Source organism: Nocardioides turkmenicus, from assembly GCF_011045035.1.
Taxonomy (GTDB): Bacteria; Actinomycetota; Actinomycetes; order Propionibacteriales; family Nocardioidaceae; genus Nocardioides; species Nocardioides turkmenicus.
The window spans coordinates 171,272-360,149 of record NZ_JAALAA010000002.1 but is presented as its reverse complement, the minus strand read 5'-3'; the positions used below and the strand labels follow the sequence as shown (position 1 = coordinate 360,149).

The following is a 188,878-nucleotide window of genomic DNA, read 5'->3' as shown; positions in this document are numbered from 1 at the left end:
TTTATGGGTTAAGGCCCCCTACAGACTATGGGGTTGATAGGCCGGAGGTGTACAGCAGTGATGCCCAGCCGACCGGTACTAATAGGCCGAGGGCTTATCTTTCATAAACCCTCAACAAAAACAACAAACGAAGACCGTCAAGTCTCGCGTCCACAACCAACTGTTGTAACACAGGTTTGGTCACCCGCCCCGATGGGGTGAGCGTGATCTCAAGAGTTACGGCGGCCATAGCGAAGGGGAAATACCCGGTCCCATCCCGAACCCGGAAGTCAAGCCCTTCAGCGCCGATGGTACTGCAACCGAGAGGCTGTGGGAGAGTAGGACGCCGCCGGACATAACTTTGCGCAGGGCCACCTCTTCGGAGGTGGCCCTGCTGCCATTTGTGCCTTTCTCTTCGCGCCACGCCCGGTTGACGTGAGCAGCGACACGGGGTCCAATGTCATAGTTGCAGTCCGTATGTATCAACCAGTCGAACTAGGAGTTCCCATGGTCAAGAAGCTGCTCATCGCTGCCGTGGTTGCCGCGGGTCTCGGTGTGGCCATCAAGCTGGTCACGAGCCGCTGATCCAGAGCTTCTCCAGTTGCCCGGTGCTCTCAAGGCACCGGGCAACTGTCATTTGGAGCCCTGTGACGCTTCCTCGTCCGGCGTGACCGGAGCCGACACGAGAGGCTCCTCCTTCGGAAGGTCGACCTCGGCGAGAGAGCGACGCGCGCCAGGGATCGCCAGGATGCCGGCGACCACCAGGAAGAGGAGGAAGCCAGCGAGCACGAGCAACGACTCGACGGAGAACTGGTCCGCCAGAGGGCCGAAGACGACCATGGACAACGGCATGGCGACGGACATGACGATCCCGACGATGCCGAACACCCGCCCTTGCATCTCCGGCTCCACGCGCTCCTGGAGGATCGTGATCGCGGGCGTGCTGAGCGCTGAGAAGAACACTCCGATCAGCAGCCCGAAGACGAAGAAGACCCACATGTTGGTAGAGACGCCGAGGCCGACGACCAGCAGCCCGATGAGAACCACGGACCCGACCATCAGACGCATGCGGTGGACGATCTTGGGCCCGAGCGCGGCCATCGCGGCGCCTCCGGCGAGCATGCCGAAGCCCCAGAACAGCTCGTTGGCGGTGAGTTTCCAGACCTCGTCGCCGAAGGTCCGGGTGACCATGAGCGGGGTGAGATAGGACGGTGCGCCGACCATGAGCATGACCAGTGCGAACAGGATGAGGATCCACCGCACGTGCGAGTGGGTGGAGACGTACTTCAGACCGGCGCGCAGGTCGCCGAAGTAGGAGACCTTGCCCTCGGGGCGTACGAGACGTGCGACCGGGACCAGGGCGAGCAGGCCGACGCCGATCAGTGCCGTGGCCGCGTCGATGAAGAAGACGGCGACGATGTCCATGTTCGCGTAGATGACCGCTGCGAGCGCAGGCGCGAGGAGGGTCATCGCAGACTGAATGGTCTGGAACGCTCCGTTGATGCGGAGCAGCTGGGATTCCGGCACGATCTGCGGGATCATCGCGGTGACCGCGGGCATCTGGATGCCGGCGAAGATCGATCGGATGGCCAGGGCGAGATAGATGATCCAGAGGTCCTCGATCCCGCTCGCCATCAAACCGGCCAGGATCAGGGTCGCGACCGCGATCGTGGCGTCCGAGCCCATGATCAGGAACTTGCGGTGATGTCGGTCGGCCCAGACGCCACCGAAGATCGACATGAACGCCTGCGGGAGCATCCCGAAGACGAGGCTCAGCATCAGGACAGACCCGGAGCGGGTTTCGATGGTGAGGTGCCACATGACGGCGTACATCACCAGCATCGAGCCGAGCAGGGAGACCGTTTGGCCGGCGAGGAAGATCGCTGCGTTGCGCCTCCAGCCGGGAAGCACGTCGGCGGGCATGCCGTCCAGCCTCGACCTGGACACGGGAGGCGTCAACCGACTTTGGTCTCCCGCCATAGCCGCTGGGCGTGGGATTCGACTTCGCTGCGGACGCCTCCTTCCCCCTGCTCGTCGCGACGAGTCCGCTCATCCTGACCACGAAAAGCGCCGAGTCGGCTCGTCATGACGAGCCGACTCGGCGGGGTTCTCTGTCAGTTCGGGCCGACTCGGCGTCAGCCGAGGAGGTCGGTGATGGAGGTGCGTACCTGGTCGAAGGCGAGCCAGGCGAAGAGCAGGGCGCAGATGATGAGGCCGATGTTGGAGACCCACTTGCTCCGCCACTCCGCGGGGGTGTGGCTGGTGTTGAGGAGCCAGAGCAGCGTGACGGCCAGGAACGGCATGAAGAACGCGCCCAGGACCCCGTAGATCAGGATCAGCCACGCCGGCTCGTCGGCCACCAGCAGCCAGATCATCGGGGGGAAGGTGAGCCAGAGGATGTAGGCGCGGTACCAGAGGCCACCGCTCTTCGCCTCGGGCTCGTCGGCCTTGCCGCGGATGGTGCCCATGAAGTCGGCGAACATCAGGCTGACGCCGTTCCAGACGCCGACGAGCGACGACATCGCCGCGGCCCAGAAACCGATCAGGAAGAGCTTGCCGAACCAGTTGCCGTAGCGGTCGGCGAGGACCTTGGACAGGTCGAGCATGCCCTGGTCGCCGGTGCCGATCGCGATCTGGGCCGAGTAGAGCAGCTCGGCGCCCACGATGAGAGTGGCGACGACGAAGATGCCGGTGACGACGTACGCGGTGGTGTTGTCGATCCGCATGACGCGCATGAACTGCGGCGTGTGCCAGCCCTTCTCGCGCAGCCAGTAGCCGTAGGCGGCCAGGGTGATCGTGCCGCCGACGCCGCCGGCGACCGAGAGGATGTTGACCAGGGAGCCCTCGGGGATGGTCGGGACGAGGCCGGTGAGCAGCTCGGGGAGGTTGGGCAGGGTGACCAGGGCGGCGCCGACCATGGTCACGAACATGATCCCGACCAGGACGGCCAGGAACTTCTCGAAGAGGCCGTAGCGGCCGGTCCAGACGATCGCGATGCCGATCAGGCCGGAGAGGATGCCCCAGAACTTCACCGAGGCGGACGAGAACAGCGCGGTCAGGGCCAGGCCGGTGCCGGCCATCGCTGCGGCGCCGTAGATGAAGCCCCAGATGACGATGTAGGGGCCGAAGTAGATCGTCGTCCAGATGCCCAGACGCCGCCAGCCCTGGAAGATGGTCTCGCCGGTGGCCAGGCTGTAGCGGCCGGCGCCCTCGACGAGCACCACCTTCAGTACGCAGCCGATGACCACCGCCCAGAGCAGGGCGTAGCCGTACTTGCTGCCGGCGATCAGAGTGGCGACCAGGTCGGCGGCGCCGACACCGGTCGCGGCCACGACGAGGCCAGGACCCAGGATCCGCCAGCGTGGGGTTTCAGACGTCTCGGTCCTCGCTGCATGTGACATGAGCGACAGGTATACCCCGTTTTAGGGAAGATCAGCGAGTTTTTGCCGAAGGACGGCACGCTCGCGTCCGTTCGCGCACATCGACGCGGCTCGCTCCAGCTCGGTGCGCGCCTCGACGGTTCGGCCCAGGCGGCGCAGCAGCTCGCCGCGTACGGTCGGGAGGAGGTGAGTGTGGTCGAGCCGCTTGTCCTCGGCGATCCGGTCGACGATCTCCAGGCCTCGCATCGGGCCGTGGGCCATCGCGACCGCGACAGCACGGTTGAGGTCGACGATCGGGTTGGGCGCGATGCGGCCCAGCGCCTCGTAGAGCACCACGATCCGCTCCCAGTCGGTGGTCGCCACCGAGTCGGCGGTCGCGTGGGTGGCGGCGATCGCGGCCTGGAGCCCGTAGGGACCGAGCCCGCGTGGGGTCGCCTGCTCGAGGGCGGCCAGGCCGCGACGTACGGCTCCTCGGTCCCATCGGGACCGGTCCTGGTCCTCGAGGAGGACCGGGTTGCCGGCGGCGTCGGTGCGGGCGGGGAAGCGGGAGGCGGTGAGCTCCATCAGCGCCAGCAGCCCGTACGCCTCCGGCTCGTCCGGCAGCACGCCGATCAGCACCCGGGTCAGCCTGCGCGCCTCGCGGGCGAGGTCGGTGCGGATCAGGTCCTCGCCGGACGTGGCGGTGGAGCCCTCGGTGAAGATCAGGTAGAGGACGTTGAGCACGCCGGCGAGCCGCTCCCGGCGCTCGTCGGGCGACGGCACCTCGAAGGGCACCTTCGCGGCCGCGATCGTCTTCTTGGCGCGAGTGATCCGCGCCTGGATCGTCGGCACCGGCACCAGGAACGCCCGGGCGATCTCCTCGCTGCTGAGACCGCCGACGACCCTGAGGGTGAGGGCCACCCGGGCCTCCTTGGACAGCATCGGGTGGCAGGAGACGAACATCAGCGCGAGGACGTCGTCGTCGATCCGCTCGATGTCCAGGTCGTCGTCGTACGCCTCGTCCTGGTCGTGGGCGATGGCCTCGTACTTCTCCCGCTGGACGCCGGCGCGGCGGATGGTGTCGATCGCCCGCCGCTTGGCGGTGGTCATCAACCAGCCGACCGGGTTGGCGGGCTGGCCGTCACGCGGCCACGAGACGAGGGCCTCCGCGAGGGCCTCCTGGGCCGCGTCCTCGGCGAGGGCGAAGTCGCCGGTGTAGCGCGCGAGCGCGCCGACGATGCGGGCGGACTCGATTCGCCAGATCGCCTCGACGGCGCGCGTCGCGTCACTCATCGGTCTCTCCTGTGGTGATCTCGGCCCTCAGAGCTGCCCGTTCTTGGTCCGCCACTCGAGCTCCTGCTGGATCCACGGGTTGTCCTGCGGGAACTCGTCGATCGTCGGCACCCGGCGGATCTCGACGGCGGAGCCGGGGAAGTAGCCGATCCGCTTGGCCCACTCGATGGCCTCTTCCTTGGAGGCGACGGAGATCAGGTAGAAGCCGCCGAAGAGCTCCTTGGTCTCGCCGTAGGGGCCGTCGGTGACGACCGGCTGGTCGGCGTCGGCGTAGGTGACGACGGTGTGCTCCTCGGGGTCCAGGCCCTCCATGGCGAGCAGCACGCCGGCCTTGATGAGCTCGTCGTTGATCCGGCCCATCTTCTCGAGCATCTCCTCGAAGGGGATCTCGGACATCGCGGCGTTCATCTTGTCCTCGTCGACGGTGCGCCAGATCAGCATGTACTTCGGCATCTCGGTATCTCCTGTGTCGGTCGGGCCGTCTTGCCGGCCCGTTCACCCCTTGGTCGAACGAGGTCTACGCGGGATCGACAACGTTGCCAAGAATATTTCTGACGGGATTTCTGGGGTGGGTAGGTTGGGATCGTGAAGATCTCGCTGTGGCCCAATCTCGTCTATCCCACCGCCGACATCCTCGCCGAGGCGCAGGCGGCCGACCAGGCCGGCTGGTACGGCGTCTGGGTCGCCGACCACTACATGCCCAACACCGGCACCGAGGAGGTCGACGACGGGCCGATGCACGAGGTCTGGGGGATCCTGCCGGCGCTGGCCGCGACCACCCAGAACGTACGCATCGGGCCGCTCGTCTCGCCGACGACGATCCATCACCCGGCGCTGCTCGCGAACCGGTCGGCGACGATCGACCACATCGCCGGCGGCCGCTTCGTGCTCGGCATGGGCGCGGGCTGGCAGATCAACGAGCACAAGGCGTACGGCATCGACCTGCCGGGCGCGAAGGTGCTCGTCGACCGGTTCGAGGAGGCGATCGAGATCACCCGGTCGCTGCTCGACAAGCCGCGGACGACGTTCGAGGGCACCTACTTCCAGATCACCGACGCGCCGTGCGAGCCGAAGCCGGTGGCCTCGCCGCTGCCGATCCTGGTCGGTGCCAAGGGTCCGCGGATGCTGCGGGTCGTCGCCCGGCACGCCGACGAGTGGAACACCTGGGGCACGCCCGAGAGCGCGGGCGGCGTGCGGGCCAAGCTCATGGAGGCGTGCGAGCAGGTGGGGCGCGATCCGTCGACGATCAGAACCACCGTCAACCTCAACCTGGATCTCGACGGCGCCAACCCGGGTCCCGCCGGGATGACCCAGACCGGCTCCGTCGATGAGCTGCAGGACATGATCGGGCGGTACGTCGAGGCCGGGTTCGACGAGTTCATCCTTCCCACCCGTTTCCTCGGTGAGACCGGTGCCGAGCGGATCGAGCGGGCCGCCCAGCTCAAGGCAGAGGTGCTCGACCCCGCGCGGGGCTGACCGTCAGACAGGTCTGGCCAGGATGGCGCTGTTGATCACGTCGGTCCCGGGGGCGTCGACCTCGGGATTGGCCTCGGCGAGGACGGTCAGGCCGGCGAGCGCCTCGGGGCCGACCCGCGGATAGAGCAGCGTACGCAGCCCCCGGGCGCTCCGCGCCAGGACGAGGCCGTCCGGGGCGAGGTGGGTGACCGCCTTGCCGAGCACGTCGGCCTTGGCGGCGTCGTCGGCCCCGACCAGGCCGGCGAGGAGCACGACGTCGACGGGATGCGGTGGGTTGGCGGCCGCGGCCTCGGCGTGCTCGAAGGTCACCCCGACGGCACCGAGGCGCCCGAACGCGGCGGAGGAGAGCCGGATCGCCTCGGCGTCGTGGTCGACGCAGTGCACGGCGATGCCCTGCTCGGCCAGGCAGAGCGCGGTCAGCGGCAACGGCCCCGAGCCGAGGAGCAGGACGTGTCGCGGCGTGAGGCCCTGGCGGCGTACGGCCTGCAGCTCCATCTCCACGAGGAGCCGGTAGTTCTCCCGATAGGGGAACTGGGCAAACGCCGCCGCGGGGTCGGGGGAGCGTGCGATCCGGTCGGCCCACGCCTGCTCGAGGGCGTGCTCGCCGGCCGACGCCACCGCGCGGAAGAGCTCAGGCGAACGCGATGGTGGCAAGCCGGCCAGCACGGAGTCGGCGGCCGACTCGGGCACGCTCAGCACGGCGGTCACCAGCCGGTTGAAGAGAGCGTTGACGACGATGCCGGGAGCCAGCGACTGCTGGTCGAGCAGATCGTCGAGGGTGGAGACCAGGCGTTCGTCGACTGCTTCGAACGCTCCCGGATTCACAAGCGGTCACCCTTCCACATCGGTGGCGGCCGCTGCAGAGGGTTCCGCCGAGGAGACCCACTCCGCGGCACGGAAGTTTCCGAGCCCGATTTCTGGGACCATGTAGAACTACGCCGACCGGCTACGACGTATCCCCCGTAAGCACGCCTACGGAAGGCGCCTACGAAAGGGAAGAGTCATGAAGTACGTCATCCTGATCCACTCCAACCCGCAGCCGTGGGGTCACCCGACGGGTGACTTCGTCCCCGAGTTCCAGTCGCTGCCGCAGCAGGCCAGGGAGAAGCTCAACGCCGCCTTCGAGGGGATCCTGGAGGAGCTCTCGGCCAACGGCGAGCTCCTCGGCGGGCAGGCGCTCGCTGATCCGGCCTCGGCGAAGCTCTACCGCTGGGACGCCGGCGAGCCGGTCGTCACCGACGGCCCCTACTCCGAGGCGAAGGAGCATCTGGCCGGCTTCTTCCTGATCGACGTCGAGTCCCAGGAGCGAGCCGAAGAGGTCGTACGCAGCTTCAGTGGCCCCGGTGAGACGGTCGAGCTCCGGCCGGTGGCAACCTACTGACATGACGGTGACGGGAGTCGAGGACGTGTGGCGGCAGGAGTCCGCCCATGTCCTCGGCGCCCTGCTCCGGGTCCATCCCGATCTTCCCGACTGCGAGGACGCCGCCCAGGAGGCGCTGATCGCGGCCAGCCGGCGCTGGTCCAGCGACGGGCTGCCCGCCGACCCGCGGGCCTGGCTGATCCGGGTGGCCCACCGGCGGCTGATCGACCAGCTCCGAGCGGACTCGGCCCGGACCCGGCGTGAGCTCGCCGACGGGATGGCCCGGCGGCTCGACGACCCCGATCCGGCAGCTCCCGAGATCGGCTCGGCGTACGACGACACCCTGCGGGTGATGATGATGTGCGCCCATCCCGCGCTGCGCCGGCCGTCCCAGGTCGCGATCACGCTGCGGTGCGTGGGCGGGCTGACGACGGCGGAGATCGCCGCTGCGTACCTGGTTCCGGAGGCGACCATGGGACAGCGGCTCAGCCGGGCGCGGGCGACGCTGAAGGACGAGGTGTTCTGCTCTCCGGCCCCGGACGAGCTGCCCGAGCGGATCGCCTGCGTGCTCGACGTCTGCCACCTGATCTTCAACGAGGGCCACACCCGCACCAGCGGCCCGGACCTGCAGGGGATCGAGCTCACCGAGGAGGCGATCCGGCTGACCCGGATGGTGCGCGGCATCCTGCCGGAGCACGACGAGGCCACCGGTCTGCTCGCGCTCATGCTGCTGACCCAGGCGCGCTCGTGCGGGCGCGTCGACCACCTAGGCGACCTGATCCCGCTCAAGGACCAGGACCGCTCGCAGTGGGACCGCGAGCTGATCCGCGAGGGCGTCGCGCTGCTGGAGGAGGTGCTCCCGGAGGGGCCGGTAGGCCGCTACCAGCTGCAGGCCGCGATCGCCGCGGTCCACGCCGAGGCGGAGTCGTACGAGGCCACCGACTGGCTCCAGATCAACCTGCTCTACGGGATGCTCGCCCAGGTCGCACCCTCGCCCGCGGTCACGCTCAACCGCGCGGTCGCCGTGGCGATGAGCCTCGGCCCCGAGCACGGGATCGAGATCGTGCGCGACCTGCTGGAGCACCCGGCGATGCAGCGGCACCACCGGGCTCATGCCGTGCTGGCGCACCTGCTCGAGCAGTCCGGCGACCTTGCGACGGCCCGGGACCACTACGTGCTGGCGGCGCGCCTGACCCAGAGCGTGCCGGAGCAGCGCTACCTGAACCGCCGGGTCGAGGCGCTCGACCGCTCGTGACCGCGCGGCGGGATCAGAGCTGCACGACCCCGTCCAGGACGAGAACGATCCCGAAGATCGCGAACAGCGCGGCAGCGCCGTACTTGATCACCTTCTCGGGAAGGTTGCGGCCCAGCAGAGCGCCGACGCCGATGGCGAGGGCGTCGGCGGCGACCATCCCGAGGGTGGAGCCGATCCAGGTGCCGAGCCAGCCCTCCTGGGTGGCCAGGGTGATCGTCGCGAGCATCGTCTTGTCGCCGAGCTCGGCCAGGAAGAACGCGATGCCGACGGCGACGATCGCCATGCCCCGGCTGTTGCGCGCCTTCTTGGCCTCGTCCTCGGTGAGCTCGTCGCCGCGCAGGGTCCAGGCCGCGAAGACCAGAAAGGCGAGCCCGGCGACGATGGTGATGTAGTGCTGGTGCTCGGCGAAGGCGTCCCCGATGAGCGCCCCGATGGCGACCGAGGCGAGGTGGACGATCGCAGTGGCCGCGGTGATCCCGAGGATCACGTCCCGAGCGCGGTAGCGGGTGGCGAAGGTCATCGCCATGAGCTGGCTCTTGTCGCCGAGCTCGGCGACGAAGATGACGGCGGTCGACAGCAGGAAGGCGTACACAGGGGGTTCCTCTCCGGAGCCGGCCGGAGGAATCCCATGAGGGTGCAGCGTCCTTCGACCAGCACCGTCGTGTTGATACGGGTGCTTGGTCGAAGGTCTCGTCCGCCACGTCGTGGCCGATCGCGCCGGGCGCAGAGGCCAGTGTGTCGACGCGACTGTTGAGGACTACTCCCCTTCGGTGCCTCGAGCCTAGCCCACCAGCCGAGGTGGTTCCCAGCCGGTGCGGACGTGGCCTGGGTCACCTCACCGCCATGAGTACAGGTATTGCTGAATTCAGGATTCGCTGTACTGTTCTGCCCATGGTCACCACGACGACGGCTTCGCTGGACGCGCTCGCGCGCTTCGGCCACGCGCTCTCCGACGCCACCCGCGCCCGGATCCTGATGCGACTGCGCGAAGGTGCTGCGTACCCGGCCGAGCTGGCGGACTCGCTCGGGGCGACCCGCCAGGCCGTGTCGAACCACCTGGCCTGCCTGCGCGGCTGCGGTCTCGTGGTGGCCGTGCCCGAGGGGCGGCGTACGCGCTACGAGCTGGTCGACCAGCGTGTGGCCCACGCTCTGGCCGATCTCCACGGGCTGGTCCTGATCACCGACAAGGCGGCCTGCGGCGACGCCGACGAGCTGGGTTGCTGCTGATGGGACACGGACACGGCCACGGGCACGGCGCCGCCGGTCACGCCGGCGGCAGGTACCGGTCGCGGCTCGCGCTCACCTTCGTGCTGGTCGCGGGCTATCTGGTCGTCGAGCTGGTCGCCGGGGTGTGGTCGGGCTCGCTCGCGCTGCTCTCCGACGCCGGGCACATGAGCGCGGACGTCGTCGCGCTCGGCGCGGCCCTGCTCGCGACCAGGATCGCGGCACGGCCCGACACCACGGGCCGGCGCACCTACGGCTCCTATCGCGCCGAGGTCTTCGCCTCGGGGCTGACGGTGCTGATCATGCTCGGGGTGGCGGCGTACGTCGTGGTGGAGGCCATCGGGCGGATCGGTGCCGAGACCGAGGTGCGGACCGGCGCGATGCTGGTGGTCGGTGCGGTCGGGCTGGTGGTCAACGTCGTCTCGATGCTGCTGCTGAGGGCCGGCGCCGCCGAGTCGCTCAACGTGAAGGGTGCATACTTCGAGGTCGTCGCCGACGCCGCGGGCAGTGTCGGCGTGATCGTGGCGGGCGTGATCGTCGCGCTCACCGGCGAGCCGCTGTGGGACACCGGTGTCGCGGTGGCCATCGGGCTCTTCGTGGCGGTCCGGGCCGTCGTGCTGGGCCGCGAGGTCCTGGCCGTGCTGGGGCAGGAGATCCCGGATGGCCTGCAGATGGATGCCGTCGTGGCCGACCTGACGTCGATCCCCGGCGTCGAGGACGTCCACGACCTGCACGTGTGGACCCTGACCTCCGGGATGAACGTCGCCACCGCCCACCTCGAGCTCGCCGAGGACGCCGACTCGCAGGACGTCCTCGCCCGTGCGCAGCGGATGCTCGCGACGGAGCACCGCATCGAGCACGCGACCCTGCAGACCGAGACCGCGCCGACGCCGCAGTGCCTCGAGGTGACGTGGTGAGCATGGGGCGGCCCGCGCAGCTCGTCCTCGCCGGTCCCACCGCCGGGCGGAGAGCGGTTCTCGTACGCCGCGTGCGGCTGTTGGTGGCCTTCACCATCGCGTACAACGTGATCGAGGCCGTCGTCGCCCTCGTCACCGGCGTGGGAGCAGGGTCCGCCGCGCTGGTGGGATTCGGGCTCGACTCGGTGATCGAGGTGGCCTCCGCGGTCGCGGTCGCCTGGCAGTTCACTGGTCGCGACCACGAGCGGCGCGAGCTGGCGGCGCTGCGAGTGATCGCCTGCTCGTTCTTCGCCCTCGCCGCCTTCGTGAGCTTCGACGCGATGACCGCCCTGTTGACGCGCCAGGCGGCGGACCACTCGGGCGTCGGTATCGGCCTCGCCGTGCTGAGCCTGCTGGTCATGCCGCTGGCCTCGTGGGTGCAGCGGCGTACGGGCACCGAGCTCGGGTCGCGCCCCGCCGTCGCCGACTCGAAGCAGACGCTCCTGTGCACCTACATGTCGGCCGCGCTCCTGCTCGGGCTGCTGCTGAACAGCCTGCTCGGATGGTGGTGGGCAGATTCCATCGCGGCCCTGACCATCGCCGCCGTCGCGGTCGGGGAAGGCGTGAAGGCCTGGCGAGGCGAGGTGTGCTGCTCGCCGGCTGAGGCGCTCGTCGTCGAGGGTCGCACCGATGAGGGCTGCGACTGCTGCTGACCGGAAACCGCTGGTCGACGTAACCCTTACGGATTCTTCGAAGTTCTTCAGCAAAGATTCGAACCTGGCTACGCTGAGGCCATGGACGAGGCCGGGGTGCGTGCGGTCCTCTTCGACCTGCAGGACACCCTCGTCCCGAGTGGTCATCCTGCCGAGCACGCCGCGGTGTCCCGAGGGATGGGCGCCGATCTCGGTGTCGATCCGGGTGCGTTCGCGGCCGCGGTCGAGGAGACCTTCGACGAACGCGTACGCGGCCTGATGGCCGATGTGCACCACACCGTGCGCTACCTGGCCAGACGGGTCGGCGGGTCGCCCACCGAGTCGCAGGTGGAGAGCGCGATCGCGCGGCGGACGAACTACCTGCTCTCCCTGCATGCGGCGACCTGGGCGCTGCCGGCGCTGAAGTCGCTGCGCAAACGCGGGTTCAAGCTCGGCCTCGTCGCCGACTGCGGGGCCGAGACGGCCGCGATCTGGCCGCAGAGCCCGCTCGCGGACCACCTGGACGCGGTCTCGTTCTCCTGCCAGACCGGCGTACGCAAACCCGACTCGGGCGCCTACCTCGTCGCCGCGGCGGCACTGAAGGTGCGGACCGGCGAGTGCGTCTACGTCGGAGACGGCGCCGACCGTGAGCTGAGCGGAGCCGAGGCGGTCGGGATGCGAGCGGTGCGGTTCGGGGCTCGGGCGCTCGACGAGGTCGAGCAGGTGGAAGCGACCGACGCGGGCGCGGCGTTCGACCTGGATCCCGAGTGGAGTGGGCCGACGATCAGCGATCTGGGAGAGCTCGTCGGCATGATCGGGCTCCCGATCCAGCGTGACGGGTCCGAATCGCGGACGTTCGTCTCCGGCAATGTGGTGCCGTGGGGCTCGAAGAGATCGTCGCGTTGAGCGGCGGCTGACGGATCGCCGGCCACCGGCCGGCGTCTGGAGCGACCCGCGCGACCCGCGCGGCCCGGGTCAGGGTCCCACTCCTCGTGGTCGATGTCAGCCGAATCGGGGATCCTCCGGCCATTCGGTCCGCTCCTCGGCACGGTTCCGGATCGCCATCGGATCGGTGTCCGAGATCACACCTACCCTGTTACCTGTCTTTTGACAGGTTCAGCGCCTGACCGGCGGGCGTCGCTTCTGGAAAGAACGCTCCATCAGGCGGCACCGCACGCGTGAATTCGGCAGTAAATGGTCCTTGCCCCCTAGCCAGTTCCCGCCGAAAACGGTAAGAATCGATCGACCGACAGGGAAGAATCTCGCCGTCTCCGACCCCACATTTCGGACTCAGGTTTCCAACAGTCATGGTTTGCCCCCGACGCCCTTGACGTACATGCTTACCTGTCAGTCGACAGGTTAATCATGCTTCAAGGAGGACCCGGGTGGCGCCAGCTGCAGACCACAGCACGGACACGGTGCTGAACGCACGGGCAGATGCTCGCGCGCAAGGGGGGCAGGTCAGCGACTGGATGCCGTACCTACCGGCGTCGACGAGCCCGTTCTGTCCGGAGGACGTCGACGCCGCGAGCCTGACCTGGGCCGAGACGGTCGCGCCCGGCAGCTACACCCACAAGGTCCTCGCCCGGGGCACGCGCTTCCGGCTCGAGGACCCGACCGGTGAGGCCTGCGCCCACACCCTCGTCTACAACGCGCTCGAGCCGACCGAACGTCTCAACGTCGCCGACACCCAGAAGATCCCGTGGCAGGCCTACCTCGGCACCGGCCACCCGCTGCTCTCCGGCGACGGACGCGTGCTCGCCACGATCGTCGGCGACACCTCGGGCCGCCACGACGCCTTCTGCGGGACCAGCACGGCCGCCTGGAACGCGCTGCGCTACGGCACCGCGCTGCCCGAGGGCCCCGCGCCGGCCGGCCGTGACCTCTTCGTGAAGGCGGCCGCCAAGCACGGGCTCGGGCCGGCGGACGTACCGCCCTCGGTCTCGTTCTTCCAGGGAGTCCGGGTCGCGGAGGACGGAAGCTTCGACTGGGTCGGCTCCTCAGGGGCGGGGACGTCGGTCGAGCTCGTGGCCGAGCTGCCCCTGATCGTGCTGATCGCCAACGTCCCGCATCCGCGGGACCCACGTCCGGAGTACATCGTCGGGCCGCTGCGCGTGCACGCCTGGCGTACGCCGGAGACCAACCCGACCACCCAGGCGGACGAGCGTTTCGACGCCGCTCCCGAGGTGCGCCGGGCGTACCTGAACACACTCGACTATGCGGAGGCTCGGGGGCTGTGACTACCACGATCAACAACCCGGTGATGAGGCCTGTGACGACTGTTCCTGTTCCTGTGACCACCTACCTCACGCCCGACGGGCAGCTGGTCTCCAGCGTCCCGGTCGGGGCGTCGTACGCCGATGGCAGCCCACTGGAGTGGGGTGGTCCGTTGGTGCCGGGTGCCGTCGTGCTGGACGAGCAGGTCGCCCCGCGGGCGTCGTGGTCGGGTGTCGTACGTGCCGGTCAGGTGCTGACCATCGTCGATGTCGGCGGCAACCAGTCGGGTGACTGCCTGCTCTACAACGCGCACGACACCGACGAGCGCTACAGCGCGCCGGACACGCTCGCCTGGCAGGACAACGCCTACATCCGCACCGGGACCGTGCTGCGCAGCAACCACGGCCGTGCGCTGATGACCGTGATCGAGAACGAGATCGACCGCCAGGACACCATCGGCGGCGCCTGCTCGCGTGAGTCCAACACGCTGCGCTACGGGCACCACGTGATGTACCACCACGGCTGCCGGGAGAACTTCCTGACCGAGGGCGCCAAGCACGGCCTCGGCATGCGCGACATCGTCTCCAACATCAACTGGTTCATGAACGTGCCGGTCGAGGAGGACGGCGCGCTCGGCATCGTCGACGGCATGTCGGCGCCCGGGAAGCGGGTCGCACTGCGTGCCGAGATCGACACGCTCGTCCTGATCTCCAACTGCCCGCAGATGAACAACCCCTGCAACGACTTCAACCCGACGCCCCTGCGGATGATCGTGTCCGAGCCGGATGTCGACTACGAGGCCGACGCATGACGGGTGGTGGTCCGTCGTTCGACACCGTCCTGGTCGCCAACCGAGGGGAGATCGCCCGCCGGGTGATGCGCACCGCGCGCGAGCTCGGGATGCGTACGGTCGCGGTCTTCTCCGAGGCCGACCGGGCGGCACCACACGTGCGGGAGGCCGACGAGGCCGTCTGTCTGGGCTCCGCGCCCGCACGGGACTCCTATCTCCGCGGTGACCTGATCATCGAGGCGGCCCTGCGCACCGGCGCGGGGCTGCTCCATCCCGGCTACGGCTTCCTGTCCGAGAGTGCTGCCTTCGCCCGTGAGGTGGAGGCGGCCGGGCTCCGGTTCGTCGGCCCGACGCCCGACCAGATCAGCGCCTTCGGCGAGAAGCACTCGGCCCGTCGGCTCGCCGAGAACGCCGGGGTGCCGATGCTGGCCGGGTCGGGGCTGCTCTCCGGCCCGGACGAGGCGGCCGCCGAGGCCGCCCGGATCGGGCTGCCGGTGATGGTCAAGGCGACCGGCGGCGGTGGCGGCATCGGGATGACCGCGTGCAGCTCGGAGGCGGACGTGAGGGTCGCGTTCGAGCGGGTCGCCCGGCTCGCGCAGACCAGCTTCGGCACCGCCGGGGTCTTCCTGGAGCACCTGGTGCGCCCCGCCCGCCACGTCGAGGTGCAGATCTTCGGCGACGGGGAGGGACAGGTCGCCGTGCTCGGCGACCGCGACTGCTCGCTGCAGCGCCGCAACCAGAAGGTGATCGAGGAGGCGCCCGCGCCTGCTCTTCCCGAGCACGTACGCACCGTTCTGCACGACTCCGCGCGCCAGCTCGCCAAGACGGTCTCCTACCGCTCGGCCGGCACCGTGGAGTTCGTCTACGACCCGCGCCGCGAGCAGATCTCCTTCCTGGAGATGAACACCCGCCTCCAGGTCGAGCACGCGGTCACCGAGCAGGTGATGGGCATCGACATCGTCGCGCTCATGCTGCGGCTGGCCCGCGACGGGGTCACCGCCCTGCCGGACGAGCTCTTCCGCAAGTGCCCCTCGCCCCAGGCGTACGCCGTCGAGGCACGCGTCTACGCCGAGGACCCGGCCAAGGACTCGATGCCGTCGTCCGGCCTGGTCACGCGCGCGGTCCTTCCGGAGCCGTCCGACACGGTCCGGGTGGACTCGTGGATCGAGACCGGGCTGGAGGTCTCGCCCCACTACGACCCGCTGCTCGCCAAGGTGATCGCCACCGGAACGACCCGTGACGAGGCGCTCGACCGGCTGGGCGAGGCGCTCGCGCAGACCCGGATCGACGGGATCGTCACGAACGTCTCGGCGCTGCGCGCGATGACGACGTACGCCGAGGTCCGCTCGGCCACGCACTCGACCTCGACCCTCGCCGAACGCACCAAGGACGGCAGCGGGGGCGACCCGGATCCACGCATCGACGTCCTCGACCCGGGTGTGCTCACCACCGTGCAGGACCTGCCCGGCCGGGTGGGCTACTGGCAGGTCGGCGTGCCTCCGTCGGGTCCGTTCGACCCGGTCTCCTTCGCCGAGGCCAACCTGGCCGTCGGCAACCACCGAGGGGCTCCCGGGCTGGAGGTCACCGTGCCGCTGGCGACCGGCAGGACGACGGCCGGGGGGCCGACGCTGGTCTTCTCCGATCCCGCCGTCGTCTGCGTGACCGGTGCCCCCATGCCGGTCAGCGTCGACGGCGTCCCTGCCCCGCAGTGGGAGCCGATCGAGCTTCCCGCGGGGGCGACGTTGACGCTGGGCCGCACCGACGGACCGGGGCTGCGCACCTACATCGCGGTCCGGGGTGGCCTGGACGTACCGGAGTATCTGGGCAGCGCCTCGACGTTCACGCTCGGCGGGTTCGGCGGGCACGCCGGACGTACGCTGCAGCGCGGTGACGTGCTCCGCCCGGGCACCGCGGTGGACCCGCAGGCGCAGCCGTCGGCGACGCCGGAGTCGCGGCGGCCGGCGCTGACCAACACCTGGGAGATCGGCGTCACCGAGGGCCCTCACGGCGCCCCGGAGTTCTTCACGCGCGAGGACCTGGACCAGCTCTACTCGGCACGCTATCGGGTGCACCACAACTCGGCTCGGACCGGCGTACGCCTCATCGGGCCGAAGCCGACCTGGGCCCGTGCCGATGGCGGCGAGGCCGGGCTGCATCCCTCGAACATCCATGACACGCCCTACACCGTCGGGTCGCTCGACTTCACCGGGGACACCCCGATCATCCTGGGGCCGGACGGGCCGTCGCTGGGTGGCTTCGTCTGCCCGGCGGTCGTCGCCAGCGGCGAGCTGTGGAAGATCGGGCAACTGCGTCCGGGCGACGCAGTTCGATTCGTGCCGGTGCGGGAGAGCAAGGCCGCCGGTCTGGTCAACCACCGTTCTTCACTGACGGTGACCCACGGCTCGGGCGGCGACGGCGACGACGGGATCCTGGGCCGGCTGCCCCGGACGCCGGCGCGGCCCGAGGTCACCTATCGGCGCAGCGGCGACAACTCCGTGCTGGTGGAGTACGGGCCGATGACGCTCGACCTGGGTCTCCGGATGCGGGTGCACGCGCTGCAGTCGGCTCTGGCCGAGCACGCGCCCGCGGGCATCATCGACGTCACGCCGGGGATCCGGTCGCTGCAGGTGCACACCGACTCCTCGGTCCTGCGCGCCGGCCAGGTCGCCGGGCTGCTGCGGGAGCTGGAGGAGGACCTGCCGGCCAGCTCGGAGCTGACCGTGCCCTCGCGGCGGGTGCGGCTGCCGCTGTCCTGGGACGACCCGGCGACGCGCGAGGCGATCGAGCGCTACACCGCCGGCGTACGCGACGACGCCCCGTGGGCGCCGTGGAACATCGAGTTCATCCGCCGGATCAACGGGCTCGCCTCGGTCGAGGAGGTCCACCGGACCGTCTTCGACGCGTCGTACCTGGTCCTCGGGCTGGGGGACGTCTATCTCGGGGCGCCGGTGGCGACGCCGCTGGACCCGCGGCACCGGCTGGTGACGACGAAGTACAACCCGGCGCGCACCTGGACGGCTGAGAACTCCGTCGGCATCGGCGGCGCGTACATGTGCATCTACGGGATGGAGGGGCCGGGCGGCTACCAGCTGGTCGGTCGGACGACGCAGGTGTTCAACCGTTTTCGGCGGTCCACGACGGTCGGCGGTCTCTTCCACGACGACCCGTGGGCGCTGCGGTTCTTCGACCGGATCGAGTGGTACCCGGTCTCCGCCGACGAGCTCCTCGAGCTGCGCGCGGAGGTCGACGCCGGGCGCGGTGAGTTCGAGACCGAGGAGGGCACCTTCTCGATCAAGGGGTACGAGCGCTTCCTGGCCGCGAACGCGGACTCGATCGCGGCCTTCCGCGATCAGCAGTCCGCTGCCTTCGACGAGGAGCGCGAGCGCTGGAAGGCGGCCGGCGAGTTCGACATCTGCGACCGCCTCGAGACGCGGGGCGACCCGTCGGAGGTCGATGTGCCCGACGGCTGCGTGGAGGTGACCGCGCCGTTCACCTCGACGGTCTGGAAGGTCGTCGCGAGCCGCGGGGCGCGGCTGGCACAGGACGATCCGCTGATGGTCGTCGAGGCGATGAAGATGGAGGCGAGCGTCCCGGTGCCGGTCGCCGGCGAGGTGGCCGAGATCTACGTGAAGCCGGGGGAGCAGATCGTCCCGGGGCAGGTCATCGCCGCGGTCCGGCCGCTCGACGGGACCGCGTCTTGATCCCTTCGCTGCCCGGTGGCGCGGTCGCCCGCGCCGCCGAGGCCCTCGATCGGATCGAGGCCTCGGACCGGCCCGAGATCTGGATCTCGCTGCGTACCCGTGAGGACCTGCTCGAGGAGGCCGCCGCGATCGATGCGAAGGTGGCCGGTGGTGAGGTGTTGCCGCTGGCCGGGCGTCTGGTCGCGGTCAAGGACAACATCGACGTCCGCGGCCTGCCGACGACCGCCGGAGCCCCGTCCTACGCCTACTCGCCGTCCGTCGACGCCACGGCTGTCGCCCGGCTGCGTGCCGCCGGGGCGCTGGTCGTGGGCAAGACGAACCTCGACCAGTTCGCGACCGGGCTGGTCGGCACCCGCAGCCCGTACGGGGCGGTCCGCAACGCCTGGGACCCGACTCGGATCTCGGGCGGTTCCTCGTCGGGCTCGGCGGTCGCGGTGGCCCTCGGTCTGGTCGATCTCGCGCTCGGGACCGACACCGCGGGCTCCGGACGGGTGCCCGCGGCGCTCAACGGCATCGTCGGGGTGAAGCCGTCCCGTGGGCTGGTTCCGGTCACCGGCGTCGTGCCCGCCTGCTACACGCTCGACTGCGTCACCGTCTTCGCCCGAGACCTCGGGTCCGCGCGGGCGGCGGCGGAGCTGATGGCCGGCCCGGACCCGTCGGACCCCTTGTCGCGTACGTTGCCGGCGGATGCCGGACCGCCGCCGGCGCCGCGGGTGGCGGTGCCGACCGGCGAGCAGCTCGACGGGCTCGCCCCGGGCTGGGCCGACGCGTTCCGGGCCGTGGTCGCGCGCCTGGCCTCCGCCGGTGTCGAGGTCGTCGAGACCGACATCTCGCCGCTGCTCGAGGCCGCCAGGCTGCTCTACGAGGGCGCCTTCGTCGCCGAGAGGTACGCCGCGGTCGGCTCCCACCTCGAAGCACACCGGGACCTCATCGGGACCGACCTGGACCCGACGGTCGCCGGGATCGTCCTCGCCGGGGCGAAGCCCAGCGCGGCCGACTGGGCGCGCGACGTCGCCCACCTGGCTCGGCTCGGGGCCGAGGGGCGGGCGGCCCTCGCGGGGTGCGCGGCGCTGCTCACGCCGACGACGACCGGGCATCCCACGCTGACCGAGGTGGCCGCGGATCCGATCGGTGCCAACGCGCGCCTGGGCCGATACACGAACTTCGCGAACCTGCTCGACATGGCCTCGCTCGCGGTCCCGGCCGGCCAGGTCGGTGGACTGCCCTTCGGGGTGATGCTGACCGGCGCTGCGGGAAGCGACCGCACCCTGGCGGCGCTGGGTCAGGTGCTGCTCAGCCCAGCCGTCGACCTCTTCGTCGTCGGCGCCCACCTGTCGGGCATGCCGCTCAACCACCAGCTCGTCGAGGCCGGCGCGACGCTGCTGCGCCGGACCTCCACCTCGGCCGACTACCGGCTGTTCGCGCTGGACACGGTGCCGCCCAAACCAGGCCTGGTCCGGGTGGGTGGTCCCGGGGCCGGGGTGCGGATCGAGGGAGAGCTCTGGCGCGTCCCGGCTGCGGGTTTCGGGGCGTTCGTGGGTGGCGTACCTGCTCCGATGGTGATCGGAAAGGTGACCCTGGAGGACGGCTCGTCGGTGTCTGGTTTCCTCGTCGAGCCGTTGGCGATCGAAGGGGCTGCGGACATCTCGTCGCACGGAGGTTGGCGCCGTTACCGGTCTGAGCAGGGCCTTTAACGTTCGCCGTTGATATCGGTTACGGGACCGGGGTCATTCCTCCTGATGGCACACGACCCTGTTCACTGCGCAGAATCACCGTCACACTGGGCAGAATCCGCCAGCATTATCGCCCCGGGAGGATGCTGTGCCATGCCTGATGGTTCGTCACGCCTTACACTTTGTTGACAGGGAATTCAACCCTCCCGTGGGACTTTCGACTCTATTCCTTAGGGGAAGAAGACTCTTTCGAATCTTCCCCGAAACTCGGGAGGCCGCTTAGATGGCGTACATGACAACTAGGCGTTCTCGGCCCGGCCGCCCCAGGCATGTGCCTGATTCGGGTACTGCCTCACCACGTGAACAGATCCTCGATGCCGCTGCGCGACTCTTCGTGTCCCAAGGCTTCGCGGCGACGTCCACCCGCGAGATCGCCGATCATGTCGGCATCCGTCAGGCATCTCTTTACTACCATTTCGCAGGCAAGGACGAGATCCTCGTCGAGCTGCTCCGTAAGTCGGTCCGGCCGACCACGGACAAGGTCGAGAAGATCCTCAACCAGGTGCCGCCGCTCGATTATGAGACCGCTCTTTATCTGTTGGTCCTCGTCGACGTACGCACGCTTGCGGATGTGCCGCACAACGTCGGAATGCTCTACATGCTGCCCGATGTGACCAATGGCGAGGTCTACACCGAGTTCCGCAAGGAACACGAGGAGCTGGCCCGCGCCTACGCCGATCTCGCCAGCAAGGTGGCCTCGGAGAAGGTGCTCGAGGGCGTCAGCCTGAAGCAGCTCGGCAACATGCTCATCCAGCAGGTCGAGGGCGTCATCAGGATGCGCACCGAGATGATGACCGAGGGCGACGTCCGGAGGATCTCGTGCCCGGAGGCATGGGCGATCGCGTCCTCGTGCCTGCGGATCTGCGGGGTCAGCCAGGAGAAGATCCAGGCCGCGAACGAGGTCGCCGTGGACATGCTCGACGACTTCCTCGAGGACAGGGTCCGCGAGCTCGCCTGACGAGGCAGCCTGACAAGACGGTAAATCGTGGGTAGGGCTTGCGCGTGTGAGTTGCCCCGATAAGGGTTGAACGACAAACTTTCCGAGCCCTTGCCCGCTTCCCCCACGACGAGGACCCCCACACGTGTGCACCGACCCTTCCGGAGGCCGCTGATGGCCCGGAAGCAGACCGCCATCCTCTCCGTCACCCGCGGGGTCACGACGCTCAACGGCCTGGTGGTGGATCGTCCCTGGGGCGAGGACCCGCATCAGGCGGGCATCCGTGCCGTACGCGAGCAGCTCGCCGGGCCGAGCCGCAAGCCCGTCCAGGTCGTCGCCACCGACGACGAGGCCCGGGTCCGGATGGTCGTCCATCCCGACGGGCAGGTCACCGACGTCGAGACCCTCGAGGTCTTCGGGAGCTACGGATCGCCCGACGACGTCCCCGGCGCCGCCTGGCTCCCCACCGCGATCGCGCCTGTGGTCGTCCAGGCCGAGGTCGAGCCGGAGCCCGAACCAGAGCCCGAGCCGTACGTCCCGCCGATCCTGGCTGTGCCGGCGCCTGCGCCCGAGCCGGAGCCCGAACCGGCGCCTGATCCGGCGCCTGATCTGGCGCCCGAGCCGGAACCGGAGCTGGAACCGGAGCCGGTGCCAGAACCCGAGCCGGCGCCCATGCCGCCACCCGCGCCGGCTCAGTTGCCTGATCCGGAGCCAGAGCCGGAGCCTGAACCCGAGGCCGTCGCCGAGCCGGCCCCCGAGCGCTCGGCGGGACCGCTCGTGCCGCTGCACCACATGGAACCGGGCCCGTACCGACGGTCGCGGATGACCCGCCGCGGCAAGGTGGTGCTGGTCGTCGCCTGCGTACTCCTGCTGATCCTGATCTACCAGATCCTCCGCGGCGTCGTGAACGGCTCCGACTCCTCCGAGACGAAGCCGCAGGGCCAGCAGTCGGAGCCGACCGCCGGGGCCAGCGACGACATCATCGAGCCGCCGTCGGCATCACCTTCGCCGAGCGCGACCGCGTCCTCGGTGCGCGTCGAGCCGACGCCGACCCCGACGCCCAAACCGACGCCCAAGCCGACGAAGAAGCCGGCACCCGAGCCGACCAGGACGCTGTCGGTGAAGGCGATCGCGATGACCGAGGCCATCGGGCTGCGGATCGATGCCAGCCGGCTGCCGGTGACGGCCACGATCGCGATGGATCCGTGGGGTGCGCCGGAGCGGTTCACGCGTACGGTCACGATCACCGAGCCCAACCAGCTCGTCGTGGTCAAGCCGGTCGCCTCCGGGCACGCGGAGTGGAGCGTGCGGGTCGACGGCGCCCCGAAGGTCACCGGCTACACCCACTCCTGGCCCAAGGGCGAGCGCGAGTTCCAACGGCGCTGACCGGCCCGGGCCGACATTGCTACCACGGTCGGATGTGTGGGACTTCCGTCCGGCGTACGCTGCACAGGAACGTGTTCCTGCGCCTCGGAGGTTTCGCATGCTCAAGATCTCGCCGTCGGTCAGCGCTCCCAAGATCGCCGGCCGGACGCTCCACAGGGTGGAGCGGACCGCCAAGCAGGGCGTGCGGTGGGTGCTGGGGCACGGGTTGCCGCGTACGGTCATCACACGGTCCGCGAAGAAGGGCGATCTCCAGGGCGACCTGATCCTCAGCGGACCGGGGTCGCACACCTTCGACCTGGCGGACCTCTTCGAGGAGGTGCGCGCGCAGGGACCGCTCTATCGGGGCGCGTTCAGCATGGTGGCGACCGACCAGTCGGTCATCCGTGAGGTGCTGACCAGCCCCGACTTCGTGACCGGCTTCTTCGCGCCCGACGCGGGCGGCGGCTGGATGGCGAAGGCCGGCACCTGGGCGGCCAGCGACGTGTTCAACCCGATCCAGCCGCCGTCGCTGCTCGCGACCGAGCCGCCGGCCCACACCCGCTACCGCAAGCTCGTCACGCGCGTGTTCACGGTCAAGGCCGTGGAGCGGCTGCGCGGCCGCACCGAGGAGATCGCCCGCGAGCTTCTCGACGACCTGGAGAGGTCGGGGTCCTCCGAGGTCGACCTGGTCCCGCGCTACTGCGGACTGCTGCCGATCACCGTCATCTCCGAGGTGCTCGGGGTGCCGGTCGAGCTCCGGGAGCGCATGCTCGAGATGGGCAAGGGCGCCGCGCTGAGCCTCGACATCGGGCTCGACTGGGGCACTTTCCGCGGGATGGAGGCGGCGCTGGAGGAGTTCGACACCTGGCTGCGCGGACATCTCGACCACATCGCCGCCCATCCCGGTGACGACCTGCTGAGCCAGCTCGTCGCGGTGCGTGAGGACGGTGACCGGCTCAGTGAGCCCGAGCTGCGCGCGATCGCCGGCCTGGTCTTCGCGGCCGGGTTCGAGACCACCGTGAACCTGATCGGCAACGGGATCGCGCTGCTCCACGACAACCCCGACCAGCTCGACATCCTGCGCGAGCGGCCCGAGCTGTGGGCCAACGCCGCCGACGAGGTGCTCCGGCTCGATCCGCCGGTGCTGCTGACCGGCCGGGTCGCGCGCCGGGACTCTGTGATCGCCGGCGAGCCGATCTCGCGCGGCACGATCATCAACACCATCCTCGCGGCCGCCAACCGCGACCCGGCCGTGTTCACCGACCCGCACGTCTTCGACGTGACCCGGGAGAACGCCCGCGACCACATCTCCTTCTCCAGCGGCCGCCACTTCTGCCTCGGTGCGGCACTAGCCCGGATGGAGGGTGAGGTCGGCCTCCGGCTCCTCTTCGAGCGCTTCCCCGACCTGAAGCTCCTCGACGGCCGCGAGCGCCACCCCACCCGCATCCTCCGCGGCTACTCCCACCTCCCCGCGAAGCTGTCCTGAACCCCGCTGGTCTCGACACGCTCGCTGGCGCTCGCGGCTCGACCAGCGTGGTCAGCGCAGCTCAGCGGGGCTTCGCGGCCTCGATCAGTCGCTGGCCCAGGTCGGCCACGCAGCGGCGTACCTCGTCCCCTTCGGCGACGTGGAACGGGACGTCCTGGCGGGCGAGCTCTTGGGCATACCAGCCTGGGCTGTTGGTGCTCCCGACGAGACGACAGCTGGTCTCGTCGATGGGTTCGAGGCGGCCCAGGACGCGCGGAAGATAGCGGTCGACCTGCGCGAGCGGAGCCTCGAAGACGACCTCGACGGCATAGGCCCAGCCCTCGCCGAGGTGTTCCTCGACCTCGGTGACGGGGTCGATCTCGGGACGTACGAAGGTGGTCTCCTCGATGTCGACCGCGCTCATCCGGTCGACCCGGAGCACCCGGCGCGCGTCGGCGGTGTGCGACCAGCAGAGCAGGTACCAGCGCGCGTGGCGCACGACGACCGCCCACGGGTCGACGACCATCTTGCGCTCGTTGCCGTTCTCGGTCGTGTAGGCGATGGTGCTCCGCCGCCGGGAGTCGCAGGCCTGGACCAGGCTGGTGGTGATGTCCGGGTCGGGCTTGACGGCGCTCTGGTCCGGGACGGCCGAGATCGTACGCCGCACCGCGGCCACCGTCTGGGCCAGCGACTCGGGCAGCACCCGGCCGATCTTGCCGACGGCGCTGCCGACCGGTCCGGTGGCGTCGGCGATGTCGTGGTGGCCGTCGAGCAGGGCCATCACCAGACCGAGGGCCTCGGCTGTGGTGAAGATGAGCGGCGTACGCATCCCGCGGCCCAGGCGATAGCCGCCGTAGGGCCCACGCTCGGACTCCACCGGGATGCCCGCCTCGCGCAGGATCGCGACGTAGCGACGGGCCGCGCGCTCGGTGACCCGGAGCCTCTCGCCCAGCCGCTCGGCGGTGATGCCGGGGGAGGACTGCAACAGCTCGAGGGTGAGCAGCGCCCGAGCGGTCGGGCTCTCGTCATGTCCCATCGTGGCGGCTCCCGGAAGTAGTTCGTCCGGATTCAGCGTAGTCCGTGACGCCTGGGTCGACGCGAGCGACTTCTCGGTCGTCGTAACCGCCGTCTCGGCGAGGGTTGGTCCCGTACCCTTACCGGCATATGAGACTTCTGCTGATCAGACACGGCCAGACCCCGAGCAACGTCTCCGGGGCGCTCGACACTGCCTTCCCCGGGGCCGGGTTGACCGAGCTCGGACAGTCCCAGGCAGCAGCGGTTCCTGATGCGCTGGCGGGCGAGAGGATCGCGGGGCTGTACGCCTCCCGCCTGGTGCGTACGCAGCTGACCGCTCAGCCGCTCGCCGACCGGATCGGGTTGTCGGTCGTGGTGCAGGAGGGGTTCGAGGAGATCAACGCGGGCGACCTGGAGATGGCCACCGACAAGGAGTCGGTGACGGCCTATCTCGAGGCGCTGGCCGACTGGATCGCCGGCACGCTGGAGACCCCGGTCCCCGGCGGTGAGGCGGGCCACGAGTTCCTGGCGCGTTTCGACGCCGCGGTGCAGGCCGTCGTCAAGCAGCACGAGCCCGACGACACCGTCGCGATCGTCTCCCACGGCGCCGCGATCCGGATGTGGACCGGGTTGCGCACCACCCGGTCGCCCGCATTCGGCGACGACAACCGGATCCGCAACACCGGTCTCGCGGTCGTCGAGGGCAGCCCCGAGGAGGGCTGGACGACGATCTCCTGGAACAACGACCCGCTGGGTGGTGCCCACCTGATCGGCGAGGGCTTTTGATCCTCCGCTCCCTCCTACTCTTCGCGCTGGCGGCGGTCGCCGAGATCGGCGGCGCCTGGCTGGTCTGGCAGGGACTGCGGGAGCATCGTGGCTGGCTCTGGGTGGGCGCCGGATTCATCGCGCTCGGCCTCTACGGCGTCGTCGCCACGCTGCAGCCCGACGCCCACTTCGGGCGGATCCTGGCGGCGTACGGCGGGGTCTTCGTCGTCGGCTCGATCGCCTGGGGGATGGCGATGGACGGCTACCGGCCCGACCGGTGGGACATCGCCGGAGCGGCGCTGTGCCTGGCCGGGATGGGCGTGATCATGTACGCGCCGCGTGGGTGACGTGGAGGATGGGGCCATGGCCCCCGAGGAAGACTCCCCGCGCACCTTCGTCCCGGTCCCGCCACAGGAGCGGCCGCGCCGTAGCCGGAGCACCGCGCGCGTACTCCTGATCGACGACCGCGACCGGATCCTGCTCTTCGCCGACTCCGACCCGGGGATCCCGGGTCTGCGGTGGTGGATCACCCCCGGCGGCGGTATCGACGAGGGCGAGAGCGAGGTGGCGGCGGCGGTGCGCGAGGTCGAGGAGGAGACCGGCCTGCGGATCACCGAGGCCGATCTGGTCGGGCCGACGATGCGGCGGACCGTGGTGCACGGCTACAGCGACGTGGTCATCGACCAGGAGGACTTCTTCTTCGCGTGCTGGGTGCCGGCCTTCGAGGTCTCCACCGCGGGCCACACGGAGGAGGAGCAGCTCACCATGGCCGCCCCCCGCTGGTGGACCCGCGAGGAGCTCGCGTCGACCGACGAGGAGATCTGGCCGGCGGTGCTCCTCGATCTGTGGAAGGACGCCGACGTACGTCGCGAGTCCGCCGCCTCCGCGCCCGCTGACCCTGCTGACGGCGGCTGGGTGGAGGAGTCGACGGTCCCGGCCTGACGGCCCGGCGGCTTGATGCCGGACGCAGATGCGCCGCAGCCGACCATCCCCCATGAATGGTCGGCTGCGGTCTGGTGAGATCTGGTCGATATCCCCCGGTATGACGAGATCTCTGGTGTGTGTCGTCGCACGAGCGCGAACCCCCGATCGGCTCGGGCGACGACACTCAGTCCGTGGAGCGGCCCCCCGACCGCGCCCTGGCCCTCCCCCTCAGTAGGCCCAGGGCGTCCACCCACAGCATCAGGCTGTGGACGACGGACCGTAGATGAAGGCGCATGGTCAGCGAACGATGCCGAGCGCGACGATGCCGGTGGCGGCCACGGCGGCGACGCCGAACATCGTGGTTCCGACGGCCGGCGGCATGCCGCCGCGGTGCTTGTGCTCGGTCGGCTCGTTCTTGCGGAGGCTGCGGACGGCGTCGAGGACGTTGTTGCGGATCGACTCGACGGCGGTCAGGTCACTGCGGTGACGTGCGGTGATCGTGGTGGTAGCCATGGTGTTCCTCTTCTCGGCGTTCGGCGCTGGCCATCCGTTGTCCGGCGGCCTTCACGTGAGAGGAACGGGGCCATGAAAGGGTCATGACGCGACTTTTCACCACTTTGAAGCTACAGAAGATCCACGTATCGGTAACGTCACGCGCAGTTCTACGGCGTCCTCAGAGGTAGAGACCGCCCGAGGAGTCGCGGTGATCGTCCTGGCCGCCCCGCTGCTGCGGTCCACCCTGACCGGGGGCGGGCTGGCCCTCGGCGGAGAGGCTCACGCCCGGCGGCAGACCCTTGCGGATCTGCTCGAACTGGGCGCGGGCGGCGACCTGCTGAGCGTAGATGGCGGTCTGGATGCCGTGGAAGAGACCCTCGAGCCAGCCGACCAGCTGGGCCTGGGCGATCCGCAGCTCGCCCTCGGACGGGGTCTGCTGCTCGGTGAAGGGCAGCGAGAGGCGCTCCAGCTCCTCGACAAGCTCGGGGGCGAGCCCCGACTCGAGCTCCTTTATCGACGCCTGGTGGATCTCGCGGAGCCGGTTGCGGGAGGCCTCGTCGAGCGGGGCGGCCTTCACCTCCTCGAGCAGCTGGCGGATCATCGAGCCGATCCGCATCACCTTCGCGGGCTGCTCGACGAGGTCGGTCACGTCCCGCTCCTCGTCCTCACCGGCCTCCTGCGTGGTGGCGTCCTTGAGTACGTCGGCGGGCACCGCGATCGGCTGCCCGTCGGGTCCGATGACCACGACTTCCCCGGTCTGCTCCTGCGTCATGCGCTCAACCCTACCTAGCCGGCGGTGGGGGCCGCGGTGGACAGCAGGATCTTGCCGGTGTGCGTGCCGGACTCCATCAACCGGTGCGCCTCGGCGGCCTCCTCCAGCGGAAGTACGTCCTGCACGACCGCCTTCACCTCACCCGCCTCGACCATCGGCCAGATGCGCTCGACGACCGCGGCGCAGATCGTCGTCTTCTGCTCCACCGGGCGTCCACGGAGGTTGGTCGCGATCACCGCGGCGCGCTTGCGGAGCAGGGCGTTGATGTCGAGCTCGGCCTTGGTGCCGCCCTGCATGCCGATGATGACCAGCCGGCCCTCGGGGTTGAGGGCGTCGATGTTGCGAGCGAGGTATTTCGCGCCCATGTTGTCGAGGATGACGTCGGCGCCGCCGTAGACCTTCGCGACCTCGACGAAGTCCTGGTCCTTGTAGTTGATGGCCACCTCGGCGCCGAGCTCCTTTGCCAGATCGGCCTTCTCGGCCGAGCCGACCGTGGCGATCACCCGGGCACCGATCTGGTTGGCGAGCTGGATCGCCATCGTGCCGATCCCACCGGCGCCGCCGTGGACAAGGAACGTCTCGTCCGGGGTCAGCCCGCCGACCATGAACACGTTGGACCAGACGGTGGTGGTGACCTCGGGGAGCGCCGCCGCGGTGACCAGGTCGACGCCTGCGGGCACCGGCATCACCTGGCCGGCCGGGACCGCCACCTTGGTCGCGTAGCCGCCGCCGGCCAGGAGCGCGCACACCTCGTCGCCCTCCTGCCAGCCCTCGACGCCCTCGCCGACCGCGGAGATGACGCCGCTGCACTCCATCCCGATGATGTCGCTCGCGCCCTTCGGCGGCGGGTAGAACCCCTGCCGCTGCAGCAGGTCGGCCCGGTTGAGCCCCGCGGCGGCGACGTCGATCACGACCTCGCCGGGTGCCGGCTCCGGGTCGGGGCGGTCGGTGACGGTGAGGACCTCGGGCCCTCCGGGCTGCTCGGCTACGACGGCTCGCATGCCCCCAACACTAGGGGCCTGCGGCAGCCGAGAGTTCGCGCACCCGGCGTCGTGTAACACGTCGTTCGTAGGACTATCCGGTCGTTCTGAACGACCGGATAGTCGGTGTAACAGCGTGTTACAGCTCGCGCGAGGGCCGCCGCGGCGATTCCTCAGAGCGACTTCAGGTCCGTCCAGGTGTCGATGTCGCGGTGCTCGTCGCCCTCCGAGGGGACCTCGACGAGATCCAGGTCGGCCAGCAGCTTGCGCAGCGGCATCCCGTGCTGGCCCTCGTGGTCGGGGCGTACCTCGGCGAGCCGCTCGGTGGACAGCACCATCGCCAGCTGCCGACGCTCGTCGGGCCCGACGAGCACGGCGCCGTCGCGGCCGAACGCGGCCTCGCGGAGCCGCGACAGCGTCCGTGGGCGCAGGAAGGGCATGTCGACGGCGATCACCCCGACGTACGCACGCGGGGTCAGGAGCGCGTCGACGCCGGTCAGCAGGGCGGCGACCGGACCGCCGAAGCGCGGGTCCTCGCGGACGAAGGTGACCGGACGCTCGGTGTGCACCGGGTCGCCCACGACGACGACCTCCATCGCATCGACGACGGCATCCAGTGCCCAGGCCAGCATCGTGCGGCCGCCGAGCTCGATCCCGGACTTGTCGATCCCGTCGAGCCGGGAGCTGCGTCCCCCGGCGAGCAGCACGGCTGCGTACGGCTCCCATTCGTCCCAAGCGGTCACGGGCCAGACCCTACGCTGGACATGTGACCACCTGGAACAGCCTCCGCATCAGTCTCGTGCAGCAAGCCTCGGGTCTCGAGCCCGACGCCAACCGGTCCCTCCTGGCCGAGCTGACCCCGAGCGACAGCGACCTGGTCGTCTTCCCGGAGGTCTTCGCGCGCGACTTCGGCAAGCCCGGGTCCGACCTGAGCCCGTTCGCGGAGAGCGTGGACGGGGCGTTCGGGACCGAGCTGACGCGGGTCGCCAAGAAACGCGGGGCGACGGTGGTGGCCGGGATGCTGGAGGCCAGCGGTGATCCCGACGGCCGGCCGTTCAACACCCTGCTCGTGCGGGGCGGGGCGGAGGGGGCGTACCGGAAGATCCACCTCTACGACTCCTTCGGCTACAAGGAGTCCGACGCGCTGGTCGCGGGTGCGGTCGAGCCGGTGGTCGTCGACATCGACGGCGTGCCGACGGGGCTGATGACCTGCTACGACCTGCGCTTCCCCGAGCTCGCGCGGAGCCTGGTCGACCAGGGTGCCGAGCTGATCGTGCTCCCGGCGGCCTGGGTGGCCGGTCCCCGCAAGGTCGACCACTGGCGCACCCTCGTGCGCGCACGCGCGATCGAGAACACCGTCTTCATCGCTGCCGCCGCGCAGTCGGCGCCGCGCTACTGCGGTCACTCGATGATCGTCGACCCGCTCGGGGACGTCCTGGCCGAGGCCGGGGACGGCGACGAGGTCGTCTCCGCGACCATCGATCGGGCCGTGCTCGAGGAGGCTCGCCGCACCAACCCCTCCCTGGTCAACCGCAGAATGTGACGCTGGTCAACAACTCCTCGTCGCAGCGGTAAACGGATATCGATGACTCGTTAGGTTCACCCCTTGCCCGGTATCCTCGCCTGTTATGGACCGAGCCCCCCGCCGTCGCGCTGACAAGAGCAAGCGTGGCCGTCGTGCAGCCGGTCGCAGCGAGCCCACACCTGCCTACGTAGAGCCGACCTCGAGCGAGGCGCTGGCGTATGGCCAGTGGGCGGAAGACGACTGGTCCGCCGGCTATCAGGAGACCAGCTACGACACGGGCCAGCCCTACGGCCAGAGCAACGGCCAGGACTGGAACCAGTCCGGCTGGTCCGACCAGACGTGGTACGACGACCCCCAGCCGCCCGAGGAGCCGCCCACCCAGGGTGGTGGGCGCCGCATCGCCGGGCGCACCGAGCCGGAGCAGTTCGACGAGCCGAACGGCTACACCGGCAAGCGCGCCGCCCGCACGGCCCCGGATGAGGCGCCCTACGCCTACCCGGTGCCGGAGTACCGGACCGAGCCCGAGCCTGCCCTGAGCGGCCCGACCGCGCCGCCGCCGAGCGCGCGGCAGGCGCCGGCCTACTCCACGACGGGGACGTACGTCGGCCTGACCGGCCTCGCGCAGGCGCCGCAGACGCCGACCCACGTCCAGCAGCCCGCCTACCAGCCCGACGCCTACCAGCCCGACCCCTACCAGTCCGGTCACCTCGAGCCGGTCCACGAGCCCGTGGGCCCCTACGAGCCGGAGACCCCCGGCCGGCCCACACCCGCGGCCAAGGTGACCTCGTTCCTCGCGCAGCCGCGCGTCCCCGGTGCCGGCGCCGCCCGCGCCGGTCTCGGCATCATCGAGAGCCTGACCGCCGGCACCGTCCGGGCCATCTGGCTGGTCGCGCTCGCCGTCGGCCTCGTCGGCCTCGCGGTCAGCGCGTTCGACCTGGGCCCGCAGATCTTCGGCGCCCTCGGCGCCGTCGTCGTCGGCACCGCCTACACCTTCGCGCTGGCCCACCGCACCGGTGGCCGGCCGCTGATCTTCGGCTCCCTGGCAGGGGTTGCCGGGCTCGTCGTGGTGCTCGTGGACAACGAGGCGCTGCGTACGGGTGCGGCGGTCCTGGTCGCCTCGGTGGCGGCGGTGCTGGCCGTGATGGCCACGGTCCCGTCGCGCCGCTTCCCGAAGACGATCCGGGAGGCGTTCATCGCCGTCGGCATCGCCGCGCTGGGAAGCTTCGCCGCGCTCGGGTTCGAGCCGGTGGTGATGGTCTCCCGGTTCGAGTACGCGACGCTCGCCTGCTCGCTCGCGATCGCCTTCTTCGCGGTCTACCGCCTCGGCGCCGGCCTGCACGGCCTCGGCCGACGAGGCGCGATCGTGGTCGGCATCGGCGGCCTGATGCTCGCGCTCACCCTGATCTACGCCGAGATGCTGCGCCGCTACGGCAGCACCGGCCTGATCGACTCGATCGACGAGATGCAGCGATGGTGCCGCCTCCACATCGGTGGCTACCCGCACCCGATCCAGGCGCTCTTCGGCGTCCCGGCGCTGGTCTGGGGCACCCACATGCGCTCCCGGCGCCGCCAGGGCTGGTGGGTCTGCCTCTTCGGCGTCGCGCTCACCGCCCCGGTCGCGAGCACGTTCCTCAACCCCGACGTCGGCCTCGCCGAGGCGGGTCTGTCGGTCGTCTACAGCATCCTGGTCGGCCTGGTGATCGCCTTCGTGATCATCCGCATCGACCTCGCACTGACCGGCTCGACGGCCGGTGGAAGCGGTCGCCGGGCGGCGCGTGAGGCCGACGAGGCCAGCGCCGTACGCCCCGAGCCGGGCCGCACCCACGCGCTGCTCTGAGGCTCGTTCTGGCTAGGCCGTGTCTCCCAAAGACACGGCCTAGGGATACCGTCGGGTAACCCGTACGTTCTGGGGTATGAGCCGCAGAGCCCCCACCACGATCGCTGCCGAGATGGTCGCGAACGTCATGAGCGTCGGAGTGCAGCCCGGAGACAAGGTCGCCGCGGGGGACACCGTCGTGCTCCTGGAGTCCATGAAGATGGAGATCCCGGTCCTCGCCGAGGCGCCGGGCACCGTGGTGGCGGTCAAGGTCGCCAGCGGGGATGTCGTCCAGGAGGGCGACGTTCTCGTCGAGTTGAGCGCCTGAGCCTCAGGCGCACTAGACTCCATTGACGCGCCCACGGGCGCATGGAGGGGTGCCGGAGTGGCCGATCGGAACCGCCTTGAAAGCGGTCGTAGGGAGACCTACCGCGGGTTCGAATCCCGCCCCCTCTGCCAGATTGAGCGTCTGTTGACGCTAGACCTCTTGCAGGTGCCGATCCACGTCGATCATCAACCGCCGCAGCTCGAGGAGGAGATCCTCGAGATCGGTGCGGTCGAGCACGTCGTCGGCGAGGACGGCGAGCCGGCTCAGCAGCGTGCCGCGGTCGCGCAGTGCGCCGACGTCGTTGAGCGCATGCCACTCCTGGCCGTTGTCGAGGACCAGCAGCGCCTCACGTACGCCCGCGAGGCGCTGGCGCACCGACCAGCGCCAGAGGCCGACGTTGGCTCCCGGGCGGGGAGCGGCGATAGCGGTATCCAGGGCCCGAAGAGCATCCGACATATTGGGAAGCACACCTGTCATGAGCAGATTGTGACCTAGGTCACGTAAAGGAGCAAGCCGATGCGGCTCCGGGCCTCGGTGTCGGTCACAATGGAGAGCGTGTCATCCGCTGAGCCCACCTACTACCGTCTCGCTCCCACCGTGCAGGCCCGCCTCCTCGGCGCCGCGGTGGTCGGCCTGGCGCTGCTGGTCTTCGCCGGCACCGCCGTCGTGATCGCGGCGCGGATCGACTTCGCCTGGATCTTCATCCCGCTGGTCGTCGGCGTGATCGCCGTGATCGGGTTCGGCTGGTGGCTTCGCAACAAGGCGTACGTCCTGCGCGCCAGCGCCCAGGGCTACAAGATCGCGCTCGTGCGCGGTGCCGGTGTCCGCGAGGCCCGTTGGGCCGACATCCAGGAAGCCGTGACGACGATGCCCGCCGGCAGCCCCTGCCTGGAGCTTCGGCTCAAGAAGGGCGGCGCCACGACCATTCCGGTGAGCATCCTCGCCATCGACCGAGAGCAGTTCGTACGCGATCTGCAGGCCCATCTGAAGGCCACCATCAAGCCGCTCGACCAGGCTTCCGGAACGACTGAAGCGCCCTGATTGGTCCCAGGCCTGCTGGTCTTGTAGCCTGTTCGCGCAGTATGGAGGCGTCGCCTAGTCTGGTCTATGGCGCCCGCCTGCTAAGCGGGTTTGGGGCTAAAACCCCATCGAGGGTTCAAATCCCTCCGCCTCCGCCGGTTTCAACGAGTTTGGCCCCCCTTTGCGAGGGGGCCAAACTGCTATCTGACCTGCAGTTTTAAGCAATGCAAAAGTCCGTACGCCGGAACTTGGGTTACCCGAAAGTCACCTGCCTGCACAATAATCATCCTGTAGGCCTCTCGGCACCGGAATCGGCCTCGAGACCAGGAAGGGAAGAACATGAAGTTCGTACGCACTGCGGCGGCTCTCGCGCTGGCCTCGGCGGCGACGGTTGCGGTCACGCTGTTCCCCGCAGGCCCGGCCCAGGCGGACATCACCTGGGGATTCGGCGGTGAACCGAAGCAGGCGGTCAAGAGCCTGGACATCACTTGGGGCCTCACCGATGCGTCGGCCTCGAACTTTCAGTCGAAGGACATCACCTGGGGCTGATCAGGCTCAAGCGTTGCCTCAACTCAGTCGTCGATAGTGCTCGCGCCGCTACGGCCGATCTCGTATCCGAGTTGGAATCGGGTGTCGACGTCGAACTCCTCCTTCAGGTCAGCCACGTAGCCGGCGTAGGTCCGAGGGCTGACGCCCAACCTCTTCGAGGCGGCGGGATCTGAGTGGCCCTCGATCAGCATTCTCAAGGTCATGGACCGCTGCTCGCCGGCGATGTCCTTCAGTGTGGAGGCGTCGCCATGACCGAACGGGCGCCCGCGCTCCCATGCTCGCTCGAAGACGTCGACCAGATAGGCCACGACTGATGGCTCGCGGACGGCAACGGCGACATCGACCCCTTCCGGGCTGGGGATGACCGCAATTCGGCGGTCGAAGATCAGCATCCGGTTGAAAAACTCGTCGAGGGTGCGGACTTCGCCGCCCGCTGCGACTACAGCCGAGACGTACTCCCGCGTCTCGCTGCTACGCCTCGCGGCGTGCTGGTAGAGCGTGCGCATCGTGACCCCGCGCTTGATCATCGCCTGCTCCTTGGCGATCGCCTCCGCAAGTGCGTCCCCTCCCGCCCTGCGGTTCTGGGGCTGCGCGGTCAGCGCCTCGAACTCGCACTCGGCGGCGAGTGAGTCGACGAATGGCTGGATGGCGGGTCGATGCACGTAGGTGAACGGGCCGCGTTCGTCATCAGGTGCCGACCGCCGCCATGCGCTTCGAAGGGCTGTGAAGTTGTTGGCCCATTCGGCGGACTCCTGGAGCAGGCGAATACCTTCCTGCGTCATCGGGGCAACGATCTGCGCCTGGACGGTCGCCGGGTCAACGGGCACCCAGCTGGAGTCGCCGTCGCCAGCCTTGCGCACGAGCCCGAGTTCTTCCAGCGCGGCCAGTGCGTCAGCGAATTCTCCGTCCTGGCTGATCCGAGGGTCCGATGCGGGGAGCTCGCCTCTGTCTGCGATGAGCTCGAAGAGCTCGATGCCTTTGGACTCGAGCAATGCACGCGTACTGGGCGCGTGCCCCTCGTTGATCACGTTCTTCTCCTCGCCGGACGGCGTAGGTTGACGCTTGCTCACGCTCCACCTCCCCGATGCTGTGGCTAGCGCCAGATCTTCTCACACGTGGCGATTTCTGGTCACGGACCATCTTCCGCTACTGTTCTACACGTTGCTTCGGTAACGCTGCGCCTGTAGCTCAACGGATAGAGCATCTGACTACGGATCAGAAGGTTTGGGGTTCGAATCCCTACAGGCGCGCAGAACATGCAGGTCAGGCAGGATGCGCCAGATCCTCTCGGAGGAGACGGACATGCAGACTGACCAGATACTGGCCACTTCGAGTTGCGGCTCGAGGTGGCTTTCTGTTTCTAGGAGGCCCTCGGCGGGGCTCGTGCACCTGAGGTGCATGTATACGACGAACCGCCCTCTCATCACTGATTTCGTGCACTCTCCTACGGAGGTGCTGACGCTCTCGCAACTGGCCTAGGACCTGGGGGTACCTGCGCAGACGCTCTACGACCTGCGGTCTCAGGGCCGTGGTCCCCGAGGCTTCCGCGTCGGCCGGGAGCTGAGATTCCGGCGCGCGGAGATCGATGCCTGGCTGACCGGGATGGAGGAGGCCGATGCGGCCCGCCACCTCGGAGGCGAGGAACAGTGAGCGGCGGACGGCCGCGGACACGGATCGGAACGTACGGGGTGATCAACGTCCGCCTGGAAGGGCGCAACCACGTCGCGTCCACGCGTGTTCGTGATCTGGATGGGAAGCTTCGACGCGTTGTGGCGACCGGCACGTCGAAGGCGATGCGAGCCGACGACCATTTGCGGGCGCGGCGGAGATTCTCAATCTTGGCTAGGATCTCCGGGGAGGTTGCGGCTGGCTGTGTGCGCGGTGCGGAGGATCGATCGGCGAGGCCAACCGCGCCGAATTGGCGGTAGCGGTTGACCCATTTCGACGCACATGCGCGTGAGATCCCCATCTCTGCCGCGACGTGGGCGATGGGTCTGGTCGAGCAGCGCTCGATCAGCCGCCGGTGTCCCTCGATCGACAGCGGCGCGTTCGGATGATTCATCCTCAGCCTGCCTTCGGCGTCGCGTCCGTACGACCTGCGCTGTGGGCAGCGGCGTCACGTCGCGTTCTCGTGACCCTACGCCGGCTGAGCGCCCAGGTGAGTAGTCCGCAGAGGGCAAAGCTTGCGCCGAGAACGGCACATCCTGTCCACCCTGAAGCGGAGTAGATCGTGGTGGTGGCGGTCGCGCCGAGGGCGGAGCCGAGCGAGTAGAAGATCATGTAGCCGCCGATGGCGCTGCTGGTCTGACCCGAGTACGCGGCGGTGAGAAGAGTCTGGTTGCTGACGTGCGCGGCCTGGACAGCGAAGTCCAGGACGATGACACCGACGAGCACCAGCCATAGCGACCAGGTCGCCTGCCCGGATGCGATCCAGGACAGGGCCAACAGAGCGAGCGCAGTACCGGTCACGGAGTTGGCTCGGCCGGTGTCGGCCCATCGGCCTGCCCGTGCAGCTCCCAGTGCGCCAGCGAGCCCGGCGATTCCGAACAAGCCGATCTGGGCCGTGCTCAGCTGCCACGGTTCGGCAGCCAGTGGTAGCGCGAGTCCGCTCCAAAGCGTGCCGAAGGACGCGAAGAGGAAGAACGCGATCAGACCGCGCGAGATGAACAGCGGCTCGCGGAGGAGGTGCCCGAGCGAGGTCAGCACGTCGCCGTAGGTCCGACGACTCGACCGATGGTCTGCTGGCAGCTGCTTCAACACCGCGATCGAGAGCGCAACGAGGAGCAGCATGAGCGTGACGTAGATGCTTCGCCACCCCCACAGGTCGGCGAGAACCCCCGCCAGGACGCGCGCCCCGAGGATCCCGATGATGACGCCGGAAGTCACGATTCCGAGCGTGCGACCCCGCTCCGTAGGCGTGGACAGATCAGCAGCAAGTGCGACGGTGGTCTGCACGACGACGGCGAACACACCCGTCGCGGCGAGACCGGCGAGCAACAGCCACAGACCAGGGGCGACCGCGGCCACCAGCATGCCGACTGCGGCGAGGAGGAGTTGGCCCCCGATGAGCTTGCGCCGGTCCAGCATGTCTCCCAACGGGACCAGGACAGCCAAGCCGACCATGTAGCCGATCTGTCCAGCCGCCACGATCCACCCGAGGTCAGACTCGGGCACTCCTAGGTCTCGCCCAATCTGCGCGAGCACGGGTTGGGCGACGTAGATCGTCGCGACCGCGACCGAGCAGACCGTCGCGAGCAGCATCCTTCGGCCATGCGTGAGTCCCACACCCTCCCCAATCAGTAGCAATTTGCAACTGATTCGAGTATGGCAGAATGGTTTCAATATGCAACTCATCGGGAGCCGTGATGAACTCAGCCGTGCACGTTGACGACGTGACCTGGACCGACCCAACGTGCCCAGTCGCGCGGACGCTCGACCTCGTCGGAGACCGGTGGAGCCTGCTGATCATTCGCGACGCGATGGACAACGCGCGGTCGTTCACCGACTTCCAGCAACGCACCGGCGTCGCGCGCAACATCCTCACCGACCGGCTTCGCCGCCTCGTCGATCACGGCATTCTCAAACGAGAGACAGCGATCTCCGGACGACGCCAGGTCTACGTCCTTACCGACGCAGGCCGTGACCTCTTCACGGTCATCGTGGCCTTGCGTCAGTGGGGTGAGCGTCACGCGTTCGCCGACGACGAAGCGCACTCCGCCCTCGTGGACGAGGGTGGCAACCCGCTAGCCCGCCTGCGCCCGACCGACGCTCACGGTCACCAGGTCGACGTCGACTCAACCGAAGTCATACGAAACAGCTAATCGAGACACCCTTGTGGCAACCATGTAGGCCGGACGTCAACAACCTGCCGTCCCGCAACAACTAGACAAGCTCCACTTCACAACCGGAGGCCTTCACCTCTCAGCAGGCTCATCGCCCCAGGGCAGTGCAACCTCCCTGGGCATCACACCTAAGGCATGAGTCGCTCCACCCCTGGCAACGGCTCAAGCAAGGCCAGGGAAACAGGTTCCCTCAGCCTCGAGTTGCTGCGGCCGCGATGAGCGAGAAGGGCTCCAGCGTCGACGACTGAGGCGCAGCCATGATCGCCGAGAGTGCGGCTGCGCGGATGTTGTGGCCCCGGCTCCTTGCGCATGATGCATGCCTGAGACATCGTGCGCTTGATTTTCTAACTATTTGACCGTCTGCTGTGACTAACGTCTCCATTCCTGTGAATTCGAGGTTCTAGCACGCATGACCATGCCTGTCAGCGACTCTGCTATCAGACAGATCTTGCGCACGTAAAGTTCGCGTAACAGTTGAGTTCGGTCTGTCGACGGGATCGCGGCAAATTGACACCGTTATTTGGGGGAATCAGTCGGTTGCGGGTGGTTCGTTGCGACGGTCGCGACCGCGGAATTCGCATGGCATGCTGTCCAAATTTGTCTTCGGAGGAATAGATGTCAGGTCGACTAATTCTCGGGTGTGCATCGACAGGCGCGAAGTTCACGCCGTGGAACCACCGGGCAACCGGTGATGATGTGCTCGATCGAATCTGCACAGGAGCATCGATCAAAGCTGCCGTCGAGGAGACCGTCGAGGAGGCGGTCACTCTGTACCAAGCTGGAGTTCGGTACTTCCACTACCATGCTCGCAACCCTGAGACCCGTGAACAGACAACGGATAATTCGATCTACCAGGCGGTGAGCAGCCGCATCCAGCGCGAGTGTCCGGGCATGCTCCTGAGCTTCGGTGCCAGTCGCAATGGCGCCGAAGTGCGTGAGCGGGTGGCTCAGTTTGGCGAGTGGGAGCGGGTGAGTCAGTGCGCGCTGCCCCTTCACCTTGGTGGGGCCCACTTCGTGACCATCCAGGCGGCGGTGGAGCTTCAAGTGATCTGCGAGATCGAGCGCAAGTTCGGTCCCATCTCGCCCGAGATGGTGAGCAGCCGCGCGTTCGCTGACATTGTCGAGCAGAATGTGCCTAGCGATAACGAGGAGTCAGCATCACTTCAAACGCATTCGACCTCGAATGGTGCAGACTATGGAAGAACTTCTCCTCGCGTACAGTTCCTTGTTTACAGTGAGGCCGTCAAGCGTCGGCGACAGTTGGGCCTGCTTCATGAGATCGAGTGGGTCCAACTGGATCGCAGTTACGCGATGGCGCGCTACGCTATCGAACATCCGCACATCCGCCTCGGTGACTCGGGTCAGCTGAATGTCACCCTCCTTTTCGGATTCTCGCCGCGTTTGCCATTTCCGCATACTTACGCAGAGTTCAAGGCCGTCGTCGACTTGGCCAAACGCCTGGAGTACGACCTCGATGACCCCACGACGCGCACGAGGCGAGTAACGATCAGCGTCGGTGCGGCTGTACTCCCGCAGCAGGCCGAAGAGCACTTCCTGCCCCTCGACATCGACCCGGAAGGACGTGCAGTCTGTGCCCTACGCAGGATCGCGGCCTATGCCGCGCAACCAGATAGCGGAGTGGACATCTTGCGCGTGGGCATGGAGGACACCCCGTACATCGTTGACGAGGCCGGTAGGGTGGTCGAGGGTGAGAACGCGGACCTCGTTGCCATCGCGCGTGATGAGATCGGGCGTCACGGGGTGGACCAAGAGACCGACACCGACGTAGTGGAGCGCCGCATGAGGATCGACATGCTGCGTGAGCAAGCGGCTAACGAGCAACGTGACCCTTCCCAGCGCTTCACGCATCTCGCGGACGCTCAAGTGCTGGTGTCGCGACGGTGACGGTGGGTTCTGCTGGGTCTGAGGAACGGTCCTACCGGTGGGTGATCTTGACGGCGGCTACCTTTGCCCAGGCGATGGCCTGCTTCTTCGTGCAGGGCCTCGGTGCACTCGGGGGTTACCTCCAGCTCGCGTTGTCGTTGAACACGTTTGAACTCGGTCTGCTCCTGTCGGCCGCGCAACTGGTTCCTCTGGTCGGGCTGGTCATCGCTGGCGAGTTGCTCGATCGACTGGGCGAACGAACGGTTGTCGCCTGCGGCACAGCCATGGTCGGGATCGCGTTGCTCGCCGGCAGTATCACCTCCTCCTACCCGTGGCTGCTCTTAGCGCTCCTGGTGGTCGGAGCCGGATACAGCACGGCGCAACCCGGAGGTAGCAAAGCCGTCGCTGGATGGTTCCCTGCCAACCAGCGCGGCCTGGCGATGGGTATCCGGCAAGCAGGGCTCCCCCTTGGCGGTGCCGCTGCTGCTGCCTGCCTTCCGATGATCAGCGTCCATTTCGGATGGCAGGCGACGCTACTGTTCGGCGGTGGCGTCGCTCTCCTGGGTGCGATCTGCTTCGCCGCTCTCTACCGTCGGCCTCCTGAACTGCAATCGCCTGCGGGTCCTCGCGAGGCCACAGGGAATCACACCTCGCGCACGGAGGTTCTGCGCTCACCTGAGATGAGACGCATCATTGCGGCCGGAGTCGTCCTCATCACGGTGCAGTACGGAGTGCTTCTGCTGACTGCGCTGCACCTTCACCACACGGTCGGACTCCCGCTTGGTCAGGCAGCTGGCTTCGTCGTCCTCGCACAAGCCGCAGGCGTCGTCGGGCGGGTCGCGCTCGCGGCACTTACCGATCGTGCTGGCGCCGACCGCTTCACCACCGTACGTATGTGCATGGTCGCCTGCGCCGTCGCGATATTCGCCTTGGTGAAGCTGCCTGTTGAGAGTCCCTGGGCGATCAGTGGGATCGTCGCTCTGCTCGGTTTCTTCGGGATCGGCTGGTACGGACCTTGGGTCACCTATCTCTCTGAGGTCTCGCCGCCCGGCCGACAGGGTTTCGCGATCGGTAGTGCCATGGCTTTCAACCAGGTGGCTGTCGTGCTCGCGCCACCCTTGCTGGGGCTCCTCAGCGACCGTACCGACTCTTACACAACCGGATGGATCGTGCTCCTACTGGGCTGCGTTGTCGGACTCTCCCTGACAAGAACATCACCACTGGTCGGACGCAGGAGCCGCACTACAACCTCAAGCATCAACACGTTGCCCGAGCACACCCCCCTCGCAGAGCAGGAGCCCAAGTGAGCAACGCCCCATTGGCAACATCTCAGCGGTTCAATGCTGTTTCGGGATCACCCACGCTGATCGTGGACAGCAAGGCAAAGGCGCTACGCGCCGCCGGCGAGAACATCGTCAGCTTCGGCGCAGGTGAGCCCGACTTCCCAACCCCTAGCCATATCGTCGAGGCTGCCGTCGAGGCGTGCCGGGATCCGCGGATGCAGAAGTACGGTCCGACAGCGGGACTTCCGGAACTGCGGGCCAACATCGCAGAGAAGACACGTCGCGACAGCGGGTTCCAAGTCGCGCCGGAACAGGTTCTGGTGACCAATGGGGGCAAGCAGGCGGTCTTTGCCGCCCTTGCCGCCCTCGTCGAGAATGGCGATGAGGTCCTCGTTCCGACGCCTTACTGGAGCACCTACCCAGAAGCGACAAAGATGCTCGGCGGCATCGTCCGGCTTGTCACCTGTCGCGAGGACACCGGGTTTCGGTTGACGGTGGATGACCTAGACGCCGCCTTCACCACTCGGACCAAGGCCCTCGTGCTGGCATCGCCCTCAAATCCGACTGGAGCCGTCTACACCAGGGAGCAGATCCAGGCGATCGGACGATGGGCACTTGAACACGACGTCTGGATCATCACCGACGAGATCTACGAGCATCTGGTCTACGGAGACGCCACGTTCCACTCCATCCCGGTCGAGGTCCCGGAGATGGCCCAGCGAACGATCGTGGTCAACGGGGTCGCCAAGACCCACAGCATGACGGGATGGCGCGTCGGGTGGCTACTCGCCCCCATCCCGCTTGCTCCGCAGTTCGAGCACTACCAGTCACATGTAACCTCACATGTGTCTCACGTTGCACAGAGAGCGGCAAACGCAGCTGTCTCTGGCAACCTTGAGGAGTTCGGCCGGATGCATCGCGCCTTCGCCCAGCGCCGCCAAGCCATTCACCGTTCCCTTGCCCAGATGCCGGGGATCGAGTGCGAACTGCCCAGCGGAGCCTTCTACATCTTCCCGTCGATCCAGGGCCTGATGGGCCGACGACTTTATGGCACACCGATCACATCCACTCTGCAACTAGCCGAGATGGTGCTCGACAACGCCAAGGTTGCCTTCGTTCCGGGCGAAGCGTTTGGCGCCCCTGGATACGCCCGGTTCTCCTACGCCCTCGCCGACGATGCGTTGGCCGAGGGCATGGAGCGCCTAGCGAAGTTCCTCAATGCCGGCCTGGAATGAGCAAGGTCGGAGCCAGGACGAGGTACGCCGCGCGGTTGCCTACGAGCGTTGCCGACACAGCTAATACCTGTCGTCCTCGAACGCCAGCGCACAAGCACAGCGAGCGCCCAGCACTGCTCGTTTGCCGCCGGTGACACGTTCCTTACCAACACCCCGACTTTGGAGACACGCCCTATGCGTCCAGGACTTACTCGACGAGGTCGTGCGCCGGCTCACCGAGCACCACAGTGTGGCTCGGCGGGTCGCGCTGAATGCTGACTCGATCAACTTCTAGTAGTGGTCACTGTCGCTGGAGTCTTGCGATCGGGGTGGGCTCGCTGCGGCCGCGGACGGTGACGGGCTCGAGGACCTGCCAGTGCGAGCTCTCCCCGTCGGCCGCAGGGAGGAGGTTGGCGCGGGCGATCACGCGGCCCCGGACCCCCTTGGCGTGGTCTGTCAGACGGGCGGCCTCGTTTACGGGATCCCCAATCACCGTGTACTCGTGACGCTCGTGGGTGCCGACGTTGCCAGCGACCACCGGTCCGGCAGAGATGCCGATGGCAGCGGTGAGCTCGGGCACCTCGAAGGCCAACCGGTGCGCGAGAATGCGGGCTGCGGCAAGTGCCCGGCGCGCGCGGTCCTCGACCTCGACCGGGGCGCCCCAGATCGCGAGTGCGGCGTCGCCGGCGAACTTGTTGATCCAGCCGCCGTGCTCGTGCACGACGTCGATGACGACGCCGAAGAACCTGTTGAGCAGGGTGACGACCTCGTCAGGCGGGCGTCGGGTGGCTAAGGCGGTGGACCCGATGATGTCGACGAAGAGGACTGCGACGTCCCGCACCTCGCCGCCGAGGTTCACGCCGCCTTCGAGCGCTGTGCGGGCCACATCCACGCCGACCTGCTGGCCGAATAGCTCCCGGATCTGCTCGCGCTCCCGCAAGCCTGCCATCATGTCATTGAACCCGGCTTGGAGGATGCCCAGCTCGGTGCCGTCGTAGATCTCGACCCGAGCGGTGAGGTCGCCGCGACGGACTCGCGCGACGCCATCCCGCATGGCCCGCACGGGGTCGGCGACTGCTCTGGATGCGAGGAACGTGCTGAATGAACCGACTAGCAACGCCGTGCCACCGAGTACCACCATGGTGATCACGAGCTGGCGTCGGGACACCTCGTCGCCCAGAAGAAGGGCGAGTAGGCCTGACAGGACAATGCCGAGTACCGCTATCCCGGTGCCGAAGATCCAGACCAGCATGGCCCGGAAGCCGACCGTGCGGATTCCTAGGCGGTCTGGCACTCCTGAGGTCAGGGCACGCCGAGCCAGGGGACGCAACACGCGCTCTGCCATAAGGTACGTCACAGTGCAGACGGCAAGCCCTGTCAGCCCGACGACCAGCATGACCAGTCCGCCGAGGCCAGCGCTGCGCTGGGCGTTGAGAAGTCCGAACACCACGGCCGCCAGGATCCAAAGCTGCACCTGCACCCAGACCAGCCGCGCAGGGGTGCGGAGCAACTTCTCCTGCTCACCGGATTCTGGTTCCCGCTGCTCCCTCTGCCAGGTTGCGATCCCCCTGGTGATCGCGTAACCGCGAAGGGTCGCGAGGGCGACGGCGGGCAGGGTGTAGGCCGCTGTGAGTACCAGGTTCAGCAGCTCGAGTTGATCCCGCTCAGCCACTTGGGGGCTGGGCACGACGAGAACCACCAGGCAGTAGGCGACCCCGGCACCGATGAGATTGGCGCCTCCGAGCAGGATGGTCAGGACGATCCGGATTCGCCAGAGTAGCCACGCTGGCGAGAGCAAGCGCGGTGCCAGCCCCTCCAACGCGGTCAAGGTGTCCTCTTCCCAGACACGCGCTGGCTTCCCTGTCCGGTCACGCCTTGCCGCCGTCGCGTCCTAACACGGCGTGATAGGCATGGAGCATGCGACGCACGTCGTCCATCGGTCTTGTCGACCGCTCAGCGCGGCTGAGGATAATGGCGCCCTCGACTGCTGCGATGGTTGAGGTGGCGAGCGTCGTCGCGGCGTCCTCGGTGAGTCCGTCGGCGCGGTAGAACTCGGTGAGCTGCCTCGCCCATGTACGGAACGTGTCGTTGGCCAGATCGCTGTCGGCCTCGGCCGCAACCGTCACACCGACGATCGGGCATCCCGCCCGGTAGTCGGTATCGAGCAGCATCTGGGACCACATATCGATAAAGCGGTCGAGGGCCGTGTCGGGCTCGGTCGCCATGTTGGCGATCCGCGTCGTGATGAAGTCGGTTGCAAACTGCGCAGCCTCGCGGACCAGCTGATCGCGGCCGCCGGGGAAGTGGTGGTACACCGACCCTCTCGGCGCACCACTGTCGGCGAGCACGGCGTCGACAGTGACACCGCGCGACCCGCGCTCGCGGAGCAGAGTAACTGCGCTGGCCAGCATCCGCTGCTTTGTGCCTTTGCGTCGGTCGTTCAACGGTTCCCACCTCCTATGAGGTGTGTCATAGTACCTAGACTATGGTGTCGAACATAATCCATAGTCCGGTGGAGACCGGCCGACGACCAGTAAGGGCAGCGGGATGACGACGACTGACGGTGGATGGCAGAAGACGGCCTGCATCCTGTGTGAGAACAATTGCGGGTTGGAGGTGCAGCTCGACGGACGCAGCCTGGTGAAGATTCGCGGCGACAAGGCCCACCCGAATTCGAAGGGCTACACGTGTGAGAAGCCGTTGCGCCTGGACAAGTACCAGAGCAACCCGCACCGTTTGACCAGCCCGCTGCGCCGCACCCCCGAGGGTGGCTACGAGGAGATCGACTGGGATACCGCGATCACCGAGATCGGGGCCAGGCTCGCCCAGGTACGGGACGAGTACGGTGGCGACAAGATCTTCTACTACGCCGGCGGCGGGCAAGGGAACCACCTCGGCGCAGCCTACGGACGTAGCCTGCTCCACGCGCTGGGAGGGCTCTACTACTCCAACGCGCTGGCGCAGGAGAAGGTCGGTGAGGCCTGGGTCGATGCCCAGCTCTACGGCACCCACACGAGCGGGGACTACGAAAACTCCGAGGTCGCCCTCTTTGTCGGCAAGAACCCGTGGCAGAGCCACGGGGTCGCCCACGCCCGCACGGTGCTGCGCGAGATCGCTCGTGATCCCGAGCGGGCGCTCATCGTGATCGACCCTCGTCGGTCAGAGACTGCAGAGATCGCCGACATCCACCTCCAAGTCAAACCCGGCACCGATGCCTGGTGCCTGGCCGCCATCCTCGGTGTTCTCGTCGAGGAAGACCTCGTCGACCGGGCGTGGCTGCGTGAGCACACCACCGGCGCCGACGCAGTCCTCGCGGTCCTCCAGCAAGTCGACGTGACCGACTGCAGCCGCAAGTGCGGCATCGACGAGGAGCTCATCCGCACGACGGCCCGGCGGATCGCCCGCGCCTCCAGCCTCGCGACCTACGAGGACATCGGTGTGCAGCAAGGACCCAACAGCACCCTCGTGTCGTACTTGAACAAGCTCCAGTGGATCCTGACCGGCAACTTTGCTAAGCCCGGCGCAGTTCACATGCACTCCTGGCTGTTTCCCCTCGTTGGAAGCTGGCACCACATCCCGCCCGAGAGGCCGATCCCACTGGCGCGGACCCGGCAAGTGGTCGGTGATCTGGCGATGCGTCGTGCCGCACCGCTGATACGGAACCTCCTCCAGGCAGGCGAGAGTTCGCCGCGCCGGCGCGCGATGGCTGAGAAGTCGGCTGATGTCGCGCTGAGCGCGTTCTTCGACGCCGTCTCGGTTCCATTGGCGCGTCGCTTCGCGAACACGCTCAATATGCACAACGGGCCCGACACCACGCCCGTGACGGGCGCCCCGATCTTCTCCGGCTTGGTGCAGGCGACGACGATCACCGAGGAGATTCTCACCGATCACCCTGACCGTCTGCGGGCAATGTGGGTCGACGCCTCCAACCCGGTGCATTCACTGCCTGACTCCCAGCGGATGCGCGCGGCCTTCGAGGAACTCGAGCTGACCGTCGTGGTCGACGTCGCCATGACGGAGACGGCTCGCTGCGCCGACTACGTTCTCCCGGCGACCAGCCAGTTCGAGAAGTGGGAAGGGTCGCTGTTCACCCTGCACTTCCCGCACAACGCCTACCAGGCCCGTGCACCCCTCATGGACCGTTTGGCCGGCACCCGCCCCGAGCCGGAGATCTACGTCGCGCTCATCGACGAGCTCGGTGTGGTCGACCAGGTACTCATCGACCAGCTCACCGCTGCCGCCCGGATCGGCCGCAAGGCTTTCGCCCTGGCGTTCTTCTCCACTCTCGCTGCCCGCCCCGAGCTAACCGGTGTGGTTCCGTACCTGCTGTACAAAACCCTCGGGTCGACCCTCCCGGACGGCCAGGAGTCGCTGGCGGTCGTGTGGGGGATGGCCCATCTGTGCGCGATCGGCTACCCCGACGGGGTTTCCCGTGCTGGTCACCAGGGCAGCGGGTTCGACCTCGGCGAGTCGCTGTTCGCGGCGATACAGGAAAGCCGGCAAGGGGTCACGATCACCGATGACCGGTACGAAGACGCGTGGGGATACATCCACCACGACGATAAGCGCATCCACGTCCACATCCCCGCGCTCATCGAGGAACTGGGGCTGCTTCTGTGGACCGAGCCGAGGTTCACCTCGTCTGAGTTCCCGCTCACTCTCTCTGCAGGCGAGCGCCGCGCCTTCACAGCCAACGTCATCTTCCGCGATCCCGAGTGGCGACGCCGAGACAAGTCGGGCGCGTTGCGGATCTCATCCGAGGACGCTGCCGCCCTTGGAGTGCAGACAGGCGATGCGGTACGAGTCGTCACTGAAGTGGGCGAGGCGGCCGCGACGGTGGAGATCAGCGACATCATGCAAGCAGGCCATATCTCCCTGCCGAACGGATTCGGGCTCGCCCATCCCGACACCGACGGCCAAGACAACGTCGTCGGCACGCCCCCCAACGAGCTCACCGGGATCACTCGCCGAGACAAGTTCTTCCTCACCCCATGGCATAAGAACGTGCCGGCCCGGATAGAACGCCTGGAATCCGAGCCCGTCGCTGTGGAGGCGGGATGAGTACGGCTGGAGTCCTGGCGGGCGGAATCACAGCGGATGTGATGGTGAGCATCCCGAAGACGCTCCCTCACGACGCGAGCATCGAGGCTGCGCGAGAGGTCCTCGAGGACGCGCACGTGCACATGGTGCTTCTGACGCGCGGTGGCGAGCTGGTCGGAACGATCACTCGAGACGACCTGCCTGATGACTGCCGCAGTCCGGGGCCGGCGCTCAGCATCGCCGTGCTCCAGGGCCGGACGGTGGCACCCACCGAGACAGTCGCGGAAGTCCGCGGACGCATGCTCGCCCGGAAACAACGCCGCCTCGCGGTAGTCGACGACGATCACCAGCTGCTGGGTCTGCTCTGCCTCAAGCGAGACCATTCGGGATTCTGCAGCGACCAGGGCGTCCGTGCACGCGCTGCCGAACGCTCCGCCACACAACCGCATCAGTTCGAAGGAAAGTCGCGATGACACTGCCCACCCTCCGTGTCGCCATTGTCGGGTCCGGCCCGGCCGGAATCTATGCCGCAGACGCTCTGACCAAGTCTGACACCGCCATCACCTCCGGCGTTGCAGTCGACATCTTCGAGCGCCTCCCAGCACCGTTCGGGCTGATCCGCTACGGCGTCGCCCCGGACCACCCACGGATCAAGGAGATCGTGACAGCACTGGAGAAGGTGCTCGACAAGCCGCTGGTCACCTTCTTCGGCAACGTCGACATCGGCTCTGACCTGACCCTCGACGACCTGCACGCGTCCTACCACGCCGTCATCCTCGCCACCGGCGCCATGAGGGACCGCCGCCTCGACCTACCCGGTGTGGACCTGGTCGGCAGCTATGGAGCTGCGGACTTTGTCTCCTGGTACGACGGTCATCCCGACGTGGCGACCCAGTGGCCGCTCTTCGCGGAGCGGGTAGCCGTGCTCGGTGTTGGAAACGTTGCCCTCGACGTAGCGCGCATCCTCGCCAAGACCGCTGACGAACTGCTCGTCACGGAGATCCCGGCGAACGTGGAGGCCGGCCTGCGCGCCAACCAGGCACGCGCGATCCACGTTTTCGGCCGGCGCGGACCCGCACACGCCAAGTTCTCCCCCCTGGAACTTCGCGAACTAGACCACAGCCCGACCATCGAGGTCATCGTCGACCCTCGCGACATCCAGTACGACGAAGAGGCCGTCGCGCTGCGCCGATCCTCCAAGCAAGTCGACTTGGTGTGCCGGACACTCGAGGGCTGGGCATCGCGGGAGCCGGGAGACCGGCCGCACCGGCTCCACCTGCATTTCTTCGAGGAACCCGTCGAGATCCTCGGCAACGGCGGGGCCGTCGCCGGTCTGCGAACCTTCCGCCGCGCGCCCGAAGAGGAGCCGCAACAGTCCACCTGGGAGATGGACGCCGTCTACCGCGCTGTCGGCTATCGCAGCGAAGCCCTCAACAGCGTCCCGTTCGACGAGGTCTCCGCGACGATCCCGAACAAGGCCGGCCGGGTCCAGTCACCGGCAAGCGAAGCGATACCCGGCACCTACGTGACCGGCTGGATCAAGCGCGGCCCGGTCGGCTTGATCGGGCACACCAAGGGGGACGCCAACGAGACGGTTGCGTGCCTGGTCGAGGACTTCGCCGCGGGTCGGCTCACCGACCCGATCGGAGTCCCGAACCGCATCGAACGGCTCCTCCAGGACCGAGGAGTCCAACACACCACATGGGAGGGGTGGTACCGGCTGGATGCCCACGAGCGTGCCCTGGGCCGACCATCTGGCCGAGCCCGAATCAAGGTCATCGACCGCGCGGCCATGGTGGCCATCTCCAACGACACCGCCCAGGAAGGCACCGCGTCATGACCTATGTGATCGCCCAGCCCTGCGTCGACGTCAAAGACCGCGCCTGTGTCGAGGAGTGCCCAGTCGACTGCATCTACGAGGGCAAACGGATGCTCTACATCCAGCCCGACGAGTGTGTCGACTGCGGCGCCTGCGAACCAGTCTGCCCCGTGGAGGCCGTCTTCTTCGAGGAAGACGTCCCCGAGGACTGGGAGCCCTTTGTCGCCGCCAACGTCACATTCTTCGACGACCTTGGCAGTCCCGGGAGCGCTGGCCAACTTGGTCCGCTCAACCGTGATGCCGAGTACGTCGCGACGCTACCCCCGGCTACCTCATGACCGCTCGGCTCCCTCTCCTGGATGCGGTCAAGCGGCGGTCGACCTACACGTGGCCCGAAATAGACCAACCACTCTACTTGGAGGTTTGCGCATGACATCCACAACCAAAGCGTCGTTGAGCGGGCTGGAACTGCTCCGTGCCGGAGCTGCTTCCATTGCCCAGCGCCCAGGCATCGGGCAGCTACTGGGCATGGAAGTTGAGGCTCTCGAGGAGGGGCTAGTCAGCTTCGCGGTGACGACGCAGCCTGCCTTCGCCAACCCGCTCGGGGATGTGCACGGCGGCATCTGTGCCACTCTGCTGGACTCCGTGATGGGGTGCGCCGTCCATACAACCCTGGAGGCGGGCGTCGGGTACTCCACGATCGAGATCAAGGTCAACTACACGCGAACGATCAGCGTCGAGGGAAGACGCCTGACAGCCATCGGTAAGACGATTCATACAGGCCGCCGCACGGCAACCGCCGAGGGAGAGGTCCGCGACGACGAAGGCCGCCTCGTCGCCCACGGCACCACCACCTGCCTGATCCACCGGTCCGACCCGCCTAGCGAGCGCACATGACTGCCGCCCGGCTACTTCTTGTGGAGACGATGGGGCTGGCGCAAGCGAGGCCCGTCTTCAATCTCGTCAGCTCACCCAATCCCGTTGCCATAGCGTTTCTGTACAGCCAGGACCGCCTCACCCGGGCAGTGGATCGCGACGACCCTCACCCGGTGCCGTCGTCCCAGCCAGCGATAGTCGGCGCCGACACCTGCCAGAGGCGTTATGCATGTGTCCGGGTGGACCGCGTCGTCGCGGACGCTGCCGGTGCCGGTGCCCATTGGGCCACTTAGGCTCGGCGAGCGGCGCGATATCGCAGTTCTCGCGGTATGCCCGCCGTGGCTGTCGATGGTCGGCGACGTCGTGACCACCGGTGCGGCAGTCGTGCCCTGGCGTGCCAAACTTGGCGCGCTGATGGCCGGCTTCGAGACGGTCCGACGTGAAATCACCGGAACGACGCAGATCGACCCGAGACTCTCGTGAGTCCCGGGCCGATCCCGTCACCGGTGATCCGGTCAGCCGGCGTGGCCACCGAGGAAGTCACCGGCGTAGTAGAGGCCCAGGCCGTAGGAGCCGCCGTGCTCCTTCACGATGTCGGTCGTGGCGACGTACGTCTCGGTGCGAGCCCAGTCGCGCTGCAGCTCGAGCAGCACCTGGATCCAGGTCACCGGAACGGCGCCGGCCTTGATCATCCGGTTGAGGGCGTGCTCGTGGGCCGCGGTGCTGACGCCACCGGAGGCGTCGGTGACGACGTAGACCTCGTAGCCCTGTGCCAGCGCGGAGAGCGCCGGAAGCACCAGGCAGACCTCGGTCCACAGGCCCGAGAGGACGATCTTGCGGCGGCCGGTGGCCTTGATCGCCTCGACGACGTCGGCGTCCTCCCAGGTGTTCATCGTGGTGCGGTCGATCGGCTTCTGGTCGGGGAAGACCGCCTGCAGCGCGGGCAGCAGGTTGCCGGAGAACGACTGGGCGGCAACGGTGGTCAGGACGGTCGGTACGTTGAACGCCTTGGCCGACTTCGCCAGGCCGACCGTCGCGTTGATGATGGACTGCCGGTCGTCGGAGCCGACGCCGAAGAACATCTGCGGCTGGTGGTCGACGAACAGGAAGACGCTGTTCTCGGGGGTGATCAGGTCCTCGCTCGGAGCGGCCTGGACAGCGTCGATGTTGAACTCGGTCATATCAATCTCTCTCTTCTTCGAGAACTTCTCCCCGGACTCCGGGGTACTCGTCGGGGCCGTGCCGGCCGGGACGGGGACTGTGGATGGGACGGCGGCCGCGTGACGGCCTGGGTTGGGCGGACTGCTCAGCAGAAGTCGTCGGCCAGCGCGGCGTAGTCGCCGACGCGTTCCCCACGGGAGGTGCGCCATTCGCTCTGCTCCTTCGAATCGGCTGCGGCGTCCAGGAACGCCTTGGCCTGACGTACGCCTCGCGGTTCTGCGGGCGCCTGGTAGCCGCCGAAGTGGGCGACGGGAGACCATTCGACGCTGATCTCGGGCAGCGGGGCCGCCTGGCCCTCGTACTCGGCATTGGCGTAGACGACACGCCCGCCTGCGACCGTGACAGCGGCCTCGATGAACGGGATCCGGTCGGCCTCGACGGTGAAGTAGTCCTCGGTCAGCACGGCGAGGTCGCCGTACTTGCCGACGGTGATGGTGCCCTTCTTCTCCACCTCGCCGGTCAGCTCCGCGCCGGAGACGGTGTAGAACTCGAGCGCCTTCTCCCGGGAGACGATGTTCGCCGGGGAGTACAGCCGGTTGCCGCCGATGTCACGACCTGCGACCAGCCAGTGGAGCGACAGCCAGGGGTTGTAGGACGAAACCCGGGTCGCATCGGTCCCTGCCCCGACCACGAGACCTGCGTCGAGCAGCTTCGTCACCGGCGGCGCCCACTCCGCGGCCAGGCGGCCGTAACGCTCCTGGAAGACCTTGCCCTGAAAGTACATCCGGTTCTGCACGGCCACGTTGCCGCCCAGGGCCTTGAGCCGGTCGATGGACTGGTCGGAGATCGTCTCGGCGTGGTCGAAGAGCCACGGGACACCGAGGGTGTCCTGGCCGAGGTCGGCCGCGATCTTCTCGAAGACGTCCAGGTCGTGCCGGATCGTCTCGTCGTACGTCGCGTGCAGACGGAAGCCCCAACCGTTCTCGATCAGGAGCCTGGCGGCCTTCTCCAGATCCCCTGCCGCACGGCCAGTCAGCTGAGGGCGGGGCTCCGCGAAGTTCTCGAAGTCCGCCGGACTCCAGGCGAGGTTCTCACCGGCGCCGTTGGCGCGGAGCCATTCGTCGCCGTCGCCCGGGGAGACCATCCCGATCCAACGCTTGAGGTCGTCGATCTCCTGGCCCGCGGTCTGCGGGAAGAGGTGGTACGCCACCCGGACCGTCAGCTCGCCGGCCTCGGCCAACGAGGTGATGGTGCCGTAGTCGTCCGGGAAGTCCTGGAAGCCACCGGCGGCGTCGATCGCGGAGGTGAGACCGAAACGGTTCAGCTCGCGGAAGAAGTGCCGCGTCGACTCCTTCTTCTGCTCGTCGCTGAGATGCGGTCCCTTGCCGAGCGTGCTGTAGAGCAACGTCGCACCGGGCGCGGCGAGGAGCAGGCCGGACGGCTCGCCCTTGTGGTCTCGGACGATCTGGCCGCCGAGCGGGTTCGGCGTCTCCTTGGTGTAGCCCACCGCGCGGAGAGCCGCTTTGTTCAGCAGGGCGCTCTGGTAGAGGTGCAGGATGAAGACCGGCGTGTTCGGCGCAGCGTCGTTGAGCTCCTTGAGCGTCGGCAGCCGCTTTTCGGCGAACTGCTCGGCGGTGAAGCCACCGACCACGCGGACCCACTGTCCCTCCGGCGTACGCGCCACCTGCTCCCTCAGCATCTGGAGAGCCCGCTTCAGGGAACGTACTCCGTCCCAGCGGAGCTCGAGGAGGTAGTTGTTGCCACCGCGGATGACGTGGGTGTGGGAATCGTTGAGCCCCGGGATGACCCGGCGCCCGAGGGCGTCCACGATGCGCGTCCCGTGCCCGATGTGGGGCGCGACCGTGGCGTCGTTGCCGACGGCGACGAAGACGCCGTCCTTGATTGCCACAGCAGTCGCCGCCGGGTTGTCGCGGTCGCCGGTGTGGATCTTGCCGTTGCGGACCACCAGGTCCGCCGGCAGCTGGGCGCCGTCGTGAGGCTGTACGCCGCCGACGGGCATGGTCGGAGTGGCCATGAGGAAACTCCCTGACTGGATCTTCTGATGCTCGGTCGAGCACCTTCGATCTCGAAGTTAGGTCTAGGTTTCCGATAACTCCAACACTGGAAATAGAGCGGTACGATCGGTTTCAGCGATCACCAATCATCCAGGGGAGGCATCGTGGAGATTCGCCATCTGCGCTACTTCGTCGCCGTCGCGGAGCTGCAGAACTTCACTCGCGCAGCGGAGCGGAGCTTCGTCGCCCAGTCCGCGCTCAGCCAGCAGATCGGCCGCCTCGAGCGTGAGATCGGCGCACCCCTGTTCGTCCGCGGGGGCCGGAAGGTCGAGTTGACCCCGGCTGGCGAGCTGCTCCTGCCGCACGCGCGCCGGCTCATCGCCGACGAGCGGAGAGCACGACTCGAGGTGCGCTCCTACCTCGGCCTGGAGAAGGGACACCTGCGTCTGGGCCTGATCCAGACCGCGCTCAGCGCGGTCGACATCGCCGGTCCCGTCGCGACCTTCCACGATCGCCACCCCGGCATCGACATCCAGATCAGCAACCGTCCGTCCTGGACGATGGTGGAGGACGTATGTGCCAGCGAGCTCGACCTCGCTGTCGTGGCCATCGGGCCTGATGAGCTGCCCGCCGGACTGGAGCACCGGCTCCTCGCCACCGACGCCTTGGTCGGGGTGGCCTGCGAACGCCTCGTCGAGGGGCTGGAGAGCCCGATCTCCCTGACCGATCTGCTCGCCCGCGGTCGGATGATCCATTTCTCGAAGGGCACCGGGATGCGCCGCCATGTCGACGAGGCCCTGCACCGCTGCGGCGTCGAGGCGCTCTCGTCCCTCGAGCTTGCCCAGGCGTCCGACATCCTCCGCTTCGCGGCGCTGGGGCTGGGAGTGACGGTGGTGCCGCAGACCCTGGCGACCTATGGGATCACCGCGATGCCCGACCTGGCGGTGCCCTACCGGGTCTTCGGCCTGAACGACCCCGACGCGGTCCACCCCGTGACAGCGGTCTACGACGCGCAACGGATCCCGGCCTCGGGCCGGGCGTTCCTCGACGTGCTCGAGGAGTTCATCAACGATAAGCAGAACCGATCGTAATCAGACACAACTTGTGTTGGGATGATCGACCGGCGAGGCCGACACTGGGAGCACATCCAATGTGCTCAATGTGAAGGGAGATCGCCGTGGACGTCGGGCTCGATCTCGGACTGCTGGTCCTTCGTGTCGTGCTGGGCGGCTTCGTGGCCGCCCACGGCATCCAGAAGCTCACCTACTGGTGGGGCGGCACCGGCCTGACCGGGTCGACCCAGGAGTTCCGCGATGACGGCTTCCTGGGCGGAGTCTGGACAGCCCTGCTCGCCGGACTCACTCAGGTCGGCGCCGGAGTGCTGCTGATCGGCGGGCTGCTGACCCCGGCGGCCGCGACCGGCGTCATCGGAGTCATGACCGTCGCGACGACGGTCAAGCTGAGGTCCGGCTTCTGGTCCCAGGACGGCGGGTTCGAGTACCCGTTGTTCCTCGCAGCCCTCGGCGTCGTCGTCGCATGGACCGGCCCCGGTTCCTGGTCCGTCGACGAGATCGTCGGCCTGACCGCGTACTGGATTCCGGCGGTGTCCCTGGCGGCGACCGTCGGCGGCATCGGTGCCGCCCTGCTGCTCCGTCTGGCGCTGCACCGCGACCATCTCGAGAACCACCCCGCAGGAGGTGCGGCATGACCCTCACGAACCACATCCTCGACGCCTGGCACCTCATCGTGCCGCCCCGCGGCAACCCGCACGGCCCGCTACCCCCGCTCCTGCTGCTGCTCACCTTCGTGACCGGACTGGTCGATGCGTTCAGCTACCTCATGCTCGGTCATGTGCTCGTGGCCAACATGACCGGCAACGTGGTGTTCCTCGGTTTCGCCGTCGGTGGGGCACCCGGGTTCATCTGGTGGGCATCGCTCCTGGCGATCGGTACGTTCCTGGCCGGCGCAGTTCTGGGCGGCCGCCTCGAGACCACGGTCGGGCATCACCGCGGTCGCCATCTCTTCCTGACGGCCATCGCCGAGACCGTCCTGGTGGCGCTGAGCCTGCTGGCCGCGTGGCAGGCCGCGGCGCCGTACGAGGGTTGGGTGCTCGCCCTGCTGATCGCCCTCCTCGGTGTCGCCCTCGGACTCCAGAACGCCACCGCCCGCGCCCTCGCCGTACCGGACCTGACCACGACCGTCCTCACCCTGACGATCACCGGCATCGCCGCCGACTCCCGAGCAGCGGGAGGCCAGAACAGCAAGATCGGGCGCCGGCTGGTCCCGATCAGCAGCATGTTCCTCGGCGGACTCGTCGGTGCGCTCCTCGTCGTCGGCGGTCACGACCTGTGGACACTGGCCGTCGCCACGGGCGTCCTCGCCGTGGTCGTGATCGGTGCGCTGGGCCCGTCCAGGTCCCGGGCCTCGTGGGTGTCGAAGAAGTAGCGGCCGCCGATCGGCTTCAGGAGCCTTTCAGATCTGGGGTGGGTGAGCTCGGTCGTCGAGTTGGACGGCCTGGCCGCTGTCCCCGGGACCCAGAGTGGAGCCCTGGCCTCGGTATGACCCGGCCTTCCTGCCTGGATGACCAGATACGAGTCATTATCATTTCATGGGAGCAGTGGCGAATGATGAATCGACGACTGCTGACCTGGCCGCCTCGGCTGGCCGAGGGCTGAGAGCGCGGAGGCACAATCGGGATGGAGCTACGCCACCTGGAGTTCTTCGTCGCCGTGGTGGAGGAAGGCACGTTCACGGCCGCCGCCGTGCGGTTGCACGTGGTCCAGTCGGCTGTGTCGGCCGGTATCAAGGCGATCGAGCGCGAGTTGGGTGCGCCGTTGTTGGAGCGCGGCGCGCGCGGCGTCACGGTCACGGCGAGTGGCGAGGCTCTCTTGGTGCATGCCTATCGGACCCTCGAGGCCGCGCGGGATGCTCGTGATGCCGTGGCCCTCGTGCGAGGCGGTCTGGGTGGGATCCTTCGTATCGGAACCATGACCTCGACAGGTAGTCTCGACGTTCCCGGCATCCTTGCCGCATATCGCCAGGCGCATCCTGGGGTGGGACTTCGCCTCGTGGTGATGCCGACCGGTTCCAGGGGCCTCGTGGAGGCGGTCGCCGAACGTCGCCTCGATCTGGCCTTCGTGTCGCCGCCCGGCGCTGAGGCGAGTCGTGTTCGGCTGATGCCGCTTGCGACGAGCCGGATGGATCTAGTCATCCCGGCAGGTCATGCCCTCGACCAAGCAGAGAGCGTCTCCCTGCGTGATCTCGACGGCATGGACTTCATCGACGCTCCCATGGGCTGGGGGAACCGGGCGGTCGTGGACCGTGCATTCGAGCAGGCGGGCGCGGCGCGGCGGGTGACGATCGAGGTCGCGGATACCGCGACGGTGCCGGCGTACGTCCGGGCCTCGCTTGGCGTGGCGCTGCTGCCACGGCCGGAGACCGAGCGGCTGCCAGAGGGCCTCGTGGTGCGCCGGCTGCCCGATGCCGGCCTCGATTGGCCGGTGGCCCTCGCGATACCTCGCGGTCGGCGGCTCAGCGCAGCTGCGTCGGCCCTTGCCGACCAAATCGGGGAGGCAGTCGCCACCTGACCCGTCGTCGCCTTCCATCGCTCGCCGCGATGGAAGGCATCGCGGAGAGTCGTTGGATCTGCAGCGCAGACCGCACCATAGTTGACATATCAACTGGTATGTGTCCGGGCCGAGATCCGGTCTTTCGGAAGGTGGAAGATTCATGACGAACGACGTCTCGAAGCGCTCGATGACGACGGGACCCACCCGTCGCGGACTCCTCACCGGCGCCGTGGGTGTCGTCGCAGCCGGAGCTGCTGGTACCGCGGGGTTCGAGATCGGCAGGCGCACGGAAGGCTACGGGTCGGCACGCTCCGTTGTACCGGATGTACCGGACTTCGACCGTCGGCGTCCGCTCGTGATCAAGGGGGGCACCATCCTGCCGATGACGCCGGGCCGCGAGGTGCTGCGGAGGGTCTCGGTGCTGATCCGCGACGGCGTCATAGCTGCGATGGGCGTCGACGTGCCTGTTCCGGCTGACGCGCAGGTCATCGATGCGTCCGACATGATCGTGATGCCGGGCATGATTGACACGCACCGCCACACCTGGCAGACGCCGTTCAAGGCCTTCGGCGCGAACTGGAACTTCAACAACTACCTGGAGTACATGCGCGCGCAGTTCGGCAGCCGGTTCACCACGCAGGACTTCTACAACGCCAACCTCTTCGGGTACGTCGATGCGATCGATGCCGGCGTGACCACGCTCGTGGACTGGTCGCACGGCCTGCGGAACATCGAGGATGGAGAGGCCGCGCTCCAGGCCGCAGCCGACGGCGGTGGACGGGTGCGCTTCGCCTGGGGGTATGCCACCGGCGAGGAGATCTCCACCGTGCCTGACTGGGTCATGAATCCTGAGCTCACCCGGATCATCGAGCGGACCAACGATGGAGGCGACCTGGTCACGGCCCAGTTGGCGCTGGACTGGTCCGGTGACCTCTCGTTCCCCGACCGCCGCGGCTGGAGGTGGGCGGCCGAGCGCGGCATCCCGATCACCACTCACGCCGGGATCTATCTGTACCAGGAGGACGCGTTCTTCCGGCTCCTCGACCAATACGATCTGCTGTTGCCCACGACGACCTATGTCCACTCAGCCACGCTCAAGGCCGAGTCCTATCACAGGATCGCCGCCAGTGATGGCTCGGTGTCCATCGCGCCGGAGAGCGAGTTCAACTTCGGTCAGGGCTACCCGCCGACGCACCAGCTCGTCCAATTCGGCATCAACGGCTCACTGTCGTCAGACACGGTGACATACCAGAGCGGCGACATTCTCAATGCGATCCGCGCGGTCATCAGCGCGGACCGGATCGCGGAGAATCGGGCTGCGCACCAGCGCCGTCAGCCGATTCCGATCCACCGGTTCGGAGTGGACCAGGCCCTGGAGTGGGCGACCATCGGCGGTGCCAGGGCCCTCCAGATGGATCATCTGATCGGAACGCTCGAGGTCGGCAAGAGGGCCGATGTCGTGATCGTGGACTCGGGCACTCCTGCGATGGCGTTGGCTGACGAGAACTTCCCACAGGGCGCTGTGGCCCTTCATGCCACACGCGATGAGATCGATACCGTCCTGATCGACGGGGTCGTCAAGAAGTACCGGGGGCATCTGGTGGGAGTTGACGCTGCTCGTGCGCTGCGCCTGGCAGAGGACACGCGGGACCGGATCGTCGGGGAACTGGACCAGCGGTTGGTCGGTCGTATCCGACGCCCGAAGTAGCGGGAACGGACGCGATGGCGTGGTACCGGGAGCGCTCGCTGGGCGTCCGCGGCCGCAGGCCGGGTTCTCCAAGATCCCCCGCACCGTGTTGCCGCGCCATCGCGCACTTCCGGTCTTGGTCAGCACACCCTCGGCAGTCAGCCGCCGTGCGATCTCCTCCGTCGCCACGCCGCTGTCTGCCCACTCGAAGGTCTTCACCAGCCACGGGAACTCGCCGGAGTGCCTCTCGATCTCACCTGAGCGCTGGACCCGTCCGATGCCATCCACGATCCGCTGCCCGGACTTCAACTCGACGCCGTCGATGACGAGCGGCTTCATCCGGATGCCGTACGCCAGGCGCACAGCGACCCGGCCGTTGATCACCTTCTGTCGCAGATTCCGGCGCGTGCGCCGGCGTACCTTCAGCACCTCGCCCTTCGCCGCGACGGCACGCTGGTCGGCCTCCTGCACCGCGGCCTCGTTGAACGGGTCGATGGAGTCCATGTCCTCGGTCAGCAACCACACATTGAGCCGCTGGCACACCTCAATGACCCCGCACGCTGCGCAATGCCCGCAGTCAACCGCTCCAATTCGTTGACGACGATGAACCCGACCTCGTCATGGGCCACGACATAGTCGAAGAGCTTCATCAAGCCCGGCCGCTCTTGAATCGTGCGCGACACCCCCGCATCAGAGAACCGCGCCACCAGACGATCCGGTCTCCCTCCGCTGCCAGGTCACCCACGTAGGCGGTGGAAACGAGCTTCGCATAGCGCCCACGATCACGATCGTGATGCACGATGGCGCCGGATTCGCCGGTCGTGACCGGTTGCCAGCTCGAGCCGTCGTCGGGCAGCAGCCGGCCCGTACCGAGGAGATGTCGACCGGCATGGGGCCATGATCTCGGCGCGAGCGGCGCTGGGTCCAACGGTTTGTAGGGCGGATCGCGCGCTGAGGGCGACGCCCGGCCCCATAATGTCCCGGTGACCCTTCCCCAGACCCTCTGGCGCCTGCGCCAGGTCAAGCCTCTCGGTTCCGGCGGTTTCGCCGAGGTGTGGCTCTACCACGACCCGGCTCTCGACTCGCCCGTTGCGGTGAAGGTGCTCAGTGCCCAGTGGACGCAGGCGGCTGACATCCGGGAGCGGTTCCTGCAGGAGGCGCGCTTCCTGCGGTCGGTCGACTCGCCGCACGTCGTCTCGGTCCACGACATCGGCGAGACGCCGGCGGGTGCGCCCTACTTCGTGATGGCGTACGCCGACGCGGGCAGCGTCGCGGAGCTGATCGCCCAGCACCCGCAAGGGATGCCGCCGGAGCTGGTGGCCGATCTGGTGACGCAGGCCGCGGCCGGTCTCGACGCGCTCCACGTGCGTTCGGTCATCCACCGCGACGTGAAACCGGCCAACATCCTGCTCGCCGGTGGGTCCGACGGCCGGCTGCGGGCGATGGTCGCCGACCTCGGCGTGGCCCGTGCGCTCGACCAGCACACCGAGGTGACCAGGCAGATCGGGACGCCTGCCTACATGGCGCCCGAGCAGTTCGACGAGTCGCTGCCGATCGACCATCGTGCCGACGTACGCAGCCTGGGTGCGGTCGCCTGGGCGATGTTCGCGGGGCGCTCGCCGGCGCCGGCGTTGACGGTCGTGTCCCGGGTCCCCGACCTCGGCACGGTCTCACCGGTGCCGGCGACGGTGTCCGCGGTGATCATGCGCGCCCTCGAGCCGAGGGCGGAGGACCGTTGGCCGGACGCGGGGAGCTTCGCCGCCGCGCTCACCGCCGCGACGGAGGGTCGGGCGGTCGCCGTACCGCCGCCTTCGGACGCCCCGACCATGCTCCGTGCGCCGGGCCCGGCGCCGTCGACTCCCATGCCTCCGCCGCCGCCCCAGCCGCGGCCGTCGCGCCGTCGGCGAAATGCGGTTCTCGTCGCGGCCGCCGTCGCCATCGCCCTCGTGCTGGGCGGCGCCGCGACCTGGTTCGTGTCGCGCGGAGGACCGGTCGAGGAGCCTGCCAACGGTGGCGAGACGGCCGCGGGGCAGCCGGTCAGCGGCGCGGAGACGGCGGCGGTCCGGTTCGTCGAGGCGCTCCAGGCGGGTGACTGCGAGGCTGCCGGCCTCTACATGCCGGACCTCGACGACCCGGCCTCGTGGGACTGCACCGACGACGCCAACGGCGGGGACGGCTTCTACTTCCACATCCTCGAGGACCTCGACGCCGGCGGCGAGCGCCGGGTCGAGGACCTCGGTGACGGGCTCTTCCGGGTGGTCTGGGTGGACCAGGGCTACGTCAACATGCAGCGCCAGGAGGACAGCCTGTTCAAGGTGGAGCGAGTCGTCTGCTGCTAGGTCGGCCCCGCCGGCGCTGCGCGCGTCTGCGCACGCGGTCTGCGCTCGGTGGCGTACGCCGGTCCCGCGTGCGGGCGGACGCACTGGTCGGCTGACGGCGGGAGGCTGAGGAACAGCGGTCCGAGGCGGACCGGCTGGAGACGAAGCCACGAGGAGCACGCCATGAACACAGTCCTTGCACGCCGATTCCCCGCGACCGACATGTCGCTGGGTCTGGTGCTGACGCTGGTCGCGATCGGGGTGCCGCGTACGGTGCTCGCCGATCTGGGGGTCGTGCCGCCGAACAGCGGGCTCGCTTACTACGTCCTCGCGCTTGCGCCGTTCGTGGTCTGGCTCGCGGTCGCGCTCGTCCGCCGGAGCCGGCGGCCCTTCGCCGACTTCGTCGTCGTGGGGGCGCTCTACGGTCTGACGCTCGTCGCGATCCACCAGGCGCTGTGGGGCGTCGGTCGGTCGTGGGGATACCGGCCGCCGGCGGCCGCGTTCGAGTTCGCCGAACGGTTCGGACCGGAGTGGTACGACCTCGCCGCGCGCGGCTACACCTGCGGTGTCGCCATGATGATCGGTCTCGGATCGGGTGTGGTCGTGGCCGTGGTCGCGTCGATCGCGAGCCGCGCCAGGGGTCGTGCGAACCAGCCGGCCTAGGCGGAGGCCTTCGGGACGGACAGGCTGTCGAGGAGCTGGGGGAGCGCGTCGTCGAGCAGCCGATCTGCTCGGGGGTCGTCGGGCCGGATCGTACGCATCGTGAGGCTGTGCAGGAACACGCCCATCATCGTCTGGGCGAGGAGATCGGTCGGCATCGTGGAGGTGCAGTCGAGGCGGTCCAGAGCCAGCTCGACCAGCTCGACGAGCTGCTCGCTGAGGGCCGTGAAGGTCGCGGAGCTGATCTCTCGCGCATCGGGGTCGCGCAGGCTCTGCAGCACCACCTCGCTCTGCAGGACGTACCAGCGGTCCTGCATGGGGCCGACCGCGTCGAAGGCCGCCTTGATCAGCGATCCGCTCGAATCGGTCTCGTCGTGCTCGTCGAGGGCGGTGCGTACGGCCTCGATCAGCCGCTCGGACTCCTCCTTGAACGCCTCGAGAAGCACCTCGTCGACGGTGTTGAAGTTGGAGTAGAAGGCGCCACGTGTGTAGCCGGCGGCGCTGACCAGGTCGTCGACGGTGACCCGGCGCGCGCCGCGCTCGACGAAGACGTCGACGGCGGCGGCCAGCAGTCGCGCGCGGGTGTTCGTACGTCGTCGGGGGGCCTTCACCTCGGTCATGTAGTCATCCTCACATATGCCAACGATACATTTCTGTATTCAATGCGTTAATGTATTGAACTGTGTCCTCCTACCTCTACCGACTCGGCCGGCTGGTCGCGCGCCGTGCCAAGACCGTGCTGGCGCGGTGCCTGCTGCTGGCCGTGCTGCTGGGTGCGCTGACCGTCTCGCTCGGCGGCAAGCTGCAGAACGACTTCACGATCCCGGGCACCGAGTCCCAGCAGGGCCTGGACGCGCTCACCCAGCGCTTCCCGGAGGTCTCCGGGACCTCGGCCCAGCTCGTCTTCGTCGCTCCCGAGGGCGAGAAGATCGAGGACCATCGCAAGGAGGTGCGGGCGGTGCTCGACGCGGTCGAGAAGGTCGACCACGTCGCGACCGTCACCGACCCTCTCGCGAAGGAGAGCAGGACCGTCAGCGACAACGGTCGGGACGCGCTGGCGACGGTGCAGTTCGACCTCGGCCTCGACGAGCTCCCCGAGGGCGTCACGTCGGACCTGGAGAAGGCTGCCGAGCTCCCGCCTGGATCTTCGCTGGAGCTCCACGTCGGCGGGGATGCGTACTCGGTCACCGGGGTGCACGTCAGCGCGACCGAGGGGATCGGGATCCTCATCGCGCTGCTGGTCCTGGCGATCACGTTCGGGTCGCTGCTGGCCGCCGGCCTGCCGATCCTCACCGCCCTGCTCGGGGTCGCGATCGCGATGGCGGGGATCTTCTCGGTCGCCGCGGCCACCACGATCTCGGCCACCACCCCGACCCTCGCACTGATGATCGGGCTCGCGGTTGGGATCGACTACGCGCTGTTCGTGATCGCCCGGCACCGCAGCCAGCTCGCTCACGGCCTGGAGGTGGAGGAGTCGATCGCTCGGGCGGTCGCGACCGCGGGAAGCGCGGTCATCTTCGCGGGCGTCACGGTCATCATCGCCCTCTGCGGCCTGGTGGTCGCGGGCATCCCGTTCCTCGCGGTCATGGGGTACGCAGCGGCCTCGGCGGTCCTGGTCGCCGTGCTCGTCGCGCTCACCGCGGTGCCGGCGCTCCTCGCGATCGCGGGTGAGCGTCTTCGTCCGAAGCCTGGGTCTCGGGCCCACCGGCGTGAGGCTGCCGCGGAGGGGCGGCCTCACGCCATCACTCTCGGGGCGCGCTGGGTGCGGCTGGTGACCAAGGTGCCGGTGCTCACCGTCGTGGTCTCGCTGCTGGTCATCGCCGTCCTGGCGATCCCGGCTCGCGACCTGGCCCTGGGGCTCAACGACAACGGGAGCGCGGAGCCGGGGACCGCGCCGCGGGAGACGTACGACCTGATCAGTCGCGACTTCGGGCCCGGCTACAACGCACCGCTGTTCGTGACCGCGGACATCATCGACACCACCGACCCGATCGGGGTGATGGACTCGCTGGGCAAGGCGCTGGGCGGCTACGACGGCGTGCAGAAGGTCGCCCTGGCGACGCCGAACCGGACCGCCGACCTCGGGCTCGTGGTGATCTACCCGGACACCGAGAAGAGCGACCCGGAGACCGCGTCGCTGGTCAAGGAGATCCGTGCCGACTCGGGTGATCTGGAGAAGCGGTTCGGGATCGAGGACGTCATGGTCACCGGTCAGACCGCGGTGGCGATCGACGTCAGTGCTCGCCTGTCCGGCGCGATCCTGCCGTTCGGGGCCGTCGTCGTCGGGCTGTCGCTGATCCTGCTGACCGTCGTGTTCCGCTCGATCGCGGTCCCGCTGAAGGCGACGCTGGGCTATGTGCTGTCGGTGGCGGCCTCGTTCGGCGTGGTCGCTGCGGTCTTCGAGTGGGGCTGGGGCGCCGACCTGCTGAACGTCGCGAAGGTCGGGCCGGTGATCGCGTTCTTCCCGATCATCCTGATGGGGGTGCTCTTCGGGCTCGCGATGGACTACGAGGTCTTCCTGGTCTCGCGGATGCGGGAGGACTTCGTCCACACCGGAGACGCGCGGCGTTCGGTGGACACCGGGTTCGCCGCCAGCGCCCGCGTCGTCACCGCGGCGGCCATCATCATGATCGGAGTCTTCGCGGCCTTCGTCCCCAACGGCGACCCCATCGTGAAGCCGATGGCGCTGGGGCTGACCGTGGGGGTGCTCGTCGACGCGTTCCTGGTGCGGATGACGCTGGTGCCGGCCGTGCTCGCGCTGCTCGGGCGGGGCGCCTGGTGGCTGCCGCGCTGGCTGGACCGGCGGCTGCCCGTCCTCGACATCGAGGGCGAGGCGCTCGTGCACCACCTCGAGCACGCCGACTACGTCGCTGCTCACGGTGAGCTCGCCGTGCGGGCGCGTGAGGTCGAGGTCCTGGGGGCCCTCGGGCCGCTCTCGATGGAGCTCCGCCCGGCCGGGCTCGGGATCATCCACGGATCCGACCCCGTCGCGCGATCCGCTGCGCTGGCCGCGATCACCGGGCGGCTCGGGTTCTCCGGGCAGCTGGTGGTGCTCGACCGGCTGCTGCCGGAGGAGGCGGGAGCGGTGCGGGCCCGGGCCGCGCTCGTCGACGACGTCGCCGAGGCGCTCCGGCTCGTGGGAGCTCGGCGTGTGCCCGCCCTGGTCGCCATCGACAGTCCGACCTCGCTCGATCCCGGTCAGCTCGCGGCCCTGTCCGCGCTGACCTCGCGGGGGACGACGGTGCTGCTCGGGATGCCGTCGCTGCCCGCCGTACCTCAGGTCGCGGACGCGCTCGCCTGTGCCGAGCCTGCCCGGACCTCACCCGAACCCGCGCTCACCGACACCGCGGCCTCGGCCGCTGACCTGGAGACAGTCCGATGACACGTACGAAATCATGGTGGGGTGGCCGCCGCCTGGTGGCCGCCGCGATCCTGCTGCCCGTCGTCGTGACGGCGCTCGCGATCGTCGCACTCAGCGACCGCACCGAGAACCTCGACAAGGTCCCGGCAGCCGTGGTCAACCTCGACAAGCCGGTGACGACGGGGAGCGGGAAGGACAAGAAGACCGTGTACGCGGGCCGGGCTCTGGCCGCGGACCTCGTCTCCTCCTCGGGCTCCGGCTCGTCCGGTCCGACGCTCGGCTGGGAGCTCACCGACGAGGAGGACGCGCGCTCGGGCTACGCGGACGGGACGTACGCGGCGGTCATCACGATCCCCGAGGACCTGTCCAAGACGCTGTCCGGCGTGCAGGGGAGCGACCCGAGTGCCGGGCAGGTGCGTGTGGAGGCGTCCGACGCGTCCAGCGAGGTGACCGCGGAGATCGCCCGGCAGGTGGCGCGGCAGTCGGCGTCGACCCTGGGACGTACGGTCACCACGACCTACCTCGACGGGGTGCGGGACCAGACCGGGAAGCTCAAGTCCAGCCTGACCTCGGCCGCCGACGGTGCTGACCAGCTCGCCGACGGCACCGCTGCCGCCGACTCGGGCGCAGTCAAGGTCGCCGACGGTGCGCACGCGCTCAGCTCCGGTGCCGCCGGCGCCGCGGACGGCGCCTCGCAGGTCGCAGGCGGGCTCGACACGCTCGCCGGCGGTACCGCGCGGCTGGAGTCGGGTGCGGGCACGCTGGCCGCGGGCGCGGGCAAGGCATCTCGCGGTGCCTCGTCGTTGTCGGACGGTGCCGACCAGCTCAGCGGCGGCCTCGACCGGCTGAAGCGCTCGACCGCCGCGCTGCCGTCACAGACAGCCTCGCTCGCCAGCGGGGCGTCGCAGGTGTCGGAAGGCGTGGACGGCTACACCCAGCTCGCCAAGGGCTGGGCCCAGGCGTGCGCGAGCGACCCGCTGCTCGCGGCCTCCAAGCCGCAGCTGTGCGGCGCCACCGCCACCGCGGTCGGCCCGGGTGGCGCGCAGGCCGACCAGCTCGCCTCGGGGGCCTCTCAGGTGGCCTCCGGCGCGTCGGCCCTGTCGCACGCGGCTCCCGAGCTGACCGGCGGGATCGCGTCGGCGGCGGACGGTGCCGGGAAGGTCGCCTCCGGCGCGTCGCAACTCGCCTCCGCCAACGCGCGGGTCGCCGCCGGAGCGCGCGAGCTCTCCGCCGGGGTCGGGGAGGCGAACGCCGGCGCGACCGAGCTGGCCTCCGGCGCTGACCAGCTCGCGTCCGGGACCAAGCAGCTGGAGGACGGTTCGGCCTCGCTGGCCTCGGGCGCCGACGATCTCTCCGCCGGGACCTCGTCGCTGACCGAGGGTGCTTCGTCGCTGGCTTCGGGGCTCGACGACGGGGCCTCGCAGATCGCGGTCCCCGGTGAGAAGCAGGCGGAGGTCGTCGCCGACCCGGTGCGGGTCTCGGTCGCCTCCGGGCCGTCCATCTCGGGGGCGACCCGGTTGGCGCCGGCGGTGATCGCGCTGGCCCTGTGGCTCGGTGCCCTCGCGGTCTACCTGCTCCGCCCGGCCTTCCCCGCCGGGCGGCTGCGTGAGGCCCTCACCGCGCGCCGGCTCACGTTCGCCGGTCTGTGGCCGGCCGTGGTCGTCGGGCTGGTGCAGGCGGTGCTCCTCGTGGGGGCCGCCCGGCTGCTCGGGGCGGATCTCGCGGAGCCGTTCGCGGCACTCGGCGTCGCGGTGCTGGCCGCGGCCGTGTTCGTCGCGGTCCACCAGGCCGTCGTCGCTCTCGCCGGCCAGCGTCGCGGCTGGCTGATCTCGCTCGCCTTCCTCGCCCTGCAGCTGGTCTCCCTCGGCGGGCTGCTGCCGGTCGCCGCCGCGTCCGCGCCGTTCGGTGCGCTCGCCGGCATCCTGCCGGTCCCGCTCGCCGCCGAGGCGCTGCACGGAGTCGTGGTCGCGCAGAGCGGTACCGCGGTCGGCGCGTCCGTCGGCGGACTGGTCCTCTGGCTCCTGCTCGCGGTCGCGGTCAGCCTCTTCGCGGCGGGCCGGGCGCAGCGTATGTCGGTGGCGGAGATCCGCGGGGCGGCGGCCTCGGGCGTGTAACACGTCGTTCGTAGAACCATCCGATCGTTCCGACAGGGCGAGAAGTCCCACGAACGACGTGTTACAGCGCGGCAGGTCAGAGCGAGGTGTCGTGCAGCACGATGTGCTCGTCGAGCGGCGCGCGGCCCATCTCGACGCGGTTGACCGCGGCCTCGGGGTCGGCGGTGCCGAAGGAGATGCCGTAGAGCAGCTTGCGGTCTGCCGGGAGGCCGAGGTGGTCGCGGACGGCGTCGGCGAACAGGCCGTGCATGCCCTGGGGAACGCCGTGGTAGCCGCGGGCGGTGAGCGAGAGCAGGAAGTTCTGGGCGTACATGCCGACGTCGTTGGCCGCACGTACGACATCGCCGAGCTCGGGCACGAAGAGCAGGGCGACATGGGGCGCGCCGTAGAAGCGGAGGTTCTCGGCGACGGCCTTGGCGCGTCCGTCGGCGTCGTCGCGGGCGATGCCCATGGCGCCGTAGAGGGTGGCCCCGGCTCGCTGCGACCGCTGGACGTGGACGCCGTCGTCGGCACCGTACGTGGTGGTGAAGTCGGGGCTCATCTGGCCGGCCTCGAACGCCTTGAGCATCGCCTCGCTGAGGCGGTCGCGGGCGTCTCCGGAGAAGACGTGCACCTCCCACGGCTGGGTGTTGCTGTGCGACGGGGCGCGCTGGGCGTCCTCGAGCACACCGCGGATGTCGTCGGCGGGCACCGGGTCGGGCAGGAAGGCCCGCGCGGAACGACGGGCTCGGATCACGTCCGTGAAGGTGTCGACGGCGCTAGCGCTCACAGGAAGGGTTCCTCTCAGGTCTGCCGAGGGCTGATGACCTCGGTCCACTCCTGAGGCAATACGGAGGGACTCTCCGGTATTCCGAGGGTGGTGCGAAGGTGGCCCATCACACATCCCGGGCCCTACCCGGTTCGGGTGATACCCGAGGGCCGGACCGGCGCCTTTACCGCGGCGCGTCGAAGACTCGAGGTCCGACCTATCTGAGGGGGAAACCCATGATCCGAAAGCTCGTCTGTGCCGTCGCGGCGGGGGTCGCCGCGGCGGCGCTCTGGTCGATGCCGGCTTCGGCTGCGCCCTTGCTGCAGCTCTCCGGCGCGATCTTCACGACCGACGTCTCCGGCGCGCCGGTCAACCTCAACCACTACGCCGCCAAGGAGGACGTCTACCTCAACGGCGGTCCCGGCATCAACGCACCCGATGACGCCGCCGGCCTGCCTGCCGGGATCTACGCGTTCCAGGTGACCGACCCGTCCGGCAAGACGCTGCTCTCCACCGATCCGGTCGCCTGCCGCCGGGTCGAGGTCGACGCCAGCGGCCGCTTCGTCAGCGTCGCCCCGAGCGGCGCCTGTGCGCACGCCACCGGCACCGACGCGGAGGACGACGGCATCACCGTGCAGCTGTTCCCCTACCTCGACACCCCCAACAACGGTGGCGAGTACAAGGTCTGGCTGACGCCGTACGCCGCGCTCGACTCCTCCGCGCCCGGCAACCGGCACGGCTTCGTCCCGTCCGACAGCAAGACCGACAACTTCAAGGTCCGGGCCCGGGCGATCGTCGAGATCGACACCAGGTTCTCGCGGCACGGCGGGCCGTTCATCGACGGTCTGGCTGCCGAGTGGACCGACACGCTGGGTGCGCACAACGTGAAGTACTCCGAGTACAACCCGGCGGTCCTCGCGTTCCACGAGGCGCACGTCGAGGCCGCGGAGGCGGGCCTGCACAAGATCACCGTGACCGACCAGGCCGGCTGCGAGATCGACGACGTCCACCACGCCGGGCAGACGTTCCTTCCCGACGCGAACGGCTCGGTCACCGTCCCGGTGCTGGTCAAGAAGCACATGAACGGCGACCACACCTACTGGGTGGACGTGCACTGCGTCTGAGGCACTGCCTCTGACGCTCGTGACCGGTCACCGCGACCATCAACCTAGCATTTGCTTGGTAGGCGCTCTAGACTGCCGCACATGGCAGTGGAGATCGACTTCAGCGGCAAGGTGGTCGCGGTGACCGGTGGCGCCCGCGGGGTGGGCGCCGGGATCGTCGCCCGGTTCCTCGAGGCCGGCGCGGAGGTCGAGATCTGCGGCCGGACGGCGCCGGCCGACCTACCGGTGATCGACGGGCGCAAGCCGGTCTTCTCCCAGGTGGACGTACGCGATCCGGAGCAGGTCGCGGCCTGGATCGCTGCCATCACCTCGCGGCTCGGGCGGCTCGACGTGGTCGTCAACAACGCCGGTGGCGCCCCCTACGCCGACTTCGCGAGCGCGTCGCCGCGTTTCCACGAGAAGATCTCCGCGATCAACTTCCTGGCCACCGCCTACGTCTGCCAGGCGGCGTACGAGGCGTTGAAGGCCTCGCGCGGATCCATCGTCAACATCAGCTCGATCTCGGCACGCCGGCCCAGTCCAGGGACCGCGGTCTACGGTGCCGCCAAGGCGGCCGTCGAGAGCCTGACCGGGTCGATCGCGGTCGAGTGGGCTCCCGACGTACGCGTCAACGCCCTCTCCTGCGGGATCGTCTCCACCCCGGGGTCCGAGGACCACTACGGGAGCCCGGAGCAGCGGGCCGCCGTGGCAGCGACCATCCCGCGCGGCGTCTTCGCGACCCCGTCGGAGATCGGCGACGCCTGCCTGATGCTCGCCTCCCCGCTCGCGACGCACATCACCGGTGCGGTCCTCGCCGTCGACGGCGGCGGGGAGTGGCCCGCCTTCCTCCAGCACACCCCCAACTCCTGAGGAGAACCCGTGCCCGAAGCAGTCATCGTCTCCGCCGCCCGCTCGCCCATCGGCCGCGCCTTCAAGGGGTCGCTGAAGGACCTGCGTCCCGACGAGCTGGCCGAGCAGATCGTACGCAGCGCCCTCGCCGCGGTCCCCGAGCTCGACCCGACGCAGATCGACGACCTGATGATGGGCTGTGCCCAGCCTGCGGGGGAGCAGGGCTACAACATCGGCCGGGTCGTCGGCGTACGCCTCGGCCTCGACGCCGTCCCCGGCACTACCGTCCACCGCTACTGCGCCTCGTCGCTGCAGACCACCCGGATGGCGTTCCACGCCATCCGCGCCGGCGAGGGGGACGCGTTCGTCTCCGCCGGGGTCGAGTGCGTGTCCCGCTACGAGCACGGCAAGGCCGACGGGATGCCGGACACCAAGGCCGAGGAGTTCCTCAAGGCCGACGAGCGCGGTGCTGCCCGGGTGGCCGCCGGCACGGCCTGGAGCGACCCGCGCGAGGCGGGCGAGCTGCCCGACTACCACCTCGCAATGGGCGAGACCGCGGAGAACGTCGCCGAGCTGTGCGGCGTCACCCGGGAGGCGCAGGACGCGTGGGGCGTACGATCCCAGAACCGCGCCGAGGCCGCTGCCGCCCGGGGCTTCTGGGAGCGGGACATCACGCCGGTGACGCTGCCGTCCGGCGAGGTCGTCTCCGCCGACGACGGGCCGCGGGCCGGGGTGACCATGGAGAAGGTCGCCGGGCTGGCGCCGGTGTTCCGCGAGAACGGCACCATCACCGCCGGCAACTGCTGCCCGCTGAACGACGGCGCGGCCGCGCTGGTGATCATGAGCGACACCCGGGCCGCCGAGCTCGGGATCACCCCGCTGGCCAGGATCGTCTCGACTGGTGTCTCCGGGCTCTCGCCGGAGATCATGGGCCTCGGCCCGGTCGAGGCGTCCCGCCAGGCACTCGCCCGCGCCGGGCTGACCGCGTCCGACATCGACCTCGTGGAGATGAACGAGGCCTTCGCCGCCCAGGTGCTGCCCAGCATCGACCAGATCGGCCTCGACCCCGAGCGGGTCAACGTCAACGGCGGCGCGATCGCGCTCGGCCACCCGTTCGGCTCCACCGGCGCCCGCCTCACGACCACCCTCATCCACGGCCTGCAGGAGACCGGCGGTCGCTACGGGCTGGAGACCATGTGTGCGGCCGGCGGCCAGGGTATGGCGCTGGTCATCGAGCGGCTCTGAACCTCGCTGGTCTCGACACGCCTCCGCCTAGCGGCTCCGGCGGCTCGACCGGCGAGGACTAGACGCTCCGCCGCCCGATGTGGATGACGGCGACCGTGACGCGGCGCTCCTCGACGACGTACACGATCCGGTAGCGGCCGACGCGGAGGCGGTAGCGGTCCTTGCCCCAGGCGTACGCACCGACGTCGCGCGGGGTCTCGGCCAGGGTGTCGACGGTGTCGAAGACCTGGATCAGGCCGATCGGGTCGTCGTCGACGTACGCCTCGGCCGACTGCAACGCCTCGTCGGCCCAGACGATCTGATAGGTCACTCGCCGAGCGGGCGGTCGAGACCGAGGGCGCGGCGGGCCTCGGCGTGCGGGGTGTAGCGGACCTCGCCGAGCTCGCGGCGCAGGGAGTAGCGCGCGATGGCGAGATCGTCCTCGAGGTCCTCGATGCGCCGGTCGTGGTCGTTGAGGTAGGCGCGGATGGCCTCGCGGGCGATCTCCTGCTTGGACCGGTTCTCCGTCCGGGCGCGGTCGGTCAGCAGCCGGTCGTCGGCCTCGCTGAGTCGCAGAGTCATAGCCATGGACCCAGCGTAACCCGAGGTGGTATCACGCGGTATCGTACGTACGTCGGAACGTCGAGTTTCAGCCTGGGGGATATCCGAATATGTCGCTGACCGCGCTCTACCTGCTTGTCGCACTAGGAGCCGGGCTGGTCGCGATGTTCCTGAAACTCCCGCCACTGGTCGGCTTCCTGGCCGCCGGGTTCGGGCTGCACGCCGCCGGTGTCGGCGAGCTCGAGGGCCTGCACACGCTGGCCGACCTGGGCGTCACGCTGCTGCTGTTCGGCATCGGCCTCAAGCTCGACGTGCGATCGCTGCTCCGGCCCGACGTGTGGCTGAGCACCTTCGCCCACCTCGGGTTCAGCGTGATCATCGGGGTCGGGCTGCTGGCCGGCATCGCCCCGCTCGGCTTCGCGCTCCTCGCCGACGCCGACCTGGGCGAGATGGCGCTGATCGCGTTCGTGCTCTCCTTCTCGAGCACCGTGTTCGCGATCAAGGTCCTCGACGAGCGCCGCGACAACAACACCCTCTACGGCCGGATCGCGATCGGTGTGCTGGTCATGCAGGACATCGTCGCGGTCGCGTTCCTGACGATCTCCAAGGGCCACTGGCCTTCCCCCTGGGTCTTCGCGCTGGTGCTGCTCCTCCCGGGTGCCTGGCTCGCCCACCGCATGTGGGACCGGATCACCTCCGCCGAGCTGACCGCGCTCTTCGGCCTGGCGATCGCGCTCGTGCCGGGCTACTGGCTCTTCGAGACCGTCGGGCTCAAGGGCGACCTCGGGGCGCTCGTGGTCGGCGCTCTTCTCGGGTCGCACGCCAAGGCGCCGGCCCTGGCGAAGCTGCTGTTCAGCACCAAGGAGCTCTTCCTCATCGCGTTCTTCCTGAGCATCGGCCTGACCGGGGTGCCGTCGCTGGAGGACCTGGCACTGGCCACCGTGCTGCAGATCCTGCTGCCGCTGCAGGCGGTCGCGTACGTGGTGATCTTCGCTGTCATGGGCCTGCGTTACCGCACCGCGACGCTGGCCTCGTTCACGCTGACCAACTACTCCGAGTTCGGCCTGATCGTCATCGTGATCGCCTCGGCGACCGGGCTGGCCTCGGCCGAGTGGCAGACCGTCCTCGCGGTCGCGACCTCGCTGTCGTTCCTGGTCGCCGCCGTCTTCAACGCGTACGCCGCGAAACTGATCAACCTGCTCAACCGGGTGCTGCCGGAGCAGCGACCCGAGCGGCTCCAGGAGGCCGACCGGCCGATCAACCTCGGTGACGCCAAGGCGCTGGTGGTCGGGATGGGCCGGGTGGGGCGTACGACCTACGAGGAGCTGCGCGACACCCAGGGCTACCACGTGCTGGCGGTCGAGCACGACTCGGTGCGCGCCGACTCGCTCAAGGCGGAGGGCTTCGACGTGGTCGAGGCGGATGCCACCGACCAGGACTTCTGGGAACGGGTCAAGAAGGGCGCCGGGATGGAGCTCGTCGTCCTCACGATGCCCTTCCACGGCGACAACCTGCTCGCCATGGACCTGCTCCACAAGCTCGGCTTCACGGGCACCGTGGCCGCCATCGCGCTGCGCCCCGAGGAGCGCGACGAGCTCAAGAAGCGCGGCGCCCACGCCGTCCTGAACCTGTACGCGTCGGCCGGCTCCGACCTCGCCGAGAAGGCGATCCGGGTCAACCAGGAGCGCCAGCTCTCGGCGTGAGCCGAGGATGCCGAGAGTGACCCGCGGGCCACTCTCGGCATCCTCGACCGGGTCAGCCCAGCAGGTTGTAGCCCGACAGTGCACCCAGGTAGGTGCGGGTCACGCCGGTGCCGGTGCTGTTGCGCTCCAGCGCGTAGATGTAGCTGCCCGACCGCACGATCAGGTCGCCGCCCGAGCCGGCCCGCAGGTCGCGTACGCCGAGCACCGCGTCGTAGCCGGACAGGTTGACCGACAGGGTCTGCGTGGAGACCAGGCCGCCCGGTCCGTTGCTGTCGTGGACGACGGTGCTGGTGCCGTTGACGAAGAGGACGTCGGGGGTGTTGCCGCTGTTCCAGCGCCCGACGCCGACCAGGCGGGTGCCCGAGGCGGAGGCCTTCATGGTGATCGACGTGCCGACCTTGGTCGAGCCCTTGCCGGGCCAGAGCTTGATCGTGCCGTCGGAGGTGCGGCCCATCAGGTCGGGGTAGCCGTCGCCGGTGATGTCGCCGACCGCGTCGATGACGGTGCCGAGACCGCTCGCGATGGTGACGGGGCTGGCGAACTTGCCGGTGCCGTAGCCCCGGTAGAGACGCACGGTGCCGTCGGACATCTTGGCCAGGAAGTCGCCCTTGCCGTCGCGGTTCCAGTCGCCGGCGTTCATCAGCGCGGTGGCGCTGGTCAGCGTGATGCCGCTGTCGACCGGCGCGGCCAGGCTGACCCGGCCGCTGTTCGGCTTGACGTAGAGCGTCGAGCCGGACTTCATCATCAGGTCCGGCAGACTGTTGCCGACGAGGTTGACCGCGCCGATGAGGGTGCGGTTGACGTCCGCGTACGGGCCCAGCGGCTTGCCGAAGCCCGAGCCGGAGGCCGGGTAGATCCAGCCGCGGTTGGACGAGTCCCGGCCGATCAGGTCGCCACGACCGTCGCCGGTGAAGTCGCCGTAGCCGGAGATCTGGACCAGCGAGGACCACGACGGGCTCTGGGTCGCGAGCTTGACCGGCGAGCCGAACGTACCGCTGCCCGAGCCCTTGAAGTAGTAGAGCGCACCGGACTTGCGGCCGATCAGGTCGCGCTTGCCGTCCTTGTTGACGTCGCCGGTCGCGGCCAGCTTGTCGAAGCCGCTCAGCGAGCGCGTCGTGCCCACGCGGGTGAACCCGCCGGCGCCGTTGCCGGTGTAGCGGACCAGGTAGCCCTTCGCGTTCTTGCCGACCAGGTCGTTGGCCGAGGTGCCGCCGATGTTGCCGGTCGCGGTGATCTTGGAGACCCCGGAGAAGGTGCTCTTGCCGAGGTTCTTGAAGACGGAGGCGAAGGTGCCGTCGCCGCGGCCCTTGCGGATGCCGGCCGAGCCGTCGGTGCGGACCTGGATCAGGTCGGCCTTGCCGTCGCCGGTGATGTCCGGGGTGACCACGGCCTCGCGCACGGTGCTGCCGACCGTCGTGGACGTCTTGGTCGAGTTGAACCCGGCGAACCCGCCCGTACGCAGCGTGAAGATCCGGCCGTCGGAGGCCCGTCGTGCCACGAAGTCGGAGTGACTCGTGCCGGCGATGTTGGACTCCAGGTCGCGGCCGCTCCAGCTCTTCTGGAGGCCGGCGGCGAGTGTACGGATCTGGGGGAGCTTGGCCTGGAGGTTCGCGCCCGGGCAGACGGTGGTGCCGGCGTCGCGGTGACCGTTGATCGCGTGCGGGAAGGTCGTCTTGGTGCCGTCGGTCTTGGTCAGGGTCACGTTGGTGGCGTTGGCGGTGACGCCGTGGAGCGAGAGCTTCCAGGCGTAGAGGGAGCCGTAGGCCTGAATCATCGCGTCGGTGGGCTGGTTCTGCGCCGCGCCGGCGTCGTCGGGACAGCCGGCCGCGACCGTGTCGAAGCAGCCGAGCGCCGAGGCACCGAAGCTGTCGTAGTTGTAGCCGCTGGTGTGGGCGCCCTCGACCGGCAGCGCGACGCCGCCGTGGCGGCCCTCCCAGATGCGGCCGAACTTGTCGACGAAGAAGTTGTAGCCGACGTCGCGGTAGCCGCGGGTGGTGACGTGGAACTCGTAGATGGCCCGGATGATGGCGGGGACGTCGGCCTCGGTGTAGGCGTTGGTGCCCGCGGTGTGGTGGACGAAACCACCGTGGATCTGGCGGTAGCTCGGGGCCGTCTGCTCGCGGAGAGTCTCGTCGGCGCCCCACTGCGCACGGCTGTAGATCGTCGGGCTCGGGGTGTAGGTGGACGCGACCAGGTTGAGGTCGGAGTCCTTGCTGCCCTTGTGGGTGCTGGTCGCCCGGGGCTTGTCCTTGTCGGTCTCGATCTCGGGGAGCTCCTCGACCGTGTCCGAAGGCTTGCCCGGCTCGATCACCGCGAGCTCGAGGTCGCCGGGGATCTCGGCATCGTCAGGGACGATGATCCGGGTCTGCACCTGGTCGACGTGCCCGGCCAGGAACTCGTCGGTGCCCGGGCGGACGCCCTTCGCCTCCGCGGTGCCGGCGTCCGGACCGTGGTCCTCGACGTCGACGACCATCGGGCTCCACGACGACCACACGCCGTCCTTCAGGGTGCGGATCTCGGGGCGCACGTCTTCCGATGCGGTGGCATCGGACCAGGTCACACCGATGACGGCGAAGCCGGTGGCGTCCTGCGGGTCGCTCTTGATGACGTTGCTGCGCGGCTTGTCGACCTTCGTCGCGTGCTCGGTCGCCTTGCCGGTCGAGGTGGTCAGTGCGACCTCCTCGACGTGAGCGTCGACCGGGCCGGCGGGAAGGGTCGACGGCTCCCGGTTCGCGGCGTCGAACGCGGCCAGCGGGCCGGACGTGGTCGGCTCGGCGGTGGCGGAGTTCAGCGTCAGCGGGATCGCGACTGCGGCCACGCCGAGAACGAGGGTGGTGCCGGAGATGGACGCGATCTTGGCGCGTCGGGGCATCGAAGCCTCCGTGGGGGAAGTAAAGATGGGCTCCGGAAACCTATACCCCCGCCCCGTGGGGTGTCACCTATTTTGGGGGGTTTCGCAGGTCCGTCTTCAGCACCTTGCCGCTGGCGTTGCGCGGGAGGCTGTCGACCAGCACGTACGTCCTCGGCTGCTTGTAGTTGGCCAGGCGGTCCTTGAGCCAGGTCGCGATGGCGTCGGCGGTCAGGCCGTCGTCGTGAAGGACCACGAAGGCCTTGCCCACCTGGCCCAGACGGGCGTCGGGGACGCCGATGACCGCGGCCTCGACGATGCCGGGGTGAGCGGCGAGGGTGTTCTCGACCTCGGCCGGGTAGACGTTGAAGCCGCCGACGGTGAACATGTCCTTGATCCGGTCGGTGATCTTCAGGCAGCCGTGCTCGTCGAGGTAGCCGACGTCGCCGGTGTGGAGCCAGCCGTCCTCGTCGATCGCCTCGGCGGTGGCTTCGGGGTTCTCGAAGTAGCCGAGCATCACGTTGTCGCCGCGGATCCAGACCTCGCCGTCCTCGCCCGGCTCCGCGTCCGTGCCGGCCGCGGTGACGGTGCGGATCTCCAGCCCCTCGACCGCGGGCCCGACCACCTTGGCCACGTGCTCGGGGTCCTCACCGGGTCGGGTGGTGGTGGCGACCATGCACTCGGTCAGGCCGTACGCCCCCTTGACCTCGTCGATCCCGAGGATGTTGCGCATGTCGGCGAAGAGGCTCTCCGGGACGCTGGCGGCGCCGGCGATCGCGAAGCGCAGGCTCGAGATGTCGTAGGCCTCGAGGTCGTCATGGTTGATCAGCGTGGTGAAGATCGTCGGGGCTCCGGGGAGGACGGTGATCCGCTCGTCCTGGATCAGCTTCAGCGCCTGGGTGGGGTCGTAGGTCGCGATCGGGTAGACCGTGCTGCCGGCGGTGAATGCCGCGACGAAGCCCGCCTTGTAGCCGAAGCCGTGGAAGAACGGGTTGACGATGGCGTAGCGGTCGTCGGGGGAGAGCGCGGCGCCGCGTGCCCAGACGTCCGCGACGCCGATCGTCTGGCGTTGGGCGCTCATCACCCCTTTCGGCTTGCCCGTGGTGCCGGAGGTGAACAGCAGGTCGGCGAGGGTGTCGGGGGTGACGGTCGCTTTAGCGTCCGAGAGACGCTTTTCGGTCGTGTCGTCGCCTCTCGCCAGGAACTCGTCCCAGCCGGTCGCCAGGTCGACGACGGTCAGCAGGTGCTCGGGGAGCGGTCCGGCGTCGTGGAGCATCTGGACGTAGTCGGTGCCCAGGAAGCCGTTGACGGTGATCAGCGCGGCCGCTCTCGAGCGTTCGAGGATCTCGCGTGCCTCATGCCCCCGGTAGCGGGTGTTCAGCGGCACCACGGCCGCCCCGATCGTCTGCGCGCCGAGGACCGCGACGGGGAACTCCCAGCGGTTGGGGGCCCAGATCCCGACCCGGTCGCCGCTGCGTACGCCGCTGGCGAGGAAGGCACGCGCGGCCCTCTCCGCTGCGTCCGCGAGCTCGGTGTAGGTGAGCGTCGTGGGGCCGTCGACGATCGCCGGGTGGTCGGCGTACGTCTGCTTGGCCTTCTCGAGCAGGGCAGGGATCGTGCGCGGGGTCACCCGGGCAAGCGTAGTTGAGCAACTGCTTGTTTGGTAGACTTCGTCCATGACTGACACGGGGGTTGCGCCGAGAAGGCGGGGGACGGCGTCGGGGTCGTCGCGACGAGCCGAGCTGCTCACGCTGGCCGGCGAGATGTTCGCGACCAAGGGGTTCTCCCAGACGACCGTACGCGACATCGCCGACGCCGCGGGGATCCTCTCCGGCTCGCTCTACCACCACTTCCGCTCCAAGGAAGCGATGCTGACCGAGCTGCTGTCCGAGTTCCTCGACGGGCTCAACGCGCGGTTCACCGAGATCGTCGAGACCGGCGTCGACCCGAAGGCCGACCTGGATGGGCTGATCGCGGAGTCGTTCCGGACCATCCACAACGAGCGGCTCGCGGTCGCGCTCTACCAGAACGAGGCGTCCTTCCTGGCGACCGTCGAGGGTTTCGAGTTCGTCGCCGAGCGCTCCCGCGACAACGAGGCGCTGTGGATCCAGGTGATCGAGGCCGGCCAGTCCTCGGGCGTCTTCCAGGCCTCCCTCGACCCGGCGCTGACGTATCGCTTCATCCGCGACGGCGTCTGGTCCACGGTCTCCTGGTATCGCCCCGGCGGACGCCACACCCCTGAGACGCTGTCGGAGCAGTATCTGAAGCTGCTCCACGCCGGCATCCTCGCCTGATCCGCTGGTCGAGCCGCGAGGCCGCCTGCGGCCGAGCGTGTCGAGACCAACACAGTCCTGTCGAGCGCCGAGGGGACTGTGTTGGTCTCGACACGCCTTCGCCTAGCGGCTCCGGCGGCTCGACCAGCGGCTTTATGGGACTTCGTTGAAGCGGAGGCCCTTCGGGTCTTCCGCCACGATGATCTCGAGCTCCTCGGCAGTGGGCTCGCGGGTGAGCGGTGCGTCGGCGGCGTCGATGGGGAAGCCGGTGGCTTCCTGGAGCTCCTCGGGGGTGACGCCGGGGTGGATCGAGTCGACCTTGACGAGCCCGGACTCGTCGTAGCCGAAGACGGCGAGGTTGGTGACGATGACGCCGAGGTCGTGATACTTCGCCGCCGTGCCGACCGCGCGGTCGTTGCCGACGCCGCTGGCGACGTCGACGCGGTCGACGAAGATGCGGGCGGAGTGCTTGGCGACCCAGTAGTCGACGCGGTGGTTGACGGTGTTGCCCGGAGCGCCGCGTACGCCGATCAACTGACGCTTCGGCTGCCGCCAGTCGCCGATCGAGGAGATGTTCTGGTTGCCGTAGCGGTCGATCTGGCTGGCACCCATCATCGAGTGCCGGCGGCCGCTGGCGACGATGTCGAAGATGCTGCGGAACGGCACCCACGCCTCCGGCGTGCCACCGGCGGCCGCGGTCTTCAGCAGCGGCGGGGCCTCGGCCATCATGAACGCCTCGCCGTCGCTGAGCGCGAGCTCGGGGGTGTGGGTGGCCTTGGCCAGGCGTACGCCGATGGCCGGGACGATCCCGACGGCGTGGGCGAGCACCTCGCCGGAGCCCTTGAAAGCGTCGGAGACGGCGGCGACGCAGACGTCGGCTCGGGTGATCGTCTGGGTGGTCACAGGTAGCGCTCCTCGAACTCGGTCCACTGCTCATCGGATTCGGACTTGGCTGCGGCGGCGTACGCCTTCTGGAACTCCTCGTCGCGCCCGTAGTCGGGGTCGCAGCTGGTGAAGTGGGCGCCGCCGGGCGCCTCGACGACGTGGTTCACGAAGATGCGCGGGACCAGGAGGGACTGCGGCGGGGCCTTCGCGGTCAGATCGTCGGTGGAGACGACCTGCTCGACCGACATGATCGTGGTGTCGGCGGCCATCGCGAAGAGGTCGTCGAAGTAGGGGTCGGGACCGAGGTACTGCCCGTTGCCCGCCGCGTCGGCGCGGTTGAGGTGGATGAGCGAGACGTCGAGGCGGAGGCCGGGGACGGCGACGTACTCCTCGTCGTCGTAGGGCGACCTGACCGTCTCGAGGTCGGGGTTCATCGCCATCACGTCGCTGCCGAGACCGGCGCGGATCGGCTGGAAGCTGAGCCGGTTGGCGCCCGCTCGCAGGCCGGCCACGAACATGCCCTCGTCGTACTCGCTCGTCTCCGGGATCTCGCCCCGCTCGCGGGCCCGGGTGAAGTTGGGGTCGAGCGGGATCGAGTCGAGGCTGACGAAGCCGTAGACCAGCTTGCGGATCTTCCCGGCGCGCGCGAGCAGACCCACGTCGGGGCCGCCGAACGCGACCACGGTCAGGTCGGTGATGTCGCTGCGGAGGATCTCCTTGACCAGCGCCATCGGCTTGCGGCGCGAGCCCCAGCCACCGATGCCGATGGTCATCCCGGACTCGAGCTTGCCGGCGACCTCGGTGAGGGGCAGCGTCTTGTCGATGGGGGTCTTGTTCACGTGTCTCCTCGGAAGAGCTGGGCGGTGGCGTGAGCGCGCTTGAAGTAGAGGTGGGCGTCGTGCTCCCAGGTGATCGCCACGCCACCGTGGAGCTGGATCATCTCGGCTGCGACCTGCGAGAACGCGTCGGAGCACCAGGTCTTGGCGGCGCGGATGAGACGTACGTCGGGGGCTTCCTGGGTCAGCTCCCAGGCTGCCGCCCAGCTCATCGTCCTGGCCGTCTCGACCTGGACCAGCAGATCGGCGCAGCGGTGCTTGAGCGCCTGGAACGAGCCGAGCGGGCGACCGAACTGGTGGCGTTCCTTGAGATAGGCGACCGCACGCTCCAGTGCCTCGCGCGCGGCACCGGCCTGAAGGGCGGTCATCATGGTCGCGCCGACGGTCGTGACGTACGCCGGGTCGACGGTGCCCACGGCCTCACCATCGCCGACCGTGACCGTCCCGAACCTCCAGGTCGGGTCCAGCGCCGGGACCGGGGTGATCGTGACCGGTTCCGCGGCATGGACCTGGTCGCCACGGAAGACGAGGAGGATCTCCGCGCCGACCGCGTCGATGACGACATCGGAGCCGGGGACCACGACCGCGGCCGTGGCCCCACCGGCGATCCGCTCCAGCAGCTCACCGGCGGCAGGGGTCCCGGCGGCGGCCAGGACCTGGGTCGCCAGCAAGGTGCCGACGAACGGCGACGGCGTGAGCGTGGCGCCGAGCTCCTCGAGCACGAGATGGGCCTCGATGTAGGAGCACCCAACGCCGCCGTACGCCTCAGGCACCGCCAACGCGGTCACCCCGATCTGCTCGGCGAGGGTCTGCCACAGGGTCGTGTCGTAGCCCTCGGGCGTCGCGATCGCGGCCCGCAGGTCCATCGAGGCGGCCCGCTTGGCGATGAGGGTGTGGACCGTCGCGACCAGATCGGTCTGCTCCTCGGTGAGCGCGAACCTCATCGGGCCTCCACCAGCCTGTCGTCGATGAGCAGAGCGAGGATCCGCGCGCGATGCTCGGCCGGGGTGCCCCAGGCGCCCACCAGCGCGCGCACCTTGAGGATCCACAGGCTCAGGTCGAACTCGCGGGTGTAGCCGATCGCGCCGTGGACCTGGAGCGCGGTGCGTGAGGCCAGGTACGCCGCGTCGCCGGCCGCCACCTTGGCGGCCGAGATGTCTCGCGGGGCGAGGGTCAGGCTCGCGTGGTGCACCAGCGGGGCGGCGAAGTCCAGGGCGACGCGTACGTCGGCCAGCAGGTGCTTCACCGCCTGGAACTCGCCGATCGGGCGCCCGAACTGCGTCCGCTGCTTCACGTACGCGACCGAGTCGTCGAGCAGTCTGAGGCCGGCGCCGAGGAGCTGGGCCGAGCAGGCGAGGGTGCCGAGGTCGAGGGCCGGTGCGGGGTCGATCGTCGCGACCTCCTCGCCGATGGTGACGTCGAAGAGCCGCCGGGTCGGGTCGACCGATCGCTGCTCGGAGCCGGGGTCCGCTCGGCGCAGAGTCGCACCCAACGCATAGGTCCGCTCGGCGACATCGGCATCGAGGGCTCGTGATCCTGTGGCCACGGACACCAGCGCCTCACCTGCGGCGAGCCGCTCGAGCAGGTCCGCATCGGGGGTGTCCGTGAGTAGCCGCGGTGCGACCGCGATCGACTCGATCCACGGCCCCGGGACGCCGTGGTAGCCGAGCCGCTCGAGGGCGACCGTCAGGTCTGTCGGGGTCGCTCCCATGCCACCGAGCTCCTCCGGCACCAGCAGCCCGGTGACACCGAGCTCGGCGAGACGCTGCCACAGCTTCAGGCCGGCCGAGTGGTCACCGGCCGCCCAGGCGCGCGACGCGGACGGGACGTCGGCGGCACCGAGCAGGTCGTCGAGTGCTTCGGAGAAGGCATGCTGCTCCGGCGTACGTCCGAATCTCATCGGCCACCCCTCGGCAGGCCGAGCACGCGCTCGGCGACGATGTTGCGCTGGATCTGGTTGGTGCCGGCGTAGATCGGGCCGGAGAGGGAGAAGAGGTAGTCGTCGGCCCACGGACCGGAGAGCTCCGCGTCCGCGCCGAGCAGGGACAACGCGGTCTCGTGGAGCGAGAGGTCGAGGTCGGACCACCACAGCTTGTTGATCGAGCCCTCGGCGCCGACCGAGCCGCCGGCCTCGACGTGGGTGACGGTGCCCCAGGTGTAGAGACGGTAGGCCTCCGCGCCGATCCAGGCGTCGGCGACCTGGTCGCGCAGGTGCGGCTGCGGGTCGGTCGCCCACAGGTCCAGCAGCCGGCCGGCCGCGGCGCAGAAGCGCCCGGGGGAGCGCAGGGACAGGCCGCGCTCGTTTCCGGCGGTCGACATCGCGACCTTCCAGCCCTCACCGACGCCGCCGAGCACGTCCTCGTCGGGCACGAAGACGTCGTCGAAGAAGATCTCGGCGAACCCCGGCGTGCCGTCGAGCTGGTCGATCGGTCGGACCGTGACGCCGTCGGCGTCGAGCGGAAAGAGGAAGTACGTCAGCCCTCGGTGCCGCTCGGCCTCCGGGTCGCTCCGGAACAGGCCGAAGCCGCGGTCGGCGAACGGCGCCCGGCTGCTCCAGGTCTTCTGGCCGTTGAGCCTCCAGCCACCCTCGACGCGGGTGGCGGTCGCACGGAGCGAGGCCAGGTCGGAGCCGGCCTCGGGCTCGGACCAGGCCTGTGCCCAGACCAGGGTGCCGTCGGTCATGTCGCGCAGGTAGCGCTTCTTCTGTGCCTCGGTGCCGTGGCCGAAGATGATCGGCGCGAGCAGCGAGATGCCGTTCTGGCTGATCCTCGTCGGGGCCCCACAGAGGTAGTACTCCTCCTCGAAGATGACCCACTCGGTCAGCGACGCGTCGCGCCCGCCGTACGACTCGGGCCAGGTGACGACCGACCAGCGGCCGGAGGCCAGGGTGCGTTCCCACTCGCGGTGGGCTGCGGCGCCCTCGGCCGTGTCCATCGACGGCAGTCGGCCGGGGTTGTTGGCGGCGAGCCAGTCGCGGGCCTCGAGCCGGAAGGTCTCCTCGGCCTCGGTGAACTCCAGGGTGCTCATTGGGCTCCTCGCTCGCTGTAACACGTCGTTCGTTGCACTATCCGGTCGTTCTGGACGGGCGAGTAGTCCCACGAACGACGTGTTACAGGGGCGCGGCGCGGCCCGCGTACGTCGATCCTCATGACTTCATCGACCTCGCGTCCATCCCCGCGAGCGAGTCCTTGCCGACCTCGGCGTTGTGAGCGTGGGCGGCGTGGTGGAGGCCGAAGACCGAGTCCATCCCGGCGCGCATGCCCATCAGGTCCTCGGCCTGGTTGACCGCCTTCTTGGCCAGCGCCAGACCCAGGCGCGGCATTTCTGCGATCTTTCCGGCGAGCGCGAGCGTCTCGGTCTCGAGATCGTCGCGCGGCACGACATGGTTGACCATCCCCCAGGCTTCCGCCTGTGAGGCCGAGAAGCGGCCGCCGGTGAAGAGCATCTCCTTGGCGGCGCGGGGGTTGGTGACCCACGGGTGGGCGAAGTACTCGACCCCAGGGATGCCCATCTTGACCACCGGGTCGGAGAAGAAGGCGTCGTCGGAGGCGACGATGAAGTCGCAGGACCAGGCCAGCATCAGACCGCCCGCGATGCAGGCGCCCTGCACCATCGCGATCGTCGGCTTCGGGATCTCGCGCCAGCGGCGGCACATGCCCAGGTAGACCTCGGACTCGCGCGCGAACCGACTGTCCACACCCTCCTTGCCGACGTGGTCCCACCACATCACGGCCTTGCGCTCGAAGCTCTCGTCGATGTCGCGTCCCGGGGTGCCGATGTCGTGGCCGGCGCAGAAGTGCTTGCCGTTGCCGCCGAGGACGATCACCTTGATCTCGTCGTCGTCGGTCGCCCGGGTGAACGCCGCGTCGAGCGCGTAGGTCACCTTCGAGTTCTGGGCGTTGCGGTATTCGGGACGGTTCAGCCGGACCACCGCGACGGGTCCGTGGGTCTCGTACGTCACGACACTGGTCTCGGTTGGGCTGGCAGTCATGCCGCAGACGCTACCAAACAAGTGCTTGGTTTGGTAGGTTGTCCGGCATGGACCTGACCTACTCCACCGAGGACGAGGCGTTCCGTGCCGAGGTGCGCGAGTGGCTGGCCGACCATCTGGTCGGCGAGTGGGCGGCGCTGCGAGGCACCGGCGGCAACGGGCGCGACCACGAGTCGTACGAGGGCCGGCTGGCGTGGAACCGCTACCTGGCCGCCCACGGGTGGACGTGTCTGGGCTGGCCCGAGGAGCACGGCGGGCGCGGCCTGCCCCTGTGGCAGCAGGTGATCTTCCACGAGGAGTACGCCCGGGCGGACGCCCCGGTGCGGGTGAACCACCTCGGCGAGGAGCTGCTCGGCCCCACCCTGATCGCCCATGGCACACCCGCCCAGCAGGAGCGGTTCCTGCCCAAGATCGTCGCGGTCGAGGAGCTGTGGTGCCAGGGGTACTCCGAGCCCGGTGCCGGCTCCGACCTCGCCGGGGTGCGCACCCGTGCCCGGCTCGACGGCGACCGGTGGGTCGTCGACGGGCAGAAGGTGTGGACGTCGAACGCCCACCTCTCCGACTGGTGCTTCGTGGTCTGCCGCACGACGCCCGGCTCCGAGCGCCACCACGGGCTCTCCTACCTGCTCGTGCCGATGGCACAGGACGGGGTCGACGTACGACCGATCCAGCAGCTCACCGGCACCTCCGAGTTCAACGAGGTCTTCTTCGACGGCGCCGAGACCGCGGCCGACCTGGTGGTCGGGGAGCCCGGCGACGGCTGGAAGGTCGCGATGGCGACCCTCGGGTTCGAGCGCGGCGTCTCCACGATCGGCCAGCAGGTCGGCTTCGCGCGCGAGCTGGAGACGGTCGAGGAAGCGGCCCGTGCGAACGGCACCATCGACGATCCCGGCATCGCCGCGCGACTCGCTCAGGCACATGTCGGGCTGGAGGTGCTCCGGCTGCACGCGCTGCGGACACTGTCTGCGTACGACTCCGGGTCCTCGGGCCCCGAGGCGAGCGTCTCCAAGCTGCTCTGGGCCCGGTGGCACCGCGAGCTCGGCGAGCTGGCGATGGACGTCGTCGGCCTCGCCGGACTGACCACCGGCGACGGCTACGCGCTCGACCCGCTGCAGTCGCTCTACCTCTTCTCCCGTGCCGACACGATCTACGGCGGCTCGGACGAGATCCAACGGAACATCATCGCCGAGCGAGTCCTCGGCCTGCCCAGAGAGGCGCGTGCATGAAGCCCGAACAGCCCACCCCCGCGTACGTCCCCGGCCACTCGCTCCTGGAGGGGCGGGTCGTCGTCGTGACCGCAGCCGCCGGTGCGGGCATCGGAGCCGCGGTGGTGCGGAAGGCGCTCGAGGAGGGCGCCAAGGCGGTCGTCATGTCGGACACCCACGAGCGGCGGCTCAAGGAGTCCGTCGACGCGCTCGGGGAGGAGTTCGGGACTGACCGGGTCACGGCCGTGACCTGCGACGTCACCCAGGAGGACCAGGTCCAGGCGCTGCTCGACGCGGCCGACCCCTTCGGTGGCGTCGACGTGATGATCAACAACGCCGGGCTCGGCGGGACCGCGTCGGTGCTGGAGATGACCGACGAGCAGTGGTCGAAGGTTCTCGACATCACCCTGACCGGTACGTTCCGGTGCATCCGGGCGGTCGGGCAGCGGTTCGTGGCCTCCGGGAAGCGTGGCGTGATCGTCAACAACGCCTCCGTGATCGGCTGGCGGGCGCAGGAGGGGCAGGCCCACTACGCCGCGGCCAAGGCCGGGGTGATGGCGCTGACCCGATCGGCCGCCGCCGACCTCGCGCCGCACGGGATCCGGGTCAACGCGGTCTCGCCGTCTCTGGCGATGCACCCGTTCCTGGAGAAGGTCACCTCGCCCGAGCTGCTCGTCGAGCTCAAGGGCCGCGAGGCGTTCGGCCGTGCGGCCGAGCCCTGGGAGGTCGCCAACGTCATGGTCTTCCTGGCCAGCGACTACTCGTCCTACATGACCGGCGAGGTCGTCTCCGTCTCCAGCCAGCACGCCTGATCGAGAGGATCACACATGCCCGAGGCCTTCATCGTCGACGCCGTTCGTACGCCCGTGGGGAAGCGAGGTGGCGCGCTCGCCGGGATCCATCCCGCTGATCTCGGCGCCTACTCGCTGGCCGCGCTCGTCGACCGCACCGGGATCGACCCGGGGGCCGTCGACGACGTGATCATGGGTTGCTGCGACACGATCGGGGGCCAGGCCGGCGACGTCGCACGGACCGCGTGGCTGGTGGCCGGGCTGCCCGACCACGTACCCGGCGTGACCATCGACCGGCAGTGCGGCTCCTCGCAGCAGGCGGTGCACTTCGCGGCTCAAGGGGTGATGTCGGGGACGCAGGACCTCGTCGTCGCCGGTGGGCTGCAGAACATGTCGGCGATCCCGATCTCGGCGGCGATGCTGGTGGGCGCCGAATACGGCTACACCACCCCGTTCGCCGAGTCGCCCGGCTGGTTGAAGCGCTACGGTGACCAGGAGGTCTCCCAGTTCCGCTCCGCCGAGATGATCGCGGAGAAGTGGGACATCTCCCGTGAGGACATGGAGGCGTATGCGCTCGCCTCGCATCAGCGCGCCAAGACCGCGATCGCCGAGGGGCGGTTCGACCGCGAGATCGTTCCGGTCGGTGACTTCGCTGTCGACCAGTGCCCGCGCGAGACGTCGCTGGAGAAGATGGCCGCGCTGGAGCCGCTCGCTCGCGGTGGACGGATCACCGCGGCCGTCGCCTCGCAGATCTGCGACGCGTCCTCGGCGCTGCTGGTGGCATCGGCTGCGGCCGTACGCACCTTCGGCCTGACCCCGCGAGCCCGGATCCACCACCTCTCTGTCCGCGGTGACGACCCCGTCTGGATGCTCACCGGCCCGATCGAGGCGACTCGTCATGCCCTGGGCACGACCGGCCTGACGGTCGACGACATCGACCTGTTCGAGTGCAACGAGGCCTTCGCCTCCGTCGTCCTGGCGTGGATGAAGGAGCTCGACGTCCCGCATTCGAAGGTGAATGTGAACGGCGGTGGCATCGCCCTGGGCCACCCCATCGGCGCCACCGGCACCCGGCTGATGACGACCCTCCTCAACGAGCTCGAGCGCACCGGCGGCCGCTACGGCCTGCAGACCATGTGCGAGGGCGGCGGGCAGGCGAACGTCACCATCATCGAGCGGCTGTGAGCGCTGCCCGCTTCCCGGCTCGTTTCTCGGCCCGCGTCGCAGCGCGCTTGGCGGCGGGGGAGCCGGGGGTGGGGAACCAGCGGTGGACGACCGCGACCTGACCAGCGGTCCACAGGCCGCTGATGACCCAGTAGACGAGCAGGGCGAGCGGGACGGTGCTGCCGGCGAGGAGCATGCCGGCAGCGGAGATGACGGGCATCAGCTCCTGGACGCGCACCATCGTCTCGGGCATGTCGGTGAGCACCATGTTGGGCAGGACCCACAGCCGCTGGCTGAGGTAGCTGACCGCGGCGGCGGTGGCGGCGAGGCCGAGGGTGATCACCAGATGGGTGGTGTCGCCGGAGAGGTAGCCGTGGCCGGTGAGCGGCGTGCCGAGGAAGGTCGCGGCGCCGAGCGAGTCGACCAGTGAGTCGTTCATCGCGCCGACCGCGTTGCTCCGGCTGACGTCGGAGAGCAGGTGGTAGAGCGCCAGGAAGATCGGCAGCTGGGCGAAGGCGGCGAGCATGGCGAAACGGGGTACGCCGTGCTCCTCGTTGATCTTGCGCCGCTCCTCCATCATCGCCATGACGTCGGCCTGGCTCGAGCTGCCCTTGGCGGCCTGCTTCTGGTATTTCTTCGTCAGCTCCTGGAGCTGCGGGCGGGCACGGGCGGCGGCGTGGGCGTGGCGTACGCCTCGGATCGTGAGCGGCAGCAGGACGAGCCTGACCAGCACGACGACGGCGGCGATCGCCAGCAGCCAGCTGGCGTTGTCGCCGGCGAAGGCGAGGACGTGGTGGGCGCCGGCGAGGACGGCGGCGAGGGCATGCGACAACGGGGCGAGGACAGACATGGGTGTGCTCCTGAGATGAGTGGGTAGGACTGACGGGCCGCCGGGTGCCGGCGAGGGGTCAGTCCTGCTCAGGAGCGCGCGGTCGGCGCGGGGAGCACACCGGGTCGGTGACCCGGGCGGCGAGGTGGCGAGGTCCGTCGGAGGCGTCGCTCGGGGCCGTCGCATGGGCCCTGACCAGGGCGAACGCGCCGACGTTGTGGATCGCGCCGACCGCGACGGCTGCGAGCGCGGTCGAGACGGCGATGGTCAGCAAGGCCTGCTCGGGGTCGACGCTCATCAGCGCCGGGAGCATCAGCGTGAAAAGCGCGACGAGCGCGATGCGTACGCGGCTCGTCTCGGTGTTCACGACCCACACTCTACCGATCGGGCCCAACCGGCCGGTCAGGTCAGCTCGCGCCGCATCAGGACGCGCGGGTGTCCGGCGAGGACCGAGGTCGTGTCGGCCGCCCAGGTGAAGCCGGCCGCCTCGAAGTTCTTGCGGATCCCGGCGTACGCCATGGTCTGGTCGATCTTGGCGCCCTGGTTGTCGAGCGGGTAGGCCTCGACGGCGGGAGCGCCGTGCTCTCGGGCGAAGTCGACGGCGCCCTCGATGAGCGCGTGCGAGATGCCCTGGCCGCGATGGCCCGGGCGGACCCGGATGCACCACAGCGACCAGACCGGAAGGTCGTCGACGTGCGGGATCTTGCGGTTGCGGGCGAAGGAGGTGTCGGCCCGGGGTGCGATCGCGGCCCACCCGACGGGCTCGTCGCCGTCGTAGGCGAGCACGCCCAGCGGCCCCTGCTCGAGCAGCGTACGGACGTATTCGCCGCGCTCCGGACCGTGCAGCTCGTTGTTGAGCTTCGACGGGATCCGGTAGCTCAGGCACCAGCAGACGCTGGCGTCGGGGCGCTTGGGGCCGACCAGGGTGCGTACGTCCTCGAACACGGTCGCCGGGCGAACCTCGATCGTCATGGGGCCAGCCTGATGGTCAGGCCAGGGTCGCGTCCACATGTTTGAGGCGGTCCACGGCCTGGGTCACGATGCGGTCGACGAGTTCCTCGCAGGTGGGGAGGTCGTCGAGGAGACCGACGACCTGGCCGCTGGAGAGCATCCCGGCGTTCGTGTCGCCCTCGACGAGCCCGGCGCGCAGCAGCATCGGGGTGTTGGCGGCGAGGACGACCTCGGCCCAGGTGCGGTCGCCGCCGTGGACCATGTTCCGGCCGTCCTTGACGAGTGTCCGCCAGGGGAGGCCGGACATCTCCTTGAACTGTCGTGTCCGCTTGATCGTGCGGAGCAGCTTCGCGGTGACGCCCTCCTTCTCGAGGGTGTCGATGAACTCGGTGCGCAGCACACGGTGAGGCATGCCGTCGGCCTTCGTGGTCACGACGGTGCCGTCGAGCCCGAAGCTCAGATATCGCTTCCGTACGTCCTCGGGGACCGCCGAGTCGGCGGTGAGCAGGAACCGCGTGCCCATGCCGATGCCGGCCGCGCCGTAGGAGAGGGCCGCGGCCAGTCCGCGGCCGTCGAAGAAGCCGCCCGCGGCGACGACCGGGATGTCGACGGCGTCGAGGACGCTGGGGAGGAGCAGGGTGGTCGGGACCGTGCCGGTGTGGCCGCCGCCCTCGCCGCCCTGGATCATCACCATGTCGGCGCCCCAGCTCGCCACCTTCTTGGCGTGCTTGGCCGCGCCGATCGAGGGCATCACGACGATGTCGTGTTCCTTGAGCGTGCTGATCAGCTCGGGCTTGGGCGCGAGGGCGAAGCTCGCGACCTTGACGTCGTGGTCGATGAGGAGCCGACATCGGTCGGGGGCGTCCGAGGCGTCGGCGCGGAGGTTCACGCCGAACGGCTTGTCGGTGCGGCCCTTGACCTCGACGATCGCCTTCTCGAGCTCATCGAGGGTCATCGTCGCCGACGCCAGGATGCCGAGGGCGCCTGCGTTGGCTGTCGCGGAGACCAGGCGCGGGCCGGCGACCCAGCCCATGCCGGTCTGCACGATCGGGTGGTCGACGCCGGTCAGCTCGGTCAGCGGCGTACGGAATGTCGGTGATGTGGTCACGAGAGCTCCTCGCTCCTGCGCCGACTCGGCGCTTCTGTCCCGAAAAATCGCGCCGAGTCGGCGCAAGTGTTCCAGCGTGGTGGCTCGAGCCGGCGCAACTGTCTCGGGAAATCAGCTCGCGTCGGCGTGTGGGGCTGGGACAGACGCGCCGACTCGACGCCGGGGCGCGGGGCAGAAGCGCCGACTCGGCATGAGATCTTGGGACAGTTGCGCCGGGTCGGCATCACTTGCCGTCCTTCACGAAGGCGTCGCGGCGCTCGTCGGCGACGCCGGCGAGGTTGAGCTCGAAGGTGAAGCCCTGCTCGAAGCGGTAGGAGGCGTTCACGTCGACCGGGTCGATGCCGTTGAGCGCGGCCTTGGCGGCGCGGATGACCTGGGGATCCTTCTTTGCGATCTCCCTGGCGATCTCGAGGGCCTTGTCGTCCAGGTCGTCGCGGGGGACGACCGCGTGGACCGAGCCGAGCTCGTGGAGGCGCTGGGCGGTGATGGTCTGGGCGGTGAAGTAGAGCGTACGCAGCATGTGCTGCGGCACCAGCCGGCTCAGGTGGGTGGCGGCGCCGAGGGCTCCGCGGTCGACCTCGGGCACTCCGAAGTAGGCGTCGTCGCTGGCGACGATCGTGTCCGCGTTGCCGACCAGGCCGACGCCTCCGCCGAGGCAGAAACCGTTGACCGCGGCGATGACCGGGACCGGGCACTCGTAGATCGCCTTGAAGGCCGCGTAGCAGCCGCGGTTGGCGCCGAGGATGCCCTCGAACCCCTCGATCTCCTGCATCTCCTTGATGTCGACGCCGGCGTTGAAGCCCTTGCCCTCGGCGCGCAGGATCACGACCCGGGCGCCGTTCTCGGCGGCGGTCGTGACCGCCTCGGCGACCTCGAACCAGCCCTTGACCGGCAGCGCGTTCACCGGTGGGTGGTTCATCGTGACGACGGCGATCTGCTCGTCGGTGAACTCGGTGGAGATGCCCATGCCGTCCGTCCTCGGATCCGTGCTGCCTAACCTAGCGATTGCTTGGTAGCCTAGCAGTTGCTTGGTTCACGCTGGCAAGACCGACGTACGTATCGACGCAGGGAGCACTCACATGACCGGACTCTTGGACGGCCGGATCGCGATCGTCACCGGAGCGGGGCGGGGGATCGGCCGGGCGCACGCGCTCGAGCTGGCCCGCCACGGCGCGAAGGTGGTCGTCAACGACTTCGGCGTCTCGCTCGCGGGCGAGGGCACCGGCGAGTCGCCCGCGGACCAGGTCGTCGCCGAGATCGTCGCCGCAGGTGGGGAGGCGGTCGCCAACGCCGCCGACGTCGCCGACTTCGCGGCGGCGGAGGCGATGGTGCGACAGGCGGTCGAGACGTACGGAGGTCTGGACATCCTCGTCAACAACGCCGGCTTCGTACGCGACCGGATGCTCGTCAACACCTCCGAGGAGGAGTGGGACGCGGTCATCCGGGTGCACCTGAAAGGCCACTTCGCGACGCTGCGGCACGCGGGTGCGTACTGGCGCGCGGAGTCGAAGGCCGGGCGGCAGCGGGAGGCCCGGGTCATCAACACCTCCTCGGGCGCGGGCCTGCAGGGTTCGATCGGGCAGGGCACCTACTCCGCCGCCAAGGCCGGGATCGCCGGCCTCACCCTCGTCGCCGCCGCCGAGATGGCGCGCTACGGCGTCACCGTCAACGCGATCGCGCCGGTCGCGAAGACCCGGATGACCGAAGGCGCCTTCGACACCTCCGCGATGGCGCTTCCCGAGGACAACTCGCCGGTCGTCGCCTGGCTCGCCTCCGAGGACGCCCGCGACGTCACCGGGCGGGTCATCGAGATCGACGGTCCGCAGATGACCGTCGAGAACGGGTGGGCCCACGGCCCCTCCGCCGACGCCGGCGCACGCTGGAATGCCGCCGAGGTCGGTCCGGCGCTCCGCAAGCTGCTCGCGCAGGCGCCGGTTCCGGAGAAGGTGTACGGAGCCTGATGCCCGACCGCCGCACGTGTAACACGTCGTTCGTTGCACTATCCGGTCGCTCTGATAGGGCGAGAAGAGTTACGAACGACGTGTTACAGCTCGCGCGGCGAGTCAGCCGAGCTCCGCGCAGACGGTCGCCGCGATGTCCTCGAGCGGCTTGTCGAGCGGCGCAGCCGTGGGGTCGTCGGAGCGGGTGAGGGCGGCGATGACGATCGGGGCGCCGTCGGGGGTCCAGGTGACCCCGACGTCGTTGCGGGAGGCGTAGTCGCCGCCGCCGGTCTTGTCGGCGAGCCGCCAGCCGGCCGGGACGCCGGCACCGAACCGGGTGACGGTCGACTGGTTGGCCAGCATCCAGGTGATCAGCTGGTCGCGGTCGCCGCGGTCGAGGGCGTCGCCGAGCACCAGCTTGGTGTACGTCTGCGCGATCGCGCGCGGCGAGGTGGTGTCGCGCGGGTCGCCCGGGATCGCACTGTTGAGGTCGGGCTCCCAGCGGTCGAGCCGGCTGACGGTGTCGCCGAGCGACCGGGCGAACCGGGTGACCCCAGCGGGGCCGCCGATCAGGTGGAGCAGCTCGTTGGCCGCGGTGTTGTCGGAGCGCGTCATCGTCGCCTCGGCGAGCTGCGCCACGGTCAGGCCGTTGCGCGTCGTGACCGAGGTGACCGGGGAGTTGACGACGACGTCGGCGGCGTCCCAGGTCAGACGCTGCTGGAGCGTACGCGCGGGCAGGTCACGCAGGATCGCCGCCGTGAGCAGCGTCTTGAAGGTCGACAGCATCGGGAAGCGCTCGTCGGCACGGTGCTCGATGACGCGTCCGGTCCGCATGTTCTTCGCCCAGACGCCGAGGCGACGCTGGTGCGTCTGCTCCAGAGCGGCGATCGAGGGGTGGTCGGTGGCGTACGCAGCGGGGCTGGCGGCTCCGGCGGCGGCGACGGCGGCGGCGGTGACGGCTCCGCCCAGGAGGGTGCGACGGCTGAGGATCGGGTGAGTCATGCAGGCATCGTGACGCTGCCGCGGCGACGGCGTCCAAGGACGATCCGGCATGGACGTATGCATCGCTGACATGGGACGTGCTGTGGCCGATCAGCCATCCTGTACGCGTGGACCTACTGCTTCACCTGCGCGGCTTCACCGCGGTCGCTGACGAGATGAGCGTCTCCGAGGCCGCCCTGGAGCTGGGCGTCGACCAGCCGCTGCTCAGCCGCCGGCTGCGGGCCCTCGAGCGCGAGCTCGGCGTGGAGCTGCTCGACCGCTCCCGGCGCCAGATCGCGCTCACCCCGGCCGGTGCCGCGCTGCTGCCGCGCGCCCGCCACCTGATCGATCAGGCGGACCATCTGCTGCGCAGCATCCGCCGGCACGAGCGTGAGCCCTTTGTGGTCGCGGTGCCGTCCGGCTGCGACCCCGCCCCGCTCGCCGCGTTGGTCGCACTGCTGGAGAAGGAAGGCGTCGACGTACGCCTCGCGACCACGACCGACGCGCCCCCGGAGTCGGCGGCCTGGACGGTCGAGCCGTGCGACCCCGACGCGGCCACCTGGGTCACCCCGCTCGGCGCCGCGACCGCCCCCACCGCCGCCGTCACCGCCGCCGTCACCGCCGCCGTCACCGCCGCCACCGAGCAGAGGGTGTCCTTGAGCTCGCTCCGCCCCCGCCGAGGCGGAGCCCGTACGCAGCTCCTGGCCCTCCCGCGAGACCTCGACGATCCCGGCGACCGCCTGCGACGGCAGGCCGACCGGGCGGGCATCGGGCCGACCGCCCTGCGCCGCGCGCCGCACCGGCTCGCGGCGGCCGAGGCCTTGGCGGGCCGCGGCACCTTGGTCTGCGCTCGGCACGAGGCGGTGACGTACGGGTTGAGCTGGTCGCCCTTCATCGACCCGGTACGCCGCGGCCACCGGCTGGTGGAGCAGCCGCCGGTCCCCGGGCCGCTGGCCGAGGGTCCGGTGCGCGAGCAGGCGCTCGCCCTGCTCGGGGCGTGCGTCGGCGCCTCGGAAGCAGGTGCCTGATGAGCCCGCTGGTCGGCAGCGACCGAGGCCTGATCGACCTCGCCGAGGTCGCCGCCGAGCGCTTCCGGGACCTCCGGGTCCGGGCCGAGTTCCTGGCCCGCGACATCGACACCGGCCTGGAGGTCGGCGTCGGCGTCGACAGGCCGATGCCTTTGGCCTCGGTGGCCAAGGTGCCCCTCGCGCTGGTCGTCGCGGACCGGATCGCCCGCGGCGAGATCGACGGCGCCACGATGGTGACGCTGCCCGCGGCGGAGCGGAGCTACGGGCCGTACGGCATCTCGGCCTTCACCCACGATGCGACCTGCTCGGTCGCCGACCTGATGCTGATGATGCTCGCCCTCAGCGACAACGCCGCCGCGGACGCGCTCTTCGCGATGGTCCCGCCGCGCGAGGTCGACGAGCAGCTCGCCGAGTGGGGCGTGGAGGGGCTGCGGGTGCGGCACCGGATGCAGCCGATGTACGACTACGCCACCCGCGTCGCCGGGCACGACTTCGCCCTCGCCACCCAGCTCGCGGTCGAGGGCCGGCGCCCGGGCGGGCGGCACGTCATCGACTCTCTCGACGTCGAGCGTGCCACGGTCGGCTCGCCGCGCGCCTGCGTCGACCTGCTCGAGCGGGTCTGGCGTGACGAGGTCGCCAAGCCGGAGGCCACCGAGATGGTGCGCCGGCTGATGGGCAAGCAGGTCTTCACCCACCGGATCGCCGCCGAGCTCCTCGCCGACGACATCCAGCTCGCCGGCAAGACCGGCGGTTTCCTCACCCTTCGCCACGAGATCGCCGTCGTCACCCACCCCGGCGGCCGGGTCGCCATCGCCGTGCTCACCGACTCCGACCGCACCGCCCGGATCCAGAACGACGTCGATCTCGCCATCGCCGCCACCGCCCGCGACGCCGTCGACGCCCTGGCCTCCCGCCGAGCCTGAGCCTCGGCCGTAAACCGGATGCTTCTCGTCCGGTGGCGGTGGTGCAATTGTCCAGTGCCCGCCCTGCCCGGTTTCCTCACCAACCTGATCCCGCCGACGCCGTTGTCGAAGCGTCTGGCGACGCAGTCGCTGCTCTTCGCAGCAGGGGACGGGACGTTCAACACCGCGGCCGCGTTCTACCTGGTCGCCTTCGTCGGGCTGAGCCCGGCGCAGATCGGCATCGGCCTGACGGTCGCCGGGATCGCGAGCTTCCTCACCGCCTACCCGATGGGCCGGCTGGCCGACGTCGTCGGCCCGAAGCGGGTCTGGGCGATCAGTGCCCTGATCAGCGCGTCGATGTTCGCGACGATGCCGTTCATCCACGGCTTCTGGGCCTACCTCTGCGTCATCGTCGTCTTCGAGGTGGTCAACAACGCCGGCGGTGCCGGCCGGAATGCGTACGTCCTCGACGTCCTCCCCGACAAGGAGCGGGTCGAGACCCAGGCGTTCATGTACTCGAGCCTCAACCTCGGCTTCACCATCGGCGCCCTGATCGCCGGTATCGCGCTGGCGCTGGACACCGACACGGTGCTCAAGTGGGGCGTGCCGTTCTTCGCGCTGGCCATCGGGATCGCCAACTCCGTCTGGATCTCCCGGCTGCCGAGGGCGCCGCACGAGGAGCGCCGCGCCGCCGGCGAGGTCACCGAGAAGCTGCCGGGTCCGGGCGCGCTGCGCAACGTCGGCTGGCTCCTGGTGACCACCTTCACCGGCACGCTGTGGACCAACCAGGTGCTGCTGCACACCGTGATCCCGCTGTGGCTGGTCGAATACACCGACTCGCCGCGCTGGCTGCTGGCCTGGCTCTTCGCGACCAACACGGTGCTGTGCATCATCCTCCCGGCCTACACCTCGAAGGGCGTCCACAGCGTCCGCGACGCGTTGCGGCGCGTGTGGTGGAGCAGCGGGTTCTTCGTCGCGGCCTGCGCGATCACGCTGGTCACCCACGACACCCGCGGCATCCTCACCATCTTCCTGGTCTGGCTCGGCCACGTCGCCGTGACCGGCGCGGAGCTGGCCATCGGCTCGGCGAGCTGGGCATTCCAGGCCGAGCTCATGGACCCCGACCGCCGGGGCGAGTACGAAGGTGTGGCCGGCATCGGCCGCCAGCTCGGCGGCGCGTGGGCGCCGGCTCTGTTCACCTTCCTCGCCATGGGCTGGCACCCCGACGTCTACAGCGGCGCCGGCTGGATCGTGATCGGCGCGATCGTCGTCGCTGCCGCGGCCGCCATGGGTCCCTCGACCCGGATGGCCGTACGTTTCAAGCAGACCCACTTCCCGCGCGAGAGCGAGCCGGAGCCGGCCGCCGCCTAGCCCGGACCGGGGGAGCGGCGCAGGATCCGGGCGATCCGGTCGCCCAGGTAGGGCGCCAGCGTCTCCGCGTAGAGCGGGGAGATGTGGAAGCCGTCGAGGTAGACCTCCAGGTTGCCGACGACGGGCGAGCACCGCCTCGCGCCGCAGAAGTAGGAGGTCAGGTCGACGTGGTGGGCGTTCGTCGCCAGCCGGGTGGCGCCCAGGCTGCCGTCGTCGCGTACGACTGTCTCCCGCCGGCGTGAGCACTCGGTCGCGGCAGCGAGCCCGTGGTCGTCGATGCACGGCTGGACCACCCGCGCGAACAGCGCGCTGCTGCCCTCGAAGATGGGCGAGTCCTGGACCGCGATCACCGGGACCGACGGGTCCGGCCTGGTCGCCCACGCCTCCGCCATCCCGCGGCTGACCGCCTCGACGTCGCTCTCGCCGGGCGAGACCTCGACGCTCACCAGGCTGGAGTGGACCACGACGTACGCGTCGATCCCCTCCTCCGAGGCGATGTACGCCGCCAGCTTCTCCTTCCACCGGTCGCAGAGCTCCACGCTCGACTCGGGCGTACCGACGCGGTCGCGGGCGTTCCAGTGGCAGCCGGCGCGGCCGGCCACGTCGATGCGCCAGCCGCGGCTCTCGGCGATGGCACGGTAGGCGGGCACGAACTGGTGGTTGTGGGAGTCGCCGATGGCGAGCAGCCGCCGGGTGTAGCCGGTCTTCGGGCCGAGCGTGCAGACCTTCAGCGCGACGGGCCGCTCCTTGTTGGACCAGCACGCCGACCCGTCGGGAGCCTGGTAGCCCAGGCTCGCGTCGATCAGCGTCGACGGGCGCTCGCAGTCGGTGAGCGCCGGGTCGAGCGCGGCGGCGCCGATGCAGCCCGCGTAGCGCTCGGCGGCCGCGACCGCCGCCGCCTTCCGGGCGGCGTCCCGGCGCTCCACCTCGCCGGTGACCGCCAGCGTTCCGCCCACCACCACGGCGAGCACCACGGGCACCGTCACCAGCCGCACCACGCCGGTGAACGGCGGACCGATCCGGGTGACCGGCCGCTCGACGTACCGATGGGTGAGCCAGGCCAGCACCGCCGATCCGGACAGGACGACGGTCGCGGCGAGGAGGCTCGTGCGGGTCGCGTACGTCCAGCTCAGCCAGGCCACCAGCAGTGGCCAGTGCCACAGGTAGAGCGGGAAGGAGATGTCGGCGACGAACCGCAGCGGCCTCACCGCGAGCAGCCGCTGCGGCCCCCACCGGGCGGATGATCCGGAGCCGAGCACGACCAGCAGCGCCCCGCCGACCGGCCACAGCGCCCACGGGCCGGGGAAGAGCGCAGCGCCGTCGAGCACGAACCCCGAGGTCGCGACGAGCAGCAGCCCGAACCAGGCGAGCACCGGCCGGGCCGCTCCCGGCGGCCGGATCCGGTCGAGCCCGAGCGCGAGCAGTGCGCCCGCGCCGAGCTCCCAGAAGCGCGCCCAGGAGTGGAAGTACGCCACCTGCTGGTCGGCCGCCCCGAGCCGCCACGCGAAGACGAACGACGCGACGGTCGCCACTGCCACCACGACCGCCATCACGACCCGGAGCCGCCTCCGCGCCAAAGCCCCGAGGACGACCACGACCACCGGCCAGACCAGCAGGAACTGCCCCTGCACCGCCAGCGACCAGAAGTGCTGCAGCGGGCTCGCGCTCGGCCCGGCGGCTCCGTAGGCGAGCTGGGACCGGATCATCTCCCAGTTCAGGACGTACGCCGCCGACGCAGCGACCTCCCGCAGCGTCGAGCTCCACATCGACCGGGGCATGACCGCCACCATCAGCACCGCCGTCCCGGCGAGCACGACCAGCATGGGAGCCGACAGCCGCAGGAACGTACGCCCGTAGTGGTCGGCCAGCCGCAGCTCGGAGGCCGCTACCCGGCGGACCAGCGAGCGGGTGACCAGGAACCCGGTCAGCGCCAGGAAGACGTCGACACCGCCGGAGACGCGGCCGTTGCCGAAGAGGTGGAAGACCACCACGAGCGCGAGCGCGAGTCCCCGCAGGCCGTGGATCTCGGCGATGCGCTGAGACGACGGCGGCTGCGGCATCGGGTCACGGTAAGGGTGGCCGGTGACCCGGGAGAGAAGGTCAGGTTAAGAGCCGAGGACCTGCTCCAGATAGGGGTTGCTGAAGGTGCGCGACGGGTCGAGCTTGTCGCGCAGCGCGACGAAGTCGCCGAACCGGGGATAGCGCTCGGCCAGGTCAGCGGCGGAGAGCGTGTGCATCTTGCCCCAGTGCGGGCGGCCGCCCGCCTCGCCGGCGATCCGCTCGAAGGTCGCGAAGTACTCCTCCCGCCACGGCGAGGACGGGGCGGTGTGGATGGCGATGTAGACGTTCTCGCGCTCGAACCCGGTGGACAGCGGGATGTCGTCGGCGGCCGCGACGCGGACCTCGACGGGGAAGGAGATGTTCCACGAGGAGGCCTCGACCGCGCGCTGCAGCTCGGCGAGGACGTCCATACCCGCAGCACGCGGCACCGCGTACTCGCTCTCCACGAACCGCACCTTCCGCTCCGAGGTGAAGACGCGGTAGGAGACGTCGGTGAACTCGCGCGGCGAGAGGGCGGAGGCGGCGAAGCGGGCCAGCGGCTTGACCAGCGCAGGCACGCGGAGGCCGAGCTCGACGGTCGCGCCGAAGGCGGTGTTGGAGAGCAGCTCGTCGTCGAACCAGCCCCGGACCGGGCCCACCGGCTTCAGCGGCGTCTCCGGCAGCGGCAGCCGGGTGTTGTGCTTGGTGAGCACCCGGGTGGTGTGCGGGAACCAGTAGAACTCGAAGTGGTCGGTGCCCGAAGCGTGCTCCTCGAACTCGGCCATGACCGCGTCGAGCTCGCCGTTGCCCTCACGCGCGTTCAGCGCGAACAGTGGCTCGGTCTGGAGGGTGACCTCGACGATGGTCCCGAGCGCACCGAGCCCGACGCGGGCGAGGTCGAAGACCTCGGGGTTCTCCGTCGCCGAGCAGGAGAGGACGGAGCCGTCGGCGAGGAGCAGCCGGAGGCCGCGTACCTGCGTCGCCAGGCCGCCGAAGCGCGCTCCGGTGCCGTGGGTGCCGGTCGAGATCGCCCCAGAGATCGACTGCTCCTCGATGTCGCCGAGGTTGGTCATCGACAGCCCGAGCGCCTCGAGCGCTCGGTTGAGGACCTTGAGGCGGGTGCCGCCGCGGACCGTCACCAGCCCGGTCGTCGCGTCGGCCTTCACGATCCCGGAGATCCGGTCGAGGCTCACCTGGACGTCCACCGGGGAGCCGATCGCGGTGAACGAGTGGCCGGCGCCGATCGGCTTGACCCTGCGGCCGGCTTCGGTCGCAGCCACCACGACCGCCGCGAGCTCCGCCTCGTCGCGAGGCACGACGACCTCGATCGCTCCCGTGTGCTGATTGCCCGCCCAGTTCTGCCACTCACTCACGCGGCAAAGGGTGTCGCTTCCGAGGCGTTCGGTCAACGACTTCACCCAGATCCGTTCGGACCGCGCGGTGGCACAGTTGGTTACCTGCCGTTGACGCGGGTGCCGCGCGGGGCATAGACACTTGGGTCGTGGTTACCACTTCCCACCATCTCTCGGCCCAGCAGCACGAGCGGCTCGACCGCGCGACCGCCGCTCTCGACGGACCAGTCGGGGCCGTCGACCTGGCCGCGTTCGACGCCAACGCCGACGATCTCGTGCGCCGCGCGGCCGGCACCCCGATCCGGGTCGCCAGCAAGTCCGTACGCTGCCGGGCGCTGATCGACCGCGTGCTCGCCCGCGAGGGGTACGAGGGGATCCTGGCGTTCACGCTGTCCGAGGCGCTGTGGCTGGCCGAGACCCACTACGACATCGTGATCGGCTACCCGACCGCCGACCGGGCGGCGCTCGCCGCGCTCGCGAAGGACGAGGAGAAGCTCGCCCGGATCACGCTGATGGTCGACAGCGCCGAAGGGTTGTCGCTGGTCAAGGCCGCGATCGGCACCCCGGCCGCCCCCGTACGCGTCGCCATCGATCTCGACGCCGCGCTGGTCATCGCGCGCCGGATCTGGCTCGGCGCCCGCCGCTCCCCGGTGCGCACCCCGGAGGACGCCGTCGCGCTGGCCCGCATCGTCGCCGAGGACCCGGACTTCCAGCTGGTCGGGCTGATGGCCTACGAGGGCCAGGTCGCCGGCACCGTCGACCGCCCGCTCGGCGGCAACCCGCCCGCCGCGGTGATCCGCCGGATGAAGAAGGCGTCCATCGCCGAGATCACCGAGCGCCGCGGGAAGATCGTCGCGGCCGTACGCTCGCTGACCGACCTCGAGTTCGTCAACGGCGGCGGCACCGGCTCGATCGAGTCCACCCGTGCCGACTCCTCGGTCACCGAGATCGCTGCGGGTTCCGGCCTCTACGGCCCGACCCTCTTCGACCGCTACGACGGCTTCACGCCCCACCCGGCGGCGTACTTCGGGCTGAGCGTCGTGCGCCGTCCCGCGCCCGGCATCGTCACCGTCGCCGGTGGCGGCTGGATCGCCTCGGGCCCGCCCGGGCTCGACCGCGTCCCGAGCCCCACCTACCCCTTCGGCCTCGAGTACGTCGGCACCGAAGGCGCCGGGGAGGTCCAGACGCCGCTGCGCGGGCATGCCGCCGACGAGCTCGCGATCGGCGACAAGGTCTGGTTCCGCCACGCGAAGGCCGGTGAGGTGTGCGAGCGGCTCGATGTCCTCCACCTGATCGAGGGCGACGCGATCATCACCGTCGCGCCGACCTACCGGGGCGAGGGACAGACCTTCCTCTGAGGTACCCGCCCGGACATTTCCAAGTTTTCTCGAAACCCCGTGCCCGGCCGTGGGGCCGTCGGTAGGTTCGGTCCCGATGGACGATCACGTGACCTGGGCGGACAAGGGCTTCATGGAGCCGGGAGAAGCCGTCGATCTCACCACGTACGCAGCCTCCGGCCGCAACCTCTTCGACGGCTCGTTCACCTGGCCGGTGATGGTGCTCAAGAAGAGCGCGCTGGAGCACAACATCGAGACCCTGGCGGGGTTCGCGGAGGAGCACGGGCTGCTGCTCGCCCCGCACGGCAAGACCACGATGGCGCCCTCGCTCTACCGGCAACAGCTCGACGCCGGCGCGTGGGCGATCACGGTCGCCACGCCCAGCCAGGCGCTGGTCGCTCGCCATGCCGGCGTACGCCGTGTCCTGGTCGCCAACGAGATCCTCGACCACAGCGCGCTGAGCTGGGTCGCCTCCGAGCGGGCGGCCGACCCGGAGTTCCTACATCTGCACTGGGTGGACTCGGTCGAGGGCGTCGAGGCGGCCGCCGAGGCGTCGGCCCTGGTAGGCGTCGCGGACCGGCCGCTCGCGGTGCTGCTCGACCTGGGCTTCCCGGGCGGCCGCACCGGCTGCCGCTCCGTCGAGGAGGCGGTCGAGCTCGCGCGAGTGGTGGACGGGCGGCCGGGCCTGCTGCTGGCCGGCGTGGCCGGCTACGAGGGCGGCCTGGAGACGGCCGAGGCGGTCGGCGACTACTTCGACCGTCTCAAGGAGCTCGCCTCGACGCTGTTCACCGAGGGGCTCGTCGCCGCGGATGCGATCGTCTCCGCAGGCGGGAGCGCCTTCTTCGACGTCCTCGCCGAGCGTTGGGCCTCCGGATGGCCGGACGGGATGACGCCTCGCAAGGTCCTGCGCAGCGGGACGTACATCACCCACGACCACGGCCTCTACGCCGCCACGACGCCCTACCACCGCATCGCGGGGAGCCTGGACCCGGCCATCGAGGTGTGGGCCCAGATCGTCTCGGCCCCCGAGGAGGGGCTGGTCATCGCGGGCATGGGCCGGCGGGACGTGCCCTACGACAACGGCCTGCCGGTCCCGCTCGCGGTGCGGCGCGACGGCTTCGGCGGCGCGGAGAAGATCGAGGGCACCGTCGAGAAGCTGGCCGACCAGCACGCCTTCCTGCGCACCGACGCCGGGCTGCGGCCGGGCGACCTGGTCAGCTTCGGGATCTCACACCCGTGCACGGCGTTCGACAAGTGGCGGCTGATCCCGGTCGTCGACCTCGACTACACCGTGACCGATCTGGCCCGGACGTACTTCTGAGTTTGTCAGGGAATGTCGGAGAGACGCACCCTGACCTGGTAGAACGCGCCGTGGTCGGTGGCCCGCCGGGCCGACGGGCCGGAGTAGACCTGGTAGCGGTCGGGCTGCAACGAGGGGCTGAGGAACGCCTGGTCGATCGGCGCCCGGCGCGCGGTGGCGCACTTCTCGTGCTCCGCGAGCGGGCTCACCAGGCCGGTCCCGGGCGAGGTCAGGTCGCACAGGATGTCGTTGCGCTGGTTGAAGTCACCCGCGACGACGATCGGCACCTCCGCGCGGGCGACCACGTCCTTGACGACCCGGGCGTTCAGGTCGCGCCACCTCTTCTGCCCGGGAGCCGACGGCAGGCTCGCCGGGAAGTGCACCGGCAGCACCCCGACGCGCTGCCCGGAGGAACGCTCCTCCAGCACCACCACCGGCGCGCTCACCCGGGCGCCGTGGCGGTAGTACATGGTCACCGTGTCCCTGCTGACCAGCCGGAACACCGAGCGGCGGTAGAACACCGCGTCGTCGGTCGCGTCGGGCGTGGAGACGAGCGCGTACTCCCGTCCGAAGGACTCGAACGCCTCCCGCTGCGGCGCCTCCACCTCGGCGAGCACCCCGAAGTCGATGAGCGTACGCCGCAGGTGACCGACCACGATCCGCATCCGTGGCACGCCGTCGAGCCGGTCCGCGGCCGCACCCCCTGGTGCCGTGTGGTGGTCGGCCCACGCGTTGAGCCAGGCGAAGCGCTGGAAGCCCGGCTGCACCGGTTCCGCCTGGGCGACCTTCACGGTCGGGCCGGCGGTGGCCGTCGTCGGGACGAGGAAGCTGAGCGCGGCGCCGAGGACGCCGCACAGCGCGACCACGGGCACGACGGCGCGCAGCAAGGCTGCCCGACCCGGACCCGAGGAGATCAGTGTGGGGGACACGCCTGTTGACGGTATGGGCGGGCTGTGTGCGTCGAACCAAACGCTTTCGAATACTCGGAAACCTCGGGTGAACTCCCGCGGCTACAGGTCCATGAAGATCAGGGCGCCGGCGATGTCGGCGGTGCCGTAGTGGAGGTAGTCGTCGACCGTCGTCTCCGACACGCCCTTCTGGCCGGTCACGAAGCCGACGACGACGGCCTTGGCGGACTCCTTGGCGACCCACTTCCCGATCACGTCGTCCTGGACGAGGCTGCCGGTGGGCAGGTCGATGTCGGTCTCCTTGACCGACTCCGCGGCCGCCGTCGCTGCCGCCTCGCTGCCGAAGACGTAGATGACCCGGAGCATCCGCAGCTTGCCGCCCTCGGCGTCATGGATCCCCATCGCGGCGTACCGGCAGCCCTTGCCGTCCAGGGCGGCCGACGCGATCGGCCCGCAGTCCGGATAGTCCTGGGAGGCGACGTACGTCGCGTTCATGCTCACGTCGCCGAGCTTGAACCTCCAGTCGCCCTCGAAGAGGTCCGCGGCCAGCCCGCCCGGCGCGGGAGCCGCGGAGGACGGGTCCGGTGACGTGGTCGGGGTCGCGGTGACCGTCACCGGCCCGGGTCCTGCCGTCGGGTCCTCCTCGCCCCGGAGGATGACGATCGCCGCGGTGACGATCACCCCGATGACCAGCACGACGGCGATCGCCCCGAGCCCGATCACGATCGGCCACGGGTTGTGCGGCTTCTCCGTCGGGGGTGGCCCGCCTGGGGCGAACGAATTTTCGTTCGACGGCCAGCCGCCCTGCGTCCCGAGGTTCGGCGCAGGAGGCATCGCCCCGTACCCGTCCGGTGGCGGCGGTGGTGTCGGTGTCGTCATCGGTCCCCTTCCCCGCTGTCCCACGATTCTCTCGTACGTCCTCGCCACATCGTCGCCGGGAGAGCAATCCGAACCACCCAAGAGGTAGTCCGAGACGTTCCTGCCCATCTACCCACAGGTAACGGACCAGAACGTCCCGGACTACCGGGTTCGCCTCGGCTACTCCGCGCTCAGGGGCCGGCGGTGGCGGGCCGGGTGGACTCGCGGCGGCCGAGACCGGCCTGGATGACGATGCCGAGCGCAGCGACGCCGATGAGGACGCCGGCGTACAGCTCGAACGTGGGGATCAGGCCCCACCGCGGGGCCAGCTGCCCGGCGATGATCACGGGGACCCCGAACGAGAGGTACGCGACGGTGTAGATGCCGGCGAAGACGCCCGCCCGTTCCTGGGGCTGGATGTGCGGGACGACGAGCCGGAGCTGACCGCCGAAGGCAGCGCCGAACCCTAGACCGCCGACGACGGCGCCGAGCCAGAGGACCGGAAGGGTCGTGGTGAGGACGCCGGCGACCACGACGACCATGCCGACGAGCACGAGCACCTTCCCTGTGATCGTGCTCCGGCGGGCCGGGTGGCGGGCGAACCAGAAGCTGGCGAGTGCGGCGACGAACGGGCCGAGGAATGCGGTGAAGCCGGTGACCAGGCCGCCGTCGAGGTCGAAGTGGAGGCGCAGCACGGCCGGGGAGAGGCCGAGGAAGAACGCCGGGGTCATCCAGGCTGCGACGTGGACGGGGATCCCGGCGAGGAACTCGGCGCGGATGTTGCCCGGCACGCTGATCCGAGGTGCGAGCGAGCGCCAGGCGCCGGCCCGAGGTGAGGAGGTCTCGCTGGTGAACACGACGAAGACGATCCCCAGCACCATCACCAGCGCGAGCGCGCCGAACACCAGGGTGTTGGCGGCTGGCGTGAACTGCACGGCGGCACCGGTGGCGAGCGCGCCGAGGGCGAGTCCGCCGGCGACCGACGCCGCGGCGAGCCCGCCGGCGAGCTTCTTCAGATGGTCCGGCGCGTGCTCGACGATCGCCGCGCTGAACGCGCTGGTCGCGAGTCCGGTGGCCAGTCCCTGGAGTGCCCTGGCGACGATCACCCAGCCGATGTCGGAGGCGACGAGGAAGACGGCCATCGAGACCAGCTCGCCGCCGAGAGCCGCGATGAGGACAGGCCGGCGGCCGAGGTGGTCGGACAGCGAGCCGCCGACCAGGAGCGCGACGAGCAGGCCGAGGGCGTAGACCGAGAAGGCGAAGGTGAGAGTGCCGGCCGAGAACCCCCACTCCTGCTGCCGGAGGGAGAGCAGCGGCGTCGGTGCGCCGGCTGCGAAGAAGAAGGCCGCGAAGATCGCGGCGAGCCCGGCGAAGGCCGCCTTGGGGCTGAGAGTGCGGGACATCGGAGGGCTCCTTAGACAGATCAGTCTAATATCAGGGAGTCCATTTAGACAGATCTGTTCAAGCAAGTCAAGGCGTTTTAGACAGACTTGTCTGATATTCTTCTTTCATGAGCACGAAGCGGCCATCCGCACGGCAGCGTCTGCTGGAGACGGCCGACCGTCTGTTCTACGCCGAAGGCGTGCATGCGGTCGGCATCGACCGGATCATCGAGGAGGCCGGCGTCGCCAAGGGGTCGTTGTTCTACAACTTCTCCGGCAAGGACGCGCTGGTCGCTGCGTACCTGGAAGGGCGTCATCAGCGCCGACGCGAGCGCACGGAGCACCATCAGGCGGCCTTCTCCGATCCGGTGGACAAGCTCCTCGCGACCTTCGACGCTCTCGACGAGGTGGCCCATCTCCCGACCTACCGGGGTTGCCCGTTCGCCAACGCCAGTGTCGAAGCGGCCACCGGCAGCGCTGAGCTGGCGGCCTTGGAGTCCTTCCGGGGCTGGTTGCGGGAGATGCTGCTCTCGCTGGCGGTCGAGGCCGGCTACGCCGACCCGGAAGGCGTCGCCGACCGCGTGCGGCTGCTCTACGACGGTGCCGTGGCCAACGCCCAGCTCGACTCGCATCCGGAGGCCGTCCGGCTGGCCAAGGAGCTGGCCCGGACGGTGCTGGAGTCGTCTCCGCGTACCTAGGAAGTGCAGAAGGGCCCGGACGCGACTGTGCGTCCGGGCCCGGTCTGACCGCTCGTCAGGGGGCGACGGGGTAGTGGCTGGAGATCGCGATGCGGTTCCAGGCGTTGATGGCGATCGCGACCCAGGTGAGGGCGGCGATCTGCTTGGCGTCGAGGATGCTCTCCACGTCCACCTTGGGGGCGGGGGAGGTGTGCAGGTCGCCGATGCGGGTGATCTGCTCGGCGATGGTGAGTGCGGCCTGCTCCTCCGGGGTGAAGTACTGCGACTCCCACCAGGCGGCGACGAGGGCGAGGCGGTCGGTGGTCTCGCCGTTCTTGAGGGCGTCCTGGGTGTGCATCCGCAGGCAGAAGGCGCAGCCGTTGATCTGGGAGGCGCGGAGCTTGACGAGGTCGACGGTGAGCCGGTCGACGCCGGCGACGGTGATGGCCTCCTCGACCGCCTCCTCGACGGCCAGCTGGGCCTTGTACGCAGCGGGGAAGAGCTTGGTGACGTTGACGTTGGCGAGCATCGGGGTCCTTCTGGTCTGGCCCGCCACAGCGCGGGCACTCATCAGGTTGACGAGGTGCTGCCGACGAATGTGAGGTCGCCACCTCACATTCGCGCTGTCTGGCTCGTCACATCGAACGAGGGCGGGAGAAAGGTGCCACGATGCCTGACATGGACGACCTGGGCGAGGTGATGATCGAGCGCCGCCGCCTGATCGCGCTCGCCTACCGGCTGCTCGGCACGCTCGAGGAGGCCGAGGACGCGGTCCAGGAGACCTACCTGCGCTGGTACCGCCTGACCGACGACGAGCGCGCGGCGATCGACAACCCGTCCGGCTGGCTGAGCCGCGTCACCAGCAGGATCTGTCTCGACGTGCTCAAGTCGGCACGAGCCCGCCGGGAGAGGTACGTCGGGCCCTGGCTGCCCGAGCCGGTCCGGCCGGGTCTCCTCGCGGTCCCCGAGGATCCGGCCGACCGGGCGACCCTGGACGACACGGTGAGCACCGCGCTGCTCGTCGTGCTCGACGCGATGACGCCGGCCGAGCGGGTCGCGTTCGTGCTCCACGACATCTTCGCGGTCCCGTTCGGCGACATCGCCGGCGTGGTCGGTCGCTCCCCGGCGGCCGTACGTCAGCTCGCCGCCTCCGCGCGACGCCGGGTCGCGGCGCAGCGCGCCGAGGTCGCTCCGTTGCCGGAGCACGACGACGTCGTCCGCGCCTTCGTCTCGGCGACCGCCGGCGGCGACCTCGGACGGCTGGTGACCCTGCTGGACCCGTCGGTCACGCTGCGCTCCGACGGCGGCGGCCGGGTCAGTGCGGCCCGCAACCCGATCGAAGGGCCGGAGAAGGTGGCCCGGTTCCTCCTGGGCGTACTGACCAAGCGGCCGACCTGGACGATCAGCACCGAGGCGACCGCCGACGGCCTCGGGTTCACGCTGGTCGAGGACGGCGTCCACCGCGGCGTCGCCAACCTGCGGGTCGTCGACGGCAGGGTCACCGATGTCTGGATCGTCCTCAACCCGGACAAGCTGGGTGCATGGCACTGATCAGCCGGCCCGGGCGCCGAAACCTCAGAGCCAGGGGCCGAGCTCGGGAGCGTCGATGAGGGAGTGCGGGCGCCCGGCGAGCCATGCCACGACGTCGGGGAGCGGACCGGAGACGGCCGCGAGCTCCTCGTCGGAGAGGCCACGCTTCGTACGGATCTCCTGACCCAGTGCGACCAGGAAGTCCTCGGGGAGGTCGGCGAACGTCGTCCCGGCGGCGAGGTCGACGGCGTGGACGAGGACCTCCCGCGCGCGCATCCAGGGGACGTCGCTGGCGGGACGGGTGATGCCCTGGGCGGTGATGATCTCGTGCCGCCACTGCTCCTCGGTGAGCTCGTCCATCGCCGCATCCAGGGCGTCGGCGCTCCGCGAGAACCACGCCGTCAGCTCGTCGGCGGGCAGTCCGGAGGCCCGCTCGATGTCGGCGTTGCGCTGTTCGACCGAGGCGTACATCCGCTTCTCCACGCCGGTCGCGGCCCAGGAGATCAGGTTGCCGAGCGCTTCGGCGTTGGCGCAGACGTGACCGACGAGGTGCGAACGGGTCCAACCGGGCAACGACGAGGCGTCCGACCAGTCTGATGGTGACAACGAACCGATCCTGTCGAAAAACAGCGAGGTGCCCTCGGCGACCCAGCGCCGGGCGTCGTCGAACGTGCGGGGAGCGGTGGCGGAGAGAAGGGCCGACATGGCGCCAAGCCTGCCAGTTCCACGCGTGGCAGAACATCCAAATCTGTCGACAAGAACTGACATACGCCTCTTGTCAATCTCCTGCGGAGCCGAGCGATTGGTGCTTTCTTAGGTGTGATCAGGAAGAGGTGGGATGGACAAGCCGCTCAAGACCCGGCCCCCGTACGCGATCACCAGCGTGGATCACGCACTCAAGCTGGCGGCGATCCTTCAGCTCGAAGGACGCCTGACGGTCTCGGAGGCAGCGGCTCGGCTCGAGGTTGCCCGCTCCACCGCGCACCGGCTGCTCGCGATGCTGGTCTACCGCGACTTCGCGGTCCAGGACGAGGACAAGGTCTACCGCGCCGGGCCCGTGCTGGAGCTGGCCGCCCACTCGCGCTCGACCGCCTCGCGGCTCCGCCAGGTGGCGCTGCCGCACCTGCAGCGCCTGGTCGACCTGCTCGGCGAGTCCGCCAACGTCGCCGTACGGGCCGGTGACACCTGCCGCTTCATCGCCTCGGTCGAGTCACCGCAGTCGCTCAAGGTCGGCTCCCGCGAGGGCATGGTCTTCCCCGCCCACCGCACCACCGCCGGCCTCCTGCTCCTGGCCCAGATCTCCGAGGAGGAGCTCGCCTCGCTCTACAGCAAGGAGAGGTACGCCGACCACCTGACCGATCGCCCGGACCTCGACGCGCTGCGCACCGAGCTGGAGCGCGTACGCCGCAACGGGTTCGCCTTCAACGACGGCCGCTCCGAGCGTGGCGTGGTCGCCGTGGGCGTGCCCGTCCGTGGCGCCGTGGGCGACGTCGTCGCCGGGATGTCGATCTCCATGCCCAGCGTGCGCTACGACAAGGAATCGCTGCCGAGCGTCGTGGCGACCCTGATGTCCAGCGCGGGGGCCCTGGAGCGTGATCTGGCTCAAGGGTGATCTGCGTCAAGTCGCCCCCGGTTGCGTCGGTTCGCGAGTTAACCTGGAGGTCGATGAGCGACAATCCGCCCTCCAGCGACACCCAAGCACCGAAACGGATCGACTGGCTCGCGACCACCGCTGGTGCGCTCGCCGCCGTCACCTCGTCCCTCCTGCTCTCCACGCTCGGCGCTGTCGGCACCCTGGTCGGAGCAGCGATCGGCAGCGTCGCGGCGACGATCGGCACCAACCTCTACTCGCAGTGGCTGGCCAAGAGCCACCAGAAGGTGACCAGCGTCCAGGCCTTGGCCAGGTGGCGGGCCGCCGGGCTCGCCGGCGTACGGAGCGAGTCTGCGTCGGAGTCGGTCGCCGAGGCTGCGGCCGATGCAGGGGACGAGGCGGCCGGCGCCGAGCCCACGCCGACGTGGCGGGAGCGCTTGGAGGCGCTGCCCTGGAAGCGGGTCGTGCTGCTCTCGCTGGCGATGTTCGTGGTCGTGGTCGCCGTGATCACCGTCTTCGAGCTGCTGGCCGGGCGCAGCGTCAGCTCGATCGTGGGTGACGGCGACGGTGATACGACGATCTCCCGCGTGACCGGCGGCGGCTCGGACGCCCGCGACGAGGAGCCGGGCAGGGAGCCGTCGACCGGCACCACCACGACGCCCGAGGAGTCCGCGAGCCCGACCACCGAGCCGTCACAGGAGCCGCAGGAGTCGGAGTCGGCCGTGCCGGAGGAGCCGAGCGAGGAGCCGTCGACGTCGACCGAGCCGAGCGCCACGCCGTCGGAGCAGCCGAGTCAGAGCCCCAGTACGTCGAGCGAGCCGTCACCCTCGACAGGAGCTTCCTCGGCCCCGGCCGCCCAGCCGACCTCCTAGGGCATCCGGGATCACATCCGGAAGAGGATCTCCGCGCCGAGGTCGGTGTTGCCGTAGGAGGTGTACTCCTTGCCCTTGGCGATCGTGATGCCGTCGTTGGCGGTGACCATGGTGTAGACGACATACTTGCCGTAGTCCTTCACCTTGAACCAGCCCTGGGTGTAGTCGGGCAGGGAGGCCTCGGTGGGCGGGATCACGTGGTGCGGCTCGATCTGCGCGGCGGCCTTCCCCGCCGCCTCGACGGTGCCGAAGTCGTAGATGAAGTGGGTCAGCCGCAGATTGCCCTGCTGGGCCTTGTAGGAGACCCGGACGGCGTAGTCACAGCCGAGCTTGCGGATCGGGCGCTTGAGGGTCGCCTTGCAGCCGGAGTAGTCCTTGCCGTCCAGGTAGCGCGCCTTCAGCGTGACGTCGCCGTAGGTGAACTCCCAGGGGCGGGGGACGTCGGCCTTGGAGAGCCGCTCGGGGCCGATGGTCGAGCGCGGGGTGGCGCGGTCGCCGGGGTCTGCCGGGGAGCTGGTGCCGGGCCAGCCGGGTCGTCCGCTGGACTCGCCGCTCACGTCGGTGCTTCCGCCGCCGGGGCTCGCCGAGTCGGTGGGGGCCGTGCTCGTCGAGGGCGTGTCGCTCGTGGACGGTGTGCCGGCGGTGGTGGCCGCGTCGTCGCCGCGGGTGAAGAGGGCGTAGACGACCACTCCGCACACGACCACGAGGGCGAGCGAGGCGGCGATGGTCAGAACCTGGCGCAGCGGGCCGGCCTGGCCGGCGCGCTCCTTGCGTGCGTTGAACGCGGGACGGTCGCCGCCGAGGTCCTCGGAGAGCCCGATCAGGCGCTCGTTGTAGTCGAACGGGGCAGGCTGCTTCTGCGGCTCCTCGTCAGGCGCGCCCGAACCGGGGGAGCCTGGAAGCGGCGGATACGGCATGGGGTTTGTCTACCATCTATCAACGGTCGCCACGCCGAAGGTTTCGAAGTCGGATGAAATCCCGTCCGATTCACCGCTCGAGCAGCGAGATGAACATGGATATCTACCGTACGCGGCCTGCGACCCGGTCACCTACAACTTGGCGATGCTCGCCTCATCCTCTTCGGTGGCCCTGCTGCCGCAAACCATCCGGAGATCGCGTGTTGCTGCAATGCATGAATCCGAAGAACCAGTCTTTGCAATGCAGATTCTTGGGGAACCGAATGTGATGCGGCGCGAGGGAAAGATCATGAAACTCAGTTACCGCACTCGGTAATCCACGAAACCCGTGGACTCGGGTGCGGAGTCCGCAACAAGCGGGCCTTTCCCCCAGGAGGAGACGTATGAGGTTCGAACGCACCACTTTCCGTCCCCGCACGATCGCCGCGCTCGCGGCGGGTGTGGGTCTCGCGGCCTCCGCCGCTGTCGCCGTCCCGGCTGCCGCCGCGGACGCCGAGTTCAGCAAGGCCGAGGTCGCATCGGTCAGGTCGGCCGTCGCCGAGTCCGCCCCGGTCGGCTCGTCGTGGTACACCGACCCGGCCACCAACAAGGTCGTCGTCACCGTCGACGAGACCGTCTCCAAGGCCGAGATCGCCAAGGTCAAGAAGGCGGCGGCCGAGAAGACCAGCCAGGGCGACGAGGCGGTGACCGTCAAGCACACCAAGGGCAAGTTCACCACCCTGATCGGCCCGGGTGACGCCATCTACGGCGGCGGCTCGCGCTGCTCGCTCGGCTTCAACGTCAAGGTCGGCGGCGCCGACTACTTCCTGACCGCCGGCCACTGCACCGACGCCGTCTCGACCTGGTACGCCAACTCGTCGAACACCACGCTGCTCGGCCCGACCGCGGGCTCGAGCTTCCCGGGCAACGACTACGGCATCGTCCGCTACCAGTCGTCGATCTCCAAGACCGGCGGCTTCACCGCGGGCACCGCCCGGGTCGGCCAGAGCGTCACCCGCGACGGCTCGACCACCGGGGTCCACACCGGCACCGTGACGGCGGTCAACGCGAGCGTCCGCTACGCCGAGGGCACCGTCAGCGGTCTCATCCAGACCAACGTGTGCGCCGAGCCCGGCGACTCCGGCGGCGCGCTCTACTCCGGCACGACCGCGCTGGGTCTGACCTCCGGCGGCTCGGGCAACTGCACCACCGGTGGCACCACCTTCTTCCAGCCGGTGACCGAGGCGCTCAGCGTCTACGGGGCGACGATCTACTGATCAATCGCAGGTACGCCGCGGGGTGAAGTGGTTTGCGCCGCTTTGCCTCGCGGCGTACGAAATTTCGTCGAACAACGAAAGTTTTTTGCCAACGACTGGCCGACAGGGCGTCTACAACGACATACTCACTGTGGTCGTGTTCGGGCACATCGCGGTGGAGGAACGTATGAGGTTCACCAGGTCACGTAACCGTCTGCTCGCAGCAGCGGCTGGTCTAGGTCTGGCGGCCACCGCCATGGCCACGCCGGCGGTCGCTGCGCCTCCGGAGGAGAAGCTCAGCGCCAGGGCGCTGGCAGCCGTCCACTCCGCCGTCGACGCCGCGGTCAACCGATCGGCCCTGTCCGGCATCGCGTGGTACACCGACGAGGCCACCGGCAAGGTCGTCGTGACCGCCGACTCCACCGTCTCGGAGTCCGCGCTCAGCCGGCTGACCGAGACCGTCGGGATCCGCGCCGACGCGATCACGGTCAAGCGAGCCAAGGGCGAGTTCAAGCCGTTGGTCGGACCCGGCGACGCCATCTACGGCTCGGGCTACCGGTGCTCGGTCGGCTTCAACGTACGCAGCGGCGGCACCCACTACTTCCTCACCGCCGGCCACTGCGCCGAGGACGTCGGGACGTGGTACACCAACTCGGGCGAGACCACCCGGATCGGGCCGACCGTGAAATCGAGCTTCCCGGGCAACGACTACGCCCTGGTGCGCTATGCCAACACCTCGCTGACCCACTCCGGCGGCTACACCGTGGGCAATGCCAAGGTCGGCCAGCGGGTCACCCGCGACGGCTCGTCGACCGGGGTGCACTCCGGCCGGGTCGAGGCGCTCGACGTCTCGGTCCGTTACCGCGGCTCCGGCACCGTGCGCGGCATGATCCAGGCCGACATCTGCGCCGAGTCGGGCGACTCCGGCGGCCCGCTCTACGCAGGCTCGACGGCTCTCGGGATCACCTCGGGCGGCACCGGCGACTGCTCGTCGGGCGGGACGACCTTCTACCAACCCGTCCGCGAAGCCCTTCGGGCCTACGACGTCAACATCTACTGACGGTAATGATTTCGTGCTGACGGTGAAATTTTCTTTCTCCGCATGCCTGGCGGGTTGAGCCGGCGACATACTCCGAGGAGGCGTGCTCGGGCACATCGCGGTGGTCGGGCGCTCCTGGCGCCTGCAACCACGCGGGTGCCTGGTCGTTTCGTAGGAGGAACACATGAGTTTCACCACGTCCCGCACCCGTCTGGCCGCAGTCGTAGCCGGTCTCGGCCTGGCAGCCACCGCTGCGGTCATGCCGGCTGCCGCCGCTCCAGCTGACAAGAAGCTCGGTCCGAAGGCGCTGGCCGCCGTCCACTCGGCCGTCGACAAGTCGGCCGTGTCCGGCATCGCCTGGTACACCGACGAGGCCACCGGCAAGGTGGTCGTCACGGCCGACTCCACCGTCACGAAGGCAGACCTGGCCAAGGTCACCAAGGCCGCCGGCGGCAACGCCGACGCCCTCACGATCAAGCGCACCGCTGGCACCTTCAAGCCGCTGCTCGGCGCCGGCGACGCGATCTACGGCTCGGGCTACCGCTGCTCGTTGGGCTTCAACGTGCAGAGCGGCAGCAACTACTACTTCATCACCGCGGGCCACTGCGGCGACGAGGTTCCGACCTGGTACGCCAACTCGGCCCAGTCCACCCTGATCGGTCCGACGGTCGCCTCGAGCTTCCCGGGCAACGACTACGCCCTGGTCCGCTATGACAACGCGTCGCTCTCGCACCCCGGTGGCTTCACGGTCGCCGATGCGTACGTCGGCGAGAAGGTCACCCGCGACGGGTCCACCACCGGCGTCCACACCGGCACCGTCCAGGCGCTCAACGTGACCGTCCGCTACCAGGGCGCGGGTCGGGTCAGCGGCATGATCCAGACCAATGTGTGCGCCGAGCCGGGTGACTCCGGCGGTGCGCTCTACGACGGCACGAAGGCCCTCGGCATCACCTCGGGCGGCTCCGGCAACTGCACGACGGGCGGAACGACCTTCTTCCAGCCCGTTCGTGAAGCCGTCGACGCCTATGGCGTGACGATCTACTGACTCACCCCCCGCTGGTCGAGCCCCGCTCACGGGGCTCGACCAGCGGTCGTCTCAGACGGCGACCGGGATGAGGGCCGAGTCGGCGGACTCCTTGATGAGCCGGGCGTACGCGTCGAAGAGCCGCTGCTCGGAGAGGCGCTGCCGATTGCGGAAGATGCGCTCGAAGTGCTCCTCGCGCTGGGCGAAGGCGGCCTTCCAGGTCTCGGCCATCTCGGCTGGGTCGAAGGACGCGACCAGACGGATGTCGCCGACCATCGCCGGAGCGTCGCCGACCGGCGTGGTCACCGGGACCGCACCGCACGCCATCCCCTCGAGCAGGCAGAGCGGCGCGGCCTCGCCGAACGCAGAGGTGAGCGTGATCAGGTCGGCGGCGTTGTAGAGCGGCGCCATCTGGCTCTGGATCCCGAGAGCGTGCAGGTTGGTCTCCAGGGCCGGCCACGCGCCGAGCTCCTCGGCGACGAGCGCCGCGAAGGCCGGGTTGTCCGCGGTCATCCCGGCGCCGCACATGACGAGGTGGGCGTCGGGGTGCTCCTGCACGAACCGGCGCGCGGCGCGGACGAAGAGCGGGATGTTCTTCATCTCGTCGAACCGGGCCGCGATCATCACGACCGGCGCCTCGCCGCTCACACCGAGCTCGGCGCGCTTGCTCGCGCGCAGGTCGGCGTCGGTGCGGAACTTGTGGAGGTCCACCCCGTTCGGGAAGACCGGCAGCCGCTCCAGCGGGATCCCGGTCGCCTCGTGGTAGGCACGCTGGGTCGACTCCGCGCAGCAGACCGCCGCGGTCAGCAACCCGGCGCGGTCGAGGTCGATGAGCTCCTGTACGCCGGCCCCCTGGTGCTCCGGGTCGGAGCGGTGCAGACACGTGATCAGGGGAGTGCCCGAGGTGCCGACCTTGCCGAGTACGGTGAGCGGCTGCTCCTTGAGGGAGAGCACCACGTCGGCCTTCGCCACCGACTGCGCCACCCGCTTGAGCTGGCTGGCGGTGATCGGTCCGGTCGGCGTACGCCTCAGGGCTCTGACCGGCACGCCGGCCGAGGTCAGGCGGCGGTAGGAGTTGTCCGAGGAGATCCGCTGGGCGGTGAACTCGCGCTGGACGCGGTCGCTGAGACTCAGCACGCTGTGCTGCTGAGGCGTGGTGGCATCGAGCGCACGGACGACGGCGGTGTGCAGGATCCGGGCGCCGCCGGCGAAGAAACCTTCGTACAGGGAGAGAACGGTCGGGCCGTCCTCGAGATATGCCACGTCAGACATGTCGACCTCACTGGTCCGCAGGGCAGCATCGCCCGAGCGTTGGAGTTGGTGGGGCTACGGCAGAGATATGCGGCTTTGCAGGTGATCGTCGCTGATCGAAGCGTCAGCCAGCGGGCCCGTTGTGAACGAGTTCAGGGCAACATGGGCGCCTTCGACGCCCGGGGTGACGCTAACGCGTCGGAAGGTGCATCCCAAGACGTAGTCGGCTCGGGACGCGTGATTTCACTTGTTCGTCATCTTCACGCGCGCATCGTAGGGAGGGACGGAGGATTTATCGAAACCGGTGGGGATCCGGCTTCGATTTACGCTATCTGGTGTGGCGTGCGTCACGCTAGGCGTTCACCGAGATTGTTCGGTGAACGGTTGGCGCGGGTCTCGGACGCGCTGCGGAATAGGAGCCCACAGGTGGCCGGATCCCGCTACCTTCGAGGACCATGACGACCGAGGTGACGACGTACCGCTATGTCCGTTTCGCTCTGTGCTGTCTGCTCCTCGGACTGGCCGTCTCGGTGGGCGCCGAGACGATCGTGAGCGGGGAGTGGCAGACCTCCATCTCGTCCTACTACTACACCCCGGCCGGCCCGGTCTTCACCGCCGTGCTGTGCGCGCTGGGGGTGTGCCTGGTGGTGCTGCGGGGCTACACCGACGCCGAGGACACCGCGCTCAACCTCGCCGGGCTCTCGGCGCCGATGGTGGGCTTCGTGCCGACCCCGGAGGTCGGCCAGCAGATCGACAAGGCGGCGATCGTCAACAACGCCTGGAGCTACCTGGCGGTGATGGCGATCGGCTGGGTGGTCGTGCTGATCTTCGGTCTCCGCAAGCGGGCCGCCGCCGGGGCCTGGCCGTCGCGCTGGGGGCTGATCGGCCTGGTCTCGGTCGCTGGCGCGTGGGTCGTCGGCGTCGGCTGGCTGCTGATCGACCAGGAGACCTTCGCGACCAAGGCGCACGGGCTCGCGGCGATCTTCACCTTCACGCCGTTCGCGCTGGCGGTCGTGCTCAACACCGACTGGGGCGTGCGGAAGATCGCGCAGGAGGCCGACAAGGCGCGTACGCGGCTGGACAAGACCTACTGGGCCCTGGTCGCGGCGATGGTGGTGCTGCTCGTCACCGGGATCCTGCTCGGCCTGATCGGCTGGCACCTCTGGCTGCTGGCGACCGAGGTCTCGCTGCTGGTGTGCTTCGCGATCTTCTGGATCATCCAGAGCTTCGACCTGATGGACCCGGAGCGCGACGCTGCCACCACGCGTGCGCGGGACCCACTCACCGGAAGTCGATGAGCAGGTCGTCGTCGCCGTTGTCCGGGTCCGTGACGACCCGGGGGAGGCGTACGGCGGTGTCGGTGCGCTTGGCCAGTGGCACCGTCGGCCGCTCGGCGTCGGCGACCTCGACGACCTCGACGGTGTGCTTGACCTCGGCGTGCGGGAGCACCTGGGCGTGCCAGGCGCGGCAGTTGTAGGGCAGCTGCATGCCGTCCATGCCGCGGCCGTAGTCGTCGTAGAAGGCCAGCACCTCGCGCCGCTTCTGGTCCTGGGCCTCCGGGTCGAGGATCGCGATGTTGGAGCGCGACAGCACCAGGTCCTGGATCGAGTGGCGGTCGACGACCTGCCAGTGTCGGAACGTCTTGGCCTCGACCGCCGAGAACTGCCCGGAGTCGTCGAGGACCTTCGTCGGGTCGAAGGCGCTGTCGGGCTTGCCGATGAGCCTGCCGAGCTTGCGCACCCACGGGATCCGCTCGTCGCGCTCGTTCTGGATCACCGCGAGTCGTCCATCCGTCTTGAGGACGCGGCCGATCTCCGCCAGCGCCTTCGCGTGGTCGAACCAGTGGAACGCCTGGCCGACCACGACGACGTCGTAGAGGCTGTCGCCGGTCGGGATCTGCTCGGCAGTGCCGCTGGTGGCGCGTACGTCCGGGAGCTTCTCGGAGAGGATGTCGAGCATCGCGTCGTCCGGGTCGGTCGCGAAGACGTCGTGGCCCAGGCCGACCAGCACCTCGGTGAGCTTGCCGGTGCCGGCGCCGAGCTCGAGAACGCTCACCGGCTCGTCACCGACCAGCCACTTCACGGCATCGACCGGGTAGGACGGGCGCCCGCGGTCATAGCTGTCCGCCACGCTTCCGAAGGAGCGTGCCGGGTCGGGGTTCGCTGGGTCCGTCATCGTGGCCAGGGTAACCCCCGCTTAGGCTTCATCGTGTGAAGGACGATCCGCTGGCCCGATTGGTGTCGCTCGAAGGCGTGGCCTCGGGCTTCGCCGCAGCTCGTGACGGCATCGACGTGATGCTGCGTGACCGGGGACTGCGGCGTACGTCCCCGGAGACGACCGCCGAGTCACTGCTGCGCGGGGCGCACGCGTCGGCGGTGCTGGAGGGATCCTCGTCGTCTCTGGGCGAGGTGCGGACCTCCGGCGGGGACGCGATCGCCCAGGACGCGGTGCGGCTCTCGACCGAGCTGCTCTCGCTGGTTCCGGTGGTGAAGCAGGCGCCGTTGCAGGCGTTCGCCCGGATCCACGCGCTGGCGGCCGGGGCGTCGCTGGACGCGGAGGAGCTGGGGCGGCCCCGGTCCTCGGCTGCGGCCGAGCGGCTGCGACGTCTCTCCGACCTCCTGCTCGCGCCCACGTCGGCGCCGGCACTGGTCGTGGCGGCGTTCGCGCACGCCGATCTGGCGACCTCTGCGCCGTTCGCGTCCCACAACGGGCTGGTCGCGCGTGCCGCAGAGCGGCTCATCCTGGTCGCGCGCGGCGTGGACGAGAAGTCGTTGGTCGTGCCGGAGGCCGGCCACCTGGCGCTGCGCGCCGCCTACGAGTCCAACCTGCGCGGGTTCCGCGAGGGCGGCCAGGCGGGGGCGCACTCGTGGCTGCTGTATGCGGCCGAGGCGTACGCCGCCGGGGCCGAGGCCTCGCCGCTGCGCCTGGACGCAGCCGAATAGCGCCCGAACAGCGGCCGAAACTGATGGTGGCACCCGGTGGGTTGTGAACACCGGATGCCACCGCGGACACGAGGCCTTCTGGTTACCAAGCGTGCAAGGTCTGGTCACTGCGCCGGGATTTCTCCCCGGCTACAGCACCCCATCAGATGGGTGGATCGCCGCGTGGGTGCCTGGCTCTCGTGTACGTCTTGTTACATATCTGTTTCTACGCTGATTGGCAGACAGATTCAAGGCTGGAATTTCTGCAGGATGAGGAGGATCATGACGCCCCTGCAGAACTGCCGTCAGGCGCCGAGGCGACGGCGCTTCGTGCCGGCCCAGATGACGCCGCCTGCGATCGCCACGGCCCCGCCGACGGCCAGCGCGGCCAGCGTCGGTGTGGACGGGGTGAGCACGCGGCTGCGCAGCGCGACCGGCTTGTTGAAGACCAGGATGTCCCAGCCGCGCTCCTTGGCGACCTTGCGGAGGTCCTTGTCGGGGTTGACCGCGAAGGCGTGACCGACCTCCTCCAGCATGGGGGTGTCGGTGATCGAGTCGGAGTAGGCGTACGACTGCTCGAGGTCGTAGCCGAAGCGCTCGGCCAGCTGCTGGACCGCGCGGGCCTTCTCCTCGCGGTAGGCGTAGAGCGCGATCTCGCCGGTGTAGCGGCCGTCCTCGATCTCCATCTGGGTGGCGACGACGTGGTCGGCGCCGAGCATCGCGCCGATCGGCTCGACCAGCTCGGTGCCGGAGGCGGAGACGATGATGACGTCGTGACCCTGGGCGTGGTGCTGCTCCATGAGCTGCACCGCCTCCTCGTAGACGAGCGGGTCGACGACGTTGTGGAGGGTGTCGGCGACGATCTCCTTGACCGTCGCCACGTCCCAGCCGGTGACCATCTCGGAGAGCGACTTGCGCATCTTCTCCATCTGGTCGTGGTCGGCGCCGCCGACGACGTAGACGAACTGGGTGTAGGCCGAGCGGATCATGGCCGCGCGGGTGATCAGGCCGCCGGCCTGGAAGTGCTTGGAGAACGCAAGCGTGCTCGACCTCGCGATGATCGTCTTGTCGAGATCGAAGAACGCAGCGATGCGTGTCATGGGCACATCGTAGACGGACCGTGGGCGGGCCGATCACCCTCCACAGGGAGGGTTCGGGACGGGGTTATCCACAGCCCCCGGATTTGCGCGTGGAATCGTCTGTGGCTCGGCGGATCCTGCTGCCATGACCTCGGAACCTCTCGTCATCACGTCGGACTCGTTGCTGGCCGCTGAGGCGGCTCGCCTGGCCGCTGCCTCGGGCGTCACCGTCGAGGAGTGCCCCGATGCCGTCGGCGCCCTGCGCCGATGGCAGCGACCACCCCTGATCCTCGTCGGCGCGGACCTCCTGGCAGAGGTGGCGTCGCTGCGTCCACCCAGAAGAGACGGGGTGTACGTCGTGGGCTGGGGCTCCACCGGCGAGCCGCTGCTCCGCGCGGCGCTGGAGGTGGGCGCGGAGACGCTGCTGGAGCTGCCCTCGGCCGAGACCGTGGTCGCCGGGCTGTTCGCCGATGTCGGTGACGGGGAGGGCGGCGACGGCATGGTCGTCGGCGTGCTGGCCGGGTCGGGTGGTGCCGGCGCGACGACGTACGCCGCGGCCCTGGCCAGCCTGGGAGCCGACCGCGGACCGACGCTGCTGGTCGACGCCGACCGGCTCGGGCCCGGAGCCGGCCGGGTGCTCGGTCTCGACGAGATGCCCGGGGTGACCTGGGGCGATCTCGGTCAGACCGCCGGTCGGCTGGGGGCCCGGGCGCTGCGGGAGGCGGTGCCGCACGTCGGGTCGTTGGGCCTGCTGGGATGGCCGAGCGGCGAGGTCACGCCGCCTCGCCCGGAGGTCGTGCGTGAGGTGCTCGCGGCGGCCCGGCGAGGACACGATCTGGTCGTGGTCGACCTGCCCCGCCAGCCGGATCCGGCGGCGGAGGCGCTGCTGACCGGATGCGACATCGTCCTGGTCGTCGTCCGGGGGAATGTCACTGGGACGGCGTCCGCCGCGCGGCTGATCTCGCGGCTTCCCGAACGTGACCGGGTGCAGGTCGTCGTCCGCGGCCGCGCTGCCGAGCCGGAGGCGGTCGGGCGGGCGCTCGGTCTTCCGGTCATCGCCTCCATGTCGGATCAGCGCGGGCTCTCGGAGGCCATCGACCTGGGCCTCGGGCCGATCCGCTCCAAGCGAGCGCCGCTGGCTCGTGCGGCGGCCGAGGTGCTGACACGCTGCCGGCTCCGGAGCGGGATGGTGGCGGCATGATCGGCGTCGTCGGGGCCGTCGACATCGCGCCTCAGGTCGTCGACCTGGTCCGCGATCACCTGGCGCGTACGCCGGGCGAGCTCACCCCTCACCGGGTCCAGGAGGCGCTCCGCGCCGAAGGGCGGATCGTCGGTGACGCGACCGTCCTCGGCGTCTACGAAATGTTGCGCCGCGACGTGGTCGGCGCCGGACCGCTGGAGCCGCTGCTGCGGCTGCCCGGGGTGACCGACGTCCTCGTCAACGGTCCCGACCAGGTCTTCATCGACCGCGGCTCCGGCCTGGAGCCCGCCCCGGTCGCCTTCCCCGACGACGACGCGGTCCGACGCCTCGCCCAGCGGCTGGCGGCCGGTGCCGGCCGCCGCCTGGACGACGCCTCGCCCTATGTGGATCTGAGGCTGGGCGACGGCAGTCGGTTCCATGCGGTGCTCGCGCCGCTGGCGCGACCCGGCACGGTCATCTCGCTGCGGGTGCCGTCGGCGCGAGCGTTCACGCTCTCCGAGCTGGAATCCTCGGGGATGGTCGTTCCGTTCGTGGCGGATCTGCTGCGGCGGCTGGTGCTGGCGCGTGCCGCCTTCCTCGTCTCCGGAGGCACGGGCACCGGCAAGACCACCCTGCTGGCCTCGCTGCTGTCGCTGGTGCCCGCCGAGGAGCGGCTGGTGCTGGTCGAGGACGCCTCCGAGCTGCGCCCGGACCATCCGCACGTGGTCGGCCTCGAGGCCCGCCCGGCCAACATCGAGGCCGCGGGTGCCGTGGAGCTCCACACGCTGGTCCGTCAGGCCCTCAGGATGCGGCCGGACCGGCTGGTCGTGGGGGAGGTGCGCGGTGCCGAGGTCGTCGACCTCCTCGCCGCGCTGAACACGGGCCACGAAGGCGGCTGCGGCACGCTCCACGCCAACTCCGCCGCCGATGTCCCGGCGCGGGTGGAGGCGTTGGCGCTCGCGGCCGGACTCGGCCGGGAGGCAGCGCACAGCCAGTTCGCCTCCGGGGTCGACGTCGTGGTGCATCTGCGGCGTCGTGACGGCCGCCGGGTGCTCACCGAGATCGCGGTCCCGTCCCGCGGACCCGACGGGCTGGTCCGGATGGAGGCCGCCTGCTCGGTCGCCGCCGACGGCGAGGTGGTCGAGGGACCGGCCTCGGGTCGGCTCGACGCGCTGCTGGGAGCGGACCGGTGAACGGGGCGGCGCTCGGGCTGGTCGCCTGCCTGGCCGGTGCCGCGGCGGCGTTGATGGTCCGCCCGCGGGCCGCCGTCGGATCCCGCGCGCGTGCGTGGCGGTTGCCGAGATGGTCGTTCCTGCTGGTCGTCCTCATCCCCATCGTCTTCCCGGGCAGGGCGGTCGTCGCGGCCGTCCTGCTCGGGATCGCCACCTTCGGCGGTGTCGCCCTGTGGCGGCGGCGCCGCGAACGGATCGAGGCGGGACGTACGGCTGAGCGGGTGGTGGAGGCCTGCGAGCAGATGGCCGCCGAGCTGGCCGCGGGGCATCCACCCGGGCCGGCGCTGTCACAGCTCGCCACGGAGTGGCCGGTGATCGAGCCGGTCGCGGAGGCGCAGCGGATGGGGTCGGACGTCCCCGCGGCCTGGCGGAAGGTCGCCGAGGTCCCCGGAGCAGGTTCGCTCCGCGTGGTCGCCGCGGCCTGGCAGATCGCCCACCAGACCGGGAGCGGTCTCGCCGACGCGCTCGACCGGGTCGCGCTCGACCTGCGGGCGGCGGCTGCCACCCAGCGGGTCGTCGATGGTGAGCTCGGCTCCGCCCGCTCCACCGCCCGGCTGATCGCGGGGCTGCCGGTGGCGGCCCTGGCGATGGGCAGCGGGGTCGGCGGCGACCCGTTGGCGTTCCTCTTCGGGTCGCCGGTGGGCCTGGGGTGTCTCGGGCTCGGACTGCTGCTCGGCTGGCTCGGGCTGTGGTGGATCGAAGGCATCGCGCGCGGGGTCGAGGCGCGATGAGCATCTGGCTCGCAGCGGTTGCGCTCGGACTGGCAGCCGCGCTCCTCCCGGCACCGGTCACACCTCTTCCCGGCACTGTCCTGGCCGTCGAGAATCGGGCCGGCCCGGACGGCTGGATGATGCGGTGGCGGCTGGTGCTCGCGCTCCTCGCCGCTGTCGCCGTCTACGTGTTCGTCGGGGGTGCTGTGGGTGCCGTGCTCGCAGCCCCGACAGGTGCTGTCTGCTGGCTGGTCATCGGACGGGTCGAGCCGACCGAGGTCCGGCGCGAACGTGAGGCGGCGAAGGCGGAGCTCCCTGCTCTGGTACGCCTCCTCTCCGTCGCACTCTCCTCCGGTGCCGCGCCTGCCGAGGCCCTGGTGGCGGTGGCAGCGGCGCTCCCCGGGCCGGCGGCCGCGCGACTCCTGCCGGCGGCGTCCCGGCTCCACCTGGGAGCCGACCCGGAGAAGACCTGGCGCACACTGGTGGACGATCCCGCGCTGGCACCGCTGGGCCGGGCCCTGGCCCGGGCCCAGGCGACCGGCGCCCCGGTCGCCACCACCGTCGAGCGGCTCGCCGACGACCTGACCAGGAACGCCCGGGCCGAGGTCGAGGACCGTGCTCGCGCGGTGGGCGTCAAGGCCGCCGTACCGCTCGGCATCTGCCTCCTGCCCGCCTTCCTGCTTCTGGGCGTCGTCCCGGTCGTCGGCGGACTTCTCGCCAACCTCGGTATCTGACCGCCGAGACGTCACCCACGTCGGTCGAGATGGCAGCGGACTGCCATCTCGACCGACGAAGGTGACCTTTCGGCGGTTCTGTTTTCCCTGATCAACGGGCCGATTTCCATCCACAAGGCGGGTTCGGGACCGGGTTGTCCACAGACCGCGACATGGCGGTCGCGAATGTCGGTGGAGCGGGCCATCGTCGTCCCTGAACGGCCGTACGGACGGCCATCGACCAGAGAGGACCAACCATGGCCAAGGCACATCTTCGGAAGAACGAGAAGGGGATCACCACGGCTGAATACGCCGTCGGCACGGCAGCGGGGGCCGGGCTCGCCGGACTGCTCTACAAGCTGCTCACCGGCGGCTTCGGCAACGACCTGCTCAACCGGCTGTTCCAGCACGTCCTCGGCCTGCTGGGGATCTGAGCCGTGGTCCGTGGGCAGCGGGGCGGGAAGGACGAGCGTGGCGCCGCCACCGCAGAGCTGGTGATGGTGATCCCGCTGCTGGTGGCGGTGACCATCGGGCTGGTGTGGTTGCTGTCGGTAGGTGCCGCACAGATCCAGGTGGTCGACGCCGCCCGGGAGACCGCGCGGGCGGTGGCTCGCGGCGACGACAGCGGCTCCGCCGCTGCCCGCGGACGTCGGGTCGGGCCTGCGGGCACCCGGGTGACTGTCAGCGCGGGTGCCGAGGAGGTCGTCGCCTCGGCGCAGGCCCGGGTCACCGGGCCCGGCGGGATCTTCCGCTGGATGCCGGGCGTGACCGTTCGTGGCGAGGCCGTCGCCGCGACCGAGGCGACCCTTCGACAGGCTCAGGACACCGCGCAGGGGGAGCAGTGATCGCGATCCGGCGCGGTCAGGGCGAACGCGGGTCGGCGGCGCCGTTCGCCGTCGGTGCGATCGGGCTGCTGCTCTTCCTCGGTGCGGCGCTGGGTGTGGTGGGCGCGATCTTCGTGGCTCACCGCACCGCCCAGTCCGCGGCCGATCTGGCGGCGTTGGCCGGGGCCGATGCGCTTCAGGTCTCCGAGGACGCGTGCGCCGCGGCAGCGGCCATCGCCGGTCGCAACGGAGCCACGTTGGAGTCGTGCGAGATCGCGGGCGAGGACGTCACCGTCACGGTTCGGGTCGAGGGACCGCACTGGCTCGGCCAGCCGGGTGATCCGGTCGCCGAGGCGAGGGCAGGCCCGACCGGGTCGCCCTGACTAGTTGTCGTCGTCCTTCGAGTCCGGCGTGACGTCCTGCAGCGACTTGGCCAGCTTTCGCATCTGGCGCTTCTCCTTCATGGCCTTCGCCTGGAGCTTGCCGCCCCACTTGGTGAGCGAGAGGCCGAAGAGGAGAAGCACGCCCGCGATGAGGCCGATCACGAAGATCGTGGTCGAGCCGACGGGGAGACCGAGAAGGGTTGCGGTCGGATCGTCGAGATCACCGTTACCGGTGGTGAAGAGACCCAGAACGATGAGGACTGCGGCGACGACGATCAGCACAAGGCCCAAGATCAACATTTACCCAGAGTAGGCCTATTCATCGAGAAGCAAACGCAACAACACGATCGCGCCTTGCTTGTCGAGCGGGTTGTTCTGGTTGCCGCACTTGGGCGACTGCACGCACGACGGGCAGCCGTCATCGCACTCGCAGGCCTCGATGGTCTCCAAGGTGGCACCCAGCCACTCCCGGGCGGCACGGAAACCGCGCTCGGCGAACCCGGCCCCGCCCGGATGACCGTCGTAGACGAAGACGGTGAGCATGCCGGTGTCCGGGTGGGAGGCGGTGCTGACGCCACCGATGTCCCATCGGTCACAGGTGGCGATCAGCGGGAGCAGCCCGATCGAGCAGTGCTCGGCAGCATGCGCGGCGCCCGGGATGTCCGCCTTCTCCAAGCCGGCGGCCTCGAGAGCCGATGCGGGGACGGTCCACCAGACGGCAGAGGTGCGCAGCGTACGTTCGGGCAGGTCGAGGAGCTCCTCGCCCAGCACCTCGCCGCTCGGCTGTCGTCGGCGCAGGAAGGAGACGACCTGGTGGGTGACGTCGACGTCGCCGTAGGCGAGCCGGCACTCTCCCCAGGCGACCTGCTCCCGCTCGGCGACGATCGAGATCTCGGTGATCTCCCGGGCAGAGGTGGAGTAGCCGGGGTCGTCGCGGGAGATGACGGCGACGTTCTCGTCCAGGTCGAGCTCGTGCACCAGATAGGTCTCACCACGGTGGACGTAGACGGCGCCGGCATGTGCGCTCGCGTGCGAGCTCGCTGCGTCGACCGTGCCGACGACCCGGCCCGTCTCGGCCTCGATCAGCTGCACCTGGGACCCGCCCGAGGAGCGGATGTCGGCGAGATCGGCCGCGCGTCGGCGGTCGGTCCAGTACCAGCCGCGAGGCCGTTTGCGCAGCAGGCCTGAGGCGACCAGGTTGTCCAGGATCTCCCGGGCGTCCGGCCCGAAGAGCGGCAGGTCCGGCTCCGTCAGCGGAAGCTCCTGGGCCGCAGCGCAGAGGTGAGGGCCGACGACGTACGGGTTCCCGGGGTCGAAGACGGTGGCCTCGACCGGTTGGCCGAGCAGCGCCTCCGGATGGGTGACGAGATAGGTGTCCAGCGGGTCGTCGCGGGCGACCAGGATGCCGAGCGCGTCGCCGGCTCCCCGGCCGGCGCGTCCGATCTGCTGCCAGAACGCAGAGCGTCGGCCGGGATAGCCGGCCAGCACCACCGCGTCCAGGCCGCTGATGTCGATGCCGAGCTCGAGGGCGTTCGTCGCCGCGAGCCCCAGCAGCTCGCCCGACCGCAGTGACGCCTCGATCGCCCGCCGCTCCTCGGGCAGATAGCCGCCGCGATAGGACGTGACCCGTCCCGGCAGCGAGGGGTCGACCTCGGCCAGCTCGGTCGCTGCGGTCATGGCGACCTGCTCGGCGCCGACCCGGGAGCGTACGAAGGCCAACGTGCGTACGTCCGAGGAGACCAGGTCTGCGAGGAGGTCAGCGGTCTCGGCGGAGGCGGCGCGGCGTACGGGAGCGCCGTTCTCGCCGGCGTGGCTCGTCAGCGGCGGCTGCCACAGCGCGATCGAGAGCTCGCCGCGCGGCGAGGCGTCGGCCGTCACCGGCAGTACCGGGAGGCCGATGAGCCGCTCGCCGGCGGTCGCCGGCTCGGCGACCGTCGCCGATGCCAGGATGAACGTCGGCGACGAGCCGTAGAGGGCGCAGATCCGGCGCAGCCGGCGGAGCACGTGCGAGACGTGCGCGCCGAAGACGCCGCGGTAGTGGTGGCACTCGTCGATGACGACGTAGCGCAGCGACCGGAAGTAGGCCGTCCAGCGCTGATGGCCGGGAAGCAGCGACCGGTGCAGCATGTCGGGGTTGGTCAGGATGTACTCGCCGTAGTCGCGCGCCCAGTCCCGCTGCTCGCGGGTGCTGTCGCCGTCGTGCGTCACCGCGCGGACGTCGACGCCGAGCTCGCGCAGCCCGGTCAGCTGGTCCTGGGCGAGCGCCTTGGTGGGGGCGAGGTAGAGGACGCTCGCGCCTCGCTCACCACGTGGACCCCGTCCGTCTCGGATCGCGGTCAGCGCGGGCAGCTGGTATGCCAGCGACTTGCCGGAGGCGGTGCCGGTCGAGACGATCACGTGGCTGCCGTCGTGGGCAGCCTCGGCGGCGACCGCCTGGTGCTGCCACGGACGCTTGATCCCGCGAGCGACGAATGCCTCGACCACATCCGGCGACGCCCACGTCGGCCAGTCGGTGAAGACAGCCTCCCGCGGTGGAACCTGCTCGAGGTGAGCGAGCCGGTCTTCGCGGCCCGGGACGTCAGCGAGTCGGCGGATGAGATCACCGGTCGCTGTCGTCAACACGTTCATATTCTCCCAGAATCCTGATGGGCATCACGCTTGTGGCCCCGCATCGTGAGCATGACGTTGCGAGTTTCTTGCGCGCATCCTGGTGAGGCGTGGTTACATTACGATCGACTCCGGGTATCGGACGCGAGGATGCTCGATACCGGAGTCAGTTGTCTCACGTTCCTTGGCAGGAGAACTTCGAAGTGGATCTGACGCTTGCGACTCGCGAGCTCGACTCGGCCACCGTCGTGGCCGTGGGCGGCGAGATCGACGTCTATACCGCGCCGAAGCTGAGGGACAAGATCACCGAGCTGGTCGCCCGGGGTCACTACGACATCGTCGTCGACCTCGAAGCCGTGGAGTTCCTCGACTCGACCGGCCTCGGCGTCCTGGTGGGTGGCCTGAAGAAGGTCCGTCAGCACGACGGCATGCTCCGCCTCGTCTGCACGCAGGAGCGGCTGCTCAAGATCTTCCGGATCACCGGCCTCGCCAAGGTCTTCGACATCCACGCCAGCGCCGAGGGCGCGGCAGCGGGCTGAGCCAGTCAGGCCATTAGGCTCCAGGTGTGAGTGACCTCCCGCACCGGCTCCGTGACGCCCTCCAGCAGGCCGACTTCTCCTACGACTCCGTCGCCGAGCAGCTCGGCCCGATCGCCCATGGCGCGCTGAGCCGCAACGAGACGTTGCCGGGCAGGCGGCGTACCCACGGCGGCTCGCCGCTGGAGACCCTCATCCGGCTCTTCCTGCTGCAGACGACCGTCCCTTTGGACCACGCCGAAGCGGCTCTGCCTGGTCTCGTCGACCGGCTCGCCGTCGAGGGCATCCTGGAGCAGTCGGTCGGTGAGGTAGCGGCCCGCCTCGACGTACGTCCGTACGCCACCGATGACACCACCCTCTGGGTCGTCTCCGACCTCACGCCGGGGCTCGACGGCGGCCCGCAGCGCGTCGGCCCGGAGCACGTGCTCGGGATCAGCCCGGCCTCGACCTCCCTCGCGCAGCTGACCATCCGTGACCAGGTCGGCACCGCCCTCGACCTCGGCACCGGCTGTGGTGTCCAGGCGCTCCACCTCGCCACCCACAGCGACCGGGTGGTCGCGACCGACGTCAACCAGCGAGCCCTGTGGATCACCACGTTCAACGCAGCGCTCAACGACGTCGCCGACCGGATCGACGTCCGCAACGGGTCCTTCTTCGAGCCCGTCGCCGGCGAGCGCTTCGACCTGATCGCCACCAACCCGCCGTTCGTGATCAGTCCGGCGACCGGTGAGCGTCTCGTCTACCGTGACTCCGGTCTTCCTGGAGACCGTGTGGTCGAGGACATCGTCAGGGCCGCTCCGGGCATGCTGACCGAGAACGGCTGGTGTCAGATCCTGGGCAACTGGATCATCTCCGAGGACCAGCCGTGGGACGACCGTCTCGAGGGATGGCTCGGCGACGACGTCGACGCGTTCGTGGTCCAGCGTGAGGTGCTCGACCCGGCGGCGTACGTCGAGCTCTGGCTCAAGGACTCCGGCCACCACGGCGCCGAGGACTACCTGACCCGCTACGACACCTGGCTGTCGTGGTTCGAGCAGCAGAAGATCGAGGGCGTCGGGTTCGGCTGGATCAACCTGCACCGCACCGACACCGCCAACCCGAAGCGCGAGCTCCTCGAGTGGCCCTACGACGTCGAGCAGCCGATCGCACCGGCACTCAAGGCCTGGGGCGAGGCCGCCGGCATCGAGGTCGCCGAGGACTCCACGCTGGTGCTCGCCGAGGACGTCCAGCAGGAGACCCTCGGCCAGCCCGGCGCCGAGGACCCCAGCACCGTCATCCTCCGCCAGCAGCGTGGCCTGCGCCGCGCCCGCCAGGCGGACACGGTCGAGGCGGCCTTCGCGGGGGCCTGCGACGGCGACCTGACCGTCGGCCAGATCCTCGACGCGCTCGCGCAGATCCTCGACCGCGACCCCGCGGTCGTGCGCAGCAACTATCTGCCGATCGCCCAGGAGCTGGTCAGCGAGGGGTTCCTCCGTCCCGTGCCTGGCACGCCTGGTCCCGCAGCCTGATCAGGCGTCTGCGCACGCTGGAGATGAGCAGGTCGGGATAGCCGAGCGGCTCGAGGTCAGGAAGGTCGCGCATCCCCCAGGGCCGCTGCGTCTGCCACGGCCAGAAGCCACGGAGCGCGGCCGCCAGCTGCTTGCCGTAGGCCGTCGGCATCTTGGTCAGGCCGAGCCGCGCCTTGAGCGCGGTCGCGGTGACCAGGCCGCCCGGTCCGGCGAGCCCGTTGGCGCCCAGCACGGTCCACACGATGCCTGCCGCCACCTGGGCCGGCCGTGTGGGCGGGTCGACGACCAGCGGGTCGATCTCCCACAGCCGCAGCAGCGCTCGCCGCAGCGCGAAGCCCAGCTCCGCGACCGGGAAGTCGGCCGCGACCTCGTCGAGCAGCGCCGCCACCGCCTCCAGCTGCGTACGTCCCGCCTCGTCCTCCACGACCGGGAGGTCCAGCCCGTCCTCGGCCAGCGGAGCGGCGTCCAGGGCGGTGACCGCCTCGTGGCCGCCGCACAGCGCGGCCAGCCAGTCGAGCGCGGCCTCGTGGTCGGGTCGCGGGGGCGTCGCCGGCTCGGCCCACCGGGGCCGGGTCAGCTCGGCCTCCAGCCGCTCCAGGATCACGTTGGTCCGGGTGAGCAGCTGGGCGCACTCGGAGCACACCAGATGCTCCGGGGGCGGGGTCAGGCCGTCGATGTAGTCGATGTATTCAGGGTCGATCATCAGCAGAGACCTTTCGGTTCGGAATGGTCTCGCCGTCCTCGGAAGACACCTTAGGGGCGACCACCGACAGGATCGGCCGGGTCGCTTCCAGCCGGCTCAGCAGCGTTCCGGCGGTGCCCACGATGAGACACGGATTTCACGCTCCCGCTCCAGAGCGTGCTAGGTATTGTCTTCACGGCGCCCAAGGCAACACGCCATGTTGTCCGAGAGCTCAGCGCCGTATGAACCGCGGTGACTGGACCCATGCCGGCTGGAGACACGCGCTAACGTGTCTCGCCAGAGCTTGTCAGTGGTGCCAGGCTCTGCTGCAGTGAGATAAGGACGTCAGTGGCACACAAGTTGGTGATCGTCGAGTCCCCGGCGAAGGCTCAGAAGATCGGCGGATACCTCGGACAGGGGTATGTCGTCGAGGCTTCCGTCGGGCACATCCGCGACCTTCCGCAGAGCGCGGCAGACACCCCCGCCAAGATCAAGGACAAGCCGTGGGGGCGCTTCGGCGTCGATGTCGACAACGGCTTCACCCCTTACTACGTCGTGCCCAGCGACAAGAAGAAGCAGATCTCCAAGCTCAAGTCGCTCCTCAAGGACGCCGACGAGCTCTACCTCGCCACCGATGAGGACCGCGAGGGCGAGGCGATCGCCTGGCACCTCCTCGACGAGCTGAAGCCGAAGAAGGACATCCCGGTCAAGCGGATGGTCTTCCACGAGATCACCAAGCCCGCGATCCTGGCCGCCGCCGAGAACCCCCGCGAGCTCGACATGGACCTCGTCGAGGCCCAGGAGTCCCGCCGGATCCTCGACCGTCTCTACGGCTACGAGATCTCCCCGGTGCTCTGGAAGAAGGTCATGCCGCGCCTGAGCGCCGGGCGCGTGCAGTCGGTCGCGACCAGGCTCGTCGTCGACCGTGAGCGCGAGCGGATCGCCTTCCGAACCGCCTCCTACTGGGACCTCGCCGGCACCTTCGACGCCGGCTCCGACCACGACCCGCGGATGTTCCCGGCGAAGATCACCTCGATCGACGGCAGCCGTGTCGCCCGCGGCACCGACTTCGGCCCGGACGGGCTCATCAAGAGCGACAAGGTCGTCCACCTCGACCGCGGCCGGGCCGAGGGCCTGGTCGCCGGTCTCGAGGGCCAGACCTACGAGGTCCGCAGCGTCGAGTCGAAGCCCTACAAGCGCAGCCCCTACGCCCCCTTCCGCACCACCACGATGCAGCAGGAGGCCAGCCGCAAGCTCGGGATGAGCGCGTCGACCACGATGTCGGTCGCGCAGCGTCTCTACGAGAACGGCTACATCACCTACATGCGAACCGACTCCACCACCCTGAGCAGCGACGCCATCAGTGCCGCCCGCGCTCAGGTCCGGGAGCTCTACGGTGCCGAATACCTGCCCGACTCCCCGAGGACGTACGCCTCCAAGGTCAAGAACGCGCAGGAGGCCCACGAGGCGATCCGGCCCGCCGGTGACTCCTTCCGCACCCCCGCGCAGACCGGGCTGACCGGTGACCAGTTCCGGCTCTACGAGCTGATCTGGATGCGCACCGTCGCCTCCCAGATGAAGGATGCCGTCGGCCGCTCCGTCGCCATCCGTCTCGGCGCCCAGGCGACCACCGGCGAGGACGTGGTCTTCTCCGCGACCGGCCGCGTGATCACGTTCCACGGCTTCCTGAAGGCGTACGTCGAGGGCACCGACTCCGCCGACCAGACCTCCGACGACCAGCAGACCCGGCTTCCGGACCTGGCCGAGGGCGACACGGTCACCGCGGCCAGCCTCACCGCCGACGGCCACGAGACGAAGCCGCCGGCCCGCTACACCGAGGCGACACTCGTCCGCGAGCTCGAGGAGCGCGAGATCGGCCGCCCGTCGACCTACGCGAGCATCATCCAGACGATCATCAACCGCGGGTACGTCTTCAAGAAGGGCACCGCCCTGGTGCCCGCCTGGGTCGCGTTCTCGGTGGTCAGGCTGCTGGAGGAGCACTTCCCGCGGCAGATCGACTACCGGTTCACGGCGAGCATGGAGGAGATCCTCGACGAGATCGCCAAGGGCGCCAAGGACATGACCACCGAGCTCGGGGAGTTCTACTTCGGCTCCGACCGGGTCAAGGGCCTCAAGCCGCTGGTCGACGGTCTCGGCGACATCGATGCCCGCGAGCTGGCGACCTTCCCGGTCGGCGGCCCGGACTCCGGGGTCAACCTCCGGGTCGGTCGCTACGGCCCCTACATCGAGGGCCCCGGCGACGACGGCACCCCGTTCGCGGTCCGCGCCAACGTCCCCGACGACCTGCCTCCCGACGAGCTCACCCTGGAGAAGGCCAAGGAGCTCTTCGCCAACCCGGCCGGCGAGGAGCTCAACCTCGGCGTCCACCCGGACACCGGGCTGCCGGTCGTCGCCAAGAGCGGCCGGTTCGGTCCGTACGTCACCGAGCAGCTGCCCGAGGACGCCAAGAAGGGCGCGAAGCCCCGCACCGCCAGCCTCTTCAAGTCCATGAGTCTGCAGACCATCACGCTCGAGGATGCGGTCAAGCTGCTCACCCTGCCCCGCGTCGTCGGCACGGCCGCCGACGGCGAGGAGATCACGGCCCAGAACGGTCGCTACGGTCCCTACCTCAAGAAGGGCACCGACTCCCGCACGCTGAGCTCCGAGGACCAGCTGCTCACGATCACCCTCGAAGAGGCCGAGCAGATCTACTCCCAGCCGAAGCAGCGCGGCCGCGCCGCCGCGAAGCCGCCGCTCAAGGAACTGGGTCCCGACCCGGTCTCCGGGCAGCCGATGATCGTCAAGGACGGCCGCTTCGGTCCCTACGTCACCGACGGCGAATACAACGCCACCCTCCGGGCCGCCGACGACCTGGAGACCCTGACCGCCGAGCGTGCCGCCGAACTGCTCGCCGAGAAGCGAGCCAAGGGCCCGGCGAAGAAGACGACCAAGCGGACGACGAAGAAGACCGCGAAGAAGTCCACCGCCAAGAAGTCGACGACGAAGAAGTCGACCGCCAAGAAGACGACCAAGAAGGCTGCGACGAAGAAGTCGTGATCAGGAGAACGCCTGACTTCTCCGGTGTTTCCTGCACTTCTCGGGTGTTGCGTTGCCTGAGAAGTGCAGGGATACCCGGTTGACCGGGTATCCCGACGGACCCGTCAGCCGAGCGACCCAGCCACCTCGTCATAGTCCAGCCGGTCGTCCGCGATGTAGAAGAGCCGGGCGCCGGGGGCGACGGCGAGGTCCCACGACGGGCTGACCTGGATGCCGTCGTCGGTCCGGACCGCCAGCAGCGTGGCGCCGTGGCCACGGCCGAGCGCACCCTGCCAGACCTCGACGGTCGCCGTCGCGGCCGAAGCAGGCACCGTGAGGGAGTAGGTGCCCTTGCCGCCGGCGGTGGCGAGCTCCTGGTAGACCTCAGCGATCCCGGGGTCGCTGAGCTCCTCAGCGATCAGCTGGGTGTTGTGCCACTGGACGCAGTGGACGGTGGTGTCGATGCGGAAGATGGTGCGCTGCACCCGCAGGTCCCGCAGCGCGACGATGGTGTGCACCGCCGGCGCCGCGGTGTTGGCCGCGACCGTCAGCGTGACCGCCTCGTTGTCGTCGCGCGCGTCGATCAGCACGCTGTGGGCACCCGACAGCCCGGCCCGGGCGAGCACCGAGAGGTCGGTGATGTCGCCGCGTACGAAATGCAGGCGGTCCTCGCCGGCCATCGGGTGCTCGGAGAGCTGGTCCTCCCAGGTCGCGAGCACGACCTCCCGCTCGGGCTCGGAGAGCAGCTCGACCAGGAGCCGCTCGGTGCGCCCGGCGGTGTAGCCGAGCAGCACGATGTGGTTCGTTCCGCTGTAGGTGATCTCTCCACGCATGCGGCGTCCTTTGGCGTTCTCGATGATTGCCGAGATCCGGCTGAACAAGATGGCGAGGGTGGTGATGGAGCCGAAGACGACGTACGCACCCACGAACCGGCCGCCGGTGGTCTCGGGGAAGAAGTCGCCGTAGCCGACGGTGGTCGCGGTGACCAGGAACCACCACCAGTAGTTGGCGGGGTGCACGATGTCGCTGCCGGGCTGGGCCAGCGCCATCGCGATCCAGCCGGTGACGAAGACGAAGCAGATGATCGCGAGCGGGAGCACCCAGGCGTAGTGCCGCGAGGTGCGTCGGACCAGTCGGAGAAGGAAGAACATCAGTAGCCCACCCAGCCCTTCCGGGCGTAGTCCAGGATCGCCGGATCCAGCAGCGTGGTGACCGACGTGGGTCGCTCGGCACGGTCCGGCGGGAACGACGAGGCCGCCGCGAGCACGGTGTCGCTGGCGTAGCGCAGCCCGCCCGGCGCCTCGTCGTCGAGCGCGAGCTCGGGGGCCGACCCCTCGCGGGAAGCGAGGACGTAGCCCCAGTTGCCGAAGGACGGCACATCGGCCTGATAGGGCGTCGTGGCATAGCCCGCCTCGTCGAGCGTGTGCCGTACCGACCAGAACGCGTCGGGTGCGAAGAAGGGGCTGCCGGACTGGACGACCAGACGCCCGGACGGGGCGAGCAACCGCGCGATCATGCTGTAGTTCTCGACCGAGTAGAGCTTGGCCAGCGCGGTCGAGTCCGGGTCGGGGAAGTCGGCGACGACCACGTCGAACGGCGCGCCCGAGTAGTCGCGGACCCAGGAGAAGGCGTCGTCGGCGACGTACGTCAGCCGGGGGTCCTCGAGGGATCCCTCCGTCTGCTTCCTCAACGGCTCGTAGGAGCGCGCCAGCGACACCACCGCCGGGTCGAGGTCGACCAGGGTCACCGACGACACCGACCGGTAGCGCAGCACCTCCCGCGCAGCGAGCCCGTCGCCGCCGCCGAGGATCAGCACCCGCTGGTGCGGTCCGTTCATCGCCGGGTGGACGAGCATCTCGTGATAGCGATACTCGTCCAGGGACGAGAACTGCAGGTCGCCGTCGAGAAAGAGGCGTACGTCGTCGAACTCGGGCCCGAACGGAGCGCCGCGGGTCACCACGATCTCCTGGTAGTCCGAGCGCTCGGCGTGGATGATCGGGTCGCGGTAGAGCGCCTGCCGGGCGTTGAGCTCGAAGGCGTCGGCCGTCACCGCGGTCGCGCCGAGCGCGACGGCCAGAGCGCCGCAGATCGCCGTGACCAGCCCACGGTGGCGTCGCGACCCGGCCAGCGCGACCCCGACCGTCCAGGCGGCGAGCACGTTCAGCGCGGCGGTGGCCACGGTGCCCACGAGCAACCCGAGCGTCGGCAGCAGCACGAACGGGAACGCCAGGCCGCCGATGAGCGCGCCCACGTAGTCGACCGCGTTGATGTCGGCGACCGCGAGCGAGGCCTGCTGGCGCCGCAGCCGCTGGAGCAGCTCCATCAGCAGCGGGATCTCGGCACCCACGAGGGCGCCGATCAGGAACGTCACCAGCAGCATCATCGGGGTGTAGAGATGCAGCCACGCGAACGAGGCGTACAGCGCCGGCACCGAGGCGCCGCCGACCGCGGCGAGCGCGATCTCCACGCCGACGAACGAGCGCAGCGGCCGTGCGGTGAGCGGCTTGGCGAGCACGGCGCCGATGCCCATCGCGAACATCGACACCGCGATCACCAGCGAGGTCTGCGCGATCGAGTTGCCGAGCAGATAGCTCCCCAGCGTCACCAGCGCGAGCTCGTAGACCAGCCCGCACGCCGCGCAGACGAACACCGCCGCGAGGACGAGCAGCCGGGCCGCTCGCCCCGCGGGCAACGCGGGCAACGAAGGGAGCGACAGACTCACGTGATCGAGGCCGCCACGATCACGCCGACGGACAGCTGGACCGCGACCGCGACCCAGATCGCCGGGTCGTCCTTCTGGTCGGTCATCAGCTCACCGAGCCGGCCCGGGGTGAGCAGGTCGAGGATCACGAACGCGATCGCGAGCAGGGCGATCCCGATGAGCCCGTACGCAGCGGTGGCCAGCAGGCCGACGAGCGTGTCCTCCTCCGCGGTGTAGATGGAGGTGGCCACGATCGTGGCGATCGCCAGGACCGAGGAGCCGAGCAGCAGGGCGGGGTCGCGGCGGTGCTCGACGAAGATCAGCTGCCCCAGCTTGCCGGGCGTGAGCAGGTCGATCACGTAGAAGCCGATCACCAGCAGGACCAGCCCGAGGGCGGCGAAGGCGACGGTGGACAGCAGTCCGCTCACAAGGTCAGTCATCGATTCATCTCCAGGTCTGAGGTGGTCACTTGCCGAATCCGCTGCCGCCGCCGCGGAAGGAATCACCGCTGCTGCCGCCGCTGCTGTTGCGGCCGTAGTAGCTGTTCCAGCCCCACAGCCCGATCACGGTGCTGTGGTGCCGGTAGCCGCGGTCGTACTCGTAGAGGGTGATCGTCGAACCCGAGGGCGTACGCGGCTCCACGACGACCAGCCAGTCGTCGTCGTAGCGGAGGTAGTGGTTGGAGCCCTCGGCCCGGTTCTCGTCGGCGTCGGTGCCGCGGGCGATCTTGGTGGCGACCGAGGAGACGGTGCCGTCGTCCTCGAAGACGATCCCGGCGTCGCTGTCGGGGTCGGAGCCGCTCACGTGGTCGAAGTTCTTGCGCAGGTACTTCTCGGGGCTGTTCCCGCCGCCCGCCACGACGATGGCGATGATGATGGCGATCACGACGCACACCGCGACGATCGCCCATCCGATCAGCTTGCGGTTCGGGCCGTTCGGTTCAGACACTTGCGACCTCCTCGGGCCGGTAGCTGGTGACGGTGGCGACGATCTCGCCGGTCTGGGGGTAGGTGTGCCAGGTGCTCCAGGAGATCTGCTGCTCGCCGAGCTCGTCGAGAGCCAGCGCGGTCACCGCGTGCGGGTCGCCCGGGAAGTGAGCGACGACGGCATCCGTACGTCCCTCCAACCGCTCCACGAGCTCGGACGCCCGCTCGGCGAGGTCCTCGGGATCCAGCGTGGCGACGTGCGAACCGAGGCTGTAGCCGTCCGCGGCGTGCGCCGCGGGAAGGGACGTGGCCTCGGCGATCCCGCAGGCGACGGTCTCGTGCAGGAGCGGGCGGTCGTGGCGGCGTACGACGACCTGGTGGCTGGCACCCAGGACGCTCAGCGTCACCGTCAGCCCGCTCCCGAGGCTCACCGAACGAGAGGCCAGGGGAGTGCAGGCGATCGGTGCGAGCGTCCAGCGCAGCGTGTCTCCGCGTACGTCCGCGAACGGGACGTCGAGAAGCGTCACTCGTCGTCCAGGGTCGCGGGCCGGTCGGAGGACGGGTAGACGGTCAGCTCGAACGGCTGCAGCACCTCACCGAGGGAGGGCTCCCAGTTGTTGCCCCACTTCTCGAAGCCGAGCAGCTTGCCGTCGACCGACTTGTAGTCGGCGTACTCCGCCGTGCCCGACGGCGCCGTGCCGGTCGCGCCGGTCGCGGTGAAGGCGGCCGAGCCCTTCTCCTGGAGCCGGTAGGCGACGCCGCCGACGATGATGTCGCGGTCACCGACGGTGCCCTGCTCGATGTCGCCGAGCGGGATCGAGTGCCACAGCGAGACCTCGAAGCTCTCGTCGTCCTCGATCGAGAGCCACTTCTTGCCCTCCGCGTCGTCGAGCATGTGCTCGGTCCAGCGGTAGCCGTGCTCGTCGAAGTCGATCCGCCCGCGGACGAACCAGTTGTGGCCCAGGTATTCGATGACGTCGCCGTTGCGCACCTGGCGCAGCTGGTCGGAGGCGTGCTTGTGCTGGTCGCCGATGAAGTCGTCGGGTTCCTTCGGAGCCGCCGGCTGCTGCCTGCTCCTCCAGAGCAGATAGGCCGCGACCGCGAGCGCGGCCAGCAGCAGGACGATCAGGACGTAGATCACCGGAGACTCCTTGGGTCAGCGTGAGGACGACCCGAACCTTAACCTGGGGATGAGACGTTCGGCAGCCTCAAACGCCACACCTGCGGGCGGCGTACGTCTGGGTTGTCGGTCCCACCCCGTAGGTTTGGGTCGTGAGGTTTCCGGGTGTCTATGCAGAGCACGGCGTCTTCGTCTGTTTCGAGGGTGGCGAGGGCTCGGGCAAGTCGACCCAGTCGCGGCTGCTCCACGAGGCGCTGACCGCCCGCGGCCACCGGGTCCTGCTGACCTTCGAGCCGGGCGACACGGCCGTCGGAAAGGACGTACGCCGCATCGTGCTGTCCCCGGAGACCGGTGACCTCGACGACCGGACCGAGGCGCTCCTGTTCGCCGCCGACAAGGCCGAGCACATCGAGTCGATGGTCCGCCCGGCGCTGGAGCGGGGCGAGGTGGTGATCACCGATCGCTACGTCGACTCGATGCTCGCCTACCAGGGCGCCGGCCGGGTGCTGGACGCGGCGCAGCTGGAGGAGGTGGCGCGGTGGGCGACCGCCGACCTGCGGCCCCATCTGACCGTGCTGCTCGACCTGGATCCGACGGCCGGGTTCACCCGGTTCGAGGAGCGCGACCGGATGGAGCAGGAGTCGGTCGAGTTCCACCAGCGGGTGCGCGCGGCGTTCGTCGCGCTCGCGGAGCGCAACCCCGACCACTACCTGGTGCTCGATGCGCGCGCTCCGGTCGAGGAGATCCACGCGGCGGTGCTGGCGCGGCTCGAGCCGCTGCTCTCCCAGGCGGTGAACGCATGAACGTCGCCACCACCTCCGTCTGGGACAACCTCGTCGGCCAGCGCCACATCGTCTCCACGCTGCAGACCGCTGCGGCCGGTCACGGCATGACCCAGTCGTGGCTCTTCACCGGCCCGCCGGGCTCGGGACGGTCCAACGCCGCGATCGCCTTCGCCGCCGCGCTGCAGTGCCCCGACGGCGGCTGCGGCCAGTGCCACGAGTGCCACACCGTGCTCACCGGCAGCCACGCCGACGTCAATCTCGTACGCACCGAGAAGCTCACTCTCGGCGTCGACGAGATCCGCGACCTGGTGCGCCAGTCCGCCCTGACCCCGGCCGGAAGCCGCTGGCAGATCCTGATCATCGAGGACGCCGACCGGCTCACCGAGCAGGCCAACAACGCCCTGCTCAAGGCGGTCGAGGAGCCCGGCGCCCGCACGGTGTGGATGCTGTGCGCCCCGACGGTCGAGGACGTCCTGCCGACGATCCGGTCGCGGTGCCGGCTGGTCACCCTGACCACCCCGACCGCTCCGGACGTCACCACCTTCCTGCAGCGCACGCTGGGCGTCGACGAAGCCCGCGCGGCCTACGCGGCGCGCGCCAGCCAGGGCCACATCGGCCGGGCCAAGGCGCTTGCCCGCGACGACGACACCCGACGCCGCCGCGAGCAGGTGGTGGCCTACCCGGCCAAGCTGCGGAGCCTGGCCGACGCGCTCCGGGCGGCCGGCGAGCTGGCCGCGGTCTCGAAGGAGGAGGCCGACGCGGTCACCGCGGATCTCGACGCGAAGGAGAAGGCCGACCTCGATGCGGGCTATGGCGTGGTCGACCGGGGCCGCCGGCCGCGTGAGTACGGTCCCGCGCTGGCCGCGCTCGAGAAGGACCAGAAGCGCCGGGCCACCCGCCGCCACCGCGACGTGATCGACCGCGGGCTGATGGACCTGGTCTCCGTCTACCGCGACGCGATCACCCTCGCCGCCGGTGCACCGGTGACGCTGGTCAACGAGGAGCACCGGCGCGAGATCGAGCAGGTCGTCGCGTCCTCGACCCCCGAGCTCAACCTGCAGCGCATCGGGGCGATCTTCGAGGCTCGCGAGCAGCTCTTGGAGTTCAACGTGCAGCCCCAGTTGGTGCTGGAAGCCATGATGGTGGCGCTGTTGCCGCCCGGAGGAGATCAGTGAAACCCACAGCAGTGACCGGCGCCGTCGTCCTGACCGCCCTGGCCGTGTTCACCGCCGGCTGCGGTGCCGGCGGAGGCACCCCCGACGCCGACCGGGTGAGCCCGAGCGCGGAGGCCACCGCGGCCCCGACCGAGGGGTTGCAGACCTTCTACAGCCAGAAGCTGGACTGGAAACGCTGCAACGGCGCTTTCGAGTGCGCGACCCTCGAGGTCCCGCTCGACTACTCCGACCCGACCGGACGCACCATCGACGTCGCGGTCATCAAGGACCCGGCCAACGAGAAGAAGATCGGCTCGCTGGCGATCAACCCGGGCGGCCCCGGCGGCTCCGGCATCGACTACGCGCTCTACAACAACCAGTCCTTCAGCCCCGCGGTCCGCGACTCCTACGACATCATCGGATTCGACCCCCGCGGCGTCGGGCAGAGCACCCCGGTCGACTGCCTCGACGACAAGGCGCTCGACGCCTACGTCGCGGTCGACCCCGACCCCGACACCCCCGCGGAGGAGAAGGCCTACATCGACACCGGCGTCCAGATGGCCAACGGCTGCGCGGCCCAGAAGGACGGCATCTCCGCCCACGTCAGCACCGTCGAGGCGGCGCGGGACATGGACGTACTCCGGGCGGCACTGGGTGAGGACCAGCTCGACTACTTCGGCGCCTCCTACGGCACCCAGCTCGGCTCGACCTACGCCGAGCTCTACCCCGACCGGGTCGGCCGGTTCGTGCTCGACGGTGCGATCGCTCCCGGGCTGAGCGTCGTCGACGCCAACCTCGCCCAGGCGAAGGGCTTCGAGGTCGCGCTCCGCTCCTACGTCGAGAACTGCGTCGACGAGGGCAGCTGCTTCCTCGGCGACTCCGTCGACGAGGGCGTCGAGCGCGTCCAGAAGCTGATGGCCGTCGTCGACGCCGAGCCGCTGCCGGCAGATGATCGCGAGCTGACCGCGGGCAACGCTCTCTACGGCCTGATCACGCCCCTCTACGTCGAGTCCTACTGGCCCTACCTCACCGAGGCCCTGCAGGCGGCGATGAAGGGCAACGGTGCCCCACTGATGAACCTTTCGGACAACTACTCGGGCCGTGACCCCGAGGGTGACCGCTACATCAACAACACCATGGAGGCCAACTGGGCGGTCAACTGCCTCGACGACTCCACCGGCCTCAGCCCGGAGGACGTACGCAAGCAGCTGCCCGCGTTCGAGAAGGCCGCTCCCACCTTCGGTGCCGCCCTGGCCTGGATGCTCAACGGCTGCGCCGCGGAGAAGTTCAAGGCCACCGAGCCCGAGCCGGAGATCGACGCCGAGGGCTCCAACCCGATCGTCGTCATCGGCACCACCCGCGACCCGGCCACCCCCTACGAGTGGGCGGAGGACCTCGCCGAGGCCCTCGACGCCGGCGTACTCGTCTCCCGTGACGGCGACGGCCACACCGGCTACATGCAGGGCAACGGCTGCGTCGACGACGCCGTCGACGACTACCTGGTCAACGGCAAGGTGCCCGACGACGGCCTGGAGTGCTGACGCTGCTCGATCAGCGGATTTACCCGATGTGGGGTGGGTTCTCGTCATGACGCCCCCGGCGGATCCCTCTGGCTCGGAGGATCACTTCTCGAAACTCAACTTCGAGAAGAAGGGTCACTCGCACGTGATCATGAACCAGCGAATCCGTTCGACGACGAAGGCCTTCGCTGCCACCGCCATCGCCGCCCTGGTGATCGCGGTCGCCCCCGTCATCGGCCAGCCCGCCCACGCCACCACGGCCCCGACGACCGTGTCGGCCAAGGTCGTCACCAAGGTCGTCAAGGTCTCCGCCAACAAGTACGGGACTCGTTCCTACCGCCCGGTCGGCAAGCTGACCGCAGGTGGCAACCCGATCAAGGGCAAGCGCATCCACCTGCAGAAGCGCGCCAGCGGCCGCTGGATGAGCGTGACCTCCTGCGTGACGAACCGGTACGGCAAGTGCGCCGTCATCGTGACGCCGAAGGTCAGCCGCTACTACCGCTGGAAGTTCGCCGGCGACGCCAACCGCCGGGCCGACGTGTCCGCTTCGTTCTACCTGAAGAAGCGCGTCTCGGGTCTGGACTACACCTACGCCAACGGCGAGAAGGTCTACAACGCCACCTCGACCAACGACCTCGACTGCGGTGAGATCCCGGGCTACAAGAAGCCCGTCCGGGTCAACAACAGCTCCGACCCGTGGCGCCTCGACGCCGACGACGACGGCTTCGGCTGCGACTGATCCCGCCGAATCCTCACCTTTGGCGGCCGAATAGGTAGTTGTGGGTGACGAAACTGTGGTTTCGTCGCCCGCAACTGCATTCTCGGCCGCAAGAAACGACCGATTCAGCGGCGGTGGACCGGGTCCGCGATGGTCTGGATCCGCTTGGTGGCCAGCTCGATCATCAGCGTGGCGGCGGGGGAGAGGGTGGCGTCGGTGCGGTGGACGACGGCGAAGGTGTCGTGCGTCCGAGGCCGCAGCGACACCCAGCCGGCCTTGGGTGCCAGCCGGGGGAGCAGCTGCTCGGCTGCTCCCTTCGGGATGACCCCATCGGCGTAGCCCATCCCCACCAGCTCGACCGCGGTCTCGATGTCCTCGACCTCGATCCGGCTGGGCGGATTGCGACCGGTCTCGTGGAGCAGGTTGCGGATGGTGACCCGGGTGGGGTCCTCGGCGCTCCAGGTGGTGTCGGACATGACCAGTGTGGCCAGCGAGAGCCGGTGCGGGGTGACCGGCGTGGCCAGGTGGGCGGGGTCGGCCGAGATGTAGACGAGCTCGTCCCGAGCGACCGGGGTGACCTTCAGACCCTCGCCCGAGACGCTGCCGACGGAGAGCATCGCCGCCTCGAGCCGTCCGCGCCGCAGGTCGTCCTGCACCTCGGCGGAGTTCTGGCCGACGAGCTCGACGCGTACCCCGGGATAGCGGTCGAGCACGTCGGCGACCAGGCCGGCCCCGCCGTAGAGCCGCGCGATCCCGAACATCCCGAACCGGATCGTCCCGGTCTCGAACTGCTTCACCGCCTGCACGGCCTTGCGCGCCTCCTCGGCGGCCGCGACCGTACGCTCCGCGTGCGGCCTCAGCTCGTCAGCCACCGCGGTCGGCACCACCCCGCGCCCCACGCGCCGGAAGAGCTGGACGCCGAGCGTACGCTCCAGGCCTCTGACCTGCTCCGAGATCGACGGCTGCGCATAGCCGAGCTCCTCGGCCGCCGCGGTCAGCGAGCCGTGCTCGTAGACCGCGAGGAACACGCGGAGCTGGTGCAGCGACAACATAGAGACATCCTATGTCTTTCCAAGGAAAGATCGTCTACCTCTATGAGTCGCCGACAGTCATCATTGAATCACCACCACTGTGTCCATAGTCGGTGGTAGATCCATGTTCATAGGGGAGTAGAGCAGTAATGAAGCACGGCGTTCGCCGCCTGGGCCGCCTGATCGGCAAGGGGAAGCCCACCCGCACCACCATCGACGAGCAGGTCGAGGCGCACCGTTTTAGTGTCGAGCGCGCAGTCTCGGTACACTCATCCGGTCCGCTCAACCAGACCCGCTACATGCGGTAACGGATGACGGTACGCCGCCTTAGCTCAGTCGGCAGAGCGATTCACTCGTAATGAATAGGTCGTCGGTTCGATTCCGACAGGCGGCTCAGCGAAACCCCGGTCTCACCAGCGAAGACGCTGGCTGCGAGACCGGGGTTCCTTGGTTTGCGTGGCTCGGCGCCCCCGTTACCAATTGGGGACGTTTGTCAGCGCTCGGTCGCGGATGCGTGCTATCACTTCCGTGTGCGGTCCGGGCGCCCACGTTGCTGGAGTACCCCCCACTCGGTCGCGAGGGCGTTCAGGACCGCACACCAGTCCGCGCGGGCGGCGCCCAACGGTCACGCGCGATTCACGGACTCGGGCTCGGCCTCGACCGGTGGCTCGGTGTGAGGCCCGGCCCACCAGACGATGGTGGTGATCACGCCGATCACCAGCAGCGCGCTGGTCAGCCAGAACGGATACGTACGGTCGATGCCGGAGAGCCACCCGGAGATCCAGCCGAACGGCGCGGCAGCGAGCATCACCACGGTGCGCTGCAGCGCCATCACCCGCGACCGCTCGGCCTCGTCGACATGGAAGGCGACGAGCGACTCCGAGAGCATGAAGAGCATCCCGGCCCCGAAGCCGTCGAGGAGCAGGCACACCCCGAGAAGCGCGTACGTCACCGGACCCGCGACACCGTCGCCGGCCGGGATCGCGACGAGCACGACCTGGCCCGCCAGATAGATGCCGAAGCCCCAGAGGCTCGCCAGCCTGAGGTCGTGCCCCGAGGTCAGCCGGCGGATGAGGGTGAAGAGGAAGAGCACCGACAGCAGGGAGCGCACCATCGGGAAGAACGGCAGCACCGGGTCGGGTACGTGCAGGTGCTGGTTGACCAGGATCTGCCAGAAGGTGCCGTTGACGAGGGTGACTGCCGCGACCAGAGCGGCGATGGCCAGCGCCAGGAGCGAGCCGTGCGAGCGGCCGAGCAGCTTCGCGGCCTCGCGGTAGCCGACGAAGAGCCGCCACAGGCTCTCGTGCCGGGTCTCCTCCATCCGGATCCGGCCCTGGCGGGTCTCGGTGGAGGCGGCGTACAGCAGGATGATCTTGGCCAGCATCACCACCGCGGCGTTGATGAAGAGCACACGCACGGCCGGCTCCAGGCCGAACTGCGCGACCATGAAGGCGGCGATCGGGGCGAAGAGGGCCGAGCAGTCGGCCGCGACCCGCACGAGGGAGTAGATCCCGGTGATCTGGTCGCGCTCGGCGTCCTCGACCATCAGGCAGTCCCAGGCGTTCGCGGTGACCTGCAGCGCGCCGTTGAGCAGCGAGGCGGCCAGGAAGGCCCAGAAGTCCTGAGCGAACGCCCAGATCAGGCAGGGGATCACGAAGGCGATCACGTCGAAGACCGCGTTCGTCAGCCGGCGCCCCATCCGGTCGGTGATGATGCCGCCGGCGAGCCCGAAGACCACCTGGGAGATCATCCCGGCGGTCGCCAGCAGGCCGATCTGCGCGTCGTGCAGGCCGAGCGTGAGCATGAAGACGGAGAGGTACGGCAGCACCAGTGCCATCGACAGGCCCCACATCGGCTCGGTCCACACGCAGGCGCGCGGGTTGCCTCGAAGATGGATCAGGGTGTGCCAGAGCGAGGTGGGGGAGGATGCCACCGGGCCAGTGAACCAGGAAGGGAGTCGCCGCGCGAAACCGTTTTCGCCGCAGCGATCGGCGGGTGACCAAAGGGCTCATGCGACGTCCGATAGCCGCCGGAAACGGCAGGCCGGACCCCGTTGACTGGTCGATGACACAGACCAGTCGAACGATGGGAAGCACATGAAGGTCGCCCTTGTCACCGGAGCCAGCCGCGGTATCGGCGAGGCCACCGCACGCCGTCTGGCCCAGAGCGGCGCGCACGTCATCCTGACCGCCCGCCGAGCCGAGGACCTCGAGGCCGAGGTCGACCGGCTCAACCAGCAGGGCCACTCGGCCTCGGCGCTCCAGCTCGACGTCACCGACGAGGACAGCGTGCAGCGCGCCGCCGACCAGGTCGCCGCGACGTACGGCCGGCTCGACGTGCTCGTCAACAACGCCGGGGTCCTCCCAGAGGCCACCAACGCCGATCCGGCGGAGGTCGTCGACCTGCAGATGTTCCGCACCACCTACGAGACCAACCTGCTCGGCGCGGTCGCCGTCCTGGAGGCGTTCCTGCCGCTGATCCGGAAGAGCGAGGCGGGCCGCATCGTGAACGTGACCACCACGATGGCCTCGCTCGCCGACCAGACGAACCCCGAGTCGCCCTACTACGGCATGGTCGTGCCCGCGTACCAGTCCTCCAAGGCCGCGCTGAACAACGTGACCATCGCGCTCGCGAAGGCGCTCGTCGACACGCCCGTCAAGGTGACCTCGGTCTGCCCGGGGTTCGTGCAGACCGACCTGACCCCGATCAACCGCGACAACGCACCCATCACGGCGGACCAGGCCGCCGAGGTGGTCCATCGTGCGGCGACCCTGCCCGACGACGCCCCCTCCGGGACGTTCGTCGACGCCGACGGGACCGTGCCGTGGTGAGCTGCTGAGCGGCCTCAGCCGGCGGCGATCTTCACCAACAGGTCGGCGGCGGGCGCGGGGTGAACGAGCCAGCGGAGGTGGCTGGAGGCGAGGGTGTGGACGGCGTACGGGTTGTCCGGGGTGAGCTCGTCGCCCTCGCGGATCAGCCGGTCCTGCATCGCCGGCGGCAGGCTGACGTCCTCGCTGAGGCGGATGTACGCCCGCGGCACGGTGCCCCAGGTCGCCGCCTGGGCGCGGTCGTCGGGACCGCCGGCATCGAGGTTCTCGTCGGGCTGGAAGGTGTTGAGGAACGTACGGAACTCGTCGTCGGTGCCGTCGGCCATGAAGGCGTGCTTGAGGCCGGCGAGGACCTCGGTGGAGGCGGTGCGGAAGTTGCAGCGCAGCAGGCCGACGTCGGCGGGGTTGGCGGCGGCCGCACCGATCAGCACCGACGCGTCGAAGGAGGCCATCTCCGGCTCCGCGTTGTACGCCGCGGCATCAAGAGTCACCGGGGCCCAGGCCGACACGTAGACCATCTGGTCGATCAGGTCGGGGCGGGCGTTGGCGGTCGCGGTCAGGGTGATCCCGCCGCGGCTGTGCGCGACCACGATCACCGATCCGTGCTCCTTCGCCCGCTCGAGCACCGAGACCAGATGGGCCACGTTGTCGGCGAGGGTCACGCCCTTGATCCCGCCCGGTGCGGTCGCGAGCGCGGCGAGGTCCTGGGGAGCCTGGTAGGCAACCGGGAAGGTCGCGCCGAAGCCATGGCCGGGGAGATCGACCGCCAGCGAGCGATACCCGCGCAGCGCCAGCTCGGCCTGGAGCGGTGCGAACGAGAACGAGTTGGCGAAGGCGCCGTGGACCAGGACGAAGGTCGTGTCGGGGGAAGGCATGGCGAGACACTAGCGCCGACCCGGCGGGCGAGCCACGGTGTTTTCGACGGCTGCCCGGGGCGTACGAGAAAGGGCCCTGGCCAGCAGAAACCTGCTGGCCAGGGTCCTTCGTCGCCGTCGCGGTCAGCCGGCGACGGCCTCCCCACGGGCGACCATGCCGGCCTCGTCGGACAGCTTGACCTCCTTGAGGAACAGTGCGAGCGCGAAGCCGAGGAGGACGAGCGGCACGAGGTACCAGAACGCCGGAGCGAGCGCCTCGGTGAAGGCGTCGACGACCCAGCCGTGGATCGGCTCCGGCAGCTGATCGACGGCGGCCGGGGTGAGGCTCTCGCCGGAGAACCCGGTGCCGTCGGCGGGCATCAGGCCCGAGGAGGCCATCTTCGCCGCCAGGCCTTCGAAGTTGTCGGTCAGCCGAGTGGTGAACACGGTGGTGAACAGTGCGGTGCCGACGGTCGCGCCGATCTCCCGGAAGAAGTTGTTCGCCGAGGTCGCGGTGCCGAGCTCGTGCGGGTCGACGGCGTTCTGCACGGCCAGGACGATGGTCTGCATGACCAGGCCCATCCCGGCGCCGAGGACGAAGATCATCAGCCCGAAGACCACCATCGACATGTCGCCGGTGATCGTGGTCATCCAGGCGATCCCGGCCGCGGTGACGACCAGCCCGACGATCGGGAAGATCTTGTAGCGACCCGTCTTCGAGATCGCGACACCCGAGCCGATCGCGGTCAGCATCATGCCGGCCATCATCGGCAGCATCAGCAGGCCGGAGCCGGTGATCGAGGCGCCCGTCGACATCTGCAGGAACGTCGGCAGCATCGCCATCGCCGAGAACATCCCCATGCCGAGCACCAGGCCGATCAGCGTGGTCACGGTGAAGGTCGGGTTCTTGAAGAGGCGCAGCGGGATCAGCGGCTCGGGCGCGAGGGTCTCGGTGACGATGAACGCGGCCACCGAGGCCAGGGTGCCGACGAGCAGCGCCAGGAGCTGCGGCGAGGACCAGTCGTAGCCGTCGTGACCCAGCGACTCCCACGAGGTCAGCAGCACGATGCCGCTGGTGGAGAGCACCATGAACATGATCCCCAGCCAGTCGACCGGCCGCCCGGAGCGGTGCGAGGGCAGCCTCAGGGCGTACCAGGCGACGACGAGCGCGATGATGCCGACCGGCACGTTGATCCAGAAGGTCCAGCGCCAGCCCGGACCGTCGGTGAGCCAACCACCGAGGAGCGGCCCGATCACCGCCGAAATGCCGAAGAGCGCGCCCATCGGACCCATGTACTTGCCGCGTTCCGAGGCCGGCACGATGTCGGCGATGATCGCCTGCGACAGGATCATCAGCCCGCCACCGCCGAGCCCCTGGAGACCGCGGGCGGCGACCAGCTCGGGGAAGGTCTGCGCCATCCCGCCGAAGAGCGATCCGAGCGTGAACAGGGCGACGGCGACCAGGAACGGCCAGCGGCGACCCCAGAGGTCACCGAACTTCCCGTACAGCGGCATCACGATCGCGATCGCCATGATGTAGGAGGTGATCACCCACCCCTGGTGCTCGACGCCGTCGAGCTCCCCGACGATCGTCGGCATCGCCGTGCTCACGATCGTCTGGTCGAGGGAGGAGAGGAACATCGAGGCCATCAGGGCCCCGAAGATCAGCCAGATCGTACGCGGCGTCAGCACGACCAGCGGCTTGTCGGGCGCGTCGGGCGCGACCGTGTGGCTCATGGATTGGACCTTTCAGGCAGGTGGTTTCAGGCAGGTGTCGAAGAGGTGAGGACACACGGGTGCCGTGTGACGTGAGAATCCCGAGAGGTTGCGGCTGGTCGTTCTAGTCGTCGAGGAGCAGACGGAGCTGGGCGACGGCCTCGGGCAGATGCGCCGCCGCATCGCCCTCGTAGCCCGACCGCGCCCAGGCGAGCGCGCTCGACCGCATCAGCAGCCCGGCGACCATCCCGATGGTGTCGTCGTCGACCGGGGAGGGCCGGGCCTCGCGGCGTTCGGAGAGCAGCGCCTCGAGCTCGCCGACGACGCGCTGGTGCCAGGCGATGTGACGCTGCACGAGGCGGGGTTCGGACATCATCAGCCGCATCGCCCGCTCGCCCTGCTCGATGTTGGGGGCGGCATTCCTGAGGAAGCCCGCCACCAGCGCCTCCAGGTCGGTCATCATCCGTCCCGACGGCCCGCCGGAGACGAACCGCGCGCGAACCTCGGCGTCCAGGTCGATCTCCTGGATGCCGAGAACCGCGTCGTCCTTGGAGTCGAAGTAGTTGAAGAACGTACGCGTCGACAACCCCGCCGCCGAGCTGATCTCCTCGACGGTGACGTCATCGAGCCCACGCTCGCCGACCAGTCGCTGAGCGGCCTCGATCAGCGCCAGCCGACGCTCCCGCTTCTGACGCTCGCGAGCGTTCGGAGGCGGGGTGGAGGTGGGCACGGCACTATTCTTGCAGTCAGTGCAAGTTGCAGTCAATGCAAGAATAGTGTGCTTCGGGTAACACGTTGTGCCGAGAGCACAGACGCCCGGGCCGAACTTGTGGCCGATGGTCAACGAGCCGACGGGAGGGGCGGCCGACGATGGAGCCATGAACTCCAGGCACTCACGTCCCGAGCGGGTCGTCGTGGTCGGCGCAGGCATGGTCGGGCTGTCCACGGCATGGTTCCTCCAAGAGGCCGGCGTCGAGGTCACGGTCCTCGACCGCGACGACGTCGCGGCCGGATCCAGCTGGGGCAACGCGGGCTGGTTGACGCCCAGCATGGCGGTGCCCCTGCCGGAGCCATCGGTGCTGGCCTATGGCTTCCGGGCCGTGCTCAGCCCTTCCTCGCCGGTGTACATCCCCCCGACCGCCAACCCGCGTCTGCTCCGCTTCCTCGCGCAGTTCGGCCGCAACTGCACCCACCCGCGGTGGCAGCGCGCGATGGCAGCGCTGATCCCGCTCAACAACGGGGCGCTCGCGGCCTTCGACGACCTCGAGCGCGGCGGCGTGGAGGCCAGGACGAAGCTCGCCGAGCCCTTCACCGCCGCGTTCCGGACCACCGAGGACAGCAAGGCGCTGCTCCAGGAGTTCGAGCACATCCGGTCCAGCGGGCAGGAGATCAACTTCGACCTCGTCGACGGTGACACCGCCCGTGCCGACGAGCCCGCGCTCGCCGACGGCATCGCCACCGCGATCCGGATCCGCGACCAGCGCTTCATCGACCCCGCCGCGTACGTGGAGTCCGTCGCCGCCTCCGTGCGCGCGCGGGGCGGCCGGATCTTGGCGGGTCACGACGCGGCGGACGTGGTCTCCTCGGGCTCGGGCGTCGTCGTCGCCGGCGAGCACTACGACGCCGCCGTGCTGTCCACCGGGGCCCGTCTGAACCGGCTCGCGCGCGACTTCGGGGTCCGGCGCATCGTGCAGGCCGGCCGGGGATACTCGTTCACCGTCAAGGTCGACGACCAGCCGCGGGGCCCGGTCTACTTCCCGACCCAGCGGGTGGCCTGCACGCCGGTCGGCGACAGGCTGCGGATCGCGGGGATGATGGAGTTCCGCGACGTCGACGCGCCGATGGATCACCGACGGATCCAGGCCTTGGTGACCGAGGCCAGGACGCTGCTCAAGGGCGTCCATCTCGATCAGCGCGAGGACGAGTGGGTCGGCGCCAGGCCGTGTACGTCCGACGGGCTCCCGCTCGTCGGCGCCACCCGCGACCCGCGGGTCTTCGTCGCCGGCGGCCACGGCATGTGGGGCATCACGCTCGGTCCCGTCACCGGCCGGCTGCTCGCGGAGCAGATCGTCACCGGCGTACGTCCCGAGCAGCTGCGCCCGGTCGACCCGCTGCGGTGAGGCCGACCGGTCAGGCGTTCGCCGCGTTCGCCGCGTCCGCGCGAGCGCGCGCCAGCTCGAGGCGTACGGCCAGACGCTGGGCCGGGTCGTCGAGGTCGAGCGGGCAGGCTTCGGCCAGCCTCGCCAGCCGGTAGCGCACGGTGTTGGGGTGCACCCCCAGCACCCGTGCTGCCCTGCCGACTTCGCCCCAGTGGTCGACGACGGCCTCGAGGGTGGCCAGCAGGGTCGCGTCGGCGCCGGGCACGGTGAGCCGAGCGACAGGCGAGACCAGCGGCATCCGCGCCATGCCGGCCAGGGCGCGGCCGAGCACCAGCTCCGGCCAGCAGTCCTCGACCGAGGCGACCGCGTGACGGTGGCCGGGGAGGTCGACGGTGGACAGCTCGGCGGCCTCGGTCCGGGACCGGGGCAGCTCGGCGAGCGTCTCCACCGCAGAGCCGAGCCGTAGCCCGACCGTGGGGCTGTGTCGCGACTCCGCACGGACGAGGTCGGTGAACCAGTCGGTCGATCCTGGGCCGGTCGAGCCCGGGCCGGACGACTCGGACAGCACGACGTACAGGAGTCCGTCGAGGTCCACCACGACCGGCTGACGCCAGCCGAGCCGGCGAGCCAGGATCACCCACAGGTCGGCGCGAGCCTCGATGCCCAGACCCTCCGGGCCGACGAGCGCCGCCACCCGCCACGGTTCCGGGCCGAGCCAGTCGGGCCGGTCCGTCGTGTCGCCGCGCAGCGCGGTGCGGACATGGTCGAGCTGCGTCTGACGGTGCAGCTCGGTGTGGGCACGCAGGCGCAGCAGGTAGAGCGCGATCACGTCGACAGCGGCCCGCAGCTCGCCGGACCTCGGCAGCACGGGCGGCTCGTCGACGACGGCCCAGATCGACCCGAGCCATTCACCGCCGGCGCGCACCGGGATGACGTAGCGCGGCCGCGTGCTCGGGCTCGCCGCGGGCACGAAGAGCGGATCGTCGGAGCGGGCCAGGTGCCGGAAGACACCGACGGAGCGGAAGTGGTTGCGCACCTCGCGTGGCACCCGGCGGCCCACGATGGTCGACATCCGGGCCTGGTCGACGTCCTCCTGGCCGGTGGAGTACGCGAGCACCCGCGAGGCGGCGTCCTCGATCGTGACCGGCGCCTCGAGCAGCGCACCGATCTTGTCGGCCATGTCGAACAGGTCGGAGTAGAGGTCGTCGGCCGGCTCGTGGCTCCGCCCGGTCTGCGCGGCCTCGAGGACCTTCCGGAACAGCGCCATCACCGGCGACCACGGCGACTCGTCCGGGATCGCCAGCAACGGCAGCCCCCGGTCCGCGCAGCGGGCGCGCACCTCGTCCTGGTCGGCCCACGCGCGTCGGAGCACGAGCGCGGCCGCGTCCCGGGCCTCGTCGATGATCTGGAGGGCGTCGTCCAGCGAACGTACGCCCACCGCGAGGACCACGTCTCCGCGCTCGACCTGGATCGGCCCGTCGGCCTCGACGAGCTCCACGGCGAGCACGGGGCGGGTCTCTCCGGCTTGGGACAGCTCGGCGAAAGCAGGAGCAACCGCCTGCGCCAGGTCTGCTGCGGTGATCATTCGGTCACTGTGCCATGTGTACGCGGGGACCGGATCGCACCGCCCTGCCACACTTGCGAGGGCGCTGCTCGCCGGGCTGACCGGCAGCACTTACGAGGCTGCCTTCGACGAGCTGCTGCTGCGGCCGTGGGGCCTGGCACGCACCTCGTTCGAGGTGCCCGCCGACCTGCTCCCGGGGGTCGAGAGCGGCCGGGTTCTGCCCGCACCCGCCTACCCGCGTGGACGGCGGCCGAGCGGTGGGCTGTGCGCGACCGCCTCGGACCTGCTGACGGTCGGCGAGCGACTGCTCGCCCGTCCGCGACTGCTCGAGGTGGTGCGTACGGTCAGGACGAGGGGGGAGGACCCGCTGCGCTACGACCTCGGCTGGGCGATCGGCCCCGCCGGGCAGATGTATCGCCGACGACATCGACGCGTTCGCGGCCTGACGCGGCCCGGTCAGGCCGCGACTGACAGGGTCACGCGCCCGCGGCGGTCCGGTGGAGCGTACGGATCTCGTCGACCAGCTCGGAAACCGGCCCGACGACCTCGATGGCCGGAGCGACCTCCTGGATCGGCAGCGCCCGGACCGGCGACTCGTCCGCGCCCCAGCCCGCCCGCCACTCGGTCAGCTGAGCGGAGGAGGCGATGTAGACGACCCGACCGACGCCCGACCATCCCTGCGCCGCCGAGCACATCGGGCAGTGTTCGCCCGAGGTGTAGATCGTCGCCCCGGCTCGGGTCTCCGGGTCGAGGTGGACCCCCGCCCAGCGCGCGAGCGCGAACTCGGGGTGCGCGGTCGGGTCGCCCGTCGACGTCTCCCGGTTGCGGTCCTCCTGGAGCGCGTTGCCGTCGCGGTCGGCGAGCACCGACCCGAACGGTCCGTCCCCGTCCTTCAGCGCCTCGGCCGCCAGCTCCAGGCAGCGGCGCAGATGGGTCATGTCGGTCGCGGTGAGATCGGTGGTCACCGTCCCAGTCTGGCCCAACCGTCGCGCACGTCGATCTATTTGTTCGGGTCGGGCTTCACGGCGGAGTGGACGCACACCATGCCCTGCAGGAATCCGTGATGACGTACGTCGGTGAAACCGGCTCGCTCCAGGGCTGCGGCGAGCGGCGCCGGGCGGAGGAAGGCCAACGTCGACTCCTGCAGGAAGCCGTAGTCGCCCGGGTCGCTCCCGATGAGGCGGCCGACGATCCGGGGCCAGCGGCCACCGACGGCCCGCGCCAGCGAGCCGAGCGGACCCTCACGCCCGGGACCGGTCTCGAGGGCGACCAGGCGGCCGCCCGGCTTGAGCACGCGCCACTGTTCCCGGAGGGCCGTGTCGAGGTCGTCGACGAGGTAGCGGAGCAGGTAGCCGTGGGTGATCACGTCGAAGGCGTCGTCGTCGAACGGCAGGGAGTGGGCGTCCATCTCCAACCACTCGATGGTCTCCGCCCCAGGCTGCCGACGGGCGACGTCGAGCATCTCCGGGGTCAGGTCGGCGGCGACGATCCTGGCGGTCGGCTGGCGGCGGCGCGCGTCGAAGGCGAGCTGGCCGGTCCCGGTCGCGAGGTCCAGCAGGTGCTCGTCGGGGCCGAAAGCCGCGAGCCGCTGGATCAGCTTGCGCCAGCGGCGGTCCATGCCGCCGGTCAGCAGGGTGTTGCCGAGCTCGTACCTCGGCGCCACTCGCGTGAACATCTCACGCACCTGCTGGGGCGCGAGCTCGAGCATCTCTCCATCCGGCACGACCGGTCACCTCCTGGGAAGCCTCCAGCAGGCGTCTGGAGTGCGTACCCCAGTTCTACCCCTTCGCCGCCGAAGAGCCGTGGTCGGCGAGGTGGCTCAGCCGGCCTCGATCACGGCGCAGGCGATCCGGTCGCCGGCGTCGCCGGTCTTGGTGGTGTCCTCGTCCGGGCCTTCGGGGGCGTAGCGCTCGGGCACGTTGGCGTAGTTGTCCGGGCCGGCGTGGATCATGACCGCGCTGCCGTCCGCGTCCCGCAGGTCCTCGAGCGTGAACGGGCCGGTGAACTCCAGGCTGGCGGTGCCGTCTTCGTTCACGAGGAGCGCCGGCAGGTCGCCGAGGTGCTCGCCGTGGGGGCTGTCGTCGGGGTTGAGGTGGCCGCCCGCGGAGAGGAAGTCTCCGGTCTTCGACGGGTCGTCCGGCGCCGCGCTGTCGGCCTCGCACTTGCCGGTCGTGTGCACGTGGAAGCCGTGGTAGCCGGCCGGCAGGCCGCTCACCCGGACGCTGACCTGGGTGGAGCCGTCGTCCTCCTCGATCTCGACGGTCCCGACCTTCTTCCCGTCGGGATCGGTGAGCTTCGCGCTCACCTCGTTGCGGTCGTCCGGGGTGTCTGCTCCCACCCCGCAGGCGGCGAGGGTCAGCAGGCCGCACGCAGCGAGTGCGGCGGCGGTGGCGCGACGGGACATGGGATACCTCCACGAGAACGGGATCCGGTCACCCCCCACCGTACTGGCAACTCGGTGTCATCCGGCGCGTCGGTAGCGGGCAGGATGCCGTGACGTGCGCCGACGAAGAATCGGTGGGGACCGCGACATCGGGTCCGTGCCGTGGCAATGTTGAGGTCGTGATGGCCTCCCGCCGGCGATTGGCGCTGCGTGTGTCCCTCCCGTTGGCGGTGGCCGTGGCGGCCTCGGTGACGGGATGCGCCGCGTTGCCAGGTCAAGATGATGAGGCCAAGCAACCCGCGGAGTCGCAGTCATGGGCTCCGACGAAGGAGGCCGACGAACTGGACCCGATGACTCCCGAGATGCAGGTGATCGCACTCGAGGAGTTCGGCGTCGCGTACGACGTTCCCGAGAAGTGGCTGGTCCTGGATTCGGCGACCGCGACCGATCCGTCGGAGCCATCGGTCAGAAAAGCCGCCGAGAGGTTGGGCGTCGCGCCGAAGGCGGTCCTCGGCATGCTGACCCGACTCGAGAGCATCGCGATCTCGAACGAGCCCTCCGCGGGTGGCCTCGTTGACAGCATCAGTGGTGCTGGCCAGAAAGGGCGGCTGGGAACGGTCGAAGAGATCCTGCCCTACATCACCAGTTCGGGCGCTGAGGTGGATCGGCGCAGGATCGAGTCGGTACGCGGCAACGAGCTCTCCGTGCTCAGGATCCCGTTCCGGGTCAAGCATGCCGGGAGGTTCCGGCACGGCGTCATCCTGGACATCTACTCGCGATACGAAGACAGGACCGCCATCGTCACGGTGGCGTCGGGATCGGCTGATCGTGCCTCGGCCGGCGCCGATCAGGTGGTCAGATCCTTGCGGATATTCGAGATCGAGGAGGATCTCGTCTAGCGAGGCGTGCCCCGTCCCTCGACCTGTCCGTCGAGCGCGAGACCTCAGCAGCCGTCGCGGAGCAGGCCGGGCGCGCGCCCGACCGAGACCTCGATGAATTCGATCTTCGCGGCGCGGGAGTTGCCGGAGAGCAGGAAGCCGATCCAGCGGTCGCCCTCCTGGACGACCCAGGTCGTCTGGCCGTAGTCGTTGGTCTTCTGCGAGCCGGTCCCGTAGACGTCCTTGAGGACCATGAGGGTGTCGCCGATGGTGATGCCCTGGGCGGTCTCGAGCACGGGCTTGCTCATCCCGAACGACCCGATCTCGCCCTGCTGGTCGTAGATGACGTCGACGCCGTCGCCGACCTCGTCGACCCACCGCCAGTGCGTGCCCTCGCAGATCTCCTCGCGCGCGGTGTCGCGGGTCATCCAGCCCTGCTCGACCAGGGTGCGTACGTTGCCCTCCGCCGTGATCTTCCCGAAGGCCCCGGGCGCCAGCGGGCCGCCCCAGTCGAGCTTCGGCGTCGGCTCGGCCGGCGACGGCGTCGCGGAGACCGGCACCTCGGACGGCGCCGGGGTGGGGGTCGCCGGCGGCTCGGACGGAGCCGAGGACGAAGGTGCAACGGAGGGGGATTCGGCCGACGGGGCCGGGTCGCTCCCGCACCCGGTCAGCCCGAGCAGGCCGACCACGGCGGTCGCCGCGAGCGCGGCACGGAGCTGGGTGCGGGATGTGGCCATGGTGACTCCTCGTCCGTCGTACGCCCCGAGCGGGCGTTCCGCCGATCTAGACGGTCCACGGCCCGTCCCGGTTGCAGCCGGGACGGGCCGATTCCGGAGAGCCTCAGGCCGACGCCACCTCGGGGACGGACCGAGCCGTCCCGCCGGTCCGCAGGAAGAGCAGCGCGACGGCGGAGATCGCGACGACGGCGGCGGCGCCGACGTACAGGTTGACCGGGGTCCACGAGGCGTCGAGCAGGCGCCCGGCGAGCATCGGCGACAGGATCGCTCCGATCCGGCCGATGCCGATCGCCCAGCCCATGCCGGTGCTGCGGATCTCGGTGCCGTAGATGGCCGGAGTGATCGTGTAGAGGCCGGCGATGCAGCCGTTGATGAGCGCACCGACGACCACGCCGATGATCAGCGCGACGGTGAGCAGGGCGGTGCTGGTGATGAAGACGACCATCGTCAGCGCCGACAGCACCGTGAAGCCGATCAGCACCAGGCGGTTGTCGAGGCGGGAGGCGACGAGGCCGTAGAGCACCGAGCCGGCGGTGCCGCCGAGGGCCAGCATCATGCCGGCGGTGACCGCGTCCGCCTCCGACAGGCCCGAGGTCACCAGCAGCTGCGGGGTCCAGCTGTTGACGAAGTAGAAGCCGAACATCGTCGCCAGGAACGCCACCCAGACGAGCAGGGTCGAGCGGCGCAGGTCGGCGCCCAGCAGGATGCCGGGGTTGCCGCTGCGGCGCCGGGCGGTCACCCGGGGGGTGGCCTCCAGGGCATCCGCGGTGACCGCCGGATGCCCGAGGCGCCCGAGGATCCGGTTGATCCGTTCGACCGCCTGCCGCGGCCGGCGCTGGACGAGGAAGTCGACCGACTCGGGCAGCAGCACGACCAGGAGCACCAGCGCGATCCCGGTCGCGACGCCGCCGGCGACGAAGACGCTGCGCCAGCCGAGGTCGGCGAGCATGCCGCGCGCTGCCACGCCGCCGAGGGTGGCGCCGATGCCGTAGCCGGCGGTGTAGAGGCCGATCGCCAGACCGCGCCAGCGCGCCGAGGCGTACTCGCTCGCGATGACGTTGGTGCTGGCCAGGATGCCGCCGACGCCGAGCCCGGTGACCACCCGAGCGAGGCCGAGCAGGAGGGCGGACGGAGCGGCCGCGGAGAGCAGCATGCCGAGGGTCGCCAGTCCGACGCTGATCAGGATGAGCGGGCGGCGGCCGATGACGTCGGCGACCGGGGCCAGCGCCAGCGAGCCGACGGCCATGCCGACCAGTCCGGCGCTGAGCAGCACGCCGAGCTCCGAGCCGCTCAGCGCGAACTCCTCGGTCAGCGACGAGGCCGTGAAGGCCATCGCCATCACGTCGAATCCGTCCAGACAGTTCAACAGGACGCAGAGCGCGACGACCATCCACTGGTAGGGGGTCATCGCGGCGGCGTCGATGCGCGCACGAAGGTTCATCTCGGGTCTCTTTCGGGGTGGGGTTTCACGGAAGGTGGAGGGTCACGGCAGCGGGGTCGGCCGAGCCCGACCCCGACTCGCCGCGGGCGGCACGGGCGACGCAGAGGCACAAGGACGCGTACGTCTCCTTCTGCTGCTGGCTCAGGAAGACGTCGCGGTGGTCGATCCGGCCGTTGACGTCGAGGACCTTGACCTGGCAGATCCCGCACTCGCCCTTGCGGCAGTCCCACATCACCTCGACGCCCGCGTCCTCGAGCGCGTCGAGCATCGAGGTGTCCTTGCCGACGTGGACGGAGCGGCCGAGCTGGGGGAGGTGCACGACGAAGTCCTCGGCGGCCCAGGCGCCGCTGCTGCCGAACGTCTCGAACCGCAGGTTCGGCTCCGGCAGCTCGTGGGCTGCCCAGGCGCGGCGGATCGCGTCCATCAGCCGGATCGGTCCGCACATGTACATCTCGGTCCGCGCCGCGGCCGGGCTCCCGGCGATCTCCCCGACGAGCTCGCCGACATCGAGGCGTACGTCCTCGTCGTCGACGAACACCCGGACGCGGTCGCCGTGCGCCTCGACGAGCTCGTCGAGGTAGGCCATGACGCGTCGGCTGCGCCCGGCCAGGACGAGCGTGTAGTCGGCGCCGCGTCGGCGCAGGGCGTCGGCCATCGCCACCAGCGCGGTGACGCCGATGCCGCCGGCGACGAGCACGTAGCGGTCGGCGCCGACGCCGAGCGGGAAGCTCTGGACCGGGCCGGTCATCTCGACCACGTCGCCGGGTTCGAGGCCGTGCATGTGGCGGGACCCTCCGCGAGATGACGGGGCGAGCTGGACGCCGAGCGTGAGGCGGCGGCCGCCGTCGTCGGAGCGGACGACCGAGTAGGAGCGCTTCCGGCTGTGCCCGTCGAGGTCGAGCCGGAGGTCGACGTGGGTGCCGGGCACGGCGTGGACGGGGCGGTCGGGAGCGAGCACGATGCGGCGTACGCCTTCGGCGAGGTCGGACGTCTCGACCACACGGCCCTGCTGCCACCAGGTCTGAGTGTTCACTGCCATCGCGACGGCCTCACTTCGCGGCCGCGGCGGAGGGGAGACCCTCCGCCTGCAGCATGCGGTCGAGGATCCGGCGCACCCACATCCCGCCGGCATCGATGTTGAGGCTGTAGAACTCGTGGTCCGGGTTCGCGTCGATCGCGCGCTGCTGGGCCGCCAGCATGTCCTCGTCCTCGCCGAAGACACCGTGCACGCCCTGGCGCAGCTGGGTCGTGATGGTCTGGCTCTCCAGGCGGTAGTTGCGCATGAAGGCCCAGAAGTAGTGGGACGTGCGCGCGGTCTCCGGGGTGATCGTGTTCATCACGTAGCCGTTCACGCCCTGGCTGCGGTCGCCCTCGGGGGCGCCGGTGCCGGCCTTGGCGACGCCCACGTCGATGCAGATCGTCGAGGGTGCCTCGAAGTGGATGATCTGCCACCGGTCGACCTTCCCGCTGAACCCGGGGAACTTGTCCCGCATGTTCTTCAGCCAGAACGGCGGCGCGTCGATGTCGCGCATCCACCGGGTCACGGTCACGCCCCGCTCCGAGTGGCTGACCTCGAACTCGGCCTCGGAGAGCTCGTCCTGGCCGATGCTCGAGCTGTGCACGAACTCCTCGTGGGTGAGGTCCATCAGGTTGTCGAGGATCAGCTGGTAGTTGCAGGGCGCGTAGATCGTCTCCCCGTCGCCGGCCCAGTCGGAGGAGTCCATCTGGTGCATGTCGGGCACGGTGCTGGGGTCGGCGAGGTCGGGGTCGCCCACCCAGACCCAGACGTAGCGGTAGCGCTCGACGACCGGGTAGGACGGGACGGTCGCGCTCGGGTTGATCGTCTCCTGTGCGGGCATGCTGGTGCAGCGGCCGGCGGAGTTGTAGCGCAGACCGTGGTAGGGGCACTGGATCTCGTCGCCGAGCACCTTCCCCTTCGACAGCGGCGCGAGCCGGTGCCAGCAGGCGTCGGCCAGGGCGACGGCACGGCCGTCGCCGTTGCGCCACAGGGCCAACGGGCGGCCGGCGATGGTGCGGGCGAGCGGCTGCTTCGCGGTCACCTCGTGGTCCCAGGCCGCGACGTACCAGGCGTTGCGGGGGAAGTTGAAGATCTTGCTGGCTGCGGTGACCGGCGGCGATTCCAGGATGGTCATGGGGACTCCCTATGGAGATAGGTGTTGTGCTCGTCACAAACTACCTATGTCTATAGGTAGTGGCAAGAGGCGGGTACGCTCGCCGCCACAGTCACCGCGTGGAGAGGGGGTCACGATGTCGCTGAGGTTCGCGCTGCTCGCGCTGCTCACCTCACGCCCGATGACCGGCTACGACGTCTCCAAGCAGTTCAGCCAGTCGGTGGCCCACGTCTGGCATGCTCCCGACTCGCAGATCTACCCGGAGCTGAACCGGATGGAGCGCGACGGCCTGCTCGAGTCCACGGTCGTGCCGTGGGGCAAGAAGGGCACCAAGAAGGAGTACGCCGTCACCGAGGCCGGGGTGAAGGCCTTCCGGGAGTGGATGGACTCGCCCATCGAGATCCGCCGGCAGCGGGAGCCCGCCTACCTCAAGGCGGCCTACCTGGAGTGGGCCGAACCCGGCGCCGCGCGCGCCGAGCTGGAGCAGTTCCGTGACCACTGGACCGAGCACCTGGCGATGCTCGAGGCCACCCGTGCCACGCTCGTCGACCGCAGCCACCCCACGTTGGCCCGACGGCTCGAGCACTACGACGCGAGCCAGTGGGACCGGATCGTGCGCTACAAGATCTTCGCCTACGACGGTCTGATCGACCAGGCCCGTGCCGCGATCGCGTGGGCCGAACGCGGGCTCGTTCTCGTCGACGAGCTGGAGGGCGCGCCGGTCGACTGAGTCACGGCTGCGCTCAGGGGCGAGGAGATCGACGTCGGTCTCCAAAAGCGCGAAAGCCGGGTCCCATCTGCGACGGGGTCCCGGCTCCCTTCCTCACACCCACGCCGGGGGAGGCATCGACCTTTACTTTAGAGGCTGAAGCTGTAACTGCCCAGAGCCAACGGTGGCTTAAGGCGCCGTGGTAGGCGTCGACGAGGCATTGGGCCGTACGCCTTCGGGTGCCGAGTCCTCGCATCCCCACTCTCGGCGGGTGGTCGCCCGAACGACGTCGTCTCGTTCCCCGTTCCACACGCCTGATGGCTCCGGCAGTGAATCTCAACACCGAATGTCGGTCAGTCTCGACTCCACTGCCGGAGCCGACCACGGCCAAGGATCCGCTTCACAAGCGGTCGACTCATCCTCGGTCAGGCGTTCCCTCGACTGCGACCGGCTGGCCATCACGCCCATCGACTACTTCGCGGTCCCCCAGTGGCTTGTCGAGCGAGACCTCAGCAGTCAACAACTGGCCTGCAAGGAGGCAGACGCCACCCGGTCCCTTCTTTGCCCATGCGCGGAGCGTGACGGTGGATTCATTCTCTTCTACCGTAACGCGGGTCGGCGTATCGCACGGCGGTCCAAGTGCCACATAGGTAACGACCAGGACTCTCGGATCGCCGCCTGTCTCTGCATCCCGCACTTCCAAGGGGTCCTCGCCGTCACTAAACCCACCGATCAACCTGACCGCCAGCAGCACGATCGTTCCGATGAGCACGCCTGCTACGGGTAGCGTCCATAACCACTTCATCGTGGGCACGCTCCTCTCGGCTCAGGTCTCCAGCACGGGGCCGGCAACGAGGACGTCTGTGACCCCGATCTGGCTCATGGCCGAGTCGATGTGCACGTAGACGCACGTGTCGTTCGCAGTCGGCCGCGCTACCTTGACGCTAACGATCCCCCGCGCTTGACCGCTGCGCAAGGCCGGGCCGCCGGAGTCCCCGCCACTGCAGTCGGCGTCGACCTCGCGGCCGTTGGTGTAGCTCACGAGGCGACCGTCGCTGTCGCGCACGCTCACGTCGAACGAGCGGGTAATGATCTCGCCGCACCGCAGGTCGGAGAAGTTCTGGCCGGTGATGCAGCTCACCTGACCGACAAAGTCCGATGACGAGGCCTGCGACGAAGTGATGGTCTGATAACGCGCGTAGGCATCGAGACCCGTCGTGTACGCGAGGGTCACCTCGTTGGTGAGGGCAGTACCGACGATGACCGGGATGCGCAGCACATCAGTCCCGGTGACGTCAGACCTGTCGGCAATGCCGATCGGCGTGCCGACCTGGTCCCAGTACACGTCCGCTTTGCTGCAGTGCCCCGCGGTCAGGACGTAGTAGCCGTTGGGCCCGCGGGCGGTGAACCCAGAGGTGCAGGTCCAGCCGTCAAGACTATCAATCCTTTGCCCGCCACGAAGGGGCGGGGAGTTGTTCGACTTTGTGCCGACCGGCGCTACCTCACCAGGCTCCACATCAACAGGAGCACCAGCTCCGACCGTCTCGGCGATCCAACGGCGCGTCTCCTCGATGTCGTCGGTCGTGGCAACCTGAATTCGGTTAGTGCGCTCGTCCAGGCGCATACCGCTCAGATTTCGGCCGTCCTTCGAAGCCGCAGCACGCAGATCGGTGACGATTTGCTCCAGAGCCACGATGGAGTGTGGTCGGACGACCACTCGAAGGCGCGTTGGGTGGTCTACCACCTTGGCCAGCTTCTCGCGGACCGCTTGTGGTGACCCGGTGACGGCGACGGTGAGCAGCCCGCCGCCGATGTTGTCCATCCAGACCCCACTGAGCATGTGGCCACCGAAGGAGTCGACTACCGTTTTTCGGGCGGTGGGCGCGTCATCGCGAATCACCTGGTCGCGTCGAAGCAGCTCACTTAGTTCGTCATCAGTCAGCGGTACCCCGAACTCACGTTCTGCATCGTTGTCCGCATTTGCCGCCCGCGCCAAGGCCTCATCGGATGCGTTCAATCCGAGACCGCGGCGGAACCGCATCTGCTCCCCACGTGTACGCGAGCTTGCGTCGGCTACTACTTTCCCCGAGGCGGAGGCCTGGGGGTCATCGTCCGCGGTCGATGCCATGGCAGGGTCGGAGAGGACGGTGGATAGCATGAGCGCCAGTGCGGATGCAACTGCAAATCGGCGTGGCGCCGATCCATTCTGAGCAATGTTCACGGCCACCAAACGCGCGAGGCGTGCATGAGTTATGGGATCTTAACCAACCGCGTAGGTCCCCGGATCCACCCGCGGCTCCTGCAGTCTGACCAGTTGGGCATCACTGGAACCCTTCTCGGGGCCAGCGGGTTCAAACCGCGGTTACGCCCTCTACTGTGAGGAGACACGCCTGACGACACCCTGTCTCCGAGCTGCATCTCAAGACTTGGGCCGTACGCCTTCAGGTGCCGAGTCCTTGCATCCCCACTCTGAGCGGATGGTCGTCACGGCGCGAGGACCGCGTCGCGTGCTGCGACAGCGAGTACGCCCTGGGTGTGGGCAGCGAGTCCGAGCCGGTTCCACGCGAAGATGATCGCCTGCGCGATAACCGCGCGTGGGCCGCGGGCGAGCACACCTGCATCGGCGGCGGCGCGCAGTTCCTGTCCGGCAGTCAGGTATCCGTTGCGCCACGCGGCCGCTTGGCTGAGCAGACCGTCGGGAGCGAACAGCTCGTCACGACCTTGGGCTGGCATGGCCAACAGAGGGCGGAGCGTCGAGGCTAGTCGAGCCGTTCGGTCCTGGTCTTCGGTTGCAGGGCTGGGGCGCACGGCGGCGACGCGAGCGAACACGTCGGCGGATTCGAACCAGTCCAGTCCTGCGCTGTGCAGGAGTTCCCCGATCAGCAGGAGTGAAGTCTCACGTCGCCCCAGCGGTTGGGGGCCGGTTGTGTAGCAGAGGACTCCGCGGGAGTCTGCGCAGAACAGGTCATGGATCACTTGAGTGCCGATGGTGCCGCCGAATGCGTGCTCCTCGGGCTCGTAGATCGACCGCTTCCAAGCAGAGATCGCGCCGGAGGTGATGAGCCGGTCCAGCACGTCCGCCGCCAGGTCAGGGGTGTCGGTGAGGATTCTCACTCGCCAGTGCGGGTGCTTGCGCAGGTACCACCAGGCGGACGGGTTGTCGCCGGGAGCCGGGATCGTGTCGAGCTGGGGCAGGACCAGGGTTGCGAAGTCGCGCTCGGCCGCGCCGTGGTCCGTCATGGTGAGATTTGCATGGAACCACGGCGACTCATGGGCGGCGGAAACCGCCGCGGCACCCGCGAGACGGTAGATCGTCACGGCGGCTTCCAAGTCGGCTCGATCTACGCCGGAGCGGGCAGCGATGTCGTCCACCGATTGTCCCGACACGACGGCCTCGACGAGGGCGGCGAGACGGCCCGGCGGCGGGTTCAGGTCAGCAGTAGGCATGCGTCCCACCTGGTGAAGTTCTCGTCGCCGGCGGGGTCAGCGGTGCCGGACAGAGCAGCGAGGTCAACCCCGGACTCGCCCGTGAGGAAGCTGGCGTCGTCGATCTGCCGGACGGTTGTCGAGCTGGGATCATCGCCGGCGAGCGGAAGCGACCGTGCAATGGCTGGAAGATGCTGAGCCAGCTTGTCGTCGTGCGCGTCGGCGGCGGCGCGGCGGACCGTCTGGTAGAGCCCTGCGGTTCCGTGACAGATCCCCTTCTCGGTGAGGCTCGGCAATTGACGGAGGCTGCAGGTCAGCGCCCGCTCTGCATCGCGCTGTAGCGCCTCGTCCTGGAGAACGATCGCGGCCAGTTGTAGCGACCGCGCGATCCCGGGGGTGCCGTAGCACCATGATGGCCGTGCCGGTTGCGCGAGATCGTCGCGACTGGCCAGGGATGGCCCGTCCGCGCTGTGGCGGATCTGGTCACGAGTCAGCCATTGCGGCCACCACGATCCGGTGTCGTCGTCCTGTCCGCACCGGGCGAACCACTGCGTCAGGGCCTCGATCGCGTCGCGTTGCCCGGGCACCTCGTGACCGTCGCGTGCTGCGAGGGCCAGCGCGCTCAGAATCCCCGCGGCGCCGTGGGCCATCCCGTTGTTGACGTGCCCTCCGGGAGTCTGCATTGCCTTGTCGGGGGCGTGCCCGACCCACCAGCCAGGCAGCCAGACATCACCGACTCGCTGTGGAGCAGCGAGTCGGGACAGGTAGTCGAGAACGGCGGCATGCTCGTCGGTTTCGGCGGCGGTCACGCGCAGCAAGGTTGCGTATCCGACGTGTCCGTTGAACAGGTCGTACTCACCGAACGCAGCGAAGTCTCCTGCGACGGTGCGAGCCTCAGCGCTGTCCAACCTTCGCCGGAGAGTGGATCGCACGCGGTCGGTCAGGGTGGCGCGGGCGGTCTCGAAGCGTGGGACTCCGTCTGCGGTAGTGGAGTGCAGCACGAACAGGAGTGCCGGTCCGCCGTAGTAGAGACAACTGTCCGGGCCGGTGTCGATGGGTGTGGAGGTCACGGCCCGCAGCTGGTGCATGACGTCCTGCCACGACGTCTGCCCGCGGTGGGCCTGCTCGACGGTGAGAAGGGCATCGCCGAGGATCCCGGCGGTGAGCGATTGTCGTGACAGGTCTGGAGTCGACAGGGCTCGGGTCATGGTCGACTCCTCTGCGCGAGCAGTGATAGCGCTACGGATCGGGCAGCGTGATTGGCCTGTCGTTCCAGGTCCCGGTCGGTTCCGAGGGTGCGGCGGACGTGCTCGTGGAGGAGGCTGCGAAGCACGTACTGGGCCGGGTCGTGTGTGGCCGGGGCAGCTGAGATGAGCGCGCCGCGATAGTTGGTGAGTGCCATGTGCCGTGCCGCCCAGGTCTTGGTGACCTCCGCTGCGGCGGAGTCTCGCGATGGGTGGGCGGTTTCGTCGGGTGCCGCGATGCGGCGGGCCGCAGCCGTGACGGCGTGATCTACGGGCATGGTGTGGCCACGGAGCCCCTCGGCGAGCCACCTGTGCCCGGTCGTCGGATCTGGCGCGAGCGCGGCCGCGATGGTGGCCATCGACGCCGCTGTGAGAGCCCGCTCGTCACATGTGCTCGGATCGGTGCTGCGGTGTGCGAAGCGGACCTGAGCGAGCGCGGCCGCGGTGTCGGCTACGAACACAGCTTCCGCCAGCGGGAACACCGTCGCGCCGCCGTAGCGCGGCTGGTGAGGGGCGTAGGAGACCAGTGTGAAGAGGTGGGGAAGGTTTCGTGCTGCCAGCTCTGTGCCCATGCCCCCGAATGCGGCGGCGGCATCGCCGTACGCCTCGGGCGCCGAGAGTTTGAGGAAGAGACTGATCCGGTGGGTGGAAGCAGGGTTGAGGGGGTCGTGGTCGCGGCGACCCCACCAGCCCAGGATCGATCCACGGCTGGTGTTGCCAGCCGGGGACTGGTTCGCTTGCACAAGGTGGTCGAGCAGCCCACCGACCGTGATGAGGAGCTCTTCGGCGTGGGCAGGATTGCAAGGCAGATGAGCGACCAGCACATCACTTGTGCCGGGGTGGCGGGTCGCCGGTGAGCGTTGCAGCGTCGGTGTCTGGGGCTGTCGTGACGGCTCAACTTTGGGGTGTTGAGCGGTGAAGGCGGCGAGGAACTCGGTGGGGCGTCCCAGCCATCCGCCGTCGGGAGCAAGATGTTCCTGGAGGACCATCTCGGGAGTGCGGCCGAGTTGACGCCGAAACAGCAACTGGTCGCCAGGGTTGGTGAGGTCGATGGGGAGGCGCAGGTCTCCAGAGCACATCACGACGCGCACCGGAACCTTCCAGCGATCTCGCCAGCGGTGGAGCGCGGTATCCCAGTCGTCGCAGTCTCTGCCCTGACCGCCGGCGTCGAAGTCGCTGTTCGAGACTCGCCACCGTGCAGGAGAGAAGACAGTGCGGCGATGGGTGATCCGAGGCAGGTAGGGCAACGTCCTGGCTGCTGCGCCAGGATCGAGAGGACGGAACACGGCAGAGCGGGACTCGCTCACTTCGGCGAGCAACCGCGCCAGTACCGGAGCATGGGTGGTGAGCTCCAGCGCGTGCGGGACCCGTGCCACGACGACCCGACCAGTCGTGACCTGGACCAGCCAGAGACGCTCGGCGTCACCAGTGACGGCGAGGTCATCGAGCAAGATCACCTCTTGTCCGGTTCCCTGGGGCTCGGGGTGTTCGCCGAGGTGGATGACGGCTGGCAACATCTGGCCTACCCGGGTGACGTTGCCGCCGCTTGCCTGTCGGGAGGGGAAGGACAGTTGCGCGTGCACAACCGAACCGTTCACGTCGCTGCGGTCGCCCAACGGCTCATCGGCGAAGGTCGCTGCGACGGCGCGCCGTTCTCCATTGGGCAGCAACGCCGTGAAGCGTCCCATCATGCTTGTCGCGCTGGCTGGGGTGCCCGTGACCTGTAACCGAAACCGCCCGGCATCCACGTCCTGCTCGGTATCGGCCGCAAGGGCGAAGCCGAGTTCGATCCGTGCCGGCGGAGTGACGGTCTCGGGGTCGCCTATCGTCAGCTTCTCCAGGTCTCGATCAGTCAGGCACAGCTCGGATTGGCCGGCGAGAATCGTCTCCTGGATCCGGGCGGCAAGATACGCGTCGCGATCGGTGACCGTGCGCCAGACCGGCGTCGTGCTGGGGCTTCCTAGGTAGCCGGTGGGGTATCCAAGTCCCGCATCGGAGACGAGGTCCTGGACGGGCACGAGCGCGCCTGGCCCGTAGCGCTCGCGGAACCGCAGGTGGTACTCCACCCAGGCCGGTGACCCGAACGGCTCGGTTGTGAGGCGCAGGAGTGTCTCCGCCGCCTGCTTCGCCTCGGCCAACACGGATCTCGGCAGTCTCACCGAGGCGTCGAGTTCGGTGTCGTAAGCGAGTGGTTGCCGGTCGTCGCTGATCTGAGCCATGGCGCATTGGGCGGCTTCGAGGTGCTCGCCCGCGAGTGAGGCGTCGGCCGATCGGTCGCGGGCAATCGCATACCGAGTGAGGTCTTCGTGGATCTCGCACAGTCGCTTGAAGGCCTCGGAGACTCCCGTCAGGTCGGCGGCTCCTGCGCGGTCGAGCTCGGTGCACACGTGCCGGAGCGGGTCATCGACGGTTGTGGGCGGCCGCAGGCAGGTGACCAGCGCACCGGCATTGAGCAGTTGGTCGAGGACCGTGTTCAGCCTGCCGCGCTCGACTGTTGGAAGGGCTGCGTCGAGTTGATCCAGCAGACGCGACATCGTCACCGGCGTACGGGTCAGGCGAGCGACATAGTCGATCAGCTTGTTGAACCGCAGAGATGTCTCTCGCCATCCCCAGGCATCCGCGCCGTCGCCCTGCGTAGCCGCGTTCATGCCCCGGAATTGGCCATGGGTTGGCGTCACGATGTGAAGGCGGCCGTCACGGACTCTTGTGGTGTTGTCGAAGACGACCGAGAGCCGTCGTCGTAGCTCGGGGTCGGCTTCGAGTTCGTCGATGACACAGGCGAGCCAGGTCGAGTCCGCACGAACGTGTGCACGGTGAGCGTCACCAAATACCGAGTCGGCGGCAGGACCATCTTGGACGCTGGTGACCCCAGCGAACAGCCCGAACGGAGTTGCCCGTCGCTGCCATCGGGCAAGATAGGCATACAGCGACACCGCGGCTCTTCGGATCCTGTCAGCCTCCCGCGGTCCTATCGGACAGGAACGGGCTGAGACGATGGCCTCGACCTGGGCTGCAAACGAAGGGGCCGCCACGATCATCACCTCACGCGTACGAGGTGACGACCATTGGGCGACCAGCCAGTCAAGGAAGGCGTGGGCTGTCTCGCGCTCGGTCCCAGAGGTCACGACAGGTAGCGCCGCACGGTTGCCGACATCGGGGGCCGTCGTGCTGGCGCGCATCAGCACCGGTCCGATGCGGGTCATTGGCTGCTTGGTCACCGTGGGCCTCCTGCGGACGGGGTTGGCATGACGCGACTGGTTGGAGAGGTGACGGGCGCGCCCGGAGAGACGACACCCGTCACCCTTCAAGGAACCCGTCAGAACGGGTCGGACGACACCGAGTTGCAGGCGCTCGGGCGGCAGGTGGCGCCGCATCCGTCGCCGGTGGAGCACATCGTGTCGGGTGAAGGCAGAGCCGACTCGACGACCCGGAGGTCGAGGTCGAAGTCCGCCTCGGTGATGCCGGTGACCTCTGCCAGGAGGTCGTCGGAGGCGGGGGTGGCGAGCAGGCCCGCGGGTGCGGATCGAGCCATAGTTGGAGCCATGGGTAGTTCTCCTTGCTGTCGTGATGGTGGTGTCCCGAGATCGGCGTCAGCAGACGCTGTGCTCGGGCTCATGGGCCATGAGCGATCGGTCTAGCTCGTAACCCAGGAGACGGTGAGGACTCCGTGGCGCTTCACCAGGGCATGTGTCCCTGGAGCGACGGTGTCAGCCGGGGCTTCTTGACGGTTCGGCCAATACCGATAGGTGGGCGTAGGTCCCTGGTCGCGTCCGGCCTGGTGCCAGGCTCGGATCTGCTCGATGAGCACGCCCGCCGCCTCTGCGTGGTCGGCCCCGTAAGCGCGAGCAGTCATCTCGAACCCGCTGCCATCTGGAACGCGACGCGAGGCGAGGTAGGCCAGGCCCGCGCCGGCGACGACACCGAACGGGAACCAGGACTCCTGCTTGCCGAACTCGGACCCGGGATCGGGGATGAGACGGCAGACGCCGTCGACGGTCCACGACATCCGCAGATACAGGTCGATGAAGGACTCGCCAGCCGCGACGACCACATCAGACCCGGTCTCGCTCATCGGGGTGGCCAAGAGCCCGTCCAGGTCCTCCGGCGATGCTGGGTAGTCCTTGTCGAACAGCAGCCGCAGATGGGTTCGGTCGACATCCGGGATCAGAAGAGTCCGCCCGTCGTTGCTGCCTTCTCCCTGCATCGGGACGAACCCGGCGACCTGGTGAGAGGTGCTGACCAGGTGATCGCCGCCAGCATCAGCATCCGGCTGGAACGCGATGACGCGTGAAGAGCCGTTCATGAGCAGTGGAACCACGAGCGTCCCGGAGGGGGCGAGCTGATCCAACCAGGCCGGCGCGAGGTCCCAGGCGCCGACGGTCACGATGATCGCGTCGAATCCCTTCTCGGGCACGTCCTCAGCCGGCACCGGATGCTCGGCATCCATCGTGAGCACCCGCACCCGATCCTCGTAGAGGGTGCCCTTCAGCGAATCGACGGCACGTTGGGTGACATCGGGATCGATGTCGACCGTCACCACCTTCCCGCTGGGGCCAACGATCTCGGCGATGTAGGCGGCGTTCAGGCCGCCGGACCCGATCTCCAGCACCCGCATCCCGGACGCGAGGTCGGCCTGCTCCAACATGGCCGCCTGGATGTAGGCCGCGGACACCGACGAGATGCTGCGGCCATGCTCGTCCGTCTTCGTGATCACGGCACTGTCGACACCGTAGGCCTCCTCCAACGGCGTGTCCGGTGGCATGAACTGCTCACGAGGCACGGTCGCCAACGCCTGTGCCACCGCGTCGCTGGCGACGATGCCCCTGCTGCGCAGGTCCTCCACCAGTCGATGACGAGCTTGGGTCGTCTCCTGTTGCGGTTCGGTGCTCGGGGTGCTCTGCGCGCCTACCTGATCCACGCTGTTCCTCCTGAATGGAACGTTGAAAGTGCTCGTGCGAACTTTGTCGCCGGTACGGGAGTCGATCGTTGTCTACAAGGTGTTGCAGTCGCCGACCCACCACGCCGTGGTGGGCCAGCGACAGTCCGTGGGATCGGCCTCTATTCGAGGGATCGGATCAGGTCGGCCGCACGGGTGGTGGCCTCGTCGATGCTGGTCTGGTCGGCCAGGCAGATCCGGAGGCAGGAGGCGGCGACGATGGCTTCGATGGTCGGAGTGATCAAGTGCCCGTCAGAGCGCATCCCGATGACGACCTCGACCAGGTGGAGCAGCAACGTGCCGAGCAGGTCGCTGTCGGGAGCCATCGTCACCTCGGGGTGCGCCGCGGCCACCTGCGTTCCCAGCCGTGAGTACGCCGCCCTCAGCTCCTCGCGCGCAGCGCCGAACGACTCGAAGACCTCCTTGCACTGGACCTCGGGCAGCCGGGTCAGCACACCTGCGTTGCGTGGCGCGTTAGCGAGGGTTCGCACGTCGAGCATGACCAGCAGATACAGCAGAACCTCGGGTCCGGTGTCGGCCTCGGCGCCAAGGATCTCGATCTTCTCGATCTTGTCGAGGGTGGGCCGGATGGAGCGTTGCAGCAGTTCAGCGAGCATTTCGTCCTTCCCGCAGGGGTAGTGGTAGTAGAGGCTGGATTGCCTGACCCCGACGGCTTCGGCGATGTCCCGGGTCGAGGTCGCCGCGATCCCACCGTCGACGAACAGAGCGGCCGCGATGTCGAGAATCTCCTCACGTGGCTCCATTTCAGATCGCCGCCCGACCAGGGTTCGCGGGACGAGGCGCGGCCGCCCGGCGCTGCGACTAGGTTGCTCGCGACGCTGAGGTCGCGGATCGTCAGCACCCATCACCGGCCCCGCCTTCAGAGTCGAGGCGGTGAAGCCCGTCGAGAACCATGCTCAGCAGGTTCACGTCGTCCAGCGTGCCTACAAGGCGGTCAGGTTCGGGGCAGGAAGATCCCGCCGCAGTACGTTCCGGCAGGGTCGCAGTCTTGCTGATCTGGCTGAGGCGTTCGGGACCAGCCAGTCCCGAGCCGGCCACCTCGCGCGGGTTGGAGACGCTGAAGCAGGTCACGCCATCAAGACCCGGCGGACGACCAACTCGCCGGCGCCCCCGCATCACCGGAGTTGGGTCGACAGACTGTGTGCTCATAGTTCGATAGGCTGGGCGATACTTGTCGATCTCGGGAGATGCCGCCTGCCGAACCGGCCTGGTTAACCCAGACTGACCTGGAGAAACGCTAGACACTGAATGGCGGGACGACCTATGGCGAGCGAGTTGCGTGACGCGCGACTTCGTCGCGGCTGGTCGCAGAAGCGACTGGTCGTCGAGCTTCAGGCCGCAGCGGCCCGCCGAGGGACCGAACTGCCCGAGACGCTCGTGCTCAAGACTCAGATCTCTCGCTGGGAGAACGGTCATCGCGTTCCCGACGAGTTCTACCGGCGTCTGCTCCAAGACGCGTTCGATCTCACCGCGCCCGAGCTTGGCTTCGTCTCCGGCGGCGGATCAATAGGTCCCGACGCAGCGCTGCCGGCGGGGATGGTCAGCGCAGATCTGCTCGACAATCTGCAGACTTCGCTGATGCACTTGGCCTCCGTTGATGCCACTGCCGGACCACAGACCGTCCTCGCGCTCGCGCGCGAGCAGGCGACGTTCGTGACAGGCCTGGTGCGCGGCGCCATCGGCTCAAAGCGGTCTCACGCTCTCCTCGTCGCCTCGCGACTGAACGAGTTCACCGGATGGCTCCATCAAGACGCTGGCAACCTCGACCAGGCCGCAAGGTGGACCGACCAGGCCATCAGCCTTGCCACAGAGGCCGCTGACCCCGAGCTGACCGCGTATGCCGTGATGCGTCGGAGCAACATCGACACCGACGGTCGCGACAACCACGCCGCACTTGCGCGAGCCAACAACGCGCTCGAGACCACCGCCCTCGAAGATCCGCGACTGAGCGGCGTCCTTCTGAGACAACGGGCCGTGGCCCACGCCATGGTCGGCGACGAGGCAGCCTGCCGACGTGATCTCGACGACGCACTCCAGATGGTCACAACCAACGGGGTGAGCCACAACGCGCCAAGCCTGGTCCCGTACGTCACCCCCTCCTACATCGAGATGGAGGCAGCGAACTGTTACCTCCGCCTCGGCAGATACAGCGACGCTCTCGGGATCCTCACGCAGAGCGTCCGGGCATGGCCGACCGGAAGTCAGGAACGCGACCGCGGACTCGCGCTCGCCCGCCTGGCCACCGCGTACGCTGGCGCGCATGAGGTCGAGATGGCAGTGATCACCGGGCATGCCGCGCTGAAGGTTCTGGCCGAGACCAAATCAGCCCGAATGCTCACCCAGGTCCACGACCTCCGCCGCGAGTTGGCACCTGTCTGGGACAACCCCACGGTGCGCGACTTCAACCACGCATTCACAGCAAGCATGGCATGGGAGGCCTGAACACCCGATGACCAACATCGACGTCATCTCCACCGAGACCACCACCGACGTCATCGCCCGTGGTAGCAAGATCGCGGTCCTCCCGATCGGCAGTTTCGAACAGCACGGCGACATCCTGCCGCTGTCCACCGACACCATCGTCGCAGCACAGATCGCCTCCGCCGTCGCTCGCGCCAACGACCTGTGGCTGCTACCTCCGATCACGGTCTCCTGCTCGCACGAGCACTCCTCCTGGGCAGGCACCATCAGTATTCCCGCCGCCACACTGATCCGACTGGTCGAGGACATCGTCGCCTCTGCACGCGCGCAAGGCGCCGAGCACGTTGTCTTCATCAACGGCCACGGCGGCAACTACGTCCTGCAGAACATCGTTCAGGAAGCGAACGACCTCTCGCTGTTCCCCGGGAAGACCGACTGGACCGCAGCCCGTGAAGCTGCCGGCCTTGAGACCAGCGCTCACGACGACATGCATGCCGGAGAATTCGAGGTCAGCCTCCTCCTGCACTGCGCTCCCGACCTCGTCGGCCCAGACTTCAAACACCGCGATCACCACGCCCCGGACCGGCCACACATGCTCACGCACGGCCTACGCCCCTATACCGAGACGGGGATCATCGGCAGCCCATCGCTGGCGAGCGCAGAAAAGGGGTCGGCGCTCCTGGAGTCGTTGAGCGAACTCTTTGTGAGCCACCTCAGGGGCGTTTCGATACGAAGGTGAGGGCGCTCGACTGAGTCACGCCGGCAGGCGTACGTGGAACCGGCAGCCGGTCGCGGCGGGAAGGTTCTCCACCCAGACCCGGCCGCGGTGTGCATCGACGAGGCCCTTGACGATGGCGAGACCGAACCCGGCGCCCTGAGCGCCAGCGCCTTCGGGTGCGGTCGGGGTGCGCGCGTAGCTGCCCTGCCAGCCGAGGTCGAAGACCCGCTCCATGTCGCCGGGATCCAGGCCGCCACAGCCGTCACTGACGCTGAGGTCGACGCTGCGTACGTCTCCGGGCGCCAGGCGGCAGCGGACCTCCACCGTGCCGTCGGCGGGGGTGTGCCGGATGGCGTTCATCAGCAGGTTGGAGACGACGCGGGACAGGCTGGCCGGATCGGCGGTGATCTCGAGGCCGTCCTCGACCTGTCCACCGAGCCGGACCCGCCGCTCCCTGGCGACCGGGTCGGCCCCGGCCAGCGCCTCGCTGACCAGGTCACCGAGCAGGACCGGTTCCGGCGTCAGGGTGAGAGCGCCGGCCTGGATCCGGGAGAGCTCGAAGAGGTCGTCCACGAGCCGCGCCAGCCGCTCGACCTCGACTCGGATGCGCTGGTGGTAGCGGTGCGGGTCGGCCGCGATCCCGTCCTCGAGGGCCTCGGCCATCGCGCGCAGCCCGGCCAGCGGCGTACGCAGGTCGTGGGCGACCCACGAGATCAGCTCGCGCCGGGACTCCTCGAGGCGCGCCTCCCGCGCGCTCGCCTCCTCGAGCCGCCGCTGTGTCTCGGCGAGCTCGGCCGACAGCGATCGGAGCTCCCGCGGTCCGCTCTCCGACGGCGGCTGATGTCCGCCGAGAGCCATCTGCCGGGCCTGCAGCTGGACGGCGCCTGACCAGCGGACCATCGCGGAGCCGATGACGAGCGCGACCAGGATCGCCACGACCACGGCGATCGAGGTGACCACGGTGATGACCAGCAGGTCGTGGCCGGAGAGGAACATGAGCCAGGCGACGCCGAGCACGCCTCCGAAGACCGTCAGCACGGCGACCGTGGCGGCCAGGGTGAGCTGCCAGCGGATCGACCAGCGCCGCGTCAGCCAGGCGACCAGGAGCCCGAGCAGGCCGACGGCGAGACCGGCACCCGCGGCGACGAGCGAGATCAGCACGGCATCCGCGACCTTCATGCGTCCACCTCCGAAGGCTCCCAGCGGTAGCCGACGCCCCAGACCGTGACCAGCCGCTCCGGCCGGGTCGGGTCGGACTCGATCTTCTCCCGCAGCCGGCGTACGTGGACCGTGACCGTCGAACGGTCGCCGATCGTCCAGCCCCAGACGTGCTCGAGGAGGTCCTCGCGGGTGAAGGCCTTGCCGGGGTGGGCGATCAGGTAGCGGAGCAAATCGAACTCGCGGGTGGTCAGCGCCAGCTCGGCTCCGCCGTTGGTGGCCACCCGCCGGTCGGCGTCGACCACGATCGAGCCGTCCGAGACCACGCCGCCCTCTCCGGAGTGGCCGGTGCGCCTGAGCACCGAGTCGACCCGCAGGACCAGCTCTCGGGGGCTGAACGGCTTGCCGACGTAGTCGTCGGCGCCGAGCTCGAGCCCCATGATCCGGTCGGCCTCGCTGCCGAGCGCGGTGAGCATGATGATCGGCACCTCGCTCGCCTGGCGTAGCCGACGGCACACCTCCAGGCCGTCGATCCCGGGCAGCATCAGGTCGAGGACGACGATGTCGGCGGGGCGCTCGCTCATCGCCCGGAGCGCCTGCTCACCGTCGCCGGCCTCGACGACGTCGTGCGATCCTGCGCGCAGGTAGGACGCCAGCACCTCGCGTACGGTGAGGTCGTCGTCGACCACGAGCACACGTGCCATCGGCCTACTCCTCCTCGACGGTCCGCTGGGGCGAGCGTAGTTCGCCGAGCGCCACGGCGACACCGGCGCACACGCACAGCAGCGCGTACGCCAGCAGTCCCTGGGTGTAGTCGCGGTCCAGCAGCGTCGGGTTGTCCGGCTTCGCGCCGAACCGGCCGAGGACCGGGATCGCGACCAGGACGGTCGGTCCGAGCAGGACCAGCACCGTCACCGCGCCCCGGGCGACCGCCCACGGCAGCAGCCGGCCGCCGAGCCATCCCAGCGCCAGCACGGCCGGAGCCAGGATCCCGTCGTGGATCACGACCGCTGCCGCCAGCCAGACCACGACCTCCGCGATCTGGCCGAGATCCTGCCTGCTCAGCAGCAGCCAGGCGCCGTACGCCATCCCGACCGTGCCGAGCACGATCAGCCCGCCGCGAATCCCTCTCATCAGAGCACCTCGATCCGGGACACCCATTTGGTCTGCATGACGCCGGGACGGTCGGGGGCGATGAGCCGGACCGGGTAGCCGTGGTCCATCGAGAGAGTGACGCCGTCGAGCTCGAGCGCCATCAGGGTGCGGTCGTCGTCGGCGAAGTTCGCCGGGAGCACGGTGTCGGAGGAGGCGCTGAAGGTCTGGATCGACCTGATCCGCACGTCCCGCCCCGGCGGGGCGCCGACCAGGTCGAGCAGATCGCGCAGGCGTACGCCTCGCCACTGGCCCGTCGCGTCCATCCCTCCACGCAGGCGATCGGCAGGGTGGAGGTCCGCTGCTCCATCGCGACGAGGTCCTGACGGGAGATGGCCCGGGAGGTCGCGCCGTGGACGAGCTCGAGGCGGTAGGCGGAGCTGCTCGCCTCGGCGACCACACCGGCCGAGTGGGCGGTGCGGTTGATCGGGATGCCGTGCTTCCGGGACCGCGGGGACAGGGCCGCGATCCGGCCGACTCCGGGGACGGTGCCGGCGGTGTAGAGGAAGGCGGTGGCCAGCGCCGAGGTGCCGGCCAGGATCAGCACGCCACGACGGCTGACCGGCCCCTGTCTGCGTGCGTTCGGGCGGTCGTGGGCGGTGTCGTCGACGTTGCCGGTCAAGGCGTCGCGGATGATCGGCAGCTTCACCGCGATGTGGACCAGCAGCGCCCCGACGGCGACGAAGGCGAGCGCGTAGTGGGTGGCCCGGAAGCCGAAGCCCCAGGGATACCACTGCGCGACGTTGAGCAGACCGGTCGTGAGCTGGACGAGCGAGGTGCTGACCAGGACCGCGATCGAGCCGCGTTCCAGCGCGGTCGGCAGCGCCTCGCGGGCCCGTCGTGGCACCGGCTGGAAGAGCTTGGGGAAGACGACCCACAGCTTGACCAGCAGGAGCGGGATCGCAGCGGTCCCGGCGACGACGTGCAGGCCCTGGGTGACCTGGTAGAGCCACGACGGGCTCGTCGGCAACGGCACCGGCTGCTGGTCGTTCTGGGCGTAGTGGCTGATCAGACCGGTCGCGAGGGCGACCACGAAGCAGACGCCGAGCCACAGCCCCACCCGCGCCGCGACCGCGGCACTGCGCAGGCGGGAGGTGAACGAGTCCTCCGACGGGATCCTCATGACGTCTCCTCCACGAGCACGGCCACCCACCGCTCGCCGGTCGGGGTGAGCGGTGACCGCGACGAGGGTCGGGGAACGATCTGCCGAGACGGCGGCAGCGACGCGAGCCGGGTGACCGCGAGTCCGGCCTCGGCCGCGATCGCGGCGATCGAGTCGGCACCCACGACCGCCCATGGGAACGGCGAGGAGCCACCGCACTCGCAGGCCAGCTCGGCCAGCAACGGACCGCTCGGCGTCCCCGGCGGATGCACCTCGGCCACCACTCGGCCGCCAGGGATCAGCAGCCGGCGTACGCGGGCGAGGAGAGCCAGCGGGTCACCGCCGATGCCGAGGTTGCCGTCGGCGAGGAGCGCGGTCGCCCACCAGCCCTCACCGGGCAAGGGGTCGAAGAGGTCGCGACACACCGCGCGGCCGCCGCGGGCCCGGGTCTCCTCGACGGCTTCCGGGGCGACGTCGACGCCGAGCGAGGGCAGACCCCGGGCGGCGAGGGCGGCGGTCATCCTGCCGGGGCCGCAGCCGAGGTCGACCGTCGGGCCGACGCAGTGGGAGAGCAGGGCGAGGTCGGCGGCGTCGGCGGTGCGGGTCCAGTCCTCGACGGGAAGCCGCGAGGCCGTACCGCCGATCCGCACCACCCGGCACTCCTCGCGGGCGAAGGCGTGCGCGAACGCCGACTCCGCGGCCATCGCCGTCACCGGGCCACCCGCACGATCTCCGCGGCGACGGCGGCGAAGCGGGTGGTCGGGGCAGCCGCAGCGACGGGGGCGACGTCGGCGAGGTGGTCGACGTCGCGAAGCCGTTCCCCGACAGCGACGCGGAGGCCCAGTCGTTCGAGGGCGGAGCGGGTGGCTGCGTACGTCTCGGGGGTGGACATCGGGACGTCGCGCAGGACCGTGGCGGCGGAAGGGTCGCGGAGCGCCAGGGCCCACCAGCCGCCGTCTTCGGCAGGGGCGAGCACAGCATCGGCCGCCTCCAGACCGTCGGCCACGGCCAGCAGCCGGGCGGTGGTCACCTGAGGGGTGTCCATCCCGATCTGCACGACCGGTCCGGTGACGTCGGCGTGGGCGTTCGCGAGCCGCTCGCCGAGTCCGCTCCCGCGCTGCGGGGTGACGGTCCAGCCGGCGATGGCCGCCTCGATCTCGTCGGTCCGGAACGCCACGGCGACGTCCCCGGAGAGGGACAGCCGACACCGGTCCGTCCCCACCGCCAGGGCGCAGGCATCGATCGTGTCGAGCAGCGCGGCCGCCGCGAGAGCCGTCGCGGCGGCGTCGCCGATCTCGGCTGCGAGCCGGGTCTTCACCAGGCCGGGGACCGGTGCCTTGGCCACGAGGAGCAGTGTCGGTGCCGTCATGCGAGCACCCGCCAGAAGTCGTACGCCGCCCGCAGGCTGCCCAGCACGGAGCCGGAGACCTTCGAGCGGGTCCCGGCGGCGCGCGGGTGGTAGTCGACGTCCACCTCGTGCACCCGCCAGCCGGCCCGGGCGGCACGGTCGAGGAGCTCGACCGGATAGCCGGAGCGCCGGTCCTCCACACCGAGCCCGAGCAGCGCCTCCCGGCGGGCCGCTCGCAGCGGGGCGATGTCGCGCACCCGCAGCCCGGTGCGGCGCCGCAGCGCGCTCAGCACGATCCGGTTGCCGAGCCTGGCGTGCCACGGCTGGGCGCCCGGCGTCACCGGCCGGCGGCAGCCCAGCGCCAGGTCGGCCTCGTCGCGCCTGATCGTGTCGACCAGCGGCAGCGTGTCGACAGGGTCGAAGGAGCCGTCGCCGTCCATCACCACGACGTAGGGGGCGGTGGCGGCGAGCAGACCGGCGTGCACCGCCGCCCCGTACCCCGGTCGCGACTCCGACACCACCCGCGCTCCCAGCTCCCTGGCGACGTCGGCGGTGCCGTCGGTCGAGCCGTTGTCGACGACGATCACGGACAGCTCCGCCGGCACCCGCGGCAGCAGCTCACGCAGGGCGGCGGCCTCGTCACGGCAGGGCAGCACGAGGTCGGTCTCGGGGCGGTTCTGGGCCATGGAATCGACTCTAGGAACGCCTCGCCGCCGATGGGGCCGACAGATCTTACGGTCCGATGACGTGGGCCGTCGTGCGACGCCGGCCGGTCTTCAGGCACCTACGCTCGCTGTCGTGAACTCCTCCGCTCACCGTGCCGCCCTGGTGGGGCTTCTCGCCACGCTGATCCTCGTGATCGCGGCCGTCGCGGTGCCGCCGCTCCTCGGCTGGCAGGTGTGGACGCGGGTGCACATCGAGGACGGCACCTTCCCGCCGCTCCACGGATTTCCCGAGGTCAAGGCGGGGATCGGAACGGTCCTTGCGGTCCTGCTCGCCCTCGCATCGCTGCGCTGGGCCGACTCGGTCGCGTCGGAGCTGCCATGGCGGCGCCTGCTGGTGGTGGCGTACGCGGTCGGGCTGGTGTGGCTGCTGTCGCTGGCGCTCGTGGACGGCACCGAGGGCATCTCCGGGGTGCTCGGGAGCCCGTCCGAGTACCTCGGCACCGCCCGGGCGGTCGACGACGTGGGCGGCCTGCTGCGGGAGTACGTCGCCCGGATCCCCTACGACGCACCCGCGGGCAACTGGCCGGTCCACATCGCCGGGCATCCGCCCGGGATGGTGCTCTTCTTCGTGCTCCTGGTGAAGGTGGGTCTCGGCGGCGACCTGGCCGCCGGGCTGGTCGTCACGGTGATCGCCGCGACGCTGGCGCCCGCGGTCATGACGACGGTCCGCGTCCTCGGCAGCGAGGCCAGGGCTCGCGCGGCGGCCCCCTATCTCGTCCTCACCCCGTCGGCCGTGTTCCTCGCCGTCTCCGCCGACGCGGTGATGGCGGCGACCGCAGCCTGGGGGATCTGCTGCCTGGCGCTCGCGTGTCGGGGCGGCCCGCGCCACGGCTGGCCGTGGGCGGTCGTGGCCGGGCTGCTCCTCGGCTACCTGGTGATGATGTCGTACGGCCTCCCGCTGGTCGGTGTGCTCGCGCTCGCGGTGCTGTGGCTGGGCAGCAGCCGGCGGTGGGGCCGGGCCCGCGGATGGTGGGTGCTTCCGGTCGCCGCCGTCTCGGCGCTCGGGGTGGTCCTCGTCTTCGCGACCGGTGGCTTCGCCTGGTGGGAGGCCTACCCGGTGCTGGTCGACCGCTACTGGGACGGCCTCGCCAGTCGGCGCCCCGGCGCCTACTGGACCTGGGGAAACCTGGCCGCGCTCGCGATCAGTGCCGGCCCGCTCGTCGGCGCCGGGATCGGGGCCGCCTGGGCCTCCCGGCGTGACCTCGAGGACCGGGTCGTCGTGGTCCTGGTCGCTGCGGCGCTGATCATGATCGCGCTGGCCGATGCCTCGCAGATGAGCCGGGCCGAGGTCGAACGGATCTGGCTGCCGTTCATGCCCTGGCTGACCCTCGGCTGTGCGCTCCTACCCGAGCGGTGGCGACGCCCGGGCCTCGCGCTCCAGCTCGCCACCGCACTGCTCGTCGAGCACCTGCTCCACACAAGCTGGTGACTCACCCCGCGGCCGGGCGCAACGGGGCGGTGGCGAACGTCGGCAGGCTGGCCTCCGGCAGCACCTCGGCACGGAACCCGAGGTCCTTCTCGGCAAGCTGCGGTGAGGCGACGACGTGGCGTACGTCGCCGATCCGGTAGCGCCCGGTGACCACCGGCGCCACCTCCTGTCCGGCACCTCTAGCGACCAGCTCGGCCACCTCGCTGATCGTGACCGGGTGCCCGGACGCGACGTTGTAGGCCGCCAGGCTCCCGGGAGACCGGTCGGCGGTCGCCTCGAGCGCTGCCAGGTTGGCACGGGCCACGTCGTCGACGTGGACGAAGTCGCGCTGCTGGCCGCCGTCCTCGAACACCTGCGGCGGTTCGCCCCGCTCCAGCGAGGAGCGGAAGATCGCGGCGACCCCGGAGTAGGGCGTGTCGGCAGGCATGTGCGGCCCGTAGACGTTGTGGTAGCGCAGGGCGATCGCGGTCGCGTCCGCCTGACGCGCCCACGCGGAGGCGTAGTGCTCCTGCGCGACCTTGCTGGCGGCGTACGAGCTGCGGGGGTCGAGCCGGGCCGACTCCGCCACCGTCGCCCACCTCAGCGCGCCGCCGCACAGGTCGCAGTGGTTCTCGAAGTCCCCCGCATCGAGCGAGGCACGCGACCGGGGCGGCGGCACCCGGTCGCCGTGGGTCTCGCAGACGTAGCGGCCCTCGCCGTAGACGACCATCGACGAGGCCAGCACCAGCCGGGACACCCCGTGCGCGCTCATCGCGGCCAGGAGCGCCGCGGTGCCGAGATCGTTGTGGGCGGCGTACAGCGGGAGATCTGCCACCGTCACCCCGGCCCCGACGACGGCGGCCTGGTGGCACACCGCGTCGACGCCGTCCAGCAGGTCGCCCCAGGCGCCGGCATCGCGTACGTCCAGCGGATGCGTGCCGGGCAGCGCCTCGGCGGACGGGCCGTGCGCCATCGGAAGCAGCGCGTCGACACGTACGACCTCGTGGCCGGCCTCGTCCAGGAGCCGGCCGATGGCGGTGCCGATGAAACCGGCCGAGCCGGTGAGCAGGACTCTCATGGGATCTCGTAGGCGAGCTGCTTGCCCTCGGCCCAGGTGGAGCACGTGCAGCCGGCCGGGTCCGGCAGAGCGCTGATCGTGTCGGTCAGGACGGTGCGCATCCGCTCCAGGTTTGCGGCGAAGAGCGCGTAGACGTCGTCCTCGTCGACGCCCTCGCCCTCGGCGGCACCCGCATCCATGTCGGTGACCAGGCACAACGGCGCGTAGCACATCCGCAGCTCCCGGGCGAGCGCCGCCTCCGGGGCGCCGGTCATCCCGACCAGCGTCCAGCCCTGGGCGGCGTGGTGGACGGACTCGGCGCGCGTCGAGAACCGCGGCCCCTCGATGATGATCAGCGTGCCGCCGACCTTCACCTGGGGGTCGGAGGCCACGTACGCCTTGGCGATGCGGGGGCAGTAGGGATCCGCGAGAGGCACGTGAGTGGCGCCCGTCTCCACGAAGCTGGGGATGCGGCGCCAGGTGCGGTCGACCATCTGGTCGGGGGTGACCAGGTCGCCGGGCGCGACCTCGGGCCGGAGGCCGCCGACGGCGCTGGGGGAAAGCACCTGGGTCACCCCCAGCGACCGCAGCGCCCAGAGGTTGGCGCGGTAGGGGATCGCGTGCGGTGGGTACTCGTGCGAGCGGCCGTGGCGGGGCACGAAGGCCACCGGCCGGCCGGCGACCGTGCCGACCGTGATCGGCGCTGAGGGATCGCCGTACGGTGTCTCGACGGTCACCTCCTCGGCATCGCTCACGAACTCGTAGAGCCCGGTCCCGCCGATGACCCCGACCTCGGCGCGAGGTGTCTGTCCCGTGTCCAGCCCAGTCATGCCTTCACTGTGCCAGCGCCGCGTCCGCGGCGACAGCATGCGACGCATCCGTCACCGATCGGTAATACCTTCCGCGATCCCGAACGATGTCGGTGGTCGCAGGCACAATGCGACCCCGTGGGAGGACGTACGTCGCTGGGACTGCTGGTCGTGCTGCTCGCGGTCGTCGGCTGGGCGGTCTCGCTGTGGCTGCCCGAGGAGGCGCCGGCGAACCGGCGGACGCCGCCGGTGGTGACCGAGCAGCCGGCGCCCTCCCCGCCGGAGCCGGTGGACGTGCGGAAGGCGCGCGATCACCTCGCCGGGTTGGCCACGGTCGCGAGGCGGCCGGAGGGGATGGCTGCGTACGAGCGTTCGGTGTTCGGGGGCAGCTGGACCGACAGCGACGGCAACGGCTGCAACCAGCGCGACGACGTGCTGGTGCGCGACGCTGTCGAGGTGCGGACCGGGCAGCAGGGGAGGTGCGACCACGACGTGCTCGCCGGCACCTGGGTCGACCCCTACACCGGCAGGCGCCTGGTCTTCACCGACCTGAAGGAGCCGCGGCAGGCCCAGGCGATCCAGATCGACCACGTGGTGCCGCTCTCGGAGGCGTGGCGCTCCGGCGCGAGCAGGTGGCCTGAGGACCGGCGCCGCGCGTTCGCCAACGACCTCGACAACCTGCTCGCCGTCGACGGCCCGACCAACATGAGCAAGAGCGACGACGACCCCGCGGGCTGGCGTCCGCGGAAGGGGTTCCAGTGTGCGTACGCCACCCGCTGGATCGAGACCAAGGCCCGCTGGTCGCTCGCGGTCGATGACAGCGAGCGGCGGGCGCTCGGGGAGATGCTCGGCTACTGCTGAGACTTCAGACGGCGCGGCGGTAGTTGGCCATCGCGCGGTCGTAGGCCTCCCAGGCCCGCCACGACTCCAGCGCCCGCTCGCCCTGCGGCTTGAGGCCGTCGACCTTGTGGTAGGACTCGCCGCTCGCGTACTGCGACTCCCGGCCGGTCACCAGCGAGAGCAGCATCGGCAGCACGCTCTCGTCGGTCACCGTGATCGTGCCGACCCGGAAGGTCTCCCGCACCCACTCGGCCCGCTGGTCCGAGCCCAGGACGAGCACCACCGGCAGCTGCGACGCCCGGGCGATCGCGTCCAGGATCGGCCCGAGCCCGTCGGGGACCCAGCGCTCGTCCGCCGGCGGCGTGGGGGCCTTGGGGATGCTCATGGTCGTGTACGCGGGGAGCTGGCCGGTCAGCGGGCCGGCGATCTTCTCGGAGGACTTCGGAGCCGGGTCGGGAGCGATGTCCGAGGCGACCTTCTCGCCCGCCTTGCGTCGCGGCCGGACCGCGGGGATCTTCGCGGTGAAGCTGAAGCCGCCGGTGCGGGTGGGGTCGAGATGGCGCCCGGGGGTCGGCTCCGGTGCGCGGCCGAGGGCCGGCGCCGCCGGTGCGGTGGCTGTGGTGACCAGCTCGGCGGCGTGCTTCCCGTGCGAGCGGATCGAGCCGTCGGCGGCCAACTCGAACAGCGCCACCCGGACCCGGTCGGCCCACTCGACCGCGTCTTTGGTGAAGCCGGCCCGGCTGAACAGCGCGACCGTGCGGGCGTCGTAGGCGTAGCCCGCGCCGCGCACGGCACAGACGCTGCGCGCCTCGGTCGGGGAGCGGGTGAGCACCACCTGGGCGACGATGACGTTGTCGGGTCGGCCGCCGATGATGTCGACGTCTGCGGCGGTGGTGCTGCCCGACGGGGCGGCGTCGGGCCAGCCGAGGGAATGCAGATGCTCCGCGGCGTACTTCTCGGCTTCTTCGCCCGTTCTGGGCTGCCTCAAGGGTGCCAAGGCACGGTCCTTCCTCGATCCTCCCTCGGGCCTCCCTGCCCGATCGAGTTGGGGAGGATGATAGGCCCGGTGCGTACGCCCTGTCCGGCGGGGTGGTGAATCGGGTCCCGATGTTCGCTCCTGGCGGATCGGCCGCGGATGTCGGTGCTCGCCGCTAGCGTTGATGTGTATGAGGCGCCCACATGAGAACGTCGCTACGGTCCTGGTGGATCCGCGCATTCTCGGTGACATCGAGATCGAGCTGATGTCGCTCGACATGCCGCTGTGGCGGGTGTGCGCGGCGCCGATCGTGAAGGACGGGCAGCGGCTCGCGTTTCAGGTCCGCCACAAGCTGCTGATGTCCAAGAGAGGCGAGTGGGACTGCGCCAAGGACTGGGTCCCCGTCTGGATCGGCTTCGGCTCGACCTGGGCGTTTCCCGGCGAGGCGATCCCGTGGCCGGCGCACAAGGCGCTGTGGACGCTCCTGGAGGGTTACGCCGACCACGTCCGCTACCACAAGCGGCTCGGCGGGATCCCTAGGATTCCGCGGTTGCGGGAAGCCTGTTAGCGGCCGAGGATCTCGTCGGCAAGCCGAGGGTTGAATGACTGTGTTGGCGAGGAGATCTAGATGGTGCTCTCCGCCAAAGGGCAACCGGTTTCGTGGTGGAACTCAGCAAGGAGTTCGTATGCCGCCGAGGCCGCGGCTGCGATGACCTTCCCGGGCACGCCGCACATCCTCAGCACCGCATCTGCGATCCGGTTCGCTCGCTGTGGGGTCATCGTCGTCCCGGCGTTGCGGATGTCGGTGACGACCTCGATCGAGTGCATCAACATCTCGCCCAGCTCTGAGGCGTCGATGTCAGCAGCTACCTCAGCTGAGGCGGCCCGGAGGCCGATGCGTCCGTAGGCGTCGACCAGTTCACGGCGGGTGTGCTGGAACTCGGCGTAGACCTCGCTGTTGGTCACATCGGACTGGGCGTAGAGGATGCCGACGTTGTGGGGTGCGTCGGCCAGCGTGCGGATGTCGATCAGCGCGAGGAGGTAGAGCGCGGTCGCGTGAGTCTCGGGCGGCACGAGCGCCTCGATCTTGGCGACCTTGTCCACTGTGGGACGTACGGAGCGCTGTAAGAGTTCAGCGAGGATCTCGTCCTTGCCGGCGAAGTGGTAATACAGGCTCGCTTGCCGAATGCCGACCCGCTCAGCGATCTCCCGGGTCGAGGTAGCCGCAAAGCCCCGAGTGACGAACAGCTCCGCCGCCGCGTCGAGCACCTGGTCGCGCGGCGATGCCGCACTGCTGCTGGGGATGTGCCGCGGGCGTCCGGGGCTAGGTCGCCGGGTTGTCATCGGCTGGCTCCTGAGGTCGTCGCCTGCTGGGTCACGTTCACGTCCAGATCCTCCGATCACAGCCATCACTTGGATCGGCCAAGACGGCAGGGCATGAGAGCCGCACCCGCCGGAGCCGTACTCGGCGTTCCCGCCGTCCCGGCCGTGTCTCCAATCTGCCGCCAGTGGTGTGTCAGGGCCACCGAGACAACCAGTGATCATCAGCCCAAGACGTCCCTGTTTGACGGGGAGGTTGTGGCACGATGGACGCATGAGTATCGACGCCAACGCGCGTCCTTCGAAGACGACCAGTCGCCGTCGAGAACGACGAGAGTGGTCCGCTGCGCTACGCGAACAGGGATCGACATGGGTCGAGATCGCCGATGCTTTCGCTGACAGGTACGGCGTGAATCCACGGGTTGCGTTTCGCCTTGCTCGTGATTGGAGCCAGCGCGACGCCGCCGATCAGTGGAACCAACGTTGGCCCGATGACCCGAAGACCTTCAAGAACTTCTCGTACTGGGAGCAATGGCCCGCGCCGACCGGCTACGCACCGTCTCTCGATGTCCTCGCCCGACTGGCCGAGCTTTACCAGTGCGCTGTCGCCGATCTGGTCGTCGATCTCGCTGATCACTCACACCTGGACGCAGCGCGGGCCTCGAGCGGCAACCTCAACGGACTCTGGTTGTCTCGATACAGCTACTTCTCGGACAGTCGTGGCGAGCACTTGCACGGCGAACACACGGTTCGGCTCCATCACACCGGAAGCCGGCTCCGCAGCACCACCGATCCCGGCGCCGGCGAGTCACGACTCGCGCTCGACCTGACCGTCAACGGGGCCATCGCCACCGGGATCTGGAACGAGCGAACCGACCCCACTGGCTACTACCGCGGTGCGGTCTACCACGGCACCATCCAGCTGATCATCAGCCCACATGCCCGTGCAATGAACGGCCGCTGGCTCGGCTTCGGCAAGGACTTCGTCGTCAACTCAGGAGACTGGCACCTCGAGTGGATCGAAGCCTGAACCCTCAGACCTCGGGCACTTCATCGGATCCACTGATCAACGCCACGACGGTCGAACCACTCGGGACCTTGTGGCGAGCCACAAGGTCGAACAGTGCGTACATCATCTTCGCCTCATACACCCAGTCCAGCTTGAGACTGTGCCGCTCCTCGAAGTCATCGATGAAGGCATCCAACTCGGGAGTCCGCTTCGCATAACCACCGAAGTGGTAGTCACACTCCAACCGCCAGGACCCGGTCCGGGTGCCGTAAACCTGCTCCTGCAGCCGAACGATGTCGTCCTCCAGGAACTCGCCACCCTTCAGAACGGGAACACCGACCACCGACTGACCAGGCTGCGCGCCTGCGGCTAGGCCTGCGAGAGTTCCGCCGGTCCCCACCGCACAGAAGACGACATCGGCAGCCTCCTCGAGTTCCTCAGAAAGCTCCGCACATCCACGTACCGCCTCGGCGTTGCTGCCGCCCTCAGGGATCAGATAGAAAGCGCCGAACTCACGTTGCAACGCATCGACAACCGCGTCCGACCTCTTGTCTCGGTAGGTCGCGCGATCGAGATACTTCAACCGCATGCCGCGCGAAACTGCGTACTGGAGCGACGGGTTCAACGGCAGGTGCTCCTCGCCCCGGATCACTCCGACCGTGCTGAACCCGAAATAGGCGCCCACCGCGGCTGTCGCCCTGATGTGATTCGAGTACGCCCCGCCGAAGGTCAGCAGGGTGGAGTACCGATGCTCCCGAGCAGTCGCGATGTTGTACTTCAACTTCCGCCACTTGTTCCCGGGAACCTCCGGGTGGATCAGATCATCCCGCTTCAGCAGGACCCGCACGCCCGCTGCCGCGCATCGGTCATCGTCGATCTCCACGACCGGCGACGGCAACCGAAGCTCCGCAAGCAGCCCATCGTCCACACAGCCAGCATGACAGGTCAGAACGCGACAGCCTCTCGCATGCGAACGAAAATTCGTTCGCACCAGTCAGGCCAGCTGCTGAGCCGGGGGTCTGTCACCGCAGAGCTTCTTCGCGGGCGTGCGCCTCAGGGCGTCGCTCGATCTGCTTCCAGGTCGGGTCGACGGCGGGGAACATCGTGATCACGAAGTAGGCGATCCCACAGGCGACGAGGGCGGTGGTCAGGCCGAACCCGGAGACCAGGGTGCCGCCCAGCAGCCCGCCGAGCGGCATCAGTCCCCAGGCGAAGGCCGAGATCAGCGACATCACCCGGCCGAGCACGGGAGCGGGGATCCGCTCGAACTGCAGCGCCCCCAGGATCGGGTTGATGAACCCGCTGGTCGTCCCGCCGATCGCGAACACGACGAACACCACCCACAACGGCGCGCCGAAGGCGATCACCAGGAACCGCGGGATCCCGGTGACGAGGAAGCAGATCAGGTACGTCGGGTAGCGGCGCATCCGGTCGCCGATGGTCGCCGCGATGGCGGATCCCACCGCAGCGAAACCGGTGAACGTGGCGAACAGAAGCCCGAGCATCTCGGGGCTGGCGTGCTGTTGTGCCCACACTGGCATCAGGACGCTGCTGTAGGCGAGATCGATCAGGTTGGTCAGGGCCACCATCACAGCCATCCCGAGCAGCACCCGGTCGCGGCGGAGGAAGTGCCAGCCCTCGGCGAGTTGGTCGCGGTAGGGGACCGGATCCTCGGTGGGCTCGTTGGTTCCTGTGGCCGGGACCCGGTTCAGCCGGGCGGTCGTCGCGGCCAGCACCAGCGCACCGACCGCGAACGAGGCGGCGTCGATCACGATCGCATTGGTCGCGCCGACCAGGCCGATCAGCAGGCCTGCCGCGGCGGCGCCGAGCATCGAGGCGGTGCGCTCCACGAACGAGTGCAGTCCGGTGGCGCGCTCGGTCGGCACGCCGGCTGCCTCGACCAGCTGCGGGATCATCGACGCCTTCGCGGAGTCACCGGGGCCGCGCAGCGAGCCGGCGAGGGCGACGAGGAGCAGCAGGATGGGGAAGTGCAGCAGGTCTGCCGCGTACAGCAGGGGGATGAGGCCGACGACGACGGTCGACCCGACATCGCAGGAGATCGCGACGCGGCGCGGGCCGATGCGGTCGATCACCGGCCCGCCGAAGACCTTGCCGAGCACCAACGGGGTCAGCTCGAAGAGTGTGACCAGGCCGGTCTTCGCCGGGCTGCCGGTCGTCTCGAGCACGAACCAGGGGATCGCCAGCATCGAGACGCGGGTGCCGAGCAGGGAGATCGTCTCGGCCGTCAGCCAGCCGTAGAGGGGAAGCTTCACGGTCAGTCCTTCTCGGGATCGGGGCCGAGGCGACCCGGCGAGGCGAAGGTGTGGAACTGGACGGCCACCGGCTCGCCGTCGGGGTCGTCCTCGAAGCCGTCGACGATCTCGTTGACCTGTTCTCCCAGGCGGTGGGCCTGGCTGGGGGTGAGGCGTACGACCCGGTCGTTGAGGTTGAAGACCTCGCGCCACTCCTTCGGGAGGAGCTCGCGTTCCTCGAGCGCCGCCTGGAGCTGCTGGGTGTAGATGGTGACGACGGTCTGCAGATAGGCGCTCAGGGTTTCCTGGCCGTCGGCGGTGTCGGGCACCTTGCCGTCACCGGTGACGGTGAACTGGTGGGCCGCCTTCCACCAGCGCTCCCGGGCGTTGCCGCGGCTCTCGTCGTCCTCGATGAAGCCGTGCTGTGCGAGCTGGCGCAGGTGGTAGGACGTCGCGCCGCTGTTGATGCCGAGCCGGGCGGCCAACGTGGTGGCCGTCGCCGGGCCGTCGACGCGGAGGATCCCGAGCATGCGCACGCGCACGGGGTGGGTGAGGGCCTTGAGCTGGTCGACTCCGGGGACGATCTCGTGGGCTGTCATGCGGTCACCATAGACCGCAAAGAGATCTTTGCAAATGAATTTATGCGATCTGCCAGATAGACCAGTAACCAGGTGAACAAAGCCTGGATAGCGCCGTTACCCTGTCGGGGTGACGACAGATGCCGCGCCGCCCACGCCACCTTCCACCCCGACGGTGGCGATCATCGGAGGAGGCGCGAGCGGCACGTTGACCGCGATCAACCTGCTCCGCCGGGGCGCGTCGGTGACGCTGTTCGAGTCGCGCGGCGAGGCCGGCTACGGGGTGGCCTACTC

184 protein-coding genes, 4 tRNA genes, 2 rRNA genes and 3 pseudogenes (1 of these 193 only partly in view) are annotated in these 188,878 nt (G+C 69.5%); 99 read left to right on the top strand and 94 right to left on the bottom strand.

What is annotated here, in order from left to right; translation table 11 throughout:
- Nucleotides 1–102, top strand: a 23S ribosomal RNA gene (locus G5C66_RS03910); the annotation flags it as partial.
- Nucleotides 103–217: 115 nt separating this feature from the next.
- Nucleotides 218–334, top strand: a 5S ribosomal RNA gene (gene rrf, locus G5C66_RS03905).
- 278 nt (nucleotides 335–612) lie between these two features.
- Here rrf and G5C66_RS03900 read toward each other — a convergent pair.
- From G5C66_RS03900 to G5C66_RS03885, 4 genes are all read right to left on the bottom strand, one after another.
- Nucleotides 613–1,902, bottom strand: a complete 1,290-nt coding sequence (locus G5C66_RS03900; RefSeq protein ID WP_165109625.1) for an MFS transporter — start codon at nucleotides 1,900–1,902, stop codon at nucleotides 613–615.
- Between the two features lie 212 nt (nucleotides 1,903–2,114).
- Nucleotides 2,115–3,380: an Nramp family divalent metal transporter gene (locus tag G5C66_RS03895; protein WP_165109624.1), complete on the bottom strand. Its 1,266-nt coding sequence runs from the start codon at nucleotides 3,378–3,380 to the stop codon at nucleotides 2,115–2,117.
- Between the two features lie 21 nt (nucleotides 3,381–3,401).
- On the bottom strand, nucleotides 3,402–4,631 hold the full coding sequence (locus G5C66_RS03890) for an RNA polymerase sigma factor (RefSeq protein ID WP_165109623.1): 1,230 nt from the start codon (nucleotides 4,629–4,631) through the stop codon (nucleotides 3,402–3,404).
- A gap of 27 nt (nucleotides 4,632–4,658) precedes the next feature.
- Nucleotides 4,659–5,084, bottom strand: a complete 426-nt coding sequence (locus G5C66_RS03885) for a YciI family protein (RefSeq protein WP_008355288.1) — start codon at nucleotides 5,082–5,084, stop codon at nucleotides 4,659–4,661.
- A 132-nt stretch (nucleotides 5,085–5,216) separates the two neighbouring features.
- On the opposite strand from G5C66_RS03885, the gene G5C66_RS03880 reads away from it, so the two are divergent.
- Complete coding sequence (locus tag G5C66_RS03880) at nucleotides 5,217–6,107, top strand: LLM class flavin-dependent oxidoreductase (RefSeq protein ID WP_165109622.1); 891 nt, start codon at nucleotides 5,217–5,219, stop codon at nucleotides 6,105–6,107.
- Between the two features lie 3 nt (nucleotides 6,108–6,110).
- Here the strand turns inward: G5C66_RS03880 and G5C66_RS03875 are convergent, their stop codons facing one another.
- Nucleotides 6,111–6,932 carry a nicotianamine synthase family protein gene (locus tag G5C66_RS03875; RefSeq protein WP_165109621.1) on the bottom strand — a complete coding sequence of 274 codons (822 nt, stop codon included), beginning with the start codon at nucleotides 6,930–6,932 and terminating at the stop codon, nucleotides 6,111–6,113.
- Between the two features lie 178 nt (nucleotides 6,933–7,110).
- Here G5C66_RS03875 and G5C66_RS03870 point away from each other — a divergent pair, with 178 nt between their 5' ends.
- Nucleotides 7,111–7,488: a YciI family protein gene (locus G5C66_RS03870; RefSeq protein ID WP_165109620.1), complete on the top strand. Its 378-nt coding sequence runs from the start codon at nucleotides 7,111–7,113 to the stop codon at nucleotides 7,486–7,488.
- A 1-nt stretch (nucleotide 7,489) separates the two neighbouring features.
- Complete coding sequence (locus tag G5C66_RS03865) at nucleotides 7,490–8,722, top strand: RNA polymerase sigma factor (protein ID WP_165109619.1); 1,233 nt, start codon at nucleotides 7,490–7,492, stop codon at nucleotides 8,720–8,722.
- A gap of 13 nt (nucleotides 8,723–8,735) precedes the next feature.
- On the opposite strand, the gene G5C66_RS03860 is transcribed toward G5C66_RS03865, so the two are convergent.
- The gene (locus G5C66_RS03860) at nucleotides 8,736–9,314 is read right to left on the bottom strand and encodes a TMEM165/GDT1 family protein (RefSeq protein ID WP_165109618.1); all 579 of its coding nucleotides are present in this window, start codon (nucleotides 9,312–9,314) and stop codon (nucleotides 8,736–8,738) included.
- Nucleotides 9,315–9,613: 299 nt separating this feature from the next.
- Between G5C66_RS03860 and G5C66_RS03855 the strand changes: the two genes are divergently transcribed.
- From G5C66_RS03855 to G5C66_RS03805, 11 genes are all read left to right on the top strand, one after another.
- On the top strand, nucleotides 9,614–9,949 hold the full coding sequence (locus tag G5C66_RS03855) for an ArsR/SmtB family transcription factor (protein ID WP_165109617.1): 336 nt from the start codon (nucleotides 9,614–9,616) through the stop codon (nucleotides 9,947–9,949).
- On the top strand, nucleotides 9,949–10,863 hold the full coding sequence (locus G5C66_RS03850; RefSeq protein ID WP_165109616.1) for a cation diffusion facilitator family transporter: 915 nt from the start codon (nucleotides 9,949–9,951) through the stop codon (nucleotides 10,861–10,863). Before G5C66_RS03855 ends, G5C66_RS03850 begins: the two co-directional genes overlap by 1 nt.
- A 2-nt stretch (nucleotides 10,864–10,865) precedes the next feature.
- Entirely contained in the window at nucleotides 10,866–11,555 is a 690-nt protein-coding gene (locus tag G5C66_RS03845) for a cation efflux transmembrane domain-containing protein (RefSeq protein ID WP_165109660.1), read from the top strand.
- A gap of 81 nt (nucleotides 11,556–11,636) precedes the next feature.
- Nucleotides 11,637–12,440: an HAD family hydrolase gene (locus tag G5C66_RS03840; protein ID WP_165109615.1), complete on the top strand. Its 804-nt coding sequence runs from the start codon at nucleotides 11,637–11,639 to the stop codon at nucleotides 12,438–12,440.
- A gap of 566 nt (nucleotides 12,441–13,006) precedes the next feature.
- Nucleotides 13,007–13,774, top strand: a complete 768-nt coding sequence (locus tag G5C66_RS03835) for an urea amidolyase associated protein UAAP1 (RefSeq protein WP_241248179.1) — start codon at nucleotides 13,007–13,009, stop codon at nucleotides 13,772–13,774.
- 53 nt (nucleotides 13,775–13,827) lie between these two features.
- The gene (locus tag G5C66_RS03830) at nucleotides 13,828–14,562 is read left to right on the top strand and encodes an urea amidolyase associated protein UAAP2 (RefSeq protein WP_338144058.1); all 735 of its coding nucleotides are present in this window, start codon (nucleotides 13,828–13,830) and stop codon (nucleotides 14,560–14,562) included.
- Complete coding sequence (uca, locus tag G5C66_RS03825) at nucleotides 14,559–18,242, top strand: urea carboxylase (protein WP_165109613.1); 3,684 nt, start codon at nucleotides 14,559–14,561, stop codon at nucleotides 18,240–18,242. The genes G5C66_RS03830 and uca overlap by 4 nt, the downstream gene beginning before the upstream one ends.
- Nucleotides 18,239–19,936: an allophanate hydrolase gene (atzF, locus tag G5C66_RS03820; RefSeq protein ID WP_206443678.1), complete on the top strand. Its 1,698-nt coding sequence runs from the start codon at nucleotides 18,239–18,241 to the stop codon at nucleotides 19,934–19,936. Before uca ends, atzF begins: the two co-directional genes overlap by 4 nt.
- 262 nt (nucleotides 19,937–20,198) lie before the next feature.
- Nucleotides 20,199–20,933, top strand: coding sequence for a TetR/AcrR family transcriptional regulator (locus G5C66_RS03815; protein ID WP_206443677.1), 735 nt, complete (start codon nucleotides 20,199–20,201; stop codon nucleotides 20,931–20,933).
- Nucleotides 20,934–21,086: 153 nt separating this feature from the next.
- Entirely contained in the window at nucleotides 21,087–22,298 is a 1,212-nt protein-coding gene (locus G5C66_RS25545) for a hypothetical protein (RefSeq protein WP_206443676.1), read from the top strand.
- 97 nt (nucleotides 22,299–22,395) lie between these two features.
- Complete coding sequence (locus tag G5C66_RS03805) at nucleotides 22,396–23,763, top strand: cytochrome P450 (RefSeq protein ID WP_206443675.1); 1,368 nt, start codon at nucleotides 22,396–22,398, stop codon at nucleotides 23,761–23,763.
- A 61-nt stretch (nucleotides 23,764–23,824) separates the two neighbouring features.
- On the opposite strand, the gene G5C66_RS03800 is transcribed toward G5C66_RS03805, so the two are convergent.
- Nucleotides 23,825–24,778: a helix-turn-helix transcriptional regulator gene (locus G5C66_RS03800; RefSeq protein ID WP_165109611.1), complete on the bottom strand. Its 954-nt coding sequence runs from the start codon at nucleotides 24,776–24,778 to the stop codon at nucleotides 23,825–23,827.
- Nucleotides 24,779–24,906: 128 nt separating this feature from the next.
- On the opposite strand from G5C66_RS03800, the gene G5C66_RS03795 reads away from it, so the two are divergent.
- From G5C66_RS03795 to G5C66_RS03785, 3 genes are read left to right on the top strand one after another with little or no spacing between them, the layout of a single operon-like run.
- Entirely contained in the window at nucleotides 24,907–25,542 is a 636-nt protein-coding gene (locus tag G5C66_RS03795; RefSeq protein WP_165109610.1) for a histidine phosphatase family protein, read from the top strand.
- Nucleotides 25,539–25,868, top strand: a complete 330-nt coding sequence (locus G5C66_RS03790) for a YnfA family protein (RefSeq protein ID WP_165109609.1) — start codon at nucleotides 25,539–25,541, stop codon at nucleotides 25,866–25,868. Before G5C66_RS03795 ends, G5C66_RS03790 begins: the two co-directional genes overlap by 4 nt.
- 16 nt (nucleotides 25,869–25,884) lie before the next feature.
- A complete protein-coding gene (locus G5C66_RS03785; RefSeq protein WP_165109608.1) occupies nucleotides 25,885–26,463 on the top strand; it encodes an NUDIX hydrolase in 579 nt (192 codons plus the stop codon).
- 279 nt (nucleotides 26,464–26,742) lie between these two features.
- Here G5C66_RS03785 and G5C66_RS03780 read toward each other — a convergent pair whose 3' ends face one another.
- The 4 genes from G5C66_RS03780 to mobA all read right to left on the bottom strand — a co-directional run bounded on the left by G5C66_RS03780 (nucleotide 26,743) and on the right by mobA (nucleotide 29,435).
- Complete coding sequence (locus G5C66_RS03780; RefSeq protein WP_165109607.1) at nucleotides 26,743–26,958, bottom strand: hypothetical protein; 216 nt, start codon at nucleotides 26,956–26,958, stop codon at nucleotides 26,743–26,745.
- A gap of 160 nt (nucleotides 26,959–27,118) precedes the next feature.
- The gene (locus G5C66_RS03775) at nucleotides 27,119–27,712 is read right to left on the bottom strand and encodes a bacterial proteasome activator family protein (RefSeq protein ID WP_165109606.1); all 594 of its coding nucleotides are present in this window, start codon (nucleotides 27,710–27,712) and stop codon (nucleotides 27,119–27,121) included.
- Nucleotides 27,713–27,726: 14 nt separating this feature from the next.
- The gene (locus G5C66_RS03770; RefSeq protein WP_165109605.1) at nucleotides 27,727–28,713 is read right to left on the bottom strand and encodes an NAD(P)H-quinone oxidoreductase; all 987 of its coding nucleotides are present in this window, start codon (nucleotides 28,711–28,713) and stop codon (nucleotides 27,727–27,729) included.
- Nucleotides 28,714–28,865: 152 nt separating this feature from the next.
- Nucleotides 28,866–29,435: an NTP transferase domain-containing protein gene (gene mobA, locus G5C66_RS03765; protein ID WP_165109604.1), complete on the bottom strand. Its 570-nt coding sequence runs from the start codon at nucleotides 29,433–29,435 to the stop codon at nucleotides 28,866–28,868.
- A 23-nt stretch (nucleotides 29,436–29,458) separates the two neighbouring features.
- On the opposite strand from mobA, the gene G5C66_RS03760 reads away from it, so the two are divergent.
- The 4 genes from G5C66_RS03760 (at nucleotide 29,459) to G5C66_RS03745 (ending at nucleotide 32,492) form a co-directional block, all read left to right on the top strand.
- On the top strand, nucleotides 29,459–30,235 hold the full coding sequence (locus G5C66_RS03760; protein WP_165109603.1) for a nitrilase-related carbon-nitrogen hydrolase: 777 nt from the start codon (nucleotides 29,459–29,461) through the stop codon (nucleotides 30,233–30,235).
- Nucleotides 30,236–30,320: 85 nt separating this feature from the next.
- Entirely contained in the window at nucleotides 30,321–32,054 is a 1,734-nt protein-coding gene (locus tag G5C66_RS25805; protein ID WP_241248178.1) for a hypothetical protein, read from the top strand.
- A gap of 76 nt (nucleotides 32,055–32,130) precedes the next feature.
- Nucleotides 32,131–32,361, top strand: coding sequence for a biotin/lipoyl-binding carrier protein (locus G5C66_RS03750; protein ID WP_165109602.1), 231 nt, complete (start codon nucleotides 32,131–32,133; stop codon nucleotides 32,359–32,361).
- Between the two features lie 43 nt (nucleotides 32,362–32,404).
- Nucleotides 32,405–32,492 (top strand) — tRNA-Ser (locus tag G5C66_RS03745).
- 19 nt (nucleotides 32,493–32,511) lie between these two features.
- Here G5C66_RS03745 and G5C66_RS03740 read toward each other — a convergent pair.
- A complete protein-coding gene (locus G5C66_RS03740) occupies nucleotides 32,512–32,817 on the bottom strand; it encodes a hypothetical protein (RefSeq protein WP_165109601.1) in 306 nt (101 codons plus the stop codon).
- A 90-nt stretch (nucleotides 32,818–32,907) separates the two neighbouring features.
- Between G5C66_RS03740 and G5C66_RS03735 the strand changes: the two genes are divergently transcribed.
- From G5C66_RS03735 to G5C66_RS03725, 3 genes are all read left to right on the top strand, one after another.
- Nucleotides 32,908–33,402: a hypothetical protein gene (locus G5C66_RS03735; protein WP_241248177.1), complete on the top strand. Its 495-nt coding sequence runs from the start codon at nucleotides 32,908–32,910 to the stop codon at nucleotides 33,400–33,402.
- A gap of 43 nt (nucleotides 33,403–33,445) precedes the next feature.
- A tRNA-Ser gene (locus tag G5C66_RS03730) sits at nucleotides 33,446–33,536 on the top strand.
- A 184-nt stretch (nucleotides 33,537–33,720) separates the two neighbouring features.
- On the top strand, nucleotides 33,721–33,930 hold the full coding sequence (locus tag G5C66_RS03725) for a hypothetical protein (RefSeq protein WP_165109599.1): 210 nt from the start codon (nucleotides 33,721–33,723) through the stop codon (nucleotides 33,928–33,930).
- Nucleotides 33,931–33,953: 23 nt separating this feature from the next.
- Here the strand turns inward: G5C66_RS03725 and G5C66_RS03720 are convergent, their stop codons facing one another.
- A complete protein-coding gene (locus G5C66_RS03720) occupies nucleotides 33,954–35,000 on the bottom strand; it encodes a LuxR family transcriptional regulator (protein WP_338144057.1) in 1,047 nt (348 codons plus the stop codon).
- A 107-nt stretch (nucleotides 35,001–35,107) separates the two neighbouring features.
- Here G5C66_RS03720 and G5C66_RS03715 point away from each other — a divergent pair.
- Nucleotides 35,108–35,180 (top strand) — tRNA-Arg (locus G5C66_RS03715).
- Between the two features lie 232 nt (nucleotides 35,181–35,412).
- Nucleotides 35,413–35,580: a helix-turn-helix transcriptional regulator gene (locus G5C66_RS27045; RefSeq protein WP_420901727.1), complete on the top strand. Its 168-nt coding sequence runs from the start codon at nucleotides 35,413–35,415 to the stop codon at nucleotides 35,578–35,580.
- Between the two features lie 130 nt (nucleotides 35,581–35,710).
- Here the strand turns inward: G5C66_RS27045 and G5C66_RS25800 are convergent.
- Nucleotides 35,711–35,992: pseudogene (locus G5C66_RS25800) on the bottom strand (helix-turn-helix domain-containing protein); the annotation flags it as partial.
- Nucleotides 35,993–35,994: 2 nt separating this feature from the next.
- Nucleotides 35,995–37,191 carry an MFS transporter gene (locus G5C66_RS03700; RefSeq protein WP_165109598.1) on the bottom strand — a complete coding sequence of 399 codons (1,197 nt, stop codon included), beginning with the start codon at nucleotides 37,189–37,191 and terminating at the stop codon, nucleotides 35,995–35,997.
- A 131-nt stretch (nucleotides 37,192–37,322) separates the two neighbouring features.
- On the opposite strand from G5C66_RS03700, the gene G5C66_RS03695 reads away from it, so the two are divergent.
- From G5C66_RS03695 to G5C66_RS03680, 4 genes are all read left to right on the top strand, one after another.
- Nucleotides 37,323–37,751 (top strand): winged helix-turn-helix transcriptional regulator, encoded by a 429-nt coding sequence (locus G5C66_RS03695; RefSeq protein WP_338144056.1) that lies wholly within the window; start codon nucleotides 37,323–37,325, stop codon nucleotides 37,749–37,751.
- Nucleotides 37,752–38,387: 636 nt separating this feature from the next.
- Nucleotides 38,388–39,677 carry a 3-keto-5-aminohexanoate cleavage protein gene (locus tag G5C66_RS03690; protein WP_165109596.1) on the top strand — a complete coding sequence of 430 codons (1,290 nt, stop codon included), beginning with the start codon at nucleotides 38,388–38,390 and terminating at the stop codon, nucleotides 39,675–39,677.
- A 41-nt stretch (nucleotides 39,678–39,718) separates the two neighbouring features.
- Nucleotides 39,719–40,963, top strand: coding sequence for an MFS transporter (locus G5C66_RS25795; RefSeq protein WP_338144055.1), 1,245 nt, complete (start codon nucleotides 39,719–39,721; stop codon nucleotides 40,961–40,963).
- Entirely contained in the window at nucleotides 40,960–42,174 is a 1,215-nt protein-coding gene (locus G5C66_RS03680; protein WP_338144054.1) for a pyridoxal phosphate-dependent aminotransferase, read from the top strand. The genes G5C66_RS25795 and G5C66_RS03680 overlap by 4 nt, the downstream gene beginning before the upstream one ends.
- A 280-nt stretch (nucleotides 42,175–42,454) precedes the next feature.
- Here G5C66_RS03680 and G5C66_RS03675 read toward each other — a convergent pair whose 3' ends face one another.
- Both G5C66_RS03675 and G5C66_RS03670 read right to left on the bottom strand, forming a co-directional pair.
- The gene (locus tag G5C66_RS03675) at nucleotides 42,455–43,981 is read right to left on the bottom strand and encodes an adenylate/guanylate cyclase domain-containing protein (RefSeq protein ID WP_165109594.1); all 1,527 of its coding nucleotides are present in this window, start codon (nucleotides 43,979–43,981) and stop codon (nucleotides 42,455–42,457) included.
- 40 nt (nucleotides 43,982–44,021) lie between these two features.
- Nucleotides 44,022–44,597, bottom strand: a complete 576-nt coding sequence (locus tag G5C66_RS03670; protein WP_241248176.1) for a TetR/AcrR family transcriptional regulator — start codon at nucleotides 44,595–44,597, stop codon at nucleotides 44,022–44,024.
- Nucleotides 44,598–44,700: 103 nt separating this feature from the next.
- On the opposite strand from G5C66_RS03670, the gene G5C66_RS03665 reads away from it, so the two are divergent.
- The 6 genes from G5C66_RS03665 (at nucleotide 44,701) to G5C66_RS03640 (ending at nucleotide 50,371) form a co-directional block, all read left to right on the top strand.
- The gene (locus G5C66_RS03665) at nucleotides 44,701–47,214 is read left to right on the top strand and encodes a molybdopterin-dependent oxidoreductase (RefSeq protein WP_165109593.1); all 2,514 of its coding nucleotides are present in this window, start codon (nucleotides 44,701–44,703) and stop codon (nucleotides 47,212–47,214) included.
- 44 nt (nucleotides 47,215–47,258) lie between these two features.
- Complete coding sequence (locus G5C66_RS03660) at nucleotides 47,259–47,666, top strand: CBS domain-containing protein (protein WP_165109592.1); 408 nt, start codon at nucleotides 47,259–47,261, stop codon at nucleotides 47,664–47,666.
- Nucleotides 47,663–49,033 (top strand): FAD-dependent oxidoreductase, encoded by a 1,371-nt coding sequence (locus G5C66_RS03655; RefSeq protein WP_165109591.1) that lies wholly within the window; start codon nucleotides 47,663–47,665, stop codon nucleotides 49,031–49,033. The genes G5C66_RS03660 and G5C66_RS03655 overlap by 4 nt, the downstream gene beginning before the upstream one ends.
- On the top strand, nucleotides 49,030–49,350 hold the full coding sequence (gene fdxA / locus G5C66_RS03650; protein ID WP_165109590.1) for a ferredoxin: 321 nt from the start codon (nucleotides 49,030–49,032) through the stop codon (nucleotides 49,348–49,350). The genes G5C66_RS03655 and fdxA overlap by 4 nt, the downstream gene beginning before the upstream one ends.
- A 91-nt stretch (nucleotides 49,351–49,441) precedes the next feature.
- Nucleotides 49,442–49,909 (top strand): PaaI family thioesterase, encoded by a 468-nt coding sequence (locus G5C66_RS03645; RefSeq protein ID WP_165109589.1) that lies wholly within the window; start codon nucleotides 49,442–49,444, stop codon nucleotides 49,907–49,909.
- 210 nt (nucleotides 49,910–50,119) lie between these two features.
- Complete coding sequence (locus G5C66_RS03640) at nucleotides 50,120–50,371, top strand: hypothetical protein (RefSeq protein WP_165109588.1); 252 nt, start codon at nucleotides 50,120–50,122, stop codon at nucleotides 50,369–50,371.
- 32 nt (nucleotides 50,372–50,403) lie between these two features.
- On the opposite strand, the gene G5C66_RS03635 is transcribed toward G5C66_RS03640, so the two are convergent.
- On the bottom strand, nucleotides 50,404–51,069 hold the full coding sequence (locus G5C66_RS03635; RefSeq protein ID WP_165109587.1) for a hydrolase: 666 nt from the start codon (nucleotides 51,067–51,069) through the stop codon (nucleotides 50,404–50,406).
- A 125-nt stretch (nucleotides 51,070–51,194) separates the two neighbouring features.
- A complete protein-coding gene (locus tag G5C66_RS03630) occupies nucleotides 51,195–53,084 on the bottom strand; it encodes an amidohydrolase (RefSeq protein WP_165109586.1) in 1,890 nt (629 codons plus the stop codon).
- Nucleotides 53,085–53,228: 144 nt separating this feature from the next.
- Here G5C66_RS03630 and G5C66_RS03625 point away from each other — a divergent pair, with 144 nt between their 5' ends.
- From G5C66_RS03625 to G5C66_RS03605, 5 genes are all read left to right on the top strand, one after another.
- Nucleotides 53,229–54,155: a LysR family transcriptional regulator gene (locus G5C66_RS03625; protein ID WP_165109585.1), complete on the top strand. Its 927-nt coding sequence runs from the start codon at nucleotides 53,229–53,231 to the stop codon at nucleotides 54,153–54,155.
- Nucleotides 54,156–54,241: 86 nt separating this feature from the next.
- Complete coding sequence (locus tag G5C66_RS03620) at nucleotides 54,242–54,772, top strand: DoxX family membrane protein (RefSeq protein WP_165109584.1); 531 nt, start codon at nucleotides 54,242–54,244, stop codon at nucleotides 54,770–54,772.
- Entirely contained in the window at nucleotides 54,769–55,509 is a 741-nt protein-coding gene (locus tag G5C66_RS03615; RefSeq protein WP_165109583.1) for a YoaK family protein, read from the top strand. The genes G5C66_RS03620 and G5C66_RS03615 overlap by 4 nt, the downstream gene beginning before the upstream one ends.
- Before the next feature lie 251 nt (nucleotides 55,510–55,760).
- Nucleotides 55,761–56,651, top strand: a complete 891-nt coding sequence (locus G5C66_RS03610; protein WP_165109582.1) for a LysR family transcriptional regulator — start codon at nucleotides 55,761–55,763, stop codon at nucleotides 56,649–56,651.
- 142 nt (nucleotides 56,652–56,793) lie between these two features.
- On the top strand, nucleotides 56,794–58,341 hold the full coding sequence (locus G5C66_RS03605; RefSeq protein WP_165109581.1) for an amidohydrolase family protein: 1,548 nt from the start codon (nucleotides 56,794–56,796) through the stop codon (nucleotides 58,339–58,341).
- Nucleotides 58,342–58,407: 66 nt separating this feature from the next.
- Here the strand turns inward: G5C66_RS03605 and G5C66_RS27040 are convergent.
- Nucleotides 58,408–58,659, bottom strand: a pseudogene (locus G5C66_RS27040) (recombinase family protein); the annotation flags it as partial.
- 644 nt (nucleotides 58,660–59,303) lie between these two features.
- On the opposite strand from G5C66_RS27040, the gene G5C66_RS03595 reads away from it, so the two are divergent.
- Nucleotides 59,304–60,659, top strand: a complete 1,356-nt coding sequence (locus tag G5C66_RS03595; protein WP_165109580.1) for a protein kinase domain-containing protein — start codon at nucleotides 59,304–59,306, stop codon at nucleotides 60,657–60,659.
- A gap of 162 nt (nucleotides 60,660–60,821) precedes the next feature.
- On the top strand, nucleotides 60,822–61,301 hold the full coding sequence (locus G5C66_RS03590) for a hypothetical protein (RefSeq protein WP_165109579.1): 480 nt from the start codon (nucleotides 60,822–60,824) through the stop codon (nucleotides 61,299–61,301).
- On the opposite strand, the gene G5C66_RS03585 is transcribed toward G5C66_RS03590, so the two are convergent.
- Complete coding sequence (locus G5C66_RS03585; protein WP_165109578.1) at nucleotides 61,298–61,918, bottom strand: TetR/AcrR family transcriptional regulator; 621 nt, start codon at nucleotides 61,916–61,918, stop codon at nucleotides 61,298–61,300. The genes G5C66_RS03590 and G5C66_RS03585 overlap by 4 nt on opposite strands.
- A gap of 62 nt (nucleotides 61,919–61,980) precedes the next feature.
- Here G5C66_RS03585 and G5C66_RS03580 point away from each other — a divergent pair, with 62 nt between their 5' ends.
- Both G5C66_RS03580 and G5C66_RS03575 read left to right on the top strand, forming a co-directional pair.
- Complete coding sequence (locus G5C66_RS03580) at nucleotides 61,981–64,680, top strand: MMPL family transporter (protein WP_165109577.1); 2,700 nt, start codon at nucleotides 61,981–61,983, stop codon at nucleotides 64,678–64,680.
- Nucleotides 64,677–66,773 (top strand): YhgE/Pip family protein, encoded by a 2,097-nt coding sequence (locus G5C66_RS03575; protein ID WP_165109576.1) that lies wholly within the window; start codon nucleotides 64,677–64,679, stop codon nucleotides 66,771–66,773. Before G5C66_RS03580 ends, G5C66_RS03575 begins: the two co-directional genes overlap by 4 nt.
- A gap of 76 nt (nucleotides 66,774–66,849) precedes the next feature.
- Here the strand turns inward: G5C66_RS03575 and G5C66_RS03570 are convergent, their stop codons facing one another.
- Entirely contained in the window at nucleotides 66,850–67,542 is a 693-nt protein-coding gene (locus G5C66_RS03570; RefSeq protein WP_165109575.1) for a nitroreductase family protein, read from the bottom strand.
- 215 nt (nucleotides 67,543–67,757) lie between these two features.
- Between G5C66_RS03570 and G5C66_RS03565 the strand changes: the two genes are divergently transcribed.
- The 3 genes from G5C66_RS03565 to G5C66_RS03555 all read left to right on the top strand — a co-directional run bounded on the left by G5C66_RS03565 (nucleotide 67,758) and on the right by G5C66_RS03555 (nucleotide 70,718).
- Complete coding sequence (locus G5C66_RS03565) at nucleotides 67,758–68,645, top strand: hypothetical protein (protein WP_165109574.1); 888 nt, start codon at nucleotides 67,758–67,760, stop codon at nucleotides 68,643–68,645.
- A gap of 81 nt (nucleotides 68,646–68,726) precedes the next feature.
- Nucleotides 68,727–69,494, top strand: a complete 768-nt coding sequence (locus G5C66_RS03560) for an SDR family oxidoreductase (protein WP_165109573.1) — start codon at nucleotides 68,727–68,729, stop codon at nucleotides 69,492–69,494.
- A 9-nt stretch (nucleotides 69,495–69,503) separates the two neighbouring features.
- Complete coding sequence (locus G5C66_RS03555) at nucleotides 69,504–70,718, top strand: acetyl-CoA C-acetyltransferase (RefSeq protein WP_165109572.1); 1,215 nt, start codon at nucleotides 69,504–69,506, stop codon at nucleotides 70,716–70,718.
- Nucleotides 70,719–70,776: 58 nt separating this feature from the next.
- Here G5C66_RS03555 and G5C66_RS03550 read toward each other — a convergent pair whose 3' ends face one another.
- Both G5C66_RS03550 and G5C66_RS03545 read right to left on the bottom strand, forming a co-directional pair.
- Complete coding sequence (locus G5C66_RS03550; protein WP_165109571.1) at nucleotides 70,777–71,028, bottom strand: type II toxin-antitoxin system RelE/ParE family toxin; 252 nt, start codon at nucleotides 71,026–71,028, stop codon at nucleotides 70,777–70,779.
- Entirely contained in the window at nucleotides 71,025–71,285 is a 261-nt protein-coding gene (locus G5C66_RS03545) for a ribbon-helix-helix protein, CopG family (RefSeq protein ID WP_040754613.1), read from the bottom strand. Before G5C66_RS03545 ends, G5C66_RS03550 begins: the two co-directional genes overlap by 4 nt.
- Nucleotides 71,286–71,368: 83 nt before the next feature.
- Between G5C66_RS03545 and G5C66_RS03540 the strand changes: the two genes are divergently transcribed.
- The gene (locus tag G5C66_RS03540; RefSeq protein WP_165109570.1) at nucleotides 71,369–72,961 is read left to right on the top strand and encodes a cation:proton antiporter family protein; all 1,593 of its coding nucleotides are present in this window, start codon (nucleotides 71,369–71,371) and stop codon (nucleotides 72,959–72,961) included.
- A gap of 52 nt (nucleotides 72,962–73,013) precedes the next feature.
- Here G5C66_RS03540 and G5C66_RS03535 read toward each other — a convergent pair whose 3' ends face one another.
- On the bottom strand, nucleotides 73,014–75,833 hold the full coding sequence (locus G5C66_RS03535) for an FG-GAP-like repeat-containing protein (RefSeq protein WP_165109569.1): 2,820 nt from the start codon (nucleotides 75,831–75,833) through the stop codon (nucleotides 73,014–73,016).
- A 67-nt stretch (nucleotides 75,834–75,900) separates the two neighbouring features.
- A complete protein-coding gene (locus tag G5C66_RS03530) occupies nucleotides 75,901–77,439 on the bottom strand; it encodes an AMP-binding protein (protein WP_165109568.1) in 1,539 nt (512 codons plus the stop codon).
- Nucleotides 77,440–77,485: 46 nt separating this feature from the next.
- Between G5C66_RS03530 and G5C66_RS03525 the strand changes: the two genes are divergently transcribed.
- On the top strand, nucleotides 77,486–78,103 hold the full coding sequence (locus G5C66_RS03525) for a TetR/AcrR family transcriptional regulator (protein WP_165109567.1): 618 nt from the start codon (nucleotides 77,486–77,488) through the stop codon (nucleotides 78,101–78,103).
- Between the two features lie 132 nt (nucleotides 78,104–78,235).
- On the opposite strand, the gene G5C66_RS26715 is transcribed toward G5C66_RS03525, so the two are convergent.
- From G5C66_RS26715 to G5C66_RS03495, 6 genes are all read right to left on the bottom strand, one after another.
- On the bottom strand, nucleotides 78,236–78,985 hold the full coding sequence (locus G5C66_RS26715) for a CoA-transferase (RefSeq protein WP_165109566.1): 750 nt from the start codon (nucleotides 78,983–78,985) through the stop codon (nucleotides 78,236–78,238).
- A complete protein-coding gene (locus G5C66_RS03515; protein ID WP_165109565.1) occupies nucleotides 78,982–79,806 on the bottom strand; it encodes a CoA transferase subunit A in 825 nt (274 codons plus the stop codon). The genes G5C66_RS26715 and G5C66_RS03515 overlap by 4 nt, the downstream gene beginning before the upstream one ends.
- Nucleotides 79,803–80,747, bottom strand: coding sequence for an acyl-CoA dehydrogenase family protein (locus G5C66_RS03510; RefSeq protein WP_165109564.1), 945 nt, complete (start codon nucleotides 80,745–80,747; stop codon nucleotides 79,803–79,805). Before G5C66_RS03510 ends, G5C66_RS03515 begins: the two co-directional genes overlap by 4 nt.
- On the bottom strand, nucleotides 80,744–81,703 hold the full coding sequence (locus G5C66_RS03505; protein WP_165109563.1) for an acyl-CoA dehydrogenase family protein: 960 nt from the start codon (nucleotides 81,701–81,703) through the stop codon (nucleotides 80,744–80,746). Before G5C66_RS03505 ends, G5C66_RS03510 begins: the two co-directional genes overlap by 4 nt.
- Nucleotides 81,700–82,830 carry an acyl-CoA dehydrogenase family protein gene (locus G5C66_RS03500; RefSeq protein ID WP_165109562.1) on the bottom strand — a complete coding sequence of 377 codons (1,131 nt, stop codon included), beginning with the start codon at nucleotides 82,828–82,830 and terminating at the stop codon, nucleotides 81,700–81,702. Before G5C66_RS03500 ends, G5C66_RS03505 begins: the two co-directional genes overlap by 4 nt.
- A 118-nt stretch (nucleotides 82,831–82,948) precedes the next feature.
- Entirely contained in the window at nucleotides 82,949–83,794 is an 846-nt protein-coding gene (locus G5C66_RS03495; protein ID WP_165109561.1) for an enoyl-CoA hydratase, read from the bottom strand.
- A 47-nt stretch (nucleotides 83,795–83,841) separates the two neighbouring features.
- Between G5C66_RS03495 and G5C66_RS03490 the strand changes: the two genes are divergently transcribed.
- From G5C66_RS03490 to G5C66_RS03480, 3 genes are read left to right on the top strand one after another with little or no spacing between them, the layout of a single operon-like run.
- Nucleotides 83,842–85,020, top strand: coding sequence for an acyl-CoA dehydrogenase family protein (locus G5C66_RS03490; protein ID WP_165109560.1), 1,179 nt, complete (start codon nucleotides 83,842–83,844; stop codon nucleotides 85,018–85,020).
- Entirely contained in the window at nucleotides 85,017–85,811 is a 795-nt protein-coding gene (locus G5C66_RS03485) for an SDR family oxidoreductase (RefSeq protein ID WP_165109559.1), read from the top strand. The genes G5C66_RS03490 and G5C66_RS03485 overlap by 4 nt, the downstream gene beginning before the upstream one ends.
- A 15-nt stretch (nucleotides 85,812–85,826) precedes the next feature.
- Nucleotides 85,827–86,975: an acetyl-CoA C-acetyltransferase gene (locus G5C66_RS03480; RefSeq protein ID WP_165109558.1), complete on the top strand. Its 1,149-nt coding sequence runs from the start codon at nucleotides 85,827–85,829 to the stop codon at nucleotides 86,973–86,975.
- On the opposite strand, the gene yidC is transcribed toward G5C66_RS03480, so the two are convergent.
- From yidC to G5C66_RS03455, 5 genes are all read right to left on the bottom strand, one after another.
- Entirely contained in the window at nucleotides 86,959–87,804 is an 846-nt protein-coding gene (gene yidC / locus G5C66_RS03475; protein ID WP_165109557.1) for a membrane protein insertase YidC, read from the bottom strand. The two genes, G5C66_RS03480 and yidC, sit on opposite strands and share 17 nt — an antisense overlap.
- Before the next feature lie 58 nt (nucleotides 87,805–87,862).
- The gene (locus tag G5C66_RS03470) at nucleotides 87,863–88,150 is read right to left on the bottom strand and encodes a hypothetical protein (RefSeq protein WP_165109556.1); all 288 of its coding nucleotides are present in this window, start codon (nucleotides 88,148–88,150) and stop codon (nucleotides 87,863–87,865) included.
- A gap of 35 nt (nucleotides 88,151–88,185) precedes the next feature.
- Nucleotides 88,186–88,755: a GNAT family N-acetyltransferase gene (locus G5C66_RS03465; RefSeq protein ID WP_165109555.1), complete on the bottom strand. Its 570-nt coding sequence runs from the start codon at nucleotides 88,753–88,755 to the stop codon at nucleotides 88,186–88,188.
- 16 nt (nucleotides 88,756–88,771) lie between these two features.
- The gene (locus tag G5C66_RS03460) at nucleotides 88,772–89,842 is read right to left on the bottom strand and encodes a nitronate monooxygenase (protein ID WP_165109554.1); all 1,071 of its coding nucleotides are present in this window, start codon (nucleotides 89,840–89,842) and stop codon (nucleotides 88,772–88,774) included.
- Between the two features lie 223 nt (nucleotides 89,843–90,065).
- Complete coding sequence (locus G5C66_RS03455) at nucleotides 90,066–90,809, bottom strand: enoyl-CoA hydratase family protein (protein WP_165109553.1); 744 nt, start codon at nucleotides 90,807–90,809, stop codon at nucleotides 90,066–90,068.
- A gap of 112 nt (nucleotides 90,810–90,921) precedes the next feature.
- Between G5C66_RS03455 and G5C66_RS03450 the strand changes: the two genes are divergently transcribed.
- On the top strand, nucleotides 90,922–91,803 hold the full coding sequence (locus G5C66_RS03450; protein ID WP_165109552.1) for an SDR family oxidoreductase: 882 nt from the start codon (nucleotides 90,922–90,924) through the stop codon (nucleotides 91,801–91,803).
- Between the two features lie 102 nt (nucleotides 91,804–91,905).
- On the opposite strand, the gene bla is transcribed toward G5C66_RS03450, so the two are convergent.
- Nucleotides 91,906–92,784, bottom strand: a complete 879-nt coding sequence (gene bla, locus G5C66_RS03445; protein ID WP_165109551.1) for a class A beta-lactamase — start codon at nucleotides 92,782–92,784, stop codon at nucleotides 91,906–91,908.
- A 77-nt stretch (nucleotides 92,785–92,861) separates the two neighbouring features.
- Between bla and G5C66_RS03440 the strand changes: the two genes are divergently transcribed.
- Genes G5C66_RS03440 through G5C66_RS03430 form a run of 3 tightly spaced genes read left to right on the top strand, consistent with a single transcriptional unit; the run spans nucleotide 92,862 to nucleotide 96,064 of the window.
- A complete protein-coding gene (locus tag G5C66_RS03440; RefSeq protein WP_338144053.1) occupies nucleotides 92,862–93,791 on the top strand; it encodes a LysR family transcriptional regulator in 930 nt (309 codons plus the stop codon).
- A complete protein-coding gene (locus G5C66_RS03435) occupies nucleotides 93,791–94,714 on the top strand; it encodes a serine hydrolase (RefSeq protein WP_165109549.1) in 924 nt (307 codons plus the stop codon). The genes G5C66_RS03440 and G5C66_RS03435 overlap by 1 nt, the downstream gene beginning before the upstream one ends.
- A gap of 54 nt (nucleotides 94,715–94,768) precedes the next feature.
- Complete coding sequence (locus G5C66_RS03430; protein WP_338144052.1) at nucleotides 94,769–96,064, top strand: MFS transporter; 1,296 nt, start codon at nucleotides 94,769–94,771, stop codon at nucleotides 96,062–96,064.
- On the opposite strand, the gene G5C66_RS03425 is transcribed toward G5C66_RS03430, so the two are convergent.
- Nucleotides 96,061–98,124, bottom strand: coding sequence for an acyltransferase family protein (locus tag G5C66_RS03425; protein ID WP_165109547.1), 2,064 nt, complete (start codon nucleotides 98,122–98,124; stop codon nucleotides 96,061–96,063). The two genes, G5C66_RS03430 and G5C66_RS03425, sit on opposite strands and share 4 nt — an antisense overlap.
- Nucleotides 98,125–98,169: 45 nt before the next feature.
- Entirely contained in the window at nucleotides 98,170–99,477 is a 1,308-nt protein-coding gene (locus G5C66_RS03420) for a D-arabinono-1,4-lactone oxidase (protein WP_165109546.1), read from the bottom strand.
- Nucleotides 99,478–99,605: 128 nt separating this feature from the next.
- Between G5C66_RS03420 and G5C66_RS03415 the strand changes: the two genes are divergently transcribed.
- On the top strand, nucleotides 99,606–100,814 hold the full coding sequence (locus tag G5C66_RS03415) for an alanine racemase (RefSeq protein WP_165109545.1): 1,209 nt from the start codon (nucleotides 99,606–99,608) through the stop codon (nucleotides 100,812–100,814).
- A 76-nt stretch (nucleotides 100,815–100,890) separates the two neighbouring features.
- Complete coding sequence (locus G5C66_RS03410) at nucleotides 100,891–102,114, top strand: alanine racemase (RefSeq protein ID WP_165109544.1); 1,224 nt, start codon at nucleotides 100,891–100,893, stop codon at nucleotides 102,112–102,114.
- 5 nt (nucleotides 102,115–102,119) lie between these two features.
- Here the strand turns inward: G5C66_RS03410 and G5C66_RS03405 are convergent, their stop codons facing one another.
- The 3 genes from G5C66_RS03405 to G5C66_RS03395 all read right to left on the bottom strand — a co-directional run bounded on the left by G5C66_RS03405 (nucleotide 102,120) and on the right by G5C66_RS03395 (nucleotide 105,262).
- Nucleotides 102,120–103,022 (bottom strand): endonuclease/exonuclease/phosphatase family protein, encoded by a 903-nt coding sequence (locus tag G5C66_RS03405; protein WP_165109543.1) that lies wholly within the window; start codon nucleotides 103,020–103,022, stop codon nucleotides 102,120–102,122.
- A gap of 81 nt (nucleotides 103,023–103,103) precedes the next feature.
- The gene (locus G5C66_RS03400) at nucleotides 103,104–103,835 is read right to left on the bottom strand and encodes a hypothetical protein (RefSeq protein WP_165109542.1); all 732 of its coding nucleotides are present in this window, start codon (nucleotides 103,833–103,835) and stop codon (nucleotides 103,104–103,106) included.
- A 215-nt stretch (nucleotides 103,836–104,050) separates the two neighbouring features.
- Nucleotides 104,051–105,262, bottom strand: coding sequence for an MFS transporter (locus tag G5C66_RS03395; RefSeq protein ID WP_165109541.1), 1,212 nt, complete (start codon nucleotides 105,260–105,262; stop codon nucleotides 104,051–104,053).
- 107 nt (nucleotides 105,263–105,369) lie between these two features.
- On the opposite strand from G5C66_RS03395, the gene G5C66_RS26375 reads away from it, so the two are divergent.
- Nucleotides 105,370–105,939: a TetR family transcriptional regulator gene (locus G5C66_RS26375; protein WP_165109540.1), complete on the top strand. Its 570-nt coding sequence runs from the start codon at nucleotides 105,370–105,372 to the stop codon at nucleotides 105,937–105,939.
- 55 nt (nucleotides 105,940–105,994) lie between these two features.
- On the opposite strand, the gene G5C66_RS03385 is transcribed toward G5C66_RS26375, so the two are convergent.
- Entirely contained in the window at nucleotides 105,995–106,489 is a 495-nt protein-coding gene (locus tag G5C66_RS03385) for a carboxymuconolactone decarboxylase family protein (RefSeq protein WP_241248175.1), read from the bottom strand.
- 98 nt (nucleotides 106,490–106,587) lie between these two features.
- On the opposite strand from G5C66_RS03385, the gene sigJ reads away from it, so the two are divergent.
- Entirely contained in the window at nucleotides 106,588–107,469 is an 882-nt protein-coding gene (gene sigJ / locus G5C66_RS03380) for an RNA polymerase sigma factor SigJ (protein ID WP_165109539.1), read from the top strand.
- A gap of 24 nt (nucleotides 107,470–107,493) precedes the next feature.
- Here the strand turns inward: sigJ and G5C66_RS03375 are convergent, their stop codons facing one another.
- Nucleotides 107,494–108,153 (bottom strand): maleylpyruvate isomerase family mycothiol-dependent enzyme, encoded by a 660-nt coding sequence (locus tag G5C66_RS03375; protein ID WP_165109538.1) that lies wholly within the window; start codon nucleotides 108,151–108,153, stop codon nucleotides 107,494–107,496.
- Nucleotides 108,154–108,286: 133 nt separating this feature from the next.
- On the opposite strand from G5C66_RS03375, the gene G5C66_RS03370 reads away from it, so the two are divergent.
- Nucleotides 108,287–109,060 (top strand): IclR family transcriptional regulator, encoded by a 774-nt coding sequence (locus G5C66_RS03370; protein ID WP_165109537.1) that lies wholly within the window; start codon nucleotides 108,287–108,289, stop codon nucleotides 109,058–109,060.
- Nucleotides 109,061–109,113: 53 nt separating this feature from the next.
- Nucleotides 109,114–109,911 carry a hypothetical protein gene (locus G5C66_RS03365; protein WP_165109536.1) on the top strand — a complete coding sequence of 266 codons (798 nt, stop codon included), beginning with the start codon at nucleotides 109,114–109,116 and terminating at the stop codon, nucleotides 109,909–109,911.
- 11 nt (nucleotides 109,912–109,922) lie between these two features.
- Here G5C66_RS03365 and G5C66_RS03360 read toward each other — a convergent pair whose 3' ends face one another.
- Entirely contained in the window at nucleotides 109,923–110,828 is a 906-nt protein-coding gene (locus tag G5C66_RS03360) for a hypothetical protein (protein ID WP_165109535.1), read from the bottom strand.
- Between G5C66_RS03360 and G5C66_RS03355 the strand changes: the two genes are divergently transcribed.
- The 4 genes from G5C66_RS03355 (at nucleotide 110,827) to G5C66_RS03340 (ending at nucleotide 114,147) form a co-directional block, all read left to right on the top strand.
- Nucleotides 110,827–111,144, top strand: a complete 318-nt coding sequence (locus G5C66_RS03355) for a hypothetical protein (protein WP_165109534.1) — start codon at nucleotides 110,827–110,829, stop codon at nucleotides 111,142–111,144. The genes G5C66_RS03360 and G5C66_RS03355 overlap by 2 nt on opposite strands.
- A gap of 67 nt (nucleotides 111,145–111,211) precedes the next feature.
- Entirely contained in the window at nucleotides 111,212–112,084 is an 873-nt protein-coding gene (locus G5C66_RS03350; protein ID WP_165109533.1) for a S1 family peptidase, read from the top strand.
- Nucleotides 112,085–112,250: 166 nt separating this feature from the next.
- Entirely contained in the window at nucleotides 112,251–113,123 is an 873-nt protein-coding gene (locus G5C66_RS03345) for a S1 family peptidase (protein ID WP_165109532.1), read from the top strand.
- 163 nt (nucleotides 113,124–113,286) lie between these two features.
- Nucleotides 113,287–114,147 carry a S1 family peptidase gene (locus G5C66_RS03340; protein ID WP_165109531.1) on the top strand — a complete coding sequence of 287 codons (861 nt, stop codon included), beginning with the start codon at nucleotides 113,287–113,289 and terminating at the stop codon, nucleotides 114,145–114,147.
- Nucleotides 114,148–114,198: 51 nt separating this feature from the next.
- On the opposite strand, the gene G5C66_RS03335 is transcribed toward G5C66_RS03340, so the two are convergent.
- Entirely contained in the window at nucleotides 114,199–115,398 is a 1,200-nt protein-coding gene (locus G5C66_RS03335) for a glycosyltransferase (protein WP_165109530.1), read from the bottom strand.
- A gap of 434 nt (nucleotides 115,399–115,832) precedes the next feature.
- On the opposite strand from G5C66_RS03335, the gene G5C66_RS03330 reads away from it, so the two are divergent.
- Nucleotides 115,833–116,675 carry a hypothetical protein gene (locus tag G5C66_RS03330; protein WP_165109529.1) on the top strand — a complete coding sequence of 281 codons (843 nt, stop codon included), beginning with the start codon at nucleotides 115,833–115,835 and terminating at the stop codon, nucleotides 116,673–116,675.
- Here G5C66_RS03330 and G5C66_RS03325 read toward each other — a convergent pair.
- Nucleotides 116,659–117,552: a class I SAM-dependent methyltransferase gene (locus G5C66_RS03325; RefSeq protein WP_206443670.1), complete on the bottom strand. Its 894-nt coding sequence runs from the start codon at nucleotides 117,550–117,552 to the stop codon at nucleotides 116,659–116,661. The two genes, G5C66_RS03330 and G5C66_RS03325, sit on opposite strands and share 17 nt — an antisense overlap.
- Nucleotides 117,553–117,587: 35 nt before the next feature.
- Between G5C66_RS03325 and G5C66_RS03320 the strand changes: the two genes are divergently transcribed.
- A complete protein-coding gene (locus tag G5C66_RS03320; RefSeq protein ID WP_165109528.1) occupies nucleotides 117,588–118,319 on the top strand; it encodes a Fic family protein in 732 nt (243 codons plus the stop codon).
- Between the two features lie 284 nt (nucleotides 118,320–118,603).
- On the opposite strand, the gene G5C66_RS03315 is transcribed toward G5C66_RS03320, so the two are convergent.
- Nucleotides 118,604–119,398, bottom strand: a complete 795-nt coding sequence (locus G5C66_RS03315; RefSeq protein ID WP_165109527.1) for an HAD family hydrolase — start codon at nucleotides 119,396–119,398, stop codon at nucleotides 118,604–118,606.
- Between the two features lie 124 nt (nucleotides 119,399–119,522).
- Here G5C66_RS03315 and ssd point away from each other — a divergent pair, with 124 nt between their 5' ends.
- The 7 genes from ssd (at nucleotide 119,523) to G5C66_RS26370 (ending at nucleotide 124,419) form a co-directional block, all read left to right on the top strand.
- Nucleotides 119,523–120,578, top strand: a complete 1,056-nt coding sequence (ssd, locus tag G5C66_RS03310) for a septum site-determining protein Ssd (RefSeq protein WP_165109526.1) — start codon at nucleotides 119,523–119,525, stop codon at nucleotides 120,576–120,578.
- A complete protein-coding gene (locus G5C66_RS03305; protein ID WP_165109525.1) occupies nucleotides 120,575–121,750 on the top strand; it encodes a TadA family conjugal transfer-associated ATPase in 1,176 nt (391 codons plus the stop codon). Before ssd ends, G5C66_RS03305 begins: the two co-directional genes overlap by 4 nt.
- Nucleotides 121,747–122,520: a type II secretion system F family protein gene (locus G5C66_RS26710; RefSeq protein WP_165109524.1), complete on the top strand. Its 774-nt coding sequence runs from the start codon at nucleotides 121,747–121,749 to the stop codon at nucleotides 122,518–122,520. Before G5C66_RS03305 ends, G5C66_RS26710 begins: the two co-directional genes overlap by 4 nt.
- On the top strand, nucleotides 122,517–123,233 hold the full coding sequence (locus G5C66_RS03295; protein WP_165109523.1) for a type II secretion system F family protein: 717 nt from the start codon (nucleotides 122,517–122,519) through the stop codon (nucleotides 123,231–123,233). Before G5C66_RS26710 ends, G5C66_RS03295 begins: the two co-directional genes overlap by 4 nt.
- 236 nt (nucleotides 123,234–123,469) lie before the next feature.
- Nucleotides 123,470–123,646 (top strand): DUF4244 domain-containing protein, encoded by a 177-nt coding sequence (locus G5C66_RS03290; protein WP_165109522.1) that lies wholly within the window; start codon nucleotides 123,470–123,472, stop codon nucleotides 123,644–123,646.
- A gap of 3 nt (nucleotides 123,647–123,649) precedes the next feature.
- Complete coding sequence (locus tag G5C66_RS03285; RefSeq protein ID WP_165109521.1) at nucleotides 123,650–124,057, top strand: TadE family type IV pilus minor pilin; 408 nt, start codon at nucleotides 123,650–123,652, stop codon at nucleotides 124,055–124,057.
- Nucleotides 124,054–124,419, top strand: coding sequence for an Rv3654c family TadE-like protein (locus G5C66_RS26370; RefSeq protein WP_338144051.1), 366 nt, complete (start codon nucleotides 124,054–124,056; stop codon nucleotides 124,417–124,419). The genes G5C66_RS03285 and G5C66_RS26370 overlap by 4 nt, the downstream gene beginning before the upstream one ends.
- Here the strand turns inward: G5C66_RS26370 and G5C66_RS03275 are convergent, their stop codons facing one another.
- Nucleotides 124,420–124,719 carry a hypothetical protein gene (locus tag G5C66_RS03275; RefSeq protein ID WP_165109520.1) on the bottom strand — a complete coding sequence of 100 codons (300 nt, stop codon included), beginning with the start codon at nucleotides 124,717–124,719 and terminating at the stop codon, nucleotides 124,420–124,422.
- Between the two features lie 15 nt (nucleotides 124,720–124,734).
- Nucleotides 124,735–127,047, bottom strand: a complete 2,313-nt coding sequence (locus G5C66_RS03270) for a DEAD/DEAH box helicase (protein ID WP_165109519.1) — start codon at nucleotides 127,045–127,047, stop codon at nucleotides 124,735–124,737.
- A 182-nt stretch (nucleotides 127,048–127,229) separates the two neighbouring features.
- On the opposite strand from G5C66_RS03270, the gene G5C66_RS03265 reads away from it, so the two are divergent.
- Nucleotides 127,230–127,565, top strand: coding sequence for an anti-sigma factor antagonist (locus tag G5C66_RS03265; RefSeq protein ID WP_165109518.1), 336 nt, complete (start codon nucleotides 127,230–127,232; stop codon nucleotides 127,563–127,565).
- 26 nt (nucleotides 127,566–127,591) lie between these two features.
- A complete protein-coding gene (locus G5C66_RS03260) occupies nucleotides 127,592–129,070 on the top strand; it encodes a DUF7059 domain-containing protein (RefSeq protein WP_165109517.1) in 1,479 nt (492 codons plus the stop codon).
- On the opposite strand, the gene G5C66_RS03255 is transcribed toward G5C66_RS03260, so the two are convergent.
- Complete coding sequence (locus G5C66_RS03255; RefSeq protein ID WP_165109516.1) at nucleotides 129,018–129,773, bottom strand: hypothetical protein; 756 nt, start codon at nucleotides 129,771–129,773, stop codon at nucleotides 129,018–129,020. The genes G5C66_RS03260 and G5C66_RS03255 overlap by 53 nt on opposite strands.
- A gap of 327 nt (nucleotides 129,774–130,100) precedes the next feature.
- On the opposite strand from G5C66_RS03255, the gene topA reads away from it, so the two are divergent.
- A complete protein-coding gene (topA, locus tag G5C66_RS03250; RefSeq protein ID WP_165109515.1) occupies nucleotides 130,101–132,809 on the top strand; it encodes a type I DNA topoisomerase in 2,709 nt (902 codons plus the stop codon).
- A gap of 104 nt (nucleotides 132,810–132,913) precedes the next feature.
- On the opposite strand, the gene G5C66_RS03245 is transcribed toward topA, so the two are convergent.
- From G5C66_RS03245 to G5C66_RS03220, 6 genes are read right to left on the bottom strand one after another with little or no spacing between them, the layout of a single operon-like run.
- On the bottom strand, nucleotides 132,914–133,939 hold the full coding sequence (locus tag G5C66_RS03245; protein WP_165109514.1) for an ion channel: 1,026 nt from the start codon (nucleotides 133,937–133,939) through the stop codon (nucleotides 132,914–132,916).
- Nucleotides 133,939–135,510, bottom strand: a complete 1,572-nt coding sequence (locus tag G5C66_RS03240; protein WP_338144050.1) for a polyamine aminopropyltransferase — start codon at nucleotides 135,508–135,510, stop codon at nucleotides 133,939–133,941. Before G5C66_RS03240 ends, G5C66_RS03245 begins: the two co-directional genes overlap by 1 nt.
- Nucleotides 135,507–135,929 carry a DUF350 domain-containing protein gene (locus tag G5C66_RS03235; RefSeq protein WP_165109513.1) on the bottom strand — a complete coding sequence of 141 codons (423 nt, stop codon included), beginning with the start codon at nucleotides 135,927–135,929 and terminating at the stop codon, nucleotides 135,507–135,509. The genes G5C66_RS03240 and G5C66_RS03235 overlap by 4 nt, the downstream gene beginning before the upstream one ends.
- Before the next feature lie 25 nt (nucleotides 135,930–135,954).
- A complete protein-coding gene (locus G5C66_RS03230; protein ID WP_165109512.1) occupies nucleotides 135,955–136,437 on the bottom strand; it encodes a DUF4247 domain-containing protein in 483 nt (160 codons plus the stop codon).
- On the bottom strand, nucleotides 136,430–136,942 hold the full coding sequence (locus G5C66_RS03225) for a DUF2617 family protein (protein WP_165109511.1): 513 nt from the start codon (nucleotides 136,940–136,942) through the stop codon (nucleotides 136,430–136,432). Before G5C66_RS03225 ends, G5C66_RS03230 begins: the two co-directional genes overlap by 8 nt.
- A complete protein-coding gene (locus tag G5C66_RS03220; protein ID WP_165109510.1) occupies nucleotides 136,939–137,556 on the bottom strand; it encodes a DUF4178 domain-containing protein in 618 nt (205 codons plus the stop codon). The genes G5C66_RS03225 and G5C66_RS03220 overlap by 4 nt, the downstream gene beginning before the upstream one ends.
- Nucleotides 137,557–137,687: 131 nt before the next feature.
- Between G5C66_RS03220 and tmk the strand changes: the two genes are divergently transcribed.
- From tmk to G5C66_RS03200, 4 genes are all read left to right on the top strand, one after another.
- On the top strand, nucleotides 137,688–138,338 hold the full coding sequence (tmk, locus tag G5C66_RS03215) for a dTMP kinase (RefSeq protein ID WP_165109509.1): 651 nt from the start codon (nucleotides 137,688–137,690) through the stop codon (nucleotides 138,336–138,338).
- Complete coding sequence (locus tag G5C66_RS03210) at nucleotides 138,335–139,495, top strand: DNA polymerase III subunit delta' (RefSeq protein ID WP_165109508.1); 1,161 nt, start codon at nucleotides 138,335–138,337, stop codon at nucleotides 139,493–139,495. Before tmk ends, G5C66_RS03210 begins: the two co-directional genes overlap by 4 nt.
- Nucleotides 139,492–141,015 carry an alpha/beta hydrolase gene (locus G5C66_RS03205; RefSeq protein ID WP_338144049.1) on the top strand — a complete coding sequence of 508 codons (1,524 nt, stop codon included), beginning with the start codon at nucleotides 139,492–139,494 and terminating at the stop codon, nucleotides 141,013–141,015. Before G5C66_RS03210 ends, G5C66_RS03205 begins: the two co-directional genes overlap by 4 nt.
- A 130-nt stretch (nucleotides 141,016–141,145) precedes the next feature.
- Nucleotides 141,146–141,733 carry a hypothetical protein gene (locus tag G5C66_RS03200; RefSeq protein ID WP_165109507.1) on the top strand — a complete coding sequence of 196 codons (588 nt, stop codon included), beginning with the start codon at nucleotides 141,146–141,148 and terminating at the stop codon, nucleotides 141,731–141,733.
- A gap of 104 nt (nucleotides 141,734–141,837) precedes the next feature.
- Here the strand turns inward: G5C66_RS03200 and G5C66_RS03195 are convergent, their stop codons facing one another.
- Complete coding sequence (locus G5C66_RS03195; RefSeq protein ID WP_165109506.1) at nucleotides 141,838–142,764, bottom strand: LysR family transcriptional regulator; 927 nt, start codon at nucleotides 142,762–142,764, stop codon at nucleotides 141,838–141,840.
- Nucleotides 142,765–142,892: 128 nt separating this feature from the next.
- Between G5C66_RS03195 and G5C66_RS03190 the strand changes: the two genes are divergently transcribed.
- Nucleotides 142,893–143,051, top strand: a complete 159-nt coding sequence (locus G5C66_RS03190; RefSeq protein WP_165109505.1) for a hypothetical protein — start codon at nucleotides 142,893–142,895, stop codon at nucleotides 143,049–143,051.
- Between the two features lie 13 nt (nucleotides 143,052–143,064).
- Nucleotides 143,065–143,137: transfer RNA gene (locus G5C66_RS03185), tRNA-Thr, on the top strand.
- Between the two features lie 231 nt (nucleotides 143,138–143,368).
- Here G5C66_RS03185 and G5C66_RS03180 read toward each other — a convergent pair.
- A complete protein-coding gene (locus tag G5C66_RS03180; protein ID WP_165109504.1) occupies nucleotides 143,369–144,676 on the bottom strand; it encodes an MFS transporter in 1,308 nt (435 codons plus the stop codon).
- A gap of 163 nt (nucleotides 144,677–144,839) precedes the next feature.
- On the opposite strand from G5C66_RS03180, the gene G5C66_RS03175 reads away from it, so the two are divergent.
- Nucleotides 144,840–145,574 (top strand): SDR family NAD(P)-dependent oxidoreductase, encoded by a 735-nt coding sequence (locus G5C66_RS03175; RefSeq protein ID WP_165109503.1) that lies wholly within the window; start codon nucleotides 144,840–144,842, stop codon nucleotides 145,572–145,574.
- Nucleotides 145,575–145,588: 14 nt separating this feature from the next.
- Here the strand turns inward: G5C66_RS03175 and G5C66_RS03170 are convergent, their stop codons facing one another.
- From G5C66_RS03170 to G5C66_RS03160, 3 genes are all read right to left on the bottom strand, one after another.
- A complete protein-coding gene (locus tag G5C66_RS03170) occupies nucleotides 145,589–146,446 on the bottom strand; it encodes an alpha/beta hydrolase (protein WP_165109502.1) in 858 nt (285 codons plus the stop codon).
- 123 nt (nucleotides 146,447–146,569) lie between these two features.
- Complete coding sequence (locus G5C66_RS03165) at nucleotides 146,570–148,162, bottom strand: MDR family MFS transporter (protein ID WP_165109501.1); 1,593 nt, start codon at nucleotides 148,160–148,162, stop codon at nucleotides 146,570–146,572.
- Between the two features lie 103 nt (nucleotides 148,163–148,265).
- Nucleotides 148,266–148,871: a TetR family transcriptional regulator gene (locus G5C66_RS03160; RefSeq protein WP_165109500.1), complete on the bottom strand. Its 606-nt coding sequence runs from the start codon at nucleotides 148,869–148,871 to the stop codon at nucleotides 148,266–148,268.
- A 148-nt stretch (nucleotides 148,872–149,019) separates the two neighbouring features.
- Between G5C66_RS03160 and G5C66_RS03155 the strand changes: the two genes are divergently transcribed.
- Nucleotides 149,020–150,261, top strand: a complete 1,242-nt coding sequence (locus G5C66_RS03155; RefSeq protein WP_165109499.1) for an NAD(P)/FAD-dependent oxidoreductase — start codon at nucleotides 149,020–149,022, stop codon at nucleotides 150,259–150,261.
- Nucleotides 150,262–150,271: 10 nt separating this feature from the next.
- Here G5C66_RS03155 and G5C66_RS03150 read toward each other — a convergent pair whose 3' ends face one another.
- On the bottom strand, nucleotides 150,272–151,825 hold the full coding sequence (locus G5C66_RS03150; protein ID WP_165109498.1) for a PucR family transcriptional regulator: 1,554 nt from the start codon (nucleotides 151,823–151,825) through the stop codon (nucleotides 150,272–150,274).
- Here G5C66_RS03150 and G5C66_RS27035 point away from each other — a divergent pair.
- Nucleotides 151,818–152,198, top strand: a pseudogene (locus tag G5C66_RS27035) (serine hydrolase); the annotation flags it as partial. The gene G5C66_RS03150 and the pseudogene G5C66_RS27035 sit on opposite strands and share 8 nt — an antisense overlap.
- 82 nt (nucleotides 152,199–152,280) lie before the next feature.
- Here G5C66_RS27035 and G5C66_RS03140 read toward each other — a convergent pair.
- The 3 genes from G5C66_RS03140 to G5C66_RS03130 all read right to left on the bottom strand — a co-directional run bounded on the left by G5C66_RS03140 (nucleotide 152,281) and on the right by G5C66_RS03130 (nucleotide 154,208).
- A complete protein-coding gene (locus tag G5C66_RS03140; RefSeq protein WP_338144048.1) occupies nucleotides 152,281–152,769 on the bottom strand; it encodes a nucleoside deaminase in 489 nt (162 codons plus the stop codon).
- 35 nt (nucleotides 152,770–152,804) lie between these two features.
- On the bottom strand, nucleotides 152,805–153,527 hold the full coding sequence (locus G5C66_RS03135) for a ubiquinone/menaquinone biosynthesis methyltransferase (protein ID WP_165109497.1): 723 nt from the start codon (nucleotides 153,525–153,527) through the stop codon (nucleotides 152,805–152,807).
- A gap of 96 nt (nucleotides 153,528–153,623) precedes the next feature.
- Nucleotides 153,624–154,208: a superoxide dismutase family protein gene (locus G5C66_RS03130; RefSeq protein WP_165109496.1), complete on the bottom strand. Its 585-nt coding sequence runs from the start codon at nucleotides 154,206–154,208 to the stop codon at nucleotides 153,624–153,626.
- Between the two features lie 158 nt (nucleotides 154,209–154,366).
- Here G5C66_RS03130 and G5C66_RS03125 point away from each other — a divergent pair, with 158 nt between their 5' ends.
- The gene (locus tag G5C66_RS03125; RefSeq protein WP_165109495.1) at nucleotides 154,367–155,086 is read left to right on the top strand and encodes a hypothetical protein; all 720 of its coding nucleotides are present in this window, start codon (nucleotides 154,367–154,369) and stop codon (nucleotides 155,084–155,086) included.
- Between the two features lie 44 nt (nucleotides 155,087–155,130).
- Here the strand turns inward: G5C66_RS03125 and G5C66_RS03120 are convergent, their stop codons facing one another.
- The 4 genes from G5C66_RS03120 to G5C66_RS03105 form a co-directional block, all read right to left on the bottom strand.
- Entirely contained in the window at nucleotides 155,131–155,802 is a 672-nt protein-coding gene (locus G5C66_RS03120; protein WP_165109494.1) for a hypothetical protein, read from the bottom strand.
- Nucleotides 155,803–155,905: 103 nt separating this feature from the next.
- Nucleotides 155,906–157,243, bottom strand: coding sequence for an MFS transporter (locus tag G5C66_RS03115; protein ID WP_165109493.1), 1,338 nt, complete (start codon nucleotides 157,241–157,243; stop codon nucleotides 155,906–155,908).
- A 25-nt stretch (nucleotides 157,244–157,268) separates the two neighbouring features.
- The gene (locus tag G5C66_RS03110) at nucleotides 157,269–158,282 is read right to left on the bottom strand and encodes a PDR/VanB family oxidoreductase (RefSeq protein WP_165109492.1); all 1,014 of its coding nucleotides are present in this window, start codon (nucleotides 158,280–158,282) and stop codon (nucleotides 157,269–157,271) included.
- A gap of 10 nt (nucleotides 158,283–158,292) precedes the next feature.
- Nucleotides 158,293–159,396: an aromatic ring-hydroxylating dioxygenase subunit alpha gene (locus tag G5C66_RS03105; RefSeq protein WP_165109491.1), complete on the bottom strand. Its 1,104-nt coding sequence runs from the start codon at nucleotides 159,394–159,396 to the stop codon at nucleotides 158,293–158,295.
- Nucleotides 159,397–159,511: 115 nt separating this feature from the next.
- Here G5C66_RS03105 and G5C66_RS03100 point away from each other — a divergent pair, with 115 nt between their 5' ends.
- Nucleotides 159,512–160,105, top strand: a complete 594-nt coding sequence (locus tag G5C66_RS03100; RefSeq protein WP_165109490.1) for a PadR family transcriptional regulator — start codon at nucleotides 159,512–159,514, stop codon at nucleotides 160,103–160,105.
- A 394-nt stretch (nucleotides 160,106–160,499) separates the two neighbouring features.
- On the opposite strand, the gene G5C66_RS03095 is transcribed toward G5C66_RS03100, so the two are convergent.
- The 8 genes from G5C66_RS03095 to G5C66_RS03060 all read right to left on the bottom strand — a co-directional run bounded on the left by G5C66_RS03095 (nucleotide 160,500) and on the right by G5C66_RS03060 (nucleotide 170,454).
- Nucleotides 160,500–160,898 (bottom strand): hypothetical protein, encoded by a 399-nt coding sequence (locus G5C66_RS03095; RefSeq protein WP_165109489.1) that lies wholly within the window; start codon nucleotides 160,896–160,898, stop codon nucleotides 160,500–160,502.
- Nucleotides 160,899–160,910: 12 nt separating this feature from the next.
- Complete coding sequence (locus tag G5C66_RS03090; protein ID WP_165109488.1) at nucleotides 160,911–162,125, bottom strand: S1 family peptidase; 1,215 nt, start codon at nucleotides 162,123–162,125, stop codon at nucleotides 160,911–160,913.
- Nucleotides 162,126–162,568: 443 nt separating this feature from the next.
- Nucleotides 162,569–163,531, bottom strand: coding sequence for a thiopeptide-type bacteriocin biosynthesis protein (locus G5C66_RS03085; RefSeq protein ID WP_165109487.1), 963 nt, complete (start codon nucleotides 163,529–163,531; stop codon nucleotides 162,569–162,571).
- On the bottom strand, nucleotides 163,513–164,718 hold the full coding sequence (locus tag G5C66_RS03080; protein ID WP_206443667.1) for a lanthionine synthetase C family protein: 1,206 nt from the start codon (nucleotides 164,716–164,718) through the stop codon (nucleotides 163,513–163,515). Before G5C66_RS03080 ends, G5C66_RS03085 begins: the two co-directional genes overlap by 19 nt.
- On the bottom strand, nucleotides 164,715–167,972 hold the full coding sequence (locus tag G5C66_RS03075) for a thiopeptide-type bacteriocin biosynthesis protein (RefSeq protein WP_165109486.1): 3,258 nt from the start codon (nucleotides 167,970–167,972) through the stop codon (nucleotides 164,715–164,717). Before G5C66_RS03075 ends, G5C66_RS03080 begins: the two co-directional genes overlap by 4 nt.
- 98 nt (nucleotides 167,973–168,070) lie before the next feature.
- Nucleotides 168,071–168,286 (bottom strand): FxLD family lanthipeptide, encoded by a 216-nt coding sequence (locus G5C66_RS03070; protein ID WP_206443666.1) that lies wholly within the window; start codon nucleotides 168,284–168,286, stop codon nucleotides 168,071–168,073.
- A 102-nt stretch (nucleotides 168,287–168,388) separates the two neighbouring features.
- Entirely contained in the window at nucleotides 168,389–169,672 is a 1,284-nt protein-coding gene (gene fxlM / locus G5C66_RS03065; RefSeq protein ID WP_165109484.1) for a methyltransferase, FxLD system, read from the bottom strand.
- A gap of 140 nt (nucleotides 169,673–169,812) precedes the next feature.
- Nucleotides 169,813–170,454 (bottom strand): TetR/AcrR family transcriptional regulator, encoded by a 642-nt coding sequence (locus tag G5C66_RS03060; protein WP_241248174.1) that lies wholly within the window; start codon nucleotides 170,452–170,454, stop codon nucleotides 169,813–169,815.
- A 520-nt stretch (nucleotides 170,455–170,974) separates the two neighbouring features.
- On the opposite strand from G5C66_RS03060, the gene G5C66_RS03055 reads away from it, so the two are divergent.
- Nucleotides 170,975–172,153: a helix-turn-helix domain-containing protein gene (locus G5C66_RS03055; RefSeq protein ID WP_165109482.1), complete on the top strand. Its 1,179-nt coding sequence runs from the start codon at nucleotides 170,975–170,977 to the stop codon at nucleotides 172,151–172,153.
- 7 nt (nucleotides 172,154–172,160) lie between these two features.
- Nucleotides 172,161–172,871 (top strand): creatininase family protein, encoded by a 711-nt coding sequence (locus tag G5C66_RS03050; protein WP_206443665.1) that lies wholly within the window; start codon nucleotides 172,161–172,163, stop codon nucleotides 172,869–172,871.
- A 15-nt stretch (nucleotides 172,872–172,886) separates the two neighbouring features.
- Here G5C66_RS03050 and G5C66_RS03045 read toward each other — a convergent pair whose 3' ends face one another.
- Genes G5C66_RS03045 through G5C66_RS03015 form a run of 8 tightly spaced genes read right to left on the bottom strand, consistent with a single transcriptional unit; the run spans nucleotide 172,887 to nucleotide 178,296 of the window.
- Nucleotides 172,887–174,029 (bottom strand): sensor histidine kinase, encoded by a 1,143-nt coding sequence (locus G5C66_RS03045; protein WP_165109481.1) that lies wholly within the window; start codon nucleotides 174,027–174,029, stop codon nucleotides 172,887–172,889.
- The gene (locus tag G5C66_RS03040) at nucleotides 174,026–174,712 is read right to left on the bottom strand and encodes a response regulator transcription factor (protein WP_165109480.1); all 687 of its coding nucleotides are present in this window, start codon (nucleotides 174,710–174,712) and stop codon (nucleotides 174,026–174,028) included. Before G5C66_RS03040 ends, G5C66_RS03045 begins: the two co-directional genes overlap by 4 nt.
- A 4-nt stretch (nucleotides 174,713–174,716) precedes the next feature.
- Nucleotides 174,717–175,142: a hypothetical protein gene (locus G5C66_RS03035; RefSeq protein ID WP_165109479.1), complete on the bottom strand. Its 426-nt coding sequence runs from the start codon at nucleotides 175,140–175,142 to the stop codon at nucleotides 174,717–174,719.
- A complete protein-coding gene (locus tag G5C66_RS25770) occupies nucleotides 175,142–175,375 on the bottom strand; it encodes a molybdopterin-dependent oxidoreductase (RefSeq protein ID WP_241248202.1) in 234 nt (77 codons plus the stop codon). The genes G5C66_RS03035 and G5C66_RS25770 overlap by 1 nt, the downstream gene beginning before the upstream one ends.
- A complete protein-coding gene (locus G5C66_RS03030; RefSeq protein ID WP_241248173.1) occupies nucleotides 175,264–176,283 on the bottom strand; it encodes a cytochrome b/b6 domain-containing protein in 1,020 nt (339 codons plus the stop codon). The genes G5C66_RS25770 and G5C66_RS03030 overlap by 112 nt, the downstream gene beginning before the upstream one ends.
- On the bottom strand, nucleotides 176,280–176,966 hold the full coding sequence (locus G5C66_RS03025) for a class I SAM-dependent DNA methyltransferase (protein WP_165109644.1): 687 nt from the start codon (nucleotides 176,964–176,966) through the stop codon (nucleotides 176,280–176,282). Before G5C66_RS03025 ends, G5C66_RS03030 begins: the two co-directional genes overlap by 4 nt.
- Before the next feature lie 5 nt (nucleotides 176,967–176,971).
- Complete coding sequence (locus G5C66_RS03020; protein WP_165109478.1) at nucleotides 176,972–177,631, bottom strand: TIGR04282 family arsenosugar biosynthesis glycosyltransferase; 660 nt, start codon at nucleotides 177,629–177,631, stop codon at nucleotides 176,972–176,974.
- The gene (locus G5C66_RS03015; protein ID WP_165109477.1) at nucleotides 177,628–178,296 is read right to left on the bottom strand and encodes a glycosyltransferase family 2 protein; all 669 of its coding nucleotides are present in this window, start codon (nucleotides 178,294–178,296) and stop codon (nucleotides 177,628–177,630) included. Before G5C66_RS03015 ends, G5C66_RS03020 begins: the two co-directional genes overlap by 4 nt.
- 112 nt (nucleotides 178,297–178,408) lie before the next feature.
- Here G5C66_RS03015 and G5C66_RS03010 point away from each other — a divergent pair, with 112 nt between their 5' ends.
- On the top strand, nucleotides 178,409–179,764 hold the full coding sequence (locus tag G5C66_RS03010; RefSeq protein ID WP_165109476.1) for a hypothetical protein: 1,356 nt from the start codon (nucleotides 178,409–178,411) through the stop codon (nucleotides 179,762–179,764).
- Nucleotide 179,765: 1 nt separating this feature from the next.
- Here the strand turns inward: G5C66_RS03010 and G5C66_RS03005 are convergent, their stop codons facing one another.
- On the bottom strand, nucleotides 179,766–180,821 hold the full coding sequence (locus G5C66_RS03005; RefSeq protein ID WP_165109475.1) for an NAD-dependent epimerase/dehydratase family protein: 1,056 nt from the start codon (nucleotides 180,819–180,821) through the stop codon (nucleotides 179,766–179,768).
- Complete coding sequence (locus G5C66_RS03000; protein ID WP_165109474.1) at nucleotides 180,818–181,630, bottom strand: S-methyl-5'-thioadenosine phosphorylase; 813 nt, start codon at nucleotides 181,628–181,630, stop codon at nucleotides 180,818–180,820. The genes G5C66_RS03005 and G5C66_RS03000 overlap by 4 nt, the downstream gene beginning before the upstream one ends.
- A 117-nt stretch (nucleotides 181,631–181,747) precedes the next feature.
- On the opposite strand from G5C66_RS03000, the gene G5C66_RS02995 reads away from it, so the two are divergent.
- Nucleotides 181,748–182,470, top strand: coding sequence for a GmrSD restriction endonuclease domain-containing protein (locus G5C66_RS02995; RefSeq protein WP_165109473.1), 723 nt, complete (start codon nucleotides 181,748–181,750; stop codon nucleotides 182,468–182,470).
- A gap of 4 nt (nucleotides 182,471–182,474) precedes the next feature.
- Here G5C66_RS02995 and G5C66_RS02990 read toward each other — a convergent pair whose 3' ends face one another.
- Nucleotides 182,475–183,446, bottom strand: a complete 972-nt coding sequence (locus G5C66_RS02990; RefSeq protein WP_165109472.1) for a restriction endonuclease — start codon at nucleotides 183,444–183,446, stop codon at nucleotides 182,475–182,477.
- A gap of 205 nt (nucleotides 183,447–183,651) precedes the next feature.
- Between G5C66_RS02990 and G5C66_RS02985 the strand changes: the two genes are divergently transcribed.
- Nucleotides 183,652–183,993, top strand: coding sequence for a hypothetical protein (locus G5C66_RS02985; protein WP_338144047.1), 342 nt, complete (start codon nucleotides 183,652–183,654; stop codon nucleotides 183,991–183,993).
- A gap of 56 nt (nucleotides 183,994–184,049) precedes the next feature.
- On the opposite strand, the gene G5C66_RS02980 is transcribed toward G5C66_RS02985, so the two are convergent.
- On the bottom strand, nucleotides 184,050–184,769 hold the full coding sequence (locus G5C66_RS02980) for a TetR/AcrR family transcriptional regulator (protein ID WP_165109470.1): 720 nt from the start codon (nucleotides 184,767–184,769) through the stop codon (nucleotides 184,050–184,052).
- A 250-nt stretch (nucleotides 184,770–185,019) separates the two neighbouring features.
- On the opposite strand from G5C66_RS02980, the gene G5C66_RS25535 reads away from it, so the two are divergent.
- On the top strand, nucleotides 185,020–185,775 hold the full coding sequence (locus tag G5C66_RS25535; RefSeq protein ID WP_206443663.1) for a hypothetical protein: 756 nt from the start codon (nucleotides 185,020–185,022) through the stop codon (nucleotides 185,773–185,775).
- A 4-nt stretch (nucleotides 185,776–185,779) separates the two neighbouring features.
- Here the strand turns inward: G5C66_RS25535 and G5C66_RS02970 are convergent, their stop codons facing one another.
- The 3 genes from G5C66_RS02970 to G5C66_RS02960 form a co-directional block, all read right to left on the bottom strand.
- Nucleotides 185,780–186,682: a pyridoxal-phosphate dependent enzyme gene (locus G5C66_RS02970; RefSeq protein ID WP_165109469.1), complete on the bottom strand. Its 903-nt coding sequence runs from the start codon at nucleotides 186,680–186,682 to the stop codon at nucleotides 185,780–185,782.
- A 94-nt stretch (nucleotides 186,683–186,776) separates the two neighbouring features.
- Nucleotides 186,777–188,027, bottom strand: a complete 1,251-nt coding sequence (locus tag G5C66_RS02965; protein WP_206443662.1) for an MFS transporter — start codon at nucleotides 188,025–188,027, stop codon at nucleotides 186,777–186,779.
- Between the two features lie 2 nt (nucleotides 188,028–188,029).
- On the bottom strand, nucleotides 188,030–188,605 hold the full coding sequence (locus G5C66_RS02960; RefSeq protein ID WP_165109468.1) for an ArsR/SmtB family transcription factor: 576 nt from the start codon (nucleotides 188,603–188,605) through the stop codon (nucleotides 188,030–188,032).
- Between the two features lie 109 nt (nucleotides 188,606–188,714).
- Between G5C66_RS02960 and G5C66_RS02955 the strand changes: the two genes are divergently transcribed.
- Nucleotides 188,715–188,878, top strand: the beginning of a protein-coding gene (locus G5C66_RS02955; protein WP_338144046.1) for an FAD/NAD(P)-binding protein. The gene runs 1,186 nt beyond the window's last position; 164 of the gene's 1,350 nt are visible here — the first part of the coding sequence; the start codon lies at nucleotides 188,715–188,717; the stop codon falls past the right edge of the window.

What these genes read in the sequence shown, in the direction of transcription:
- G5C66_RS03900 (WP_165109625.1), bottom strand. Translation starts at nt 1,902, where the DNA reads ATGCCCGCCGACGTGCTTCCCGGCTGGAGGCGCAACGCAGCGATCTTC.
- G5C66_RS03895 (WP_165109624.1), bottom strand. Translation starts at nt 3,380, where the DNA reads ATGTCACATGCAGCGAGGACCGAGACGTCTGAAACCCCACGCTGGCGG.
- G5C66_RS03890 (WP_165109623.1), bottom strand. Translation starts at nt 4,631, where the DNA reads ATGAGTGACGCGACGCGCGCCGTCGAGGCGATCTGGCGAATCGAGTCC.
- G5C66_RS03885 (WP_008355288.1), bottom strand. Translation starts at nt 5,084, where the DNA reads ATGCCGAAGTACATGCTGATCTGGCGCACCGTCGACGAGGACAAGATG.
- G5C66_RS03870 (WP_165109620.1), top strand. Translation starts at nt 7,111, where the DNA reads ATGAAGTACGTCATCCTGATCCACTCCAACCCGCAGCCGTGGGGTCAC.
- G5C66_RS03865 (WP_165109619.1), top strand. Translation starts at nt 7,490, where the DNA reads ATGACGGTGACGGGAGTCGAGGACGTGTGGCGGCAGGAGTCCGCCCAT.
- G5C66_RS03855 (WP_165109617.1), top strand. Translation starts at nt 9,614, where the DNA reads ATGGTCACCACGACGACGGCTTCGCTGGACGCGCTCGCGCGCTTCGGC.
- G5C66_RS03850 (WP_165109616.1), top strand. Translation starts at nt 9,949, where the DNA reads ATGGGACACGGACACGGCCACGGGCACGGCGCCGCCGGTCACGCCGGC.
- G5C66_RS03845 (WP_165109660.1), top strand. Translation starts at nt 10,866, where the DNA reads ATGGGGCGGCCCGCGCAGCTCGTCCTCGCCGGTCCCACCGCCGGGCGG.
- G5C66_RS03840 (WP_165109615.1), top strand. Translation starts at nt 11,637, where the DNA reads ATGGACGAGGCCGGGGTGCGTGCGGTCCTCTTCGACCTGCAGGACACC.
- G5C66_RS03835 (WP_241248179.1), top strand. Translation starts at nt 13,007, where the DNA reads ATGCCGTACCTACCGGCGTCGACGAGCCCGTTCTGTCCGGAGGACGTC.
- uca (WP_165109613.1), top strand. Translation starts at nt 14,559, where the DNA reads ATGACGGGTGGTGGTCCGTCGTTCGACACCGTCCTGGTCGCCAACCGA.
- G5C66_RS03815 (WP_206443677.1), top strand. Translation starts at nt 20,199, where the DNA reads ATGGCGTACATGACAACTAGGCGTTCTCGGCCCGGCCGCCCCAGGCAT.
- G5C66_RS25545 (WP_206443676.1), top strand. Translation starts at nt 21,087, where the DNA reads ATGGCCCGGAAGCAGACCGCCATCCTCTCCGTCACCCGCGGGGTCACG.
- G5C66_RS03805 (WP_206443675.1), top strand. Translation starts at nt 22,396, where the DNA reads ATGCTCAAGATCTCGCCGTCGGTCAGCGCTCCCAAGATCGCCGGCCGG.
- G5C66_RS03800 (WP_165109611.1), bottom strand. Translation starts at nt 24,778, where the DNA reads ATGGGACATGACGAGAGCCCGACCGCTCGGGCGCTGCTCACCCTCGAG.
- G5C66_RS03795 (WP_165109610.1), top strand. Translation starts at nt 24,907, where the DNA reads ATGAGACTTCTGCTGATCAGACACGGCCAGACCCCGAGCAACGTCTCC.
- G5C66_RS03785 (WP_165109608.1), top strand. Translation starts at nt 25,885, where the DNA reads ATGGCCCCCGAGGAAGACTCCCCGCGCACCTTCGTCCCGGTCCCGCCA.
- G5C66_RS03780 (WP_165109607.1), bottom strand. Translation starts at nt 26,958, where the DNA reads ATGGCTACCACCACGATCACCGCACGTCACCGCAGTGACCTGACCGCC.
- G5C66_RS03775 (WP_165109606.1), bottom strand. Translation starts at nt 27,712, where the DNA reads ATGACGCAGGAGCAGACCGGGGAAGTCGTGGTCATCGGACCCGACGGG.
- G5C66_RS03770 (WP_165109605.1), bottom strand. Translation starts at nt 28,713, where the DNA reads ATGCGAGCCGTCGTAGCCGAGCAGCCCGGAGGGCCCGAGGTCCTCACC.
- G5C66_RS25805 (WP_241248178.1), top strand. Translation starts at nt 30,321, where the DNA reads ATGGACCGAGCCCCCCGCCGTCGCGCTGACAAGAGCAAGCGTGGCCGT.
- G5C66_RS03750 (WP_165109602.1), top strand. Translation starts at nt 32,131, where the DNA reads ATGAGCCGCAGAGCCCCCACCACGATCGCTGCCGAGATGGTCGCGAAC.
- G5C66_RS03740 (WP_165109601.1), bottom strand. Translation starts at nt 32,817, where the DNA reads ATGTCGGATGCTCTTCGGGCCCTGGATACCGCTATCGCCGCTCCCCGC.
- G5C66_RS03735 (WP_241248177.1), top strand. Translation starts at nt 32,908, where the DNA reads ATGGAGAGCGTGTCATCCGCTGAGCCCACCTACTACCGTCTCGCTCCC.
- G5C66_RS03725 (WP_165109599.1), top strand. Translation starts at nt 33,721, where the DNA reads ATGAAGTTCGTACGCACTGCGGCGGCTCTCGCGCTGGCCTCGGCGGCG.
- G5C66_RS03700 (WP_165109598.1), bottom strand. Translation starts at nt 37,191, where the DNA reads ATGCTGCTCGCGACGGTCTGCTCGGTCGCGGTCGCGACGATCTACGTC.
- G5C66_RS03690 (WP_165109596.1), top strand. Translation starts at nt 38,388, where the DNA reads ATGTCAGGTCGACTAATTCTCGGGTGTGCATCGACAGGCGCGAAGTTC.
- G5C66_RS03665 (WP_165109593.1), top strand. Translation starts at nt 44,701, where the DNA reads ATGACGACGACTGACGGTGGATGGCAGAAGACGGCCTGCATCCTGTGT.
- G5C66_RS03655 (WP_165109591.1), top strand. Translation starts at nt 47,663, where the DNA reads ATGACACTGCCCACCCTCCGTGTCGCCATTGTCGGGTCCGGCCCGGCC.
- fdxA (WP_165109590.1), top strand. Translation starts at nt 49,030, where the DNA reads ATGACCTATGTGATCGCCCAGCCCTGCGTCGACGTCAAAGACCGCGCC.
- G5C66_RS03645 (WP_165109589.1), top strand. Translation starts at nt 49,442, where the DNA reads ATGACATCCACAACCAAAGCGTCGTTGAGCGGGCTGGAACTGCTCCGT.
- G5C66_RS03635 (WP_165109587.1), bottom strand. Translation starts at nt 51,069, where the DNA reads ATGACCGAGTTCAACATCGACGCTGTCCAGGCCGCTCCGAGCGAGGAC.
- G5C66_RS03630 (WP_165109586.1), bottom strand. Translation starts at nt 53,084, where the DNA reads ATGGCCACTCCGACCATGCCCGTCGGCGGCGTACAGCCTCACGACGGC.
- G5C66_RS03615 (WP_165109583.1), top strand. Translation starts at nt 54,769, where the DNA reads ATGACCCTCACGAACCACATCCTCGACGCCTGGCACCTCATCGTGCCG.
- G5C66_RS03610 (WP_165109582.1), top strand. Translation starts at nt 55,761, where the DNA reads ATGGAGCTACGCCACCTGGAGTTCTTCGTCGCCGTGGTGGAGGAAGGC.
- G5C66_RS03605 (WP_165109581.1), top strand. Translation starts at nt 56,794, where the DNA reads ATGACGAACGACGTCTCGAAGCGCTCGATGACGACGGGACCCACCCGT.
- G5C66_RS03590 (WP_165109579.1), top strand. Translation starts at nt 60,822, where the DNA reads ATGAACACAGTCCTTGCACGCCGATTCCCCGCGACCGACATGTCGCTG.
- G5C66_RS03585 (WP_165109578.1), bottom strand. Translation starts at nt 61,918, where the DNA reads ATGACCGAGGTGAAGGCCCCCCGACGACGTACGAACACCCGCGCGCGA.
- G5C66_RS03575 (WP_165109576.1), top strand. Translation starts at nt 64,677, where the DNA reads ATGACACGTACGAAATCATGGTGGGGTGGCCGCCGCCTGGTGGCCGCC.
- G5C66_RS03565 (WP_165109574.1), top strand. Translation starts at nt 67,758, where the DNA reads ATGATCCGAAAGCTCGTCTGTGCCGTCGCGGCGGGGGTCGCCGCGGCG.
- G5C66_RS03560 (WP_165109573.1), top strand. Translation starts at nt 68,727, where the DNA reads ATGGCAGTGGAGATCGACTTCAGCGGCAAGGTGGTCGCGGTGACCGGT.
- G5C66_RS03545 (WP_040754613.1), bottom strand. Translation starts at nt 71,285, where the DNA reads ATGGCTATGACTCTGCGACTCAGCGAGGCCGACGACCGGCTGCTGACC.
- G5C66_RS03540 (WP_165109570.1), top strand. Translation starts at nt 71,369, where the DNA reads ATGTCGCTGACCGCGCTCTACCTGCTTGTCGCACTAGGAGCCGGGCTG.
- G5C66_RS03535 (WP_165109569.1), bottom strand. Translation starts at nt 75,833, where the DNA reads ATGCCCCGACGCGCCAAGATCGCGTCCATCTCCGGCACCACCCTCGTT.
- G5C66_RS03525 (WP_165109567.1), top strand. Translation starts at nt 77,486, where the DNA reads ATGACTGACACGGGGGTTGCGCCGAGAAGGCGGGGGACGGCGTCGGGG.
- G5C66_RS03510 (WP_165109564.1), bottom strand. Translation starts at nt 80,747, where the DNA reads ATGAGGTTCGCGCTCACCGAGGAGCAGACCGATCTGGTCGCGACGGTC.
- G5C66_RS03505 (WP_165109563.1), bottom strand. Translation starts at nt 81,703, where the DNA reads ATGAGATTCGGACGTACGCCGGAGCAGCATGCCTTCTCCGAAGCACTC.
- G5C66_RS03500 (WP_165109562.1), bottom strand. Translation starts at nt 82,830, where the DNA reads ATGAGCACCCTGGAGTTCACCGAGGCCGAGGAGACCTTCCGGCTCGAG.
- G5C66_RS03495 (WP_165109561.1), bottom strand. Translation starts at nt 83,794, where the DNA reads ATGACTGCCAGCCCAACCGAGACCAGTGTCGTGACGTACGAGACCCAC.
- G5C66_RS03490 (WP_165109560.1), top strand. Translation starts at nt 83,842, where the DNA reads ATGGACCTGACCTACTCCACCGAGGACGAGGCGTTCCGTGCCGAGGTG.
- G5C66_RS03485 (WP_165109559.1), top strand. Translation starts at nt 85,017, where the DNA reads ATGAAGCCCGAACAGCCCACCCCCGCGTACGTCCCCGGCCACTCGCTC.
- G5C66_RS03480 (WP_165109558.1), top strand. Translation starts at nt 85,827, where the DNA reads ATGCCCGAGGCCTTCATCGTCGACGCCGTTCGTACGCCCGTGGGGAAG.
- yidC (WP_165109557.1), bottom strand. Translation starts at nt 87,804, where the DNA reads ATGTCTGTCCTCGCCCCGTTGTCGCATGCCCTCGCCGCCGTCCTCGCC.
- G5C66_RS03465 (WP_165109555.1), bottom strand. Translation starts at nt 88,755, where the DNA reads ATGACGATCGAGGTTCGCCCGGCGACCGTGTTCGAGGACGTACGCACC.
- G5C66_RS03455 (WP_165109553.1), bottom strand. Translation starts at nt 90,809, where the DNA reads ATGGGCATCTCCACCGAGTTCACCGACGAGCAGATCGCCGTCGTCACG.
- G5C66_RS03450 (WP_165109552.1), top strand. Translation starts at nt 90,922, where the DNA reads ATGACCGGACTCTTGGACGGCCGGATCGCGATCGTCACCGGAGCGGGG.
- bla (WP_165109551.1), bottom strand. Translation starts at nt 92,784, where the DNA reads ATGACTCACCCGATCCTCAGCCGTCGCACCCTCCTGGGCGGAGCCGTC.
- G5C66_RS03435 (WP_165109549.1), top strand. Translation starts at nt 93,791, where the DNA reads ATGAGCCCGCTGGTCGGCAGCGACCGAGGCCTGATCGACCTCGCCGAG.
- G5C66_RS03425 (WP_165109547.1), bottom strand. Translation starts at nt 98,124, where the DNA reads ATGCCGCAGCCGCCGTCGTCTCAGCGCATCGCCGAGATCCACGGCCTG.
- G5C66_RS03410 (WP_165109544.1), top strand. Translation starts at nt 100,891, where the DNA reads ATGGACGATCACGTGACCTGGGCGGACAAGGGCTTCATGGAGCCGGGA.
- G5C66_RS03400 (WP_165109542.1), bottom strand. Translation starts at nt 103,835, where the DNA reads ATGCCTCCTGCGCCGAACCTCGGGACGCAGGGCGGCTGGCCGTCGAAC.
- G5C66_RS03395 (WP_165109541.1), bottom strand. Translation starts at nt 105,262, where the DNA reads ATGTCCCGCACTCTCAGCCCCAAGGCGGCCTTCGCCGGGCTCGCCGCG.
- G5C66_RS26375 (WP_165109540.1), top strand. Translation starts at nt 105,370, where the DNA reads ATGAGCACGAAGCGGCCATCCGCACGGCAGCGTCTGCTGGAGACGGCC.
- G5C66_RS03385 (WP_241248175.1), bottom strand. Translation starts at nt 106,489, where the DNA reads ATGAGTGCCCGCGCTGTGGCGGGCCAGACCAGAAGGACCCCGATGCTC.
- sigJ (WP_165109539.1), top strand. Translation starts at nt 106,588, where the DNA reads ATGCCTGACATGGACGACCTGGGCGAGGTGATGATCGAGCGCCGCCGC.
- G5C66_RS03375 (WP_165109538.1), bottom strand. Translation starts at nt 108,153, where the DNA reads ATGTCGGCCCTTCTCTCCGCCACCGCTCCCCGCACGTTCGACGACGCC.
- G5C66_RS03370 (WP_165109537.1), top strand. Translation starts at nt 108,287, where the DNA reads ATGGACAAGCCGCTCAAGACCCGGCCCCCGTACGCGATCACCAGCGTG.
- G5C66_RS03365 (WP_165109536.1), top strand. Translation starts at nt 109,114, where the DNA reads ATGAGCGACAATCCGCCCTCCAGCGACACCCAAGCACCGAAACGGATC.
- G5C66_RS03355 (WP_165109534.1), top strand. Translation starts at nt 110,827, where the DNA reads ATGGGGTTTGTCTACCATCTATCAACGGTCGCCACGCCGAAGGTTTCG.
- G5C66_RS03360 (WP_165109535.1), bottom strand. Translation starts at nt 110,828, where the DNA reads ATGCCGTATCCGCCGCTTCCAGGCTCCCCCGGTTCGGGCGCGCCTGAC.
- G5C66_RS03350 (WP_165109533.1), top strand. Translation starts at nt 111,212, where the DNA reads ATGAGGTTCGAACGCACCACTTTCCGTCCCCGCACGATCGCCGCGCTC.
- G5C66_RS03345 (WP_165109532.1), top strand. Translation starts at nt 112,251, where the DNA reads ATGAGGTTCACCAGGTCACGTAACCGTCTGCTCGCAGCAGCGGCTGGT.
- G5C66_RS03340 (WP_165109531.1), top strand. Translation starts at nt 113,287, where the DNA reads ATGAGTTTCACCACGTCCCGCACCCGTCTGGCCGCAGTCGTAGCCGGT.
- G5C66_RS03335 (WP_165109530.1), bottom strand. Translation starts at nt 115,398, where the DNA reads ATGTCTGACGTGGCATATCTCGAGGACGGCCCGACCGTTCTCTCCCTG.
- G5C66_RS03330 (WP_165109529.1), top strand. Translation starts at nt 115,833, where the DNA reads ATGACGACCGAGGTGACGACGTACCGCTATGTCCGTTTCGCTCTGTGC.
- G5C66_RS03325 (WP_206443670.1), bottom strand. Translation starts at nt 117,552, where the DNA reads ATGACGGACCCAGCGAACCCCGACCCGGCACGCTCCTTCGGAAGCGTG.
- G5C66_RS03315 (WP_165109527.1), bottom strand. Translation starts at nt 119,398, where the DNA reads ATGACACGCATCGCTGCGTTCTTCGATCTCGACAAGACGATCATCGCG.
- ssd (WP_165109526.1), top strand. Translation starts at nt 119,523, where the DNA reads ATGACCTCGGAACCTCTCGTCATCACGTCGGACTCGTTGCTGGCCGCT.
- G5C66_RS03305 (WP_165109525.1), top strand. Translation starts at nt 120,575, where the DNA reads ATGATCGGCGTCGTCGGGGCCGTCGACATCGCGCCTCAGGTCGTCGAC.
- G5C66_RS03295 (WP_165109523.1), top strand. Translation starts at nt 122,517, where the DNA reads ATGAGCATCTGGCTCGCAGCGGTTGCGCTCGGACTGGCAGCCGCGCTC.
- G5C66_RS03290 (WP_165109522.1), top strand. Translation starts at nt 123,470, where the DNA reads ATGGCCAAGGCACATCTTCGGAAGAACGAGAAGGGGATCACCACGGCT.
- G5C66_RS03275 (WP_165109520.1), bottom strand. Translation starts at nt 124,719, where the DNA reads ATGTTGATCTTGGGCCTTGTGCTGATCGTCGTCGCCGCAGTCCTCATC.
- G5C66_RS03270 (WP_165109519.1), bottom strand. Translation starts at nt 127,047, where the DNA reads ATGAACGTGTTGACGACAGCGACCGGTGATCTCATCCGCCGACTCGCT.
- G5C66_RS03255 (WP_165109516.1), bottom strand. Translation starts at nt 129,773, where the DNA reads ATGATCGACCCTGAATACATCGACTACATCGACGGCCTGACCCCGCCC.
- G5C66_RS03245 (WP_165109514.1), bottom strand. Translation starts at nt 133,939, where the DNA reads ATGTTCTTCCTTCTCCGACTGGTCCGACGCACCTCGCGGCACTACGCC.
- G5C66_RS03235 (WP_165109513.1), bottom strand. Translation starts at nt 135,929, where the DNA reads ATGACTGACCTTGTGAGCGGACTGCTGTCCACCGTCGCCTTCGCCGCC.
- G5C66_RS03210 (WP_165109508.1), top strand. Translation starts at nt 138,335, where the DNA reads ATGAACGTCGCCACCACCTCCGTCTGGGACAACCTCGTCGGCCAGCGC.
- G5C66_RS03200 (WP_165109507.1), top strand. Translation starts at nt 141,146, where the DNA reads ATGAACCAGCGAATCCGTTCGACGACGAAGGCCTTCGCTGCCACCGCC.
- G5C66_RS03195 (WP_165109506.1), bottom strand. Translation starts at nt 142,764, where the DNA reads ATGTTGTCGCTGCACCAGCTCCGCGTGTTCCTCGCGGTCTACGAGCAC.
- G5C66_RS03190 (WP_165109505.1), top strand. Translation starts at nt 142,893, where the DNA reads ATGAAGCACGGCGTTCGCCGCCTGGGCCGCCTGATCGGCAAGGGGAAG.
- G5C66_RS03175 (WP_165109503.1), top strand. Translation starts at nt 144,840, where the DNA reads ATGAAGGTCGCCCTTGTCACCGGAGCCAGCCGCGGTATCGGCGAGGCC.
- G5C66_RS03170 (WP_165109502.1), bottom strand. Translation starts at nt 146,446, where the DNA reads ATGCCTTCCCCCGACACGACCTTCGTCCTGGTCCACGGCGCCTTCGCC.
- G5C66_RS03165 (WP_165109501.1), bottom strand. Translation starts at nt 148,162, where the DNA reads ATGAGCCACACGGTCGCGCCCGACGCGCCCGACAAGCCGCTGGTCGTG.
- G5C66_RS03155 (WP_165109499.1), top strand. Translation starts at nt 149,020, where the DNA reads ATGAACTCCAGGCACTCACGTCCCGAGCGGGTCGTCGTGGTCGGCGCA.
- G5C66_RS03150 (WP_165109498.1), bottom strand. Translation starts at nt 151,825, where the DNA reads ATGATCACCGCAGCAGACCTGGCGCAGGCGGTTGCTCCTGCTTTCGCC.
- G5C66_RS03130 (WP_165109496.1), bottom strand. Translation starts at nt 154,208, where the DNA reads ATGTCCCGTCGCGCCACCGCCGCCGCACTCGCTGCGTGCGGCCTGCTG.
- G5C66_RS03120 (WP_165109494.1), bottom strand. Translation starts at nt 155,802, where the DNA reads ATGGCCACATCCCGCACCCAGCTCCGTGCCGCGCTCGCGGCGACCGCC.
- G5C66_RS03115 (WP_165109493.1), bottom strand. Translation starts at nt 157,243, where the DNA reads ATGAACCTTCGTGCGCGCATCGACGCCGCCGCGATGACCCCCTACCAG.
- G5C66_RS03110 (WP_165109492.1), bottom strand. Translation starts at nt 158,282, where the DNA reads ATGGCAGTGAACACTCAGACCTGGTGGCAGCAGGGCCGTGTGGTCGAG.
- G5C66_RS03105 (WP_165109491.1), bottom strand. Translation starts at nt 159,396, where the DNA reads ATGACCATCCTGGAATCGCCGCCGGTCACCGCAGCCAGCAAGATCTTC.
- G5C66_RS03100 (WP_165109490.1), top strand. Translation starts at nt 159,512, where the DNA reads ATGTCGCTGAGGTTCGCGCTGCTCGCGCTGCTCACCTCACGCCCGATG.
- G5C66_RS03090 (WP_165109488.1), bottom strand. Translation starts at nt 162,125, where the DNA reads ATGCGGTTCCGCCGCGGTCTCGGATTGAACGCATCCGATGAGGCCTTG.
- G5C66_RS03085 (WP_165109487.1), bottom strand. Translation starts at nt 163,531, where the DNA reads ATGCCTACTGCTGACCTGAACCCGCCGCCGGGCCGTCTCGCCGCCCTC.
- G5C66_RS03080 (WP_206443667.1), bottom strand. Translation starts at nt 164,718, where the DNA reads ATGACCCGAGCCCTGTCGACTCCAGACCTGTCACGACAATCGCTCACC.
- G5C66_RS03070 (WP_206443666.1), bottom strand. Translation starts at nt 168,286, where the DNA reads ATGGCTCGATCCGCACCCGCGGGCCTGCTCGCCACCCCCGCCTCCGAC.
- G5C66_RS03060 (WP_241248174.1), bottom strand. Translation starts at nt 170,454, where the DNA reads ATGGAGCCACGTGAGGAGATTCTCGACATCGCGGCCGCTCTGTTCGTC.
- G5C66_RS03055 (WP_165109482.1), top strand. Translation starts at nt 170,975, where the DNA reads ATGGCGAGCGAGTTGCGTGACGCGCGACTTCGTCGCGGCTGGTCGCAG.
- G5C66_RS03050 (WP_206443665.1), top strand. Translation starts at nt 172,161, where the DNA reads ATGACCAACATCGACGTCATCTCCACCGAGACCACCACCGACGTCATC.
- G5C66_RS03045 (WP_165109481.1), bottom strand. Translation starts at nt 174,029, where the DNA reads ATGAAGGTCGCGGATGCCGTGCTGATCTCGCTCGTCGCCGCGGGTGCC.
- G5C66_RS03040 (WP_165109480.1), bottom strand. Translation starts at nt 174,712, where the DNA reads ATGGCACGTGTGCTCGTGGTCGACGACGACCTCACCGTACGCGAGGTG.
- G5C66_RS03035 (WP_165109479.1), bottom strand. Translation starts at nt 175,142, where the DNA reads ATGAGAGGGATTCGCGGCGGGCTGATCGTGCTCGGCACGGTCGGGATG.
- G5C66_RS03030 (WP_241248173.1), bottom strand. Translation starts at nt 176,283, where the DNA reads ATGAGGATCCCGTCGGAGGACTCGTTCACCTCCCGCCTGCGCAGTGCC.
- G5C66_RS03025 (WP_165109644.1), bottom strand. Translation starts at nt 176,966, where the DNA reads ATGGCCGCGGAGTCGGCGTTCGCGCACGCCTTCGCCCGCGAGGAGTGC.
- G5C66_RS03020 (WP_165109478.1), bottom strand. Translation starts at nt 177,631, where the DNA reads ATGACGGCACCGACACTGCTCCTCGTGGCCAAGGCACCGGTCCCCGGC.
- G5C66_RS03015 (WP_165109477.1), bottom strand. Translation starts at nt 178,296, where the DNA reads ATGGCCCAGAACCGCCCCGAGACCGACCTCGTGCTGCCCTGCCGTGAC.
- G5C66_RS03005 (WP_165109475.1), bottom strand. Translation starts at nt 180,821, where the DNA reads ATGAGAGTCCTGCTCACCGGCTCGGCCGGTTTCATCGGCACCGCCATC.
- G5C66_RS03000 (WP_165109474.1), bottom strand. Translation starts at nt 181,630, where the DNA reads ATGACTGGGCTGGACACGGGACAGACACCTCGCGCCGAGGTCGGGGTC.
- G5C66_RS02980 (WP_165109470.1), bottom strand. Translation starts at nt 184,769, where the DNA reads ATGACAACCCGGCGACCTAGCCCCGGACGCCCGCGGCACATCCCCAGC.
- G5C66_RS25535 (WP_206443663.1), top strand. Translation starts at nt 185,020, where the DNA reads ATGAGTATCGACGCCAACGCGCGTCCTTCGAAGACGACCAGTCGCCGT.
- G5C66_RS02960 (WP_165109468.1), bottom strand. Translation starts at nt 188,605, where the DNA reads ATGACAGCCCACGAGATCGTCCCCGGAGTCGACCAGCTCAAGGCCCTC.